Here is a 228,421-nt window from a genome sequence, read left to right as displayed (position 1 = left end):
GGTCATACGTGCATGGATCAACTCTCGGCGATGATTTTGCGCGCTCTCTCGTCTTTGTGAATTGCAACGATCCGGCGTCGACGCCGGGGCCAGACGTTGATGGATACTCTTCTGGATTGCCTCTCGACCTCGATGTGGATTCTTAGGCCGCCGCCGTGGCATCCTTGTTATCCGCCCGCTGTCGCAACAGCTTCACCTGAAACAGCGTGTTACGCTCTTCCTCTTCCAGCGACGACTGAATGAAATGGATCGTGCGCCGGTAGAGCGGGATGATGTTGTACTTGAGCGCATTGACCCGCTTTTGCGCCTTGCGCTGTTCTTCCAGCAGTCGATGCAAGGCAATCTCGACCTCGGCGAGACGGGCGAGCAGCACGGCCGCATTGGCCAGATGATCGCGGGTGGCGTCGAAACTGACGTCGGTTCCCAGCAGACCGACCGGCTTCAAGGGGACACGCTCGCTAGTCACCGCCGGATATTCCACGCCCAGCGCGCGGCGGGGCAGGATGTCCACCTCCAGGGCCGGTTCCGCGCCCAGCGCCGCCTGATGAATCCCCCGGCTGCCCATGCGCAGATGGGTGATGCTCAGACAGCCATAGGCTTTGGCAAGTGCCTGTTCGGCGGTCTCCCGGAGTTGGCGGTATTCGCCGATGCGTTCATAGACCAGACGGGTGAGCAGTTCGCGCTTGCGTTCCAGCAGGTCATGGCCTTCCTCCAGAAATTTCGTCTGCTTTTTCAGCTTGAGCAGGGTGTTCTTGGTCGGCGGAACCTTGATCAGTTGTTGGGCCATGCGTGGTCTCGCGGTAAGAGTTAGCGGAGGTCGATCCCGCGTTCGGTGAGGCAGTCAGGTCCGCCCATCTCGAATTCGCGACACACCAGCGGTCGCTGCGCATAGATGCGGCATCGTAGGGTGTCGCGGTCCAGCGCCGCGCACCAGCCATCGTCCAGTCGTTCCATGACCGTTCCGCCCCAGTCGTCCCGCGTGGTGAAGCGTCGTGGCACGCCGGTCTCGGTCAGACACAACACCTCCAGACGACAACAGGCCGCGTCGCAGGTTTCGCAGGTGATGCCGGGGACGGGGTCCGGTTCTGGAAGATGCGTATCCATCTCATAGAGATCGGCGGCCGCTGGCGCGGCGACCGTCTTGCAGGCAAGCGCCATGGCGTGAAACCTCGCGCTGGCAAATGAGGATGGCGAAAGGATAGCCGTTTTTCCGGCCACCAAGCGCGCTAATCGCTCCCCTGATAATGCTTGGCCAGATCCGTTTCCTTCAGTCGGGTCAGCGCGTCTCTCGGGAAACTGCTCATCAGCTCCCAGGCCAGATTCAGCGTGGCCTCGATCGAACGATCCTCGGACTCGCCCTGACCGACGAAGCGCTGGTCGAAGGCGTCCGCAAAGCTCAGATAGCGGCGGTCGCGCTCCGAGAGTTCGTCCGCGCCGATGATGGAGGCGAGATTGCGCGTCTCCTGCGCACGGGCATAGAGCGAATAAAGCTGGGCGGCGACCCGCGGGTGATCCTCGCGGGTGTCGTCCTTGCCGATGCCGTCCTTCATCAGTCGGGACAGACTCGGCGAGATGTGCACCGGCGGATAGATCCCCTGATTGTGCAGCTCGCGCGACAGCACGATCTGACCCTCGGTGATATAGCCGGTCAGGTCCGGGATCGGGTGCGTGATGTCATCCGAGGGCATTGAGACCACCGGCATCATCGTAATCGAGCCATGCCGCTCATGGATGCGTCCGCAGCGCTCGTAGAGTTCGGCCAGATCCGAGTAGAGATAGCCCGGATAGCCCTTGCGCGCCGGCACGTCGCCCTTGGCGGTGGCGACCTCGCGCAGCGCCTCGGCATAGTTGGTCATGTCGGTCAGCACCACCAGCACATGCCGATCCAGGTCATAGGCCAGATATTCGGCGGCGGTCAGCGCGGTGCGTGGCAGGGTGAGCCGTTCCACCGGCGGATCGTCGGCGAGATTGACGAACATCACCACATTGCGCAGCACGCCCGAGTTGGCGAATTCGTCGCGGAAGAATTTGGCGTCCGCGTAGGACACGCCCATGGCGGCGAAGACGATCGAGAAACTGCTGTCCTGATCCTTCAGCTTTGCCTGACGCACGATCTGAGCGGCGAGCCGGTTATGGGGCAGACCGGAACCCGAGAAGATCGGCAGCTTCTGACCGCGCACCAGACTGTTCAGCCCGTCGATGGTTGAGATGCCGGTCTGGATGAACTCGCGCGGATAGGTGCGCGCGGCCGGGTTGATGGCCGACCCGCTGACCGGACGGCGCAGACTCGACAGCACCGGCGGGCGGCCGTCGCGGGGCACCCCGAGCCCGTTGAACTCACGCCCGAGAATCTCGGGGGAGAGCGCGATCTCGATCGGCTCATCCAGGAAGCGAATCCAGGTGTTTTCCAGATCCAGATCGTCGGTGCCCTCGAAGATCAGGATCAGCACCTCGTTATCCGCCGCGCGGATCACCTGACCGTTGCGGATCTGACCGCTGTGATCCTCGATCTGAACCCGGTCGCCGAACGCCACGGCGGGGGTATTCTTGACCACCAGCAGTCCGCCACGGGCCTCGACTGCGGTGCGATATTCTTTAATGCTCATGTGTTATTTAACCGGTTTGACGCCAAGGTCATGACAGATTTTGACTGCAAGAAGATCGTTGACTTCATTGTGACGAGGAATGGCCGAGCGTTTGTTCTGTACCGGGTTCCACCACCAGGAATGGCTGCCGCCTTCTCGTAAAAGTTCGCAACCGTGTCCTCGCAGATACTTTAGAAAAGCAGCTCGCTTCATACCGCAATTTTTTCTTCCATGTATTCCGATCCGGCCGCGCACAAAGCGTCTTGACGATTCAGTTCGATGGCTTCCCTCAGCGTGATACGCAACGATTGCAACAACTCCTGCCGAGTCGGTTCCTGGCAGTTCACGCCTGGGACTTCCTCGATCCAGCCGATCCACCAATCGCCATCTTGCTTTACAACGGCCGTGTACTCTTGATTCATTTCATGACCTCATAGAGTTGTATCGTTTGGATAACCGCTTGCGCCCAGGCCGTAGGCTAAATTTTCAATGTAGCTTCTGCTTACAGTCGCATGCAAAGAGGATGCGCGTGTTGGTAGGGTGTTTAATCTGGCCTGTTTTCAGTGTCTCTAGCTCATGCAGTTTTTCAACCCGAAGCATAATAGAGTAACGCTATTTTAAATCAGTAACTTAAGCTTCTCTCATCGGCTGCGGTGCGCCAAGGGTCTGCGGGAACAAAACTGCGTGAAAATAGCCGCATTGAACTCCCTAGACTTTATCTCCAACCCATCCCCAACCACCGCACTTGGAACAATTTGGATTTCCTCCTCGGCATGTGCATTCTGGCATGTGAAAAACTCATGATATATCACCTAACATTTCACATCACCGGCAGAAAAAAGTAGAGCGACGAAGGAGCGGCGTTTTTACTGTCCGAGTGTATGTGATTGTTAGTGGATTTATCACATTTCCAGATACTCTAAGTATTTTTCAATTAGGTAAGCAACAGATTTACGTGCTTTCTCAAGTTCGGCTGTTGCTGCGTTTCTGAGCGCACCTACAGCTTTGCCTCTGTGTCGACCTTGTTTGAGCGGAAGGGTATTAGCCAATATTCCAATTTCTTCCCACTCGGCGTTTGTGATGCCTAGTTTTTGTATTGCGTCTTTCTTTGATCCAAACTTCTTGGAGAGAGAATCTCTAACTTCGTATAAATGAACCAACTCATCATCAGGGTCTTTGACTGATTTTTGGTAGCTCTTGAGCATTTGGTCAAGCGTAGCATCGGAATGTATATGATTATCTACAAGAGATGCAAAACGCTTTTGTTTATCTAAACGCTCTCTTTTTGTGTCCGAGACAATATTTCCATCTTTATCTTTAACCACTAAGTCAACTATTCCCGCACTCATGGTCATGATGCAAGATTCACATTCCAGAAAATGATTCCTTTTTCCATCTTCTCGAATATCCGTTCGGGACGGCTTACTCAATTCGAAGTCTTTATTTCTACTTTGTTACTTTAATTCAAACGCATTGACTATCCCGTCGCGGTCAGCTTGTAATAACGCTCGATATCCTTGCGCCTTTGCTCATGCCTGACCCGCATTTGCTGGATTCTTTTTTCGACCGCATCCGGATCGTTGAGTAGTAAAGCGATGATGAGAAGCCGAAGATCACGGCAACTCACCAATGGATAATCGGTTTTGTGCAAAAGACGCTCTTTAACAATAAAGGACAGCGACAACATCACCAGCGCCATATGGTGGTGCCAGGCATTCCATTTTCTGACTTGATAATCTGACATTCCTAATTCGCTTTTGGCTTCTTGAAATGCCCGTTCAACCCAATAGCGCTGTGCTTGCATGTAAGCCAGCCTTTCGATCGGGGTGCTCCGATAATCGACATTACTGAGTGAGTATTTGATCTTGTTGTCCGCGTGATTTCGGCTGATGACCAATACCCGCTCGGTCACGCGCTCCGACTTGCCATCCCAAACCCACACGGGAGCGGTATGAACGGACAGCGTGATCGGCCCTTTGGCCCCATTGCGAACGGCCATCGTGCGCCATTGGAAAGGATAAAGATGGTCGGCATACCATCTCACTTGCGTGGGGTCGCGATCAGCTTGAAGTTTGGTTGGCTTTCGTCCTCGCCCAGCGGATTCCGGAACCGATAGAATGGGTTTGAGGGGGATAGATCATCTGATCGCAATGAACATCAAGCAGAAAATTTAACCCTATGTTATCTAAAGAAACACCAAGCTCTAACCCGTGTCCGTACAGGCCATCACCGCCCACCCAACCAATGTCTACGCCCGCCGCCAGATCGGATTGAATCATCTCCAGTGCGAGTTCGATCTTCGTTTTAAACTGACGTGCCTCTTCAGGAATACCCGCTTGGTCACATCGCTTTAAATCAGCGGTCCAGGACGTTGGAAGGAACAACCGCTCATTAATTAACGTGCTCTGTGATTCCCAAACTAAGCTGGCATAAACGCCTACCTGGCAATTCTCAACCTTACCAATGACACCGGCATATTGCCGCGCGACGCCAACGGAATACTTGCCTTTCTTGAGATGCGCTGACTCATCAATGATGTAGCCGACATCCCGACCGCGATAATTCGGCTGATTCGCATACAGACTTGAGGTGTCTTGGGCGATCGCACCGATGAGGTTTCCCGCCGACCACGGTGAATCTGTGATGAACTGTTGGATCCGTTGATAACCATCACCACCGGACACATCAATTTCTTCGTTGATGCGTTCGAGATTCCGTTTTCCGGCTTCAGTTTTGAGAAGACCCATGATGTAAGCTCGACTCAGTTCATGACCATCAGCTGTTTCGTTTTGAAAAAATTCGTGATAATCCTCCAGATGAGCGGAGAGGTTACCAACCATGTTTTTTAACATCGCATCGGTTTCGCTACCAATCGCGTTAGCCATGATCTGCCATTTCCAAATAAAATTTTCCCTGAAAATAATATTTGAAAATCATAAGCTTATGTCAAGCTAACAAAGTAGAATTAACATCGCATCGGTTTCGCTACCAATCGCGTTAGCCATGATCTGCCATTTCCAAATAAAATTTTCCCTGAAAATAATATTTGAAAATCATAAGCTTATGTCAAGCTAACAAAGTAGAATTATGCGTTATGATCTGGACAGCATGCAATCTACTTTGGATTTTTCGGGTCAATACTTCCCGTATTGAACTATCCGAATGGTATTTCTCGGGATCTATTCTTGCGATTGCAACTCCATCCTTTATCTCTAAATCACCTACATCAAATGGAATTGAAATCGGTTCTTCTAGGTACGTTTCAGGAGAATATTTCCATTCCAATTGGACAGATACAATTTTGCTCATTATCTTGTGCCACTAGCAGCCAGCGTAGGATGGGTAGATCGCATCGAAATCCATCGAATCCAAGCGTCGGCATTGCAGATGCCTCACCCAAGTAATACGCTCCTAGTTTTCCAATAGCACTCTAAGCCAGCGTAGAACCCAGGCGTCGGCATTGCCGATCCGCACCCAAGTCATACGCTCCTAGTTTTCCGATAGCACTCTAAGGTTGAGCATCGGTGCGGTGGTTCGATGGGTTTCGTGACCGATGACCTTCAGTGCGAATTCGAGAGATCGGCGCTCGGTCACTCTACCCATCCTACGCGGGCTTGATGTACCTTTCGATTTCCATTGGGCCGTGGAAAACACCAAGAATTTCGACACTTTCTTTTCTGATGAGATAGGCAATTCTATAATGGCCATAAAGAAGAATTCTTACTTGCCCATCTGGTTCATCACGGTATTTATAGCCGATCTCTGGAAAGCGTTCTAAGACTTGTGTCTTTTCATAAATTCCTTCTATTACGCTCTGTGCAGCAATTGGGTTATTTTCTGAAATGTAATCGTAGATATTTCGGAGCCATGTTACAGCCGCTTCTGTCCACCTTATTTCTGCCATGCGCTAATCCTGCGCTCCATTTCTTCATTTGAAATTGTCTTTCCCTCCCTTGAGTCTTTTAACCCTGACGACACCATTTTCTCAAAAGCGAGTTCTCTGAGGATTTCTTCATACGTTGCATCTTCAGGCTGATTCTGGATCACATCGGCCATTCTTTCCTTCACGGCAGACATGGTTCACCTCTCTTTGTTTTCAGCATAACAGTGAGTCAGCGTAGGATGGGTAGAGCGAAGCGAAACCCATCGAACCCAAGCGTCGGCATTGCAGATCCGCACACAAGTCATACGCTCCCAGTTTTCCGATAGCACTCTAAGGTTAATCATCAGTGCGGTGGTTCGATGGGTATCGTGACCGATGACCTTTAGTGCGAATCCGAGAGATCAGCGCGCGGTCACTCTACCCATCCTACGCGGGCTACAGGGTTATGCATCCGCTCGATGTTCCAGAACTCGCTTGACCATTTCTGGCAACTCGATATTGACAAACATGGATGCTTCGTAGAGATAGCCGTCAGACTCTGATTGGTCCTCGTCAATAATGCGAACCATCTTGTGCGCAGCGGCATCCATATCCGGAAGTACGGGATAAACTTTGCCTAATATCAGGCTTGCGGGGTTGTCTTCATTATTGACACAGATGACAAAATTACTCATCGGATAAACCTCTCGATCTTATGTCAAATGTCGTCAACTTTTTTCTGTCTCCCGCACAGATCCCTCCCCATGCTTCGCATACTCAATCCGAATCGCTTCCATCGCCTGATCGACTTCCTTGCGGAACTCCTGAATCTGATCGAGCTGATCGCTGGTGTACATGGACTTGATCCGTCGCATCTTGGCGAGCAGCGGGAGTCTCTGCAACTCGGTCACTGGGACGCCGAGCTTGATCAGCGCTTCGCCGCGTTTATAGATGGTGATCGCCAGATCGAGCAGGGCGTATTGCTTGGCGGGCGAGCAGAAGGTGTCGATCTCGTCCAGGGCGCTTTGCTGCAAAACGCCTTCCTTGACCAGCGAGGCGCCTTCCAGCTCCCAACGCTGGGCGCTGGAGAGCGCCTCGGGGCCGACCAGGTTGACGATGCGCGACAGCTCGGCGTCGCGCGCGAGCAGGGCGAGCGCGGTGCCGCGGCGCTTCTCCCAGTCCGGGTCGATTTCCTTGTGCCACCACTGCGCGGCGGTGTGGACATGGCTCGAAAAGCTGGTCACCCAGTCGATCGACGGGTAATGACGGGCGTCGGCGAGTTCCTTGGAGAGTGCCCAGAAGGTTTCGATGATGTCCTTGGTGTGGCTGGTGACGGGCTCGGAGAAGTCGCCGCCGGGCGGGGAGACCGCGCCGATGAGGGTGACCGAGCCGGTGCCGGCGTCGTAGGTCTCGACCCGTCCGGCGCGTTCGTAGATGGCGGCGAGGCGCGAGGCGAGATAGGCGGGATAGCCTTCCTCGACTGGCATCTGACCGAGCCGGCCCGAGACCTCGCGCAGTGCCTCGGCCCAGCGGCTGGTGGAGTCGGCCAGCATGACCACGTCATAACCCATGTCGCGGTAATACTCGGCCATGGTCATGCCGACATAGACCGATGCCTCGCGCGCGACCACCGGCATGTTGGAGGTGTTGGCGACCAGCAGGGTGCGCTCCATGAGCTTGCGCCCGGAGTAGGGGTCGTCGAGTTCCGGGAAGGTTTCGAGCACGTCGACCAGCTCGTTGCCGCGCTCGCCGCAGCCGACATAGACGACGATGTCGGCATTGGACCAGCGCGCGATCTGCTGCTGGACCACGGTCTTGCCGGCGCCGAAGGGGCCGGGAACCGCGCCCTTGCCACCCTTGATCTGGGGGAAAAAGGTGTCGATGACCCGCTGTCCGGTGATCAGCGGCGAGACGCCATCGTCGCGGCGCAGATAGGGGCGCGGTTTGCGCACCGGCCAGCGCTGGTACATGCTGAGCCGATGGCTGATGCCCTTATGATCGCGCACGCGGGCGATGGTCGATTCGATGTCGTATTCGCCCGCCGGGGCGATCTCCACCAGATCGCCCGAAACGCCGGGTGGGACCATGATCCGGTGCAGCACGGTCAGGGTTTCCTGCACGGTGCCGAGCACGGTGCCGGGTCCGACCTTGGTGCCGGCTTCCAGCGCTTTGTTGGGCTCGAATTCCCATTCCTTGGCGCGATCGAGCGCCGGGACGCTGATGCCGCGACGGATGTAGTCGCCGGATTCCAGCGCGATCTTCGACAGCGGACGCTGCACGCCGTCGAAGATGCCGCCCATGAGTCCGGGGCCAAGCTCGACCGACAGCGGCCAGCCGAGTCCGACCGCCGGTTCGCCGGGTCGTACCCCATCGGTGGATTCGTAGGTCTGCACAATGGCCTGCTCGCCATTCAGCGAGATGACCTCGCCGAAGAGTCCGAGTTCGCCGATCTTGACCTGTTCGCCGCTGCGCACGCCGGGCAGGTCGATGGTCACGATGGGGCCGTTAATGTCGCGGATGACGCCGACTCTCGAGGCCGTCGAAAAAGGGGTTTCGCTCATGGTCTCATCATCCGGTAAAGAGGTTGCCGGTCTCGAATCCGCCCGGCAGCAGGCGTTCCAGGATGGTTTGCTGAATCCTGGGCTGGAGTCGCGCAAGCCGTCCCTCGAAGGTCTGGTCGACGCGAATACGCCGGTCCTGGCTAGCGATCAGCACGCCGCCGAGGGTGTCGATGGCCTCGGCGGCGGGGGCGAGGGTGGCGGTCTTGCCGGGCGGCAGCGCCTCGGCGATTTGCGCCCAGCGCGCATTGAGCTGGCGCTGATCCTGGGCATTGGCCGAGACGATCAGCTCCGGCGACTCGATGAGTTCGGCCGCCTCGACGATCAGTCGGTCGATCCAGGCCCGATAGGTCGGTTCATCCGCCATGAAGGCGCGCATCCGTTCGGCAAGCATGCGCTCCACGTTCTGCACCAGATTCCAGCGCATCCGGTCGAGATGGGTTTGCATCTTCAGCTCGCTGGCCTGCACACGTTGGCGGAAGCTGCGCTCGGCCAGCGATTTGGCGATGGCTTCCTCGCGCGCCTCGCGCAGCCGCAGACGCTCGGCCGCCTCGCGCAGAATGTTGTCGCGGCTGCGCCCGGCGCGCTCGCGGAATTCGCTCGCCAGTCGCTCCGCGCGGGACAGAATGGCCCGCTCCAGTTCTTCTACCTGATTCACGATGCCTCTCGCTCCCCGGTTTGACCGGATTGTAGGGTGGCGGCGCCAAACAGCGCGGCGAGGCGCGCGGCCACCTCGCTCGCCAGTTTGGGTGGTGCGTTGAGCGCGGGGACGGCGATCACGATGATCCGCCCGCCCTCGCGGCGTACCTGTCGCAGATGCGGGATGTCCTGACTCATCACGGCATCGTCCACGACCACGAAGGCCGTCTCCCGTTTTCTTTGCAGGTCGCGAAGGATACGGTCGACGTCCCGAGGGTCCGGGTTCGGATGGGTCTCGAACCCGATCAGCCGAAAGCCGTCCGCGAGGCGATCCTCACCGAGAAACAACATGCGGGTCGAGGCGCCGGGTTTGTGCTCGATGTCCATTGCGCGACGATCAACCCAGCCGGTTGAGCAACAGAATACTCATGACCAGGCCGTAAATCGCGATGCCTTCGGCCAGACCCAGGAAGATCAAGGTGCGGCCCAGTGCCTCGGGGCGTTCCATGACGGCCGCCAGCGAGGCGGCGCCGATGGGGCCGACCGCGATGCCGGCGCCGATGGTGGAGAGGCCGGTCGGAATCCCGACGCCGAGAATCGCCAGGCCCATGCCGATCGACATCTCGGGGGCGACGGCATGGACGGTTTCGGCCTGCGCCATGGCATCGGAAACGCCCATGAAGAGCAGTCCGAGCTGGGCGCCGACGAAGGCGATCAGTTGCGTGCCCATCGCGGGCCGATACCAGGGACGGATACGGCTGGCGAGGGCAGGGCGAAATTCCAGCGCGATGCCGGAGACGATGAGGCCGAGGATGGCCAGGGACATGAGTGCGACGAGCCAGTACATGCAATGCTCCGTTAGAGTTAACAGCGTTTCTATTATTTGTGTATCGAAATCTGTCGCAGACGCAGGGGCAGGAAAGCATGCCCTTCGCCCGAGAAGTAGCGCGAGAAACCTTCATAATATTGAAGACGCATCACCTGGATCATGACGATCCCGCCTTCGAGAACCAGGATAAACACGTTGCCAAGGATCACGGTGACGATATGTCCGAAACTCCCCATCATGCCGGCCAGGGTAAAGATGGCGAGCGAAAGGGCGACATGGTTCAGGCTGAAGGCGGAGACGCGCAGGAAGGAGAGCGTGTTGGACAGATAGACGATGACGGTGTCGAGCGTTTCGATGGCGACGACCAGCGCCTTCTCGCCGGTCGGCGCGGTCAGGTGATGCCATTGGAAGGCCGCGAGCGTCAGCAGCGAACCGATGACCAGCAGAGCGGGCAGCGTGCCGAAGGCTCCGGTCGTGGCGAGACCGTAGCCGCCCCAAAGAAAGGACAGATAGAACAGCAGATTGACCAAGCCGTGTCGTTCAAGGAGCGCACCCAGCGGATCGCCGATCGCCAGACGGTTGTAGATCCCGAGCAGACAGGCGACCACGATGAAACCGATGCCCCAGCCAAGCGCGACCTTCAGCATCAGGATCGGATCGTGCAGCGGCGACATCCAGAGTGCCGGCAGGATGTCTTCATAACCGAACACGCTACCGAACAGCAGTCCGAAGACCATGGACGAAAGACCGGCGAAGACGCCAAAGAGGTAAAACTTCGGCAGCCTGCCACGCGCCCAGAGCGCGGCCAAAGCAATGACCGCGCCATGTCCGAGGTCGCCGAACATCATTCCGAACATTAACAGAAAGGTCACCGCGAACAGCGGCGTCGGATCCACTTCGCCATAGGATGGGATGCCGTATTGGTTGACCAGCAGGGCGAAGGGGGCGAGCAGGCGGCTTCTGAGCGGCACCGTCGGTACCAGCTTGCGCTCGTCGGGCAGCGGATCGCGACTGGCGAGATCGAAGGGATGGGTCAGCGTCTCGCGCAGAGTCCGCTCCAGCTCCGCGACAGCGGGGGCCGGTACCCAACCCGCCAGATGAGCGAGATTTCCGGCGCTGCGCAGCGAGGCATCCAGGGTGACCAGGGGTTCGGCCAGCATCAGGGTATGACGGGCCGCCAGCAGACGGTCGCGGAAGGATTTGCTCCAGCGTTCCAGATCCTCCTGGAGCGCCTGGCGCTGCGCGGCGATGGCGAGACGCTGGTTCGCGAAATCCTCCTGAAGTTCGGCGGGTTTGCGATCGAGTTCCAACGGAATGGGCAGCGTCTGGAAGCTTGCGGCAGCGAGCAGCGGCGCGAGCGCCGACTCCTTGTCGCCAGGGCCGACGATCACGACATGCGCATGGTCGCCCTGCTGCATGTAGACAGAGAGAATGGAGCCCGCCAGACTGACCGCCCCTTCCAGTTGGCGCAGATTCTCGCGCGGTACCAGACCGACATGGAAGTCCAGGAAGCGCGTTTTGTTGCGCAGCATGCCAAGGTCGATGTTCAGATGGCTGAAATTTTCCAGCGCGGCCTGCTGTTCCTTGATCAGCCGTTCCTTCTCGTCCAAACGGTGAAAGTCTTCCTCATACCTGGAGGTTTCGTCCCACAGACCGCCCAGCCAGACGTTCAGCGCGCTCAGTTCCTCCTGATCCACCACGCGGATCGTGTCGAGATCGGGCGCGGTATCCAGCGGGATGAGCCGGGCGATCTTGGCGTACCGGGACTGGGCCTGGTTGAAGGTCTCGCGATATTCGCGTCCCGGCAGCGCGTCGAGCCGGGACTCTTCCGGAGGGCGGGTATCCGGGTGGAAGCTCTCGGTGGCGGCGAGCGCCATCGACGCCCGCGGCAGATCCTCGGTCAGGACCAGCAGCCGGACGTGTTTCATCGGCATGGGCATCAACATGACTGAATCGCTCGCTCGGTCTGTGATAAACGCTGGTGCGCGCGTCGGACGGTCATGGGTCAGGCGGCACGCGCGGTGGCGCAGGTCGGCGCGCTCAGTTCGATCGCGGCCTTTATGGTCGCGTCCGGGAACTGCAACAGGCGCCCTCGCGCGACCGCGAACAGCATGAGCAGATCCGACTCGCGCAGCATCAGATAGGCGAGTGCGCGCGCAATGGCCGATTGACTGCGCGAGAGTACCGCGCGCATTTCCAGCAGAGTGTAGCTGCTGAGGCGCTGCTGCACTTCGCCGATGCTTTTGCTGTCCGCGAGCAGGGTGTCGAGCGGCGGTGGCAAGGCATCGAGGATGCGCTCGAAGGTGTCGAGGTTGACCAGATGCAGGAGTCGCTCGCGGGTCAGCAGGCGCGTCGAAGGCACCAGTTGGTAATAGGTTTCGGAGGGCGAAAGCTGATAGGTCAAGCGAAACCGCAACAGCCACAGGAGTGCGACGCGGTCGAGTTCCGCGCCCATCAGACGCCGGAGCGAATCCAGATGATGGTTATCCGAACCCATGATCTGACGGACCATGCCCATGTAATAGCGTTGATCGATGGCCGCTTCCAGGGCGAAGGGTTCGCGGTGTTTTTCGTAGACCTCGCGCGCCTGACGGGCAATCTGGCGATAGGGGCCGGTCTCGAGCTGGCGCAACAGTTCCAGCGCGTTCTCGGCGCGGAACAGTTCCCGATGCGGCAGACGGATGGTCTCGGGCAGATCGAACAGGTGAATGCGGATTTCCTGCTGATCCAGCTCGTAGAGCTTGCCGCGCAGCAGCGTTTTGAGATTGAAGAGCGCGTATTTGCGTCCCCAGGCCAGCATCAGCGAGCGTTCGGCGGCGGCCATGGGGCGCGCCAGCACCTGCAATTCCGCCATCAGAATTTGCAGCAGGCTTTGCTCGACGGCGCGCGCGCGCGTTGCGACGGAGGGCTGTTCGTCGAGGATGGCCGATAGATCGAAATGGTCCGCCAGTTCGGCGAGTGTCATCCGCGGCAGTCGCTCGATTTGTTCCGGCGCGAGGAGTCGCGTCGACATCACGGACACCCGCGTGTTCAGGTAGGCTTGCGCGGCGGCATTGCTCATGGCGTGGGTTTTGTCTTCGGTTCAGGCGATGGGCCGGAAGAGGGGTGAAACGGACGCTCGCGCGCGGTCGGTTATCGCTCGCGGCCAACGAGGATCTGGAACGCGGCTTCCATCGCCTCCTCCTCGCGCTGTTCGGCCTGATCGCGTAACTGATTATGCCGCTCGTCGTAGCGTCGGCGCAGCTCGGCGATGTTCTGCTCGGCGCGTTCCTCGGCCTTGGCGATGAAGGAGCGATGCAGATCCGGAATCCGCGCGGTGAATTGGTCGTTGGCGGCCTTGGTGTCCGCCATGGCCTGCTGAATGGTGTGTTCCTGCTCTTCTTCCGCCTGTTTGGCCAGTCGTTCCGCCCGCATTTCGGCGTCGAGCAGTCGTTTGAGGGTGTCGTCCATTGGGATTCGGTTCAATGTCGTCAGCGATATGGGGCGCTACCTTACGCGAAATCCCGAAAAAATGCGCGGATTCGGAGCATGAAGCCGTTCGTGGTTCGAGGGCCTCGCCACGAACGGCTTCAGGAGGCGGCGAACGCCAAGTCATGCTGTGAATGGCTGCTTGAGCTTAGAGGGTGTAGACAAAAATAATTGAGCTGCTATTTGTATACCAGTCTACAACTGAGCTGGTGTGCGCTGATGTCGAAAGCTGGTCGTCCCCCCAAGATTCACGAGGCGGAGCAAGCGGTATTGCGTCAAATTGTCACGGATCGCCCGACCTCCACGCTGTCAGAGATTGCCCGGGAACTCGCGGCACGGACGGGAATCGAGGCTCATGAAGCAACGATTCGCAAGTCCTTGCGGGAGGCGGGCGTCACGCGCCTCCGGGGCGAGAGTGGTCTCGAGGCGCAAGCGCGCGCAACGCCGCGTCGGTATGGGTATACGGATGCGCATCGTCGCCACGACCCCGACCAAAGCTACCCAAGTTGTCTGACCGATGCGGAGTGGGACTTGGTCGCCGCTCTCTTTGAGATGCCGGGCGGGCGGGGTCAACCGCCCCGCGTGTCGCGCCGGAGCATCCTGGAGGCGTGTTGCTACGTGGTGCGCACGGGGTGCGCGTGGCGGATGCTGCCGCACGATTTCGCGCCTTGGCAGAATGTCTACAAGACGTTTCGCCGTTGGAGTGCGGCTGGGAAGTTTGAGCAGATGCATGATCGACTGCGGGGGCAATGGCGCGAACGCGAGGGGCGTGAGATCGCGCCGACGGCGGCGGTGCTGGATGCGCAATCGACCCGCGGCTCGCCGCAGGGTGGACCGAGCGGCTTTGATGCGGGCAAGCAGGTCAAGGGGCGCAAGCGCAGCCTGGTGGTCGATACCTTGGGGTTCGTGTTGGCGGTGAGCGTGGTCGCGGCCAATCTTCAGGACCGCGATGCCGCCTCGGGCGCCGTCGCTGACGCGGCCGCCAAGTACCCCCAGATCAACACGCTGTTTGTCGATAGCGCCTACGCCGGTCAATTTGCCCAAACCACCGAGCAGACCCACGCGATCCGCGTGGAAGTCGTGCGCCATCCAGCCAACAAAAGCGTTGGCTCCTGGCACGTGGACGGGGCGCCTGACCGAGTGGTGATCGCCAACGCCGACGGCTTCGTTCCGCTGCCGAAGCGCTGGGTTGTCGAGCGCACCCATGCGTGGAATGAGCGTGCCCGTCGATTGATCATGCATCATGACCGTCTGCCAGCGGTCTCCGAAACCTGGGTTTGGCTGGCGGAGGCGCGCATCCTGCTGCGGCGGTTGACCACAACGGTTTGATTTTGTCTACACCCTCTTAGAACGTGTCCATCAACTGTTTCCCGACTTGAGCGGCATTGTCCGGCCGCCATCGGGACGTCGAAAATTGACAGTTGCTGAATGACGATCTCACGCGGAGGCGCGGAGTGCGCGGAGAAAGACAGGATGCAGGATGGAGACGGCCTCCACGGGGCCGCCCGATGTCAATCGCTCGGCGTGAGCCGTCATACCTATCCCCACTCTCCGCGTGAAACATTAGAACGTGTCCATCAACTGTTTCTCGACTTGAGCGGCACTGTCCATTAACCGCCTCTCTCTGGGTAGAGCGTTTTCAGGAAATCGCCTTAATCCCAATCCATCGGCTTCCCCAGCGCCGACCTAGGCAACTGCGACCCGATGGTGATGGAACGGGGCTGCTCGGCGGGCGTCAAGCGTTCGGCAAGCCAGCGTTGCAGGCGCTCGGGCAGGCGCTCGGAATCCGGGCAGGCTGGGCCGGGGACGACGAACGCCTTCAATCGTCCGCCCTGTCCGGCGCTCGCCAGACGCACCAGGGCGTCCGCGACCTCCGGATGTTCGCGGAGACAACCCTGCACCCGTTCCGGAAAAACATTGATCCCGCCGATCTGCACCGCTCCGTCACGGCGGCCGGCGACCTGGAATGCGCGGTCGTCGAGCCATCGGACATGGTCCGGAAGCTCGCTCTCCGACGTATCGCCAGCGATCCCCAGCCGAAGGATCCGGTCGTGCGAGCCGGTGACGCGCGACCAGTGCGGCAAAAGCCGGAAAGGGACATCCGACGCCTCGCGGACTCCGATCCCCGCGCTCTCCGAGGCGCCATAGATCTCGATGACCCTGGCAAGACCCGTCGCGCCGAGCAGGCGCCAGACCAGATCAGGACAGGGCGCGGTGGAGGTCAAGGCCACCACGTCGTCCGCCACGGCGACCGGAGCGCGGGTGGCCAGATCGAAAAAGGCCGGATGGCCCAGGATCAGATCGCCGGCGCACGCGCGCCTGAGGACGCTGCCGGGCAGCGTGTCGCGCACGTTTCTCACGGGAATGTCCAAGAGGGCCGGCAGCATGACCGAAAACAGGAAACCGTAGATATGATGCGCGGGCACTGCGCTGAGTACGCGCCGCCGGCCACGCAGCAGGTCGGCAAAGCAGGCAACCTCCTGTGTCAGGAAAGGCATCGGATGGGTGCAGAGTTTCGGCCGGCCGGTGGAGCCGGAGGTCTGAAAACTGATCGCTTCATCCCAGCGGGCGCGGCTGCGCAGGATGAGATCGACCCATTTTCCCAGGTGGTGACTGGCAATGAGGTCGTCGTCGAGACCCGTTTCTTGAAGATGGAACTGAACCGTCACGACCGTGGCCAGATCCAGAAACTCCAGCGAGTCGAGTTCGAGCGTCTCCAGATCCCGACCCAGATCCGGATCGACCCGATCGGCCGCAGTCTCGGCGCTTGTCTCCAGGGCGTTGCGCAACCCGAGCAGGCCAGGCCGCAGACGCGCGACTTCGGCGGCGATCAGGTCCGTTAACAGACGCGAGACATGCTCGCGGGTCCACCAGGGCGACAATGAGATCATAAGCGTGCGCCTGACCGGCGCTTGGAGGGGCGTGGAAATCTTGCGCCAGTATATCATTCAGCCGAGGCGCAACGATCTCGCGACGGTCCACCGGCAATTTTCCCGGACTCTTCGGCGCGCGTGGACAGTTCGGCGGCGGTTCTTTAGAATCCATCCGGATAAGCGCCCTGCCAGCGGCTCTAAATACGATACGTGCTGACGCAGTCCTCTATACTTCCCGTCGCGGAAAGTCGCACGTCCTCGCCCGGATTCGGAGATACCCTTGAGAAAACCCGCGGTTCTGGTTCTGGAAGACGGCTCGGTCTTCCGCGGAACGTCAATTGGTGCCGATGGCACGAGCGTCGGCGAGGTGGTCTTCAATACCGCCATGTCCGGCTACCAGGAGATTCTGACCGATCCCTCGTATCTCCGGCAACTCGTCACCCTGACCTATCCGCATATCGGCAATGTCGGCGCCAACCCCGAGGATGAAGAGTCCGGCGCCATTCAGGCGGCGGGGCTCATCGTCCGCGATCTGCCGATCCTGCCGAGTAATTATCGGCTGCGCGAGCGGCTCGATGCCTACCTGATCCGTCAGGGCGTCGTCGGGATCGCGGACATCGATACCCGACGCCTGACGCGCATTCTGCGCGAGAAGGGCGCCCAAAACGGCTGTCTTCAGGCCGGCGACGCGCTCGACGAAGCGGCGGCGCTGGCCGAGGCGCGCGCCTTTCCAGGGCTCAAGGGCATGGATCTGGCCCAGCATGCCTCGACCAAGGAAGCCTATCCCTGGACGCAGGGCGTCTGGACGCTGGACGGCGGCTTGCCGGAACCCTTGATGCCGGTGGGCGAGCGCCTGCCCTATCATGTCGTCGCCTACGATTACGGCATCAAGCGCAACATCCTGCGGATGCTGGTCGCGCGCGGCTGTCATGTCACCGTGGTGCCGGCGCACATGCCGGCGGCTACCGTGCTGGCGCTGCAACCCGACGGCGTCTTTCTCTCCAACGGTCCGGGCGACCCCGAGCCCTGCGACTATGCGATCACGGCGATTCGCGAGTTGCTGGACACGGACATCCCGCTGTTCGGGATCTGTCTCGGCCATCAACTGTTGGGGCTGGCGTGCGGGGCGCGCACCCTGAAGATGAAGTTCGGTCATCATGGCGCGAACCATCCGGTGCAGGATCTCAAGACCGGCGCGGTCATGATCAGCAGCCAGAATCATGGCTTCGCGGTGGACGAGGCCAGTCTGCCCGACACCCTGGAGGCCACCCATCGCTCGCTGTTCGACGGTTCGCTGCAGGGCATTCATCACCGCCAGCGTCCCGCCTTCAGTTTTCAGGGCCATCCCGAGGCGAGTCCCGGACCCCATGATGTCGCGCCGGTGTTCGACCACTTTATCGATCTGATTCGCGAGCGGAAGAACTGATGCCCAAGCGTACCGACATCCACAGCATCCTGATCATCGGCTCCGGCCCTATCGTCATCGGTCAGGCGTGCGAGTTCGACTACTCCGGGGCACAGGCGTGCAAGGCGCTGCGCGAGGAGGGTTACCGCGTCGTGCTGGTGAACTCCAATCCCGCCACCATCATGACCGACCCGGAGATGGCGGACGCCACCTATATCGAGCCGGTCACCTGGCGTGCGGTCGCCGCCATCATCGAGAAGGAACGCCCAGAGGCGTTGCTGCCGACCATGGGCGGACAGACCGCGCTCAACTGCGCGCTCGATCTGGTGCGCGAGGGCGTGCTCGAACGCTTCGGCGTGGAGCTGATCGGCGCCTCGCGCGAGGCCATCGACAAGGCCGAGGATCGCGATCTCTTCCGTCAGGCCATGCGTCGGATCGGGCTCGACATGCCGCGTTCGGCCATCGCCCACAGCCTGGAGGAGGCGCTCCAGGTCCAGGCGTCGATCGGCTTTCCGACCATCATCCGGCCCTCCTTCACCATGGGCGGGAGCGGCGGCGGCATCGCCTACAATCAGGAAGAGTTTGAGGAAATCTGCCGGCGCGGGCTGGATCTCTCGCCGACCAAGGAATTGCTGATCGAGGAATCGGCGCTCGGCTGGAAGGAATACGAGATGGAGGTGGTCCGCGACCGCGCGGACAACTGCATCATCATCTGCTCGATCGAGAACTTCGATCCCATGGGCGTGCATACCGGCGATTCCATCACGGTCGCCCCGGCCCAGACCCTGACCGACCGCGAATATCAGATCATGCGCAACGCCGCCATCGCGGTGTTGCGCGAGATCGGCGTCGACACCGGCGGCTCGAACGTGCAGTTCGCGATCAATCCGGCCGACGGGCGGATGATCATCATCGAGATGAACCCGCGGGTCTCGCGTTCCTCGGCGCTGGCCTCCAAAGCGACCGGTTTCCCGATCGCCAAGGTCGCCGCCAAGCTGGCCGTGGGCTACACGCTCGACGAGTTGCGCAACGAGATCACCGGCGGCACCACCCCGGCCTCGTTCGAGCCGAGCATCGACTATGTCGTCACCAAGATCCCGCGTTTCGCCTTCGAGAAATTTCCCTTGGCCGATGCCCGTCTGACCACCCAGATGAAATCGGTGGGTGAGGTCATGGCCATCGGACGGACCTTTCAGGAGTCGCTGCAGAAGGCGATCCGGGGTCTGGAAATCGATCGCTACGGACTCGATGAAATCGTCGACCTTGCCGATCCAGACGCCATCGACACGATCCGGCTGGAGGTGCGCCAGACCGGCGCCGAGCGCATCTTCTATGTGGCCGATGCCTTCCGCGTGGGTATCAGTCTGGAGGAAATCCACGAACTGAGCTGGATCGACCCCTGGTTTCTGGCCCAGATCGAGGATCTGGTTCGCGCCGAGGGCGAACTGTGCCTCGCGGGCCGTGCCGGTCTCACGCCCGAACGTCTGCGCGCGCTCAAGCGCCAGGGCTTCTCGGACCGCCGCATCGCCCATCTGGTGGGCGGCAAGGAAGGCGAGATCCGCGCGCTCCGGCATGAACAGGGCCTGCGCCCGGTCTTCAAACGGGTCGATACCTGCGCCGCCGAGTTCGCCTCCAGCACCGCCTATCTCTATTCCACCTACGAAGAGGAGTGCGAGGCCGACCCCAGCGATCGCCAGAAGATCATGGTGCTCGGCGGCGGGCCGAATCGTATCGGTCAGGGCATCGAGTTCGACTACTGCTGCGTTCATGCCGCCTTCGCCATGCGAGAGGACGGCTATGAAACCATTATGGTCAACTGCAACCCGGAGACCGTTTCCACCGATTACGACACCTCCGACCGACTCTATTTCGAGCCGCTGACCTTGGAGGACGTGCTGGAGATCGTCGACAAGGAGCGCCCGCTCGGCGTCATCGTCCAGTATGGCGGTCAGACCCCGTTGAAACTCGCGCGCGACCTGGAAGCGGCTGGCGTGCCCATTATCGGCACCAGCCCGGACTGTATCGACCTAGCCGAGGATCGCGAGCGTTTTCAGCAATTGATTCAGCAACTGGGTCTGCGCCAGCCGCCGAATGCCACGGCGCGCAGCGAAGCCGAGGCGGTCGCGAAGGCCGCCGACATCGGCTATCCGCTGGTGGTGCGTCCCTCCTATGTGCTGGGCGGGCGGGCGATGGAGATCGTCTTCGACGAGTCGGAACTCAACCGCTACATGCGCGAGGCGGTGCGGGTCTCCAACGAATCGCCGGTGCTGCTCGACCGCTTTCTCGACGACGCCATCGAGGTCGACGTGGACGCCATCTGCGACGGCACCGACGTGCTGATCGGCGGCATCATGGAACACATCGAACAGGCTGGCGTGCATTCGGGCGATTCGGCCTGCTCGCTGCCGCCCTATACGCTCTCGGCCTCGATCCAGGACCACATGCGCGAGCAGATGGCCCGCATGGCCCGCGCGCTGAACGTGGTTGGACTGATGAACGCGCAATTCGCCATCAAGGGCGATGACATCTACATTCTGGAGGTCAATCCCAGGGCGTCGCGCACCGTGCCTTTCGTCTCCAAGGCCATCGGCCTGGCGCTCGCCAAGGTCGCGGCCCGCTGCATGGTTGGCCGGACGCTGGCCGAGCAGGGTCTGCGGCGCGAGCTGAAGCCCAAGCACTATTTCGTCAAGGAGGCGGTGTTCCCCTTCGTCAAATTCCCCGGCGTGGACACCCTGCTCGGACCCGAAATGAAGTCCACCGGCGAGGTCATGGGGGTTGGCGAATCCTTCGGCGAGGCCTATGCCAAGGCGCAGGAAGGGGCCGGAAGTCTCCTGCCGCGACGCGGCGGCAAGGCCATGCTCAGTGTGCGCGAGGTGGACAAGACGCGCCTGATCCGGGTCGCGCGCGATCTCCTGGACTTCGGGTTCACGCTCTACGGCACCCATGGGACGGCGGCGGCGATCCGCGAGGCCGGTCTGGACTGTGTCGGCGTCAACAAGGTCGCCGAGGGGCGTCCGCATATCGTCGACATGATCAAGAACAACGAGATCGGCTTCATCGTCAACACGACCGAAGGTGCTAAGGCGATCGCCGATTCGGCCGCGATCCGCCGCGCCGCGCTCCAGCACAAAGTCCCCTATACCACGACCATCGCGGGCGCCGAGGCGACCTGTCTGGCGTTGAAACAACTGGACATCGTGAGCGTCAATCGGTTACAAGATCTTTACTGATTCGTGATTGGCGGGCGTTTTTTGGGCGCCCGCCATTTTTTTATAGAGAACCCGCAATGGGTTTGACCCGCCGCTGATGTTGTTTCAGGGCGGTGTCTCCAGACGAGGAAATCACCTATGAGCAAGGTCCCTCTGACCGCCAGGGGCGCTGAGAAATTGCGCGAGGAACTCGATCGGCTCAAGCGCATCGAGCGCCCACGCATCATCGAGGCAATCGCCGAGGCCCGCGCGCATGGCGATCTCAAGGAAAACGCCGAGTACCACGCGGCGCGCGAGCAGCAGAGTTTCGTCGAGGGCCGCATCAAGGACATCGACGGCAAGCTCTCGAATGCTCAGATCATCGACGTCACCCAGCTCCCGGCCACTGGGCGAGTGGTCTTTGGCGCGACGGTTCGCGTGCTTGAACTCGATAAGGAGGAAGAACTCAGCTATCAGATCGTCGGCGAGGACGAGGCCGATCTCAAGTTGGGCATGATCTCCATCGGCTCGCCCATCGCCCGTTGTCTGATCGGCAAGAGCGAGGGCGACGTGACGTCGCTTGCCGCGCCCGGCGGGGTTCGGGAGTTCGAGATCTTGGAAGTGCGGTACATTTAAGTTTCGTCCAAGACGTCATTCAGGGTCTGCGCGGTGAGTAACCGCTCCGACCAGAGCAGCAGAGTCTCGGCGTCGGCGGTGAGCACCCGTTGTCGCAACGACTTTCCGGGTGCACCAAATTTCAGCGCGATCAGACGTAGCAGGATGGCGGCTTCGCCTTCCTGCCGTCCTTCCTGCCGTCCTTCCTGCCGTCCTTCCTGTCGCCCTTCGGCAAAGACCTCTTGGTAAAAACGACTCTGTTTGAGATCGAGATCGGTCATTCCGAGCATGGTTTGAATTTCCTCGCGTGTCAGTTGAGGTAGTCGATAGACCACAATGGTTTCAATCAAATCCAACATCGTCGCTTCTGAAAGTTCCGCGCCAAGAACTCCCTTACGGGCTTGTCCGGCCAAAAGAACCGCCTGTTGGCAGGCTTTCTTCCTTGGGGCAATCAGCAGTTGGATCAATTGCAACCCCAGCGTCGGAGCCGGTCGCTCGCGCCAGTCGTTCAGATACACGCGTCGCACCTCTGGTGTACTGAGCAGCGAGTTGTATCTGGTATCCGGGCGTTCCGTTGCGCGGCTCGGATAGATCGCCACCGCCAGCCAGGGACGGCGCGGTACCGAGCGGTAAAGATACAGAAAAATCTCGGAGAAGAAACGTCCGTAAAAGTCATCGTCCGCCTGTGCCTGGATCTCCACAAAGATCAGTGGAGCTGATAGCGTTTCGGTCGGAGGAATCAACAATCCATCGAGACGAAAGGCGGTCTGTTTGACCTCCTCGGCACGGAATTCATAACGGCAGGCATCGGCGATTTCGATCTCGATCTCGGCCAATTCAAGCACCAGCGTGGGTAGTGCCTGAAATAGTCGGAAAAACAGGTTGTCCGTTTTCATGGTAGACCAGAATCAAGCTGGATCAAGCAATTTAGTGCACAGGAAGGCGGCGATCTGAGCCGGCTCCGCGTGATCGAGCCAGGGTACGACGCCCAGACAGGGCGCATCAAGCAGTGCAGTCAGAGTCGCGAGATTCTCGTCAAGCACCAGCATCCCGGGATCGACCTGATTGCCGATCCAGCCGATCAGGCGGGCGTCGCTGGACTGGATGCGTTCGGCGGTCAGTAATGCGTGATTGAGGCAGCCGAGCTTGAGCCCAACCACCAGGATGACGGGGAGTTCGAGCGCGGTCGGAAGATCGCTGAGCGAGAGGTCCGCCCCCAGGGGAACCCGCCAGCCGCCGACCCCTTCCACCACCACCAGATCCGCCCTGGCGTCCAGCGCACCGTAGGCGCGGACAATCGCCGCCAGATCGATCACGACGCCGGCCGTGGCGGCCGCCAGATGCGGCGCGATCGACGGGGCGAAGGCGTAGGGATTGATCCGCTCATAAGGCTCCCGGCTGCTGCCCTGTTTCTGCAAGGCTAGTGCGTCCGCGTTGCGCAGGCCGTCAGGCGTTAGCGCACAGCCGGACGCGACCGGCTTCATGCCGAGAACACGCAACCCAGCCGCCTGTAGAGCGGCCATCAGCCCGACGCTGATCGCGGTCTTGCCGCAGCCGGTATCGGTACCGGTGACGAAGACGCCGCTCATATCCGACCGCCCGAGCGTCCCCGTCCGCCGATGGCGCTGAGCGGGATTGTGATACCGCCCGCGCCGGGTTTCTGCTCCGGCACCCAGGCGTGACCGTAAACCACTTCATAGCTGGCGGGCAGTCGTCCGGCGTCACGGTAATTCTCGTAGGCCCGTTCGACCGCCGCGAGTCGCGCGCGTCCGGTGAGCGTGCGCGGGCGTTCATGGGTGGCGTTGTGGGCGCCGAGGAGCTTGAGATCCCGCATCAGGTCGCGCGCGTGCGTGTAGGTCAGGGTCAGGCGCTCGACATCCATGACCGGGTCGGCGAAGCGCGCCCGGACCAGTGCATCGCCGATGTCGTGCATGTCCAGAAAGGGGCTGACATGCGAGTCGCCGTCCACCTCGCTCCACGCCTGGCGCAGTTCCTTGAGCGTATCCGGACCGAAGGTGGTGAACATGAAAAGTCCGCCCGGACGCAACACCCGCAGACACTCGTCAAAGGCCCGTTCCAGGTCGCACCACTGAAGCGTGGCGTTCGAGACGATCAGATCCACCGCGCCATCGGCCAGCGGCAATGCTTCGGCATCGGCGCAGACGCACCACGGACGGCGCAGCCAGCCGCCGCGTTTGCGTGCCTGGAGCAACATCCCGTGCGCGAAATCCAACGCGATCACCCGCGCCCGGCGGTAGCGGCGATGCAGCGCGCCGACCGCATACCCGGTGCCCGCGCCCAGATCCAGGATGCGTTGGGGTTCGAGCCGAACATAGTCGAGCCGTTCCAGCAGTCGATCCGCGATTTCGCGCTGAAGCACGGCGACCCTGTCGTAGTGCGTCGCGGCGCGCTCGAAGCCGCGGCGCGCGCGTTCTTTGTCGATCATGCCGCCGGCTCGGCGAGAAAGGATCGGATCGCCCGCGCGGTCTCGACCGGGTGTGACAGATGCGGCGCGTGGGCGGCGCCGGCGATGAGCTGAGTCCGCGCGCCCGGCATCAGGATCTCGATGCGTTCGGCAACCTTGGCCGGAACCAGTGCATCGTGGTCGCCGAACAGCCAGAGCGCGGGACAGCGCAGATCCGGGAGTCGGCCGCGCAGGTCTTCGTCGCGCAGCAGATCCAGGCCCAGCGACAGGGCGGCGGGGTTGGGGGCCGGTTGGCTGGCGAGTGCCTCGCGCAGGGTGCGCAGAACCTCGCGGGCGGAGTCGCTACCGCGCACCTGGAGCGCCAGGAAGCGGGCGAGCGTGGCGGCGGGATCGGCGGCCAGTTCCTGATGGAACTGATCGAGCGTCGTCTCCGGCATGGCCGGCGTCCAGTCCGCCGCGCGCACGAAACGGGGCGTGGCGGTCAGCAGGACGAGCCCCGCGACCCGCTTGGGCGCGCGCAGCGCGGCGGCGAGCGCGACCAATCCGCCGAGCGACCAACCGAGCCAGACCGCCTGTTCGGGCGCCGCGTCCAGACAGGCGTCGGCCCAACTCCAGAGGCTGTCGAGCGCGGGTGGGAAGGGGCTGTGGCCGTGTCCGGGGAGTTCGATCCGGTGCTGGTTCAGTCCGTTCCAGGTGTCCGCCGGGCAAGCATCCCAGACGGCGGCGTTCATGCCCCAGCCATGCAGCATGACGAGGTCTTGGTGGGCGGTAGGGAGATTGATTGGCATAGGGTGTTTTCAGTGGTCGGTTGGCAGTTCGGCCAGGGCATCCAGAAGTCGATCGACATCGGCTTCGGCATGGGCGGCGGAGAAGGTGATGCGCAGTCGGGCGGCGCCTTCGGATACCGTCGGCGGGCGGATGGCGCCGACCAGAATTCCAGCCGCTTCCAATGCCTGGCTCCAGCCGATGGCGCGCTCTGCGCTGCCGGCGAGCAGAGGCTGAATCGGCGTGAGCGAATCGGTGAGTTGCAGACCGAACTGATCCGCGCCCTGTCTGAAGCGTGCAATCAGCATCTGGAGCCGCTCGCGACGCCAGTCTTCGCGTTCGGCCAGCCGCAGGCTCGCGCGGGTGGCCTCGGCGAGCGCCGGCGGGGTGGCGGTGGTGTAGATGTAGCTGCGGGCGCGCTGGATCAGCGTTTCGATCAGATCTTCCGATCCTGCGACGAAGGCGCCGAAGGTACCGAATGATTTGCCCAGGGTGCCCATGAGGATGGTCGTCTCGTCCGGGTTAAGACCGAAGTGGTCCAACGAGCCGCGCCCGCCGTGTCCGAGCACGCCGAGCCCATGAGCATCGTCGACCAGCAGCCAGGCGCCGGCTTGATGGGCGAGCCGCGCGAGCGCGGGCAGCGGGGCCAGGTCGCCGTCCATGCTGAACACGCCGTCGGTGGCGATCATCCGGGTCTGGCCGCCTTTGAGCAGGCGGTCGAGTCCGGCGCTGTCCGCATGCGGATAGCGGCGCAGGGTGGCGCGCGACAACTGCGCGCCATCGAGCAGCGAGGCGTGGTTGAGCCGATCCTCGAAGACGGTGTCGCCGCGTCCGGCCAGCGCCGCGATGACCCCGAGATTGGCCATGTAGCCGGTCGAGAAAAGGAGCGCGCGTGGATAGCCGGTGAACTCGGCCAGCGCCTCTTCCAGGGCGTGATGGGCCGCGCTGTGACCGTTCACCAGATGGGCCGCGCCGCTGCCCACGCCCCAGCGTTCGGCGCCGCGCTGCAAGGCGGCGATCACCTCAGGATGGTTGGCAAGCCCCAGATAGTCGTTGCTGCAGAAGCTCAGCAGGGGCCGGCCATCGACGATGGCGCGCGGTTGCTGCGGGGCGTCCTGGACGCGTCGGCGGCGGTAGAGGTGCGCGGCCTTCAGTTGGTCGAGCCGGGTGCGGAGATCCTTGATTGGAGGCTGGTCGTGGTGCATGTGGTCGATTGAGATTTCCGACTTCCTGGGGGGGCTACTCTTTGTGACAAGCCCCTGGTTCGGTACGCTCGGCGTCGACTTCTTCAAAGGTCAGACCCAAACGCGCAAAGAGCGCGCGGTCACGGTCGGCTTCGGCATTGGACGCGGTCAGCAGGCGCTCGCCATAAAAGATGGAGTTGGCGCCGGCGAGAAAACACAGCGCCTGTAACTCGTCGCTCATCTCGTGACGACCGGCGGACAGTCGCACATGGGAGGCCGGCATCAGGATGCGAGTGGCGGCGACCACGCGCACGAACTCGAAGGGATCGAGCGCGGCCTGACCGAAGAGCGGGGTGCCTTCGACCTGGACCAGCAGGTTGATCGGTACCGACTCCGGGTGGGCGGGCAGGTTGGTGAGCTGGCGGAGCATGGAGGCGCGGTCGCGACGCGATTCGCCCATGCCGAGAATGCCGCCGCTACAGGTTTTGAGCCCAACCTCGCGGACATGCTCCAGGGTGTCGAGCCGGTCCTGATAGGTGCGGGTGGTGATGACCTGGCCGTAGAACTCGGGCGAGGTGTCCAGATTATGATTGTAGTAATCCAGCCCGGCATCCTTGAGCCGGCGCGCCTGGGGGCCGGTGAGCATGCCGAGCGTGACGCAGGTTTCCATCCCGAGCGCGTGGACGCCTTCGATCATGGCGACCACCTGGTCCAGGTTGTTGTCGGTCGGATTGCGCCAGGCCGCGCCCATGCAGAAGCGGGTCGCGCCCTCGGCGCAGGCGGCGCGGGCGGCGGTCAGCACGTCGTCGAGCGGCAGCAGGCGTTCGCGTTCCAGATTGGTGTCGTGGTGCGCGCTCTGGGCGCAATAGCCGCAGTCTTCGGGGCAGGCGCCGGTCTTGATGCTGAGCAGGGTGCTGACCTGAATCCGGTTGGGATCGAAATGGGCGCGGTGGGTGCTTTGAGCCTTGAACAGAAGATCGTTCAGGGGTTGGTCGAGCAGCGTCTGAATCTCGTCGATGGTCCAGTCGTGGCGAATGGCGGACTTGCGTGATGGCATGGTTTGGGTTGCGATATCGGTGTTAAGTGCGCGATCGGGCGAGCAGGATCGGCTGGCACAAAAGAGGGCTATCCTAGATCGCGTGGCTCCCTTGTCAACTAATCTTTGCTTTTTTGGTTTACAGATGATTCAAACAATCGCTTTGGCGTCTCTGATCTCGGTCCTGTTTCCCGCGACCTGCGTGCTGTGCGGGGCACCGGGCGTGGGCGGTCGGGATCTCTGCGCCGGTTGCGATGCCGAACTGCCGCGGAATCGGGCGTCGTGCTTCCGCTGCGCGCTGCCGTTAGAGGGGTCGGTTCCTCCAGGAATGCTCTGCGGGCGGTGTCAGAAAAAAGCCCCGCCCTTTGAACGCTGTATCACGGTCTTTCGCTATGAGTCGGCCGTGCCGTCGCTGGTGGTCGGGGCGAAGTTTCGCGGTCGGCTAAATTTCGCGCGGTTGCTCGGGCAGTGTCTGGCCGAGACGATTCGGGAGCATGCCCTGGCGTTGCCGGATGTCTTGGTACCGGTTCCGCTGCATTCCGGGCGGCTGCGCGAGCGTGGCTACAATCAGGCGCTCGAAATTGCCCGGGCGCTTGGCCGGGAGCTGGATTTACCGGTCGATGCAAAGTGTTGTATCCGGATCGCGGCAACGCAGCCCCAAGTCGGACTCGATCCGCGCGCGCGCCGTCGCAACCTCCGTGGGGCATTCGCCTTGACCCGTCAGCCGCCCTGGAGACGGGTGGCGATCGTGGACGATGTGGTGACTACCGGCAGCACCGTGGCCGAATTGAGCCGTGACTTTCTCAAGGCCGGGGTGGAGCAGGTCGATGTCTGGGCCGTGGCGCGGACGTCCTGATGCGGTATCAGAGTTCCCGAAACAGCCGACGGGCATCGATCCGGCGATCGATGTGGGCGATGATGCGTTGATAGTCGGCCTGGCTGGTACCGCTAAAGTTCGCCGCGAACGTCTGTTGGTCGATGCCTTCGGGTAGTCCATCGATGGCTGGCATGAAATCGTCCTCGGCCAAACCCTGTCTGGCGATCCGTTGCAGGCGCCTGGCGTCCTCCCGGTTGCCGGTCGCGAGCCGAGCAAGCCGAATCCCGGCGCGGTTGGCGGCCATGTCGGCGAAGCTGAAACCGCTGCCGCCGTTGGCGTCGGACATCTCCTTGTACCAGCCGACCATCCCGGACAGCGTGTCGTCTCCCTGGATCGCCAGGGCCGCCGAGGTCATGAAATGCTGGCTCAGATCCTGACGCCCACGCAACAGAACCGGATGGGGGCGGGACGCCTTCGGGCTGGCCGTGGCGTCCGCCGGATCGCGGATGGTCCGACCGTTCACATAGGCGGCCAGGACCATGAAGATGGCGCGATTCTCGGCGATCGGATCGGCGTCCGCAGGTTGCGCCCCGGCCCTGGACAGGAGATGTGCGAGCAGATCGGCGAGTTGGACCGGCCCGCGTCTGGTGCGATCCGCCAGCATCTTCGTCAGGTCGTTTTGATAACGCAGCAGATTCGGCAAATCGGCATCGGCGACGAAACCGCTGCCGATGCGCTCCAGCAGATGGGGGCGCCATTCGTAGACGATGCGCATCCGGTCGTCTTCAAGGTCGACCTGTTGGAGCAGTTGGCTATTCACCACGGCCGCCAGGGCACGCTCCGCCAGTGCCTGAACCAGCGTCCCAGGGAGCGGAACCCCGCCCAGCCGGGCCGTCTCGATCTTCGGCAGGGAGCCATTCGCGACCAGTCCCAGTTCCAGGTTGACGAAGCTGCCGCGCGGGTTCCAGGGTAGGGCTAGCGAGGCGTCGATGGTGGCGCGACCCGCGTCCAGGCGAACTGCCGCGCGTCCCTGACCGAAGCGGCCGAGCAGTTCGTTGGCGAGCAGAGTGGCCTCGCGCTCGGAAAGTCCGATCGTCATCAATTCGCCAGGCTGCCGGCCCCGAGGACGATTGGCGGCGACCCAGTGTCTGGCCCAGGCGCGTTCGGCAGCGGTGATGGCGCGATCTTGTTCGACGATGGGGCGACTGTCCGGTAGGAACAGGGCGCCGAGCGCCAGGGCGAGGATCACGCTGACGATCGACAGCCAACTCAAGGCTTTGATCAAACGGAACAGGGGCGTTACTCGCTCAAGCGGGCGGGATCGCCGGCACGGGTTCGGCGATCCGGTTGACATCGACGGCAACCAGCAGGTCGTGGGTGCCGCCGCCATAGAAGATGCCGCGCAGGGGTGTGACATCCTGAAAATCCCGTCCGATCGCGGTGGTGATGTACTGCTCGCCGGGGATCTGGTCGTTGGTCGGATCGAAATCGACCCAGCCCAGTTCGGGAATCAGCACCGAGAACCAGGCGTGCGAGGCGTCGGCTCCCTGGAGTTTGACCTGGCCGGGCGGCGGCAGGGTTTCCAGATAACCGCTGACATAACGAACCGCCAGACCGAACCCGCGCAACGCGGCGATGGCGATGTGCGCGAAGTCCTGACAGACGCCGCGACGCTGTTCCATGACCTCGGCGATTGGCGTGGCGATGGTGGTCGAGTGAGGATCGTACTCGAACTCGCGATAGATGCGCCCCATCAAGTCCAACGTCGCCTCCAGGATTGGTCGCCCGGCCGGAAAGGAGGCGGTGGCATAGTCGCGGGCGGCCGGATCCGGCGGTACCTGGGGCGAAGGGAGGGTAAAGATCCGTGCGTTGGTCATCAGGCCGTCGCCCTTGTCGTACAGTCGGGCGACCACCCGTTCCCAGGGGGGCGTCTTGTCCGCCTCGGGGAGCGCGATGTGGGTGATCTCGATCTCGCTGGTGGCGGTGACTTCCAGCGCGTTGTGGGCTTGCTGGATCGAAAAATAATTTACCCGGTTCCCGAAAAAATCCTCGTGCTCGCGCATGACGGCCGGCCAGGGATCGACGCGAAGCTGACTCGACAGGCAGCGTTGACGCCGGGTCTGGAGCGGTTTCAGGTGGGCGATGCTATGGCACAGCGAAACCGGTTCGGCATACTCGTAGCGGGTGAGATGCTGGACGCGAAATTTCATGGCGCGGGCGTCCCGGTGCGTCGCAGCAGACTGTGCGGCTGTTCCTCGTGGCGGAAATACTGGGCGGTGATGGCATCCGAGATGGCGGCGAGCTCGGTACTCAGCTCACCGAGCATCTTGGCCAGAACGACCCGTCGGGTACCCTGTTTATGCGCTTGGATCAGATGATCGATCTCGGTCAGGCGAATCCCGGTCAGACTCTTGAGAACCAGTTTCTCCGCCGTGGTGCGTCCAACCACCAGATCGCCGCGGGGAAGTTCGGCGACAAGACGTTCGAGCATTGCCAGCTGATAGGCCAGGGCGCGTGGATTGCCTTCGTCCTGGAGCACCAGATCCAGCAGTGCGCCGACCCGGGTGCCCGCGTGGTAGCGGCGCCGGTAAGTGATGAGACTGTCGGTGATGCCGAGCACCGCCTCGATCACCATGTTTTCTTCCTGATCGCCGGCGACCGGTACCAGGGTGGAATGCAGCAGGCTGGCGATGGCGCTCCCGCGTTCCAGCCGCCGTCCGGTCTCCAGAAAATGCCAGCCCTCGTTGTGGGTCATGTTTTCCTGTGTCAGACCGGAGAAGGCGACCAGCGAGGTGACCAGCGGGTCGAGTTCGTCGAGCGCCTGCGACAACTGGCTGGGGGGATGCTCGGTGAGGTTCGCCAGCCGCCCCTCGATATCGCTGACGATGCGCCAGGTGTCCGCCGACAGACGTTCGCGCACCGAGTAGGCGGCCTGTCCCAGTGCCTCCAGCGTGCGCGGCAGTCCGCCGAGTCGTGCGGGATCGGTGATCAGCGACAGCAACTCGGGGATCGGGTTGCGCAGACGCTCGTCCGCCCCGGCGCCGACGAAGCCGGGAAAGGATTGGGTCTGATTGGTCAATGCCTCCAGCAGGGATCTCAGGCAGGAAGAGGTGACCTTGGACAGCGGATAATCGGCCCGCTCCGAGAACTTGAAAATCGTGATCCGCAGCAGACGCACCAGACCCTCGGCGCGTTCGGCATAGCGGCCGATCCAGAACAGATTGTCGGCGACCCGGCTGGAGACCGTGCTCTCCTGCACGACCGCGGGGGTTTGCGTATCGGACGCGGCCAGCAGACTCTCCTGGCGTTCCGGCTCCGAGGCCAGCACCCAGACGTCCTTGCCCAGTCCGCCGAGTTGATTGGAGACCGGCGCGGTTTCCTGGTTCAGGGCGACGCGCCCGAGCCCGCCGGGCATCACGGCATAGCCATCCTCTTCCGCGATCAGGAAGGTACGCAGAACGCTGGGGCGCGGTTCCAGATGCTGGTCGATGAGTGCCGGCGCGGTCGAGGGTTGAACCCGTTCGCGGGCGACGTAGCCGCCTGGATTGGCCTGGATCGCCTTGATCAACGCCGCGCGCGCGGCCGGCTCCATTGCCCCTGGAAAAAGTTCCGACGGTCCCGCCGATCTGTCGCCCGTCATGAGATGAGACGACGGCAGGGGCTTGACGACCAGGCTATCGAGACTGTTCAACACCCGGGCGAGCGAGTCGGGGTCGCCACACCACCAGGTCGGGATGTCCGACAGGACCAGCGACTCGCCGAGAAGCTGCTGGCAGATGCGGGGCAGGAAGGCCGCGAGCGCCGGGTGTTCGAGAATCCCGCTGCCCAGCGCGTTGGCCAGAATCAGGTTGCCTGCGCGCGCGGCCTGCAACATGCCGGGAACGCCCAGCATGGAGTCCTCGCGCAGTTCCAGCGGATCGCACCAGAGATCGTTGACCTGTCGCAGGACCGCGTCGATGCGCTCCAGTCGCCCCAGGGTGCGCAACCAGAGCGCGCCGTCGCGCACCGAGAGATCCCCGCCCTGGACCAGGGTATAGCCGAGATAGTTGGCCAGATAGGCGTGTTCGAAATAGGCTTCGTTTTGCGGGCCGGGCGTGAGCACCACGATCCGCGCGTGTTCGGCCACGCGCGGCGCCAGCCGGGTCAGGGTGCGGCGCATGGAGCGGAAGAAGCCGGCCAGGCGGTGCACATGCGAGTCCCGGAACAGACTGGGCAGCACCCGCGACAACACCACCCGGTTTTCCAGCGCATAGCCCGCACCCATGGGGCTTTGCGTCCGGTCACCGATCACTCTCCAATGGCCATCGGGCAGCCGTGTCAGATCCGCCGCATACTGGACCAGGGGGCGCCCGCCCGCGACCTCGATGCCGTGGCAGGCGATCAGATAGCTGGCGTTGCCGTCGATCAGCTCGGCCGGCAGCAGTCCGGTTCGGATCAGATCGCGGGAGCCGTAGAGATCGAGCAGTATGAGGTTGAAGAGTTCGGCGCGCTGGATCAGGCCGCGTTCCAGTTCCGCCCACTCGTCGCTACGGATCAGGAGCGGTAGCAGATCCAGTTGCCAGGGCCGCGAGACGCCCTGGGGATCGCCATGCAGATTGTAGGTGACGCCGTTGTCGCGAATCAGGCGCGAAGCCTCGCGCCAGCGTTCCTCGATGCCGGCCGGACCCAGCGTGCGCAGCGCATCGAGCAGATACTGCCATTGCGGACGCACCTCGCCATCGGCGGTGCGCATCTCGTCATAGCGACCGGCCAGCGGCGAGTAGGCATCGACCAGGCCAGGGTTTTCCGGGAAGGGCGCCAGATCGGGGACAGGCATGAATCAAGACTCTTTCGGGGGCGCGGAATTGGATTAGACACGCCATGCCCGGGGGGTGCAAGGCATGTCCGTTAATTTTCGAGCGCGTTGTGCGGGAATGAACATGGTTTGGGATCGAGTCTGTGCTCGAAGTGCGGCGCGAATACGGCTTCTCCGAACAGTGCGCCCTGGGCCTGCTGGCAGCCGATGGTCAGTAGCAATTGTCGCTGCTCGTCGGTGCGCACCCCATCGGCCAGGATCTCCAGATCCAGCGCCTGGGCCATGGCGACGAGCGCTTGGACCACGGCCAGATCGTCGTGCGATTCGGGCAGGGACTCGATGAAGTTGGGATGAATCCTGAGGGTCTTGATCGGCAGTCGCCGCAACGCCGCTGGCGAGGTCCAGCCAGCCCCCACGTCATTCAAGGTGATCGAGACGCCAAGCCGGCGTAATCCGTCGAAAACCCCGGCGATCTGTTCGGGGTGTTTCTGGAGCAGCGATTCGTTGAATTCCAGATCGAGCCGGTTGGCCGTCAGCGGGTTCTCCACCAGCAGGCGTTCGAGGATCTGGATCAGATTGCCGCGCGTGAGCTGCGCCTCGGAGACATGGATGGACAAACCGCCGATGGCGAAACCCTTCCCCAGCCAATGCTGGAGTTGCCGACAGGCCATTGCGAGTTCCCACTCGCCAAGTTCGGCCATGAATCCGCTTTCATTGGCCAGGGTCAGGAAGCGTTCTGGCGGGACGGTGCCGATTTCCTCTTGATCCCAGCGGATCAGCACCTCGGCGCTCGTGTGGACCCCCGTTTCCAAGTCCGCGCGGGGGCGGTACATCAGTCTGTATTCCCCTTTGACGAGTCCGGTCCGCAGCAGATCGATCAGGCGCTGGTGCTCATGACCCGCCTTGCCGGGTTCGATCCGGGAGATCAGGAGACCGTTGCGTCCCTGGCGTTTGGCCGACCGAAGGGAGGATTCGGCATGGGCGAACAGTGCGTTACGGTCGCTTTTCATGTCGACATCGATGGCTGCGCCGATACTCGCCGTGAGGAAAACCTGATGGTTGCTCACCTGCAGATCGGCGCACAAGACCGCCTGAAGACGCCGGGCGATGTCCTCGACCTCCGTAATCCGTTCGATCTCCTCGAAGAGGAGTCCGAACTGGTCGGCGCGCAGTCGGGCCAGAGTGTCGGAAGGACGAATAACGCCGCGTAACCGGAGCGCGACCGCGCGCAGCAATTGGTCGCCGAGCTGATGACCCAGACTGGAGTTGATGTGCGCAAAATGGTCCAGATCGAACAGAACCAGAGCCAGCGGCGACGCTTTCCGCCGTCCGAGTTCAATCGCGTGCTCAAGCCGGGACTCGAAGAGCAGGCGGTTGGGCAGTTTGGTCAAGGCGTCGTAATGGATCAGATGGCCCGTGCGCCGCGGCGGCGCATGGTTGCGCGCGGCGAAGACGCCCACGAAATTGACGACCTTGCCGTGCGCGTCCAGGACGCGCCGGATGGTGAGTTTTTGCAGATAGATTTCGCCATCCTTGCGGCGGTTCCAGATGTCGCCCTGCCAGGAACCCTGCCGCGACAGCAGGCGCCACATTCCGACAAAATAGCTGCGCGGATGCCAGTGGGAGTTCAACAGGTTTGGCTTTTGACCCAGCACCTCGGACTCGGTATAGCCGGTGATCCGGGTAAAGGCGGGGTTGACCGCGACGATCAAGCCTGCGGCATCCGTGATCAGAACCCCTTCGGAGGTGGCTGCGTACACGGCGGCGGATTGCAACAGGCGCCGTTCCGCGTCCCGGCTGGCCGTGACATCCCGGATGTCGACGATGACGCCGGTGATCGTCCCTTCTGCGTCATGATGCGGGAAGAGACGCACCTCGGCGTCGCGAGGCGCTCCGTCACCGCGTGTCTCGCGGATATCCTCGATCAGAATCCGCCCGCTATCGAGGCAAGGGCCGAGGTTGCGATCGAGGCAGGCGGTCAGTTGATCGTCGCCGCCGAGATTCTTGACATCCTGATCGATGAGTTCGTCGCGTGCGCGGTCGACGGTTCGGAGAAAGGCATCGTTGACCGCCTTGATTCGGCGTCCTCGATCCACGAGCGCGATCCGGTCGGGCGAGGTGGAGACGATGTCGGCAGAGCGCGCCAGGAGTGGATCCGGATCGGTTTGCGGCGGATTGCCCAGGACGATCGAGAGCAGTCGCGGCCGGTCTTGCCCTTCCGAGAAGCAGCGCGAGAAGGCGATTGACGCCATCCGCGGCCCCGCGACAGCGTGCGCGAAACCGACGTCCATGCGCACGCAATGGCCTTCTGGCGAATTCAGCAGCGCTGTCAGTCGCTCGGGATGGGCATCTTGAAACAGCTCGTGGAAAACCCGGCCGAGTACCAGCGAGTCGGGGTATCCAAGCAGATCCAGAAAAGCTTGGTTGACATCGACGATGCGCTGCTGGTGATCCAGCAGCAGCGCGCCCATGGGTAGCGCGGCGAGCAGGGGCATAGATTCGAGGTTAGGCACGGACGTTGACGATCGGTCTGACTCGGGCGCGATCGTTATTTGTATGGGCGCGGACCATCGAGTCTCATCGAGCGATACGCATGCTCGGTGGAGCGTCGCATCGCTGCGCGCATGGTAGCAGAATTTGGCAAGCCAGGCGGCACCGCAGCAGTAATTCTCAGTGTGGCCTCATGAAGCGAAAAACCCAGACGAATCATGCGAACAGTGAAGGGTTTCCCGTTCGTCCCGTGCCCTGAGCGGAGCCGAAGGGTCGAACCATGAACGGATGCATGCTGCCTTGGCCCTGCTTTCCGGGCAGAGAAGGCGAAACGGTTAGGGGCAAACTGGGAATTGCTGGCATCGCAGCCCAACGCCGGGATCAAGAACCCGGCGTTGGGCTGTCAGGTCAGTCGGCCGTCGATCAGGCCGCCTGGGCTGTGGCGGTCTCGATGACACGCCGAGCGCCGCTGTTGACCTCGATTTTACGCGGTTTCATGGCCTCCGGGATCTCGCGCCGCAGGTCGATGTGCAGCAGCCCGTTTTCCAGCCTGGCTTCGAGTACCCGCACGTAATCGGCAAGTTGGAATTTTCGCTCGAAGCTGCGATTGGCGATGCCGCGGTAGAGGAACTTCCGCTCGGTGGCATCCTCTTCCTCGGGGCGTCCGCCGGAGACGGTCAGGATGTTTTCCTTGGCCTCCAGATTTAGATCCTGCTCGGAAAACCCGGCGACCGCCATGGTGATGCGGTAGGCGTTCTCTCCGCTGACCTCGATGTTGTAAGGGGGGTAGCCGCCTGGCTCGGTGCGATAGGCAGTTTCGAGCGCGGAGGTCATCCGGTCGAAGCCGATCATGGAGCGGAACAGGGGCGAAAAGTCGATGGTTGTCATGAGACATATCCTCGGTTCGAGCAATATGGAAAAAGCGCGTTCAACGTGAACCGCGTGGTCTGCAAGCCTCTAGCGAGCGCCTGCGATGAATAAATTAGTGACGGTGACGAGGGGTGTCAAGGGGGATGGCGAAAATTTTATGTCAAGTCATTTCAGCCCGTCGACAAGGCTTGGATGAAGGCTGGCTCCAGTTCGCAAGCATCCTCAGGTGCGTTGAGATTGGCGAAACAGCCGGGGCGGTCGCTGAAATCGGCCAGGGCGACCCGGTGCTGGGCATGCCAGAGATCGACCTTACGCTCGCCGGCGGCGAGGAAGCCTCGCAGGTTCTCCGACAGCGCAACCGGCAACAGCGTATGCACGGATTGCCGTCGGGCGTTCGCGGTGGCGACCCCCAGTTCCGCGTCCTGTTCGATCACGGCTTGGGCGAGCCGCGCGCCCAGATCGGGCGGGGGTTGCGGGCCGTCACAAGGCAGGGTCAGGATCCATGCGGTACGAGCCGCGTGCATCGCGCTGAGAATCCCCGCCAGGGGCCCCTGAAAACCTTGCTCAAGGTCGGTGACTACGGGAAAACCGTAGGCGCCATAAGCGTCGAGATTGCGATTGGCGCTGATCAGCAGTGCGCTGACCTGGGGTGCCAGCGACCGGATCGCCCATTCCACCAGCGGCCGGCCGGCGAAGGGCAAGAGTCCTTTGTCCTGACCGCCCATGCGCCGCGCCTGACCGCCGGCCAGGATGACTCCAGTGATGGACTGCCTCGATGGTGGCAGGCTTGTCATGTCGACGCTCCGTCGGGAGATCCGCACCACGCCGGTCAGTGGATCGGCGCGGCCTGTCAAGCGGGCGTGGACGTCGATTACTCGATGACGACACGCGCGTTGAGGGTCTGAATCGGGCGGTTGTTGGGGTGTCCCATGACCCGAGCGAACTTGCCGATCTGTTCGGCGGAAGCCGTGACGGGCTCCTTGAGCACCAGCCAGATCACTCCCTCGGTACAGGGTGGGGTCGTCAGCGAGCCGTTGAAACGGTAGTAGTCGCGGTTTGCCGGGAGCAGCTTCTCGGCGGAGGCCAGGGCGGCGAGGTGGGTCTTGCGGTCGACCGTTTCGGGCATGCCCGCCCAGGGCACGATCAGCGCGGCGTTCTCGTCGCCTTCATCGAACATGACCGCGATCACGAGCAGGTTACCGTCCTGGTCGGCGTGGACCAGATGCGCCTCCATCGGAAACTCCCGGCCGCCGATATGATTTTCGCTCGGCGTGTGGAAATGGAATTGCTTCAGTTCGTAATCGTGTCCGTCCAGGGCGATCGAACTGCCGGCCTGATAGTCGACCTGGATGGTATGCCCGTTGTTGATCTCATCGCTGCCGCCGGGGCTGTAATGAAACCCGATTGGCGGGAGTTGACTGTCGACGACGTTAGTCAGATCGATCGGCGCCTGATTTTTACCGGTCTGGCAGGCGCTGAAATGGGGGTCGAGTTCGCCCCAATGCTCCGGCCCCTCGGTGCCGGAATAACCCCAATGCGCGCCATGACCCGCGAGCGCGAGTCCGCTGCCGGCCATGAGGGCCAGTGCCATGAGCGTGGTTCGGTTCATCTTTTTTCCTCGTTATCGTTGTGGGTTTCGGCAGGCCGACGCGAAGGACGAATGTCCGTTCGAGGCACAAGATTACAATAATTTACGCCAGGCATTGAGCATGTCGCGCAGGGCGGATCCAGGGCTTTGGCGATTCAGATTATTGGTCGCCAGGCGGTTATGGCGCGTGGTCGAGCCCCTTGGATCTATCGGGCCGGATCTCCCGCAGGCGTGACAGGATCCGCTGTTCGAGCCAGTAAACCGGGCGCCAGGGGAGGGTGCCCGCGATGAAACCCACATGCCCCCCATGGGCGGCGAGTTCCAGCGTCACCCCAGGGCCGAGTTCGTGCTCCCAGGGGATCGTGGTCGGGAACATGAAGGGATCGTCGGCGGCCTGGACGATCAGGGTCGGGGTCTCGATGCGGGACAGGAAGGGTCGGCAACTGGCGCGACTGTAGTAGTCGAAGACCCCGGCGAAACCGTGCAGCGGGGCGGTGATCCGGTCGTCGAACTGGTTGAAGTCGCGGATGTCGTCCAGATCGACCGGGAGCGGCAAGGGGCGATCCGCGAATTTACGCCGCAGGTTCGATTTGAGCCGGTTCAAGAGGTGGCGGCGATAGAGACGGGACACGCCAAGATCCAGCCGGAGCATGGCGTCGCGCAGAACGAAGGGTACGGAGACCGCGATGGCGGCGCCGATCGGCGGGCGCTCTGTCTCGCCGAGATATTTGAGCAGAAGATTGGCGCCGAGCGAGAAGCCGACCGCGGCGGCGAGCGGCTCGTCCTCGTCCTGGAGGAGCGCGGCGAGCACCTCGGCGAGATCCTCGGTCGCGCCCGAATGATAGGCGCGATCCAGCCGGTTCGGCTCGTGCGAGCAGCCGCGTAGGTGCATGAATATCGGCCGAAAGCCCGCGCGGGCCAGGGTCGCGACGAGGCTGCCCGCGTAATGGGACTCCAGATTGCCTTCGAGCCCATGCACGATCAGCACGCGCGGGCCGGTGGATCCGGCCAGCGCGAGGTCGATAAAATCGCCGTCGGCGAGTTCGATGCGCCGCCGGGTCAGATGCGCCGGGTGTCGGGGTCGCATCAGACTGGGCCAGAGGGTTTGCAGGTGCGCGCCGGGGAGCCACCAGGCCGGTCGAAAATCGCTTGTCGTGATGCTGCCCATTCGGATACCAGTCGCTCGTGATGCCTCGCGCCTTCTTTCCGCGCATTGAGGGTAAACCGTCATGTCGCCTATACTGCGCGCATTCCGCGCACGCCTGTCGCGCAAATCGTCATGGCGGCGGTCATGTCCCCGCCTGAACCAGGAAACCGAAACCGATGATGCGGAAACCTCTTCCGACCCTGATTGCCCTTCTGCTCTGTGGCTTCGTCCATGCCAGTCAGGCCGAGGATCTCATCCAGATCTACGACATCGCGGTCGAGAGCGACCCGACGCTCCGCGAGGCCGAGCAGACCCTGTTCGCGACCCGCGAGGTGAAACCCCAGGCACGCTCGCTGCTGATGCCCAACCTGAGCGTGACAGGCGATCTTGGTTATCAAAGCGTCGATAGCAGCGGAAACAATGCATTCGGCTCTTTCAGCCGCACCGACAGCTATGACACCCGGGGCTTGCAGGCCGTCGTCAATCAATCGGTGTATAACCGGGCGAACTGGATGACGCTCAAGCAGTCCGACAACGTGATTGCGCAAGCCGAGGCGCAATACCGCAACGCCCAGATCGACCTCATGGTCAAGACCACCGAGGCGTATTTCAATGTCCTGCGGGCATCCGACGCGGTCACGGTTCTGGAGGCGCTGTTGCGCGCCAACGAGCGCCAGTTGGAACAGTCCAAACAGCGTTTTGAGGTCGGTCTGGTCGCCATCACGGACGTGAACGAGAGTCAGGCCGCCTATGATCGCTCGCGCGCCGACGTGATCACGGGCAAGAACACGCTGAACAATGCCTGGGAGGCGCTACGCGCCATCGTGGGGCCGATCAGCGTTCCGCTGGCGCGGTTGGGCGAGCAGTTACCCCTGGCGCCGCCCGAGCCGAACGAGATCGACGCCTGGGCGACGACGGCCGTGCGGAGCAATTACGGCATCGTTGCCGCCAGCGAGGCGGCCAACGCCGCCAAGCGGACCATCGATATCGAGCGTTCCGGCTATTACCCCTCGGTCAGCGTGCAGGCCGGATACGACATGTCGCGTTCGGGCGCCGAGTTCAACACCGATTCCGACACGGGCTTCGTCGGGCTGTCGGTGAATGTCCCCATCTATCAGGGCGGGGCGGTGGCGTCGCGGACCCGTCAGGCGGGGTATCAATTCCGCGCCGCGCAGGATCGGCTCGATCAGGTGCGCCGACAGGTGGATCAGCAGGTCAAGGATGCCTTCCGCGGCATCCTCACGAGCATCGAGGACATCAAGGCCCGGCAGGCGGCGATCGTCTCGGCGCGCTCGGCGCTGGAGTCCACGCAGGCGGGTCTGGAAGTCGGCACGCGCACCCAGGTCGACGTGCTGAATGCACAGCGCAATCTGTTCCAGGCCGAGTTCGATTATCTGGACGCGCGCTACAACTACATCATCAACGGGGTCAAGCTGCATCAGGCCACCAGCACGCTGACGCGCGACGTGCTGGAAAAAGGCAATGCCTGGCTCAATCCCGCCGATGTCGTGCCGCCGCCCGCGGACTGAGCCGGGGCAGTCCATCATGTCCGGCAGCAGTTTCGGAAAACTCTTCGTCGTCACCGGCTTTGGCGAAAGTCATGGTCCGGCCATCGGCGGTGTCGTCGATGGCTGTCCGCCCGGTCTCGAACTCGCCGCCGCCGATCTGCAACGGGATCTGGACCGGCGCAAGCCGGGGCAGTCGCGCCATACCACCCAACGGCGCGAGTCGGACGCGGTCGAGATCCTGTCCGGCGTCTTCGAGGGCCGCACCACCGGCGCGCCGATCGGTCTCCTGATCCGCAATGAGGACCAGCGCTCCAAGGACTATTCCGAGATCGCCGAGCGCTATCGCCCAGGTCACGCGGACTACACCTACGATCAGAAATACGGCGTGCGCGACTACCGGGGCGGCGGGCGCTCCTCGGCGCGCGAGACCGCGATCCGGGTCGCCGCCGGCGCCATCGCCAAGAAATATCTGGCGGTGCGTCGCGGCATCGTCGTGCGCGGGTATCTGTCCCAGCTTGGTCCCATCCGCCCGCAAGGATTCGCTTGGGACGAGGTGGACCGCAACCCCTTCTTCTGGCCCTGCGCCGCCACGGTCGCCGATCTGGAAACCTACATGGACGCACTGCGCAAGGAGGGTAACTCCATCGGCGCGGCCGTGACCGTCGTCGCCTCGGGGATGCCGACCGGTCTCGGCGAGCCCATCTTCGACCGGCTCGATGCGGACATCGCCCACGCGCTGATGAGCATCAATGCCGTGAAAGGCGTGGAGATCGGTGCCGGTTTCGGCTGCATCGAGCAAAAGGGCACGGAACATCGCGACGAGATGACCCCGGACGGTTTTCTCTCCAATCACGCCGGCGGTATTCTCGGCGGTATCTCCTCCGGTCAGGACGTAATCGCGCGGATCGCGCTCAAGCCGACCTCCAGCCTCCGTCTGCCGGGACGCACCATCAATGCTCGTGGCGAGGCGACCGAGGTCGTCACCACGGGTCGTCACGACCCCTGTGTCGGCATCCGCGCGACGCCCATTGCCGAGGCGATGCTGGCCCTCGTTCTCATGGATCACCTGCTGCGTCAGCGCGCTCAAAATGCCGACGTGCGGCCGCCGACTCCGGCGATCCCGTCCGCGCCGCTGACGTAAACCGCGTCCGCTGCGAGGCTGGCGGCTTTCCGCAAGTCCGATGCGAGAGACACGCCTTGCAGGCTCGACCGGACGCGGTTTAATGCCCTACTGGCGTCTCTCCGCTTATTATCTCTGCTACTTCGCCTCGCTCGGCGCGCTTGTCCCCTATTGGGGCCTGTATCTCCAGTCCGAGGGGTTCGATGCGCTGGCCATCGGGCAGCTTCTGGCGATTCTGTCGGGCACCAAGATCGTCGCGCCCATGGTTTGGGGACACATCGTCGATCTGCGCGGACGACGGATGCCGATGGTGCGGCTCGGGGCGCTGCTCTCGGTGCTCGCCTTCGTCACGGTCTTTTTCGCCGATGGTTTCTGGAGCATGGCGGCGGCCATGGTGCTGTTCAGTTTTTTCTGGAACGCCTCGCTGCCCCAGGTGGAAGCGGTCACCTTCAATCATCTGCGGCAGCGGCCCACCGGCTATGCGCTGGTTCGGCTGTGGGGCTCGGTGGGCTTCATCCTGGTGGTGGCTGTGCTGGGTCTGCGTCTGGAACGGGATTCGCTCGCCATCGTGCCGGTCTGGGTGCTGATGCTCTTCCTGGGCGTCTGGCTGAGTTCGCTGACGATCCCGGACAGCGCGCCGGTCCAGGACGGTCAGCCGGCGCTGTCGCTACGCGCGCTCCTGCGGCGTCAAGAGGTACTAGCCTTTTTCGCGGCCTGTTTCCTGATGCAACTCGGCCACGGGATCTATTACGCCTTTTATTCGATTCATCTGGAAGCGGCCGGTTATTCGAGCGTCGCGGTCGGCAATCTCTGGGCGCTCGGCGTGATCGCCGAGGTGCTGGTGTTTCTGATCATGCATCGGCTGCTCGATCGCTTTGGCGCGCGCCGGGTGCTGCTCTGGAGTCTGGGTCTCGCCATCCTGCGCTGGCTGTTGATCGGCGCCTTCATCGATGTCCTGTCCGTGCAGGCGGTCGCGCAGCTTCTGCATGCCGCGACCTTTGGCACCTTTCATGCATCTGCCATTCATCTGGTCCACCACGCCTTTCCGGGGCGAACCCAGGGGCGCGGCCAGGCGCTCTATAACAGCCTGAGTTTTGGCGCCGGCGGCGCGGCCGGAAGTCTGCTCGGCGGACTTCTGTGGGACGGCTCCGGCGCGCTCGTCACCTTTGGCGTCGCCGCCGGGGCGGCGGCGGTCGGTCTGATCGTGGCTTGGCGCTGGGCCGATTTGTAAAAGGGATGAGACAGAATCCAGCATGTTATGATGGCATTCATCCAATTTATTCAGGCCACGACGTCGTGGGCGTCTCGCTGGATCGCCGAGCGCGGTCCCCAGCGAGTGTAAGCCGCGTCGTCGATTCCGGCCTCATCTCAGTCATTATCTCGCGCTTGTCACTATGCCAGCTTCCCATGCTCCCTATGCGATTTTCCCAGGGCGTCGCTATCCCTCTGGGGCCACCGTCGAGGATGACGGTGTCAACTTCTCCATCTTCAGCCGCCATGCCTGTGGCGCGGAGCTTCTGCTCTATGCGAGCGCGACGAGTCCGGAGCCCTTTCAGATCATCCGGCTCGATCCCCAGGTTCACCATACCTTTTTCTCCTGGCACGTTTTGGTAGTGGATCTGCCGCCCGGCACCCATTACACCTGGCGCATGGAGGGCCCGAGCGAACCCCGCGATCATGGCTGGCGTTTCGATGCGCGGATCGAACTGGTCGATCCCTGGGCGCGCGCCGTCAACGTCTGCGACTGGAACCGCTGGCGCCGTCAGCGTGACGGTGTACAGCCCCACGATTCGCCGCGTGCTCTGGTCCTCGCCGAGGAATACAACTGGGAGGGCGATATGCCGCTGCGGCTGCCTTCCGAACAAACCATCATCTATGAGCTGCATGTGGGCGGTTTCACCCGCCATCCCAGTTCGGGGGTCGAGCATCCGGGAACCTTTCTCGGCCTGATCGAGAAGATTCCCTATCTCCAGGAACTCGGTATCACCCACGTCGAACTCATGCCGGTCATGGCCTTCGACGAGCAGGATGTGCCCGAGGCAGTCTGGGACGCGGGTCTGCGCAACTATTGGGGCTACAGCAGTTTCGGCTTCTTTTCGCCGCATCCCGGATACTGCGTGACGCCCGAGCGGGGGACGCATCTGAGCGAATTCCGCGAGATGGTCAAGGCGCTGCATCGCGCGCGCATCGGCGTCATCATGGACGTGGTTTTTAACCACACCAGCGAGGGCGGGGTCGGCGGACCAACCCTGACCTTCAAAGGCATTGGCAACGAGACCTTTTATTGCCTGGACGGGATCGACAAGAGCCTCTATCTGGATTTCACCGGCTGCGGCAATACCGTCAACGCCAATCATCCGATCGTCGCCCATTTTATCGTCGACGCTCTGGAATATTGGGTGCGGGAAATGCATGTCGACGGTTTCCGTTTCGATCTTGCCAGCGCCATGGCGCGCGATGCCGACGGGCGTCCGATGGCCAATCCGCCGGTGCTGTGGGAGATCGAACTCTCCGACACCCTGGCCGCGTCCAGGATCATCGCCGAGGCGTGGGATGCCGCCGGCCTCTATCAGGTCGGCAGCTTCCCCGGTTACCGCTGGATGGAATGGAACGGCCGTTATCGCGACACCATCAGGAGCTTCGTGCGCGGCGATCCGGGGTTGGTCTCCGAGGTGGCGACCCGTCTGTCCGGGAGCAGCGATCTCTATCAGGCTAATTTGCGCCAGCCCACCAACAGCATCAATTTCGTGACCTGTCACGACGGCTTCACGTTGTGGGATCTGGTCTCCTACGAGCGTAAACACAATCAGGCCAACCGCGAGAAAAATCGCGATGGTTGCGACAATAATCTGAGCTGGAACTGTGGCGCCGAGGGCGAAACCAATGACCCGCAAATCCTGGCCCTGCGGCGACGACAGGCCAAGAATCTACTGACGCTGCTGTTCCTCAGTCAAGGCGTCCCGATGCTTCTGGCGGGCGACGAGGTGCTGCGAACGCAGAATGGCAACAACAACACCTGGTGTCAGGACAACGATCTCGGTTGGTTCGATTGGTCGCTGGTCGAGCAAAATACGCACATGCTGCGGTTCGTTCGCGGCCTGATCGCGTTCCGCAAGCGTCATCCGAATCTGCGCCGCCGCCATTTTCTCTCCGGCGAGGCGCAGCAGGGTTCGGATCTGCCGGACATCGTCTGGCACGGCGAAACGCTGAATGATCCGCCCTGGGGCGATCCGCTGGCGCAATCGCTCGCCTTCACGCTGGCTCCCGCGCGCCAGGACGAAGGGCCGCTGCATGTCATGATCAATATGAGCGAAGCGGCACGTCGTTTCGAGTTGCCCGCGCTGCCGGCCGTCCGCTGGGATCTCGCGCTCGACACCGGGCGCGCCTCGCCCACGGATATCGTCGATCCAACGGATCAGGTCGCTGTGGACATGACCCCGATGTTGCTGCGTTCGCGCAGCATCGTGGTCTTGGAGGGGCGTGGCTCTTAGGGCGTGCCATCATTAGAAGGGGAGATTAAGGACATCTCCACTGCTTGAGCAGGATACAGGCCTGTAGGGGTGAATAAATTCGCCCCTACGAGGAATCCAGCTAAAAAACAAAGCTTTCGGGCTCCACGACCTTGGCCAGGGAGGGCACGCAGGTCTCGAAAAGTGTCTCGCGGCTGAAATTTCGACCGCCGAGTCGGGTGATCAGCAGCGCCTCCATGACCGGCTCTTCGCCGACGATGCAGAACAGACGCCCGCCCACCGAGAGATGATCCTGGAGCATCGGCAGCGAGGCGTCCGTCGGCATCGAACCCGTGACGGCGATCGCCTCGAACGGGCCGCCCGCGATGGGGCCGGCCAGACCATCTCCCTCGCGTACCTCGACGCCCGCGAACTTCAGTGCCGCCAGCCGTTCGCGGGCCGCGGCGGCCAACGCCGGGTCGATCTCGACACTGATCACGCGCCCGCCCAGCCGGCTCAGACAGGCCGTGACATACCCGGTGCCGGTACCGATCTCCAGCACCTTCTCGCCGGGTCGCACGTCGAGCGCCTGCAACAGACGGCCGACGACTTTCGGGTCGAGCATGCTCGTCCCCGTGCCGATCGGGATCTCGATATCCGCGTAGGCCAGCCCGCGATAGGCATCGGGCACGAAAGCCTCGCGCGCAATTGCAGCCATTGCGTCCAGGACATGCTCGTCGAGAACGTCCCAAGGACGAATCTGCTGCTGGATCATATTGAAACGGGCAAGGTCGAAGCGGTTATCCATGTCTGGCGGGTTCTCCCGATCTCGTGATGATGACGCGGCTGATGAGCCTACTGAGTTTAGGCGTCAACGGCAATAGGTGCATTAAACCGCGTCCAGCGCGATATGCGTAATTTTCAGTTTGTGTTTGGCTCTGGGGATTTCACCAGCCTCAGTAGATGCGCGGTTTAAAATTTTATATTTTTTAATATCTTAAACCGCGTCCGCTCCGATATCGTCGATGCGGCCAAGGTTAATCCAATCCAAAAACATCGCATACCGCACTGGACGCGGTTTAATCGACCACCGGCGCATATCCCTGGCTGCGCACGCCCTGCAACAGATTGTCCACATCGTCCATCGGCACGCCGAGCATCTCCAGAGCCTCCGCCCCGAGGCGCAGACTGCTTTCGATCGCCTCGGGATAGGCGCGGGTTGCGCCCGCGCGGATCAGACTGGCGCAGGCCTCCAGATCGCGCGCCCGCGCGATCACTGGAACCCGCGGATAGTTCATCCGGATGTGCGAGACGGCTCGTAGCGCGGTCGGGCCGTGATCGATGGTCAGGATGACCAACGAGGCATCCTCGATCTGGGCGGCGGTGAGCAATTCCAGATCGCCGATATCGCCGTAATACACCGCGCGCCCGTCCCGCTCGCCCCGTTCGACATGCGCCGGATTGGTGTCGAAGGCGATATACGGGATATTGTTCACTTCCAGCAGGGTGGCGATGGTATGTCCCACGCGGCCATAACCGGCAACCACGACCCGTCCCTGGGAAGGGATTCCGGTCGCCTCTTGATCGAAGCACAGGGGGGCCGCGGTGCGACGCTCGGCGCGGATCGCCAGTGTGTCGCCGATCCGCACCAGCAGCGGCGTCAGCAGCATGCTGACCGAGATGACGCTGACGGCGATCACAAAGGTCGCCTCGTCGATCACGCCTAAAAGCTTGGCGGAACCGAACAGCACGAACCCGAATTCGCCGCTCTGCGCGAGCAGGAACGCGAGTCGGGTCGCGATCCCGCGGGACAGCCCGAAGACCAGCGCGATGAGAAACAGCACGGTCAGCTTGATCGCCAGGATGACCACGACGTGCTGGGTCAGCAGCCAGGGTTGCGCGGCAATGGCGGGCAGATCGATGGACATGCCGACAGCGACGAAGAAGAGGCTCATCAAAAGTCCTTTGAAGGGCTCGATGTGGGCCTGGATCTGGAAGCTGAAGCGGGTGGACGAGAGCAGCATCCCCATCAGGAAGGCGCCCAGCGCCATCGAGAGCCCGGCCCGATGCATGGCGCCGGCGGCGAGAAACACCGACAGCAGTACCACCAGCGCGAAGGCATCCCGATTGTTCTGACGCAGCAGACGCTCCAGCGCGAAGGGCAGGACATAGCGGCCGAGGATCAGAACCATCCCGATCATGGCGATGACCATGAGGAACTGCTCCCACCAGGGCGCGGCATTGGCGGTGACGCCCAGATCGGAAAAGAGCGGCACCAGGGCGAGCAGGGGCACCACGGCGAGATCCTGCATCAGGAGTACGGCAAAGGCGGCGTTGCCATGGCGGGTCGCGATATCGCCGCGTTCGTGGAGCAATTGCATGACCAGTGCGGTCGAGGACAGCGCCATGGTCAGCCCGATCAGCAGCGCCGCCTGCCAGGAGGCTTGATACAAGGAGATATAGGCCGCGATGGCACCGCCGCACAGCAGAATCTGCACGGTCCCCAAGCCGAAGACCTCCCGGCGCAGCGCCCAGAGACGCTTGGGCTGCATCTCCAGACCGATCACGAACAGCAGCAGTACCACGCCCAGTTCGGTGAAATGGCGGACATCCTCGACATGTGGGGTGACATTGGGTCCGGGCGAATAGGGACCGACGGCGATGCCGGCGACCAGCAGTCCCAGAATCGAGCCGAGCCCGAGATGCTTGAACAGGGTGACAGCGAGTGCCGCCGCGGTCAGCAGTACGATGGCGGAGAGGACGAAGCTGTCTAATTCCATGGCGAGCACTTTACCAAGTTCCGGTTGGAAAGGGAGATCCGTGATGGACAGCGATGTTCAGTATCGCTTGGTGGGGCGAACGCTCCCGATCCACTGAATGTCCGCCTCGCTCAAGCCGGTCTTTTCCGCCAGCGGTTTGTCATCGGCGAGTTTGGTTGGTGTCATGGTCGCGATCCCTCGATCGGTTAAAATACCGCAGGCTCGGAAAGCGATCCGGTTGGCGGGTCACTGCCATTAAGTTAAGCCGTTCGTGGTGAGTTTAGTTAAGCCGTTCGTGGTGAGTTTAATTAAGCCGTTCGTGGTGAGTTTAATTAAGCCGTTCGTGGTGAGTTTATCGAACCATGAACGGCTTAACTTAATGGCAGTGGGGTGGCGAATCCGGCCGCGTTGCCGAGCGCATTCTAACAAGGCGGAAAACGGCATGACTCACGCTCTCACGGATCCACCGCGCATTCGGTCCTGGCGACTGCTGCTGCTTCTGATCCTCGCCATGACCGTCTGGAGGCTGGCGATTGCCGCCCTGATGCCGGTCACGCAGGACGAGGCCTATTATTTCGACTGGGCGCGCAGCCTGGCCTGGGGCTATTTCGATCATCCGCCGGGTGTCGCGTTCCTTGGACTCGGCACGCTGCTCGAACCGGGCTCGGCATTCATGGCCCGACTCGGCGGTTTGATCGCCGGGACGCTGACCCTGCTGGTACTCGCCCGTTTCTATCGCAACTGCGGGCTGACCGACAACCGGGATCTGACGCTCGCGCTGATCCTGGCCTTCGCGACCTTGCCCGGACTGGCCGGTGGCGTGCTGACCACGCCGGATACCGCGCTGGCGCTGGGTTGGGCGCTGGCCTTGCACGAGGGCGAACGCGCGCTGGCCGGGGAGCGCCGACGCTGGCTGACCGCTGGCGTGGCGATCGGGCTTGGCCTGCTCGGCAAATACACCATGGTGTTGATCGGCCCGATCTTTCTCTGGGCGATCCTGCGCGCGGACTGGCGGGCGTTGCGCACGCCCTGGCCCTATCTCGGCGCATTGATGGCGCTGCTGGTGTTCGCGCCGAATCTCCTCTGGAACGCGAACCAGGACTGGCTGACGATGCGCTTCCAGTTCGGACATGGTTTCTCGACCGAGATGGGGCCGCTCGCCTCGGCGCCCGCCGGCGCCATCGACCATGCCGGCCCCGAGTCTCCCGGCGCGCGTCTCGCGAGCCTGTTCGGCTATCTTGGGACGCAACTGGCGTTCTGGGGGCTGATTGGCCTGCCGCTGCTGCTGGCTCCCTGGCTGGCGCGCTGGGGCAAGTCCGCCCGGCTGGATGGCGATCCTCCATCCAGCCCCTCGGAACGACTGGCTCAATCGCCGGCGTTCCTGCCGCATGCGCGCGTGCTGCTGAGCGCGGCGACCGTTTTCCCGCTGGGCTTTTTTGCCCTGGTCGCGACCATGAGCGACGTGGAGGCCAATTGGCCGATCATGTATCTGCTCACGGCCGCGCCGCTGGCGGCGGTCTGGTTGCGACGGGTGCGTCGCTGGGTCTTTGCGGCCGCGGCGGTCAATCTGCTGCTGGTCAGTCTCTATGCCGTGCATGCCGCGACCGGCGCGCTCCCGCTACCCGACAGCCAGAATCGCATCCTGCGCGAGACCCATGGCTTCACGGAACTGGCACGGATCGGCGCCGAACTGGACGCTCCCGTTTATGCGGATCGCTATCAGACTGCGGCCATGCTGCGTTTCCATCAACCGGATCTGGACACCAGTCAATGGCCCGGCCTGACCCGTCCATCCGAATATCTGCGGGGCCAGATTGCTCCGCGCGTGGATCCCGAGACGGTGGCCGGTCCCTTCTGGCTGGTGACCCGATTCGGCGCGCCGCCGGCCATCGCGGGCTTTAGCGTCGAGACCCAGCGGACGCTGTTCGATTGTCCGGCTGCGCCCTTGCGCGAAACCCCAGTCACACCCTGTCGGCATCCGCTGCATGTCTGGCATCTGTATTGTTACACGCCTGTTCGCTGAGAGGGCGCGCATCCTTTTCGAACAAACGGCTATTGCGTTGATTCTTAGGTGATTTCCTGGAATGACTTTACCGATTTCCGTTCGTCCTGAGTCCTGAGCGGAGCCGAAGGGTCGAAGGACGGGCGGAAATCGTGCTCCGAGGTCGACATTGCATCCGTTCATGGTTCGACAAGCTCACCACGAACGGATGCAATGTCACCACGCCGGACGTAGGAGCGAGTTTCAAATCCGCTCCTACGACAGGATATGTCTGGATCTCAGGTGCGAAGGCTATACTTATTTTTACTCGTGACTGAGAGGTGGTTCGTCCTCCTCATACCGTGTCTGAATCAAGGGGCCGGATTCAAGCGTGCGGTGCACCGGGCAACGATCGGCGATCTCCAGCAGCCGCGCGCGTTCCGCCGCGCTGAGATCGCCGTGGATGTTCAGCCGCTGAAAGATGCGTTCGCCCCTGCCGGGTTGTCCGCGATCCGTGCGATTTGGCGCGTCGTCGCGCTCATGCGTCAACCGCACCTCCACGTCGTCGAGACTCAGGCCCTTGCGGTTGGCATACATCCTCAAGGTCATTGAGGTACAGGCCCCCAAGGCCATCAGCAACAATTTGTAGGGCGAGGGACCCAAATCGGAGCCGCCGAACGACTTGGGTTCGTCGGCCAGGCATTGATGACGGTCGGTATAGAGACCGCGCAGAAAGCGGGTGTCGATTTCGGTGACCAGCACCTCGCCAGGGGCAACCCTAGGCGCGGTGCCAGTGCTGGGCTCGAAGTCATGCCGCCCGAGCCCCAGATACCGGCTGGCCCAGGCGACCAGGGTTTCGGCGACATATTCGGCATCCTCGCGGTTGCCGAGCATGTGATCGGCCTTGTCGAGCGAGATGAAGCTCTTGGGATGACGGGCGGCCCGATAGATCTTGGCCGCTTCGTCGATGGAGACGATCTCGTCGAGCGGCGAGTGAAAGACCAGGAGCGCGCGGTTCAGGTGGCGGATATGGTCGGCGGAGCCGTATTGCGCCAGATCGTCGAGCAGTTGTTTGCGGATCCGGAAGCGGCGCAGGCCGATCTGGACCTCGGCCTCGCCGGTGGCCTCCAATTGGCCTCGCGCCCCACTGAACAGGTGTTGGACATGATCCGGAGTCGCCGGGGCGCCGATCGTCACCACCGCTTCCACCGACGGCAGTTGGTGCGCGGCGGCCAGCACCGCTGCCCCGCCCAGACTGTGGCCGATCAGCAGCGCGGGCGCCTGAAAATCGGTCTCTAGTTTGCGCGCGGCGGCCAGCAGATCCTGGACGTTGGACGAAAAGTTGGTGTTGGCGAAGTCGCCATCGCTGTTGCCAAGCCCGGTGAAGTCGAACCGCAGCGCGGCGATCCCGCGCGCGGCCAGCGCGCGGCTGATGCGGCTGGCGGCGGCGACATCCTTGCTACAGGTAAAGCAGTGCGCGAACAGTGCGTAGCGTGCGGTCGGCACCCGATCGGGCGGCGTTTCCAGAAGACCCGCAAGGGTCTGACCGGCGGTATTCGGGAATTCGAGTTTGATCCGTGACATTCCAAATCTCTCCAGCGTGGTGCTTCTCTCGTGTGGTGGTCGAGCGCGCGTTTCCCTGGAGGTCGGGGTTTGCGGCGGGCGAATCCAGTTGGCCGATGATGCCAGCGATGGCGGGCGATCGCTCAGGAAGCGGGAGCGGCGGCGGTCGTCGCGGCGAACAGTCGACGCACTTCGGTGTTCAGGGTGGCCAGCCTGACCGGCTTGGAGAGGTAACCGTCCATGCCGGCGGCGAAGCAGCGGTCGCGGTCTTCCTGCATGGCGTTGGCGGTCATCGCGATGATCGGCAGGCGGGCCGCGCCCCGAGCGGCCTCATGCGCGCGGATATGGGTGGTGGCGGTGACGCCGTCCATTTCCGGCATCTCCATGTCCATCAGCACCAGGGCATAGTCGGCGCTGGCTAGTTGTCGGAGAGCCTCGGCCCCGTTGTTGGCGAAGTCATGGCTCAGGCCCAGCCGGTTCAGCATCGCGCCGGCCAATTGTTGATTGACGCTGTTATCGTCGACCAGCAGCACCCGCCCGGCCACGAGGCTGGCGAGCGTCTCCTGTGGGCCGGATGGTGCGGCATCGGTCGCGCGTTCCGGGATCGATTCGGCTTCACGTAGCCTGAGCCAGAATCGGAAAACGCTTCCCACATTGGGTGCGCTCTCGACATCGATTCCGCCGCCCATCGCCTCGATCAGTTCCTTCGAGATCATCAGCCCGAGACCGGTGCCGCCAAATTTGCGCGTGATCGAGTCATCGGCCTGGCTGAAGGGTTGGAACAGGCGGGCGATCCCCGCCGCGTCCATGCCGATACCGCTGTCGCGGACACTGAAAACGATGCGTTGATCCTCCCGCGCGATGCACAGATTGATGTCGCCGTGCGCGGTGAATTTGATCGCGTTGACCAACAGGTTGATGAGGATCTGCCGCAACCGGGTCGGGTCGCCGACGACGAAACGTGGCAGCTTGGGGTCGATGTTGGCGGTAAATTCCAAACCCTTGGCGGTGGCGCGATCGCCGACGATGGTTTTGACTGCCTCGATGGCGGCGTGAAGATCGAAGGCGATCTGTTCCAGCGTCATGCCGCCGGCCTCGATCTTGGCGTGATCGAGCACCGCGTTGATCAGCTCCATCAGGTGCTTGCCCGAGCTGCCGATGAGGTTGACGTAATTCTGGTGCGAGGGCGCGAGCGGCTCGGCCTCCAGCAATTCGGCGAAACCGATGATGGCGTTCAGCGGCGTGCGCAGCTCGTGGCTCATGCGCGACACGAATTCCGATTTGGCGCGGCTCGCGCGTTCCGCCGCGTCCTTGGCGACCCGCATTTCCTGAGCGCTGTTGGCAAGCTGCCGATTGGCCTGGCCGATGCGCTTGAGGAAGATCCAGCCGGCCAGACTGGTGAGCAGGATCACGAGCACGATCAGCGAGAGTTCGACCGCCTTGAGGCGATCGCTTTGCAATTGCAGGGCGGTTTCCAGATTCCGCAGTTGTTCGCTGCTATCGAAGAACAGCCGGTTGGCGTTTTCGGCGATGCGCTCGAAATAGGGCGGAATGTGCTTGATGAAGAGATCGATGTCGACGTGCAGATCGAAAAAACCTTGCAGGTCTTCGCGCTCCTGGAACTCCCAGCTTCTGACCAGGATGTCTTCCAATTCCTGGGTCTTTTCGCCCAGCGTGTCCAGGAGCGGGGCGATCTCGATCAGTTCCATGACATGGCGGTCATTGTCCTGGTCGGGGCGATAGGCGACCTCGCGGACCATTTCGTCGCGCCCTTCGAGATTCAGTTGTACCTCGCGCCGGACGGTTCCGCCCTGCTTCAACACGTTCAGATCGTGCCGCAGCTTCTCCATCTGATGTTCGATTGACAGATTCACCCGTCTCAGCCCGGCGAGATTCGAGGTGGACGCCATCCGGTAGAGGTCTTTTTCGATACCGTGGATACCACGGACGATTTCCTCGCCGATAAAGAGTCGCGCCCGCTCGTTCGTGCTGCGCGCATTCAGCTCCGCCTGCAGGTCGGAAAAGACCACCCGTAACCCCAGCAGCAGTGTCAGACAGAGGATGAAAACGCCGAACAACCAGCGGATGGAGGTGACGGCGACATCCGGAACGACCGGAAGCGCCGTCTGGCCGGTGTCGGTTGCCAGGCCAGCGGGAACGCGGCGGGTGTGATCCATCGCCAGTGCGTCGGACGGACCGGGTTAGTGGTCGCTTACGGTCTGGTTGTCGAGGAATCCGTGCTTGCGGAAGATCGCCTGACCCTCGTCCCCGGCGGCAAAGTTCATGAAGCCGCTTACCAGTTCGGGATGCTTCGCGCTGTTCAACTGAATCAGCAGCAGCGCCTGAGGCTTGGCAAGACTCGGGTCGAGGTCGATGACTTCGAGGCGTGCGGCGTTGTCCGGAAAGAACCCCGTGGCGCGCCAGGCCAGGGTGACATCGGCTTCCTGTTTTTTCATGGCGTTCATCAGGCTGCGCGAGTCGGGGGCGAGGAAAGCGGCCGCTCTTAAGACCTTTTGATAGATTCCCAGTGCGTCCAGAATCGCCTTGGCTTCCTGGCCGACGCTGCCCGATTCCGCGTTGCCGACGATGGCGATCAGATCCTTGCGCAGGAGTTCGCGCGGATCGGGCTTGACCTGTTTCGGATTGCCCTTTTGCACCATCAAGGCCATCTGGTTGTAGCCGACGGTGGCAAAGTCGCCCAGCAGTCCCTCCGGCTGGTGTTTATCGCGATAGCTGGGCTCGCCGGGCAGATACCATTCGCCGACGCCGCTCTTCTTCGCGGATTGATAGAGGTCTTCGGAGCCGCCCTGGGCGATGGTGATCTTGACGCCTTCGCGCTGCTCGAAGATCTGAGCGATTTCGGTCATGGGCCGCACCATGGTGATGCCGCAGTAGAGCAGAAGTTCTGGCCGGTCGCCTTGCGCGAAGGCGCTTCCAGCGCTCAGGATGGCAAGGGTCAGGATGACGATCCGGCGGAAAAATGAGAGCATCGTTTTGGGCCTTCGTGACGTGATGGAATGCGGCGTTTGCGAGTGGACACGACTCCCGCGATGAGTCAGCGGAGATCATGGCGGGGGCGGCCTTGCAGAGCATGATCCGCGATGGTAGTCGCGATAGGTGCGGTGGGCAAGGCGGGTACCCGCGCCGCGTGCACGAAGGGCGCGGCGTCACGCCTTCGATTGTGATTCCCGTCTCGAATCGTTACCCTCTCGCCTCTTTCACTTCACCGCCACTCGGGTTCAGGTGCAGACACTCGCCGCCACACGCCGTTACTGGCTGCCTCAGCTCATGGTGCTGATCCTGCTCGCCCTGATCGGCACGCTGCCATTCTGGTGGACCGATCTGGATCTGCGCGCGGCCTCGGTCTTTTATCACCCGGAGGCGGACGATCCCTGGTTCGAGTCCCGCCGGGTGCTCTGGCTCTTTCTCTATCAGACCGCGCCGCTGCTGATCGGCCTGATCCTGGTCGGGAGTCTGACGACGCTCTTTGCGGGCTTGCTCTGGCCGCGGTACAAGCGGCTGCGGATCCATGCGCTGTTCCTGATCGCCACGGCCATCCTCGGTCCGGGACTGACGGTCAACGCGCTGCTGAAAGACCACATGGGGCGCCCGCGTCCGCATCAGGCGGTCGAGTTGGGCGGCGTCCAGGCCTATCTGCCGCCGCTGGCCGTGGGCGAGGCGGGGAAGGGAAAGTCCTTTCCCTGCGGTCACAGTTCGGCCGGTTTCATGCTGGGCGCCTTTTTTATGATCTGGCTGCGCCGCCGCCCCTGGCTCGCCGGCCTGGCGCTGCTCGGATCGCTCGCCCTGGGAACCCTGCTCGGAATCGGGCGCATGACCGCCGGGGATCATTTTCTGTCCGACGTGATCTGGTCGGCCGTCATCGCTTATGGGATTGCTTTTATTCTCTATTATTTCGTGCTGCGGATTCCGCAACGCGAATTCGCGCGCGAAGCGGACGCCGGAGGAATGGCGGCGACGCCATCCCGACCCTTACGCTATCCGGTGGCCGCTGGGCTTGCCTACGGACTCGCGGTCGCAACCATGCTGTTTGGCGTGTTGCTGGCAACGCCGGTCCATGAAAACCGCTCGCACGAGGTGATTGCGGCGGATGATCGGGCGTCGCCCCGGACGCTCCGCCTGATTGCCGACACCGCCCAGGTCACGCTCGCCTGGCACGACTGGCCGGACCGCTCGGCCCTGATTCTGCTGAAAGGGCGCGGTTTCGGTCTGCCCGGCACCCGGGTTCGGGAGCGTCTGGAGGAGCGCGATGGGGTGCTGACCTTTGAGATTGCGCACACGGGTTTTTTCACCGAGAAGGACACGACGCTGACGGTTGGGGCGGTTCCGGGCGCCTGGGATCGCATCGAGGTCGCGACCGGCGTCGGCGACATCCGCGTCTATCCGCTGCCGCCCGCGGCGCCGACGCTCGATCTCAAGACCGGCGACGGTCAGGTGCGGCGCGATATTCAATGAGGTTTTCAGGCGAATTCCGGAAATGACTTTACCAAGCGTCAAACCCCGTAGGAGCCCGCTTGCGGGCGACGGGTGGGGCACACGGAAGGCATTATGGCGTGTCAGGTCGCCCGCAAGCGGACCCCTACGGGTAAGATCTATCACGAAAATTGCCTTTAATCGCGTCAGCTCCAAGGTTTTTCGTTCCCCGCGAGGCTGGCGCGAGACGCCAGCAACGCACCCCCACCCGGACGCGCTTTAAGATGTGCGGCATCGCCGGCTTCATCCTGCGCGACGGCCAGCGGCCGGACCCCGAGCAACTCACGCGCATGGCAGCCCAACTCGCCCATCGCGGGCCGGACGATCATGGCATCTACTGTGCCGGTCCGGTCGGTCTGGCGCAGACACGCCTGTCCATCATCGGTCTGGCGACCGGGCATCAGCCCATGGTCTCCGCGGACGGTCGGCTGGCGCTGGCGGCGAACGGCGAGGTCTATAACTATCTCGAACTGAACGCGGCTTTGCGCGAACAGGGCCGCCAGACGCGCACCGATTCGGACTCCGAAACCATCCTGCACGCCTACGCGGTGCACGGCCTCGGCTTCCTGACCCAACTGCGCGGCATGTATGCCTTTGCGCTGCACGACGCGGACGCCGGGCGTCTGATCCTCGGGCGCGACCGGCTCGGGATCAAACCGCTCTTCTATGTCCGCCTGCCCGACCGCATCGCCTTCGCCTCCGAGATCAAGGCGCTGCTGCCGATCCTTCCCGAACGGCCCCAGGTGTCGTCCGGCGCGCTGCGTCAGTTCCTGCAAAATCAATTCGCGAGCGGCGAGGACACCCTGATCGCCGGGATCCGGCGTGTCCTGCCCGGCGAAGCACTGATGATCGACGCGGATCTGCGCATCGCGCGCCATCGCTACTGGTCCGCGCTGGAGATCGCCCCGCGCGCCATTGGCTTTGAGGAGGCGCGCGCCGAACTCGATGGACTGATGGACGCCGCGATGCGCGAGCACATGCGCTCGGATGTGCCCTTCGGGCTCTTCCTCTCGGGCGGGGTGGATTCGGCCGTGCTCGCCGCCATGCTGCACGCCCACGGCGCGGGCCGCATCAAGAGCTTCTCGGTCGGCTACCGGGGCACCGCGATGCCTCACGAATTGGACGAGGCGGCGCGGGTCGCCGAGCATTTCGGTCTCGATCATCGGCCGCTGGAGCTTGAGCTGGGACAGGTCTTCGGACGCCTCCCGCACAGCATCTGGTGCGCCGATGAGTTGATGCGCGATTATGCCAACCTGCCCACCTCGATCCTGGCCGAAACCGCCGGGTCCGAGCTGAAGGTCGTCTTCTCCGGCGAGGGCGGGGACGAGGTCTTCGCCGGCTATGGCCGCTATCATCCGCGCCCTGCCGAACGCTGGTTCAAAGCCATTCTGCATCCTGGCAGCGGCGGTTTTCGTACGCGCGGACAGTGGTCCGGGCAGTGGTCGCGACGACTGTTTGGCCCGGCGCTGCGGGCGGTCGCCGACGCGGATCGCGCGCCCTTTTTGCGCGCCTGGGACGAGACGCCCGCGCACTGGTCGGACATGCAGCGGCGACAGTACACCGATTTAGTCACGGCGCTACCGGACAACCTGCTGGTCAAGACCGACCGCATGCTGATGGGGTTCGGGGTCGAGGGACGGGTGCCCTTTCTGGACCATCGGCTCGTCGAGTTCGGTCTGTCGCTGCCGGATGCGCTCAAGGTCCGCCAGCACCAGGGGAAATGGCTGCTGAAACGCTGGGCCGAACCCCGGTTACCGCCCGGTCATCTGGCGCGCCCCAAGCGCGGCTTCCATGTCCCGGTCGGCGACTGGCTGCGGGGCGAGGTAGCCGCACAGGTCGGCCGACGTCTGGCGCGCAATCGCGGCATCCGCGACTGGTTCCGGGTCGAATCCATTCCGGCGCTCGTCGCGTCCAGACAGAAAGGGCAGGGCGGCGGTCGCGAACTTTTCGGACTGATGCAGTTCGCCATCTGGCACCGGTTGTTTATCGAAGAGTCTGGACTCAAGCCCGCGCCGGATGAGGATCCGTTGGAGTGGATCGGGTAGATGGGTAGAACGGCCACGGGATAACGCTGATGACTGGCACGGACGCCGATTGGCCGTGAAACCCATCGTTCATGGTTCCAACGCCTGATGAAAACGCACCGCCAAACCGGGGGCGTTTTGCGTGGCGCGGCCCTGAACCCTTGCGCAAGGTTCGATCATATTCTCTATGCCAGACGCGGTTTCGCACACTCCAATATCTTGCATGGACGGCTTGCCATGCCCTAAAGTACATACGCCGTACATCCTTGATTCAGAGCTGGCCATGCACATCACGAGAGCGTTTAAAAATGGCAATTCGCAAGCCGTGCGGATCCCCGCCGACCTGGCCTTTGAGCGGACGGATATTGAGCTGGAAATTGAGCGACATGGCGACGAGCTGCGCATTCGCCCCGCGCGCCGGTCGTTGGCGGGCGTGTTGAGCAAGTTTGCTCAATTCTCTCCTGACTTCATGGCGAACGGTCGCGGCGATCAGGATCAGGATGATCGGGAGTTGCTGTGATGCCGCGCTACATGCTCGATACCAACATCTGCATCTACCTCATCAAGCATCAGCCCGAAAGCGTCGCTCAACGCTTTGCCCAATGTGCGGTCGGCGAGGTGGTGATGTCCGCGATCACGTTCGCCGAGTTGGAGTCTGGCGTGGAGGTATCGCTCCATCCGCAACAGGAACGCGATCATCTGGACAGTCTGATTCAAGACATCCCGGTGGCGCCCTTCGCAGCGTCGGCGGGTCGCGCCTATGCGTCGATCAGGCTGGCGACGCGCGACAGTCGGAAAGATGCGCTCGACAAGCTGATTGCGGCCCATGCGCGGTCTCTCAATGTCACGCTCGTCACGAACAAGACGCAAGACTTCGCCAGATACCCCGGCGTCATGATCGATAACTGGCTGATATAGCTGGTAGATGCCGCATGGAGTGTATCGTGCCCTTGCGCGGAGAGCCGGCGGGCCAGGCGGCGCGGCAATTGGGCGTCGATCAGCGAAAGCCGGGGTCACCCATTGAGCGGAATGCGGCAACCTACGTGGTAACGGACGCCGCCGAAAAACAGAGCATCCATCAGCAATTCCAACTTTGGCCGGTCGCGACCGGCAATCTCCTGAAGCGCCCCTGGGAGCGCCGGCTTGCAGCCGGCATCTGGGGAGTCCGACTTGCAGTCGGTCGAATCGGCAGGGCTTCCCGCGCTGTCGGTTGGCTTCGCCAGTGCCGACAACCTGTCGGCGACCCCAAGGGCCGGCTGCAAGCCGGCGCTCCCAGGTCTCGACCCGCCCAGAGTGCCTCGGCCATCCAAATTTGGAATCGCTGAGCATCCGTCCGAACCCTCGGTCAGTCCTGAATTCAGGATAGAATGAAGGTCTCCAATCGGTCACACGGGTTCACGATGGAAAATTTTCGCGGTACGACAATCCTCTCGGTCCGACGCGGCGGTAAGGTCGTGATCGGCGGCGACGGTCAGGTCTCGCTGGGCCAGACGGTGATGAAAGGCAATGCGCGCAAGGTGCGCCGGCTCTATAAGGGGCAGGTGCTGGCCGGATTCGCCGGTGCCACGGCGGATGCCTTTACCCTGTTCGAGCGCTTCGAGGGCAAGCTCGAAAAGCATCAGGGTCATCTGACGCGCTCGGCGGTCGAACTGGCGAAAGACTGGCGCACCGATCGCATGCTGCGGCGTCTGGAAGCCTTGCTGTGCATCGCCGACGCGACCACGTCGCTGATGATTTCGGGGACCGGCGACGTGGTGGAGCCGGAGCATGATCTGATGGCGATCGGCTCGGGCGGCGCCTTTGCCCAATCCGCCGCACGCGCGCTCCTGGAAAACACCGACCTCGGCGCGCGCGAGATCGTCGAGAAGGGTTTGCATATTGCCGCCGACATCTGCATCTATACCAATCATAATTTGGTCATAGAGGAACTCGACGCCGTGACCGGCGAACCGTGACCGGCGCGTTGAGCGATGGCCATCCCGGATTTCCAAGGTTAAGTTGGCGTTGACTCCGTCTCGACATATCCGGTCATAAAGAAGCGACTCCGACTTTATTTCATGAAGCGATCCGACGCCCCGGTTCGCTTCGCGCAATGGATGGAAGACATGTCTGAAATCACCCCACAGCGTATCGTCGCGGAACTCGACAAACACATCGTCGGTCAGGACGACGCCAAGCGCGCCGTGGCGATCGCGCTGCGCAACCGCTGGCGCCGCTCGCAGATCGCCGAGCCCATGCGTTCGGAGATCACGCCCAAGAATATCCTGATGATCGGTCCCACGGGTGTCGGCAAGACCGAGATCGCCCGACGGCTCGCTAAGCTGGCGAATGCCCCTTTCATCAAGGTGGAGGCGACCAAGTTCACCGAGGTGGGGTATGTTGGGCGCGACGTGGAATCCATCATCCGCGATCTGGCCGATATCGGCGTGAAGATGGCCCGCGAGCAGGAAATGGCCAAGCTGGCCGATCAGGCCGAGGCCGCCGCCGAGGAACGCATCCTCGACGCGCTGCTGCCCCCGCCGTCCGGTTTCGAGGAAGAGACCCGTTCCGCCGCCAGCTCCAAGACCCGCGAGAAATTCCGCGACAAACTGCGCGCTGGCGAACTCGACGATCGGGAGATCGAAATCCAGCTTTCGGCCACCCCCCTTGGGGTCGAGATCATGGCCCCGCCCGGCATGGAGGAGATGTCCAGCCAACTCCAGGGGCTGTTCCAGAATCTGGGCCAGGGCCGGATGAAGCGGCGCAAGCTGCGCATCCGCGATGCCCTTCAGATCCTCAAGGACGAAGAGGCCGCCAAGCGGGTCAATGACGAGGATCTGAAACTGCGCGCGATCGAGAACGTGGAGCAGAACGGCATCGTCTTTCTGGACGAACTGGATAAGGTCACCAAACGCGGCGAGGCCATGGGCGGCGCCGATGTCTCGCGCGAGGGGGTGCAGCGCGATCTGCTGCCGATCGTCGAGGGCAGCACGGTCTCGACCAAACATGGCGCGGTGCGCACCGATCACATCCTCTTCATCGCCTCCGGCGCTTTTCATCTGTCCAAGCCTTCGGACTTGATCCCGGAATTGCAGGGCCGTCTGCCGATCCGGGTCGAACTCAAGGCGCTGACGACCGAAGATTTCGTGCGCATCCTGACCGAGCCGGATGCCTCGCTGACCGACCAATATCGCGCGCTGTTGGGAACGGAAGGCGTGCATCTGGATTTCACCGAGGACGGTATCCGGCGACTGGCCGAGATCGCCTGGCAGGTCAACGAGCGGACCGAGAACATCGGTGCGCGGCGTCTGCATACGGTGATGGAGCGGTTATTGGAGGATGTGTCCTATAACGCCTCCGACTTGGACCGGGTCACGGTGACCGTCACCGCCGCCTATGTGGATCAGAATCTGGCGGGGCTGGCGGCCGACGAGGATCTCTCCCGCTATATCCTCTAAAAAACGCTCTGGATTTTCCTGACAACTGATAACTGACAACTGACTACCATGCCCACACCCACCGAACTGAACCTGCATCGTCAATCCCGCGTGTTGGAAATCGCCTACGAGGACGGCGCCCGTTTCGCGCTGCCCTGCGAATATCTGCGCGTCTACTCGCCTTCGGCGGAGGTCCAGGGCCATGGCCCAGGCCAACGTGTCCTGCAACTCGGCAAGGAAGAGGTCGGCATCGACCGGATCGAGCCCGTCGGCAACTACGCGGTCTGTCTGCATTTCGACGACGAGCACAACACCGGCATCTATTCCTGGGATTACCTCTATCGGCTCGGGACCGAGCAGGAACAACTCTGGCGCGAGTATCTGGACGAGTTGGAGAAGGCCGGACAGGCGCGCAAGAACAAGCCGTCCTGAAACCAGGTGATTGTCCGCCGGGCGCTGTCACGGTTTTGCCGATTGTCATGAAATGTCAGTCAAGCCGCGCCGCTTGGCGGTTTTCTCGCTCCGCTGAGTCGCAATCCGTTTCCTTTTCTCAGGCGCGCACCGACGAGACCGACAAGACCGGTGCCGAACAGCAGCAGAGCGGATGGTTCCGGAACGGTGGTCGAAGACATCGACATGTTGTAGACCGATGGGTTGGGAATGTGCACGATGAGATCTTGAATCTTGTCATTTTGAGCCACCATGTAGCGACCAGTCAGCGCGTTTTTCATGTCGGAAGTTAACGCGATTTTGCTGTAAGCAGCTAAATATGTTGAGTAATAATCTCCGATCTTCCCGGTACTCGTGACCTTGAACGCACTTCCTCCTAAAATTTCCCAGATCAGCCCCTGCAAGGCCGCTGCCTGATGTTTTTTGTCCTTAGTGTCCTTGGTGGAGTTGGAGCCGCTGGTTTTTGGAGCATAAGTATCGATCAGCCAAGCGATCTTAAAATAAGAGTCGCCCATTGCGCTCAGATCGGCTAATTCGTAGGCGTAGGTTGTTTCGTAGACGTGCTGGTAGTAATCGACGCAATAGCCATAGGTGTCGTAACTGATCAGACCCAATTCCTGCGCGGTGACGTCCAAATCGAATTCGGTTGTTAAGGGTGAGAAATCGTCTCCCGCATTTGTCGTTGGCCCCTCTGTTTTTATGTCTTGCGTGTAATTCCAGTCAACCTTAATCGTGGCAGCGATCAGGCCGGCCTGAACCTCCAGCGCATTCCAGGCGACTGCAAGTCCGATGGATGCAATCAAGAGCGTTCTGATCGGTTTCATTTTTTGGTTTTCCTGAATGTGGCGCGGCCAAAAGGTATGTGGTCAAAAACTCGCTTACTGAAGTAAGGCAAATACCACGCCATGTTCTAGTTCTTTTAACTAACTGCCAAACCATGTCCGCGCCCTGGCCCCTCACCGTATCCGCGGATCTCCTTGGGGTTTGGTGTAAACTACCCGCCATCGTGTCGGGCGAGTCTGTTCGCCCATTCGTCCACTTCGAGATCAGGGACACCCTATGTCCAACGATAAAACCACCCACTTCGGCTACCAGCAGGTGCCGGTCGCAGAAAAGGCCGCGCGGGTGCGCGAGGTGTTCGACTCGGTCGCCTCCCGCTATGACCTGATGAACGATCTGATGTCGCTCGGCATCCATCGCCTCTGGAAGCGCCACGCCATCGAGCTGGCTGGCGTGCGCCGGGGACAGCGGGTGCTCGATCTGGCCTCGGGCACCGGCGATCTGGCCGATCGTTTCGCCGGCATCGTCGGCCCCGAGGGTTGCGTGGTGATGTCGGATATCAACGCGGCCATGCTCACCGAGGGCCGCAGTCGCATGCTCGACCGCGGCCGGGTCGGCAATCTGCATTACACCCTGATCAACGCGGAAAAGATTCCCTTTGGCGATGACCGGTTTGACTGTGTCACCATCGGTTTTGGTTTGCGCAACGTCACCGACAAACAGGCGGCGCTCGACGAGATGTATCGGGTGCTGCGGCCAGGCGGGCGGGGGCTGATCCTGGAATTCTCGCATCCGGTCAGTAAGTCGCTCGGCAAGGTCTACGATCTCTACTCCTTCTCCGTGCTGCCGACCCTGGGCCGTCTGGTGGTCAATGACCCCGGCAGTTACCGCTATCTGGCCGAATCCATCCGTATGCATCCCGATCAGGAGACTCTGCGCTCCATGATGGAGACGGCCGGTTTCGAGCGCTGCGAATACTTCAATCACAGCGGCGGCATCGTCGCGATCCATCGGGGGTACAAGCTGTGACCGAGGGCATCCAGATCCCGGACGCGCTGCTGGCCGTGATGGAACAGGCGGTCAATCGCTACATCGCACTCGATCCCGAGGGGGCGGACGGCTTCGCGGCGCTGTCGGGCCGCATCGTCGCGATCGAGATCAAGGGGTTCGGCACGCGCGTGACGATCATTCCGAACGCGCATGGATTGCAAATCTTCGGCGCCTACGACGCACCGCCGGACTGTCTGATCCGCGGCACGCCGCTTGGTCTCGCGCGCATGGGCATGGCCGAGCGCAAGGAGACTCAGCTGATCTCGGGCGAGGTGGAAATCACCGGCGATACCGCGCTGGCACAGGCGTTCAATGCCGCGCTCGCCCATCTGGAAGTCGATTGGGAGGAGCAACTGGCGCGTGTGATCGGCGATCCCTTTGCGCATCGGGTCGGCAGCCAGTTCAAGGCCGCCGAACAATGGGGACGGCGGACCTCCGAGTCGCTGACGGACGATTTGAAGGACTATCTTCAGGAAGAGCGCCGTTTGGTTCCGACCCGCTACGAGGTCGACGCCTTTCTGACCCAGGTCGATACCCTGCGCGACGATGTCGAGCGGGTCGCCGCCCAGATCGACCGCCTGGTTCGGCGCGCGACGGAATCCGGCGTCCAGCAATGATCGGACCCCGTCAGGCTCTGCGTCTTTTTCGGATCAATTGGGTTCTGCTTCGCCACGGTCTCGATGAGGTCATCCTCGCCACGCACCTGTTCCGGCCGCTGCGCTGGATTATGGTTCTTCTGCCCTGGCACTGGGTCAAGCGCGATCTGCCGGCCTACCCGGTGCGGGTGCGCCGCGCGCTCGAGGATCTGGGGCCGATTTTCGTCAAGTTCGGACAGATCCTCTCCACCCGGCGCGACCTGCTGCCGGACGATCTGGCGGTCGAACTCGCCAAACTCCAGGACCGGGTACCGCCGTTTGGGGGTGCCGAAGCCCGCGCGCTGATCGAAAAGGCATGGGGCTGCTCGGTCGACGCGGTGCTGGATGAATTCGACCCCATCCCGTTGGCCTCCGCCTCGATCGCCCAGGTTCACACCGGACGCCTGAAGGACGGGACCGAGGTGGTGGTCAAGGTGTTGCGACCTGGCATCGAGCGCACCATCGGTCAGGATCTCGGGCTGATGTACACCGTCGCCGAACTCGCCGAACGCTACTGGAAGGAAGGCCGGCGACTGCGTCCGATCGAGGTGGTGCGCGAATACGAAAAGACCATCTACGACGAACTCGACCTTCAGCGCGAGGCCGCCAACGCCTCGCAGATCCGGCGCAACTGGATCAACAGCGAGATGCTCTATATCCCCGAGGTCTACTGGGACTGGACCCGATCCAACGTCATGGTGATGGAGCGCATCTACGGCACTCCGGTCAGCGATGTCGTCACGCTCAAGGCCCAGGGCGTGAGCATGAAGCAACTCGGCGAACGCGGCGTGGAGATCTTTTTCACCCAGGTCTTCCGGGATAACTTCTTTCATGCCGACATGCATCCCGGCAATATCTTCGTCGAACCCTCCGGGCGCTATATCTCGATCGACTTCGGGATCGTCGGCACCCTGACCACCGAGGATCAGCGCTATCTGGCCGAAAACCTGCTCGCTTTCTTCGAGCGCGACTATCGGCGGGTCGCCGAGTTGCATGTCGAATCCGGCTGGGTGCCGCACGGCACGCGCGTGGATGAGTTCGAGAGTGCGATCCGCACCGTCAGCGAGCCCATCTTCGAAAAGCCATTGGCCGAGATCTCCTTCGGGCACTTTCTGGTGCGTCTGTTTCAGACCGCGCGGCGCTTCAACATGGAGATTCAGCCGCAGTTGGTGCTGCTGGAGAAGACGCTGCTCAATATCGAGGGGCTGGGGCGGCAGCTCTATCCGGAACTGGATCTCTGGACGACCGCGAAGCCCTACATGGAACGCTGGATGAAGGATCAGATTGGTTTCAAGGGTCTGTTCGACCGCACGAAACGCAACCTGTATTCGGTGGCCGATCAGGCGCCCGAATTGCCTCTGATCGCGTATCGTATGCTGATGGCGTATGACAAGCGTATGCGGATGGATGCGTTGCTGCCGGGAAGCAATCATGGTTCGCGGGAGGCGCAATCGCTTGGCGCGGCCAATTCAATCCGGGCGCTTGGCGGGGCGACCCTCATCGTCTGCGGCACGCTGATGTTACTGCTCGGCCCCGGTCATTGGCTCCAGGAGTCCCTGGGCGCGATACTGGTCGTCATCTGTTATCTGGCTGGCGCACTGTTGTTCTTCTCAGCCGCGCGGCGGGCGTGACGGAAGACTGGCCGGTGTGGATGGACTGTGATGTGCAGGGCGTCGCGCGCCCATCTCCGAATGGGACGAAGCGGTCATCGGCCGCGCATCGGCGCATGATGCCTAAACGCTGATTGCTGTCAGTCTTGAGATACCCGACCTCCGGCTACAGATCGCTCAATGAAGATCGATAGACGGGAGCAATCCGCGAGATCCGGCGAAACGATTGGCCCTCGGCATCGACTGTCCATATTCTCTGTCCGTGCTCGTCGAGCTAGATGCTCGACGAGCAACTAAGATCAATGAACTTCACTCACTGAAACCACGAGCGGAGATCGAGATGGATAAGCATGCAACGACGACTGCTGGCAAGTGTCCCGTGATGCACGGCGGAAATACCGCCGCTGGAACATCGGTCATGGAGTGGTGGCCGAAGGCGCTGAACCTCGACATCCTGCATCAGCACGACACCAAGACCAATCCGATGGGCGAGGGCTTTCACTATCGCGAGGCGGTCAAGACACTCGACGTCGAGGCGCTCAAGAAAGATCTGCGCGCCTTCATGACCGACAGCCAGGACTGGTGGCCCGCCGACTGGGGCCATTATGGCGGTCTGATGATCCGCATGGCCTGGCACGCGGCGGGTACCTACCGGATCGCCGACGGCCGCGGCGGTGCCGGCACGGGCAATCAGCGCTTTGCGCCGATCAACAGTTGGCCAGACAACGTGAACCTGGACAAGGCCCGTCGTCTGCTTTGGCCCATCAAGCGAAAATACGGCAACCAGATCAGTTGGGCCGACCTCATCGTGCTCGCCGGCACCCTGGCCTATGAATCGATGGGGCTGAAGACCTTCGGTTTCGGCTTTGGCCGCGAGGATATCTGGCACCCCGAAAAGGACATCTACTGGGGCTCGGAGAAGGAATGGCTGGCGCCCACTGACAACCCCAATAGCCGTTACTCCGGCGAGCGTGATCTGGAAAACCCGCTGGCCGCCGTCATGATGGGCCTGATCTACGTCAACCCGGAAGGCGTCGACGGCAAACCCGATCCGTTGCGCACGGCGCAGGACGTGCGCGTGACCTTCGCGCGCATGGCGATGAACGACGAGGAAACCGTCGCCCTGACCGCCGGCGGCCATACGGTGGGCAAATGCCACGGCAATGGCGATGCCGGCCTGCTGGGACCGACTCCCGAAGCCGCCGATCTTGAGGATCAGGGGCTGGGCTGGATCAACAAGACCGCCAGGGGCATTGGCCGCGACACCGTGTCCAGCGGTCTCGAAGGCGCCTGGACCACCCACCCGACCCAGTGGGATAACGGCTACTTTGCCATGCTGCTCAACCATGAGTGGGAATTGAAGAAGAGTCCGGCTGGTGCCTGGCAGTGGGAGCCCGTCGACATCCAGGAAGAAGACAAGCCCGTCGATGTCGAAGATCCCTCGATCCGCTACAACCCGATCATGACCGATGCCGACATGGCCATGAAGATGGACCCCGAGTATCGGAAGATCTCGGAGCGGTTCTATCAGGATCCCGCCTACTTCTCGGAGGTCTTCGCGCGGGCCTGGTTCAAGCTGACGCACCGCGACATGGGGCCGAAGGCGCGCTACCTCGGCCCCGATGTCCCGCAGGAAGACCTGATCTGGCAGGATCCGGTGCCCGCCGGCCGCACCGACTACGCTGTCGACGCCGTCAAGGCCAAAATCGCGGCCAGCGGCCTGAGCATCGGCGAGATGGTCGCCACCGCCTGGGACAGCGCTCGCACTTTCCGCGGTTCGGACAATCGCGGCGGCGCCAATGGCGCGCGCATCCGGCTCGCCCCGCAGAAGGACTGGGAAGGCAACGAACCCGCGCGTCTGTCTAAAGTACTGGGCGTACTGGAGCCCATCGCGGCCGAGACCGGTGCGAGCCTGGCCGATGTCATCGTCCTGGCCGGCAATGTCGGCATCGAGCAGGCGGCCAAGGCGGCCGGTGTCGAGATCACCGTTCCCTTTGCACCCGGTCGCGGCGATGCCACCGAGGCGATGACGGATGCCGAGTCGTTCGAGGTGCTGGAACCCATTCATGACGGCTATCGCAACTGGCTCAAGAAGGACTACGTGGTCAGCGCCGAGGAACTGATGCTCGACCGGACGCAGTTGATGGGTCTGACCGCCCATGAAATGACGGTGTTGGTGGGCGGCCTGCGGGTTCTGGGCACCAATCACGGCGGTAGCCGGCACGGCGTCTTCACCGATCGCGAAGGGGTGCTGACGAACGATTTTTTCGTCAATCTGACGGACATGGCCTACACCTGGAAGCCAGCCGGCAACAACCTGTACGACATCCGCGACCGCAAGACGGATGAGATCAAATGGACGGCAACCCGGGTCGATCTCGTTTTCGGATCCAACTCCATCCTGCGCGCCTATGCCGAGGTCTACGCGCAGGATGACGGCCAGGAAAAGTTCGTGCACGACTTCGTGGCTGCCTGGACGAAGGTCATGAATGCCGACCGCTTCGATCTGGCCTGAGTCTTGGAGACGTCCTCACGGCGCTCGCCGGCGCCGAGAGGACGTCGAGAAAACACCAAAAGCCTCGGATTGACCGGGGCTTTCTGCTTTAGCAACGCATGGCATGCGCCCAACCAAATCTCATTTTGACGTAGGAGCCCGCTTGCGGGCGACTTGTGGGCCAGCGGGCTTATTAGGTTTGCTTGCCGGCGAGTGGGTTGGCGGACCCAAAGGCTTTTGGCAAGTCATATCGCCCGCAAGCGGGCTCCTACGATGGCGGATAACGCCAAAATGAGAACGGCTGGCGTGCGTGGCGGCTTCTCGAACGACCCAGCCTCAGTGCGTCGAGGTGCCGCCGGATGAACTCTCGCGTCCATCGAGCCAGACGACAAGGCGGTCGATCTCCTGACCCTTGGCCGGGTCAATACCCTTGGCTTCGACCAGTGCGGCGCGGGCCAGAGCATACCGCCCGAGATGAATTTCGGCGACGGCCATGCCGATGAAGGTTTGGGCATTGCGCGAATCGAGCATGATCGCCTCGCGGAACTGGCCGATGGCGGCGGTCTGCTCCTGCTTCAGCAGCAGCGCGCCGCCGAGCCGGGTGTGAGCGAGCGGTGATCGCGCATCCTGGGCGACGGCCTGCTCGAACACGCGCGCCGCCGCGTCGATCTCGCCCGCCTGGAGCTTGGTTTCGCCCTGCCGGATCAACTCACCGATGTCGGCGGCGGCGACCGTCTGGGATAGAACCAAGAGCACGATGAGCGTTGAAGATAGGAAACGCATGATGATTCCTCGGGTGGGGTTTGTTCGGGGGCGATGCAGCACTGCCATTAAGTTAAGGATTTTCCGTTTGCCCTGAGCTTGTCGAAGGGTGGGCGGGAAATCCTAAGCCTCTGAGTGTAAAGCCGTTCATGGTTCGACAAGCTCACCACGAACGGCTTAACTTAATGGCAGTGGGGCGATGCAGGGAAAGGTGCCGCGCTCAGGGAGGGGCGAGATCAACTCGCCCCCTGGGCTCATTTCATCGACCCCGCCCCATACCGCGCCTCAAAGCCCTTGCGCACGTTGTCGAGCTGTTCCGTGCTCATGCCGTTGAAGTACCAGTCATGCCCTTCGTTCGGGGCGAAATATTTCTTCAGCATGGCGTCGGCGAACACCTCGTTGCCGTCCTTCTTGTGCACGAGTTCCTTCAGCTCGGGGATCCACTCGAAGTAGGTGTTCTTGCTGACATCGTAGATGCCGTGCCACCAGGTGTAATCCGGGCCGTTCATGGAGGCGCCGTGACGGGCGCGGCGTCCCTCGTGGTGCCAAATCTCCCACCAGACCCATTCGATCTTCTCGTCGAAGGGTGCGGGCGTGATGTAGCCGGCCGTTTTCAGCTCGTCCATGACGGCGGCGATCGGCTTGGCGAACTTCTCGTTATAGAGATCGACGACATCGTCGAACTGTTTGTAATGCCCCTCGATCACGCTGGTCGAATGACAGCCGAAACAGACCGCCTCCATCTTGGCGCGGCGGTCCTTCCAGGTCAGCACCTCGACGACGGTGGAGTCCTTGGCCGCGTCGCCGACCTTGGGGAGTTCTTTACCCTCGGGGACGTCGAACTCCTGGCCGTTCTCCAGCCGGACCAGGTTGATCTTGGTCGAGATGGGCGGACGCAGGGTCCAGGAGATGCGCTCGCCGACGTTATGCGTCTTGCCGGTGCCCGGGCCGGCGCTCATGTGACAAGTCGCGCAGGTCGGGGCGGCGCTGTAATCCACGCCGGCGACCCATTTATCCGACTCCAGATTCATCTCGTCGACCTTGGCGCGGTAGATGATGCCGTGCTTGGATTCGTTGTAGATCTCGATCTGCGGGTGATCCGGGCCGACATGGCACTTGCCGCAGGTATCGGGCGTGCGGGCCTGGGCGCGCGAGAAGCGATGACGCCCGTGACAGGCAGTGCAGGAGCCGAGACTGCCGTCCGGATTGACGCGGCCGATGCCGGTGTTGGGCCAGGTGCCGGGGGTGGGACGGCCCTTGTCCTTGCCCTCGGCGATGAATTCCAACTCACCACCGTGACATTGCTTGCAGCCGGCATTGACCGCCGCCGGCCCGCCGACCACCTCGCCGAGCAGATTGTCGAGCGAGGCGAGGATCTGACCCGCCTTGGCGTGGTGCGACCCGTCCATCTCCTCGAATTCGGTCTTGTGACAGGTCGAGCAGTCCTTCGGCGTGACGACGATGGAGATCAGCGCGTCCTCGTGCTTGAAGGCGTCGATCTCGCCCTCCTTGGCCTGGTGACAATCCAGACAGGTCACGCCGGCCTGACCGTGCTGGCTGCTGTTCCACTCCAGATAAAGTCCGGGACTCTCGATCATGTGGCAGTCCACGCATTCCTGACCGCGCGGATCGCCCCAGTCGACGCCCAACTCGCCGCCTGGACGCGCGGCGTTGGCCGCGGTCGCCAGGACTAAGAGACCCGAGGCAATCAAGACCTCGACTAGCTTGCCCGCGATGGACCCTTGCGGCTGTCGCTTCATGGTGCACTCCTCCTCTTTGGCTTGTGGTGATCGGTCAGCGGATGCGAACGGGAGCGAATCGGTTCCAGCGTCGCGGCTGGTCTGTCCGCGATCCTGCCGCGCGGATTCGAGAGCCTGCCCGCGCAACGGACCTTATTTTTGTAACCTGGGTGAAGGTGCCCATGGATTGGCCGTTCGGCCTTGATCTATCTCAAATCCAGCCAGTCAGTTCCAATCAGTCCGCGCTTTCCTCAACGTCGTCCGCGCGCCCTTGATCGAAATCAAGGCCGCGAGCGCGTCGGTCGGAGAGAGTCGAGGCAAACAAGAAACAGCGCCAGCACCGCGGCGGAACCTCGCGCTCGGCCGGCTCGGCGCCCGACCCACCACAGGAGAACCCTCATGAGACATCGCGCCTGGTTGTCCATGTTCGCGCTCGGGCTGCTGACCAGCCTCAACCTTCAGGCCGGTGGCGTGCGTTCGCCGAGCATGCTCGCCAATACCTGCGCCGGTTGTCACGGAACCAACGGCGCCAGCGCCGGAACGCAGATGCCGAGCATCGGCGGCATGGACAACGGCTATCTGTTTTCGGTCCTCAGCGACTACAAGTTCGGCGTGCGTCCCTCCACCATCATGGGCCGCATCATGAAGGGCTATTCCGATCAGGAAATCTGGGCGATCGCGGCCTTTTTCGGCGAGCAACCCTGGGTCTCCACGGATCAGGTCGCGGTCGCCGACCGCATCCACGCGGGCCGCGAGATCCATGAGCGCCAATGCGAGAGCTGTCACGAAGACGGCGGACGCGGGCAGCACAACGAATCGCCCCGCATGGCGGGTCAGTGGTCCGGCTATCTGCGTTATGCGCTCGAAGGCTGTCGGGAGATCGGCCGCCGCTGTAGCCCCCTGAAAATGGGCGCGCGGGTGATGCAGCTCTCCGACGCCGAAATCGAGTCGCTGGCTCGGTTCTATGAAAGCGAAAAATAAGGAGTCAGCCCAGATGACCGATCTTCAGCGCAGGGCCTTTCTGAAATCCTCGGCGCTGGCGATGACCGCCGCGCTGCTGGGGGCGTCCTCCCGACTGTCGGCGACCACGCCCAAGGCGCGGATTCTGGTGGTTGGCGGGGGCTTCGGCGGTGCCATCGCCGCCAAGTATCTGGGGATGGCGGACCCGGATCTCCGGGTGACGCTGGTCGAAAAAGAACCGGTGTTCATCTCCTGCCCGATGAGCAACGAAGTCCTGAGCGGCGAGCGCGACCTCAAGGATCTGACCTTCGGTTATCGCGGACTGACCCGGCAGGGGATCGCCGTCGTCCAGGACGAGATCGTCGAGATCGATCCCGTCCAGCACTTCGCCCGGGGCGCCAGCGGCAACCGCTACAACTACGACAAGCTGATTCTGTCTCCGGGCGTCGGCTATCGCTGGGACGCCATCGAGGGTCTGTCCGAAGCCGTCTCCGAGCGGTATCCGCATGCCTGGAAAGCGGGGCCTCAGACCCTGACACTGCGCCGCCAACTGGAAGCGATGGAGGATGGCGGCGTCTTTGCGATCGTCGCGCCGCCCAATCCCTTCCGCTGTCCGCCCGGACCCTACGAACGCGCCGCCCAGGTCGCGCAGTATTTCAAGCGGCACAAGCCCAACTCCAAGATCCTCATCCTCGACGCCAAGGATGCTTTCTCCAAGCAGGGCCTATTTCAGGCGGGTTGGAAGCAACACTATGGCGAGATGATCGAATGGGTGCCGGCGGCGGGGGGCGGAACCGTCGAGGCCATCCATCCCGACTCCGGCACCCTGGTGGGGGAGGTCGAGGAATACCGGGGCGATGTCATCAGCCTGATCCCGCATCAGAAAGCCGGCGCCATCGCCGAGCGCGCGGGGCTGACGGACGCGACCGGCTGGTGTCCGGTCGATCAGCAAACCTTCGCGTCGAGCCTGCACCCGGACATCCATGTCATCGGCGATGCCTGCATCGCCGGCGCCATGCCGAAATCCGGCTATTCCGCCAACTCGCAGGGCAAGGTCTGCGCCGCCGCCATCGTCGCCGCGATTCATGGGAACGCGCCGCCAGAACCCTCCTATGTCAACACCTGCTACAGCCTCATCGCGCCGGATCATGGGATTTCGGTCGCGGGCGTCTATGCGCTGGACAATGGCCGGATTCAGGAGATTGCGGGGGCTGGAGGCGTGTCGCCGATGGATGCAGACGCGCGTTACCGTGCCGTCGAGGCGCGGTTTGCCCACGATTGGTTCCGCAACATCACGGCGGATATGTTTACCTGATGACCTTGCCGGCGCCAGGGATGGACGGCTCCTAAGCCGCCGCGCCCGTACTCCGCAGATAATCCTCATAGTTGCCGCGAAAGTCGACTACCCCGGCGCGCGTCAGCTCGATGATGCGGGTCGCTAGCGAGGAGACGAATTCCCGGTCGTGACTGACGAAGATCAGAGTACCGGGATAGTCCTCCAGCGCGGTGTTGAGCGATTCGATGGATTCCATGTCCAGATGGTTGGTGGGTTCGTCCATCAGCAGAATATTGGGTTTTTGCAGCATCAGCTTGCCGAACAGCATGCGGCCCTGCTCGCCACCGGAGACGACGTTCACGGGTTTCTTGATCTCGTCCTGGGAGAACAGCAGCCGCCCCAGGGTGCCGCGGATGATCTGCTCGTCGTCGCCGGGCTGTTTCCACTGATCCATCCAGTCATAGAGGCTGGTGTCCTCGGCGAAATCGGCGGCGTGGTCCTGCGCGAAATAACCGAGCTGGCTGTTCTCCGACCATTTGACCGTGCCGCTGTCGGGCGTCAGATCGCCGACCAGGCAACGCAGCAGGGTGGTCTTGCCGATGCCGTTGGGGCCGATGATGGCGACCCGCTCGCCGACCTCGACGCTCAGATCGAGACGGCTGAACAGGGGCGTACTGTCGTAACCCTTGGCCAGCGACTCCACCTCCAGCGCCAGACGATAGAGCTTCTTGTCCTGGCCGAAGCGGATGAACGGATTGACCCGGCTGGAGGGCTTGATGTCCTCCAGCTTGATCTTCTCCATCTGACGCTGACGCGAGGTCGCCTGCTTGGCCTTGGAGGCGTTGGCGGAGAAGCGGCTGACGAAGGTCTGCAACTCGGCGATCTGCGCCTTCTTCTTGGCGTTGTCGGCATACTGGCGGGTGCGCGCCTGACTGGCGGCGGTCATGTATTCGTCGTAGTTGCCGGGATAGACGCGCAGCTCGCCATAATCCAGGTCGGCCATGTGGGTGCAGACGCTGTTCAGGAAGTGGCGATCATGCGAGATGATGATCATGGTGCTGTTGCGCGCGTTCAGCACCTCTTCGAGCCACTGGATGGTGTGGATGTCCAGGTTGTTGGTGGGCTCGTCGAGCAGCAGGATGTCCGGATCGGCGAACAGCGCCTGGGCGAGCAGCACGCGCAGCTTCCAGCCCGGCGCCACCGCGCTCATGGGGCCTTCGTGCTGTTCCAGCGGAATCTCCAGCGCCAGCAGCAGCTCGCCGGCGCGGGACTCAGCGGTGTAGCCGTCCAGCTCGGCGAAATGCACCTCCAGGTGCGCGACCTCCATGCCGTCTTCCTCGCTCATCTCCGCCAGTGCGTAGATGCGGTCGCGTTCCCGCTTGATCTTCCACAGCTCGTCGTGACCCATGATGACGGTATCGAGCACCGTCTGGTGCTCGAACGCGAACTGATCCTGGCGCAGCTTGCCGAGACGCTTGCCGGGATCCACCGAGACGTTGCCCGCGCTGGGCTCCAGATCGCCGCCCAGGATCTTCATCAGGGTGGATTTCCCACTGCCGTTGGCGCCGATCAGGCCGTAGCGATTGCCGCCGCCGAACTTGACGGAGACATTCTCGAACAACGGCTTGCCGCCGAACTGCATGGTGATGTTGGCTGTGGAAATCAAAACGGTGTCCCGGAAAAACTTGAGGGGGAAAGGGTGGGCCGCCAGCGTTCGCGGAGCCAGAAATGAAAAAGCCCCGCCAAGTGGCGGGGCTTTTTTGGTCAGGTGACGAGCACCTGACGCCCAGGATTACTGGGGGACGACGTTGGTCGCGCTCGGGCCTTTCTGACCTTGCTCGACGTCGTAGGACACGCTTTGCCCCTCGGCCAGCGACTTGAAGCCACTGCCCTGGACGGCGCTGTGATGGACGAAGACGTCCTTTGAACCATCGGAAGGAGCGATGAATCCAAAGCCTTTTTCGTCACTGAACCACTTAACGGTGCCTGTAGCCATTACGGTAATCTCTAAATCTTTAAAATGAAACTGAACGTGTGTATGTGCAGACGACTGTCTCGATATTACGGAAGGATCTGCCACGCACGACGGAGAGGTGGAACGACCGGAACACTACAAGAAAACACTGCACTGCGCCTATGGTGCCCAAGACGGGACGATTCGGCAAGATCTTTCGACATTGAATCGATCGGCGGGGGGTCGCCGATGCCGCGATACTCCGGATTGGGGCGGTCGGTTTGACCTGTATCAAGGCGTCAACCGCCCCTGGCCAGTCCAATGGGCGCACGACTCGACCACCGATCCCCGAACACGCGCACGGCCCGCCGGCTTGGCTCGATCCATCTTCGCGCGCCCAGGCTCAAGGCGGCGCCGAACGCATCGCATCGGAGTGCACCTTGCCATGACCGAGAGTTCGTCCGCCGACCCATTGGCCCCGACATCTTCCCAGGACGATCTCGCCGAGATCGAGATCACGGACGACGATATCCTGGAGGCGATGCGCGAAATCCCCGGCTATCTCGATATCACCACGATGGATTTCCGCGCCGTCTATCATCTGGCGCATCGTCACGCGATCGATCGGCTCTTCGGCGGCATCACCGCCGGGCGACTGATGCGCGACCAGGTCAGCCCGCTAACGCCCGACATCCCGCTTGCCGAGGCCATCCCCAGTTTCGTGCGCCAGGGGCTGAAATCGCTGCCAGTGGTGGACGGACAGCGGCGCGTGATCGGTATTCTGACCGAGACCGACGTGCTGCGCGCGCTGGGGGCGGAGACCTTCCTCGCCCTGCTCGCGCGCGTGATCGCGGACGCCGGGTGCATCCAGTCGGAGCAGCACCATCGCCCGGTCGGCGACCTCATGACCGCGCCCGCGGTCAGCGTGCCGCTGGACGCCGGCCCGCGCGAGTTGGTCGCCGCCTTCGCCAGTCATCCCGGCCGCGCCATGCCCGTGATCTCGGCCGATGGCCGTTTGGCGGGCCTGCTCTTGCGCAAGGTCTTTCTGACCGCCTGTCACCTGGATCGCGAGCCATGAGGCTCAATGGCTATTTTAACAAGATGCGCGGCAGCGCCCATGGCAGCCCGCCTCGGGTCAGCCTGTCCGAGGTGCTCTGGTCGTGGACAGGCGCGTTTTTAGGGATCGCCGCCGTCGCCTGGCTCAATCAGCGGTTCTTCGCCGGCAGCGATCTAACGCTCGCCATCGGCTCGCTCGGCGCCTCGGCGGTGCTGGTCTTCGGCGCGGTGCGCAGCCCGCTGGCGCAGCCGCGCAATCTCATCGGCGGGCATGTGCTCTCGGCGCTGGTGGGCGTGACCTGCTGGCAGTGGCTGGGCGGAGAGCCCTGGCTGGCGCAGTCGGTCGCGGTCGCCACCGCCATCGCTCTCATGCACCTGACCCGCACCCTACACCCGCCGGGCGGGGCGACCGCGCTCATCGCCGTCATCGGCTCCGATCAGGTGCATGCCATGGGCTATCTCTTCGTGCTGCTCCCCGCCACGCTGGGACCGCTGGTGCTGCTCGCCGTGGCACTGTTGTTCAACAATCTCCCTGCCGCCCGACGTTATCCGGAGTTTTGGCTGTAAGTTGCCGGTTCAGTCGATCATCCCCCGGTGACGTTCATTGAACAAGCTGTGTTTTGCTGTATCGTCGCCATTCACCATGCGGCAATCAACGTCGCCACTCCCGTCCCCAGCGGGTTTCGCCCGTTCAGTCCGTCTCTGTCCGATAGTCGCTCGGAATCTCGGAATCCCTTTGACTTGACGACTGGCATTGTGATTCCTAAATAAAGCGGGTAATCCCCCGGCTGTGTCGGGGTGACAGTAGCAGTTTGACATTTCCGGTAGTCCATCGGGGACAGTCCGTCTTGTGAGCTGCCAAGCACGCCCTTGTGGAGAGTCCCGATGGACAAATTTGAGAGCCTAAGTCACTCCAATGGGAGTGCAAACATCCATTGCGTTCATTCCGAAATATCGCCGCCGCGTCGTCTCGACAGTCGGTCGGGATAGAGCGACGATGCGTGCCTATATCCAGCACCGGTAGCGCGAAGATCCGCGACTTTGATCTGCCCACGAATTTAAAGCCCCCGGCTTTGTCGGGGGATGGTTGCTTATAAACATGAAATCCTCTGCGCAATCCATGGAAAAGGTCTTGCAACCATCTATTATTTGCCGCTTGCCGCTTGCCGCTTGCCGCTTGCCGCTTGCCGCTTGCCGCTTGCCGGCTCACTCTCGCAATAGCTTTTACCCAACCTCGATCCAGCGTGCCCTCAGTGTATTGGGATTCGTAGCGTTCGGACGCATACGATGAGCACCCCGACGACAACCCCGCGTCTCCTTCGTCAGACGCAACGACTGGCGCTGCTGATTCCGCTCGTCGTTATCGTCCTCTCCGGTTTGGCTATCCTCCGTGTTCTGAAAGAGAAGGAACGCCACGAGGCCGCGCGCCTGCACGCGATCGTCGAACTTCAGGCACGTCATGTCGCTGACTGGCTGCACGAGCGCCAGGGTGACGCCGAGATGGTCCGCGTTAGTCCAAACCCGCTGGAAGGCTATCGGCTGTGGTCGAACCAGAGTGACCTTGGGGCGGCTACGCAGATTCAGGCGTGGCTCTCGCCCCTGTTGGCCAAGGGTGGCTTTCATGCGATCGATCTCTACGATCCCGAGGGGCGGCTGATCTGGAGCAGCGCGGAAGGACGCCATGACGCCGCGTCCGAGCTGGCGCAAGCCCTGCCGATTGCGAATCACACGAAAAGTACGCAACGGGTTGGCCCCTATCTGGACAGCCACGGGCAGATCCATCTGGATTACGTGGTCCCGCTCGGCCTGGACCAGGCAGCGATGTCACCACTGGTCGTGCTGCACACGGGCGCCGAGGATTGGCTGTGTCCGAGATTGCGCGCCTGGCCCAGGCTCAGCCTCAGCGACAGCGGCGAGAGCTTCCTCTTCCGCCGCGATGGCGAGCAGGTGCTCTATCTCTGTCCGCTGCGTCACCTCCCCGACGCGGCCATGCGCCTGCGACTGCCGGTGTCGAGCGCGCGCCTGCTGGCCGCGCAGTTGCTGCGCCACGAGGTTCGGGAAGGCGACACGCTCAAAGGGGTCGACTATCGGGGCGTGCCGGTCCTCGGGGTCGCGAGTTCCATCGCCGGCACCGACTGGATGGTGGTCGCCAAGCTGGACCGGGCAGAGATCCGCGCGTCCGCCGTGCAGGAGATCGCGCTCATCGGACTGGTCGGCGGGCTCCTGCTCGTCACCCTGACCGCCGGGACACTGGTACTCCGGCATCGACAGCGTCTCGCGCTCGCGACCGCCACCCAGGAGGCCCAGACGGAGCGACTGCGCGCACTTGGTCTGCTGGCGGCACTCGCCGATTCCTCGGAAGATCTCATCTACACCAAGGATTTGCAGGGCCGTTACACCCTGATCAACCGCGCCACCGCCCGCTATCTCGGGCGGACGCCGGAGGCGGCGCTCGGTTGCTCGGATTATGACCTGCTATCCCCAGAGACCGCCGAGTCCTGCATCGCGGGTGACCACCAAGCGATCGCGAACGATGCGCCGATCCTGATCGAGGAGCAGGTCAGCTTGGCCGAGGGTCCATGCACCCTCATGACCACCAAGGGTCCGCTGCGCGATGCGTCGGGCCAGGTGATCGGGGTGTTCGGCATCGGCCGCGACGTCAGCGCGCGCCGGGCGATGCAGAATGATCTGCGGGCGAGCGAGCGGCGTTTTCTGGCCACCTTCGAACAGGCGGCCGTCGGCATTGCCCTGGTGGCCCCCGACGGTCGCTGGCTGCGTGTCAACCGCCGGCTGTGCGAGATGCTCGGCTATGCGGAGACCGACCTGTTCGGCAAGACCTTCCAGGACATCACCTACCCCGCTGACCTTGACAGTGATCTGGAACTGGTGGGTCGCGTGCTCGCCGGAGAGATCGCGACCTACTCGCTGGAGAAGCGCTACATCCGCAGGGATGGCGATCCGATGTGGATCAATCTCACCGTCTCCCTCGTCCGCCAGGACGACGGCGCGCCCGATTACTTCATCTCCGTGATCGAGGACATCTCGGAGCGCAAATCGGCGGAATCGCGGCTCAAGCTGTGGAATGACGCCTTCGAGAAGGCCGAGCTGAATCTGGCGATGAGCGACGCGGTCCATCAGTGGCTGCTGGCCGTCAACCCGGCCTTCGCCAGGCGGCGCGGCTATCGCCCGGAGGAGATGGTGGGCATGCCGATCGGCTCGCTGTTTCCGGCCGACCGTTGGGATGCGGTCCAGGCCCAGGTGCGGGAGGCGGACGCCAAGGGGCATCACGTCTTCGAGGCCGAGCACCTGCGTAGGGACGGTGAGCGTTTTCCCGTGCTGCTGGACGTCACCGTCACCTATTCCGAAGACGGTCGGCCCACGAGGCGCATCGTCCATGCGCTGGACATGAGCGCACGCCTCGCGGCGGAAGCCGCCCGGCGCGCGAGCGAAGCCCGGTTGCGCGAGGCGCAGCGAATCGCTGGCCTCGGCCACTGGGAATGGGATCTTCGCCTGGATCGCCATGCCTGGTCGGAGGAGATCTACCAGATCTATGGCCGTGATCCCGCGCTGTCTCCAGCCCGGTATCCGGAGGTCATGCAATATTTCACCCCGGAGAGCTGGGCCGACTTGACGCGAGCCGTGGACGAGGCGCTCTCCGAGGGCACCGCTTATCAATGCGACGCAGAGGTACGGCGTCCGGACGGGAGCCATCGCTGGATCACCGCACGCGGCGAGGCAGTGCGCGACGCCACGGGCGAGCCGATCCTGCTGCGAGGCACGGTACAGGACATCACCGCCCGCAAAGAGGCCGAGCAGGCGCTACGTGAAAGCGAGGAACGCTTCCGAGCGGTGTTCGATCAACAGTTTCAGTTCATGGCGATCCTCACCCCCGAGGGTCGAACCATCGACATCAACGCACTGGTGCTGCATGTCCAGGGTTACGCCCGCGAGGACTTCATCGGTCACCTCTTCTGGGAATCGCCGGCTTGGCGCGACTATCCCGAGTGGCAGCACATCTGGCCCGAGCGTCTCGCGCAGGCCGCCGCGTGCGCGGGGCCGGTGCTGACTCAGGATGTCTACCAGATGCGCGACGGTCAGGTTCGCATGGCGGATGCCGCCACCACCGCGATCCGAGGATCGGACGGGACGGTGCGCTGGTACGTGATCCAGGCCACGGATACCACGGAGCGCTGTCGGGCCGAGGCGGCGCGACGCGAGAGCGAGGAGCGTCTGCGCCTCTTCATCGAGCATGCCCCAGCCTCGCTGGCCATGTTCGACCGCGAGATGCGCTATCTGGCCGTGAGCCGGCGCTGGCTGGAGGACTACGGCCTGCTGGATGGAGATGTCCTCGGCCGCTGTCACTACGCGGTCTTTCCCGAGATCGGCGAATCCTGGAAGACCGTGCATCGACGCGGCCTGGCTGGCGAGGTGATGAGCGCTGACGAGGAACGCTTTGACCGTGCCGACGGCCAAGTGCAATGGCTGCGTTGGGAGATGCTCCCCTGGAATGGAGCCGATGGCGGCATCGGCGGTATCATCATCTTCACCGAGGACATCACCGCCCGCAAAGAGGGCGAACTGAAACTGCGCGCGACTCGACAACGCTTCCAGGACATCGTCGACGCCTCCGCCGATTGGGTCTGGGAAGTGGATATCCAAGGTCGTTACACCTATGTATCGGATGGTGTGAAAGCGGTGCTTGGCTACAGCCCTGCGGAGATCCTCGGCCGCTCAGCCTTTGAACTGATGCCAACCGAAGAGGGGAGGAGGGTCGCGGCGGAATTCAGCAACATCGTCGCCCGCCGCATGTCTTTTCGTGACCTGGAGAACATCAATCTGCACCGGGATGGGCGTCTGCTCTACATCCACACCACCGGCGTGCCGATCCTGGAAGCCGACGGTAAGCTGCTGGGCTACCGGGGCTTGGATCGTGACGTGACGGAGCGGCGGCTGGCCGAGCAGGAGCTGGATCGCTACCGTCATCAATTGGAAGACCTGGTGACAGCGCGCACCGCCGAACTCATGGCGGCGCGCGCCGAGGCCGAACGGCTGGCGCGGGCCAAGGGCGAGTTCCTGGCCAACATGAGCCACGAGATCCGCACCCCGATGAACGCGGTGCTGGGCCTGGCCTACCTGCTGGAGCGCCAGGATCTGTCCGAGGGGGCGCGCGAGTTGGCCCGCAAGATCCACCAGTCCGGCCGCAGCCTGCTGGGCATCATCAACGATATCCTGGATTTCTCCAAAATCGAGTCGGGACACCTCGAGATCGAGCACGTCTCCTTTCGGCTCGACGAGGTTCTCGACAATCTCGCCATCGTCATGACGACCACGGCCGCCGACAAGTCGCTCGAACTGGTCATCAAGCCGCCGGACTGTCTCGACACGACCCTGTTGGGCGACGCGCTGCGCCTCGGGCAGATCCTGATCAATCTCACCAGCAATGCCATCAAGTTCACGGCGTCCGGTGTCGTCGAGGTCGCGATCGAGACCCTCGAGTGCGACGAATCCAGGATCCATCTGCGTTTCTCGGTGCGGGATACCGGTATGGGGATCGACGCCGCCACGCAGGCGCGGCTGTTCCAGCCCTTCGCCCAAGCGGACGCATCCACCACGCGCCGCTTCGGCGGCTCGGGTCTCGGGCTCGCCATCTCCCGCCGACTGGTGGAACTGATGGGGGGACGACTGGGTATCGAAAGCCGGCTGGGCGAAGGCAGTACCTTCTGGTTCGAGCTTCCGTTCGATCTGGCCAAGGCCGCTTCTGTCCATCGGGATCGAAGAACCCAGGTTCGGGTGCTGATCGCCGACGATAACCCGAGCGCGCGTGCTGGCGTGGCAGCCACGGCCGCCGCCCTGGGTTGGCCGTCCTGTCAGGTCGACTCCGGCCGGCAGGCGCTGCGTCGCGTTCTCCGGGATGAGTCTTTCCAGGGGCCGGACGCAGTCGTGCTGTTGAATTCGCGCATGCCGGGGTTGGACGGTCTGGCCAGCGCCCTCGCCATCCGCCAAGCCCTGCCGGCATCCGTCTGGCCCCTGCTGTTCCTGCTCGTCACACACCGGCACGAGGAGCAACCGGCGACATCGGCTGTGCCAGCCGTCGACGCGGTGCTGATCAAACCGCTGACGCCCTCGTCACTCCACGACGCTGTGATAAAGGTACGTGAGCAACGCCTTGGCGACCGTTCACTCTCGCCCCTGACGACGCCGAGCGAGCGCCGGCTAGCGGGTCTGCGTCTGCTCGTGGTGGACGACAGCGACATCAATCGCGAGGTGGCCGAACGCATCTTTGCCGGCGAGGGCGCCCTGATCCATCTTGCCAACGACGGCCAGGAGGCGTTGGATTGGCTGCTCGCTCACCCCGGCGCCGTTGACCTGGTGTTGATGGACGTGCAGATGCCGGTTCTCGATGGCCGCGCCGCCACCCGCCTGATCCGCCAGACGCCCGGTATCGCCACCATACCCATCGTGGCGCTAACCGCCGATGCGCTGCGCGATCAGGAAGCCGCCGCGCTCGAAGCCGGCATGGACGCCTTCCTGTCCAAGCCTTTCGACGTTCCCGAGGCGATCGCGCTGATTCGGGCGCTGACGCATGGTCCGGCACAGGCGCGTGCCGCGATCAGCACCCAGGGACCGAGCGTCGAGACTGTCGATCCGCCGGTCGTCCCAATGCCGGCCGATGCGGATGAGGCACTGCCCGGTATCGCCCTCGACCGGGGTCTGGCCATCTGGAAGGACGACGACGTCTATCGCCAGTATCTGCGCCGCTTCGCACGGAGTTATGCCGACAGCGCCGACACCATCGCCAAGGCCGAACCGGGCTTCGGGCAACAGCTCGCCCATAAGCTCAAGGGGACGGCGGGCAATCTGGCACTGATCGAGGTGGCCAATGAAGCCGGTGAACTGGAGCGGGCTCTCGCGGCGGGGCTCGCCATTTCGGTGAAGCCTCTGCGGCGTGCGCTTGATCGCGCTTTGACATCGATCATATGCTACGCGCCGGAGACGTTTGCGGAGGAGCCCGGACTGGCGAGCCAACTTGAGCCGCCGTCCGCGCGGATTTCCGTTGCCCTGGTCGCGCCCCTGTTGCGGGAGATCCTCGGCGTCTTCGAGCGGTTCGACCCCATGGCTGCCGAGCCGGCACTGGATTCGCTCGCCACCCACTTATCCGCTGCTCAGCTCGCCCCTTTGCGTCAGGCGGTCGAGGAATTCGACGCCACCGCTGGCGTGGCGGCCCTGCACGACCTAGCCGATGCCTTGACGATTCAAATGGAGGATTGAAGATGCCTAGCAACGCGTTGCTCATCGTCGACGACGAGCCACAGAACCTGGCCGCCATGCGCCAGATCCTGGTCGACGATTACCCGCTCGCCTTCGCCCGCAACGGCGCCGAGGCATTGACGGCCGCGGCCCGCTGCGCGCCCGCCCTGGTTCTGCTCGACATCCAGATGCCGGAGATGGACGGTTATCAGGTCTGCCGGACCCTCAAGGCGGACCCGGCGACCGCGTCCATCCCGGTGATCTTCGTCTCCGGACTCACGGACGTCGGCCACGAGGCCGAGGGCTTCGCCGCCGGGGCGGTCGATTACATTGCCAAGCCCTATTCACCGCCCACCGTGCGCGCCAGGGTCGCGACGCATCTCTCGCTGGTCCAGGCGTCGCGACTCGAGCGGAGCTATCACGACGCCATCGCCATGCTTGGCATGGCGGGACACTACAACGACACGGATACCGGCCTGCACATCTGGCGCATGGGCGCCTATGCCCGCGAACTCGCCGGCGCATTGGGTTGGCCCTCGGCATCCTGTAACGAACTGGAGCAGGCAGCGCCCATGCACGACACCGGCAAGATTGGCATCCCCGGCGAGATCCTGCGCAAGCCGGGGAAGCTCGATGCCGACGAATGGGAGATCATGAAAGGGCACGCCCGCATCGGCCACGAAATTCTCTCCAGGAGCGATGCTGCGGTGTTCAAGCTCGCCGCCGAGATCGCCCTCCGTCATCACGAGCGCTGGGATGGCAGCGGCTATCCGGACGGACTGGCGGGCGAGTCCATCCCCGAGTCCGCCCGGATTGTCGCCATCGCCGATGTCTTCGACGCGCTCACCATGAAACGCCCCTACAAAGATGCCTGGCCGATCGAGCGAACCATGACGACCCTGCGCGAGAGCAGCGGCAGCCATTTCGATCCGCGCCTGCTTGATCGCTTCGTCGAGATCCTGCCGCGCATCCTGGAGGTCAAATCGCAGTGGGACGCGCGCGAGTCTGCGTGATCGCGACAGCCCAGTCGGACGAGACCATGATCGTCAGAACAGTCAGTGAGAGAACGAATCCATGAGTGATTCCACCGAGCATCGGGTCATGATCGTCGACGACGATGAGATCTCCGCCGCCGCGCTCGAGATTGCACTGCGGTCGCGATTCGAGATCCACACCCTCTACTCAGGCGAGGCGGCCCTGCTGGCCCTGGAGCAGATCAAACCGGAAGTGGTGCTGCTGGACATCTCCATGCCCGGCATCGATGGCTATGCCACTTGCCGCCAACTGCGTAAGCGGCTGCCTCAGGAGGATCAGCCGGCGGTGATCTTCGTCTCCGTCAAGGATACGTTGGAAGATCGCCTGCTGGCCTATGAGTCCGGCGGCGACGACTTCATAATCAAGCCCGCTCAGCCGGAGGAGGTGCTCAGCAAGGCTCGGGCCATGGTCGGTCTGGTTGCCGAGCGTAAGCGACTCAAGGTTAGCGCGGATTCGGCGCGGCAGATGGCCATGGGCTTCCTCACCAATCTGGGCGAGACCGGCACGGCTTTGCAGTTTCTGCGTAACAGTCAGTCCTGTCTCGAACCCTTGGAATTAGCGCGGCTCGCCATCGCGACACTGCGCGAATACGGACTGGCCGCCAATGTGCAGTTACGGCCACCGGGCGCGACCCTGACCTTCATCGAATCCGGTTCGGCCACGCCACTGGAGGAGTCGGTGTTTGCGATGGTGCGTGACATGGGACGGATCTTTCAGTTCCGCCAGCGGCTGATTATCAACTATCCGCACGTCTCGGTGCTGATCAAAAACCTGCCCATTGCGGACCCGGATCGCGCCGGGCGGCTGCGTGACCTGCTGGCCATCATCGCCGAGGGCTGCGAGACCAGCATGCTGGCCTTGATCCGCATCGCCGAGATCGATGCCCGCACGCGCCAGCTCCAGCAAACGGGCGCCGCTGTCCAGGCCGCGATCGAGTCGCTCCACCAGCAGTATCAAGCGCAACAGTCGGACACTCGGATCATCCTGCACCAGATGCACGACCGATTTACGCATGATCTGCTGTTTCTGGGGCTGACCGAGCCGCAGGAAGAACGGATGATGCAACTGCTCGATGCGTCGATCGAGGAGACGCTGAACCTTTTCTCGCGCGGACTGGATTTTGGCGACCAACTGGCACAGCTCAGACGCGGCATCGCGACCGGTCAATAGGTCTATGGCGCTGGCCAGGAAAGCGCGCTTCCAGGGTCAGCGGCTTCCAGGGTTGCCCGATCGCTCCCTGATCCGGGTGACCTCGGTGATCCGCGACAGGAATCGCTCGACCAGTGCGGGATCGTATTGCCGTGATGCCTGCTCCCGAAGGAAATCGATTTTGGACAGACGGTTATAGCCATCGCATGTGATTACCCCGTCGCCGCCCCCTCGGCGACCAGCGCGCGCAGCGTGGCGAGCGCGGTGGTGAGTTCGCTGGAGTCGCGGTCGCTCGGATAGACGACGTAGGCCGGCAGGGTCAGGGTCGGCGCCCCCTCGACCCGATGCAGACAGCCGCCGCGCAGGTAGCTGGTGGCGACCCGCTCGGGCACGAAGCAGGTGCCGCCGTTGGCGAGGATCAACTGCAGACCGAGCCAGCCGATGTTGGCGGTCTGGGCGGGGCGTTCCAGGTCCGGATAGACCTTGCGGTGCTGAGCATAGAAGGTCGGCCCCCAGTCGACATAGATATAGCCGTCGTCCGGCGCGTCCTGGTGCGGATCGTCGCCGACCAGGATCAGGGTCTCGTCGAAGAGGTGCTCGACCTGGATGCCGGCGCCCTGCTGGGGGCTGTACATCAGGGCCAGATCCATGGTGCCGGCGATGATGCGGCGCATCAGGTCTTCCTCGAAGCCGATCTCGGTATTGAGCGAGATGTCCGGCGCCGCCGCGCGCATCCGTCCGGCCCAGCGCGGGAGGAAGTCATCCCAGAGCGCGATGCGCGCGCCGATCGTCAGGCTGGCGCGAAAGCGGCTCGGCAGACCGACATCGTGACGCGCCTGCTCGACGGTGAGCAGCAGGGTCTTGGCGTGGCGCAGAAAGCGTTGACCGGCCGAAGTCAGTCTGGCGCCCGAGCGGTTGCGCACGAACAGTCGCGCGCCGAGCCCCTGCTCCAGGTTCTGGATGCGAGCGCTCACGGTAGATTGCGTGACATGCACGCGATTGGCGGCCTCCAGGAAACTGCCGTGGGCGGCGACCGCGAGAAAGGTCTTGATCTGGTCGATGTCCATGTTGGGCGCTCATCGCGTGTCTATCTAACTCTATCGAAATCTCCGATACCAAAGACCCAATCATTTCGTTTTTCTTTGGTCATGCTCGCCACTAAGCTTAACTCATCACAGTCAGTGTGGATTCGGTTCGGGCCGACTGGCGGCGCCGATCCACCGGATGTCGTAACCGTCGGAGAGCAGACGATGATCGCAGTCAGAATTTCCATGAAGGCCACCCATGAGCCACTCAAGCGGACCCCCGTCGTCCTGCGCCTGGACGCGGACGGTACCGAGACCGCACCGGTGCTGACCGATCGCGCGGGTCTGGCCAGCTTCGACCTGCCGCCGACCAGCGGCAAGATTCTGGTCTCCGGGGTGGAGCGCTTCGAGGGCCGACTCGACGGCGAGATCCCGATCGAACTCTGGTCGATCACCCAGTCCGAGCGGGACTCGCGCGGACTCCCCGGCGAATTCCCGAGCGGCAGCAACGCTTATCCCAGCATGACGACCCGCGCGGTTCGGGTCGGCGAGCGCGCGATCCTGACCGATAGCGAGGGCTATCTGGTCGATCCCTCCGACTGGTCGGAAGATTTCGCGCGCGCCCTGGCCGCACAGGAGGGATTGACGCTGAACGCCGAGCATTGGGAGGTGATTCGCTATCTGCGCGCCCGCTTTGCCCGACAGGGTACCCAGGCGACGGTGCGCGACATGATTCTTCACTTCCGCCGGGTCTGGGGTCGCGAACGCGGCAGCAACCGCTATCTGCATCAGATCTTTCCGCGCGGCGGGCCGCAGAAGCAGGGCAATCGGCTGGCGGGGCTGCTGCGGACCAAGGGCGAACATTGAATCAGCTGTCAGCTTTCAGTCACCAGCAAGCGCCTAGCCGCTGGCGCCGGGACGCCTATAGCGCTTGACCAGCATCAAGGTGGGCGGTTGTCGCGACGGCTAACGTCTGCGCAAGCTTTCGCTTTAGTCGCCAACTGGCACCGACGCACATGACCCTCACCGCCATCCCCGTCCTCGCGCTCGGGTTCCGTCCCTTCTTTTTGGCCGCTGGCCTGTCGGCGATCCTCTCCGTTGCCGTCTGGTTGGCGATCCTGAGCGGTCTCTGGCCTCAACCGAGCTATCTCGCCGGGGCCGCTTGGCATGCTCACGAGATGCTGTTCGGCTATCTCGCGGCGGTGATTGCCGGGTTTCTGCTGACCGCCGTGCGCAACTGGACCGGGATGCCGACGCCGACCGGTGCCCGACTCGCCGCGCTGGTCGGGCTCTGGCTGGTCGGGCGGCTCGCGCCCTGGCTGGGGTTGCCGCCGCTGCTGATCGCGCTGCTCGATCTCGCCTTTTTCCCGGCGCTGGCGGTGGCGCTCTGGCGCCCGCTCTGGCATGGCCCCAATCCGGTCAATCGGGTCTTTCTGGCGGTCTTCGCGGGCATGACCCTGGCCGGGGCGATGGTGCATCTGGACGCGCTCGGTCTGTTCGCCGGAGGCGCGACGCGCGGTCATCGTCTGATGTTGGATCTGGTGCTGGCGATTCTGCTGCTGGTCTCGGGGCGGGTGATGCCCTTTTTCATCAAGAGCGGCATCGCGGGCGCGCGGCCCCAGGCGTTTCCGATCCTGGAACGTCTGACCTTCGTGGTGGCGGCCGGACTGCCGATCGTCGACCTCATCCAGCCATTCAGTCGGCTCGCGGGCGGCCTGGCGATCACGCTGGGTCTGCTGCAACTGGCGCGTCTGCTCGGCTGGCATGATCGGCGGATCTGGACCACGCCCATGCTGACGGTTCTCTACGTCGGTCTGCTCTGGCTCGCGCTCGGTCTGGTCCTGGATGGATTGCCGGCCTTTGTCGCCCTGACGCCGCGCGGCGCCCTGCATGCCCTGGCGGTCGGCGCGATCGGGGTGGTGACGCTGGGCATGATGTCGCGGGTGGCGGTGGGGCACACCGGTCGGCCGATGCAGGCGGCGCCGCTGACGTTGGTCGCCTTCGTTCTCATCAATCTCGCGGCGGTCCTGCGCGGTCTCGCGCCTCTGTTCGCCCCCGCCAACTATCAGGCTTGGCTGATGGCCGGCGGTCTCTGCTGGATCCTCGCCTTCGGACTCTTTCTCTGGGTGCACGCCCCGCTGCTGCTGCGTCCGCGCCCGGATGGCCAACCCGGTTGAATGAATCGGTAGAGTTTGTCCCGGAAATCGTCGAGCCGGTGGCGTTCAAACCGAGAATTGCCGCCGAAGCCGGGAGTCGAGCGGCAGCGCCCCACGACGCTTTGGCTGATCGGTCGCGGGCGAGCCAATTGCCGGTAGAATGGGGCAGGCGCCATCACCGGATCGAGAGACGCAATGCTCACCATCGAAAACCTGACCAAGCGCTTCGACGCCACGTTCGACCGTCCGCTGTTCGAGCAGGTCTCGCTGACCCTGGCGGCGGGCGAGTCGGTCGCCATCATGGGCGAATCCGGGGTCGGCAAGTCCACCCTGCTCAATTGCATCGCGGGTCTGGAGTCGGTCGACGGCGGCCGCATCCGGCTGTGCGAGACGGATCTGACGACGCTCGACGAGGACAGCTTCGCGCGGCTGCGCCGACGGGATTTCGGGTTCGTGTTCCAGGCGTTTCATCTGCTGCCGCACCTGACCCTGGCCCAGAACGTCGCCCTGCCGCTCTGGCTGCTCGACCGGGACGAGCGGACCGCCGACGCGCGCGCCCGCGTCATGCTCGAACGGGTCGGACTCGGACCGCGCGCGGACGACTGGCCGCGTCATCTCTCGGGCGGCGAGATGCAGCGCGTCGCCATCGCCCGCGCGCTGGTGCACGAGCCCGCGCTGGTGCTGTGCGACGAGCCGACAGGCAACCTTGACCCCGGACGCGCCGCCGGGGTGCTCGCACTGCTGTTCGAGCGCATCCAGGCCGCTGGCGCCGTCGCCATTCTGGTCACGCATTCCGTCGTCGCGGCGGGCCATGCCGACCGCATCCTGCACCTGACCCAGGGCGGACTGATTGCCGTGCCGGTCGGCGCATGAACGCGACCCTGCGCCACGTCTTTCTGGCCAGTCTCTGGCGTCGCCGTCTGGCCACCTCGCTCTCGCTGCTGGCGATCGCGCTGGGCGTGGCGTTGGGGCTGGCGGTTCAGCTCATCCACACGGCGGCGCTCGATGAGTTCGGGCGCGGCATCCGGCTGCTCAACGGCGCGGCCGATCTCCAGGTACTGGGTTCGCGCGCCGGTTTCAGCGACGAACTCTATGCGCGGCTGGCCCAACGCCCGGAGGTGGACCAGGCCAGCCCGCTGTTGGAGGTCGAGACTCGGCTGCCCGAGCGGGACGAGACCCTGCGCATCCTCGGCATCGATCTCTTTCGCATCGGCGCGGTCACGCCTTCGCTGCTGCCGGTGGGCGCCGATCCGGACGCGTCCACGCCTGGCGACGGCGACCGGCTCGACGCGCTCCAACCCGATGCGCTCTTTCTGAGCCCGGCCGCGTCCGCGCGTCTCGGGCTCGCGCCGGGCGACCGGCTGCGGGTGCAGGTCGGAACGCGCGAGCGGATTCTGCGCATCGCCGGCACGGTGCCGGCCGCCGGGGTCGGCCAGGCGCTGGCGGTGATGGACATCGCCGCCGCTCAGCAGACCTTCGAGCGGATCGGCCAGATCACCCGCGTCGATCTGCGGCTCAAGCCCGGCGTGACCCGTGCGCTGGCGCAAACGCGACTGGCGGCGCTGCTCCCGCCAGGCGTCGCGATCCTGACCCCCGACGACGCGGCCTCCGAGGTGCTGGGTCTGTCGCGCGCCTATCGGGTCAACCTCACCATGCTCGCGGCCATCGCCCTCTTGACCGGCGGCTTCCTGGTGTTTTCGACGCAACTGCTCGCGGTCGTGCGCCGGCGTCAGGAATTCGCCTTTCTGCGCGCGCTCGGGCTCGATCGTGGCGGTCTCTGGCGCGGCCTGCTCGCCGAGGGCGCGGTGCTCGGGCTGATCGGCGGACTGCTCGGCTGTCTGCTGGCTTATCTGCTCGCCGCGCTCGCGTTCGCCGTGATCGGCGGGGATCTGGGCGCGGGCTTCTTCCGGGGCATCGCGCCCCAGGTTCGCGTCGAGCCGGTCCTGACCCTGATTTATCTGGCGCTGGGGGTGTTCGCGGGTCTGGCGGGCGCCTGGCTGCCGGCGCGCGAGGCGGCACGGATGGTGCCGGCGCGCGGCTTGCGCGCGGGCGACGAGGCCGAGGTCTATCGGGCGCGGCCACGCTGGGGCATGGCGCTCGGCGCGCTCCTGCTGGCGGCGCTGAGCTGTCTGCTGCCGCCCATCGCCGGGGTGCCGGTGTTCGGGTATCTGGCGGTGCTGTTGATCCTGGCGGGCGCCATCCTGAGCCTGCCGGGCGCGACCGTGGCGGCGATGGCCGGGCTGCGCCGGGGCCGCTCGACCCTGTGGCGGCTCGCCCGCACCCGGCTCGCCGCCGCGCCGGGGCAGACGGTGGTGGCCGGCGCCGGCGTGGTCGCGAGTGTCGCGCTGGCGGTGTCGATGGCGATCATGGTCGACTCCTTCCGCGGCTCGGTGGACGACTGGCTGACCCGGATGCTGCCGGCCGATCTCTATCTGCGCGCCTCGGATGCGACAGCCAGCGGTTATCTCGATCCCGCGTCGGTGGCGCGGGTGGCCGCGCTGCCGGGCGTCGCGGCGGTCCGTCCAGTGCGATTCGAGACGCTACGCCTGGGGGAAACCGGCGCCGCGATCGCGCTGATCGCGCGTCAGGTCGGCACCGATGGCGGACTGCCCCTGGTCGCCGGGACGCTGCAACCGCCAACCGGGCCAGCGTCGCCCCATCCCGCCTGGATCTCGGAGGCCATGGCCGATCATCTGCGCCTCGGAGTCGGCGACCCGCTCGCGCTGCCGCTGGGCGAGCGGAGCCATTCTTTCCGGGTGGCCGGCATCTGGCGCGACTATGCCCGTCAGCAGGGCTCGGTGGTCATCGAGATCGCGGATTATCGCGCGCTGACCGGCGATACCCGCACCAATGATCTGGGACTCCTGCTGACCGCCGGGATCGAACCCGAGCCGGTGATGACGGCGATTCGCGCCACGCTCGGCGAACAGCTCAGCGAGATGATCCTGCCCGGCACGCTGCGCGCCATGATTCTGGGCGTCTTCGACCGCACCTTTCTGGTGACCTATTTGATGGAGGCGGTGGCGGTTCTGATCGGTCTGTTCGGCATCGGCACCACCTTCGCCGCGCTGGCGACCAGCCGTCGCAAGGAGTTCGGCATCCTGCGTCATCTCGGTTTGCGACGCCGTCAGATCGGTCTGCTTCTGGCGACCGAGGCCGCGCTCTCCGCCGCCGTCGGCGTCGTCATCGGACTGCTCGCGGGCGGGGCCATCGCGCTGGTGCTGATCGAGGTCGTCAATCGGCAGAGCTTCCACTGGAGCATGGATTTGCAGCTTCCGGTCGGACTGCTGCTGATCTTCAGCCTGTCGCTGATCCTGCTTGCGGCACTGGCCGCGCGTCTGTCCGGCGCCCAGGCGATGCGTCAGGATGCAGTGCTGGCGGTGCGGGAGGATTGGTAACGATGAAAGGCACGACACGCGCAACCCGGATCCTGCTCGCCGCGGTCTGCTGGCTCGGTCTGGTTCTGCTAACTTCCGCCCGCGCGGAGGATTTCGCGCCGGTGCTGGAGGGGCGCCGACTGACTTTTCCCGCCGATCACGGCGCCCATCCCGAGCAGCGCACCGAATGGTGGTACATCACCGGCTGGCTGACCGACGAGCGGGGTCGTGAACGCGGCTTTCAGGTCACCTTTTTCCGGGTCGGAACCGGCATCGGCGCGGACAATCCGAGTCGCTTCGCGCCGCGTCAGCTCATCCTCGCCCATGCCGCCATCGCCGATCCGAACACCGGACACCTGCTGCACGCCGAGCGGGTCGAGCGCGCGCTCGATCCGCTCGCCGGCGCGACGGTCGGACAGACCCGCGCCTGGATCGAAGACTGGTCGCTGACCCTGGCGGACGGCGCCTACCGGACCCGTATCCGCGCGGATGACTTCGAACTGGATCTAGCCCTGACGCCTACCGGACCGCCGCTGCTCAACGGCCGCGACGGTTTCAGCCAGAAAACACCGGACCCGCTCAACGCCAGCTTTTATTACAGCCGTCCTCAACTCGCGGTCAGCGGCCGGCTGCGTCTCGCCGATACGGACCAACCGGTGACCGGCCGGGCCTGGCTGGATCACGAGTGGTCGAGCGAGATCCTCCCAGAAGAGGCCCAGGGCTGGGACTGGATCGGCATCAACCTGGACGATGGCGGCTCGCTGATGGCGTTTCGGATGCGCCGGCGCGACGGCTCGACCCTCTGGGCCGGCGGCACGCTGCAAGAGGGCGAACAGCCAGCGCGCATCCTGTCCCCCGATCAGGTGAAGTTCCTGCCCGGTCGGCGCTGGCAATCACCCCGCACCGGCGCCGACTATCCGGTCGAGTGGGAGATCGAGATTGCCGACCGGCGTCTGTCGCTGCGCCCGCTGATGGACGATCAGGAACTCGACGGACGCCGTTCCACCGGCGTGGTCTACTGGGAGGGCGCGGCGCGTCTGTTCGAGGCCGAGCGCGAGATCGGGCGCGGTTATCTGGAGATGACCGGGTACTGGCGTCGACCGTTGGGACTTTGATCCAGCAATCGATGGACCGCACAGGCGTTTTTAGACTGGGTGACTGCGATGGGTTCCCTTCCGAGTAAGGTCGTTGGCGGCCGGACCTATGTCCATGTCGATGCCCTATCCTTGCTGGATGCGGCAAGCGCGGCGCGCGTCGCGGAGGCCGAGCGACTGGCCCAGCGCGCGCGTCGGGCGGACTTCACGCTGGTGCGCATCGACGACGCCGGACCCTGCATCGCGCTGCTGAATTACCCAGCGTTCGACGCGGATCCCTTTCCGGCGCTGCGCGAGAGTTGGCTGGCGGATCTCGATCGCGGGACGGTGAGTTATCGGACCTATGCCGATTCGCTCAATCCGCCGATCCTGCATCGCAAGGAACTGCTGCTGCCGCCGGACGATCCCCGTCGCGAGGTCTACGCCGCCTTGACGGCCGTCTGCGAGTCCATCGGCCTGTTCGACGACGTCAAACGCATCGGCTACCGCCGCCAGTGGCTGGCGCTGGTGCGCGAGAAGGGGTATCGCATCGAGGGCCATGCGCTGGTGCCGCTGGGCAACGACGACTCGGACCTGGACGACGAGGAGCCGGCTCCGGCGCATGCCGGCTGGCAGGCGTCGCGCCATCTGACGGCACTGACGCGCTACAGCTTTTCGGCGCCGGTGCAGTCGCTGGCGCGCCACGGGTTTCTGGATGGCCGTTATCGGCTGTTCGACTATGGTTGCGGACGCGGCGACGATGTGCGGGGGCTGGTCGAAAATGGCCTGGACGCCGCCGGCTGGGATCCGTTTCATGCGCCGGACCAACCGATTCAGTCGGCGGACATCGTCAATCTCGGCTTCGTCATCAATGTGATCGAGGACGTCGACGAACGTCTGGAGGCGCTGACCCGCGCCTGGTCGCTGGCGGAGCGGCTGCTGGTGGTCTCGGTGATGCTCGCCAACCAGAATGCCCCACGCGGCGAGCGCTTTCGCGACGGCGTCATGACCCGCCGCGGCACCTTCCAGAAGTATTTTAGTCAGGCCGAGATCAAGGCGTGGTTGGAGCAGGCGCTTGATGAGGAAGCCATTCCGGTCGCGCCGGGCGTGCTGTATGTCTTTCGGGACAAGGATGCCGAGCAGCGTTTTCTGCTCAACCGCTACCGCCCTTCGGCGCCGCTCAGGGCAAGCCCTTCTTCGCTCAGGGCAAGACAACGCCGTCCCCCGAGCGGAGCCGAAGGGAAGCCGCGCCGGGATCGCGCGGCGGAAAAATACGCCGCCTTGCGGGAGCCATTGGATCGCCTCCGGGAGCGCTGGCTGAGTCTGGGTCGCACGCCGGACAAGTCCGAGGTGGACGATCTGGTCATACTGACCGAAGCCTTCGGTTCCTTGCCCAAGGCGCTGCGTTTCCTGGAGACGCGGCATGACCCGGCCGAGATCGCACAGGCCGCCGCCGCGCGCGCCGCCGATCTGACGGTCTATTTCGCCCTGATGCAGTTCGCGCAACGCAAGCCCTACAGCCATCTGGAACGCGGACTGCAACAGGATATCAAGGCGTTCTTCGGCGACTATGCCACCGCGAAGGCGCAAGCGCTGGATCTGCTGTTTAAAATCGCGGACACGGAGTCGCTCGCGGGTGCCTGTCGACAGGCTGCCGAACAGGGGTTGGGCTGGCTCGATTCGGGCCAATCGCTACAACTGCATGCGAGTCTGGTCGAGCGGTTGCCGCCGCTGCTGCGGATCTATGTGGGTTGCGCCGCCGTGCTCTATGGCGACGCCCGTCATGCCGATCTGGTGAAAATCCATATCGGTTCCGGCAAGGTCAGCCTGATGCGTTATGACGACTTCGCGGGCCAGCCGCTGCCGCGCCTGATCGAACGGGTCAAGATCAAGCTGCGCGATCTGGATATCGAGTATTTCGCCTATGGCGAGGAGTACGCGCCGCCCTATCTCTTCCATAAGTCGCGCTATCTCAACGAGGAATTTCCAAACTACCCCGAGCAGGTCGCGTTCGAGCAGGCGCTCGATGACCTGGGGCAGTTCGATCTGACCGGCTATGGTCCGCCCCCCGAGGCGTTCCTGGAGACGCTGGCCCGGCATCGCTGGACCCTCGCCGGATTCGATCTGGTTCGCCCCCGGACCCTGGCGGAACTGGACGCTCCCTGCGGACGTTTTCTGACCTTCCGGCAACTCATCGCGTGCGGCGAGACTCAGGCCGACACGGGGCTGCCCAATCTGCCCCGACAGCCCGAGAGCTACGACGCACTGCTGGAGCTGACGGAGCGGGTGCTGGACCCGGTGATCGACTACTTCGGGATGATCCGCCTGACCTACGGTTTCTGTTCGCCCCAACTCGCCCGCCAGATCCCTGGCCGCATCGATCCCAAGCGCGACCAGCACGCCGCCCATGAACTGAACCGCTTGGGCAAACCGGTGTGCGACCGTCTGGGCGCGGCGGTCGATTTCATCGTCGAGGACGAGAGCATGCTGGAGGTGGCCCGTTGGATCGTCGCCAATACGCCCTTCGATCGGCTGTATTTCTATGGCGACGACCTGCCGATCCATGTCAGTCATGGGCCGAACCGGGATCGCCAGATCGTCTTGATGATCGCGGGCAAATCCGGGCGTCTGGTGCCGCAGGTGGTGTCCAGCCTTCCCGAGGCCGGGGCGCGAGGGTCGGCTTGACGCGCCTTCGCCGGCCACTGGCAAGAGATGCCTACCGGTCCGGACGCCGTCGTGGGCCGGGCGCGCCGCCGACTCGCCGGCAGTCGCGCCGGATCAGATCTCGCCGCTTTTTCTGCGTCGCAGGAGATAGATGTCCATCAGCCAGCCTTTCGCGTCCCTGACCTCGGACTTGGTTTGCAGCAGGTCGGCAAGGACATCGTCCACCGGGCCGGCGACCAGAACCTCGTCGGGACAGCCCAGATAACCGCCCCAGTAGATGTCCATGTTCTGTCCCGTGTAGCGCTGGAAGGAGGCATTGTAGTCGAGCATCACCACGGCGTTGTCGATCTCGGCCGGATCGCAGGTCTCGACGTGGCGGCCCGTGGTGATGGTGATGTTCTCGCCGACGCGGTTGAGCGGGATCTTGTGCCTGGCGGTCAACACCTGGACCGAGGTGATTCCGGGAATGATCTCGAAATCGAGGGCGCCATCCGAGCGGGCGGTCAGGTCGGCGATCAGCGAGACCGTTTGGTCATAGAGCGATGGATCGCCCCAGAGCAGCAGTGCGCCGTTTTGGCCATCCGCCAGTTCGTCGGCGATCAGTCCCTCAAAGAGGGCGCGCTTCTCGTCGTGCCAGCTCTGGACACCTTCCTTGTAGCCTGCGGCGTCCATGCGCCGGGCCGGACTGGTCGCCGTGACCACGCGGTAACCCGTGTCACCCAAATAGTGGCTTAGGATGTCCTGGCGCATCCGCAACAGATCCTCCTTGCCGCGACCCTCCTTCTCCAGCATGAAGAAGACGTCGACCTGCTTGAGCGTCTCGATCGCCTGGATCGTCAGATACTGATGGCCGCCCGGGCCCATGCCGATCAAATAGAGTTTCTTCATCTAAGCCATTAATTCGCGTTAAATCTTTTTAATATCCGTCTGTTGCGAGTGCGCCCATGCCCTCGTGGAGAGCTGGTCGATCAAATCATGGGGTATTGGCGTTCCTGGACTCCGGGACGCGATCAATGGCGATTCTAGCGAGTCGTTGGTATGATTCACAGCTTGAATCTCCACCATTTGCCTGCTGAAGGTAAGCTCTTCGGGCAATGCGACAATTCGGAAGCGAAAAATTTCCGTTCGTCACGGATCACGGTCAATATCCCTTGAAATTGAGGTTGCTCGCGTCGGTGAGACTGATGCATTCTCCCACCCTGCGGCCTCTGAGTGGCCATCGTCTCCAAGGACGTCCCTGGTCGACTGTTCTTGCTAACTCCGGAGCTGACAATGCGTATCCTTTTTGTCCACCCAAACTATAGCGCCGGTGCCGCCGATATCGCCGGTAACTGGTCGCCGGCCTGGGTCGCCTATATCGCGGGCTATCTGAAAGCGGGCGGCTACCAGGACTATCAGTTCGTCGACGCCCTGGTGGACAAACTGGATGACGATCAACTGCGCGTCGCCATCCGCGAAGCCAAGGCCGACATCGTCGCGACCACGGCCATGACGCCCATGATCTACACCGCGCAGCGCGTGTTGCAGATCGCCAGGGAGGAATGTCCCAACGCCATCACCGTGCTCGGCGGTATCCATGGCACCTTCATGTACAAGCAGGTGCTGTCCGAGGCCCCCTGGATCGACGTCATCGTGCGTGGCGAGGGCGAGGCCGTCACCCTCAATCTCGTGCGCTGCATCGACGAGGGCCGTTGGCCGGCCGAGCGCGGGAAGATCCAGGGCATCGCCTATCTGGACGAAAATCAGCAGGCGTTCGCCACGCCGGCGGAACCCTCCATCAAGGACGTCGATTCCATCTGGCCGGACTGGGGCGTTCTGGAGTGGAAGAAGTACATCTATATCCCGCTCGGCGTGCCGGTCGCCACGCCCAACATGGCGCGCGGCTGTCCCTTCACCTGTAGCTTCTGCTCGCAGTGGAAATTCTGGCGCGACTATCGCGTGCGCGATCCCAAGCGCATGGTCGACGAGATCGAGGAGCTGGTAAAGGTCCATGGCATCGGCTTTTTCATCCTCGCCGACGAAGAGCCGCAGATCAACAAGGCGAAGTTCGTCGAGTTCTGTCAGGAACTGATCGACCGCGACCTCGGCATCCACTGGGGCATCAACACCCGTGTCACCGACGTGATGCGCGACGAGGATCTGCTGCCCTTCTACCGCAAGGCCGGTCTTGTACACATCTCGCTTGGCACCGAGGCCGCCGCTCAGCTCAACCTCGACCGCTTCGTCAAGGAGACCACGATCGAGCAGAACAAGCGCGCCATTCAGCTCCTGCAGCAGAACGGCATCGTGACCGAGGCGCAGTTCATCGTCGGCCTCGAAAACGAGACCCGCGAGACCCTGGAGGAGACCTATCGGATGGTCATGGACTGGGGCGCGGACATGGCCAACTGGTCGATGTACACTCCCTGGCCCTTCTCCGACATGTTCACCGAGCTGGGCGACAAGGTCGAGGTCTTCGACTACTCCAAGTACAACTTCGTCTCGCCGATCATGAAGCCCGACAACATCGACCGCGCCGAGCTGCTCGACGGGGTCATGGCCAACTATCGGCGCTTCTACATGCGGAAGATGCTCTTTCAGTATCCCTGGGTGAAGGATCCGTTCCGTCGTCGTTATCTGCTCGGTTGTATCAAGGCTTTCCTCAAGAGCGCCATGGAGCGTCGCTTCTATCAGTTGGGCAAGCAGAATTACTGGGGGCCCACGTTCAAGAAATTCATCCGGTTCGACTACGACAAGACCCGGTCCAAGATCGTCGAGCCGGATCACAACGCCTGGAAGAAGGCGCCCGCCGCCAAGCGTCCGGCGGTGAGTGCGGTCGGCATGGCGCCGCAGGCCTGCGGTGGCGGCGGCTTGCTGATGGACGAGTTCAGCGGCAACGCGACCGCCACGAGCTGCAAGCCGGGGGGTTGCGGCGGTGGTGGCACGCAGCAGTTGCCCGAGAACGAGGTCTTCGTCTCCGTGCCAACGGTGCCCAAGGCCAAGGCGCAGGCCGTCCAAGAGGCCTGATCCCGCGCTGACCCGGCCGCCGGCCGGATCGAATGCCACTGCATCGCGCCCCCGCCTCGTGGGGGCGTTTTTGTTGGCGCGCTGTAGTTGGGAAACAGTTGATGGACACTTTCCAAGTTTCACGCGGAGTACGCGGAGAAAAGGATGATGAATGATGGGGGCGGCATCCAGGGGACATCCCGATGGCCGTCTCTCGGCGTGCTCCGCGTGAGATCGTCATTCAGCAACCGTCCATTTTCTGCTTCCCGAGGGCGCCGGACAGTGCCGCTCAAATGGGGAAACCGTTGATGGGCACTTTCTGATCTGGGGCGGCGACCGGCGGCCCCGCCCGCGATCGCTCCGCCCCGATCTATCCAAAACCCGAGATGCCTCAATGCCCGATACCGTTCCGACCATCCAGATCGACCTGCCGCCGCTCCGTGACAGCGGCCCGCGTCGCGCGCGCGTGCTGATGATCCAGGGGACCGCCTCGGATGTGGGCAAGAGCCTGTTGGTGGCGGGGCTCTGCCGCGCCTTCTCCCGGCGCGGGCTGGCGGTACGTCCGTTCAAGGCGCAGAACATGAGCAACAACGCGGCGGTCACCATCGATACCGACGCCATGCCGGGGCCTGACGGTGAGTTGCCGCGCGGCGAGATCGGACGTGCGCAGGCGCTCCAGGCACGGGCCTGCGGCGTTCCGCCCTCCATCCACATGAACCCGGTGCTGCTGAAGCCGCAGACCAATATCGGTTCGCAGGTGGTGCTGCGCGGGCGCGCGCTCGGCAACTGCCCGGCGCGGGTCTATCACGAGATGCGCCATGGCTTGATGCCGGCCGTGATGGACAGCTTCGAGCGGCTGTGCGCCGAGGCCGATCTGGTGCTGATCGAGGGCGCGGGCAGCGGCGCCGAGGTCTATCTGCGCAAGAGCGACATCACCAACATGCACTTCGCCGAGCGCGCCGGGGCGCCGGTGGTCGTCGTCGGCGACCTGGACAAAGGCGGCACCATGGCCTCGCTGGTCGGCACCTGGCTGTTGCTCGATCAGCCGGATCGAGATCGGGTGGTGGGCTACATCGTCAACAAATTCCGGGGCGACTTCTCGCTCTTCGAGCCGGCCTGCGAGACCATCACCGAGCACACCGGCTGGCCCTTCGTCGGCATGGTGCGCTGGTTCGAGGGTGCCGACCGGCTGCCGGCCGAGGATTCGCTCGCGCTGGAGCGTCCCGCCGAGACCAGCGGCGGGACGCTCAACGTGGCCATTCCGCGTCTGTCGCGGGTGGCCAATTTCGACGACATGGATCCGCTCGCCGCCGAGCCCAGCGTCAACCTGCGCTGGATCAACCCCGGTCATCCGATCCCGGCCGAGACCGACGTGGTCATCCTGCCCGGTTCCAAGGCCACCCGCGCCGATCTTGACGTGCTGCGCCGCGAGGGCTGGGACATCGACATCCTGGCTCACGTTCGCCGAGGCGGGCGCGTGGTCGGGCTCTGCGCCGGTTTCCAGATGCTTGGCCGCGTCGTGCGCGATCCTCTGGGCATCGAGGGCGAGCCGGGCGAGACGCCCGGGCTGGGACTCCTGGACATCGAGACCGAGATCGGCGGCGACAAGCGGCTGATCGAGATGGACGGCCAAGAGCAGCGCAGCGGCTGCCGGATCACCGGTTATGAGATGCACATGGGGCGCACCACTGGCGTCGGACTGGAGCGTCCCTGGCTGGTGCTCGACGACGGCGCGGGCGAGGCGCGTCCCGAAGGCGCCATGACCGCCGACGGGCGGGTCATGGGCGGCTATCTGCACGGCATCTTCGGCGCGGACGCCTTTCGCGCGCACTGGCTGGAACAGGTCGGGGCGCAAGCCGCCCGAATCGACTTCGAGGCCAGGGTCGAGGCCGCGCTGGACGACCTGGCCGATCACTGCGAGGCCTGCCTGGATCTGGATGCGTTGTTGAAGCTGGCCCGCTAGGGCAGCCAGTTTTTCGCCAAGGCGGCGCTCGATGAAGCCTTCCCGCCGGAAGATGCCCGTGCTCTCGCTGTGACTGACTACGAAGAGGGATTGCCATGAGCGGGATCCCGTTCACTAACCGAGAGCTAAGACGCGCTTGGCGTGAGTTATCGGCCATCGCCGCTCCGTCGAACGGTGTTGCACGCAAAAATCCGCACCGACTGCTGCTTTTCTATGCCGTGGAGTGCGGCCTAAAGGCCGTTTGGCTCAAGCGGCAAAGCCGTGATCTGTTTGATTGCGATGATATTGACGATAAAGGTCATAACTTGCGGCAACTGCTCAAGGATCTGAGGGTGGGCGCAAGTCTGTCCTTGCCAGAGAACTTGCAGCTCCAGCCAGTGATCCGAAACGGCAACGACCAACCTCGGAACGGTGGTGTCAGCATTCTGCATCAGGCCTGGCGTTATGGCGGCGAATGCGCTTCGCCCACCGACCAGGATTGCGAAGACCAGTTGCAGCGGGTGCTGAACTGGATTCAAGGAGAACTCAAATGAGTCTGCGTGCCGTAGCCATCGAACGCTTGCTGACATGGCTGGACGTGGAGCGGGCGCTCAAACAGCAAACCACCTTGTGGATCCGGCTGCCCGAGGGCATTCAGGGGGTGGACTGTTTTGCCGATGGCATGGAGATTCGCCACGCCGCCGACCCCTCACAGGTGGACACTTGGCTCGGCGATCTCTTTGGCCACGCCTACCAGCGCGAGCCGCGAGCTATCCGTCTGCGTATCGGGCAGACCACCTACCCAGTCGATCTGGTTCAGGAAGACGCGGCTACGGCGCTTGCCATGGGACAAAATTATCCACTCTGGCGCGATGTCACCTATCTGCCCGCCGATACAAATGAGGTTGAAGTCGGTGCGATCGCAGCGCTGGAGGTCCGGCCATTGGCAAACGCCCCGAAAGACTGGACAAACGGGCCTGAGTTGGTCTCTTTCCATTCATTCAAGGGCGGTGTTGGGCGCACCAGCACACTGATGACCTATGTGGCCGCCTGCATGCAAGACCCAAGTCAGGGATCCAAGAAAGTCCTCGTCGTGGATGCCGATCTGGAAGCTCCCGGCGTCAGCTTTTGGCTCGATGAGGGCAATCGGCCCACCGTGTCCTTCGTGCAACTCTTGGAGGCATTGCATTATCCGCCCGCCGACCTGGACGCCACGCTCGAGTTCTTTGCACAAGAGTTGCGCAAGACGTCCTTGAACGTGGGAGGGGTGCAACGCGAGTTGTTTGTGTTGCCCGCCGCGCTGGATTTGCTCGAAATCCAGGACATGCCGGTGGTGCCCGAACATCTGGCTCGCAACCCATCCAACCCATGGCAGTTGACGGATCATCTGCACGCCCTGGGGCAGCGTCTGGGCGTGGATGCCGTGTTCATCGATCTGAGAGCTGGCCTAAGCGAACTAGCCAGTCCGATTCTGTTTGACCCTCGGGTGGATCACTTCCTTGTCAGCACGGTGGCGCCGCAATCCGTACAGGGTATGGCGGAGGTGCTGCGTCGCTTGTATGCCTTCAACCGCCAGTTGCCCGCGGAGCGGCAGAACGCCGCACGTCCCACGGTCGTGTTGAGTCTTCTGACCAAAGAACTGCGCGATGCAGGCCACTACGAACAGGCTTTGAGAGTGCTGGGCGAAGCCTATCCCACTGCCGACACGGATGATGCATTGACGCCGGGAATCCAGTGGCTGGAGGCAGAGTTTCTGAGCACCTTGATGTCCATTGCCTCCATGCGAGAGGCGCTGGACACCCTGCCTCAATCCAGCCGCTTGTCTGCCAGTGCAACTGAATGGGCTAAGGCACTCTATGCCGCCCCCATACCGTTACGATCAACCAACCAAGGCACCGCGATCAGCCAAAATACGTCTTCGCGGCAAGACCAGGCGCGCAGGCTTCACGAGGTGTGCAAGGCCGCGGAGTTTGCGGACAGCAGCGACACGAGCGAGATCCTGGCGACCGAACCCCTTCTCAATTTAGGAAAACACTACGCAAGAGAACTGCCCAATCTGCTGATGATTGGCGCCAAAGGTTCCGGAAAGACCTTTACTTTCCGGCAGGTGGTTCGAGCGCGTTCATGGCAAATTTTCCTGAAAACGCTGGGCTTCGATGCGAGTGGTCTGATAGATGCCGGGATTTTTCCTGTGCTCTGGTCCAGCAATATCGAAGACAGATCGGATGGAGAGATCAAAGGAGCGCAGGGGTCGGTCCTTGATTCAATTCAAGTTAACAAACAGCTCTTGTTGAGTGACAGCGCTGTTCAAAGAGAGATTAAAGAGGCGCTCCAGCATCCGCCTAATCATTGGGAAGATTTTTGGGACGGCCTTATCGCCCGGCAATTGGATATCACGGAAGGCGGCCTACAAGCGCTGAATCAGTTCTTGGCTGCAAACGAAGTGCGAGTGGTTTTCGTGTTTGATGGTATTGAGGATGCGTTCAAGGATGCCACCGAGGGTCGCGCTTCGGAAGCCATCGAGGCACTGTTGCGGCTGCCCAATCGCGTCAGTGAACTGAATAATCGCCACATCGGCGCCGTGGTGTTTGTGCGCGCGGATTATGTGCAGGCCACGATCCGTCAAAATCTGGGTCAGTTGCTGCAGCGTTTCCAGCCTTTCCGTTTGCAATGGAACCCTGAGAGCTTCCTGCGCCTAGCCTTCATGTTGAGCTGCCAGGCCGGGATCAATGAGGGCGATCTCAAGCTGGCTGAGTCTTTGCGCATTGAGCAGCTAAAAGACAAGCTGGAGAGGTTGTGGGGTAAAAAACTCGGCAACGAGAAATCCAAAGAGGCCCATTCTGCGCGCTGGGTCTATGCCGCACTGTGTGACTTGAAGGGAAACGTTCAGGCGCGTGATCTCGTTCGCTTCCTGAGGATTGCGGCAGATTTGGAATCAGAGCGGATCGGGCAAACATGGCCCGATCGCGTCCTGGCGCCGGAGTCCCTGCGCAAGGCTATTCCACTTTGCAGCATCGAGAAGGTGACCGAGGCGAAGACGGAGATTGCATCCTTGCGAAAATGGGCGGAGCTGATGGAGCAAGAAGGCATCCGAAACCTCAAGGTTCCCTTCAGCATGCAGCAGGCAAAACTCGACACCACCCTGTTGAGCGCATTGCAGGAAATCGGGGTGATCTACGAAGACCTCGACGGTAAATTGGGTGAGGAGCGGTTGTTTCTGCCTGAGATCTATCGTACTGGATTGCGCTTCGAAACCTCGGCTGCTGGTCGACCGCGTATGCAGGCCCTCTTGAAAAAGAACATCGGAGCCATCCCGCTTTGAGATCGACTGCTCTCGAATCCGAAGAACCCTCAACGAGATTTTCAGTTCAGACGCCATGCAACCCAAGGACAGCACCAGCAACGAATCCTTCAAGGGCTTCACCAATCGGGAATGCCCCTTTTATCCCTGCCATCAAGGGGTCAGGCGAGAATTCAACTGTCTTTTCTGCTATTGTCCACTGATCGCTTACGACTGCCCCGGACCCTATCGGGTCTATACGGACAAACACGGACTCCGACGCAAGGACTGCTCCGACTGCCGGCTCCCGCACGACGGCTATCGCGCCTCCTGGGCCTTCATTCAGAAATGGCTGGAGCAGCCTCGGGTCTGGGACGGGCACGAACAGAGCGAGCGCTATCGCCCTTTTCGACGAGAGCGCTAGACACGACTTCCGCGCGTCCCGTCGACCGCCGCCGGTCGTCTTCGACGAGACGCTTCCGTCCAGATCCAACATCCGCGAGTACCCATGTCCGATTCAGCCTCCCGCCTGCGCGAGCGTCTCGAACGCTCCATCCTCATCCTCGACGGCGCCATGGGCACCATGATCCAGCGCCATGGCCTGACCGAGGCCGATTATCGCGGCGAGCGCTTCGCGGACTGGCCGAGCGATCTCAAGGGCAACAACGATCTGCTGACGCTGACCCGCCCCGAGGTCATCGGCGGCATCCATCGCCAGTATCTTGAGGCCGGCGCGGACATCGTCGAGACCAACAGCTTCAACGCGACCCGCGTCTCCATGGCCGATTACGGCATGGAAGCCCTAGCCCATGAGATCAACGTCGCCGCCGCCCGGCTGGCCCGGAGCTGCGCGGACGCCTACGCTACCCCCGAGAAGCCGCGCTTCGTCGCCGGGGTGCTGGGTCCGACCAATCGCACCGCCTCCATCTCGCCGGACGTCAACGATCCGGGGTTCCGCAATATCGACTTCGATACCCTGGTGGCTTCCTACAAAGAATCCACGCGGGGTCTGATCGAGGGCGGGGCGGACATCATTCTGATCGAGACCATCTTCGACACCCTGAACGCCAAGGCGGCCATCTTCGCGGTCAGGCAGGTGTTCGACGAGGACGGCATCGAGCGTCCGATCATGCTCTCGGGCACCATCACCGACCAATCGGGTCGGACCCTGACCGGCCAGACGACCGAGGCGTTTTACAATTCGCTGCGCCATGCCGAGCCGATCAGCATCGGTTTGAACTGCGCGCTCGGACCCTATGAATTGCGCCAGTATGTCGAGGAACTGGCGCGCATCAGCGAGTGCCGCGTCTCCACCCATCCCAACGCCGGGCTGCCGAACGATCTTGGCGGCTATGACCTGGGGCCGGAGGAGATGGCGAAAGAGGTCGCGGACTGGGCGCGCAGCGGCTTTCTCAACATCGTTGGCGGCTGCTGCGGCACCACGCCCGACCACATCCGCGCCATGGCCGGGGCGGTCTCCGGCCTGGCTCCGCGCCCGCTGCCGAGCCTCGCACCGGCCTGCCGGCTCTCGGGTCTGGAGCCCTTCAATATCGGCGCCGAGTCGCTCTTCGTGAACGTCGGCGAGCGCACCAACGTCACCGGTTCGGCGCGCTTCAAGCGGCTGATCAAGGAGGGCGACTACGACACCGCGCTCAGCGTCGCCCTGGAGCAGGTCGAAAGCGGCGCCCAGGTTATCGACATCAACATGGACGAGGGGCTGCTGGACGCGGTCGCGGCCATGGGGCGCTTCCTCAACCTGGTCGCGGCCGAGCCGGACATCGCCAGGGTGCCGGTGATGATCGACTCCTCCAAGTGGGAGGTGATCGAGACCGGGCTCAAGTGCGTCCAGGGCAAGCCCATCGTCAACTCCATCTCCCTGAAAGAGGGCGAGGAGAAGTTCCTGCACCAGGCGCGGCTGTGCCGGCGCTATGGCGCGGCGGTTATCGTCATGGCCTTCGACGAGGCCGGACAGGCCGACACCCAGGCGCGCAAGATCGCGATCTGCACCCGCGCTTACAGGATTCTGACCGAGCAGGTCGGTTTCCCGGCCGAGGACATCATCTTCGACCCCAACATCTTCGCCGTCGCCACCGGCATCGAGGAGCACAACAACTACGCCGTCGATTTCATCGAGGCCACGCGCGAGATCAAACGCACGCTGCCCCACGCCAAGGTCTCGGGCGGCGTCTCCAACGTCTCCTTCTCCTTCCGCGGCAACAACCCGGTGCGCGAGGCGATCCACGCGGTCTTTCTCTATCACGCCATCCAGGCCGGGATGGACATGGGGATCGTCAACGCCGGTCAGCTCGCCATTTATGACGACCTGCCGGCGGAGCTGCGCGAGGCGGTCGAGGACGTCATCCTCAACCGGCGCGACGACTCCACCGAACGGCTGCTGGAGATCGCGCCCAAATACCAGGGCGATGGCGCGGAGGAGGCGCGCCCGGAGGAACAGGAGTGGCGCGGCTGGCCGGTCGAGAAGCGCCTGACGCACGCGCTGGTCAAGGGCATCACCGACTATATCGACGAGGACACCGAGGAGGCGCGCGTGCTGCTTGGGCGTCCGCTGCTGGTCATCGAGGGGCCGCTGATGGCCGGGATGAACCATGTCGGCGACCTCTTCGGCGCGGGCAAGATGTTCCTGCCGCAGGTGGTCAAGTCGGCGCGGGTCATGAAGAAATCCGTGGCCTATCTCTTCCCCTTCCTGGAGGCCGAGAAGGCCGCCTCGGGCGACCTCAGCACCAACAACGGCCGCATCCTCATGGCCACCGTCAAGGGCGACGTGCACGACATCGGCAAGAACATCGTCGGCGTGGTGCTCCAGTGCAACAACTACGAGGTCATCGACCTCGGGGTCATGGTCTCGGCCGACACCATCCTCCAGCGGGCGCGGGAGGAGCAGGTCGATATCGTCGGGCTCTCCGGTCTCATCACCCCCTCGCTCGACGAGATGGTGCATGTCGCCAGGGAGATGGCGCGGCTCGGGATGGAGATCCCGCTGCTGATCGGCGGCGCGACCACCTCCAAGGTCCATACCGCCATCAAGATCGCCCCCCAGCGCGGCGCGCCCGTCATCTATGTGCCGGACGCCTCGCGGGCGGTCGGCGTCGCCTCCAATCTGTTGAGCGACGAGCTGCGCGGGGATTATCTCGCCTCGATCCGCGAGGAGTACGCCCGCGTCCGCGCCGAGCGCGAGGGCAAGGACTCGGGGCGCAAGTCGATGCCCATCGCCGCCGCGCGCGCCAACCGGGTACCGATCGACTGGGCCGACTACCAGCCGCCCAGGCCCTGGCTGCTCGATCCCGCGCACCCGGTCGAGGACGACTTCGGACTCAGGGTCGAGCGGGTAGGGGACAGCCTGATCGGCGTCATCGACGACTTTCCGCTCGCCGATCTGGTCGGCTATATCGACTGGTCGCCCTTCTTCAACGCCTGGGAGCTGGCGGGCAAATACCCGGCGATCCTGGATGACGCAGTCGTCGGCAAGGAGGCGCGCGAACTCTTCGCCGACGCCCAGACGTTCCTCGATCGTCTGGTGCGCGAGCGGTGGGTCACGGCCCGTTGTGTCATCGGCTTCTTCCCGGCCAACGCGGTCGGGGACGACGACATCGCACTCTATGCCGACGAGACCCGCGCCGCGCCCCTCGCGACCCTGCGCCATCTGCGACAACAGATGGTGCGCAGCGCCGAGCGCAATCAGCCCAACCTCTGTCTGTCCGATTATGTTGCCCCGCTCGCCACGGGTCGACCGGACTACCTCGGTGCTTTCGCCCTCACCGCCGGAGTCGGGATCGAGGCGCATCTGGCACGCTTCGAGGCCGACCACGACGACTACAGCGCTATCATGCTCAAGGCGCTCGCCGACCGGCTCGCCGAGGCCCTGGCCGAGCGTCTGCACCAACTGGTGCGCACCCGTTACTGGGGACATAACCCGGACGAATCCCTGAGCAACGAGGCGCTCATCGCCGAGCGTTATGAAGGCATCCGCCCGGCGCCCGGCTATGCCGCTTGCCCGGATCACACCGAGAAGGGCACCCTCTGGCAACTGCTCGCGCCCGACCGGCGCATCGGTCTCACCCTGACCGAGAACTTCGCCATGCTGCCGACCGCCGCCGTTTCCGGCTGGTACTTCTCGCATCCGCAGGCACGCTATTTCGGCACCGGCAAGATTCAAAAGGACCAGGTGACGGACTATGCCGAGCGCAAGGGCATGACGTTGGCCGAGGCCGAGCGCTGGCTATCCCCGGTGCTGGGATACGATTCGTAGGATGGGTAGAGCACCGCGAAACCCATCGTCTCGAAACCCATCGACTGCACCGTCCGCCATCTTAGTCACCGGCCCGGCCCGCAGCGGTAAGAGCGAGTGGGCCGAACGACTGGCGCGCGACTCGGGCCGCGCGGTCATCTATGTCGCGACCGCCAGGGAGGATCCGGACGACGCCGACTGGACCGCGCGCATCGCGGCCCATCGCGTCCGCCGTCCGCCCGAGTGGCTGACGGTCTGCGCGCCGACCGAGTTGGAGGCCGTGATCGAGACCCATGCGGGGTCTGATCACTGCCTGCTGATCGACTCGCTCGGAACCTGGGTGGCGAATCTCGTCGAACTGGACGAGATCGCCTGGCAGGCCCGCGTCACGCGGCTGCGCGAGGTGCTGACGCGGTCATCGGCCCTGGTCATCCTGGTCGCGGAGGAGACCGGCTGGGGCGTGATTCCCGCCTATCCGGTCGGGCGGCGGTTCCGCGATCGGCTGGGCGACCTGGTGCGTCGCCTGGGTTCTCGGTGCGCCGCGACCTATCTAGTCACGGGTGGTTACGCGATCGACCTCGCCCGTTATGGCACGCCACTCAGCTAGCTTGTTGGAGGGGTTCACGCGGAGACGCGGAGTGCGCGGAGGAAGAAGTGATGAGAGAGTTGGATGACATTACCGGCGCCATCGTCGATGCGGCCGTGAAGATTCACATGGAACTCGGACCTGGGCTTCTGGAGTCCGTTTACGAAGCGGTCATGGCACGGGCGCTGGAGCGCCGGGGGGTTCACGTCGAGCGACAGAAGGTCATTCGCTTCGAATACGATGGGATGGTCTTCGAGGAGGGATTCCGCACTGACTTGATCGTGGATGGCCGTGTGATCGTTGAGATCAAATCCCTGGAAAGGCTCGCGCCAGTCCATGGCAAACAACTGCTCACCTACCTGCGTTTGATGAATCTTCCAGTCGGTCTTCTCATCAATTTTGGCGCAGCGACACTCAAAGAGGGCCTTCGTCGCATCGTCAACAACCTCCAACCCTCAGCGTCTCCTTATCTCCGCGTAAACCAAGACGATCTCACGCGGAGGCGCGAGCAATTCAACCACCGCCCACGCCCGCCCGCCAGGCTCCGATTCGCGTTGCTGGGTCTGCTCGCGATCCTCTGTCTCTCCGCCCTGCCGACCCAGGCCGCCGAGCCGCTGCCAAGCGTCGTCAGCACGGACCTCTGCGCCGATCTGATCCTGCTCAACGTCGCCGATCCTGGGCAGATCCTCTCGCTCTCGCGACAGAGCCAGGATCCCAGGGTCTCCCCGGTCGCCGAGGCCGCTCACGCCTATCCGGCGAATCGCGGCAGTGTCGAGGATCTGCTCTATCTGAAGCCGGACATCGCCCTGGTCTATCTGGGCTGGACCGCCAGGCGGCACGCCGACCTGCTGGCCAGTCAGGGCACCCGGGTCATCGCGCTCCCGTATCCGAGGAACTGGTCCGATGCGCTGGAGACGACACGCCGGATCGCGGTCCAGATCGGGCGCGGCGAGGTGGGCAAGATCAAAACAGCCGAGGCGGAGCGACGCATGCGGGCGCTGGCGGACCGGACGCGTCCAGACCGTCTGCTCTATCTGCGTCCGAGCGGCGGCACGGCGGGGAAGGGAACCTATGTCGACGATCTGATCACCCGACTCGGTCTGCGCAACCTGGCCGCCGAGCAAGGTCAAACCGGATGGGGCCGGTTTCCGCTGGAACGGCTGGTGAGGTCACCGCCGGATCTCTTTCTGCTCGGGTACTTCGATCAGGCCCGATCCCCGGCGGACTCGGCCTATGGCCGACATCCGCTGTTGCGGGCGATCCTGGACGCGACGCCCTCGATCAGCGTCCCGACCGGAACCTGGGGCTGTGGCGGTCTGGAACTGGTCGATGCCGCCGAGCAGATCGTGACTCAGCTCGACCGCCTGGGGCGCGCCCGCCCTGGCCAGGACTGACCGCTTGACTCGGAGACGCCGACGTTGGCCACTGCTGGGATCCAGACGGCCATCCCTGCCGCTGAACCTGGTGCTGCTGGCGCTGCTGCTCCTGCTCAGTCTGGTGTCGCTGTGTTTCGGCGACGCACCGCTCTCGCTCGCGGAGGTTATCGGAGGCCTGCTCGGCACCGCATCGGAGGAAGCGCAATTGATCGTGCGTCAGATCCGACTGCCCAGGGTCGTTCTGGCCTGGCTGGTCGGTAGCTCGCTGGGCGCCTCGGGCGCGGCGCTGCAGGGACTGCTGCGCAACCCGCTCGCCGAGCCCGGTCTGCTCGGGATCTCGTCCAGTGCCAGTCTCGGCGCGGTCCTCATGCTCTACTTCGGGGTCACCGCGCTCAGTCCCTGGATGCTCCCCGCCGCCGCCATGCTCTTCGCCCTGCTTGCGACCCTGACGCTTCATGGACTGACCCGCGCCGGCTCGACCAATCTCACGCTCATCCTCGCCGGCGTGGCGCTCGCGTCGCTCGCGGGAGCCTTGACCTCGCTCGCGCTGAACCTGGCGCCCAATCCGACCGACGTGCAGGACATCGTCCTCTGGCTGCTCGGCTCCATCAGCGATCGCAGCTTCGCGGAGGTGCGGCTCTGTCTGCCCTTCGTGCTCGCCGGTCTGCTGCTCCTGCTGCTGTGCGCGCCAGCGCTCGACGTGCTCGCCCTCGGCGAGGCCGAGGCCAGCAGCCTCGGGGTCGACCTGTCGCGGCTGCGCGGACTCGTTATCCTGGGCTCGGCCCTGAGCGTCGGCGCCACCGTCGCGGTGACGGGCACCATCGGCTTCGTCGGCCTGGTGGTCCCGCACCTGTTGCGACGCTTCGTCGCCTACCGGCCGGGCCGTCTGCTCCTCCCCAGCGCACTGGGCGGCGCGGTGCTGGTGCTCGGCGCCGATATTGCCCTGCGGCTCATCGACACCCCCAGGGAACTGATGCTCGGGGTGGTGACGGCCCTGATCGGCGCGCCCTTCTTCCTGGCACTGGTGCTGCGCTCGCGGAGGGACATGCTGTGACGCGCTTCGAGGTGGCCGGGCTCGATGTCCGTCTCGGCGGGAAGACGCTGGTGCATGACCTCTCGTTCGATCTGGGCGAGGGCGAACTCCTTGGGCTCATCGGCCCCAACGGCGCCGGCAAGAGCAGCGTCCTCAAGGCGATCATGCAACTTCTGCCGCACCGTGGTCGGATCCGGCTCGGCGGACGGGATCTGGCGGCCCTGCCGGCACGCGAGCGCGCGCGTCGGCTTGCCTATCTGAGTCAGGACGACGGCGTGCAGTGGCCGATCTCGGTCCAGGATCTGGTCGCGCTCGGGCGCCATCCCTATCGCGGGAGCTGGTGGCGGGGCGGCGGTACGCCGAGAACGGACGATCGGGACGCGATCGAGGGCGCGTTGCGGGCCACCGACGTCTGGGATCTGCGCGAGCGCCGGGTGACCGAACTGTCCGGGGGCGAGCGCGCGCGGGTCCGTCTGGCCCGGGTGCTCGCGGTCGAGGCGCCGCTCATCCTGGCCGACGAGCCGGTCGCCGCGCTGGATCCCCGGCACCAGCTCCGGGTCATGTCGCTCCTGCGCGAGCAGTGTCGGCAGGGACGGAGTCTGATCCTGGTGCTCCACGACCTGACCCTGGCGAGCCGCTTCTGCGACCGGCTCCTGCTCCTGGATCGGGGCGAGCCGATCGCGTTGGGCCCGCCGGGCGAGGTTCTCACGCGCGAGAATCTACGGGAGGTCTATGGCATCCGCGCGGTCACGGGCGAGCATCAGCGGCAGGGTTATATTCTGCCCTGGGAGTGCGAGTCAGCCGCCGGATGATCTGCGGTGAAGGGGGTGATGATTGATGCTGAAGCTGCTTCGCCGATTGGCTCTTCAACCGCCAAGAGGGGACACGGATGGCGGTCAGCCGCCTCGGACGCTCAGACCCTGATGATCGGCCTCCGGGTGGCTGCAAACCAGTCATTTTTATGATCCGGCTGAAGGTGGCCATCCCCACCTGAGCGCAGCAATCCCGAGTCGATACGCGGAGCACCTCAGGCGCCCCGTCAAGGTTGCACCCGACACGTCCAATCACCACAGCGTTCGGGCCGGCGCATCGTTCCAGTCGCCCATGGGCTCCAGCGACCAACGGGGGCCGATCTGCTGATAGAGATCGCGTCGGTCGTCGTCTTCGCGCAGGTGGACGAAACCCTTCACGTGCAGGTAGCACTCGCCGAGGCGTGAGGCCAGGCTCTCGATGGTCGTTCGGGACAGGGAGCGACGGTTTCCAGCGTTCGGGTCTCGTCGCTGTGGTCGAGAGGCCGAAATGCCGAAGAGAGTCACCCAACTCAGGTCATCGTCGCGCGCAACTCGACGAGGGCCTGATCAAAGGCATCGACCCGGATCATCCCCAGGCGCGGAAACTCGATGTCGATGATGATGTAGACAGTCATGGCCATCACCACGGCAAAGACGACCATGTGCAACCAATTGCGCGACCGGCCGCCAGCCATGCTGTAACCGGCGAGCAAGGCACTGGCAAGGGCCAGCGCAACCAGCATCAGATAGATGCCCAGCGGCGGGTGCATCTGCGCCGCGAGCGTGCGCGTGGTGGTGATATCGATCATGTCGTTCAACGCCGGCAGCAGCAGCTTGATTGCATCCGGCGCGGCGTCCGGCCGCTGCCCCGCGCTCACGACCTGCGTCCAGATCCTGTTCTGCAATGCGGTCGCCTTGGTCAAACCCGCCAAGGCCGCCTGAATGTCCGGCAGTTGCCGGTAGGCATCCAGGCGGGCATCGATATAGCGGCGAAAATCCTCCTGGAGGGCAGAGCGTGCGTCGCCGGGCAAGAGATCGAGCCGCAGATAGGCCGTCCCGATCGCATTCGTCTCCTGCACGATCAGGTCCCGGCGCTGATCGAAACGCGAGGCGGCGCCCGAGAAGGTGAAGGCGATCAGCAATCCCACCAAAGCGAAGACCGCGCCTTCGACGACCCCCGTTCCAGCGCGCGCGCTCTCGGGGTCGCGCGCCAGATGCCGCTCGCCAAGCCGCCGACCGACTTCCTGCAGAATCAGTATTCCGACCAGGAGACCCAGCGCCAGGATGGCCGCCATTGCGATCTTGCTCATACACCAATGATCCAAAGTTGGTTGATGGGGGGACGTGGATGGTCGCATCCGCGAGACCATACGCTTGCGACGCACGCAATCAGGAGAAGATTAACAGTCTCCGGTGGACGCTTCCATGACGACCGAACGCGGTCACCGGACTGAGCACTCCCTGAGATCGAACGGACGGATTCCTGGTGCCTGGAGATCCGCGTCGACACTTGCATTCGCGACTCTTGGCTCAGGATGAGCAGTGACTGCTTTCCCTCTTGGACCAGACCAACGAGCGGATAGGCGAGTGACCTATTGGCTGACAGCCGTCCAACGGCAAAGGGCAACTGTGAGTTTCTGCTCATGGGACGAAGAAGTCACCGCATTGAGCGGCTTAAGTCCCTCCAAAGAGTCATACTGCAACTCCTGCGCCTAACCGGACTCCGAACGAAACGCGCGCTTTTTTGGATTAGCCACCGCCGAGTGCAAGTCACGGGCTCCGTGCTGGATGCGCTTCAGGCGAGTAAGCTTCCCCTCTTGGGGCTCATGCGCGCGATGGCCACCGTCACGCCCAGGCCATCGGCGCCGCGATGGATTCGCTTGGCCACCAGCAGTTCCCGGCCGTCGGCCGCGAGTAGGGCGGCGGCCTCGGCGACGCTGGGCGTGCCGGCCGCGCTCGCCGCGCGGGACGAGGGGTTCGGTACCTGGATCGCGGCCAGGATCTCGGCCGGAAAGAGCCGCAACGGCCAGCCGCGTATGCTGGCCAGCGCTAGGAGCGCCGCTTCGTCGGCTTTGTCGGCATGACTGGCGATGCAGCACACCTCGACCTCGCCCAGTGGCCGTAACGCCTCGGCGATCGCGGACTCCAGGGTCGTCAGCGAGACCCCGCGCCGACAGCCCAGACCGATTGCAATTTTCAGTCTCTCAACGATCTCTTGATCAGCCATTCGTCGACCATGCCCATGTCAGAGCCAAAACCGCCCCTCTCGGATCCCGCCCCGCGCCAGTGTCCGGCACTCTTCCTGACCGCCTCCGCGTCGGGACAGGGCAAGACGACCCTGGTCGCCGGTCTGGCGCGCCATCATCATCGCCTCGGGCGACGGGTGCGAGTGTTCAAAACCGGACCGGACTTCCTCGACCCCATGATCCTGAGCCGGGCTAGCGCGGCGACGGTCGGACCGCTCGATCTCTGGATGGTCGGCGCATCCGATTGCCGCCGCAAGCTTTGGGAGGCCGCCGGCGAGGCGGATCTGATCCTGGTCGAGGGCGCGATGGGGCTGTTCGACGGAATGCCGAGCGGGGCGGATCTGGCCGAGACCTTCGGGATTCCGGTCGCGGCCCTGATCGACGCGCGCGGCATGGGTCAGACCTTCGGCGCCCTCGCGCTGGGCCTGGCGACCTATCGTCCGGCCCTGAGCTTCGCCGGCATCCTGGCGAATCGGGTCGCGAGCCCGCGTCACGAGGCGATGATTCGGGGCGGCTTGCCGCCGGGGCTGCGCTATCTGGGGTCCATGCCGCGACTGGCCGAGGCCGAGCTGCCGAGCCGGCATCTGGGGTTGGTCCAGGCGTCGGAGATCGTCGACCTGGAGGCGCGACTCGACCTGATCGCGGATCGGATCGGCGACACCGCCCTGGCCGAGCTGCCCGCGCCGGTCCGGTTCGCGCCGCCCGCCGAGTGGCCGATCCTGTCCAGGCCGCTCGCCGGACGACGCATCGCGATCGCGCGCGACGCCGCCTTCTCCTTTCTTTACGAAGACAACCTGCGTCTTTTGGAGGCATTGGGCGCCGATCTGAGCTTCTTCTCGCCGCTCGCCGACCCCGATGTCCGCGCCGACGCCATCTATCTCCCCGGCGGTTATCCCGAACTCCATCTGCACGCCCTGGCGGCCAACGCCGGGATCAAGGACGCGCTTGCCCGGCACCTCGCCGCGGGCCGTCCGCTCTATGCCGAGTGCGGCGGCATGCTCTATCTGCTCGACCGGCTCACCGACAAAGCGGGACACACGGCGGAGATGGCGGGCCTGCTCCCCGGCCAGGGTCAGATGCGTCAGCGCCTGGCCGGTCTCGGCATGCAGTCGCTCGACCTGCCGCCGGGTTGTCTGCGAGGGCATAGCTTTCACCACTCGACCATGGAGACCCCTGTCGAGCCGGTCGCATCCGGTCAACGCCAGAGCGACGGGCGGGCGGGCGAGCCCTTCTACCGCCACGGCACGCTGCGCGCGAGCTATCTGCATCTCTATTTTCCCTCGGCGCCCGCGGCGGCCGCCGCCTTGTTTCTTCCAGACCGCGAGATGCTCGCGCAGGCGCCCGAGACGACACGTGCCCCGGCAGGCGAGAGCAATTCGAGCGCCCGGTAATATTCGCCGCCAACCGACACCATGCCTCATCGACCTCCACTGATGCCGCCGGGCGACGCCGACCGGGTCTTGCTCCATAGCTGCTGCGCGCCCTGTTCGAGCGCCATCGTCGAGTGTCTGCTGAACAACGGCATCCGCCCGACGGTCTTCTACTTCAATCCCAACATCCATCCCAGACGCGAATACGAGCGGCGCAAGGCGGAGAGTCAGCGTCACGCCCAGACGCTCGGGCTGGATTTCGTCGATGCCGATTACGATCCCAAAGGCTGGCTGAAGCGGACTGCCGCCCTGGCCGATGCGCCCGAGCGCGGGCCGCGCTGCGTCCTCTGCTTTGGACTGCGGCTGTCCGAGACGGCGCGGTACGCGAGCGCCAACGGCTTCGGTGTCTTCACGACCACCCTCGCGAGTTCGCGCTGGAAGGACCGTTCCCAGATCCTCGACGCCGGTCGTTCGGCGGCGGCCGACTGGCCGGGCCTCGTCTTTTGGGAACACGACTGGCGCAAGGGCGGGCTCACCGAACGCAAGGCCGAGCTGAACCGGGAATATGGTTTCTATCAACAGACCTATTGCGGGTGCATCTACAGTCTGCGCGCCACGCGCCTGCGGCGGGTCAGTGACGGATCGGATAGTTGACGCGCAGGCATGCCTCAGATGAATGGGAAAGCAGACTTCAGAACAAATCCGACCTCGGCGGGGAAGCCACGGGCCTCTTGCCCAAGGTGAGATGGCGCGACTGGTTAGGCGCTATGCCACCTCGCGCATAGGGCGAACCCGTGGCTGCGGAAGGGGGCGGCCTTCAGCGTTGAAATGGCGGATCACGTCCTCAACGACGGCGCAAAGCTCGCCATAAAGAGCGACGGGATCATCGCCATGGATTCCGGTGATGAGGTCAGGGCATCGACCGATATAGACCTGATCTTCCTCGCTCCAATCCACCCATTTGTGATATTTGTCGAATGCTTTCATTTGCTCACCATTTCGATGGCTTGCGCGACATCTTTCTCTTGATATCGCTTCGCGTCATCACCTGTCTGTCCGCTCACTGTCACCACGCCGGGGTACTTCGAGTGAACGAACTTTCGATGCGACCCTTTTCCACCTCCAGCAATTTCTGTGAAGCCAGCGCGTTTCAGCGTATTGAGCAAGTCACGGATTTTCTGTGGCATTGGAAATCCTGTTTCCCATTATCGCCCACTTAGATTCACATGTGTGCACGCTACGAGAGGTGAACTGAGAGTTTCTTGCCACAAGCCTGTGCGTACTTGCGTAGTGTTGCCAGCGAAGGCGAGTGTTTCCCCGTGGCCAGAGCCCTTTCCAGGCGTGCGACCGCTGGGGCTTGAGTACCCATGCGCTCCTGGGACAGCCCGGCCTCTTGACGCGCCCTTAGCAGGATATCAAGTAGCACGCCTTCCTCTCGTTCGATGCGCTCGACTTCCTGACAGACGCCGGGACGCTGCATCAGCTTGGAAACAACTTCGTCATGAGTTCGCATGCCTGACTTCCTTCACGCCCCCGCATCACTTTTCGGTGAATGCGAGATTTGCGCCGAGACCGGCGAAAGTTGCAGCGAAGCCTCGCCGAAGCCACCCCTGGACTCGGGACGACTCGATGACTGCTTTGCGAAACGCATGAGCGAGGAACCCATAAGCCACGAAGACCACGAACGTCATGACCATGAAGGTGGCGCTCAGAATCAGAAGCTGCCAGATCGGTTCCGTCGTTCCTGGCTGAATGAATTGCGGGAGAAACGCCAGGAAGAAAATCGTCAGCTTGGGATTGAGAATATTGAGCAGGAACGCCTTCACCGTGAGACCAATGGCTGTCGAGGCAGAGGTTGTGCCGTCGATGGCAAAGGCTGATTTGTCACGCCAAGTGACAATGGCGATGTAGAACAGGTAGGCCACACCAGCGTACTTGAGGACTTGGAACGCCAGGGCGCTCGTATGCAGGATGGCGGCAAGACCAAGAATGGTAGCCAGAAGATGAGGAACGATGCCCGCCGTACACCCAAGCGCAGCAAACACGCTTGCCTTCCGACCTTGGACAAGGCCCGTCGATATGGTGAAGACAACCCCGGTGCCGGGAATGAGCACAACAATGAACGAGGTGATCAGGAATTCCAGGCTGAGCATCTGTGGCGTCTCCAGAAGTATTTCGGCGCGGTGATTGTGGCGTTTAAACCGCGTCCAGCGCAATATGCGTAATTTTCATTTTGTGTTTGGCTTTGGAGATGTCATCTCCATCAGTGGAGACGCGGTTTAAAATTTTATATTTTTTAATATCTTAAACCGCGCCCGCTCGAACGGTCGTCGATTCTGCCAAGGCCGACTCAATCCTCAACGATCACATGCCGCACCGGGCGCGGTTTAATGACAGGTCAAGCTCTGCCCCGCTGGCGCAGCATCACTGCCATTAAGTTAAGCCGTTCGTGGTGAGCCTGTCGAACCATGAACGGCTTAACTTTCAAGCGATCAGGATTTTCCGTTCACCCTTCGACAAGCTCAGGGCGAACGGAAAATCCTTAACTTAATGGCAGTGTGGCGCAGCATGGCAGGATAATCTCCGCCACGTCTGCGGGGACCGCTTGTCAGGGGATTTTGTTCATGGAAGAAGGTACGCGATGCCGGCTACGAGAGCTGAACTGAGAGTTTCTTGCCACAAGCCTGTGCGTACTTGCGTAGTGTTGCCAGCGAAGGCGAATGTTTCCCCGTAGCCAGAGACCTTTCCAGGCGTGCAACCGCTGGGGCTTGAGTCCCCATGCGCTCGGCGACCTGGGCCTGGGACAACCCGGCTTCTTGACGCGCCTTTAGCAGGATATCAAGTAGCACGCCTTCCTCTCGTTCGATGCGCTCGACTTCCTGACAGACGCCGGGACGCTGCATCAGCTTGGAAACAACTTCGTCATGAGTTCGCATGCCTGACCTCCTTCATGCGCTTGCGCGCAATCTCAATTTCTCGCTGTGGAGTTTTCTGGGTTTTTTTGATGAAGGAGTGCAAAATCATCACCCTGCGGCCAACGAGCGCGCAGAAGAAGAGTCTGGCAATTCCCTCCTGACCCTTCAGCCGTAGTTCGAACAGGCCATCGCCGAAGGCGTCCGTGTGCGGAGGCCCGAGATTCGGACCAACAGCCATTATTCTTCTTGCGAGTACGAGGTATCTTGCGGCGAGCGTGTCCGGGAGCGCGAGGATCTCCTCGGCCACGGCGTCACTGTAGTACTCAATGGAGTAGTCCATGCGGCGACGATAACAAATATGTTATTGACGCACAAGAGGTCGAGAGGTCGAAAAGAGGCGGTTTCGCAAGTCCTCGCCGGACGGGGCATCCGCCTGTTCGGAATGTTTAGATGCCAACAATGGCCAGTGGCACATCAAACATTCGGGACGGGGTGAATACCCCGTCCCGCTTGGTTTTGTTCACGAAAAAGGTACGCGATGCGTACCCTACCCGGCTACCCGGCTACCCGGCTTGAACCGCTTGTCAGGCGATTTTGTTCATGGAAGAAGGTACGCGATGCGTATCTACCTGGTTTTTATGGGGCGAATTTTATTGGAGACGTGGCAAATGTACCGCAAAACGATCTATATTTTTTCTCGAAGCCAAGCGTCCACAGCAAGAATGATAAAGAGCACAAAGCAACAAAAATACACGAATGATATCTGCAGCTTCAGCCGAGCGGATAAAGTTTTTGCCTAAAGAAAAGCAGTCATCAACATCTGGATCACTAAAATATTCATCGAGTTTCCTAGATGGAATATTGCCCTTGTATCTTCCCACAATATCGGAGCAATAAGATGTCTCAAATTCTATTTGATTCGCGTCAAGAAGTCGCTGTATAGGACGCTTGTAATTTTTATACATTTCCTCAAATGCTCTTTTTTCCTCTACGCCGCATATATCGAGATCTACGTATATGGATGCCGGATCATTTCGGTGCCTCGTGACGTTACAACTAAAAATGTTTATGTTCACCGAAATTCCTCGATCCTCACGACTCCGCCTGATGTATGTACAGCCAATACAGACGGGTATCGATACTAACCCTGATTCATCAGGCTTTAAGTGAATGTATTCAAGGCCGATTTCAGAGTCTTTAAATATGTCATTTCCAAGAACGGCTTTGGATGCGCCGAGCAACGGCTCACAGTCCAGTGAAAGCCAAGGAAGAAACTCGTTGATGATCTCCTCATGTTGCGCAGCGGTTAGTTTGGCGTAAGGATCACCAGCTTTTTCGGTCACTTCATCAAGCAAACTTTCAAACATGCTCAGCACCAATTTGTTGCTACGCCGATGACGAAGCCAGACACAACACGCCAAGCTCGGCGGCGCAGTACGAGCTTGGCTTGAGTTGCATGTTAGTGCTTTCTTCTTTAATGTGCTTCACTCCGCTCTATATTTTTTAGCCACTCGAAATATGGCAAAGCCAGTAATGTTCCAACCATTTCATGCATGATTTCGGACACGGCTTTATTGAAAAAGTTGCTACCTTCAATTGCAAAAGGCGGACCTATAGGAGTGTTACCCATTTCTGACAAAATCATCATTCCTCGGTTTTTGCTTGTAGTGACCAGTTTTGCCATGCAGCTCGCCAAAAACTCCTCATCAATACTCCAGCCTCGTTGGTCATTTGACTGTTGCAACCTTGACATAACAACGAGGTACGCATGGTTGAAAAGGAAATTGTAATTATCTCTGCCTTTGATAGACATAAGATAATTCCATATATCAAATGCAATTCGTTTCTGTACGGAAAGTGAAAACGCCGTTTTAATGACGCCACCCATTTCTATAATGTCTGCCACATACTCTTCTGCAAATGCATAGAATTCAGGCTTGCCGAATTTCTGTTCTTGCTGATGCTCGTGAGCAACATCCCTAAACCATTTCAAGGCTTTTGACCGATTTAATTGAGTTTGTGACTTTTCATAACCTTTTTGATACATTGAATGCTTGCCAATCATTTGGCGAAGGACAGATAAAAAATATTCTAGTCGTTGACTCCTCGCCTTTGTGTTGTGGCCATTTTTCTCAGCGATGGATATTTTCTTAACGCGCAACTCACATGCTTCTGGTTCAGATTTTGTCTCCGGATAATGTGATAGATATTCAACTGCCGAATCTTCACTGCCTCTCTCCACCTTAAACACAGGCTCATAACAGGCCGGGCAAACAATTTGGAACGCCTTGCAGTCATGATATTCGATGTGTTTGGCATCGATATATTCACCGAGCAAGAGGCTATACCCGTGTTTCATAGTTCTTTCCTAGCCCCAACTACAATTCGACCCCAAAACTGATGACTAATCAGTCGGACTAGACATCAATCATGACACCAAAGACTGGCAATCATGTCTCTTTTCAACCTGAAAAAGCCTTTCCATCAATACGTTATACCAGCATACGCTGACAACCCCTGTCTTATCCGTCGTTTCAGTGAGCAGGCAAACACATCGACAACCAGAGCAAGCACCCAGCCGGCAGCCTGTCGCTGACATGATTCCCTGCCGGAATGTAAAGGAAATCAGGACAGGAATCGACTCTTTCAGCCAGAAAGCCACCTGGCAGCGCCAACAGCCCGACAAGCGGGAACATGAAACGCAAAGACCGTTTGCAGACCGCAGCATTGACCGTGGACCAGAAGCGGAATCCCGGTCGCGACCGGCAGCGGCGAACACGGAAGTCGCAAGCCGAGTGCGGCCCAGAGTTCGAGGATGAGCGGTTGGAAAAAGGGCTCGGGCGGCAGATCCGCCAACACAGGATGGGCGCCGGGCGTCAGACAGCAGAGGATGTCCAGATCGGCGGGCAGCTCCGGGCAGGCCCGCCCGCAGCGGTCGCGATTGCGGCCCAGCCGCGTCTCGATGGCGATCAGTCGCGTCTTGAGCGTCGCCGGCTCTTCCGGCGATCTCAAACGGACGACGGCGTTGTAATAGAGGGCGTCGGTGACGACGCCGACCGGCGCCGTCGCCACGATGCGGCTGATCCCGATCTCGGGCGCCAGATCGAGCAGCGCCTCCAGCATGGCGCGGGTGCCCCGCGCCGGGTTCAGGTTGCAGCCGAGTCCGATGTAATAGTCTTTCACCCGTCGACGGCTCGCCGCGTCAGGCCGCCGTCCCGCGCAGCAGGCGCGCCGCTTCCACCATGTTGCGCAGCGATGCCTCGACCTCCGGCCAGCCACGGGTCTTGAGTCCGCAGTCGGGATTGACCCAGAGCCGCGCGGGCGGAATGCGCTCGGCGGCCTTGCGCATCAGCCCGATCATGGCCTCGATCTGCGCGACGTTGGGTGAATGGATGTCGTAGACGCCGGGTCCGATCTCGTTGGGATAGGCGAAGTCGGAGAAGGCGTCCAGCAGTTCCATGTCGGAACGGGCGGTCTCGATGGTGATGACATCGGCGTCCAGATCCGCGATGGCGGCGATGATGTCGTTGAACTCCGAGTAACACATGTGCGTGTGGATCTGGGTCGCGTCCTCCACCCCGCAGGAGGCGATGCGGAAGCCGCGCACCGCCCACTCCAGATAGCCCGGCCAGTCCGCGCGGCGCAGCGGCAGTCCCTCGCGGAAGGCCGGCTCGTCGATCTGGATGATACCGATTCCGGCCTGCTCCAGATCCCGGACCTCGTCGCGCAGCGCCAGCGCGATCTGTAGGCAGGTCTCGGCGCGCGGCTGATCGTCGCGCACGAAGGACCATTGCAGGATGGTCACGGGGCCGGTCAGCATCCCTTTCATCGGGCGCTCGGTGAGCGACTGGGCATAGCACGTCCAGTCCACCGTCATGGGCGCCGGGCGGGCCACGTCGCCGAAGATCACCGGCGGTTTGACGCAGCGCGAGCCGTAGGACTGCACCCAGCCGTTGCGGGTGAAGACGAAGCCGTCGAGCTGTTCGCCGAAATACTCGACCATGTCATTGCGCTCGGGCTCGCCGTGGACCAGGACATCGATCCCGTAAGACTCCTGCGCCTGCACCGCGATGGCGATCTGCTCGCGCATGGCGGCGGCATAGCCGCTGTCGTCGAGTTGGCCGGATTTGTGGTCGCGGCGGGCGGCGCGGATCTCCTGGGTCTGCGGAAAGGAGCCGATGGTGGTGGTGGGATACGGCGGCAGGCCGAAGCGCGCCTGCTGGATCCCGGCACGCGCGGCATAGGGACTTTGACGCCGGGCCTGGGCGTCATCGACCACCGCCGCGCGCCCGCGCACATCGGGACGCTGGAGCCGGGCGGAGCCGCGACGCGACGCGATGGCGGCATCACTCGCACGCAGGGTCTCGGCGACGGCCTCGCGGCCCTGTTCCAGCGCCTCTTTGATGACACAGACCTCGCCGATCTTCTGGGTCGCGAAGGCCATCCAGGCGCGGATCTCCGTATCGAGCCCATTTTCCTGTTCCAGATCGACGGGGACATGCAGCAGCGAACAGGAGGGCGCGACCCACAGCCGCTCGCCGAGCCGGGCATGCAGGGGTTGGAGCCGATCCAGAATACCGGAGAGATCGGCGCGCCAGACGTTGCGCCCGTCGATGATGCCGACCGACAGCACCTTGGTGCCCGGCAGCCAGTCGATGACCCGCTCAAGCTGCTCGGGGGCGCGCACCAGATCGAGATGCAGACCGTCCACCGGCAGATGACAGGCGCGATGCAGATTGTCCCCGAGGGCGCCGAAATAGGTCGTCAGCAGCAGTTTCGGGCGGTTGCCCGTCAGTTGGCTGTAGGCCGACTCGAAGGCCAGACGCCAGTCGGTCGGCAGATCCAGCACCAGGATGGGCTCGTCGATCTGCACCCAGTCCACGCCCTGCACCTTCAGCCGCGCGAGGATCTCGCCATAGACCGGCAGCAGGCGCTCCAGCAGACTGAGCCGGTCGAAGTCGCCGCCGCGCGTTTTGGCCATCCACAGATAGGTGAGCGGGCCGATCAGCACCGGGCGCGGCGTCAGACCCAGCGCCCTGGCCTCGTCCACTTCATCGAAGAGCTTCCCGGAGGCAAGCCGGAAGACCTGATCCGCGCGCAGCTCGGGGACGATGTAGTGATAGTTGGTATCGAACCACTTGGTCATCTCGCAGGCGGCGGCGGGCTCGCCCGTCGGCGCGCGTCCACGCGCCATGCGGAAATAGGTATTCAGGTCGACCTGGCCCTCGATCGGGCCGAAGCGCTCCGGCACCGCCCCAAGCATGGCGCTGTGGTCCAGCATCTGGTCGTAGAAGGAGAAGTCGCCGACCGGCACTTGATCCAATCCGGCCTCCTGCTGGAGGCGCCAGTGGCGGGCGCGCAGTTCCCGCCCGATCGCGAGCAGGCGCTCCGGTCCATGCTCCCCCTTCCAGTAGGACTCAAGCGCCCATTTCAGCTCGCGCCCCACGCCGATGCGTGGGAAGCCCAGGTTATGTGCGATCGCCATGGGTGACTCCCGGCAGATGGTTGAAATCGTCGCCCAAGTATCTCCCGCGGGATTTTTTAGGTAAATTGATCATATTTCCTATTTCGATGAAAAATATTCATGTTCCTGGAGACCAAGCATCTGCGGACTCTCGCCGAGATCCAGGAAACGGGCTCTCTGACCCAGGCGGCGGAGCGCTTGCATCTGACTCAGTCGGCGCTTTCTCACCAGATCAAATGGCTCGAAGAGACGATCGGACAGCCGCTCTTCGTGCGCAAGAGCCGACCACTGCGTCTCACGCCGGCGGGCGCGCGTCTGCTCGATCTCGCGCACCGTGTCCTGCCCGAGATCCGACGGGCCGAAGCCGACCTGCGACGGATGGGGGAGGGACTGGGCGGCCGTCTGCATCTCGTGGTGGAGTGCCACAGTTGTTATGACTGGCTACTGCCGGCCATGGACAGCTATCGGCGCGACTGGCCCGACGTGGAGCTCGATCTCGTCACCGGCAGGAGCTTCGCCGCCTTGCCGGCCCTGGCCGAGTCTCAGGTGGATCTGGTCATCACCTCGGACCCGGTGGATACCCCGGACCTGGCGTTCGTCCCGCTCTTCCGCTTCGAGATCCTGCTAGCGCTGGCCCCTGGGCATCCGCTGGCCGCCAGTCCGGGGGTGCGGCCGCTGGACCTGGCGGATGCGGTCTTGATCTGTTACCCGGTGGAGCGGGCGCGGCTGGACATCTTCCGCCGTTTCCTCGAACCGGCGGGGATCGAGCCCGCGGGTTTGCGGACATCCGAGCTTTCGGTGATGATCCTGCAACTGGTCAAGAGCGGGCGTGGGGTCGCCGCCCTGCCGAACTGGGTGCTCGCCGCGGCACTGGCCGAACGGCAGATCGCCGTCTCGCGCCTAGGCGAGACCGGGCTGTGGTCGACGCTCTATGCGGGGATGCGCGCGCGCGACCGGGAGAGCCCTTTCCTCGACGCCTTCGTGTCCGAGGTGCGCCGAACGGCACGACGCCTGCTCGCCGGCATCGAGCCGGTCGACGACATGAGGCAGGGCAGGGGCTCTGACCGTCGCCCCACGGAATCGGACTTCATGCTCAATCCGGCTTGACCGCGGTGAGCAGGGTGACCGGCATGGCCGGGCGCCAGCCGTCGAAGCGGCCGAGCGGCGAGGCGTGGGCGATGGCGATGCGGGTCAAGTCGCCGCCGATGCGCGCGCGCAGACCGACGAGAAACGCCTCGCTTTGCACCGTGACCGCGTTGGCGACGAGTCGTCCGCCCGGCTTGAGCGCCTGCCAGCAGCGGTCGGCGACGCCGGCGACGGTGAGTCCGCCGCCGATGAAGACGGCATCCGGCGACGCCAGCCCTTCCAGCGCTTCGGGTGCGCGTCCGGCGACCAGATCAAGCTCGGGGACGCCCAGACGGGTGCGATTCCGCTCGATGAGCGCGCGTCGGGAGGCGTCCGATTCGATGGCGATGGCGCGGCAGCCGCGCTCGGCGCGCATCCATTCGATGCCGATGGAGCCGCAGCCCGCGCCCACGTCCCACAGCCGTTCTCCGGGCAGCGGCGCCAGCCGGGCCAGGGTCGCCGCTCTGATGTCCCGCTTGGTGAGCTGGCCGTCGTGCGCGTAGGCGTCGTCCGGCAGCCCGCAGCGGCGCGACCAGGGCAGTGCGTCCGGGCCGGCGCGACACGCGACCGCGATCAGATTCAGCGCCGCGCCGGGCGGATGCGTCCAATCCGCCGCCAGCCCGTCGAGGCGTCGTTCCGCTGGTCCGCCGAGCCGCTCGAAGACGCTGAGCCGGCTGTCGCCGAATCCGCGCGCATCGAGCAGGGTGGCGAGCTGGGCGGGCGTGTGGGCGTCGGCGGAGAGAACCAGGAGACGTGCCCCGTCTGTCAGGTACAGATTGACGCGCTCCAGCGGTCGACCGTGGGCCGGAACGATCCGTGTCTCCTGCACGGGCCAGCCCATCCGCGCGGCCGCCAGCGAGACTGACGCGGGGGCGGGCAGGATGCGCATCTCGTCGGGAGCGATACGCTCCGCGAGACTGCCGCCGATGCCGTAGAACATGGGATCGCCGCTCGCCAGGACGCAGACCGGGCTGCCGCGCAGGGCGAGCAATTGATCGTAGGCCGCGCCGAAGGGGCTCGGCCAAGTCTGGCGCCGCTGGCCGGCACGCTCAGGAACCAGGGCGAGATGGCGCTCGCCGCCAAAGAGGACGGTGGCCTCGGCGACGGCGCGCCGCGCCTCCTCGCCGAGCCCCGGGAGGCCGTCCTCGCCGATCCCGACGATGGTGAGCCAGGCGGTCATCGCGAACGATCCTGCCAGCGGGCGCGGCAACCGGTCGGCGGAATCCGAGCGAGCATGGAGCGGGAAAGCCAAGGCCAGGGGCGATGATGATTCATTAAGAGTTGCTACCGTAGGAGCCCGCTTGCGGGCGACAGGCGATCGGACCCAAAGGCATCCTGACAGGTCGCGTCGCCAGCAAGCGGGCTCCTACGATGAAAAGCGCTACCGTTGGAACAGCAGTGGATACCGGATCGAATTTGCAATTATACTACCGGGCTTGTTGAAGCAAACCCCTCCCGATCCTCATTCCTCCGGCCAGGACTCCGCCTCGGACAGCCCCGCTGGCCCGAACGATTCCACGTTGCCGCGCGACAGAGACTTGCCATGATCGATTACAACCGCGATGCGCACGGCATCTATCGTCAATCCTTCGCCATCATCCGCGCCGAGGCGCGGCTGGAGCGCATCCCGGACGATCTCGAAGCGCTGGCGGTCCGGGTGATCCATGCCTGCGGGATGCCCGAGGTGATCGAGGATCTGGCGTTCTCCCCCGGCGCGGGCGCGGCCGGTCGCGCGGCGCTGGAGGCGGGGGCGCCGATCCTCTGCGACAGTCGCATGGTGGCGGAGGGGATCACCCGCGCCCGCCTCCCCGCCGACAATCCGGTGATCTGCACCCTCCAGGATCCGAGCGTCCCCGCGCTGGCGAGCGAACTCGGCAACACGCGCTCCGCGGCGGCGCTGGAGCTGTGGCGTCCGCATCTTGCGGGCGCCGTCGCGGTCATCGGCAATGCCCCCACCGCCCTGTTCCGCCTGCTGGAGATGCTCGACGCGGGCGCGCCCCGGCCGGCCCTGATCCTCGGTTTTCCGGTCGGTTTCGTCGGTGCGGCCGAATCCAAGGAGGCGCTCGCCGCCGACAGCCGGGGCGTCCCCTTCGTGACCCTGCGCGGGCGACGCGGCGGGAGCGCCATGGCCGCCGCCGCCGTCAACGCGCTTGGGCGTGGTCACTCCTGACCGGCATGAACGAAGGACGACTCTTTGGCCTGGGCGTCGGTCCAGGCGATCCGGAACTCATCACCCTCAAGGCGCTGCGCTATCTGCGCGCGGCGCCGGTGGTCGCCTACTATGTCGGCAAGGACAAACGCGGCAATGCCCTGACCAGCGCCCGGCCGCATCTGCGCCCGGACCAGATCCTGCTGCCGCTCGTCTATCCGGTCACGGGCAAAAAGCCCGCGCCGCCCTACGATTACGAGGGCGCGATGCGCGCCTTCTACGACGAGGCCGCCGAGCAGGTCGCGGGCCATCTGGAGGCTGGACGCGACGTGGCCGCGCTCTGCGAGGGCGATCCCTTCTTCTACGGCTCCTTCATGTATCTGCACGACCGTCTGGCGGACCGCTTCGCGACCGAGGTGGTGCCGGGCGTCTGCTCGGTAGTCGCTAGCGCCTCGGTGCTGCGCACGCCGCTGGTCTATCGCGACCAGCGTCTCCAGGTGCTGGCCGGGACACTGCCCGAGGAACGGCTGACCGAGCTGCTGTCCGGGGTCGAGGCCGCGGCCATCATGAAGTTGGGCAGCAATTTCGAGAAGGTTCGGCGGGTCATCGTCAAGCTCGGGCTGCAGGCGCGGGCGCTTTACGTCGAGCGCGCGACCATGGACGGCGAGCGTATCCGCCCGCTGGCCGAGATTGCGCCCGAAAGCGTGCCCTATTTCTCGATGATCCTCATCCCCGGCGAGCGGTGGCGGGGCTGATGGCGGCGCCAACCCTCCAGTCCGCGCGACTGATCGCGGATGCGTCCGGGCGGGCCATGGCCGAGCGTCTCCAGTCGCGCGTCCAGGGTATGATGCTGGACGCGAGCGATCCGGACGAGACCGCGAACGGACTCACGCGGCGGCTGCATGATATCTGCCGGATGCGGCATCCCTGTGTGTTCGTCGGCTCGCTGGAATGGCTCGTCCTTGCCCTAGCCCCGGCGCTGGTCGGGATGGACCGCGACCAACTCGCGCCGGTCGTCGCGGTCACGCCCGACGGCGCGGCGGCGATCCCCCTGCTTGGACTTGGCCGGGGTGCCGAGGCGCTGGCGCGGTCCGTCGCGGACGCACTGGGCGTGCTTCCGGCCGGACGCGCGACCGAGGGGCTGGGGACTGCCGTTCCGGCGCCCCGGCCGGGCCGGCTGGCGGTGATCGGGCTGGGTCCGGGTGCCGCCGATCTGATGGCGCCCGCCGTCCGGGAGGAACTGGATCGCGCCCAGGACATCGTGGGCTACACCACCTATGTCCGGATGGCCGGTCCCTTCCGACCCGACCAGCGTCTCCTCGATTCGGACAACCGCCGCGAGATGGACCGCGCCCGGCTCGCCTTCGAGCTGGCCGCACAGGGGCGGCACGTCGTGGTCGTCTCATCCGGCGATCCGGGCGTCTTCGCGATGGCCGCCGCCGTGGTGGAGGCGCTCGACCAATCCGACGACCCGGCCTGGCGGGAGGTCGATCTGGCGATCCTGCCCGGCATCTCGGCCGCTCAGGCCGTCGCCGCGAGGGCCGGCGCGCCGCTCGGTCACGACTTCTGCATGCTGTCGCTCTCCGACAATCTCAAACCCTGGTCCCTGATCGAGCGCCGGCTGGAACACGCCGCGCTCGCCGATCTCGTCATCGCACTCTATAACCCCAGTTCCAAGGCGCGGCCCTGGCAGTTGTCCCAGGCGCTCGATCTTCTGCGGCGCCACCGCGCGCCCTCAACGCCGGTCGTGCTCGGCCGGGATGTCGGGCGCCCCGACGAGCGCGTCATCGTGACCACGCTGGGCGAGATCCAGCCCGATCAGGTGGACATGCGCACCCTCGTGATCCTGGGCTCGTCGCAGACCCGCCAGTTCCCCCGCCGCGATGGCGGTGCCTGGGTCTATACGCCGCGCTGGTATCCGGCCCCGTAGCAGGGGCTCCTACGGTAGGAGCCCGCTGGCGGGTGACAACCAGGCGACCGCCTCCGCGACCGTCGCCGCCGTCAGCAGCGCGGGCCGCTCCGGGCGCTCGCGAATGATGACCCGAATCCCCCGCTCGCGCGCGGCGGTCAGCTTGGCGGCGGTCGCCTCGCCGCCGCTGTTCTTGCAGACGATGGTATCGATCGCATGGTCGTCGAGGAGCGCCCGCTCGCCTTCCAGATCGAAGGGGCCGCGCGCGAGCAGCAGCTCGCTGGCGGGGAAGGGCGGCATGGGGTCGGGTGGCGTCACCGCGCGGATCAGGAACCAGATCGCGTCGAGTCCGGCGAAGGGCGCCAGTTCCTGACGCCCGACCGCCAGCAGCACCCGGCGCGACCCGCCCCCGGTCAGGGCCGCCACCGCTCCCGCCCAATCCGCGACCGACTCCCAGCGGTCGCCGGGCACGGCGCTCCAGGCGGGACGCTCCAGCCGCAGTAGCGGCACCGCCGCGGCGCGGCAGCCCTCGGCGGCGTTCCAGCCCATGCCGGCGGCGAAGGGATGGGTCGCGTCGATGACCGCGCGGATCCCCTGTTCGCGCAGATAGTCCGCGAGGCCCGCCGCGCCGCCGAAACCGCCGATGCGCGTCTCGCCCGCCGGCAGCCGGGGATGGTCGGTGCGCCCCGCGAGCGAATTGATCACCCGCAGATCCGCGCGCGTCGCGAGCGCATCGGCGAGGGCGTAGCCCTCCGTGGTGCCGCCGAGAATGAGGATTTTGGTCTTCGTCTGGGTCTGCATTGGAACACCGAACCTGATCGTTTGCCGAAATAGAGCCGTTCAACCTCGCCAGTCGCCCGCAAGCGGGCTCCTACGGACCGCGAGCGTCGCCGCTGCGGCGCTCCATCGCTTCGTTCACCAGGGCAAGGAACCGGTAGCCCGCGTGGACGAATTTGCCGTAAGGCAACAGCAGAAAGAACGCCAGGACGCTGCCGAGGTGGACCGCGAGCAGGAGGCCCATGGCCGGCGTGGCGCGCCAGGCGAGCAGGGCCAGGCCGGTCGCCGCGACCAGGAACAACTGCGCCAGGAAGGCGCGATCCGCCGCGCGTGCGTCCGGGTCGGTCGGCGTGCGATCCTCCCGCCGCTGGAGCCAGGCCAGTCCCAGCGCGGCGATCGTCATGGCGATGCCGCCGAGCGTGCCGAAGACAACCGGCAGGCTGAACCAGGGGTAGGGCGCCGGCCAATTCAGGAAATGGTGGTAGAGGCCGGCGATCAAGGTGGCGGCGAGACACAGCAGCAGACCGAGGAGCAGCGTCTGATGCAGCCAGCGGCGCCAATGCGAGGGGCGGTCGTCGAGGTCGTTGCAGCCCGGCCCGCCACCGCGGTGGTTGCGCAGGGTCAGGACATCGCGCACGGCGGACCAGAGGACCGGCGCCGTGATCGGATCCGGCGCCCGAGTGGCGCGCCAGTAGCGGCGCAGACCCGTCCCGATGGCCAGCAGCGACCAGCCGAGCGGAAGGACGCCGATCAGCACCATGACCCACCAGGGCAGGATGCGGTAGAAGGCCCCGGCGCCGGTGTGGACGGCGAAGAGCGTCTCCGGGGGGGCGCCGATCAGCACCATTCCGAGCAGCAGCCCGATGGCGCCGCCGGTGACGAGCAGGGCGATCCGCGGTTCCTGGGCGAGCAGACCGGACCAGGCTCGCGGCCAGGCGTACTCGGCATAATTGCGCTGGCGCGTCCGGGCCAGCGCGCGCGGGACATTGACGGCGAAGACATGCGGCGGGGCGTACTGGCAGGCATAGAGACAGTTGCGGCAGCCGTGACAGAGGTTCGCCAGGTGGGCGAGATCGGTGTCGGTCAGCGCGGGGCGGCGCTTCGCGGACTCGAAGAGATCGCAGAAGCCGTTGCAATAGCCGCAGACGTTGCAGATCTCGAGCACGCGGCGCGCCTCGGCGAGCGATTCATCCACGGGCATGGCGCGCCGCCTCCGCGCCGGCGATGCGCCCGAAGACGCAGCCGATGGTCAGGGCAAGACCCGACACATAGCCGCGTCCGATGAGGTTGGGGGCCATGATCATGCCCGCGGCGAAGAGGTTCTCGACGGTCCCGCCGTCGTGCAGCCGCACGCGCGTGTCGGCGTCCACGGCGATTCCGAAATAGGTGAAGGTGATGCCCGGACGCATGGGCCAGGCGCCGAAGGGCGGCTCGATCAGCGGGCGCGCGTGGCGCGACTTGGGCGGTTCCAGCCCATCCGTGCGCCAGTCGCTGTCGTCCGCGCCCGCCGCCGGTGGGCGGACGGCGGCATTGTAGCGGGCGACGGTCTCCGCGAGCGTCGCCGCCGGGATCTCCAGTCTGGCCGCGAGCCCGCCGATGCTGTCGGCCGCGAGCGGCGGATAAAGCGACGGCGGCGCTTTCCGCAGACCCCGAGCGTCGAGGATCAGATAGGCGATCTGTCCCGGACAGGCGGCCAGTCGCTGGCCCCAGAGCGCGTAGCGCGTGGAGGCGGTATCGCCGCCCTCGTCGTGGATACGTCGCCCGTGCGTATCGACCACGATCCCGGCCGGCATGCAGCGGACCCGCGTGACGATCCCGCCGTCGTCGCTTGGCGAGCGCGCATCCACGGCGACCAGATAGGCGCCGCGCGGATCGCCGACCGGCAGGGCGCCCTGACGCAGCAGGGCGTGCAAGACCTCCCCGGTCGCGAAGGGCGTGCCGCGATTGATGAAACCCTCGGCTGCATTGCCCCACTGGTCGCGCAGCCAGTCCCGATTGGCCTGGGAGCCGCCGCAGCAGACGATGGCGGCGCGCGGTTGGAGTGCCCAGGTGCCCGACCCCTGTTGGCAGTGGATCCGTTCTAGGTGTCCCTGGCCGATGCGCGGATCGCGTACCGCGCAGTCGTAGCGGATCATGACCCCGAGCCGCTCGGCCGTCGCGTAGAGCGCGTTGACCATGGCCGTGCCGCCGCCGAGCAGGAAGGCGGTCTTGCGCGAGGGCGGCAGCACCCCGCTCGCGGTCGGCTGAAACAGCACGCCGGAGCCGGCGAGCCAGTCCGCGATCTCCGCCGAGCCCTGGATCAAGCGCCGGGCCAGGGCGGGGTCGGTCGTGCCACCGGTCGCGCGCTGGAGATCGGACGCGAACTCCGCTTCTGGATAGACCCCGACGGAGAGCGGCGAGGGCGATTCGTGCATGACCCGCAGGTTGCGCGAATGCCGGGTGTTGCCGCCGCGCAGCCAGCGGGGCGCCTCCTCCAGCAGCAGCACCGAGGCCCCGGCGCGCCGCGCCGCGATGGCCGCGCAGAGGGCCGCCGCGCCGCCGCCGATGACTAGTACGTCCGGTCGGGTCGGTAGGACCCCGCTTGCGGGCGACAGACCGGGCAAGATCGCCCGCAAGCGGGCTCCTACGGTGGTGGATTGCGCCAAACCAGGAATTGCCGAGAGAGATTTGACAAGGGCCGATGCTGGCAAGAAGAATGCTCGACTGAATTCGCGCAACCTTAGATGAGGATTATCCGCCATGCAACCCTCCCGCTTCCCGAACCTCGGCTGGCAGGCACCGGTACGGAACCTGCGTAATGGGTAAGGTCTGGTTCGTCGGCGCGGGGCCCGGCGCCCCGGATCTGATCACGGTTCGCGGCGCGCGGCTGCTGGCCGAGGCCGGGGCGATCCTCTACACCGGCTCGCTGGTGGCCGAGACCGTGCTGCAATGGGCGGGTAAGGACTGCGAGATTGCCGATTCCAAGTCGATGGACCTGGAACAGGTCACGGCATGGCTGTTGGAGCGCGCCCAACGACACGCGACGGTGGTACGGCTCCAGACCGGCGATCCGACCCTCTACGGTGTCCTCGCCGAGTTGGCGCGACCGCTCGACGCCGCGGGCATCCCGGTCGGGATCGTCTCCGGGGTCTCCTCCGCCATGGCCTCCGCCGCTGCGGCGGGCGAGTGCCTGACCCTGCCCGAGGTCACTCAGACCGTCATCTTCACCCGGCTGTCCGACCGCACCCGGATGCCGGAGGGCGAGTCCCTGACCGCGCTGGCCGCGCATGGCTGCACCCTCTGCATCTTTCTCTCGATCGAGCGCATCGCGGCCGTGGTCGAACATCTGACCGTGGCCGGCTGGGCGCGCACGGCTCCGGTCGTGGTCGTGCACAAGGCGACCTGGCCCGACGAGGAACTGGTCCTGCGCGGCACCCTGGAGGACATCGCCGGACGTTGCCGCGACGCCGGGGTCGAGCGACAGGCGCTGATCCTGGTCAGCCCGGCCCTGGGCGCCCGGTCACGCGCCGCCGGCCAATCCTCGAAGCTCTACGACGCGGCCTTTCCGCGCCGTTTCCGTCCGGCGCGGGAGGCCGGTTCAGCCAGCGACGAGCGAGAGACCGATGCGACTTGAGGAGACCGACCGCTATCTCCTCAGTCGCCACGGGCGCTATCTGACCGCCGAGCTGAGGCGGCCGCATCGCGTGCTCAGTACCTGCCGGATCAACGGCGGGCTGCGCGAGGATCTCACCCACATCGCCAACCACCAGAGCGGCGAGGGCGTCGCCCATGTCGTGCGGAAAGGCCATGACCTGGGTGCCGGGCTCGATGCCTATCACCGAGCGGCCTGCGCGTCCGGCCAACTCCCGCCCGCGTCGACCGCGCTCATGGCGACCGCGGCCAATATGCAGTGCGCGGTGCTGGCGCGCGCGGATCACGCGGATCTGTCGGTCTCGGTGGCGGCGACCGCCGGCGTGCTCGGCAACGCGACCCGCGCCGGCGATCCGGCGGGCTGGCACGAACACCGGGATGGCAGCCGCCCGCTGGGAGGCGAGGACGGCCAGGATTGTCCGGTCCAGGCCGCCGCCGCGATCGCGCCCCCGGAGGCGGGCGCGGGGACTATCGTGACCCTGGTCTTCGTCAACCAACCTTGTACGCCCGCCTGTCTGGTGCGGGCCGCGACCCTGGTCACCGAGGGCAAGAGCGCCGCCGTGCTGGATCTGCGCATGCCGAGTCTGCAATCGGGGAGACTGGCGACCGGCACCGGGACCGATCAACTCGCCATCGCCGCGCCGCTGGCGCGCGCGGACGATTGGGAACGGCACTGGGCCGGGAGCCACAATACCCTGGGCGAACTCCTGGGACGGGCGACCCACGAGGCGGTGACCCGTTGTCTGCTGCTGCAAAACGGCGTCTGCGCCGAGCTACGGCGCACGCTCTGCGGGGCACTGGGGCGCCATGGCTGCGACGAACCGACCCTGCTGGAGCTGGCGCATGGCGAGCTGGATGCCGCGGATGCCAACTGTTTCGAGCGCAACCTGCTCGCCCTTGTCCATGATCCCCTGAGCGCGGCGGCGGCCTATGGGCTCGCCGAGATCCTGGACCTGACGCGCACGGGCGTGCTGCATGCCGAGGCCGCCCGCGAGGCGATCTTGAATCAGGCGGCCCTGCTCGCGGCGGCGGTGGCCGTGACGCCCGAGCATTTCGGTCATTTTCGCGTCCTGCTGCAAGCGCGTCAGGAGCTGCCGCCCGGTCGACTGGCAGCGCTGGCGGTCGTGAAGGGGTTCGAGCGCAAATGGCTGTGAGCAAGTGGTCATGACCGAGCACCTGGCGCTCATCCTCGCCGCCTGCCTGCTCGACGTCGCCCTGGGCGATCCGGTCTATCGCTGGCACCCCATCCGCCTGGTCGGAGACCTGATCCTGGCCGGCGAGCGCCTGTTCTTCGCCGTTGGGCTCAACGGGCGGCTGGGCGGCGTGCTGCACTGGTTGCTGACGGTGGCGTGCGCGCTGGGCGTCTGGTTTGGGATCCGCGCTGGGCTTGGCCTTGTCCACCCCTGGCTGGCGTTCCTTTGGGATCTTTACATCGCCTATAGCCTGCTGTGCCTGCGTGGACTGGTGGAGCAGGGTTGGCGTGTCCTGAGAGACCTTGAGGATCTTCCGGCCGCGCGCGAGCACATGAAGATGCTGGTCGGACGGGATACCGAGCCGCTAAAACGCGACGGGATCGTCCGCGCCACCATCGAAAGCCTGTCGGAGAATCTGACCGACGCGGTGCTGACACCACTCTGGGCGCTCTGTCTGTTCGGACTTCCGGGGCTGATTCTGGTCAAGGTGGTTTCGACGCTGGACTCCATGGTCGGCTACCGGACCTCGCGCTACGAGCGTTTCGGCTGGGCGGGCGCGCGTAGCGACGATCTGGTGCATTGGCTGCCGGCGCGGCTTTCGGTCTTGCTGATCGCGACCGCGGCCGCCCTCCTGCGTCTGCACCCCTGGCTCGCCCTCCGCTCGCCCTGGCGCTATCGCCGGTTGCTCCCGAGTCCCAATTCAGGCTGGAGCGAGGCCGCCTGCGCGGGCGCGCTGCGGGTCCGACTGCTGGGTCCGGTCTGGCGCGATGGCCAGTTGATCAATCGCGAGGTCTTCATGGGCGATCCAAACTGGCCAGCCGATCTCGGGGCCGAGGATTTGCGGCGCGCGTTGACCTTGATTGCCCTCTGCTGTCTATTCGCGATGGTCCTCGGATTGGTGATCGCCTCTTATCGATTCCCGATGCCATGGTGATCAGGATCGCTTTACATGGGATGATCGTTCGGATTAACATCAATCCAGTTATGGTTCCTGGGGTCGTCATTCTGACTCGGGATTAAAAGGGAACACGGTGAGGTACGAGACATCTCGACTAATTCCGTGACTGTCCCCGCAACTGTAAACGCATAGGCACGTCAATAGACCACTGGGTTCGATCCGTTCGAGTGATCGATGCCTGGGAAGGTTGACGAAGCTGTTGACGCGTGAGTCAGGAGACCTGCCATACAGATTCCAACCACGAATTGGGGCGGGTGATCCCCTGGATGTGAGCCTTGTCACTCTTGCAAAGCCCCTTTCTTTCCCGCATTGATCCCTGGGATGTCTCTCGCGGACCTGTTCCGGAACCTCGCTGTGGATTGGGCTTGTCGCCTTTCCCGCGGAGATTCCATTCCGGGCCGATTTGCTCCAGCCTAATTCTACTTTGTTAGCTTGACATAAGCTTATGATTTTCAAATATTATTTTCAGGGAAAATTTTATTTGGAAATGGCAGATCATGGCTAACGCGATTGGTAGCGAAACCGATGCGATGTTAAAAAACATGGTTGGTAACCTCTCCGCTCATCTGGAGGATTATCACGAATTTTTTCAAAACGAAACAGCTGATGGTCATGAACTGAGTCGAGCTTACATCATGGGTCTTCTCAAAACTGAAGCCGGAAAACGGAATCTCGAACGCATCAACGAAGAAATTGATGTGTCCGGTGGTGATGGTTATCAACGGATCCAACAGTTCATCACAGATTCACCGTGGTCGGCGGGAAACCTCATCGGTGCGATCGCCCAAGACACCTCAAGTCTGTATGCGAATCAGCCGAATTATCGCGGTCGGGATGTCGGCTACATCATTGATGAGTCAGCGCATCTCAAGAAAGGCAAGTATTCCGTTGGCGTCGCGCGGCAATATGCCGGTGTCATTGGTAAGGTTGAGAATTGCCAGGTGGGCGTTTATGCCAGCTTAGTTTGGGAATCACAGAGCACGTTAATTAATGAGCGGTTGTTCCTTCCAACGTCCTGGACCGCTGATTTAAAGCGATGTGACCAAGCGGGTATTCCTGAAGAGGCACGTCAGTTTAAAACGAAGATCGAACTCGCACTGGAGATGATTCAATCCGATCTGGCGGCGGGCGTAGACATTGGTTGGGTGGGCGGTGATGGCCTGTACGGACACGGGTTAGAGCTTGGTGTTTCTTTAGATAACATAGGGTTAAATTTTCTGCTTGATGTTCATTGCGATCAGATGATCTATCCCCTCAAACCCATTCTATCGGTTCCGGAATCCGCTGGGCGAGGACGAAAGCCAACCAAACTTCAAGCTGATCGCGACCCCACGCAAGTGAGATGGTATGCCGACCATCTTTATCCTTTCCAATGGCGCACGATGGCCGTTCGCAATGGGGCCAAAGGGCCGATCACGCTGTCCGTTCATACCGCTCCCGTGTGGGTTTGGGATGGCAAGTCGGAGCGCGTGACCGAGCGGGTATTGGTCATCAGCCGAAATCACGCGGACAACAAGATCAAATACTCACTCAGTAATGTCGATTATCGGAGCACCCCGATCGAAAGGCTGGCTTACATGCAAGCACAGCGCTATTGGGTTGAACGGGCATTTCAAGAAGCCAAAAGCGAATTAGGAATGTCAGATTATCAAGTCAGAAAATGGAATGCCTGGCACCACCATATGGCGCTGGTGATGTTGTCGCTGTCCTTTATTGTTAAAGAGCGTCTTTTGCACAAAACCGATTATCCATTGGTGAGTTGCCGTGATCTTCGGCTTCTCATCATCGCTTTACTACTCAACGATCCGGATGCGGTCGAAAAAAGAATCCAGCAAATGCGGGTCAGGCATGAGCAAAGGCGCAAGGATATCGAGCGTTATTACAAGCTGACCGCGACGGGATAGTCAATGCGTTTGAATTAAAGTAACAAAGTAGAACTAATGGCTGGCGAGTGAGCTACTTGCCCCAGATTCGGTAAGCGGAGAGCTTCTGTCCTTCACCACTCACGGATCCGCGCGCAAACCTTGCAATGGGTGGAAGACGTATGGAACCCGAATTCATCTCAAGGCCGAATGAAATGGACCATTTCGATGCATTATTCGATTTTTGGTTCGATGCGGGCTGGGATGTCTGCAAGGGTAATAGAAGCGACGAATGCTTTCCTCCGTTGAACGATATGATCGCTCAAGGCGCCTGGCTATACGGTTTTCGCGCCGCCTGGATTGCATTGAATGGAGAAAAATGCATCCACGAACAGGCATGTCGTTCGAGAGCGGAAAATGATTCCGATATCGAGGAAATGATATCCATGCAATTATCGGATGCCTTGGATGGGCGCGCCCGTCTTCTCCTGCAGCTTCGTGCCAGCGACCGGGATGCGGGAGGATGCGGTATCAATTGATATCCTATGACCCTGGCATCCCATTATCAGATGCTTTTCCGCGCGGATCGGTCCAACCGAGCCATCTTTTCGCTTTCCACTTACATCGTCGACGATCCAATGAATGATCATCTTGCCGTGATAGAAGCGCCGCGGGCGCGCGAAAGCTCCCGTTCCCCGGGAGGTGAGAAGGCGTCAGGGGACGCCGCAGCGAACGGCGTCACCCGGCCGAGTCGTCTTTCGCTCCTGTCCAACGATCCGATGAGGGTGACGTCATGAGCACGGGTCTTGACTGGATCAAGGATCCATGTATGTCGATCGATACGGCGGCCGCCGAAGCGGCGCGTCAACGCCAGGATCAGCTCACCAAGCCCAGAGGGTCGCTCGGGCGTCTGGAGGAGATGGCCATCCGGCTCTGCGGGATGCAGGGAACCGCGACGCCCTCGCCCGACCCGGTCCAGATCCTCCAGTTCGTCTCGGATCATGGCGTGGCCGCGGAGGGCATCTCGCTTTTTCCGCAGGTGGTCAGCGTCCAGATGCTCCACAACATCGCCCGCGGCGGTGCGGCCGTCTCGGTGATGGCGGAGGCGGTCGGTGCCCGGATGGAGATCTTCGACCTGGGGGTCGTGACCGACCCCGGTCCGATCGAGGGGGTGCGGTCGGAGCGTCTCGGGGCGGGCAGCGGAAACATCGCGCGTGAACCGGCGATGACCGAGGAACAACTCGCGGCGGCGCTCGCTCTCGGGCGCGCCGCGGTCGAACGCGCGCTCGCCAACGGGGCCAGACTCCTCATCTGCGGCGAGATGGGCATCGGCAACACCACCCCAGCCACCGCGCTCGCCTGCGCACTGCTGGGTCTGGAGCCTGCCGCGCTCGCCGGCCCTGGGACCGGACTCGATGCCGGCGGCGTCTCGCGCAAGGCGGCCGTGGTTGCCAAGGCCCTGACGCTCCATGCCGCGCCCGGCCGCGCAACGCTCGAACTGCTGCGCCGGCTTGGCGGTTTTGATATCGCGGCCAGTGCCGGCGCCTATATCGCCGCCGCCCAGCGGGGGCTGCCAATCCTGGTGGACGGCTTCATCATGAGTTCGGCCGCGCTTGTCGCCGTGCGACTCAACCCCTGTGTACGCGACTGGATGCTCTTCGCGCACCGCTCGGCCGAGCCGGGTCACCGCCACATGATGGAGGCGCTGGGCGCCGATCCCTATCTCGACCTGGGGCTGCGGCTCGGCGAGGCGACCGGGGCGGAGACCCTGGTTCCCCTGCTGCGGCTCGCCTGCGTCGTCCACCAGCGGATGGCCACCTTCGCGGAGGCCGGGGTGAGCGAGGCCTGAGATCGTGGCCGAGCGTCTCCTGGATCTATTGCGCCATGGCGAGGTCCAGGGCGGCACGCGTTTTCGCGGCGATCAGGACGATCCGCTGAGTCCGCTCGGCTGGGAGCAGATGCGGCTTGCCACGGCGGATCTCGCCGGCTGGACGCGCATCCTCAGCTCGCCGTCGCGTCGCTGCATCGAGTTCGCGCGCGAGCTGGCCGACGGCTTGGGGCTGCCGATCGAGGCGCGTTCGGCGTTCCGGGAGCGCGGATTCGGCGCCTGGGAAGGGCTCGCCGCAGACCAGATTCCGGCCGATGCGCTCCATGACTTCTGGTCCGATCCGGTCGGCTACACGCCGCCGGACGCCGAGACCTTCACGGCGTTTCGAGCGCGCGTCCTGGACGGCTGGCGCGCTCTGCGGAGCGAGACCGATCCGCACAGCCTGCTCGTCACGCATGGCGGGGTCATCCGGATCCTGGCGGCCGAGGTGCTGCGGATGTCCGAGGACGCCTTCTTCCTGTTCGAGGTTCCTCATGCCAGCCGCACGCGTCTGCGGATCCCCGACCCGCCTTGGCGGACGAGCCTCGTTTTTCATCGGTCGGTCCCGCCGCGCGTTTAACGGGCCGCTAGTCAGCGGTGCGCGCACTGCATTACCATCGAAACCCTCGACGACTGACGTCTCGCCCTTTGCTGGAGTCTTAATCCTTGAAGTTCACGGTCGACGAATTCCGCGCCTGGAAGCATAAATGCGTGACCCTGCTCGGCATGTCCGGGGTCGGCAAGACCTATCTCTCGGCGATGCTGCGCAACAGCGACTGGTTCCATTATTCGGGCGACTATCGCATCGGCACCCGTTACCTGGACGAGCCGATCCTGGATCTGATCAAGGCGCGGGCGATGCGCGATCCCTTCCTGCGCGATCTGCTGCGCCGCGACTGGATCACCATCCGCAACATCATCAAGATTCACGATCTGGGGCCGGTCCTGAGCTTCATCGGCAAGCTCGGCAATCCCGAACTGGGCGGTCTGCCGCTGGCGGAATTCAGCCGGCGTCAGGCGCTCTATCGCGAGGCCGAGATCGCGGCCATGCTCGATGTGCCGGATTTCGTGCGCAAGGCGCGCGAGATCTACAGCTATCCGCATCTGGTGAACGATGTCGGCGGCAGTCTGTGCGAACTCGACGAACCGCGTGTCATCGATCTGCTTGCCCGGCACAGCCTGATTTTCTATATCCGCGTGCCGGAGGCGGACGAAATCAAGCTGATTCAGCGTGCCCAGGCCGATCCCAAGCCGCTCTATTATCGGCCCGATTTTTTGCGCGCCGCGCTCAAGGATTATCTGGCCGAACATGCGCTGGACTATGTCGCCGAAATCGAACCCGACGCCTTCACGCGCTGGGTCTTTCCGCGCCTGTTCCACTCGCGGGTGCCGCGTTACGAGGCGATCGCCCGGCCCCATGGCTATACGGTCTCCTCGGTGGATGTCGCGGGGGTGCGCGACGAGCAGGATTTTCTGCTGCTGATCGAGTCGGCGATCGCGCACTCCGAGAGCCAGGCGACACCCGATACGCCTCGCGCGGAGATTTAAGGCGATTTCCTGGGAATAGCTCATGCCATTCTCCTCGTCTGACGCCGTTCGTCCCGAAGCAGTTTGTCCCGAAGCCGTTCGTGGTGAGGCACTCGAACCACGAACGGCTTCGGGACGAACGGAAAATCGCTAAACTCTTTCCTGGAAACCCTCCAAGGAACGCCATTCCCCATGCCAATCGTTGCCCATAACGACCTGCCCACCTTCGCCCGTCTGCGCGAAGAGGGTCAACAGATTCTCGACCCGGACCGCGCGCTTCAGCAGGATATCCGCGAGCTGCATATCGGTCTGCTTAACATGATGCCCGATGCGGCCCTGGCCGCGACCGAGCGGCAGTTTTTCCGACTGGTGGGTCAGAGCAATCCGATCGCGCAGTTTTACGTGCATCCCTTCACCCTGGACGCACTGGCGCGCGGTTCCGAGACCCAAGCATATATCCAGCGCTATTACGAGCCGTTCGAGAAGATTCGCGAGGAAGGGCTGGATGCGCTGATCGTCACCGGCGCCAATGTCACCGGCTCGGATCTGTCCAGGGAACCCTTCTGGGAACCGCTGATCGAGGTGGTCGACTGGGCCTATGAGAATGTGTGCTCGACGCTTTGCTCCTGCCTGGCGACCCATGCCGTGATGCAGTTTCGCTACCGTCAGGCGCGCCAGCCTCTGCCGGCGAAGTGTTGGGGGGTTTATGCGCACCGGGTGGTGGAGCGGACGCATCCGCTGGTGAGCGATGTCAATACGCGCTTCGATGTGCCGCATTCGCGCTTCAATGACATCAGCCGCGCGCAGTTCGCTGCCGCCGGGCTGCACGTGCTCACCGAGAGCGACGACGCCGGCGTGCATCTGGCTGTCAGCCCGGACGGCTTCCGGCAGATTTTCTTCCAAGGGCACCCCGAGTACGACATGATCTCCTTGCTGAAGGAGTACAAGCGCGAGGTCAAGCGTTTTGCCGCCGGCGCGCGGGTCGACTATCCGCCTTTCCCGGACCATTATTTCAGTCTGCAATCGCGCGCCATTCTGGAAGAGCATCGCGGGCAGATTCTGGAGGCCCTGGATCAGGGACGCGAGTTACCCGGCTTTCCGGAAGACCGGATCGTCGCCCGGCTGAACAACACCTGGCACGATACCGCGCAAGGCGTGGTTGGGAATTGGATGGGGTTGGTCTACCGGGTCACCAACAATGACCGCCGGCTGCGCTTCATGGCGCATGTCAACCCCGACGATCCGCTGGCGCTGGGGTGGAGCGGGGCGCGCTCGCGCGAGGACTGACCATGGATATCAAGCGTTTTCAAGGGCGCTTCTCTGCGCGACCGGAATCCCGGCCTCGTACCAGCCCTTGCTCCGATTGACCACCCGCACCACCAGCAGCATCACCGGCACCTCGATCAGCACCCCGACCACGGTCGCGAGCGCCGCGCCGGACTGGAAGCCGAACAGCGCGATGGCCGCCGCCACCGCCAGCTCGAAGAAGTTGCTGGCCCCGATCAGCGCGGAGGGGCAGGCGACGTTGTGTTTCTCGCCGACCTTGCGGTTCAGCCAATAGGCCAGCGACGAGTTGAAGAAGACCTGGATCAGAATCGGCACCGCCAGCAGGGCGATGATCAGCGGTTGCGCGAGGATCTGCTCGCCCTGGAAGGCGAACAGCAGCACCAGGGTCAGCAGCAGGGCGACGATGGAGGCGTGACCCAGGGTGTCGAGGGTGGCGTCGAAGCGCGCCTGGCCCTGGGCGAGCAGCCGCTTGCGCCAGATCTGGGCGACGATGACCGGGATGACGATATAGAGCGCGACCGAGATCAGGAGCGTGTCCCAGGGCACGACGATCGCGGATAGCCCCAGCAGCAGCCCCACGATCGGCGCGAAGGCGACGATCATAATGGTGTCGTTGAGCGCGACCTGCGACAGGGTGAAATAGGGATCGCCCCCGGTCAGCCGACTCCAGACGAAGACCATGGCGGTGCAGGGCGCGGCGGCGAGCAGGATCAACCCGGCGACGTAGGAGTCGAGCTGCTCGGCCGGCAGCCAGTCGGCGAAGAGTCCGCGGATGAACAGCCAGGCCAACAGCGCCATCGAGAAGGGCTTGACCGCCCAGTTGACGAACAGGGTGACGCCGATGCCCTTCCAGTGATCGCGCACCTGATGCAGGGCGCCGAAGTCGATCTTGATCAGCATTGGGATGATCATCACCCAGATGAGCAAGCCCACTGGCAGATTGACCTGGGCCACCTCCAACTTGCCCAGAAACTGGAAGGGAGCGGGCAGAAACTGACCTAGCCCGATACCGACCAGGATGCAGAGCGCGACCCAGAGGGTCAGCCAGCGCTCGAAGATGCTCATGGGAGCGCCTGCGGCCTGTTTGAGAGTGATTTCGCATTGTACGGACATGGGCTACTCCGATGCGGTCGAGTCGAGACCCAGCGCCTTGGCGACGGCCGGAACCAGCCGCGCGCGGATCTCGTCGCGTACCGCGATGAAGGACGCCAGCGGTTCGCCGTGGGGGTCATGGAAGGGCAGGTGGATCTGTGTCACCGGGCGCGGAAAGATCGGGCAGACCTCCTTGGCGTTGTCGCAGACGGTGACCACCAGGTCGATCGGCTCGTCGATGACCGCGTCGATGTCCTTGGGGCGGAGCCCCGCGGTCGGCAGGCCGATCGCTTGCAGCGCCGCGATCGCGCCATCCGCCACCTTGGGCTGCGGCTGGGTGCCGGCCGACAGGGCGCGCACCCGGCCGGCCAGGTCGTGATTTAGAAGGATCTCGGCCATCTGCGAGCGGCATGAATTGCCGGTGCAAAGAACCAGGACGGTCTTGGTGGCTGTGCTCATGAGCGATCTCGCTTGATGGGGAATCGGGCCGGTTGGGATCAGGTTTCACAGGGCGCGCAGACGGAAGGCGCGGGCGCGGGCGTGATCGTCTCGGTTCCCAGTCCGTCCTTCATGTGCATCAGGATGCGCAGTGCCCAGGCCGGGAGTTGCGGATGCAGCCGATAACGCATCCAGACCCCGTCGCGCCGGGCCAGTACCAATTCCGCGCCGCGCAGAACCGCCAGATGCCGCGAAATTTTGGGCTGCGGGGCATCCAGCGCGCTGTGCAGATCGCAGACGCACAACTCGTCGTGTTCCAGCAGCATCGTCAGGATGCGGCGGCGGATGGGGTCGGCAAGGGCCTCGAAGAAGGCTTGGGGATCGAGCATGGCGGAGCATCGCAAGGGTTTTGATGACGTGGCTGACTTCTTTCCGGAAATCCTATCATATGCAATATTGCGTATATGATGAATTTTTGATGACTGTTTTTCAGGCGCCAAACGTCTGCCGCAGCGGATGTCATGGTCAAACCCAGTTCATCTTGAGACATCCTGTCCATTGACGGCCTCTTGATGGGTCTGCGTTTTTCCGGAAAACGCCTTATTGCGCCGCCGCGAACCATCCCTCCACCGTCTTGCGATCCGGCACGCCGCCCGAGTGCACCACCTCGCCGTCGATCACCACCCCCGGTGTGGCCATGATGCGGTACTGCATGATGTCCTGGATCTGATCCACCTTCTCCAGTTCGATCTCGACGCCCTGGGCGCGGGCGACCTCCTCGACCAGGCTCAGGGTGGTCTGACAGTTGCGGCAGCCGGTGCCGAGGATCTTGATGTTTTTCATGGGAATGGACTCCGTTTTAAACCGCGCCCGGCGCGGTATTGTGATGTTTTTGGATTGGATCGATCTTGGCCGCAACGACGATGGTCGGAGCGAGCGCGGTTTAAACTATTAAAAAACATAAAAACTTAAACCGCGTCTCCGTCAGGGGCCGTGGATGCGTCAAAGGTCGAATTCGCGCGACACTCAGCATCTCGCGCTGCGCGCGGTTTAGAGAACCAGATTGAAGACATAGCCGACCAGCAGGATACCGGTGGCGACCACGCCGATGAAGGTTGCGATCAGCGGCCATTTGAGCACCTTGCGCAGGATCAGCATCTCTGGGGCCGAGAGCGCGATGACGCTCATCATGAAGGCGAGCGTGGTGCCGAGCGCCGCGCCCTTGCCGATCAGCGCCTCGACGATCGGGATGATACCGGCGGCATTGGTATACATGGGAACCCCCAGCACCACCGCCGCCGGCACCGCCCACCAGACATCGCGGCCCATGAAGGCGGCCATGAAATCCTCCGGCACATAGCCGTGGATCAGCGCCCCTAGCCCGATGCCGACCAACACATAGGGCCAGACCCGCCCGACGATCTCGCGCACATGCTTGAGCCCGGCATGGAGACGCTTCGGCCAGGCGAGATCGCCCCCAGACGCGGCCATCGCTTCGCCCGCCTGGATGGCACGCACCCAATCCTCCAGATGCCGCTCCATCTTCAGCTCGCCGATGATCAGTCCGGCGACGATGGCGATCAGCAGCCCCATCCCCAGATAGAGCAGCGCCACCTTCCAGCCGAACAGCCCCAACAGCAGCGCCAACGCCACCTCGTTGACCATGGGCGCGGCGATCAGGAAGGAGAAGGTGATGCCGAGCGGCACCCCGGCGGAGAGGAAGCCGATGAACAGCGGCACCGCCGAGCAGGAGCAGAAGGGCGTGACGATGCCGAGCGAGGCGGCCATGGCATTCCCGACCCCGAGCCGTCGTCCGGCGAGCAGGGCGCGGGTGCGCTCCGGGGCGAAGAAGGTCTGGATCACGCCCATGATAAAGACGATGCCGGTCAGCAGGAGCAGCACCTTGGGCGTGTCGTAGAGAAAGAAATGCACCGCCTCGCCGAGATGGGTCGCGCGGGTCAGACCGAACAGGCTGATCGCCAGATCGGCGAGTTCGGTGAGATGGGCGTAGGTCAGCACCCAGAGGGCGGCGGCGATGGGCAGGCCCGCCAGCCAGGGGGCGAGGCGGAGTTCGTCGGTGGTCGTGGTTTGGGTCATGAGTAGAAAAATCGGTGGCTTGATTGGGAATAAAGACGAAGCAGGGCGAAAAGGATGCAGGGGTGGGCGGATCGAGTATTTGCCGCGCGCATCAAAAGCGAGTGGCCAACCGTAAACGCAGGCATTCCAATCGGTTCCTGAAGTCCTCGAATGTCAGCTGTTCATCCGATACGGCAATAAGCATTTGCGATGCCCCAATCACGAATCGATCCGCCCCCGAGATTTTCATGCCGGCGTCTTCTAGCTTCTTTAGGACTCGCTGCGCGAAATTCGGCATGAACAGGATGCGCCACGACCACGAAAAAACCAGCGTTGCATAATCATACCGCGATATGACCGCCCCGGTTTTCGTGGAGGCTCTAACTTTTGAGAATGATGTCGTGAATGCGGAGACCGGGACGCCGGGCGGACACCGGCGCCCGCCGGATCGGGCTCGCGGGTGCCGATGACGTGCTTGAGCAGGACATCCCCGGCGATGCGGTTGCCGAGATTCTTGTTGCCGTAATAGACGAAGACCGCCGCCGGACGATGGGTTTCGATCGCCTGACGGATGGCGAAGAAGAGCCGCTTCTCGCCGCGCCCCAGGATGACATCCAGCTCCGAGAGATCGGTGGTCATGCCGACCCGGAAGAGACGGGCGCCGCTGGAGCGCGAACCGCGATTGTCCCAGGATGAGCCGGCGCAGCCGATCGGCCCATGCACCAGATGCGCGGCATCGGCGATGGGGACCAGGGTATTGCGCGCCCCATCGAAGGCACAGCCGCCCTGGGTCGCACCCGGCTTCGCCCGCGCGCAGCATGACTTGTTCTTGTGGTTGTGCGCACAGGCCGGTTCGTCCTGGAGGGCGGTAATCTCGCTGGCATTCATTCGGTGTCTCCCGATGAGCGGTCGCTGCTCGGGAGCGATAGAGCAAACCTGGTGCCAGTCGGGTTGCGGCGATGGGGAAACGGCTCGACCGCTGACCTGAATCCCGAATGAATTCAATCCGATCAGATGTCTGAAGGCGCCAGTCATGAATCCGATCGATCCGCCCTGCCCTTCGCGCATACCGGCCCGAACAGCGCCAGCCGTACCGATCAGAACGATTCCCGCGGTCAACGGACATTTCCGAGCGAACGATCGTCTCTTAAACCGCGCCAGCGCCAACAGTCGTCGATTTTGCCAAGGCCGACTCAATCCCCAAACATCGCATCTCGCACCGGACGCGGTTTAATATCGACGACATTGATCTCAACATCCAAGGACTTGCCCATGCCCCTCCAGATCGCCAATCCCACCGTTATCGTTAAGGTCGAGCGGCTCGCCAGAGCGACGGGTTTAAACAAAACGGCGGCCGTTGAACGCGCGGTTGATCGACTGCTTTCCGAGCTGGAGAGCGCCCGTCCGCCCGCCGCCAGCCTGCTGGCCCAGTTCGACCGTATCCCTGACCGAACTGACGCCCTCGATCCCCTGGCTTGGGACGACCTGGGGCTTCCCAAGTGATCGTCATCGATACCTCGGCGCTGGTGGCGATCGCCTTTGGGGAACCCGAACGCGAGGTCTTCGTCGGCATCATCCAACAAGCGCCGCAGGTGCTGATCAGCACCCCGACGGCGCTGGAAACCCGCATGGTGATGCATGCTTAGTGAAGCATGGGAGGGGGATGGGGGTAATCAGATCGACTAGACCGACAGCAGAGGCATGTCTACGATTTGTGCGCCCCGTCTGCAAATTGTCAGAGGGGCGCACAAACTCAAAAGTAGATCAGCACCGGGTAGAGGCTAGCGTGAATGACTGGAGATGCTCCTAGTCGCTAGCATTCTTTGAGTTTAACGCATATCGCAAATAAGGATCAAGGGCACCACCTACCTTTACAGAAGCGAACGCACAGCCGGATGAAGCACATTCATCAGGCTATGGAAAAGACATACGCCATGACCAATGCTGTTACCTCAGGACCAAAAATGCCCCTCGAATCGCTCTTTAGAGCGATGTATCACGACAAATTCGATTTTCAGGATTTCGTGAACGGGGAAATCTCTCGCAACTATGAGCGAACTCAATATCTAGATCGTGAAAAAACGAGGGAGATCCTGAAGCCAAATCAGAAACTTAAGACGTTTCATACGTTCCTTAACCTATTTCTCTTCGAGCATCTACCTGTCAACAGAGATGTTGTCTTTTCCTACCGAAAAGGCGTTAGCACGTATGACGCAGTCATTCCCCACGCGAAGAGTAGGCACTTTTTCCAAGCCGATATAAGCTCTTTTTTCACAAATATCAATCGCGAGATGGTCAATAAAACGATCTCGTTTGGCTACGACTCTGTACCGATTTCTGACATCGACTTCTACAAGGAAAGAATCCTAGATCTGGTCTGCGTCGGCGACACATTGCCCACGGGATTTCCCACTTCGCCAACGATAACAAACGCAGTCCTTCGCCCCTTTGACGACCAATTACAGGCTTATTGTAATTCGAATTCTGCGATATACACGAGATACTCAGACGATATTATTATCTCAGCACTAGATCGAGAACTACCTAGCGACATTAAGGACTACGTCACACAAACTTTATCGGTGATTACCGCTGGGAGACTGCAATTGAACGAGCGCAAGTGTCGCCACTTTCACATTGGGGGAAAAGTAAAGATACTCGGAATGCTCATCTTGCCAAACGGACAGATTAGCGTAGACTCAAAGATACGCAGAGAAACTGAAACACTGTTATATTTTTACGTCCGAGACAAAGATAAATTTCTTAACAAAACAGGCTTGGATTTTGACAAAGGCATGAAGCGTGTCTCTGGCTTCTTAAACTATATCAATACAATTGACCAGAGATACCTAGAAAAGTTACGACGCAAGTACGGCGCCACGGTCATAGACATGTTCCTTCACCGGTCTTTCGATTGATGAATCTTATTGTCACGCTGAGGAATATTCAGCACATCGAGTTTCTTCAGGTCACAATAGATCTTGACCTGCATGGCATCATGGCCATCGCTGGAAAGAATGGATGCGGAAAGACAACTCTAGCCAGAGCGATAAGAAACATCCAACTCGCCGATACTTTCACCACTACAGCGGCCGACGGAATTTTCAACGTAGACAGCACGATTGAATACGATCTTGACGATATACGAATCGCGTTCTCTTACGATAATAGCATCCGAAGCCTCAACTGCCGCCAAGTGATACCTAGCTCATTTAAGCACGCTGTCTCAGTCGAATTATCAATTCCCTTTGGTGATAGGTTTAATTTCTTCAAGTCTGTCAGCGATGCCGATCTAGATATCCGAAAAGCCTTAATACTTCGCAGTTTCACTATCCCATCGGAATTGATCAATTTTCTGTCCAGCATATACGGTAACGAGAAGTTTTCTGACTTGGTTGAGGTGACCATAAAACGATCTACGTACTACTGCAGAAATCTGCCGAATGGCATGTATATCCGCGAAGACTATTTCAGCTCCGCCGAATATTTTCTTGTCAATTTATACAAGAGAATACGATCAAGATACAGATTTATATTCGTTGACGAAATCGACATTTCTCTTGACGCTGCTGCGCAGGTTCGGCTAGTTACCGAACTCAGAAAGTTAGCCGACAAATATGGGGTAAAAATAACCTTCACAACGCATTCCTTGGCAATGATGAGAACCCTTCTCCCAAATGAGCTTTATTACATGGAAACGGTAGGAAATAATACACAGCTCCGACCTGCGTCCTACAATTATGTAAAGAGCTTGCTATACGGTTTCAAAGGTTGGGATCGATACATCCTAACGGAAGATGACGTTTTGAAGGAATTCATCGAGTATGCGATATCGAGATACTGTCAAGACACATTTTTCAGCTTTATTGTAATATACATTGGCGGAAGCGGAAATGTGATCGAAATGCTTGACCAGAATGCGAGAGATGGCTTTCTCTCGGATGCCGAAAATGTTATCGCGATATTGGATGGCGATCAAAAAAAATACCGAATAGCGCGTAGACCTTTAACTTACTGCATTCCATTCGAGAGCGTAGAAAAGGCGTTGTATGCACATTATCAGCAACCTGACTTCTCGCCTCGACTCACTGATGATTCAAAAGCCAAAAACGCGAAGACACTTTTCAATGAAATCATTCGCCAACGGCTTATGTCTCAGCAACGAATATTCGAGTACCTATGCAATAAAAATGAAGATGAAATGCGTGAATTCGCCCAAGTTATAGAGCTGTTTCTTACGCAGTAGACATGTAGTAAGGCAGGCTATGGTGAACGAGATTGCCCCCCAGGGCAATCGCATCAACGCATTAGCGCATACTGTTAGACAATCCGTACTGCGGCCCCAATGATTTGAGTCTTTAGAATCTTGGGGAGATCTCGCCGATGTGCGACTTGAGTGTGGAGCGATCGATTGCGCACCATTTTGCCCCGCTGGACGAGCCGCGCAGCGCGATCCAACGACGGCACCTCTTAAGTGAGATGATCGTGATCACCATCGCGGCGTCCTTCAGTGGCGCCGACGGTTGGGTGGGTGTCGAGACGTTCGGACAGGCCAAGGAGGCGTGGCTGCGCACGTTTCTGAAACTGCCCGCGGGCATTCCGTCGCACGACACCTTCGGGCGGGTGTTTGCGCTCATCGATCCCGCACAGTTTGCCGCCTGCTTTCGCCAATGGAGCGCGTCGGTGGCCGAACTGATCCCCGAAGAGATCATTGCCGTCGATGGCAAGACCCTGCGCCGCTCCCACAGCCGCGGCAAGGGCTTGGCGGCGTTGCACCTGGTCAGTGCCTGGGCGACGGCCAATCGGGTGGTGCTCGGACAGGTCGCCACCGACGCCAAATCCAATGAGATCACGGCCATTCCACGTCTGCTGGAGTGGCTGAAGCTGGAGGGCTGCATCGTCACCATCGACGCCATGGGCTGCCAGACCAAGATTGCCGCGCAGATCATCCACCAGGGAGGGGACTATGTGCTCGCGCTCAAAGGCAACCAGGAAACGCTGGCCGCCGAGGTCGAGGAGGCGTTCATCGACGCCGACGCCAGAGGCTACGCCGGTGTCGATTCGGCATTCCTCGAAACCGTCGAGCGAGGGCATGGTCGTCTCGAAACCCGTCGCTACCAAACCTTGGGCGATCTTTCCGGCGTGCCGCACAGCGCCTCGTGGGAGGCAATGAACATGATCGGCATGGTTGAATCGCGCCGTGAGGTCGCCGGCAAGGTCTCGGTCGAGACCCGCTATTTCATTGGCAGCATCGGCACCAGCGCCGCGCGCTTTGCCCACGCAGTACGCGGTCACTGGGGCATCGAAAACGGGTTGCATTGGAATCTCGATATCGCCTTTCGTGAGGATGAGTGCCGTGTCCGCGATCCGGTGGCGCGCGAGAATCTTGCCGTCCTGCGTCACCTCGCCCTCTCGCGCCTCAAGAATGACGGCACCAAGCTCGGCATCCAGAACAAACGCTTGAAAGCCGGTTGGGACGAGTCCTACCTGTCGAAATTGCTCTTCGAGTCGCCTCAGAGGAAGGGCGACGCTGATACATCGGTACCCGCTAATGTTAGCAGCGCTTGATGCGATTGCCCTGGATTGCCCCCCAAATCCATAAGTATCTAAGCAGAATAAGGCCTGCCTTCAACAGCAAAAAATCATTTCCAATCAGAGACTTAGTAAATGAGAATTGCTGAAATTATCCATTTGGAAAATCACGTTCTTCTCGTCGCGTCTGAAGACGGCGCTATGGGCTTATTTGATATTAAGCCTTATCTGACAGGGGAGGTCTTCGCCGCCCTCCAAGACGATGATGAATTCACGGCTGTTCACAACGGCGGCTCTTTTATTGAGTGGGCATGCAGTGCCGATCTTTCCGCTGATACCATCGAGGCGCATTTGATACCGGCGCCACCAGAGATCGTCCAGCAATTTGCTCGGCGCCGGCACCATGCCGCGCGTTCAACCGGGTAGCGTACTTTCCTGTGCTTCCAAATAAGCGCCTGACAAGCGATGTAGGGGCGAATTAATTCGCCCCTACTATCAAAATCAAAATCGCTATTTATAGAGAAGGATCATGAGCGATCAGCACCCTGAACTGCATGAACTGGGCTGGAGCGACTGGTTCGAACGCAGGGCGGAATGCAAGCCGGGTGAAACCATCGCCCGCGTTGCCGCCGTGGATCGCGATCAGTTATTGCTTGTGGACCAGAACGGCCATTTCCGGGCGAAACTGGCCGGCAGCTATCGGTACCGCCACCAGTTCTCCCACGAATTGCCCTGCGTGGGCGATTGGGTGTGTTTGGACAGACAGCCGGGCGACGCTTTCGGGGTGGTTCACGCGATCCTGGAGCGCCGGACCTCACTGCGCAGAAAGTCAGCCGGGAACGCCACCGACGACCAGATGATCGCGGCGAATCTGGACAGGGTCGTGATCGTCCAGTCCTGTCATGTCGATTTCAATCCGAAGCGGTTGGAACGCTATCTGGTGATGGTCATGGATGGCGGGGCCGACCCCTGCATTCTGCTCACCAAGACCGATCTGGTGGAGCCTGCCGTGCTCGCCGCGCAACTGGCCGAAATCGATTCGATTGGACTCATGGCGCCGGTCCTGACCTTGAGCAACGTCACGCGGGATGGCCTGGATGAATTCAAGCGGTTGCTGGCGCCAGGAAAAACCTATTGCTTCGTCGGCTCGTCGGGGGTTGGCAAGAGCACCCTGATCAATCGTCTGATCGACCGTGAGCGGTTGGAGACCGGGGCGGTCAGCGGCACGGGCGAAGGACGGCACACGACCGTTCGCCGTGAGCTGATTCGTCTCGACGGCGGCGCGCTGGTGATTGACAACCCTGGGATGCGCGAATTCGGCATCGTCGGCGCGGAAAGCGGCATCGCAAGTCGTTATGCCGACATCGCCGATCTCGCCTCCAACTGCCGTTATCGCGACTGCACGCATCGAGGCGAGCCGGGTTGTGCCGTTCGCGGGGCGGTGGATTCCGGCGACATCAGCCGTGAACAGATTGAAAGCTACCTGAAGCTCAGCGGAGAGTCCGATTTCCACCAGATGTCCCATGCCGAAAAAAGAAAGAAGGATCGGGACTTCGGTCGATACATCAAGTCGGTCAAAACGGACCTGAAAAATCGCGATTAATCCGTCGCGATTCGATACCAGACACCAATGGACTCCTCGATCGCCCCAAATGGATAGTCATCGACCGGCGTGATTCCCGCCGCCGTGAGCTTGGCGCGCGGTCCGTCGCCAACGCGGGCGACAAAGAGGGCCGAGCAATCGGCGAGCGCGCGCAGGATGACCTCGCGCTTATCCTCGTCGCCTTCGCCGCCCTGACAGTAGTGTTCGACGGTGCGGGTGGCAATGAAGCGCACGCCGTCGATGAAGATGGTGCCGCCGTGCGCCTCCTCGAAACGGCCCTTGCGCTGCGCGGTTACGCCGGTGAAGGAGCCTTCCTCATGGCCGAACAGCTCGCTCTCGATGACGGTCTCGGGCAGCGCGGCGCAGTTGAATTTGATGAAGGGGCCGATCGAGTTGGTGCCATGGTAGTGAATCGCGTTGGCGACCAGCTCCTTGCCGACGCCACTCTCGCCCAGAATCAGCGCCGTGGTCTTGGAGCGGGTGACCTTCTCGATGAGGTTGTAGACCTCTTGCATCGGCTTGGAATGGCCGATGATGTTGGACGGCTTGAAGCGCTCCTTGAGCGCGCCGCGCAGCCGGCGGTTCTCGGCCTTGAGCGCGACCGTCTGGACGTTCTCGATCAGAGACAGCTCGACCGACTGCGTGCACGCCACCCGCGCGCTGGTTCTGGACCGAGATAAAGGCCACGCCATCGGCGCGCCGGTCAGTGTCATCACCGAGGCGTATTTGCGCCAGACCTATGGGGTGGAGACCGAGATGCTCGACATTCGTCGTCGCGGAGGCGGGCGGACCCGGATGTGCGTGCCGGTTGTTTGACCGGTAGCGCGCATTGGTTGGAGCGGACTTGCTCTAAGTTCGTCCTGGACGCGGTTTAGTTACGATTCCACGCTGGCCGGGTTACGCCGGAGCAGCCGATAGGGCGTATTTGCCTGCTCCCAAGCGCGAATCGAAACGCCCAGATGTCCGCGTTCTAAATCGATGTCGTCGTAAGCACTGCGCAGCAGCGATGCAATGTAATCAACGCCCGTGCCGGCCTTGAGGTTTCCAAGCACCTTGCGTAACCCGATTCCGAGAACGGCTACCAGATCATGTCCCTGGCAGATTGACCAGGGATCGTCCGTCGGAAGGTTTCCCAGCGCCGCCCGCAAATCAGCTACAGACGGATAGGCACCCGACGCGACAACATCGGCCTCCAGCCGAGCGGTGTCAACCGTCCATGTGGCTTGATCGACGAAGCGCGCCGGCCCTTTGTCCCCGAACGGATAGGGCCAACCCGCCCGCCGCGACAGCCAACGCAGCCGACCTAACTGGATGCCACGGCTGACCAGTGCGTTTCGCACTTCAACGCCTTGAGTCTGCTCAAATTTCCTGATCTTTGCCCTGCTCCCGAACTCCCCCAACACACGATCCAAAGCTGGTGAACGCAAAAGTACGCATTCCAAATCATGTGCGTCCGTTGCAATCAGGTTAGGCGACGGCAGCGGGCGACAATCCAAGCCGTCGCAATCGTCATCGACGATCCCGAGAACACCCGAAAAGCTGCGGCTGTCTAGCCGAGTTAGCGCCCCTTCTACGTTCGGTTTGCCATTACCGTCAACCAGTTCGCATGCGCCGTCTGCGACCCGCGAAGTCCAAAACCGGATATCGTCAACTCCTTCGACAACCAGGAAGCTTCCGGTATGCACTTGGGACATCATGAGAACTTCAGCTTCGATGTCGCCAGAGCTCTTATAAGCTGTAAGGTTCATACGAGGTGGGCGTCCAGCCCAATCATGAGATCCGACCGATCGCCGACGATGAAGGGCGAGTGCGTCGCCATGAGGACGTCAAATTGCGCGGTCTCGACGATTTCCAGGAGGTCCGGCAGGAAGCGCTTCTGCCAGGCAACATGCAGCGACAATTCGGGCTCGTCAATTAACACGAGAGTATTCGGTCGCACTCGAAATAATAGGTCGTAATGAAGCACTAGCTCATGCTGCTCTCCAGAAGAGAGTGCATCCAGCGCCAACGGCCTACCCTGCTCCCCTTCCGCGACCAGACCCAATTCTCGGTCGATACGAATGTGTTTGTGGTGAAACTTACGGTTCACGTTGTCCAGAAGCAACCGGGCGCGCCGCGCAAGGTCGTCTAAAACAGAGAGTTTTTGCTCGGTATCCTCCACGTACAGCGCCATCACGCTTTGTTGGGCTGGATCCAAGGTGCTAAGTGCGGCCGTATCGAATGGATTGCTACCAGGCTCGTCGAGCAGACCGATTTCTTTAAGATCTGCGCGGCGCGCGTCGAGCTTTTCCATCCGTTGCTTGAGTGTTTCCGCAGGTAACATCGCAGTGCGACTATTCAAGAGGCGTTGCGGGAAGGACTGATCTAGACTTTGAGATTGTTGGCCGTACCGCGCCATGGTGTCGTTAATGCGCACTTGTACATCGCGCGCGTAGTCCAGAACGGTAAAAATAGTTCGTGGTCCTGTACGATAACGACGCGGATCGTCATTGGTAACCCGAAGGAGGCGTTGGGCGGCGATGAGATGGACGTTGACCTTATCGCGAAGCTCTTTGAGCCAAACGGGGTCGGCCAATCCGGGGTCGGGTAGCAGCCGTATCGGAACCTCGTCGCGATAGCGGGCGACGATTTCTTCCGCAGCCAAGAGTTCCATGCCCGCGCGTTCATCCGTCCATACGCCATCTCCGGCCCGATTGACCCAAGGAATGCGAGCTGCGATTGCGTCGGCCATCGAGACAACATCCTTATTCGCTGGCACCTCATACGGCTCTACCTCCTTCCCTTTATGGAAGTAAGTGAGATGCAGTAATCGGGCCTTGTCCTGATTTCTCTTATCTCTTGAAGCCTTCTTTGGGCCTAGTGTTAGCTCTACTTTGCTATCGTCTGTAAGCTCAAGAACGAAACGCCGAAACGGTACTTGTTGGAACAGACTGTACCTGCCGTCCAATAAGGCATTGACCATCCGCAACAGCATGGTCTTGCCCACTCCGTTGGGGCCGTGGAGGATTGTTACGCGCTCCTCCAGCTTCAGATCGACCCGGTGATCGAACAGGTCGAACAGCCGGTCTACCTGGATACTCCGGACACGCAGTAGTTGGGGGTCGGTCATGGTGTACTCCTCTTGCGCGGTCAGAGATCCTGCCGCAGTACAGCGATGGTCGCACCCTGGGGGGTGGCCATCAAGAAACAGCGTCGAAGTGGGGCTGCGTTCTGGGTGCATCGGTTTCACCCCCGGACGGGGCACCCCGACTCCTTTCAGGATGCCAGTTTGCGGGCCAGGGTTAGGTGGGCGTTGTCCAGCGGTTGCCGGTGAAGTCGGGTCCGCCCAGCGGTGTAGCGCATCCGAGTGCCAGAACCAGGGGTAGTCGGACTTGTCGCGCTGGGGCTCGGTGCCACGGTCCTTGTCCCATTTGATGTTGGGTTTAGCGCGCAGGATGCCAGCGCCCTTCTTGCCCAGGTTCTGAGTCTGCATGAAGGGGCGGATGTTGGGGCGTACGCCGTCGTTGATATCCGACTGCCAGCCTAGCTCGGTAGATGCGGTGAGGAACGACCCGCATCAATCGCGAAGACGCCTCGAATGATGCGGTTCGCTAGCGCTCACCGCATCCTACCGGACTAATCGCCCTCGCGAATCCCCATCCAAGCCAGGACGGCAATCGGGAGGTTGCGCCGTGGCTGGCGTCGGCAGAGTTCCGGCGGCAGGTCGGCGAAATCGACCTGCGCGGTCGCGAGCGTATAGAACCCGGCGATGGCTCCAACCGGATCGGCCAGAACCTTGGTTGCCGACAGGTGCTTTCCTAGTGTTGCAGCGCCTTGTTCGCCAGCCAATCGTCGATCTGCGACTGGCCGCTGTGAAAGGGCGATCTCGGATAAGCCCGCCGTAGTGGCTCGATGCGGTATCCGGGAGGGAAGCGGACGTGGAAAACGCACAACGCTTTGCAGGGCATCACAAGGATCGTCGATCCGATGGTCGCAGATGTTGATGGCAAAACCGACACTCGCCAGTCCAGGATCGACCTATCCTGCTCTCAGCGCTTCGGGCGAGGATTCCAGGTCGAACACCTGCTCCAATAGCTTGCGCTCTTCCTGATTCAGGTCCAGTAGGATGCCCGGATCGGTGCCGCCCGCCTTCAGGAAATCGATGCCTGTGCGGAAGAGACGCAGCGGCAGCCGAAAGGCGTCGATGTCCTTGCCCGCTTCTTCCCAGGCGGTGGCCCAGGTCTCCAGGTTGTCCGGGCTGGGCGGTTTTTCCGTGTTGGCATGGAGCCTGCCCAGGTGTCGCGTGAGCGCCTCGCCGAGTTGGGTGATGGCGTCGGCATCGCGGTAGACCTCGAACAGACTGCGGGTGCGTTCGCGCCGGATTACGGGTTGCAGGGTGCTGTCGAAGAAGGCAGCGATGATGTCCGTTGAGTCGCCTTGATAGGCTGGCGCGGCGGTGGCGCCTTCCCGCAGGCCATCGCCCAGCGCGGCTATGGCCTCATCCCAGCGGCCTGTAAAGATTCGGATCTCGGCCAGCGCAAGATGTGCATCGATACGCTCTCTCAGCGGTGCACCTTTCAATCGCAGTAACGCCTCCAGGTTTGTTTCGGAACGAGTGCTGTCAGACTGGAGCCAATAGGCCAGACCCAGGTTACGGAATGCCAAGGCGACTTGCTCGATAGGGGCCTGTGGTAGCTCAATGGCGGCGCTGAAATCGGCGATTGCTTTGCCGATGTCTCCGATCAGCCGGTAGGTCAATCCTCTAGTGACAAGAGCCCAGGCAACTTCCTCAGCAGGAGCTTGTTCCAGCTTGATGACGGTGGTGAAATCGGCGTTCGCTTTGTCGGAGTCACCGATCTGCCCATAGATCAGGCCTCGATCGACGAGCGCTTTAGCGACCCACTCTACGGGAGGCTGCGGCAATTCGATTGCAGCGCTGTCGTCGGCAATGGCCTTGTCGATGTCTCCGAGCATCCGATAAGCCACTCCCCGGTTCACAAGCGCCCAAGCGACTTGCTCGACAGGCGCCTGCTTTAGCTCAATGACAGCGCTGAAATCAGCAATCGCTTTTTCATGGTTTCCGAGTTGCCCATATGTGGTGCCTCGATTGACAAGCGCGCTGGCGACTTCCTCGACGTGGGCTTGCGGTAGCTTGATGGCGGCGTTGTAGTCAGAAATTGCTTTGTCGAAGTTTTCGAGCTGCCAATAGTTTGTACCCCGGTTGATAAGGGCTCTAGCAACCTGTTCGACAGGAGCTTCTGGCTCCGCCAGCAATGTATTGAGGAGATTGATCGCCAGAAGATACTCGCCTTTTTTGTGGTGAATCTCCGCAGCAAGATCCAGCGAAGACAACTTGACCGCTGTAGATCGGCCCCTGTCTTCATCAATGATCTCTTTGAGGATCCGCAGCGCCTCCGTATCCTCACCCTTCGCCCAATGCCCGCAGGCCAGGGCCAGCTCCTCGCACTCCTCGGCATACCCCTTTATCCGCCCTCCCCACTGCGCCCGTCCCGCCTCATCCAACTCGGCATTGAATCCGTCCACCAACAACCGCGCACGCAGATTGCCCTGGGCTTGATTGGCCTCGATGGCGGACGCGAGATAGACCCGTGCCATGCAGTCGGTCCTGTCGTCGGAGAGCCTGGCGTTCAGCTCGCGGCCGTCGTACCAGACGCGCAGAAAATCCACCAGCACCCGCAGCGGCCCCTGGGTCTGGTTCTCCTTGATCTCGACGCAGATCCGCATCATCGGCTCGGCGATCTCGTACAGCGATTCGCGCCCGCGCTGGGCGGACTGGACATAGCCCTTGCCGCGCAGATCCTTGAGCTGGCTGGAGATGGTCTGTTGGGTAGCGAAGAGTCGGCGGGCGATCTGCTTGACCGGGATGGGCCGGTCTTGGGCGCAGAGGAATTCGACGATCTTGCGCTGCTGCGCCGGCAGCCAGCGGATGCGCTCCTGATAGTAGGGCGTCATTTCATCGACCATCTTGGCGAAGGGATCGACCAGTGCCTGGATGCTGTCGCGGGTGATGAACTGGGACAGGACGATGTAGAGACGGTGATTGCCGCCGGAGAGGTGATGCAGGGCGCGGATGCGCGAACGGCCGGTGGCGCTGTCGAGAAAGGCGATCACATCGGTCTGGCCATTGAGCCGGGCGATGTTGCGGAGCAGTTCGCGGGCCTGCTCCACGGACAGTGGCTTGAGGTGCTCGGTCTGGAAGAAGCCGAAGAAGGCGCTCTGGCGCCTGGCGATGTCGTCCACCAGGCGCTGGGCGGTCGTCACCATGGACAGCACCGGATGCTCCTGGATGAAGGCCCGGAGTTTCTGCTGGCCGGTCTGACCGAGTCCCTCGAAGAGTGCGTCGAGGTTTTCCACGACGACCAGCAAGGTACGGTCCCGCAGGGTCTTGAGCAAGAGTTGGGCGAGTGCGTTTTCGGCGTCTTCAGGCGTCAGGTCGAACAGGGGTTCCAGCGCGTCGGGAGTGAATTCATCGGGATAGCGCTTGCTCAGGGCCTCGTAGATACGGCGCAGCAGCTCCAGCAGGCTGGTACTGGTCTCGTCCTTGTTGAGCCAGGCAATGCGCAGACGCTCATCCAGGGTCCGATCCCGGCCCAGCCGATGCACCAACAGCGTGACCAGATGCGTCTTGCCGGTGCCGCGCGGCCCGACGAACAGGAGATGGTGCTTGTTGCCCGTGGTGGCGCTTTCATGCACCCGCTCGACGGCATCGGCGAGTAGGGCCTGACGCTGGACGGTGATGGCCTCCAGATCCTCCGGCGCGGTGCGGCTGGGGGTGAAGACGGAGAGGAAGACGCGGTCCTTCATGGTGGGATGGGGGCGACCCGGCGTGATCTCAGAGTCCACGCGCAAGCCGCCACCAGCGTTGCAGCAGCGGAAAGCGGAACCGGTAACCGCCGGCCACGTCGCGGGACAGATAGTGGTCCTGCTCCATGAGTCGGAGCAGGTCGATGAGCCGGTCGCGATCGTCCAGGGTGCCCGCGGCCCGACCCTCGGCCAGCAGCGCGTTGATGGAGAGTGCAACGGGTGTCGCGTCTTCGGCACGGGCGGCGATGCCGTCGAGGATGCCGAGCACCGCCTGTTCCGAGTCCTGGCCGTAGTAGACGGGAATGCGCTCGCGGTAGTGGCTCAGTTCCCAGGGATCGTTGGGGTCCAGCAATTGTTGCGCAACGACCTGTTCGACCAGCGCCGGGTCGGCGCCCGTGGCCGACGTCAGCGCGGCCTGCTTCAGCGCCTTGACGAGATGGTGGATATAAAAGGGAAAGCCGTCGGCGAGCCGGGCGACGGCAGCGGCCGTCTCCGATGGACAGTCGGCGCGGATCCGCTCGCCCTCGATCAGACGGGCCGCCAGCTCCCGTGCCGGATCCGCGTCCAGCGGCGGCACCTCCAGCGGGTAGGTGTCGTTGAGCGGGGAGTTGGCGTAGTTGTGCCGCTTGAGACCGGCGATGACATGGTGGAGCCCGATCGAGCCGGTCAGCACCATGCGCAGACCGGCCGCGCCATGGGTCTGGCGCAGCGCGCGCAGGCTGTCCAGCACCGCCATGGCCACCGGCTCGCCCTCCCGCGCCTTGATGCTCGCGAGCATGTAGGGGACTTCGTCCCAGAGAAACAGCGGGCGCGCGTCGAGACGTTCGCGCTCCTCGACCAGGTCTTGAATGGCGACAGTCAGGATGTCCTGCCAGGGTGCGTCGGCCGTCATCTCGGGGAGCTTGAGCACGCCGCCCACCTCGGTACCGCCGAGGGTCTTGAGCAAGTCCTTGCTCCGTCGGGCGAATCGCTTATGCCTGGACAGGAACCGATCCACCTCCTGGTAGACCGACAGCGCGAATTCCCGTGCGCTGTGGTAGCGCTCCAGATCCTGGAAGATGGGCACCCAGCCGGGCCGAGGCTCCGCGCACAGCTTGCGGATGATGGTGGTCTTGCCGATGCGCCGCTCGGCGGTCATGCGAATGGATTGCTGCTCCAGCGTGTCCCAGATCCGTTCGATCAATTGGTCACGCCCGACAACCTCCGCGAGGTCGATCTGGCCTCCTGGATTTGCCTTCATGCCGAGACCCTGTGCCATCTCATTGGATGGTTCAAATAATACGCCAGAATTATCGTGCGTCGAATATAACGTATGTATTCCGAGGCCACCGCCAGGCGGGATGACCAAGAAACCGGGCTCTGGATTGTACCGCTCAACCAACCAGCCTTGCCTCATCGAACCGTATGTACTCTGGGATGGGCGGCGACTCGGCCAGCAGGCGCACGGCGTCGCCATCCACCAGGCCCTCCGCCACCAGCCGTCTGAAGACGGGGAGCGATAGCCCGCCGGCGGCGACCTTGCGCTCGGCCACGGCCGCCGCCACCGTGTCGTGCGCAGTCCAGGCTGCGGCGCACATAGTCCCGGTCCTGCGTCAGCCCCGCCTCCAGCAGCATGAGCCGGGGAACCCAGGTGCCGGAGTTGGAGGCCAGGTCGCCCGTGGCGATCTCGCCGCCACGCAACTGCGCGAGCGATTCCACCGGGCTGCGATGATCGCCGCCTGGAAGGTGGGTCCGACCCGCCCGCCGTGGGTCGGCCGCGCGAAGGGCTCCAGATCGGCATCGCGGCTTTGCAGGATGTAGGTCACCGGTCCGAGATAGGCCAGGTCCAGCTCGCCGCGCCGCAGCGCCTCCCCGGTCGCGACATAGTGTTGTCCGACGACCATCTCGACCTTTGCGCGCAGCACGCGCTCCAGGTAGAGCCGCAGGGGCTCGTTCAATCGCTCCACGACCGTGCGCGATTCGCCGGGTAGAAGACCGCATCGGATGGTCTTCAGGGTTGGTGCTGGCGTTCCGCGATGTACGCGCTTTTCGTTGGTGTTCATGGGCTCCAGCCGGCGTCGACTCGAAACAACCGAGCGGCCAGCGGCACCGTAAACATGTGGGCGGACATGGCCTCTCTCCGGGTGATTCGGTTTCAGGCCGGGGCGTGACGCAGTCGGCCCGTCACGCGCAGACCATCGCGCATGTTCAGACCAAGCAGCGCGATGTTCACGGCGCCGGCGACCAGTTCGAGAACCTGCACAGCGTAGAAGACGGCGTCGAGTTCGCCCGCTTGGACCTTGAAGGCCAGAAACAGGGCGGCCGGCATCAGAATCAGCAGTCCATTCATGGCGATGACGGGCATGCGCCGACGCTTGACATCGACCAGACGGTCGCTGCGCTGCCTGGCGAGTGCGAATCCCGAGCCTCCGGTCGCCATCAGGGCGGGAACCAGCAGCAGGAAACCCCAGGGGATGAATGTCTTGACGGCCACGACGGTTGTCGGCGAGCCGAAGACCTCGGACACCAGGGTCGAGACCCAGAAGGTCAGGATCGTCAGCAACGCCAGCGCGCCGGTGATCGGGTGAAAGGCTTTGGACATGGTGCGATCTCTCTTCAGGAGATTAAACATAGTATGCTATATAGCATTGCATTCCAAGCTATGCAAATGTTAAGAAGGGCCATGGAATTCATCACGGACCAATCGGCGGGCTATCTTGCCAATCATCTGGCCAGGCTCTTTGCGCGTCAGCTTCAGGGTCGGATCAAGCCGCTTGGCCTGACGACGGGAACCTTTCCCGCCCTACTGGTGCTGTGGGAGGGCGATGGATTGACCCAGCGCGAGCTGATCGACCGTCTGGACATCGAACAGCCGACCCTGGCCAACACCTTGGCGCGCATGGAGCGCGATGGGCTGATCGTCCGCAAGAAGGACGCCGCGGATGCTCGGGCGCAGCGCATCTGGCTAACCGACCAGGCCCGCGCCCTGCGCGCGCCGGCTATCGCGGCGGCCGTTCAGGTCAACAACGACGCCTTGGCAGTGCTTACGGAGGCCGGCCGCGACCAGTTCATTGCGCTGATGCGCCGGGTGATCGCGGGGATGCAGGAACCCGCCATCGATGATGCGGAGGATCGCCGGGAAGCCGGATGATCGGGGTGGCGACCCATCCATGGTGATTTGGGAGAAAGGGGAGGGCGGGACCATCAACCCGATCTTCACCTGCCAGCCGGCCGGCGCCCAGTACGCCAGCATCGGCATCAAAGACTGCATCGGCATCGTCCACGGCGGCCAGGGCTGCGTCATGTTCGTGCGCCTGCTGATCTCGCAGCATCTGAAGGAGAGCTTCGAGATCGCCTCCTCCTCGGTGCACGAGGACGGGGCGGTGTTTGGCGCGCTCGACCGGGTCGAGCAGGCGGTCGACGTGCTGTTGATGCGCTATCCGCACGTCAAGGTGGTGCCCATCATCACCACCTGCTCGACCGAGGTCATCGGCGACGACGTCGACGGCGTGGCGCGCAAGCTCAACGAGGGACTGCTGCAGGAGAAGTACGCCGGGCGCGAGGTACACCTGATCCCGGTGCACACCCCAAGCTTCGTCGGCAGCATGGTCAGCGGCTACGACGTGGCGGTGCGGGACTTCGTCAAACACTTCGCCACGCGCGGCGAGCCCAACGGCAAACTCAACCTCATCACTGGCTGGGCCAATCCGGGCGACATCAAGGCGCTCAAGCATCTGCTCGCCGAGATGGAGATCGAGGCTACCGTGCTGTTCGAGATCGAGACCTTCGACTCGCCGCTGATGCCCGATGGCAACAGCGTCTCGCACGGCAGCACCACGATCGCCGACCTCCAGGTCACGGCCAACGCCCTTGGCGCCATTGCGCTCAACCGCTACGAGGGCGACCAGGCGGCCAAGTATCTGGAGTTCGCTCGAAAACTACCATCACGGTACGCCGTTACAGATCGACGCCGACCGCACACTGACCATCTGCGACGCGCTGTCGCAGATGTTCGAGCAACCCCACACCGCCGACGCGCAACCGCTGTGGGTCGGACAGATCTAACGGAATCCAGAGCATGACCGCTACCGAACCCCAATCCGCACCGCATCCGCACGGCGCCATGCGCCGCAGCGACCGCGAGATCACCGACCGCGCCGCGATCGACGCCATCATCCGATCCGCACGGGTCATGTACCTCGCGCTTGCCGAGGCCGACGCACCCTTCGTCGTCCCGGTCTTCTACGCCTATGACGGCACCTCGCTCTATCTGCACTCGGCCAAGAGCGGCAGCAAGATCCGTATCCTCAAGCGCAACCCCCGGGCTTGCTTCGCCATCTCGACCGACCATGGGGTCATCGAGAGCCAGCAGGCGTGCGATTTCGAGGCGAAACACCGCACCGTCATCGGCATGGGCCAGGCACATTTCGTCACGGACGAGGCCGAACGCATCGCCATCCTCGACCGCATCGTCGCCCGCTTCACCGACCAACATTTCGAGTATCCCAAGACCAACCTCGACGCCACCGCCGTGATCCGCATCGACATCGAATCGATCAAGGGCAAGAGCCACGGTTTCGGCTGAATCGGCCGAGCGTCTTTTTCCACCGAGAGAGCCAAAGATGAAAATCGCCGCCTGCATCGACAGCCAGGGTGCGCCCCTGTCGCCACAAGAGCCCGGCATCCTGCGCCTTTTCGCGCACGAGGACGGGGGCTGGCGCCACGTCTCGGGTACCGCCTTCGATGGCATCACCGCGCGTTCGATCGCAGAGATCACGCAGCAGGCCGAACGCCTTGGCGCCCTGCTCGACGGCGCCGAGGCGCTGCTCGTGCGCGATGTCAAAGGCATCGTCGTCACCCTGTTGCAGAATCTGGGTCTGCGCCTGTGGCGCCTCGACGGACCGCCGGAGGCCGCGCTCGACGCCGTCCGGCGCGAACTCGAAGCCGCCGCCCGCGAACTGCCCGACCCGGCCCGCTTCTTCGAGTCCGGCGAGACCGAGGGCGAGTACCGGATCGACCTCGCCGCCGTGCTCGCCAGCGATTCCAGCCTCAACTCGCAGCTCGTCCTGGTGCCCTTCATGCAGCAGATCCCGTTCAGCCGGCTGGAGGTCGTCTGCGACCACCCGCCGCGCTGGCTCGACAAGCAACTGCCGGCCGCCGGCTTCGACTGGGAAGACGCCTCGCAGGACGGTGTCTGCCGGCTCATCATCCGCCCGAGTGGGGAGTCGATCGGCATGCCGCCCCGTGGGGGCGGGTGCGGTAAACATGGCACCTGGCCGGCGGTGGGGGGGGTAGTGGGGGTGGATGCGCGTAGCGGCAGACCCGACGCGAGCGGTCCATGAGCGGCCATTGGGCGGGCGGAAGATCGCGCAGCATTAGCGTCTGATCTGCGCGACAGTCTCACCTGATCACAAAAAATACATCGACTTGCACAGCGCCGCCGGTTCGCTAGACTGCGGCTCTTACAATGTAAGACAAGAGGCCACGGCAATGTCGATCGTCACTGTTTCGCACAAGGGGCAAGCGGTCATCCCGGCCGCGATCCGGCGTCGGCTCGGGATCGAGCCGGGGACGAAGCTCGACTTCGAGCTGGAGGGCGATAGCATTCGCGTCAGACCGCATCGGACGATCCAGCGGTCGCGTCCCGAGGACGGGTATGGATTACTGAAGTGCGATCAGCCGGGGATACGACGCTTGGCCGACTTCGATGTCGCCTTATCCATGCGCGAGATCGGCGATGATCGCCCTTGATACCAATATCCTGGCACTGTGAAGCGCTTTTTACCTTCGACGATCACCGATTTTCCCACCGTGCCGTCTGCCTACGTTATAAACGGACCTTCGCGAGCTATCACCGTGGAAAAGTCTCTTCATCCCCTCACATACAGAAATACTGACATCCCCTACAGGGAGCTGTCGCCCTGCTCTGGTGGCAATTTGGAAGGACTCGGCCACTTCTTGCGGACACTGGTGTCTGCCGGCCAGGGTCCGCAGTCGAGCGGACAGCCGACGTTCCCAACGTCTTTCATATATGTCCATCCAACGACGACATGATGGAGCTGCTACTTGCTTGGCTCTGCTCACAACACCACGTACCCTCGACGAGAATATCGCAGCAGCAACTAAAACTCCGAGGTGTACACTGACGTCAACATAAAGCTCCTTCCATAACATACCGTGCTCTGGTATAATTAATAGTCGCCATGTCGATCTAGAAACTTGAACGTCCGCCTTCCGTTACGTCCACCTTGGTTTGACTGACAATTTGGCAACTAAACACATAATGAACATGGATGTCCCCTATAGAATGCTCAGGAGACCAGCAATGCTTAAAGCCGTATCCCCTTCAAACGACTGCGGCAATAACACCAATGCTGCACAGAGGGGCTCACCCACACAGACTAACCCCATCATCCACATAACCGAAACCCAATACAAAAATACACGCTCTTTTGCTCTTTCTGGCTGGGATCCTATGCTTCCCCGCCGGAATATAAAAGAGGCATTAGCTTCTCTGTATCAACAAGAGGATCCGTGCTGATCACGGTATTTGTTGACGGAATTGCTTCCGCTTTTGAATGCCCGACACGCGCCGGGCATTTTTATTGCCTTTCGGATGGCTCCGCGTCATGGAACTATGGAAGCTACTTAACGAAAATAAGGAATGGCTTTTCTCCGGCATTGTAATAGCTGCTCTAGGAGGAATTTCTGCACTCCTCCTCCGCGTCTGGCGCAAATTCCACGATGCTAAGGAATGGCTTTTCTCTGGCATTGGAATGGCTGCTCTAGGAGGAATTTCTGCACTCCTCCTCCGCGCTTGCCGCAAATTCCACGATGCTCAGGCAATAGATTCCCGAAAGCCATTTCCAATAAGTCATTCCGAACACTCTAACCACCCTCTAGATACCATCACAAGAAATCTAATCTGTGACACGCAAGGAAATTATGCGCAATTCGCTTTCTTTTCTGCAGAGTTTCACAAAAACCTCTCTAAGTCTATTCAGAGCGGAAACGTGTCGTCCATAGTGCGCGCCCGCACAAGCTTAGAACTATATCTTGATAATAGCATCATCGACGCAGCGCTCCTTTTGTTTCGTCGGCTACAAGAGTACTTTTCCGGCCGCTCCTCTGTTCCCCCGCGATGTTGCTTGAAGGTAGTGCGAATACGAGATAACGAGCAATATGTTTCTGCTATGGCTCGCGACGACAAAATTCCGAAAAGTTGCATATACAGATCAGACTATCTCTTCGATTCGCACTCCCTGTTCAGAGAAATTGCATCATCCTCTGGGCCGCGATCTGGAAAGGGTGTTGTACTGAACAATATTCCTAAGGAGATAGCGACCTCCCAATACGAGAACGCAAGAATAAATAAAGACCTAGCGAGAGATTATTGGCATAACTTTGACAAGGATCAGGGATCCAGCACCAGGGCAATCGCATCAACGCATTAGCGCATACTGTTAGACAATCCGTACTGCGGCCCCAATGATTTGAGTCTTTAGAATCTTGGGGAGATCTCGCCGATGTGCGACTTGAGTGTGGAGCGATCGATTGCGCACCATTTTGCCCCGCTGGACGAGCCGCGCAGCGCGATCCAACGACGGCACCTCTTAAGTGAGATGATCGTGATCACCATCGCGGCGTCCTTCAGTGGCGCCGACGGTTGGGTGGGTGTCGAGACGTTCGGACAGGCCAAGGAGGCGTGGCTGCGCACGTTTCTGAAACTGCCCGCGGGCATTCCGTCGCACGACACCTTCGGGCGGGTGTTTGCGCTCATCGATCCCGCACAGTTTGCCGCCTGCTTTCGCCAATGGAGCGCGTCGGTGGCCGAACTGATCCCCGAAGAGATCATTGCCGTCGATGGCAAGACCCTGCGCCGCTCCCACAGCCGCGGCAAGGGCTTGGCGGCGTTGCACCTGGTCAGTGCCTGGGCGACGGCCAATCGGGTGGTGCTCGGACAGGTCGCCACCGACGCCAAATCCAATGAGATCACGGCCATTCCACGTCTGCTGGAGTGGCTGAAGCTGGAGGGCTGCATCGTCACCATCGACGCCATGGGCTGCCAGACCAAGATTGCCGCGCAGATCATCCACCAGGGAGGGGACTATGTGCTCGCGCTCAAAGGCAACCAGGAAACGCTGGCCGCCGAGGTCGAGGAGGCGTTCATCGACGCCGACGCCAGAGGCTACGCCGGTGTCGATTCGGCATTCCTCGAAACCGTCGAGCGAGGGCATGGTCGTCTCGAAACCCGTCGCTACCAAACCTTGGGCGATCTTTCCGGCGTGCCGCACAGCGCCTCGTGGGAGGCAATGAACATGATCGGCATGGTTGAATCGCGCCGTGAGGTCGCCGGCAAGGTCTCGGTCGAGACCCGCTATTTCATTGGCAGCATCGGCACCAGCGCCGCGCGCTTTGCCCACGCAGTACGCGGTCACTGGGGCATCGAAAACGGGTTGCATTGGAATCTCGATATCGCCTTTCGTGAGGATGAGTGCCGTGTCCGCGATCCGGTGGCGCGCGAGAATCTTGCCGTCCTGCGTCACCTCGCCCTCTCGCGCCTCAAGAATGACGGCACCAAGCTCGGCATCCAGAACAAACGCTTGAAAGCCGGTTGGGACGAGTCCTACCTGTCGAAATTGCTCTTCGAGTCGCCTCAGAGGAAGGGCGACGCTGATACATCGGTACCCGCTAATGTTAGCAGCGCTTGATGCGATTGCCCTGGCGGTGGAAGCAGGCAAGGCCGTTATACCAGTACTGTTACCAAGCGCAACGTCGAAACCAACTCTACCGGCGTTTTTAAGTAATCGTACATGGGTAGAGTTCAAGACAAGTTTTGATGAAAGCGGAATACAAAAGTTAATCTGGGGTATTACAGGGCAAAAACAGAAATAAGGAGTGATCGGATCTCCAGACATAAATTAACTACACCGTCCCGGAAAGCCTGCCGCCGGCGGGGTAGTCCGCACGCGCGGCGATCTGAAGACATCACAGCTACGAACAAACCCTGAATGTTTCCGAGACGAAGAACGCCGAAACAGGCGCGGCAACTCGCCTCGCGACGCTCAGCCCACCGTTCGATGTCCTTGGCCGTGACGCTCATCCGTAGACCTCGTCATGGGTTCCGATGTCGAGAAGAACGATCTCCCCTTCTGTGACCCTGAGCAACAGCGTCAACCGATAACTGTAGGTGAGACTGACGGCCTGCATTCCCTCTAACTTGCCGGCGAGTGCGTGAAGCTTCAGCTTGGGCTCGAAGGGATCTCGACTGAGATCATTCAAAGTGTCCCGGAGCGTGGGACGGAGATCGGGATGCTTGCGGAGAAACTTGCGAGCTTGTCGCTCGAAGTGCTGGGTCGTCACGAGCGCGAAGCTCATACCTCATCCGTGTCGAGCGCACGCATCAGTGCATCCGCATCGGCGTAGCGATGCGTTCGACCGGCTTCCAGGTCAGCCAGCGAGGCACGCAAACGCGCCCGCGCGGCTTCCTGCTGGGCCTCTTGCAACTCGGCATAGGCCGCCTCGGTCAGCACCACATAGCTCGGGCGATTGTTCTTGATGATATGCACAGGGCCACTGTTTAGCGCATCGTCCACTGCCGATATTCCACGGCGTTTGATCTCTTGTGCCGGAATGCTGTTCATGCCTGCTCCTGGTACTGGAAACGATACCGAGTCGAGCACGGACAGAGGTGCGCGTCAAGATTGCTCCGAACCGTTTCTGGCCCGTGTCGTGCCCGGCGTGGCTGAACGCCATCAGACCTTGGGATAGCCGGGCCGTGGATTGGGCGCCTCGCAGACCTTGACGGCCTCGCAGGATTCGCAATCATCTTCCGGTGTCGTGTCGTGTCGTGCCGTGCAGCAGGCAGCCGTGGATGCCGACCTCCTGCTCCAGGTGGCGGATCCGTTCCAGCAGACAGGCGATGGCCCCGGCCACCGGGTCTGGAATCAGGTGATGGTCCAGGTCGATGCCATGCGGCGTCAGGCTCAGGCTCCGGCGCGAGCGCACGATCTTGGCCGGGATGCCGACCACGGTGCTGTTGGCCGGCACATCGCCGATCACCACCGAGTTGGCGCCGACCTTGACGTGTTCGCCCAGTTTCACCGGGCCGAGGATCTTTGTCCCCGCGCCGACCACGCAGCCGTTGCCCAGCGTCGGGTGCCGTTTGCCCTTGTGCCATGAGGTGCCACCGAGGGTGACGCCGTGATAGAGGGTGACGTCGTCGCCGACTTCAGCCGTCTCGCCGATGACGACCCCGGCGCCGTGGTCGATGAAGAACCGCTGGCCGATGGTGGCTCCGGGATGGATGTCGATGCTGGTCCAGATGCGCGCGAGGTACGAGATGAAGCGCGGCAGCCAGCGCCAGCCGTGATGCCAGAGCGGATGGGCGAGCCGGTAGAGGATGACGGCGTGAACCCCCGGATAGGTGGTGTAGACCTCGAAACGGGTGCGGGCCGCCGGGTCGCGGTCGAAAATGCAATCGACGTCTTCGGCGATGGTGGCCCAGACGCCGGGGCGTCTGCGCGGCTGGGGTACGGGTTCGTTGATGGCGTTCATCACATGCTCATTTCAACAGGGCTGCGGGTAGCCAATTTCGGCGAGTAACCGGCGCTGATCGCCACCCTCGGGAGAGTGTTTGGTTGCGGTGAATGGCTCGCTGCAACGGCTCGAACAGGAGGAACTGAGCGCCGCCAGGAACGCCGAGCCGGCTCAGACGAGGGCTCAGTCGCCGGCTCCGGTTGGCGCTGACCCGCCCGGATGACAGATGCAGCCCTCGCCCTGGGCCGCCGCGACCAGCTCATGCAGGATGCCGCAGGTGTCGGCGGTGTGTTGCGAGCGGCAGCGCGTGCGCAGGGCGCTCAACTGCCGCTCCAGCATCTGCATGGCCTGAAGACGCTCCCGCACCCGTTCAAGCTGGGCATCGATCAGACAGTTCGCGTCGTGGCAATCGGCCTCGGGATGGGCCAGCAGATCCAGCAGCCGCTGCACATCGGCCAGCGACATGCCGAGCGCCCGGCAATGCCGGATGAAGGCGAGCCGTTCCAGATGATCGCGGGCATAGGTCCGATAGCCGTTGGACCGTCGGGGCGGCGCGGGCAGCAGGCCGAGCCGCTCGTAATAGCGGATGGTCTCCACATCCACCCCTGCCGCCGCCGCCAATTCGCCGATCCGCATTCCGCTCACCGCTGCGTCAGCCTTGATCGAGCGCATCTTAAACCGCGCCTGGTGCGGTATGTGATGTTTTTGGGTTGGATCGACCTTGGCCGCATCGACGCCCCTGGGAGCTGGCGCGGTTTAAGATATTAAAAAATATAACACTTCAAACCGCGTCCCAACCAATGACCGTGGATGTGCCAAACGTCGAACTGACTCGAAACTCAGGCCCTCGCTCTGGACGCGGTTTAGACGCTTGACTCCGTAGTCGCTACAGGGTGTTCACTTCCAGAAAGCCTTCTGGAGGAGAATCATCATGGGTATCGGTTGCTGCGGTTCGTCCTGTTCGACTCATCAGGCGGTCAGCCCGCGCTTTCGCCAGGCACTCTGGATCGCGCTGGTTATCAACGGGGTCATGTTCGGCGTGGAAATTCTCGGCGGACTGCACGCGGGTTCGGTGTCGCTGCTGGCCGACGCCGTCGATTTCGCTGGCGACGCGGCCAACTACGGACTCTCGCTGGCGGTGCTTTCCATGGGGCTGGCGTGGCGCTCGCGCGCGGCGCTGGTGAAAGGTCTGTCGATGACGGCCTTCGGCGTCTTCGTCATCGGCAGGACCACCTGGTCCGCGTTCGCCGGTGTGCCCCCCGAACCCTTGACCATGAGTCTCATCGCCGTTCTGGCGCTGCTGGCCAACGCCAGCGTGGCGTTCATCCTCTATGCCTATCGCGAGGGCGACGCCAACCAGCGATCCGTATGGCTGTGCAGCCGCAACGACGCTATCGGCAATCTCGCGGTCCTGTTCGCCGCCGCTGGCGTCTTCGGCACCGGCAGCGCCTGGCCGGACCTGATCGTGGCGCTGGCGATGGCCGGGCTCGCCATCTCCGCCGGCCTCACGGTTATCCGTCAGGCGCATGGAGAACTGCGGACGCTGCGCCCCATGCTCATCGCAAAATCGCCGCAGCGGGTCTTGGTCCAGATGCCGATGCCAGCCAGCACCTCGGCGGACAGCGAGGTACAACACACCATCCTGGCGAACATCCGCGAACACCCGTTGCACCATTGAACGCCCGCCCTCCGTTCGGTCTGGAACGACCTCGCGCATTCGTTCCCGGAAGTGCACCCCGCATCTGCGCCGGCATAGGGCTTGCGGAACGGCGCTGGTCAATCGCCGTTATCGTCAGGAGTCGTATGAAACGTCACGCGCCCCTTCAGACCTGTCTCGCCCTGGGCCTTCTGGGCGTTCAGGCCGCCAGCTTCGCCGAGACGATAAAGAAGGATGATGCAGCCACCCTCCCGGAAGTCCTGGTCACCAACAGACCCAGGAACGCTATGTCTTCTCCGGGGCGGTTCAGTTTGACGCCGGACTGCGCTATCAGCGCAGGCTCTACGGCAAGGAGACCACCTGGCGGCTGACCGTCGCCAACCTGACCGATGAGGATTACTGGACCACGCGCTCCGGCATCCTCTATCTGGGCAGCGCCCGCATCCTGTCGCTCTCGGCGACCGTGGCATTCTGATGACGACGCCCCGCCTGTTCGTCCGGGGATTCGGTGCCATCCTGATCGTGCTGACGATGGTTCTGTTTTTACTCCGCGTCGGCACGTCAGAAACGCCCGAGTCGCTGCCCGGCACGCCTGGTCGCACCCTCGTGGATCAGGCGGGACAGATCCTGCATCTGTCCGAGCCCGTCCAGCGCATCGGCACGCCGGGGATCTCCATGGCCTCGCTGATCCTGGCCATCGGCGGCGGCGACAGTCTCCAGGCGGTTGCGCCGGAGGTCCGGGATAATCCGAAGCCGTCGGCATCCCGGTGCTCTATCTGGGCTACGCCAATCCCGAGGAGATGAAGACCGCCGCGCGTCTGCTCGGCCAGGCACTCGGCTCGGCGGTCAGCGCACGGGCGGAAACCTTCGTCCGCGATTGCGACGACAACCTGCGGCGGGTCGCCGAACGGCTGGCCGACCTGCCCGAGAGCGCCCGGCCAGGGGTCTACTATGTCTCGATCTCCCGCTCCAGACCGAGGGCCGCGACTCCATGATCGATGCCTGGATCGGCGCCGCCGGCGGCATCAATCTGGCGGCCCGTGCGGGTCTGTCGCGAGACGTGCATGTTCTCTCGTTCCCAGGCTCCGCGTGGGAATGTAGTCCGGGCCGCTCCAGCGGCCCGAGCCTCGACGCTTAAATGGAACCCGGCTCATTTTCTCTCAATTGTCCGGCGATTTTCATCTCTGGACTGGAAAATAAATCCGTCCCCTTTTCTCTGTCCGCGTTCCCATAAGACGGTTCCGGTCTTCGACCAACAGCTCTGCGCCGCCAGCACCGTGCTCACCATGCAACTCGCCGCGCGGGCACTCGGCTACGGTGGAGTCTGGCGCTCCATCGCGAACTGGGTCTCGCGGAGCAGGAACAGCTCGTGGGCTTCCTTTATCTGGGCACGCCGACCCTCGCCGACGCCCCGCGACCCGGCCCGGAACAGCCGCTTGGCCACCTGATCTGGCTGTAGGAGTTACCATGCGTTGCGGCATCGAATTCGAGTATCTGATCGTCGATTCAGGCGGCCCCGAACCGGGCCGGATCCGCGATTTCAGCAACCCCGCCTATGAGGAGATCCGCCCGCTGCTGGAAGACAAACCCGGTCGGGACGATGCGACCCTCGCCATCGGCGACCTGGGGATACGAAGCGGTTACTGGTATCTGGAAGGCGTTCGACGCCATGCCATCGTTGGACATGTTGACGGCCTGCTGCCATCTCCTCGAAGGGATCTGCCTGGCAACGGACCTCTCCCAACGCAGCGAGGCGCCCGATCTGGATCTCTATCGGCGCGCCGCCCTGGCCGGTTTCGAGGATGATGCGATCTCGGAAGGCGCTTCGGTCATCTCGCTCGGCATCGAGCCGGACGAAATTGTATACGCGGCAGGCGGGGCAAGAGCCTGGCGGTAATGAGCGGATTGGAACTCGTGACACCGCTCCGCAGTGTCGTAAGTGAATGCCGTTTCACCGAGCCGGCGCAGGCGCCTCCCGCGCCCAAAGACGTAGCGCGATCAGCACGCCCGCGAACAGCGCCAGCCCGCCGCCGATCCAGAGGCTTGCCGTCAGCGGCGCCCGCTCGAAGATCGCCGCCTGATAGAACAGGGTCGCGGTCAGAAAGGCGATCCCCGTGGTCCAGAAACCGACGAAAACCGCCCAGGCCGTGCCCGACTCGCGCACAATAGCCCCGATGGTCGCGACACAGGGAAAATACAGCAGCACGAACAGCAGATAGGCGAAGGCGCCCGCCTGACCGTCGAAGCGCGCGGCCATGGCGCCGAAGGTGCCGCGCTGCACGCCCTGTTGGGCGGCGGCGGTCTCGGTGTCGCTCACATCGCCAACATCGAGCCCCAGCGGATCGAGCAGACGCGCGCCGAGCGCGCCCAGATTCTCGCCCACCGAGGCGCCCGCCCGCCCCAGATCGCGCCAGAGATCGAAGGGTTCCGGCTCCAGGGGCGGCGCGTCCTCTGCCGCCAGCCGGCTATAGAGCGAATCCAGCGTGCCGACGATGACCTCCTTGGCCAACACGCCGGAGAAGACGCCCAGCACCGCCGGCCAGTTGTCCTCGCGGATGCCCATGGGCGCGAACAGCGGGGTGGCGGCACGGCTCGCGGCGGCCAGGATGGAGCGGTCGCTGTCCTGGTTGCCCAGGCTCAGGTCGCTGCCGACGGTGTCGAGCACGTTGAGCACCAGCACCATCAGCACGATCACCTTGCCGGCCTCGCGCAGAAAGAGCTTCACCCGGTCCCAGGTGCGCAGCAGCACGCCCTTGACCGTGGGCAGATGATAGGGCGGCAGCTCCATCAGCAGGCCGGCGCTCTCGCCCTTCAAAAGGGTATGCTTCATAGCCAGGCCGGAGAGCAGGGCCACGGCGATGCCAGTCAGATAGAGCGCGAACACCAGATTCTGACCCGAGTGCGGGAAGAAGGCGGCGGCGAAGAGCGCATAGACCGGCAGGCGCGCGCCGCAGGACATGAAGGGATTCATCAGGATGGTCAGTTTGCGCTCGCGCTCGTTCTCCAGCGTGCGGGTCGCCATCACCGCCGGGACGTTGCAGCCGAAGCCCACGATCAACGGCACGAACGCCTTGCCCGGCAGCCCGATGGAGCGCATGAAGCGGTCCATCACAAAGGCTGCGCGCGCCATGTAGCCGCTGTCCTCCAGAATCGAGAGGACGATATAGAGACTCGCGATGATCGGGACGAAGGTGCCCACGACCTGAAGACCGCCGCCGATGCCGTCGGCCAGCACGAGGATCAGCCAGTCCGGCGCGTCCAGATTCCCGAGCAGGACGCCGAAGCCATCCACGAACAACGCCTGGCCGGCGAGATCGAAAAAATCGATGAAGGCCCCGCCGATGTTCATGGTGAACATGAACATGAGATAGATCATCAGCAAAAAAAGCGGGATGCCGAAGCTCCGGCTCAACACCACTTGATCGATGCGGTCGGAGAGCGTGCGCCCGACCCGATTGCTCTGACGCGACACCCGCTGGCACAGCATGTGGGCGTGACCGAATCGGGTATCGGCGATATGCAGATCCGCGTCCTCGCCGGTGCGCTCGGCGATCTGATGGCGACACTCGGCCGCGCGCGCCAGCGCCTCGGCTCCGACCGATTGTTCGGCGACCGGATCGGACTCCAGCAGCTTCAGGGCCAGCCAGCGCGCATTCGCCCGCTCGGGCACCTCGGTCAGCAAGGGCAGAAGATCGGCGACCGCCTCCTCGACACAGTCGCCGTGCGCCAGCGCCAGACCCGCCGGCTCACGGCCCTCGGCCACCGCCAGCAGACGCGCCTGCAACTCGGTCAGACCCTCCTTGGTGACCGCGACCACCGGTACCACTGGACACCCGAGCGCGTCGGACAACTGGCCGGCATCGATCCGCATGCCGCGCTTGCGGGCCACGTCCATCATGTTGAGGGCCACCACGATCGGCACGCCCATCTCCAGCAACTGCACGCTCAGATAGAGATTGCGTTCCAGGTTGCCCGCGTCCACGACATTGACGATCAGATCGGCCTCGCGACTGAGCAGATAATCGCGCGTGACCACCTCGTCGAGCGAGTTGGCATCCAGGGAATAAATCCCCGGCAGGTCGATCACCCGTACCCGTCGACCGTCCAGTTCCAGCGCGCCTTCCTTGCGTTCCACCGTCACGCCCGGCCAGTTGCCCGTGGTCTGGCGGATGCCGGTGAGCGCATTGAAGAGCGCCGACTTGCCGCAGTTGGGATTGCCGCCCAGCGCCACGGTGAGCGGGCGCGGAGCCACTGATGAATCGGGGCGCTTGGAGTCCATGGTCATCGTTCGGTTACTGCCCCGGTTGCGTGTCGACAGGGTTCGGATCCGCCGCGCCATCGCGAAGAGCGGATAACCGGGCCGGATCGTCCTCCGTCGGCGCGGCACCGAGCGCCACCCAGAGCTTGTCGGCGATTCCGGTGCCCACGGCGATCCGCGCCTCGCCGCTCGCCAGCACCAGCCCCTGGCCGCGCTGCTGCAACACTTGCAGAAGACTGCCCTGACGCAGTCCCAGCGCCATCAGGCGACGGGTCAGGTGACGCCCGCCGCGGATCTCGGCCAGACGCGCGGGGGTGTCATGAGGGAGTTCGGTGAGACGGATCAGGTCGGCGGGCTGCGGCATGGCTGGGTACGGGGACGATGGGCGGTCGGGCGCCATTGACGAAAGTGGGGAGCATAACCCGAACCGGGCGGATGATCTGTAGCCAATCGATTGCCTTTTGCCCGCAACCCGCGACAATAGCGCGGATCATCCTTGCCCCATCGCCCAGGGAGTCCGCCCCATGAATCCAGAGAAGGTCGTCTTCGGCTTTTTCATCGTGCTCGCCCTGACCCTGAATTTCGGGTTTTTCGTCGGCGAGATCGACAATCCAGACCATCATCACGCCTGGGAGCTGTTCGCCGTGGTGGTGGTCAACCTGATCGCGACCATTCTCAAGTTTGGCGACCGCACCCAGATCGGCGCGGTGTTGATCGCCACCAGTCTGGTCGCGATGCTGCAACTGCTGGCCGCGTCCCTGGTCTGGACCATCGCGGTGCATGTCACCGAAGCCGGCATGACCCCCTCGGTCATGGCCAGCATCGTCTCGCTCGCCGGCGGAGCCATGATCGCCAACGTCGTCTCGGTCATCCTGCTGATGATCGAGACCCTGATGCTGCGCCGCTGAACCGCGTCCGGCATGGATACGATCATCTTTCTCATCCTGCGGCGCATGCGCGCGCCGCTGCTGACCCTGATCGTCGTCTATGCGCTGGCGATGGCGGTGCTGGCGCTGATTCCGGCCCAGGACGAGGCCGGTCGTCCGGCGACGATGAGTCTGTTCCATGCCTTCTATTTCGTCAGCTACATGTCGACGACGATCGGCTTCGGCGAACTGCCGAATGCCTTCACCGACGCCCAGCGTCTGTGGGTCTCGCTCTCGGTGTTTTCCACCGTCGCGGTCTGGATCTACGCCATCGGCAAGCTGATCGCGCTGTTGCAGGACAACGCCTTTCAGCGCGCAATCCTGGAACGGCGCTTTCGCAATCGCGTGCGGCGCATGCACGCCCCCTTTTACCTGGTCTGCGGCTATGGCCAGACCGGCGGCGCGCTGGTGCGCGCCTTCACCGACCGACATCGTCATGCGGTGGTCGTCGACATCGATCCCGACCGGATCAACCTGCTCCAGCTCGACAATCATCGCGAATACGTGCCCGCGCTGTGCGCGGACGCGCGCAGTCCGAGCACGCTGGAGGCCGCTGGGCTGAAGCACCCGATGTGTCAGGGCGTGGTGGCGCTCACCAATGTCAACGAGGCGAATCTCAAGATCGCCATCGCGGCGAAACTGCTGCGGCCCAAGGTGAAGGTCATCTGTCGCGCCGATTCGCACGAGATCGAGGCCAACATGGCCTCCTTCGGTACCGATCACATCTATGACCCCTTCGACATCTTCGCGCTTTACATTGCCGTGGCCATCCAGGCGCCCTGCCTGACGCTCCTCTTCAACTGGCTGTCCGGGGCCGGGGACGAGGCGCTGACCGAGCCCTTTTATCCACCGGCCCAGGGGCATTGGATCATCTGCGGATACGGCCGTTTCGGCAAGGCCATGTACAAGTATCTCAAGGAGCAGGGGCTGACGATCACGGTCATCGAGGCCGCGCCGCACAAGACCGGCATCCCGGCGGAGGGCGTCGTTCATGGACGCGGCACCGAGGCGGTGACCCTGGAACAGGCGGACATCGGGCGGGCGGTGGGGCTGGTGGCCGGGACCGACCACGACGCCGACAATCTCTCCATCGTCATGACCGCCCTGACCCTGAAACCCGACCTCTTCGTGATCGCCCGCGAAAATCATCTGGATAATCAGGAATTGTTCGATCGGGTGGGCGCGCATGCGATCATGCACCCCAGCGCCATCATCGCGAACCGGATCCGGGTCCGACTGGTCAATCCGCTGCTGGCGGATTTCTCCAACCTGGCGCGGTTTCAGGAGGAGACTTGGGCCTGCGAGCTGGTGAGCCGAATCGTTGCGCTGGTCGATGAGCGAATGCCTTATGTCTGGGAATTCGGCATCGACGCGAAACAGACGCCGGCACTCTGCGAGGCCGAGGATCGCGGCTTGAGCGTCACCCTGGAAACCCTGCTGCGCGACCCCCGCGAGCGCGCGAACCGACTACCGGCGCTGCCCCTGCTGCTGGTCCGCAACGAGGAGTTTATCCTGCTGCCGGGGCCGGAGGAACGGCTGGGAGAGGGTGATCGACTGCTCTTCTGCGGTCGCGAGGAGGCGCGTTGGCGCATGGACTGGCTGTTGCGGAACATCCATGCGCTGCGTTACGTTGCCACCGGCCAGAGCCAGCGGGAAGGGGGTGTCTGGCGCTGGATCGCCGCTTGGAAACGGTCGCGATGATGGCATATCCAATTATTGGCACTTGCCCTTCGGAGGATCGAACTTTTTCTAATTACCTGTCCAGACCGAAACAAAACTGATCGTTTCGCGCAATCACGACCGCGCCAGAAACTAAGACCGACCCATGAAAATCACCCGCATCGCCCATTCCCGCCGCCTGAATCCAGGCAAATACCGCGCCCTCGCGGAGCAGGCGCGGCGCTTGGGCGCGGTGCGTTCCGAGGTCTGGCAGCGGTATGGCTCGGTGCGTGGTGTTGCACTGAGCGACCGCCAGATCCGCGACGCCTGGCTGGCCGAAGGCCGCGCCTTCCCGGTCTTGGCCAACGCCTGGAAAGAGACCCTGCGCGATGCCAAGGGCGACATCGCCGCCCACCTGGAGGCCGCCAAGGTCAAGGCCCGGCGGGCGATTTGGCGACGAACCGACAATGTCGCCGAGCGCCAGCGCCTGTTCACGGCGCTCAAGCGCAACGCCTGGCCGAGCGATCCCTATCTTGCACGGGTCATGCGCCAACACCGGCGGCGCGGGCACAACCGCACCCACCATCAGATCGTCGTGCGCGCGGACAGCTACACCAGCTTCACGCTCGGTGGGCGCGTCTGGATCAAGATCCCCGGCCTGGATAAAGGTCAGCGGATCGCCATCCCGCTCGACACCACGGTGGCCCCGACCGGCACCCTGCGCCTAATAATCCCGCGCGACGAACGGGTCGAGGTGCATTACACCATCGACGCCGCTCCCGGCAAGCCCTGCGGCAACGCGACCCTAGGCGTCGATAAAGGCTTCACTGAGGTTTTCGTCGACTCCGACGGCGCGCATCACGGCCCCGAACTCGGGCCATTCCTGCGCGATGAATCCGACCGGCTCAAGGCTAAGTATCAGCGCCGATCCAAGCTCCGCGCCCTTGCCGAGCGCACCCGTAACCCGCGCAAGCGCGAACGCATTCGCCAGTTCAATTTAGGCCGCCAAAAGCTCGACCGCCGCGCCTGCAAAACCAAGTCGCGCTTCCGCGATGTCGTCTACCAAGCGACCCATGCCGTCATCGACAAGGCCGCCACCATCGCTGCCGAAGACCTGACCGTGCCCATGAACGGTCGGCGCTTCGCCAAAGACACCAACCGCCGCCTCGCCGCCTGGACCAAGGGCGTGATCGCCGAGGCGCTGGACACCGTTTCTCAGCGTCGAGGTTCGACGCTCGTGCTCGTCAATCCTGCCTACACCTCACAAATGGATTCCCGCAACGGTTGCCTGCTCGGCAAGCGTCAAGGGGATACGTTTCACTGTCACGACGGGGTGGTGTTACAGGCGGACGAGAACGCCGCGCGCAACGTGTTGGCAAGACTTCTCGATTCCGAGATCGATCGCTGGACCCCGTATCGAACGGTCAAGTCCATCTTGCTGGCTCGGACCGAGCGCCTTCGGTTGGGACTGCTCAACCCGGACTCCAGTTGCTCGCCGGAAGCGGCGCTATCAACGGAGAGCGAATCACCGACAAACATTAATGCGCAACTTCGCGCAGGTTTTCAGGAACAGGAAAAGGCCCATGCATGCGTTGATGCAACGACTCACGCAAGACCACGCCCGGCAGAAAAAACTGCTCGCTCTTTTCGATAGCCTGCTCGATCGCTTCCATGAAGGCGCCGAGCCCGATTACGATCTGATGAACGAGATGCTCGAATATCTCGACAGCTATGCCGACATCGTCCATCACCCGACCGAGGATCTGGTCTTTCAGCGTGTCCTCGACAAGGGCGTTGCGCAGGCCGACCTGTTCGAGCTGCTGATGCGTCAGCATCCCGGATTGAGCCAGGTTGGCAAGCGTTTTCGCCAGTCGCTCAACGGCATCCTCAACGAAGAGGTGCTGCTGCGCGAGGATGTCGAGGCGGATGGCCGCGAACTGGTCGCGAGCATGCGCACGCACATGATGATGGAGGATGGCGACGCCTATCCGCTCGCCCTGCAAACGCTCGACGACGGAGATTGGGAGTCGATCGCCGCGCAGGCGCCGACCGTTGAAGACCCTCTGTTCGGCACCCCGGACCCGGTGCGCTTCCGGGCGCTCTATCGTTACCTGTCCGAACAGGCCGAACCCGAGACCACTGGATGACCTTCGTCAACACACCCGATTACCGCCACGACACCCCGGAATGCCTGGGGATCCTCCTGACCAATCTCGGCACCCCGGACACGCCCAGCGTGCCTGACGTGCGCCGCTATCTGGCCGAATTTCTCTGGGATCCGCGCGTGGTGGAAATGGCGCGGCTGCCCTGGTGGCTGATCCTGCATGGCGTCATTCTGCGCACCCGTCCGGCGCGCTCTGCCAAAGCTTACCAATCCGTCTGGACCGCCGATGGCTCGCCCCTGCTCGCCATCGCGCGACGCCAAGCGACGGCGCTGCAAGGTCTGTTGAGCGATCGTTTCCAGGGATCGGTCAAGGTCGCCTTGGGGATGCGGTATGGCAACCCATCCATTTCCTCGGCCCTGGCTGAGTTGCGACAGGCCAATGCCCGCCGCGTCCTGGTGTTCCCGCTCTATCCGCAGTATTCCGGTTCCACCGTCGGCTCGGCCTTCGATGCGATCGCGCATGAGCTGACCCGCTGGCGCTGGCTGCCGGAACTGCGCTTCATCAACCAGTATCACGACGAGCCCGGCTACATCGACGCCCTGGCTGCGAGTATCCGCGATCACTGGGCCGCGCACGGCGAGCCGGAGCGCCTGCTGTTTTCCTTCCATGGCATTCCCGTGGAGTATTTCGAGCAGGGCGATCCCTACCACTGTCAGTGCCAAAAGACCGCCCGGCTGGTCGCCGAACGGCTGGAACTGGCGCCCGAACGCTGGTTCCTCTCCTTCCAGTCGCGTTTGGGCAAACAAGAGTGGCTCAAGCCCTATACGGACGTCACCTTGAAGGACTGGGGCGCCGCGGGCGTGAAATCGGTACAGGTGCTTTCGCCGGGCTTTTCGGCCGACTGCCTGGAGACCATCGAGGAGATCGACGAAGAGAACCGTCATCTCTTTCTCGACGCGGGCGGCCGGGACTACAGCTATATCCCCTGCTTGAACGACCGCCCCGATCATCTGGAGATGCTGGCCGATTTGATCGCGCGCCACGGTTGCGGTTGGCCTGAGTTGATCGGGCCGGCGGCTGGAGCGGATGAACTCGCCCGGCGGGTCGAGCGGGCGCGGGGTATGGGGGCGGCGGACCAGACAAGCACATCAGGTTTCTAATTGTTGGCTGGCTTGGCGAAGGTCTTGCCCGACCGACTTTCAGGTAGCGCGATGGATTTTCTCCGATTTGGACGCGGCCATCTTTGCAATCCGCCCCGTCGCGATCGACATCGAGCCGCCTGCACAAGAAGGCATTTTGGCTGGCATCTACGGTCATGATCACCCAGAAAAACGAAACCCCCGCCGTGGCGAGCGGAAAGGGCGACAATACAAATAAAAATCAAGCAGTTGATGAAGCGAACGATAGCGCGGATGCAGGGATGGCGGCACAGGAACAGCCGTCTGCTCCGCCGGCACCCGTCAACGGCGGTCGCCGACCGCAAAGCCGAAGCCGAGCGGTTTTTGATGCTGCTGGACGAAGATGTCGAGGTTTTTTGTTTCCAGATTTTCGACGATCTGGACTCTCGGAAATCGTCCGCGCTCGCGGCCAAGAAGCACGGCACATGTAGCGGCGCGAGGAAGTCATCGGACAGCGCCATGATCGAGACCGGACCCGTTTCGGCGGGTTTTTTGTGGGCCACATCACAACCCCGAACAGGCCATAGACCGCCAGATTGTTACACCCCGGCGTTACCCAGGGAAAAACTCCCCAAACTCCCCAAACTCCCCTTTGCCCGGATCGGGAGTGGCGTTTCAAGACAATAACTCCCCTCCGAGCCACGCGCACGAGTTTGAACAAAATCAAACGCCTCGCGACGGATGGCAGACGCACCGAGGGGTGAGGTTCCCCCGAGATTTCATCTTCCAAGGGTGACGTAAACTGACGTTCATACTGGAGACAATGATGCAGAAGATCCCGAAGCCCTGGTGTCCAGCGTGGATCGGCCTCCCGGCGCGGGCGGCAAGGCCCAGTTCCAGTTGGCAGGCCATGACGATAGCGGGGGCTCGCCGATGGTCCGGTTCGGCGATCACTTCTGGCGCGATGCGCGCCAGGATCCCAACCTGATGCGCCTCACCTGTCTTGGGCGACACGACGAGCCGGCCTCCACGCGCCCGCCGACCCTGGTCGAAATCCAGGCGGTGTTAGGCGATCAGGCGACCCTTGAACTGGCCGGCGCGGCGGCGATGCCGGGCTCCTGACAGCCCTCCAGTGGCGTCTTAGCCTACGTGTATGTACTTTTCATGAAGTCTCTGGTCAGCGTTTCAGGACGTCTTCGCAGGAACAGACTCGATCTCCGGCAAGATCAGTTCCCAGCACGGGCAGCGCAATCCTTGCTGGTCTTCCTTGGCAGACCTAACCAGCACGGCCGCGACCCGGACCGCGACGATCTCGCCGTCCGGCGGGCGAAACTTGGCGGACATCCGGGTCACCGCAACACCCTGAAGGTCCACCAGCTCCCAGCCGGGATGGCCATCGGGACGCGCGCGCAACATCAGCGAATGGCCGACCTCGAGCGCGGCCAGGGCGCGGTGAATCGGCGCGCACGGGGCGAAATAGCCCGGCCAGGACAGGACGATTTTCTCCGGATCGGCAAGCTGGATGCGGTTTGCGAGCGTTGGCTCCAAGACGGGTACCGCCGGCCGGGTTCGCAGCGCCAGTCCGTCCGTCTCGCCCACGAAGGGGTGCGGTCTTCCCATCGCTTCGCAGAGCGTCAGGGACTGGCGAGCGCGTGTCATGGCCACGTAGAACAGTCGACGTTCATCGTCGTCGCGGCTGCGCCAACCCCCGCTGTCGAGGATGAGCACATGGTCGAATTCCAGGCCCTTGGCGCGGTGCGCCGTCATCAACATCAGCGGCCCATTGGGGCGCGCCTCCGCCAATGCCTTGCCACCCGGGCCAAACTCGTAGAGCGCGTCGATGAGATCGGCCACGACCCGCTCGCCACCGGGCGCAGCCCATTCAATCTCCGAGATCAGTTGCGCCAGCGCCGCCCGAAAGGGATGCTCGATCAGGGCGTCGACCGTGACACCATAACGCCGGCGAAACCAACGCGATAACGTGCCGGCGCGCAGCAGCACCCGCGCGCGCCCGGTTCGGCGCGGATAGCTTGGCCTGATACATGGCCTGGTCGGGCAGCACCCGCGCGCGCCCGGTTCGGCGCCCCGCGCCTCTCAGCAGGCTCAGGAGGGTGTGTCCTTCGCGCGTGGTATGCAGATTCGGCTGCTGCGCATCGCGCAGCAATCGCACCGGAATGCGCCGCCGCCGGCACAGGGCCGCCAGGGGTTCGAGATCCTCCCAGCGCCGCGCCATGACGGCAAACCGCCCCCATTGCCCGCGCCGCGCCGGCTCCAGTGCCGACAGGCGCTGGAGTTCGGCCAGGGCCATCTGGACTTCCAAGCGGGGATCCTGCGGGACTTCGAGAATCTGCACCTGCCCACCCGTCACCGGATCGAGCGTGGCATGGTCGCCTCCCGCCGGCTGGTCACGGCGGGCATGGTTGACCCGAATGTCCTGCCCCGCCTTCATGCGGTCGCGCGCCCGGGCAATCACCCGGTTGGCGCACGCGACGATGTGCCCGCTTGAGCGGTAATTCTCGATCAGCGAAAAGCGCCGGGCTTGATAGTCGGCCTCGAACTGTCGGATGTAGCGGACATTGGCGCCATCGAAGGCGTAGATGTTTTGATCGTCGTCGTCCACCGCCAGCAGCGAGAGTCGATCTTCTTCGCTCTGGAGCGTGCGCCCGGCCACGGCGCTGATCAGGTCGTAATGGTCGCCGTTGATATCCTGGTATTCGTCGATGAGCAGGAAACGCAGGCCCGCGAGCAGGCGATCGCGCGCCAAAGACGCACCGTGGCCATTCCCCGCGTCGGCTTGGCGCAGATGGGCCGCGGCCTGGCGAATCACCGCCCCAAAATCCAGGGACTCGCCGCGCTCGATGGCCACCGCATAGCTGGTTCCGGTGAGTCGCATGGCCAGGCTGTGCAGGGTCTGCACTGCCACGCCCCCGGCATCCGGGCCGGCCAGCGCCCAGAGCCGTCGGCGGATCTCGGCGGCGGTCGCGCGATTGTAGGCGAGGACCAAAATCGCTTCTGGCAACACCAGGCATTCACGCAGCAACCAGGCGACACGGTGGACGATCACCCGCGTTTTTCCCGAACCAGGCCCCGCCAGCACCAACTGACTCCCTTCCAGGGGGGCCGCCACGATCGCCTGCTGGTCCGGATTTCGCAGATCGGCGAGGATACGGCGGTGGGCGGCCTCGGTCGTGGCGATCGCCAGCACGTCCTGGCGGCCGGCGAAGTAACGACGGGTGAACTCGGCCCGGTCGAGCCGGAAATAGTCGAGGATGAACCCCATCGCCGCCTGAACCTTGTCGAGGGCGAGCTTGGCGTACTCGGCCATCACATGCACCTGGACGATCTTGTCCTGATAGTGCAACGCGAGTTCGGCATAATCGGATTTGTTGAACTGACGCCGACGCGCCTCGGCGTTGAGTTCAATGCGCATGGCGGCGCGGAACACCGCTTTACCCCGCGCGAGATGCAGCACCTCGTTGGCATCCAGATAGAGCAACGCCGAGGACAGCGCCACATCCCAGTGGCGAACGTCCAACTCCTGAAGCGTGAGATCGGTCTGTAAGGCCCTTTCCAACTCTCCCTGCTTGCAGACGACCAAGCGCGTGTTGCCTTGACGCACGCCCAGAAAGTGCGTCACCAACGCCTGAGCCAGAACCCGGCGACGCTGAACGATCCGTGCGATGTCGGCCCAGGTGCGCAGCAGTTTGACAGATCGGTGGTCCGGACCAGCCGGGCGTAGGGCAAAGCAACCACGCTGCCCGACGCCATCGCCAAAGGGTTCGGCAAACGCCTTCAGCAGACGCGACAGCCGTTCCGGGTCGAATTCCACTTCAGCGTCCCGGCGGAGGGTGTCACACAGGCGACGTACATTCAGGAGCTGCCAGTCACCCTGATCCGCGTCAGGCGCCGCCTCGCGCAGATTGGCAAGCAGGGCAGTTTCGATGCGGGCCAAGTCGTCGAGCCGCTGCACGGTCTCCGGCTCGCGATCCAGGGTGATGCCAATTTCGGTGTCGTTGGACAGCAGTTGCCATTGGTCGAGTTCACGCAGCATCGCCTGCAGGGTGCGCGAGTCCTTCCCGGTGACCAGCATCAGCTCGTCGGTCGACAGGCTTTCGTCGTCGTCGGCCTGGAGCAGGGCCGAGAGGATCTGCAGATAGGGATCGATGTCGGCTGCGGCGCCGAGCTTCCTGCGCAGCGCGATCCGCGCCTCGTCCAGGCTGGCCACCAGCAGGCTACCAGGGAACACGCGGGTATGGTTCTCGTGACGTTCGAGCAGGCGGGCTTCTTCCAGCCAGGCCACGGCGATCCGCACCTTGGTATCGGCGTCCTTCGCATCGGGATCGATCCGATGCTGGTCCGGAATCTCCAGCAGGATCTCCCCACTGGTGACCACCACTTGGCCCTCGCTGCGATCCTTGCGCTCGATGGCGCGCAGGGCCTTGAGGATGGCGTGGATGTCATGCTGGGTCAGGCGGGAGTGTTTCAGCAGGCGGAACTGCACCTCGAGATCCGCGTCGTCAAACAGCAGGATGCACCGCGCCGGCGCCTGGTCGCGTCCGGCGCGCCCGGCTTCCTGGAGGTAGTTCTCCAGCGAGCCGGGCGTATCGAGATGAATGACCAGTCGCACGTTGGGTTTATCGACCCCCATGCCGAACGCATTGGTCGCGGCGATGACGCGCAGCGTGCCCGCTAAAAAAGCCTCTTGGACGGCGCGTTTGTCGGCCGGCGGCATGCCGCCGTGGAAAAAGCCGCAGTCGAGACCGGCGGCGTTGAGGAACGCGGCGACTTCCTCCACGGTTTTTTGGCGCGCGCAGAACACGATGGCCCCGCCGTCCTCGTTCAGCCGCTCGCGCAGCAGGCTCAGGATCTCGCCATACTTTGCCGGCGCCGGGACCGCGCGCACCTCGTAGACGAGATTGTCGCGGCTCACGCAGCCTTCCAGCCGTTCGAGCGTCAGGCCGAGTCGCTGTTCGAAATGGGCACGGATATCCGCCACCACATCCGGCTTGGCGGTGGCGGTGAAGCCGAACACCGGCGAAGGGTTGTCCTTCTGGCGCCCTTTGATGAAGCGCGACACGTAGAGATAGTCTGGCCGGAAATCATGTCCCCATTTGGAGAGACAGTGCGCTTCGTCGAACACCCAGGCCCCGATGTCGCGGTGCATGAGGGCGCTCGCGAACGCCGTGCTGCGAAACTGCTCGGGCGCGACGAAGATCAATCCCAGATCGCCCAGGCGCAGCTTGTCCAGCATGGCGCGCCGTTCCAGCGGACTGAGCAGGCTGTTGAGATAGCCCGCGCAGGCGATGCCGCGCGCTTCCAGGCTATCCACCTGATCCTTCATCAGCGATTGCAGCGGCGAGATCACGACCGTCAGGCTCCCGTTGCGGTCGTAGCGTGCCAGTGCCGGGAGTTGGAAACACAAGGATTTGCCGCCGCCAGTGGGCAGAATGGCCAGGGTAGACCGACCGCCAACGCCATTCTCGACGATGGCCCGTTGCAGGGAGCGCCCATCGGGTGTGGCTGGCGTGGCGCGAAACTGCGTGATGCCAGGGAAGTAGTGCGGCAACCGTCGGTCGAGGTCGTGTTGCTCGCGACACCAAACGCAGTCCGGATCGCGACAGGGGACATCGCGCAGCGCGGCGATCACCGCACGGGTTTTGGGAAAGCGCAACCGCACCCAGGGAGGAAGTACCGAATTGCCGCCAGCCACCCGTAGCCAGGCCAGGGCATAGGCCAGCGGTTGCTGCCAGTCCGGATCGGACAGCCAGCGTTCGACGACCTGCCGTTGCCCCGTGCGGCAGACTTTGCCGGCCGTTGCGCGCTCCCAGGCGGCCACGGTGTCGGACAGCGACGGTTTGAGCGACTGGCGCAGGGTGGCAAAGAGGTTGGCGACGCCCTTGCCGTTCTCCGCCGACAACAGAAAATGCAGGCAGAGCGCTTCATCCGGGTGTTCGGTCGCACGGGTTTTGAGCGCGGTCCGTTGATCGAGAAATAACCGATAGGCCAGCTCCGCATCCTGCACGGGGTTATTCCGTGTCGTCGTGCACAGCTTGTAGTCTTTGACCAGTCGGTGGTAGGGATTCTGCGGGAAGGCGATCGGCGAAAGCTCAAGCGTGTCGATGAGCGGGAGTCGATGCAAGGCCAGACCGGGATGGAGGAGGGCGAGTGTCGGTTGATCGAACGCGATGATGTTGTGGCCCAAGACAAAGCCTGCACCTTTGGTCAGCGCGTCTAACTGGGCAACCAGCGTGGGCGATCGAGCGGAAAGCCGCAGGCGTTGATCGAGATCGGGCCGAAAAGCGCCAATCTCGCGCAGGATGAGTGCATCTCGGCGCGCGGTTTCGATATCGAGGCATAAACACCGGGCGCGGGGTTGGTCAGGCGTGGCGCCCATTCACTTCGCGTGCTAACACGGTTGCGGAATCCTTGTGCTCAAGACTAGGGGTAATATAACCCACTGCGGGCGAATATCCTGTGCAATGCCCACAAGGGACGGTCATTCGCATCCATTGTGTGCCCACCCTGAGACCGTGACGGTAGCAGGCCATGCGTCGAATCGGTTGCAACGCTTTAAAGAGGAAAGATCCGTGTCGGAAGTGCAAGAAACCGCGGCTGAACCCGCAATCGTCCAAGCGTTGCTGCGTCTTCCCCCGGCCGAGCAACAGCGGCTTCTGGAGTGGTCACGGGGGCTGGGCGCCATTCGTGACGGAACCTTGCGCGGTGGCAAGAAGGCGGTGGCCATGCTGGCGCTAACCCGTGATCGCAAGGCCGCGTGGCCGCTGGTCAAGCTGCTTTCTTTGGCCTTGAAGCACGGCGTCTGGGACGCGCGTTCATGGGCCTTGCGACTGGGCATCGGCTCCATCGTGGCGACCTTTCTCGTGGTCGGGAATGCGGGGGCGGGCCTCGTGGCAGTGGGAGGCGGGGTGAGACTCCCGCTGTGGCTGTTGGTTGGCGCCGGCGGTGTCCTGATCGGCCTGCTGGCGGATACGCTCAAGGCGCAGCGGAAGAGGCATCGCCAGAGCTAGTCCGACCGGCAATCCTGGTCGATGTAGGACGGGTGATCCGCGCGCGGCCGTACCCGTTCATCGCGCTCGCCCTAGTCGCGGCCGCGGGTCAAGATTCGCCAGCCAGTTTGCCTTGGCATCAAACACGCGAACCCGATGCGGCCGTCGATCATTAGTCGAGCCAAACGTGCCGGGCAGTCATTCTCGGCAACCAGCACAAGCAGAAGCTTGCGACCATGATCAGCTGATCATATTGAATTCAAAAGATTCTTAAGCAGAACTCACGTAAATTAACCTGGAGGAGGTCGAGCGCATACGGATTTGAGGCCGATCAGGTTGCTTGCCCTCCCTTGGAAGACGAACAACCGAGGGAACCTCACGTCCGATTTCCCCTGGATCCAGCGCGGCTCAGAACATTGCCGCCGTGCGCTCAATCACCCAGAAGATCGCCAGCGAGCCAATGACGTACGCGGGAAAGCGCGCGGCGGAGGTTGGCCAGCACACTGGCACCCTGACCAGACTGGTCCTGACCGCCAGGATCGCTACGACACAAAGAAGCTGGCCGAGTTCGATGCCGACGTTGAATGCCAAAAGCGCCAGGGGCACCTCGTCTCCCGGCAACCCGACCTGCGTCAGTGCGCCCGCGAAGCCAAGTCCATGCAGGAGTCCGAACGTGAATGCCATGGCCCACGGAAACCGCTGGATCCAGGTCTCGCGCTCGCCACCTGTCAGCTCAACGGCGACGACGAGGATGGTCAAGGCAATCAGGATCTCGACCGGTTGCGGGGGAATGGTCACCACACCGAGCACGGCGAGCGCGAGCGTGACGCTGTGCCCGGCAGTGAAGGCGGTGACGGTCCAGATGAGCCGTTGCCAGCCCTGCACGAGCAGTACGAGCCCGAGCACGAACAGGAGGTGATCGGGGCCGCTCAGGATGTGCTCGAAGCCGAGCCGGGCATAGTCACGCAGCACGTCGAAGCGACCGGAGCGCTCAGGAACCGTCACCGCTGGGGCGTCACCGCGCAGCACCGCCTGAATCAAGCGCCCGTCAGACAGGTGAAGACGCAGCAAGGCATCGGTCTGTCGTTCACGCAGGCCAGCGACACCGATACGGTCGCCTACCAGGCTGCCCTCACCGCATTGCGCACGCCAACGCAGCGTTACCCGTGAACCCGAATGGCTGACCTCGGGCGCGGACAGGGGCTTGCATGCGTCTGGGAGGATCGCCTCTAGCGGACCGCCGACGGTCTGCGACATCGGCCACCGCCAGAGTACCTCCAGGGTGCCCGTCGGTGACTCGCGGATGTCCAGCAGCGCCGGGTCGAGCGGATGCGCAAAGACCGTCGAGGCCGCGCCCAACATCCACACGAGCGTCACCGCGAGAAGCAAGCGAAGGGGGGTCATGGTCGTAGTGGCGATGTCAGCGCCGTAGCGCGCGCGGACGGATCGGTGCGCCCGTCGATACGAATCTCGTATCGCTTGCGTAACGCTGTCATGCCCTGTGCCAACTGCGCGTCCGCACGCGCTTTCTGCGCACCTTCCGCGACCTGCCGCCAGACCGTCGCGAGATCGGGCAGACGAGGTGCGGTCTTCTCCTCGACCCACACAAGGTGCAGACCGTAAGGCGAGGCAATGGGGGGCGACCAGTTCCCAGGTTGCAGGGTAAAAACCTGCTCGGCGAAGGACTTGCCGAATCGGGCCGTGAGGCGGTTCTGGGAATAGGCGCGGATCTGCTGACCCAGGAGGAACGGGTCCGACCATTCGAGGGCGACAGACAGGGGTGTCGATCGTGCGCGCAGTTGTGTCAGCATCGTCTGCGCGTCTCCCTCAAGGTCCGCGCCATGTGCACTTTTGCTCAAGAAAATGTGCGAGAACGTCAGCTCGGCCGGTTGCTCAAAGCGGTCGCGGTGTCGGTGGAGATAGTCCCGCAAGTCCGTTTCGGTCAGCGGGGGCGCCATCGGATCCTGCGCCAGGACGAGACGCATCTTCTCCATCAGCAGGCGACGGATCACGATGTCGTCGTCGAGTCCGAGCGCATGGGCCTCGCGCACCAGTTCGTCGGGGCTGCGCCCGGGACGATCGCTCACGGCGCGCATCTTCTCGACGAGCCGGCGTCGTACGCTGCTGTCCTCGAAATCGAGCGCGAGCAGTCGCGCCTCGCGATAAAGCAGCTCCTCATCGACCGCTTGCGCGATCAAGGCCGAGAGCTGTTCCGGCGTGGGCCGCGTCCCCCAGCGTTGAGTGAAGTCCGCCTGCATCGTCTCGATGCGCGCCGCCGAGATGACGACCGGTTCGCGCTGCGCCGGCGGCTGCTCGGGCACGGATGGACTCCACAGCAGGCTCGCTCCGTAAAGGGCCACCCCGATGAGGACGAAATGCAGGACCGGGTGCCGGAGCCACCTCAGAGGCTTATTCACTCGGCGGCAGCCTGATTCCCGCCCGCGCGCTTAGAGGGTGTAGACAAAAATAATTGAGCTGCTATTTGTATACCAGTCTACAACTGAGCTGGTGTGCGCTGATGTCGAAAGCTGGTCGTCCCCCCAAGATTCACGAGGCGGAGCAAGCGGTATTGCGTCAAATTGTCACGGATCGCCCGACCTCCACGCTGTCAGAGATTGCCCGGGAACTCGCGGCACGGACGGGAATCGAGGCTCATGAAGCAACGATTCGCAAGTCCTTGCGGGAGGCGGGCGTCACGCGCCTCCGGGGCGAGAGTGGTCTCGAGGCGCAAGCGCGCGCAACGCCGCGTCGGTATGGGTATACGGATGCGCATCGTCGCCACGACCCCGACCAAAGCTACCCAAGTTGTCTGACCGATGCGGAGTGGGACTTGGTCGCCGCTCTCTTTGAGATGCCGGGCGGGCGGGGTCAACCGCCCCGCGTGTCGCGCCGGAGCATCCTGGAGGCGTGTTGCTACGTGGTGCGCACGGGGTGCGCGTGGCGGATGCTGCCGCACGATTTCGCGCCTTGGCAGAATGTCTACAAGACGTTTCGCCGTTGGAGTGCGGCTGGGAAGTTTGAGCAGATGCATGATCGACTGCGGGGGCAATGGCGCGAACGCGAGGGGCGTGAGATCGCGCCGACGGCGGCGGTGCTGGATGCGCAATCGACCCGCGGCTCGCCGCAGGGTGGACCGAGCGGCTTTGATGCGGGCAAGCAGGTCAAGGGGCGCAAGCGCAGCCTGGTGGTCGATACCTTGGGGTTCGTGTTGGCGGTGAGCGTGGTCGCGGCCAATCTTCAGGACCGCGATGCCGCCTCGGGCGCCGTCGCTGACGCGGCCGCCAAGTACCCCCAGATCAACACGCTGTTTGTCGATAGCGCCTACGCCGGTCAATTTGCCCAAACCACCGAGCAGACCCACGCGATCCGCGTGGAAGTCGTGCGCCATCCAGCCAACAAAAGCGTTGGCTCCTGGCACGTGGACGGGGCGCCTGACCGAGTGGTGATCGCCAACGCCGACGGCTTCGTTCCGCTGCCGAAGCGCTGGGTTGTCGAGCGCACCCATGCGTGGAATGAGCGTGCCCGTCGATTGATCATGCATCATGACCGTCTGCCAGCGGTCTCCGAAACCTGGGTTTGGCTGGCGGAGGCGCGCATCCTGCTGCGGCGGTTGACCACAACGGTTTGATTTTGTCTACACCCTCTTAGGTCGCGAGACGGTATCGGTGGCCAGCGGCGGGCCGGGACGTACCAGATCGGCGAGGTCCAGGCGCGCTGCTGAACGGTCTGCGGCACGATGCCGCTACAGCACTGGGTGTATTCGTACTCCTCGTAACTGTCCGGCAGGGTACAGACCGCATCGCCGCAGTCGGTTTCGCTATCGCAGCCCAGCCCGTCGAACGACGAACCTTCGCCGCGACAGGTGCCCATGTGCTGGCTGCAATCGACGCCGCGCGCGTTGCAGTAATACTGGTTCCAGCGGCAGCTCGGGTTTTCGAGGACGCGGACGTAATAGAAGGCGTGCAGGGCGGGGTCGAAACCTGGATCCGTCCACAGGGTGCAGAAGTCCGTCAATCCGACGCCTTTCGGCTGGCAGGTGCGCAGATCGACCATGTCATCGACGTTCTGCACGTCGCCCGCGCCGGCAACGTCATAGACCGCTTCGTGCGTTTGACCGGCGGCGTCCACCCAGCCCTTGACGATCTGCGCCCGCTGCAATGGCGTGCCGGGATGGCCCGACCAGCCGGGGTCCATGAGCGCGCTGATGGCGAAGCGCGGGGCCCGGCCACCTGATGTGCCGCGCAGTGTACCGCCCATGGGCACACCGTTGGCATAGCCGCGCGCGGCGAAGTCGCCCCGCGTGCAGATGTCCGCCGGCAACCCGAAGCCGCCGAACACACGCACGATCGGGCGGGTGCCGCTGGTGGCATAGGTTTCGCGGTTCCTGAGAGCGGTGAAGATCGCATCGCGCGAGTTTTCCTCGGCCCAGACGACGGCCAGACCGCCCGCGTTGGTCTCCAGGCCGAGAAAGAAGCGCTCGTTCAGTGCCTCGGCGGAGGTCGCGAAGCTTTGGATGCCGTGCGCACCGCTCTTCGCATATTGCTGGGCGTCCGTCTGTCCGGGCGTGCCGTTGTGGTTGTCGAGGGCGCCGACGAAGCCGAGCTGGAACGGATTAACGCCGTTCCGCGCAGCATAGGCGATGCCGTTCGCGAGCGTGTTGCGCACGTAGCTGCGCGGCGGAATGCTGTCGGTGGTCTGCATCGCGTCGGTGAGATAGCCGTCCGCCGACCCACCCAGCCGTGCCCAGCCCTGGTTCTCGAAATCGCACAGTTCGTCAGGCGGATTCGTCCATGCCATCCCGGTCCTGGCGTTGTAGCGGCATTCCGACTGCCCCTTGATCTGCATGATCTCGACCAACGGCTCCAGTTGATGACGCAGTTTAGCCTCCGTCAGCCCGTCAGACGTATTGTCCGGGAGAATGAAGAGACTGCCGCGGCTCATATTCGGATTGTGCGGGATGGTGAGGACATCGCAGCGTGGCTTCGCCGGGTTGTCGATGCAGGCGTCCTTCAACGCCTGGAGCATCACCGCTGGCGACGCCACCGGCGAGTCCGGTGTCGAGGTGCAGGCCGCGCCGAAGCCGCACCCAAGGGGACGCTCGACGTTGCTGATCGGCTGGTCGAGCACGTCATTGTTGCGAAAGATCACGTTGCGGTGCAGGTTGTCGGCGCCGGAGTTACCCGTGAAGTTCATGATGCAGGCCGCGCCGCTTGGACAATCCGCAGATGGCGCCGAGCTGTCGGGTACGTCAGGGTAGGCGTTGTTTTGGGCTGCGTCCCAACAGGGTAACGCCAAAGCGTCCGCGCACCGACCGTTGGCTGCCATCGCCGTGTACTCATAGGCGACGAACGACGTGAAGGTGCAGGCGGAGGTCCGATCATAAGCCTCCTCTGCGTCGGCGCGAATCCTGTCCCAGACCAACTTGGCCTGGCGCGTACAGAGCGACCCGTCCGGGCCGCAGAACGGCGGGCGTGACGGGTTCTGACTGACGTTTTCGAATCCGGCCATGACACTGGCCACAGCCCCCTGACGAATGCGCGAGAATTCGTCGCGGGCGGCGATGCAGGTGGCGCTGTCATAGCCGCTTGGCCGGCACAGGCTGTCCGAGGAACACGCTTGCCCGGTGACGACCGGATTGCAGTCGCCGTCGCTCGTACAGGTCTGGGTGGCCTCGAAGGTGCAGATGTTCGACTCGCCGAACTGCTCCGCGTGGTCGGTGATCGCCGCGAAATCGAGGGCGCGTCCCTCGGGGAACTGGATGGTGCGGGTGGCCATGAACTGGCAGTGCTCGCCGGGCATGCAGTAGGGATGCTCGGTGACCAGCGTGGACTGACTGAGCGGCGGAGTGTCCTCTGCGGTGCGGGTGTCAGCCCAAGGCGGCAGGCCGACCTGCCCACCCTTCGCGTACCAATAGGCATCCGCCGGGGTGTTGCGCGTGTCGAGTGCGACGGCGTCGAAAGAGTACGCCGTATGCAGATGGGTTTCCCCAAAGAAGGGTTGCTTGGTCGCCACGAAGCTGGTGCACCGCTCCCGTGCTTCGGTTCGTTCGAATGGCGGATGTGCGGCTGGCGGATTGGCAAAGGCATCTCCAATCGGAGCCAGCAGGGTTATTAGTGTCCCCAGGACGCCGGCTTTGAACGAAGTCGATCTCATGCTCACCTCTTCGTCTGATTCTCGGGTCTGATCAGGATACGTGTAAAAATTAGCAATCTCGCGTTTGGCTTGCCAGGCCGTTAGCACAAGCAGATGAAATCAAAGATATAAACCGATTGGCGAGTACCGCCGCCGAGGCTGGTACCGCGCATCGAGCCAGCGGCTGAATTCAGGGCGCTGGTTCGTGAACAACCCGTTGGACGGTGCTGACGCCTACCCCGAGTTCTGCGGCGATCTTCTTGATCCCTTTGCCCTGCTGGCGAGCCGCTAAGATGGCTTGTTCCACGCGCTCAGGTACGCGCGGGCGGCCAAGCCGTTTGCCTTGTGCCCGGGCCCGCTCCAAGCCCGCCTTCACCCGCTCCTGGATCATGGCGCGCTCGAACTGAGCAAACACCCCACACATCTGGAACATGGCGGTGCCAGCCGGGGTCGTGGTGTCGATCCCTTGCTGGTGTAAGTAGAGATCGACGTCCTTGGCCTGAAGGTCCGACAACAGCGCCACGAGTTGTTGCAGGGATCGCCCCAGCCGGTCGACCGACCAGGCCATCAACAGGTCAATTTCACGACGCAGGATGGCGCGGTAGAGCCGGTCATAGGCCGGGCGCCGATCGCGGCCCTTCACGCCGCTGATGCCGTGGTCGACGAACTCCTCAACGATCTGCCACCCCATGCGCTCGGCCACCGCGCGCAGCTCTCGCAGCTGATTGTCCGGCGTCTGCTCATCCGTCGAGACCCGCGCATAGATCGCCACCTGCTTCATCATGCCTTCCAGGCTATACCAAAAACACCTGGTTTTGCTACCCTCGGCGACCCTCGCGTAAGCCCCTGAAAAACTGAGTCTCAGATCGGCCGATTCCGCTGGGATTTTCCGTACCCCATACGACAGGGACTATCGCCTCCACCATGGCCTCGATCGACCGTACCGCCTATCCCCGATGTTCTCACCAGCTCAGCGACCAGGAGATGGACGCCCGCGACGGTCCGACTGACGAAGAAACGACGCTGACCTTGGCGGAGAGTCTCGGTGCCAGCGCTCGGCTGACATTTCTCGTCATGCTCAAGACGCGTCAACAACTTGGGTATCTCCCGTTGCTCGACGAGGTGCCGGAACAGATCGTCGGCTTCTTGCGCAACGCCTTGGACGTCCCGATTGAAACGGCCTTGCTCGATGCCAGGGTCAAGACCAAAACGCTGTTTCGGTATCGGGGCCTCACCCGCACTCATCTTGGTAACCGGCGCTTCGGCGAGGGCAGTGAGCAACTGCTCGAAGCGCTTGGCGGAGCTGGATGCGGTTGTCGATCCCAAACCCTTCCTTAGAGGGTGTAGACAAAAATAATTGAGCTGCTATTTGTATACCAGTCTACAACTGAGCTGGTGTGCGCTGATGTCGAAAGCTGGTCGTCCCCCCAAGATTCACGAGGCGGAGCAAGCGGTATTGCGTCAAATTGTCACGGATCGCCCGACCTCCACGCTGTCAGAGATTGCCCGGGAACTCGCGGCACGGACGGGAATCGAGGCTCATGAAGCAACGATTCGCAAGTCCTTGCGGGAGGCGGGCGTCACGCGCCTCCGGGGCGAGAGTGGTCTCGAGGCGCAAGCGCGCGCAACGCCGCGTCGGTATGGGTATACGGATGCGCATCGTCGCCACGACCCCGACCAAAGCTACCCAAGTTGTCTGACCGATGCGGAGTGGGACTTGGTCGCCGCTCTCTTTGAGATGCCGGGCGGGCGGGGTCAACCGCCCCGCGTGTCGCGCCGGAGCATCCTGGAGGCGTGTTGCTACGTGGTGCGCACGGGGTGCGCGTGGCGGATGCTGCCGCACGATTTCGCGCCTTGGCAGAATGTCTACAAGACGTTTCGCCGTTGGAGTGCGGCTGGGAAGTTTGAGCAGATGCATGATCGACTGCGGGGGCAATGGCGCGAACGCGAGGGGCGTGAGATCGCGCCGACGGCGGCGGTGCTGGATGCGCAATCGACCCGCGGCTCGCCGCAGGGTGGACCGAGCGGCTTTGATGCGGGCAAGCAGGTCAAGGGGCGCAAGCGCAGCCTGGTGGTCGATACCTTGGGGTTCGTGTTGGCGGTGAGCGTGGTCGCGGCCAATCTTCAGGACCGCGATGCCGCCTCGGGCGCCGTCGCTGACGCGGCCGCCAAGTACCCCCAGATCAACACGCTGTTTGTCGATAGCGCCTACGCCGGTCAATTTGCCCAAACCACCGAGCAGACCCACGCGATCCGCGTGGAAGTCGTGCGCCATCCAGCCAACAAAAGCGTTGGCTCCTGGCACGTGGACGGGGCGCCTGACCGAGTGGTGATCGCCAACGCCGACGGCTTCGTTCCGCTGCCGAAGCGCTGGGTTGTCGAGCGCACCCATGCGTGGAATGAGCGTGCCCGTCGATTGATCATGCATCATGACCGTCTGCCAGCGGTCTCCGAAACCTGGGTTTGGCTGGCGGAGGCGCGCATCCTGCTGCGGCGGTTGACCACAACGGTTTGATTTTGTCTACACCCTCTTAGAGGGCGTCGCATACACCAAGGTCCGGCATGTTTGCGGCCGATGCCTCGCGAATGCAGATCGGCGATCTGCGCGACCTGGCCCAGACCGGCAAACGTCATGCGCTGCTCCTTTGCTTCCTGTTCCGAACCCAGGCTGGGACACGCGACGAGTTCGTGGAGATGTTCCTGCGCCGAATGCGCAAGACCCGCCATGCGGCCAAGGAGCGGCTGCGAGCGCTTCAAGATAAAGCACCAGTCCATGGAGGAGTCGCTGATCGGTGTTCTCGGACAGCTTCTCAACCAGGCAAAGGACGATTGCAACGACCAGGATCTCGGCCTTCGCATGCGGCAGATCCTCGACGCGGAGGGAGCCGTCGAGCGGCTCGGTGCCCAGGTCGAATCGGTTTCCGCCGATCACCAAGGCAACGACTTGCCGCTACTGTGGCCGTTCCACGCCGATCACCGTTCCGTGCTGTTCCGCGTGCTGGAGCTGATCGGGCCGGCTCCGACAACGTAGGACAACGCGTTGATCGATGCCTGGCGCGACGTCCTGCAACATCGCCGAACCCGCCGCGCCACACTACCCCGTGAGATCAACCTCGATTTCTTGTCACAGCGCTGGGCCGCGTTCGTCGAAACGCGGGATGCGCATGAGAACCCGGCACTGGACCATCGCGCCCTGGAAGTCTGCATCTTCACCTGAACCGCTCCGGGAATCTCGGAGACTCATTGGCGTGAGTCACGCCGTTAAGGCAGGCTCGTCGAGTTGTCGATCATAAGCGGCTTCCGCCTTGGCCGGTGGGACGTGACCGATCGGCTCCAGGAGGCGTCGGTGGTTGAACCAGTCGACCCCGGTGAGGGTGGCCAACTCCACGGCCTCGCGGCTCTTCCACGACTGGCGATGGATCACCTCGGCTTTGTACAAGCCATGGATGGTTTCCGCCAGCGCATTGTCGTCGGAGTCGCCCACGCGGCCCACCGATGGCGCAATGCCCGCTTCGCCCAAGCGCTCGGTATCGCGGATCGACACGGACGGCGACCCCCGATCGCGGTGATGGATGAACGCCCCTTGGCGGGCGAGGCGGCGGGCCGCCAAGGCTTGTTCCAGGGCATCCAGGACAAACTCCGTGCGCATTGAGCTGGAGACTTTCCAGCCCACGATGCACCGGGCAAAGACGTCGATGACGAAGGCCACGTCGACAACGCCTTGCCAGGTCGAGACATCGGTCAAGTCCGACACCCAAAGGGCATTTGGCCGCTCCGCCTGAAATTGCCGGTTGACGAGATCGTCTGGACACGCCACGGCCTGGTCGCTGATCGTCGTTTTAACGGCCTGCCCGCGCACCACGCCTTTCAGGCCCATCTGGCGCATCAGGCGCGCCACCGGACAGCGGGCCACGACAAGGCCTTCACGGTGCAGTTGCCGCCAGACCTGGCGAACGCCATCGACCTGAAAGTGCTCGTCCCAGACCCGCTGGATCTGCTCCATCAAAACCGCGTCGCGCTGGGCACGCGCCGAGCGCTGGGCAGGGTCGGCGCGCCGAGCGGCATGCAGGTCGTCCGTTGACGGGCAACCTGCAGAACCTTGCAGATCGGCTCGACCCCGTCGGCTTCGCGGTGTTCATCCATAAAGTCCATCATCGCTTGACGGGGCGGTCGAGCTCCGCCTGGGCAAAATACGCCGATGCCTTGCGCAGAATCTCATTGGCTTGCCGAAGCTCGCGGTTCTCGCGCTCCAACGTCTTGAGGCGCTCGCGCTCGACGGTCGTGAGACCCTCGCGTTGCCCGTGGTCCTTCTCGGCCTGGCGGATCCAGCGGCGTCGCGTCTCGGCCGTGCCGCCGATTTTGCTGGCAATCGAGATGCTCGCGGCCCATTCGCGGTCATGCTCGCCCTGGTGCTCGCGGACCATCCGAACGGCGCGCTCGCGGACTGGGCGACTACCTCCTGGCCGACCAGGACGGGGTGCACGTCTTGCGCTACCGCCAGCGTGGCAGCGTCGACTATGCAGCCCTCCTCACCGAGATCGCCCCCGACCTGGATCCCCAGATCCTGGAGGCGCATCGACGCCCCAGCGCGACGCGGATCAAGGTGACGCTCCAGGTCGCTGACCCTCAAGGGGAGGAGGGCGTCGAGGCGGAGCAGACGGTCGCGGCTCAGGAAGACCATCCCCCGTCGCGCGCCAAGCGCCGTCGGCGCCAGGCACCCGAGCCCGCGCTAGAGACCAGGGACGCGACCGACAGCGCCGCCCAAGAGGGTGACAGCATCTTCGGCTACTTCTGATCCCATCAAGGCTCCAAGGCCGACCGAAAACGCGCCGCATCGGGGAGCCCATGCGGCTTCCCCGGCGCGCGTGGAAGGTCTGTCCCTTGCGGTCGAACCGACCGCCAAGGGAGAGGCTTTCCCTGGTTGCTCCTGATGAGCGACCACCCCATCGCCCGCGCGGGCGATCCACAAGAGCGCGCGCATCACCGCCCGGACCCCGGTCCGGTTCACCACCACCCCGAGGGGAGATCCTGATCCCCGTTGGGGATGGGCGTCTCTCCCGCCTTCGGAGACGACGCATGACCACCCAACGCTTCAATGTTGCACAAGCCTTCGGCGTCAAGGCCCCGCAGGGGCTCAGCATCGAAGGCTTCGCGGATCCCGAGCATCCGCACATCCCCCCGGCGACGCCCTATGTGTTTCGTCAGGGACTCGCGGGGATCATTGCCTTCCTGCGCGAGCCCGCCGGCGATGCCTTCCTGCTCACGGGTCCGACCGGCAGCGGCAAGACCTCGCTCGTCTGTCAGGTCGCCAACCGGCTCAACTGGCCGGTCCAATCCGTGACCTGTCACGGGCGCCTGGAACTGGCCGACCTGGTCGGGCAGTTCGTGCTCAGCCACGGCTCGACGCTGTTCGTCCATGGCCCGCTGGCCGTGGCGCTGCGCGAGGGGCATCTGTTGCTCCTCAACGAGATCGATCTGGTGAACCCGGCCGAACTGGCGGGCCTCAACGACGTGATCGAGGGCCAGCCTCTGGTCATTCCCCAGAACGGCGGGGAGGTCATCCGACCCCATCCCCAGTTCCGGGTCTTCGCCACCGGCAATTCGGCGGGCGCGGGCGACACCACTGGGCTCTATCAGGGCGTGCTGCGCCAGAACCTGGCCTTCCTCGACCGCTTCCGGGTGCTGCAGGTCGGCTATCTGGAACCCGAGGTGGAACTGGGGGTGTTGGCCAGCGCCGTCCCGAGCCTGCCGCGCGAGGTCGGCGAGAAGCTCATTGCCGTGGCCAACGAGGTGCGGCGGCTGTTCCTGGGCGAGGCCGAGGCCGGCGCGGAACTCACGATCACGCTCTCCACCCGCACCCTGGTGCGTTGGGCACGGTTGGCGCTGACCTTTCGGGGGGCGCCCCAGCCGATCCGGTTCGCGCTGGAGCAGGCCCTCACCGCCCGCGCCGATCCCGAACAGCGCGAGGCGATCCACCGTCTCGCCGCCGATGTCATGGGCGAACTCTGGACGGGGAACCAGGCGGCATGAGCGACACCTTTCAGCTCTACCGCTTCCACCATCCCGATGGCCGGGCCAAGGACTGGGCCTGGCGGCGTGATCCCGCCGGCACCCTGACCGTGCGTTGGGGGCCAGCGGGGCGGTTGGTCCAGCACAAGACCTATCCGGCCAGCGCCGCGCGCCAACTGCAACGCACCCTCAGCACCAAGTGCCGCAAGGGCTATGGGCTGGTGGGCGACCGCCGGCTGGATCCCGCGGGCACCGTCATCGATCCGGGAGCGGTGACGCTGTGCGCGTCGCCGGCATCCGCCACCCGACCGGCCATTCCCGATTCACTGGTGTGGGATCTCTCGCGGATCGACACCCGGATCGAGGACGGCTGGTTCTGACCTTCGATCTTCACCCCTCATCGGCCGCTGGGCGCCTGTCGTCTGCCCAGCGGGGCGGGGCAGGCGTGCCCGTGGCCCGGAGACACCACATGAGCACTGACATTCATCCCGTCATCACCCTGACCGCGGCCAACACAGTCCCTGGAAGCAGGCGTATTCTCTCGTCATTGGCACGGCGAGCCTGATGGAAAGGGGACAAGACGCTGATCGCTCATAGTAAGATTCGCCCTTATGTGAAAGATAACTCTGAGCGATTTCGATGCCGGTCATCTCCTGCTTCTTTGGAATCTATGTGCGCATGTACTTCGATGACCACCTTCCTCCACATGTCCATGTGGAGTATCAGGGGGCGGAGGCATTGGTCGCGATCGAGACGGGAGAATTGCTCGAAGGGCGGCTGCCGAGAAAGGCAGCCAAGTTGATCAAGGACTGGTGCGCCGATCATCAACCTGAGCTATCGGACAACTGGCAACGTGCGGTCGCACTACAGCCGCTACGACGAATTCCTGGAGCCGACAATGATTAAGATCGCCAATGCCGAATCCCTGCATGATCGCACCATCCGACTGGAGTTCTCGGATGGCACGACCGGTGACTACGACCTGCGACCCCTGATCGCACGGGGCACGGAGATGGTCAAACCGCTCGAAGACATGGAGTTTTTCCAGCAGTTCTTCCTTGAGTTGGGCGCCCTATGCTGGCCCAACGGATTCGAACTCAGTGGCGGGGGCATCCAGCGACGATTGCGCGAGCAAGGCATGCTGCGTCCGCTCGATCAGGTTGCCTGAAGCGGCTAGCGAGGATGGAAAGCACGATGCCGGGTTCCTCGTATTCTCCCGTTTCGTGGTTTGCCTGGAACGGGCGCATGGCGTGAATCTCACATCATTTCTGCAACAATCTTTTGCGGCTCAGGCTCCGATCGGATGGGCATGTCGTCACGAAGTTGCCGTTCTATCGAAGGAACTTGAGTGGATCTTGGGATTCGCACCACGCGCCGACGTGTTATTCGAGAATGCCGAGACGAATCGGCGCGTTTGGATCGAGTTCGAGATCAGTCGCGCGGATCCAGTCGCTAACCACATGAAGTTTGCCGTCGGGCACCTTTTCGCGCCCCAACTGTCGTGTGATTCCTTCGTCTCGATGATCAGCGACCACGTCGCTGCTGGGCGCATGAACCTCGGGGCGAGTGCTGTGATTCTGATGCGGCGCCTCGGTATGCAAGTCTTTCAGATCCCGCTATTTCCGACCATGACTGGGTCTCTGGTGAAGGAGCTGAACCATCTGCATCGGCCAGAGCTGATTGGTAGCCAGCTCGATGTCGAGCCGGAAATCGAGCGTGCCCTTGCGATCGGCGAGCCGGTCCATGCCGATTCGTCGCACAGGATCTATTTCGTCTCGAATGCCTTCGAGGTCTCGCTCAACGTCATGGAATGGAATCGTTCCACCGCATCAAGCGATGGAGCACGCCTGTGGGGAAAAAGAACGGTCACCTTCTTCGTCTACGATCCTCGGTCGCAGCTTTTCGCACCTTCGAAATTCTGTGCATTCATCCCGGTTTCGCGAATTGTAGAATCCTTGGCGCCTGAGTCGAAGGGTCGAGTCCTGGGCATGACGTTGCCTTATTACTGCTCGATCGACGCGAATGAGCCCCGGTTCGATGGCGGTGTCGCACGCAAGCATTTCCTGCAACGTCTGGGATATCGGCTACTACCGTTGAGTGAGGCTCCAGGGTTGTCAATGCGATTCGAGCGTTGGCTAACCGTCCGAAACGACGGCATTCGCATCCATCCGCGCCATGCTCACATCTTGATTCCGCCGCATGTCACCTTGCCAGCGTGATCCGCTCGACGGATGAAACAGATCGGCTATCGCACCTGATAGGGTTTCGTCTTTACGCACCCCAGGGCATCGCCGGCATTCACCAACACCGGCTGGATCCAGCCCAATCAGCGCAGGCATCGACGACGAAACCCGCCTCGCTTAGTAGGATCACCAATGGCGTGCGGATACTGTCCTCGTCCTCGGCCAGTAACAGACGCTGTCCCGTCACCAGACCCGGTTTGGGGGGCTGCGATGGCATGGAGGGCGGATCCGCGCTGGCCAGCATTCCGGAACGCGACGGTGCCCGGGGCAGGGTGAGCCGAAAGCGACTGCCGACGCTGGGGGTGCTGGTGACGGTGAGTGTGCCGTCGAGCGCTGCCATGAAGCAGCGGCTGAGCCAGAGGCCGAGCCCGATCCCCGAGGAGACGCTGCCCGCCATTCCGCTGCTGCCCTGATAGAAGGGCGCGAAGATGTGCTCCAAATCTGTCGGGGGGATGCCAATCCCCGAATCCTCGACCTCGACCTCGATCCGAATCGACTCGTCGGTATCGTCCGTGGACAGGGTGAGGCGGATGACACCGCCCGCGGTGAATTTGTCGGCATTACGGATCAGGTTGTAAAGCGCCTGGGTCAGCCGGTTACGATCGCTGACCACGGTGATCTCGGTGGCGGGCAGATGCAGCGCGAGTTGATTGCGCGGAGCTAGCGTGGGGCGCAGGGTCGCAGCCACCTCCTCCAGCCAGGTACCGAGCGCAACACGCTGATAGGTGACTTCCAGCGGATGCCCGGCCTCGACCTTGGCCAGGGTCAGCAACTGCTCGATCAGCCCGAGCAGTTGGTGGGAGGCGTGACGGATCACGGCCAGCGGCTCGCTACCCGTCGCCGGGGTGGGGCGTTCCAGGAGCCGCGCATGGAGGATGATCGCCTGCAACGGCGTGCGCAGCTCGTGACTGACATTGGCCAGAAACAGCGTCTTGGCGCGATTGGCCTGTTCGGCGGCGTCACGCGCCAGACAGAGTTCAGCGGTGCGTGCGGCGACCCGCGCTTCGAGTTCGCGGGCGTGTGCCCCCATTTGGCGGTGATGCTCCGCCAACCGTGCGCGCATGGCCACCAGCGCCGCCCACAGCTGATGCACCTCGGCCGGGCTGGTGGCTGGGGGTGGCGGCAGCGCCATCTCGACCGGCGTGTCCAGACCGCGTACCAGGATCGCAAGTGGCGTGAGCAGGCGCAAGGTGAGACGGGTCACGGCCACCCCCAACAGCAGGGTGAGCAGCCCGAGCGGCAGCAGCGCCAGCCAGGCGGTCTCCACCGCGAAGTCGAACGGTTGAACAGTCGCTGGACCCACTGGAGATCGCTGAGTCCAGGCGGGTGGTCCTGAGTCAGCCAGGTGGCGACGGCCCGGCCGAGCGCACGATAATCGGGTGTGAGCCCGAACAACAGACCGCGCTCGACGCTGTCGGCGTCATCGCTGATGACAGGAAAGCCAACCTCCCAACTGCGGCGCACCAGCGGTGGAATCAGAATGTCCGGGTTGAGCGAGAGCACATCGCGATGGAACCAGACCGCGCGCGTCGGGGTGGCCGCTTGCCGGACGCGCTCGATGGCAAGCGCCACCTCGCGCAAATCGCCCACGGCGATCGTCTCCCAGCCCAGCCCCTGGGTTTGGGCCGCCTCACGCGCCTGCTGTACCAGGCGTTCCGGAACCGTGCGCCGATGGACGAACACCAGTGTTTCGCTCGCCGGTGAGAGTGCGTGCAGCTCGGCCATAACCAGCGCCGGCGCGACGAAGCGTGACAGCCCCCGCAGGGCTGTGGCGGGCAACGTGCGCACCAGGATCGGTTGCACCTGGGCATGCGGAAAGGCCTGTCGGGCTGCCGCGTAGGCGTACTCGCCCACCGCCACGACCTGCCGTGGAGCATCCGACCCAGCGGACGGGCTCAGGGCCGCGACCGGACAGACACCAAACGGCGTGCCGTTGTTTGGCGTCAGGCCGGCGGTAAGCTGCGCGATGATCGGTTCATATCGACGTATTTTTTGCTGATCGGCAACGTCTCGGCAATCTGGGTGGGTGAATAGCCGTCGAGCAGCAGGCGCAGCACCTCGCCGCGCCGCCCCACGAGCAGTTGGGTGCGGACCTTGGCCTCGGCCCCGATGGCCAGGAGTTCCAGCCGGGCGCGCAGCGTCGGATCGACCGCCTGACCGCCGGCCGCGACGAGGCGAATGGCCGACCACAGCTCCTCGGGCAGAATCCCCTTGCCCAAATACCCAGCGGCCCCCGCCTCCAGACAGGCGCGCACCAGCTCGGGCTCGACGTGGACGCTCAGGCAGATGATGCGCACGGCGGGGTGTTGACGCTGCAGGGCGGCAATGGCCTCGGCACCACCGAGGGTACAGGGTTGGCCCTCGCGGTCTGGCATGCGCAGATCGAGCAGGATCACATCCGGCTGCAGCAGACGGGTGTCGCGCAGCAGCTGATCGCGGTTGGCACAACTGTTCACGACCGTCACCGCCGCTCCCGCCACCTGCGGCAGCAGTTGCACCATGGCCATGAGCAGGAGCGTCTCGTCCTCGGCAATCAGGACACGAATCGGGGCGGGTATCCGGGCATCGCTTGGGTCAGGCATCGCGTTGCGCTCCTCGGAAACGGGATCCAACGGTGGAGACGCTCGCGGCGACACGCCGAAAGCGGGGTGGGCGGTGCCCGTGCCTCTACCGCTGAACAGACTACCGAGACTTGGCACGAAGACAAAGGCGTCAAAGACGCCAATGACCTCCAGACCGCTCAACCAGCGCCATTGACGCCTGTTCAAGAGCGTGCGGCATGGCTAGGGTATCTGACAGACAGCACCCTCGTTGCTGACAGGCAACCCCACTGGAGGGACCGATGACCGCCGATGTTCCAGCCACACCGCATGGCGCTTCCAAACCGCGCCCCCGTCGTCCCAACCGACGCGGGTGGTGGGCCGCCGGACTGCTCGTCCTGCTGATCCTGCTGGGTGGGCTTGACGAGTATGGCCAGTACCTCGCGGCCCCGCATCCCGAACGGTTCGCGCCGGGGGTGGTGACACAGGGGCCGGCGTTGGACGCCCTCCTGTCGATGCCGCTCGCGGCCGCCTATCGGCGTGACTTCCGCCCCCAAACGAATGCCACCTCGTGCGGCCCGGCGAGCCTGCGCAATGTGTTGGCCTCCCTGGGTCACGCGCTTCCGAGCGAGCGGGCACTGTTTCAGGGCGAGACCGGGCGCTGGTGGCGCCTGCGCCTGATGGGGATGACGCTCGATGAGTTGGCGGCGCTGGCCGAGGCAAATGGGATCGGGACGGTGCGGGTGTGGCGTGATCTGAGCGCACCGGCGTGGCGCGCGCTGCTCCAATCGCTGGACACGCCCGGGCGGCGGCTGATCGTCAACCTCGACCGGGCGTCGTTGCATGGCGTCTCAGTGGGGCATTTCTCACCCCTTGGCGGCTATGACCGGGCAAGTGATCGCGTCCTGCTCCTGGATGTCACGCCGGGCTTTGGCGCCCAGCTCATCCCGAGTGCCCAGTTGCTCGCCGCCATGAACACCCTGGATCCGGTCAGTGGACGTCGCCGGGGGCTGCTCCAGATCGACGCCGAGGACGCGGGAGCCGAGCGGCGCTAGGCGCGGGGTGCCCACAAACCGTCTCTTGCTGGGGTGACCGTTGTTCGATTGTATCGTGTTGGAATCCCGCTAAAAATCGGGCTGTCGTCGGCGGTCCGCCGCGCGTCCGCGGACCGGTTAGCCATGAACCCATGGGGAGCATTACGATGCCGCTGGAAGAAACTGCTCCGGATCCTGTGATGCCGAGTGTCGTGACGGCTGCCGCCACACGCGCCCGTCAACCCTATCGCCACAGCCGCCCGGTTTTCGATCTGCGAGTCCGGATTCAGAGCGAATACGCCCGCCGGCTGCTGCGCGACCGCGAGTTTCGCCCGGCGATGCATGCCCTCTATGGCATCGAAGTGATCCTGCACCTGGTCAGCGACGATGACGAGGCCGAGCAGGTCGAGACCCTGATCCGCGCGCGGCTCGAAGGTCTGGCCGACGAGTTGCAACGGGAAATCGCCCGCGTGCAGATCCTGCTCGCCGACCGTGGCCTGGACAAAACCCGCCCCCGCTACACCCATCCGATCACCGCCACCGTCCATGTCGCCTCGCCGGCCATCGCCCTCTACGCCAACCTCATCCAGGAACTCGATCGGTTGCTGATGGGGCTCGATACCCTCTGGCTGTCGGGCCTGCTGCCGAGCAAGGAGCGCCTGGCGGTGGCGATGCGCTGGCGCCACCGCATCGGTGGGGCCGGGCAGGAGTTCATCGGGCTGCACCGGCGTGCCTATGCCGCGGCCGAGCGGCGCGGTCAGCGCGCGGCGGTCGATGCGGCCGCGCGCGAGGTGGTGTCGGTTCCCGAGGAGGAAGTGCTGGAGACGGACGCCAGCGACGAGGATCCGCCCCCCGCCGATGAACCGGCTTGAGCGATGGGGTCACCCATCCGGCGCACGCGTGAGCGGCCCCCGGCCTGCGTGCGCCGTCTGAGGGTCGCCCGCGACTTCCCGCGGGAGTGACCTCGCGTTGCCGGGGGCATTGGTGGCCGCTCACGGCATTGGCCGTCGAGACGGCATGGCACGCCTGGAGAGCAGATCCCGATGAGCAAGCCCTGTCCCGCGGATGTCATTCTGCAGTTCGTCGTCGAGCAGATTCACGAAGGTCATTATGAGCGCGTCCTGGCGCTGGGGTTCAACTGGGAGCAGATCCTGCGCTGCTGGGAGCAGTTCGCCGATCGACCCTTGGGGGAGCGCTATCTGGAGACCGCGCAGGCCGTGCGGGTGACGGTGCGGCAGGTTCGAGGTGCACTCGCGCGGCACATACACCAAGCGGCGGGGGCGGAGGCGGAGGTGACGAGGCCGCCGTCGCAACAGGGAACAGGATTGGTGCCGCAGCCAGTGGCCGCTGGCGCGCGGTAGCGGCGGATGCCGGGCTGTCCCGCATGGGTCCGTCGGTTGGTCCTGGTGGTCGGCATCGGCGGCGCGCCCATGACGACGGTGGTCCGTGCGGCCGAGTCGGGAACCGATCCGCTGGCGACGCCGCAGATTCGGCTCATCACGCGCGATCACGACCGGGTGGTCAGGGCCATCCGCGTCATCCAAGCGGAGCCAACGCCGGCATTATCGACGGCTGTCAGGAGGGCGTCTGGCACGTGGCGCTGGCCTGTTTGGGGCCGGCTGACCTCGGGCTATGGGCGGCGTCGGCATCCCGTTACCCAGGATCCGCGTTTCCATGCGGGGATCGATCTGGCGGCACCGATCGGCACGCCCGTGCGTGCGGTGGCGGATGGCCAGGTGCGAATGGCGGGTTGGGCAGGTGGCTACGGTCGCCTCGTCGAGCTGGAGCATGGCCAGGGCTGGACGACGCGCTATGGCCATCTTCAACGGGCACTCGTGGCTCCCGGAGAGCGCGTCGAGGCGGGCGAGATCATCGCCCTGGTGGGGTCGACGGGACGCTCCACCGGAGCGCATCTGCATTTCGAAATCCGTCGTCACGGGCGGCCGGTCGATCCGTTGACACGCCTCGCCGCGAGACCTGGTCAGAGTCTGGCGCAGCGTTCGACGTCGCGCGCTGGAGTGGGCGGGTGACCGCGAAGCCTCGCCGCATCGGCTGGACGGTCGGGCGTTGTCGGGAGCGCGCGGTTGGCGGAGTCGTGGTCGTGCTGCTTCTCAGCGGTATGGGACCGACCACAGCGGCCGAGGTGACCCCGTTCTACGAGCGGGGCGCCGAGGGCTGGTTCTGGTATGCCCCGGAGCCGCCAATCGTCTCGGAGCCCGCGTCTCAGCCAATACCGGAGCCACCGCCGGCGCCGCCCATGATGACCGAGATTCCGAACCCGGCGGTGAAGGAGACCCGTTTGGCAATGGAGCCGACCGAGTCAGCTCCGCTCTCGGCCGCCTGGCTGCGCGCCAACCTGGAGCGCTACCAACTCCAGGCCATCGACGATCCGACCCAGACCAAGGTGGCGCTCTATCTTTATCTGCAGCGCATCGCCCTCGACAAGGCGTCGCGCTTCACCGAGGTCTATCAGCGCGTCGTCCAGAGCGATCCCTATCTCGACGAGACGACCCGCCGGCCGGTGGGCAATTACGCCAATCTCCTCAACCGTGTCGCCGGTCAGCAGCGGGCGGCGGCGCTCAAGGCGCTCGCGGGTGAGGCGGGGATCTGGTTTTTCTACCGCTCGGACTGTCCCTATTGCGCGGCCCAGGCACCGGTCTTGGGTCTGCTCGGCCAGCAGACCGGCTTTCGCGTGCAGGCGATCGCGCTCGACGGCCGACCGTTGCAGAACGGGCCTTTCGCGGATTATCGCCGAGACCTGGGGCAGGCCGCCCGACTCGGTGTCGTCTCGACGCCGGCGCTGTTCCTGGTCCGCCCGCCCGACGGGATCGTGCCGATCGCCCAGGGGCTTCTGTCGCTGAGCGATCTGGAGCAGCGTCTGCTAACCGCCGCCCACCAGGCCGGCTGGATCGATGAGGCAGCCTATGCGCGCACCCGGCCCATCGTCGCCGACCTGAGTCTCGACTGGGGGCCGGAGGCGCCGCTCGGCGTTCCCGAGGATCCGGACGCCTTTCTGGAGCTGCTGCGCGCCCGCGTGGCGGGCGAGGGGCTTTCTGCTTCAACCGCACCGTGGTCAATCGACTGAGGTCCGCCATGCCAGCCCGATCGATCCGCTACCCTCGCCTGATCCTCGCCGCAGGCGTCTGCCTGGTCGCCAGCGCACCGGTTAACGCCGACCTCGACGCCGAGATGGAGGCGATGTTCGGCACCCTGGTCAACGTCACCGCGCCGACCGCGCACCTGGGACAGCGGCGCGGGGTGCTGTCGGCCGGGTCGGTGGTGTCGCGCAACCGCATCGTCGACGCCAATCTGGTCTCCTTCGTTCCGCCGTCGTTCGAGGCCGGCTGCGGCGGGATCGATCTATTCGGCGGCTCCTTCTCCTTCATCAACGTCGAGCAGTTCACCAACCTCCTCAGGTCGATTGCCTCCAATGCCGCCGGCTATGCCTTCCAGTTGGCGTTGACCACCATGGCCCCCTCCGCCGCCGAGATCATCGAGCAGCTGCAGAAGAAGGTCGCCCAGCTCAATGCCCTCTCGGCCAACTCCTGTCAGCTCGCCCAGGGGATCGTCAACGACACCGCCTCGGCGCTGACCGGCAAGCGGGTGGGGGAGGCCAGTCTGATGGCCGATCTCTACGAGCTGGGGGATGTCTTCGAGAACCGCTCAACGGTGACCGGCAAGGGACCGCTGGAGACCGTCTACGAACAGGTTCCGGCGGCGGCCGCCGCGCAGTTCGAGGGCAATTTGGTCTGGAAGGCCCTCACCGACAGTGAAGTCGATGGCTGGTACAGTCACTGCGACCAGGCGCTGCTGGAGGCGCTGATGAGTCTCACCGGCAGTCTCATCGTCGGCTCGGCCGAGGGCGGGCTGCAGGACGCGCCCGACGGCGGCGTGAACCTGCCGACGACCTTCTTGCCGCCGACGCTGACGGTGAGCGATCTGCTCGATGGCAGCGGGGAGGGGGAAGATCAGCGCGTCGTGGTCTGGCGCTGCGTCTCGCGCTCGGAATGTCGCGCACCGACCAAGGCCGAGATCGAACTCGAAGGGCTGATCCCGCGCGTGCGCGCCCTCTTGGTCGGGGATCCCTCGCGGGTCGGGCTGATCGACAAATTCCGCCTCGGCGTGGAGGAACTGAGCGCGGAGGAGAAGGGCTTCATGGAACATGCCCCGCTCGGACTCGGCGGTGGCCTCCGCACCCTGGCACGCCTGGAGCCCGGCATGGCCCAGGGCTTCGCCGATCGCGCCGCGCCGATGCTCGCGGTGGAAATGCTCCAGACCCTGGTGCGCGACCTGCTGAGCAGCGTGCGACTGGCGACCGGGAGCCTCCAGCACACCCACACCACCCAGTTGCTCCAGCATCTGGATACGGTCCGTGAGGATATCTGGACCGAGTCCAGCACCCTGGCGCAGCGCTACGGCAATCCCAACGAGCTGCTGGAGACCTACCGCAATCTGCTCGCCCAGTACAAGGCGCCGAGCTACCTGGATCTGACCCAGGCGGCAGCGGGCGAGACCTCGGTTGAGATGGATGCCTCGCCCTGATCCTCTGTCACCTCTGGCCGATGTCTCCAAGGCTCATCGCGTCTGTCCCATTCCTTCTTTCCCTGTTTCGCGTCCTGCCCATCGGCGCCCGATCGCAATTCCGTCCACCTCAACCCGTTGGAGGCGCTCCCGCATGTGGACCATCTATTCCATCGGTGATCCGGCTTTTCTGGAGCAGGTGCTCAATGCCGTCGCCATGCTCTTCGGCGCCGACAGCTTCACGCGCTTCGTCGGCATCGGTTTCTTGCTCGGGATCCTGATCATCGCCTTCCAGGGGCTATTGCAGGGGGCGCAGAGCATTCGCTTCCAGGGCCTGCTGGTGTCCTTCGTGCTCTATTCGCTGCTGTTCGTGCCCACGGTGTCGGTGACCATCGAAGGGGCCTATTCGGGCTCGGCGCGGGTGGTCGACAACGTGCCCTTGGGACCGGCTGTGGTTGGGTCAGCCGTCTCCAACCTCGGCTACGGGCTCACCCGACTGTTCGAGCAGGCGTTTGCGACGCCTTCGATGACCGAGCATGGGTTCGCCGATGCGCTGCAAGTGATGGCGACGGTGCGCAAAACAGCGCTCTCGCGGCTGACGACAGGTGAGGCGAATAGCCCAACCACTGGCGCGGACGTTGAGCAGTCTTGGCTCAACTACGTGGCCGACTGCGTGCTCTATGCGGTCGAACGTAGGATCAATGGTACGACCATGGATACGGTCCTCCAGGCGACGACGCTGGACGCGGCCTTGCAGACGCCGATCGTCACCGGCACCACCAAGCTGATCCTTGGCGAGACGCCCGAGGAGCTGACCTGTGTCGACGCCTACGGGCGCCTCTCGGCCTACACCATGACGGCCTTCCTGCCCAAGTTCAAGCAGGCGGTCGCGGCCAAGCTGGGGATCGACAGCGGTGCCGTCGACAACCGGGTTCGCGCCACGCTGACGACACTGACCCAAGACACGGTCGATGCCCAGCAGTACATGGTGATGACGGCGATCTTGCCGATGCTTGAGCGCGGGGTGATCCAGCACTACAACGACATCGGCCAATGGAATGCCGCCTTGCAGACCAGCCAGGCGATCCAGCAGCGCAACAGTCAGTGGGCGACCGAGCCTTCGCTGTTCGGGCGCATCATGCGCCCCATGATGACCTTCTTCGAGGGCTTCATTTTCGCCATCGGCCCCTTCATGGCCTTCGCCGTCGCGTTGGGACCGATCGGCATTGCCATGGTCGGGCGCTATCTGATCTTCGGCCTGTGGATCCAGCTCTGGCTGCCGATTCTGGCGATCACCAACCTCTATCTGATCCTGGCGGCACAGCGTGCGTTCGAGGCGTTGTCGGATCAGGCCGGGGTGACCCTGCCGTCCTTCCGCGCGCTCTACGAGAGTGATCTGCTGCTCCAGGACTATCTGGCCACCGGTGGGATGCAGGTCGCCTCGACGCCGGCCATCAGTCTGATGCTGATCTACGGCAGCGCCATCACCGCCACCCACCTGGCCGGTCGGCTGCAGAGCGGGGATCACGTCAACGAGCGGCTGACCTCGCCCGATGTCCTCCAGCCACAGGCGGCCGGGACGGTTGGATCTCTGCTCCAGCGTACCGCCCTCGGTGGTACGGTGGCCCCAGGAGCGGCGGGGCTGCTGTGGTCGTTCAACCTCGGACACTCGGCGCAGACGACACTGCGCTCGGCCGAGCAGAGCGCGCAGCAGGCGCAGGAGAGCTTTACGACGTCCCTGAGCCAGGCGCTGGCGAGTTCGGCAGCGGCCAATCATCAGACCAGTCTGCAGTATGCGCTGGGACAGAAGCTGGATGCCTCGTACAGTCGGGCGGATGCGGCGGTGCTGGCGGCGAGTGAGGATTTGAGTGAGCGGTTCAAGAATGGCCATCTCAGCCAGAATCAGCTGGGCACTGTGCTCCGAGCGGCACTCACGACGCCACGCACCGAGGAAGGTGTCAGGCAATTGGCTAGCGAGCTGACGTCCCGCTACTCAGTCAACGCGGATCTTGCCTACGAAGTCGCCTCGGTGGCCATGCAGAAAGCATCCACCGATCAGCGCCTCCAGGCGAGCTTATCGGAAGGCTTCGCCTATGACCTCTCCTGCGGACATGGAGAAACTTACACGACTGGGTTAAACCGTAGCGAATCCGAGCAGCTTGGCCAGCAAGCTCAGGATGTGCTCACGACGTCCCGTTCGGTCGAACGGGCTGCGCAGTTCGCGCAGCAGTATGGAACCAGTGGACGGCTCGGAGCCGTGGAGACCTCGGGTCTGCTGCTGGCCCATCCAGCCCTGTTCGAGCGGCAGGAACGAACCCTTGATCGCTTCGGCTTGGCCGGCGATACGGCCCAGCAGGCGGATGCCCTCATGGCGGGCGGCGTGGTCGGCGACCGCCAACAGGCCCGCGCGATTGCCGGGATGGGCTTATTGCTCGGCTTCTATGGCGGGCTACGCGCGGATGCGATGAGCACGGACGAGCAGCGGCAGGCGGAAGCGGCGGCCCAGGGAATCTACGCCGAACTGGTGGGTGTGCGTCAGCCTAACCCCATCGAACCCAGGGGATTGGGGGGACTTGCGATGTCAATGCCCGCGTTCGGGGGCACGCAGTCCCGCGTCCTGGCCGCCAGCGTGCCGGCTCCTAGAGCGGCGGTCGTGGCCGGACTCGCGGTGCAGCGGGTCGCGGCGGATGGCACCATCCGGATGCTTGAGGCAGCGCCGGCCGCCGTTGAGCCGTTCGCCCGTGGCGGTGCGACGGCGGTGGGTCAGCAGCACCGAACCAACACCAACGTCATTCGGGCGGAAGAACATCAGCGGCTCAGTGAGGCGATCAATGATCGGGTCGCGTTGCCTCGACCGGCCGCCGAGACGGTGCAGCGGGAGATGGGCGGGTTGTGGATCCGGGCGGCGGAGACGGGCGCCCTGGTGGTCACGGGTGCCGGGGGCGCGAGCCAGCAGATCGTCGAGGCGGTCGGGGCCTTTGGGCAGACCCTGTCGACCGGCGGGAGTGTCGCGGAGGCGGTGGCGGCCGGTCGGGCGGCCGCCGGCAGCACGGCGGGCTGGAGTGCCGCGCGGACGGCGATGATCGACACGCGCCTGACGCAGATCGAGGGTTTTGGCCTGACCCAGGCCCAGGTCACGCTCTACCGCGAGGCCTCCGACTCGACCCTCTTCGCCTTCGCGCCCAGCGCCGAACAGGCCGCCGCTCGTCAGGTCGTGATCGAGGAATCCGGTGCGTCGGGCGAGGCGGTCGCGGCCTTGATCGAGCGCGCCGTCGTCGGAAGGGGACGACACGGATCTGCGTCTCATCGGTCAGTACAATCAAAGCGCGCCGATTTCCTCATTGGATGAACCTCCCGCGATTGGGACGCTCGGTCAGCCGAGTGCGCCTGGTCCTTTGAGGCACCCGAGTACGGCCGACGGGCGTTTCGGGCAACTGCTCGATCTGATCGCCGTCCCGGAGTCGCACGGCAACTACAATGCCTGGTACAACCACGCCGATCAGCATGCCGTCGATCTGTCGACCCTGACCCTGGATGAGGTCCGCACGTTCCAGCAGCAATTGCTCGATGCCGGCAATGGCGGCTCGGCCATCGGCCGCTACCAGTTCATCCCCTCGACCCTGGAGGATTTGCGGGAACGCCTGGAGTTGACGGGGTCCGAGCGTTTTACGCCAGCCCTGCAGGATCGGTTGGCGCTGGTGCTGGCCCGCGATGCCGGTGTCAATGACTGGGTGGGCGGCGCCCTGCCGCACGATGCCTTTGCCCACAATCTGTCGAAGATCTGGGCGGGTCTGCCGATGGACGCCTCGAACCAGAGTTATCACCAGGGGATGGGTGACAATGCCGCGCGGATTGATTACACGACCGTCCTCGATCGTTTGACGGCGATTCGGGGAGGGGAGTTGCTGACCACCGACGCTTCGGCACTGATGAACGCGCCGTGAGCCGGGATGACGACCGGACTTCTCCCACCGGGGACGTCGTCGTATGGCGTTCGCGCGGTGGATGAGACGGCCTTCAGGTGCTGGATCCGATGCCTATCTTGGTCTTGGAGGGGAAAAGATGTTCTCGATTCGTCACTGGAGATGGTGGAATTGGCTGCTGGCAGGCATTTTGATGCCGCTGTTGGCCGGTGGCCTTGGGGTGATTATTTTTATCGGACTGGCTGCCATTGCGCTCATCGCCCGTGTGCTCTTCGGTCCTGCGCCACAGTGGGATTCGGAGTTGGATGGTCCCATCTTGAATTTTGGTCGCAGGCATGCACGCTATGATGATTGGTGGGTTGAGTCAACGCGCAGAGACGATGATGATCGGTTCTTCCAGGAAGGATCCTACCGACTCATGAATGACGACTGAACCTAATCCGGCAAAGCCGGAACCAAATGAGGGCAGACCATCCGGGGCCTCTTCATCAAGGAGGCGATCTCCGGCGAAGCAGTCGGACTCGGGCCGCGTGGCCATGACAGACGCGCCCGCGGACGGATCATCGATCGCGCGGGCGTGTCGGAGGAGCAAGCCACGCTTGCCGGTTGTCGTGTTGTTCCCACCGATGTTCCCATCGAACAACGCAGCAAAGGGCCTCGCGACTCAAGATATCTTGCATTTAATCAGTATTTTAGACACCTGTTCCCACTGTTCCCAGCTTCTGGGAGGCCCCCTTCCAACTCGGGTGACGTATCGGTCGCGGTCTTAATCCAGAACCTGCGGCCGAGAGCTTACAGATGCTCATGCTTGGCGAGCCGATAGGAGCAACAAGACATTCTCATCCATCACTGGGGTCTCTAATAGGCCAAGTTGCGAGATTTCGCATGGTGACTTATTGGTGACTCAAGATGAATTTGAACGAGACGATAACATCTAACTTAATGATTTTATGGAGCTGACGGTCGGATTCGAACCGACGACCTGCTGATTACAAATCAGCGAAAACGCCATTTCTGAGCATTTCAGACCATCCCTAATCAGTCTGCTACTCAACGCACAAAACCCCGTTTTACTTGCCTTTTGTGGCCCATGTTATAGACTGTTACTAACGCTAGGTAACAGCCCGAAACGCCCAAACCTGTTACCTATAGCGTTACCTAGAATCGGATTAGGTAACAGGCCATGCCCAAGAAGCGTTTCACCGTGCCTTTCGTCGAGAAGGTTTTGCCGCCGACCGACAAGCCCCAAGAGGATTACTTCGATACCGTCCTCCCCGCCTTCGGACTGCGAGTCGGCAGGAAGCGGAAAACCTACTTTGTCATGGTCCGTGTGCTGCGGGATGGCGAATGGAAGATGACGCGCGCCAACATCGGCACGACCGCCGAGCTAGACCTTGCCTCAGCGCGCCAGCAAGCACAGGAGGCGATGGACCGCGCCGCGAAGGGATTTGCACCCGCCGAGGTCAAGGTGGAGCGCAAGGCCGCTCAGGCCGACGAGAGCCGTAACACCTTCTCCGCTGTGCGCGATGAGTTCCTGACCAAGTATCGTGGTCGGCAGAACCGCAAGCCTGCACCACGCACCCTGGCCGAGATCAAGCGCGTCCTCAATACCGACCTGTTCGCCGCCTGGAATGATCGCCCGCTCGCCAAGATCAGCCGGCGCGATGTGCTGGATGTGCTGGATGTGCTGGTGGAACGGGATGCCGAGGTCATGGCGAATCGCACCCTGGCCTATCTGTCCATGCTGTTCGGATGGGCCATGCACCGCGAGATCATCACGACCGACCCGACCGACAACATCAAGAAGCCCGGTAGCGAGCAATCTCGCGAGCGGGTTCTGAGCCTGGATGAACTGCGCGCGATCTGGCAGGCCACCGAGGCCAACCAGGGCGATTTATTCAGCGGGATCGTTCGCGTCTTGATGCTGACCGGGCAACGCCGGGATGAAGTCGGCGGGATGCGCTGGTCAGAACTGGATCTGAGCGCGGCAACATGGACCCTGCCAACGAACCGCACCAAGAATCATCGTGAGCACATCGTTCCTCTGACTGCACCTGTGGTCGAGATCCTGCAAGCTCGGCAAACCGAGCAGGACGCGATGCGGCTCAAGACCGATTACGTGTTTACCAGCTTCGGCCCGCGTCCCTTCTCGGGCTGGTCCAAGAGCAAGGCCCGGCTGGACGGGCGCGCCAGCATCGCCAAGTGGACCCTGCATGATCTGCGGCGCACCCTGGCAACCCGCCTTGCCGAAGACCTGCACATCCCGCCGCACATCATCGAGGCCACCATCAACCATGTGTCGGGCGCGCGGGCTGGCGTGGCTGGCACCTACAACCGGGCGCTCTATCTGGAGGAACGGCGGAACGCCCTGGACGCATGGGCGGGGTATGTGCTGCGGGTTGTGGGCGCGGTCGAGACCGGGAACGTGGTGGAGATGCGGGCACATGGGTAACGACGACACGCCGCGATCAATAGATGAGGCAGTTCTACGCGACCTGCTTGCCAATCATCCGGAGCCCATTCGAGTCTATCTTGATGAGGTGAAAAAGGCGAAAGCCAATGGAATGCCCGGTGAAGGGCTAGATACGTTGCTTGCTTGGGCTGTAGATCCATCATCTGATGAGAGTGCTGTTCAGGCTATTGGCGCTTATCTCGATGCTGATTTGCCTGTTCCGCCGCTTCTGCGTCAAAAGGAAAAGGAGGCCATGCACTCATACAGTTTCTTTCTGATGACACAAAGGGTAGGCGTCGGCTATCGCGGGCTGACACTAGGCGGCGCACTAGGCGGCGCGTTTGTCTGTCGGATTCGCTATCTGATAAATCTGGCCACGAAACCGCGACGAGGCAAGCATCCGACATCCCCCCGCGCAGCCAGAGAGCTATGCAGTTATGCCGCTGGCAATCTTGAGCATATAGCGCCAATGCCTCGCGAGCTGAAAGATTACATCGTCACTGCATTGCGTCATGTTGCGGCAGGCGGAAGCGCGGACAAGGCGCTTGGTATCCACCGCACCCCCCGCCTTGATGCACTCGACCAAGACCGGCGCGATGGTGAGCTCGTCCGGCGGGTGGAAGGCTTGCGCGCCCAAGGCAAGACCAAGACCGCTGCAATCGCGGAGGTTGCCCGTGAACTGTTAAACACCGAAGACGACACGAACCTAAAGAGAATCTATCGAGACCACGAAAAGCGTACGAAATTAACTTACCCCGGCAATCGGGCAATAGCGCGCAGCAGCATGGCGTACCGACTCCGCGAAAAGCTCCGCCAGATCATCGACTCCACGGGCTGAGGGTATCTATCAGCATCCAGGGGACTCAGATAGCATTTTTCAGTCCCTCGTTTCACGTTTTAACCCGCTCTAACCTGTCGTGCATCCCAACCACGGAGATGCACGATGCCGCAAGCCACCCCCACCCCCACCCCGCTGGACACGCTTCCTGACGAGGCACTGGTCACTCAAGGCCAACTCAAGACCCTTTTCGGGAACGTGTCTGACATGACCATCTGGCGCTGGCGTCAGGCCGGTCTGATCCCGGAACCCACCCATATTCGAGGCCGGAACTTCTGGCGCGCTGGTGTGGCGCGCGCCACGCTGGCCCGGCTCACGTCCACCCCTGCCGCCGCCTGAAGGAGTCGCCACCATGAAAACCGAACGCACCCCGTTCTCCGCCTGCGGCCCTGACGCCTACGTGTTCGAGGTCCGTCCCAGCGTACCGGTCGATGACGCGCTCGAACTGGCGAGCGCCATGATGGACGCGGCGATTCAAAGCCTGATGGACGCCGGCAGTGGCTTGGGGCTGCACCCGGAGTCCAGCCGGCTCTACACCGCGATCTACACGCTCGAACAGGCCCATGCGCTGGTCAATGCTGCCGTGCCCGCCGTGTTGGGCTGCTGCGGAGACGACAAACCCCGTCTCCTGACCCTGGAACTGTCCGACCACGAGGCGCGCATTGCCGCGAAGGAAGGGCGTGACCTGTCCAGAACGGCAGCCTCGCTGCTTGCGGGCGCGATCCGGCGTCATGCTCCTGCGGTTTCGGGAGGTGCGGCATGAGCACCACGACCCGCAACACCGCCGCCGCTGGCGAAAACCGCAACCAGTACGAAACCGTCATGAAGCCCTACGGCTCGCCGAGCGAAGTCCTGGCTTTGGTCCGCATGGGCAACACCCTGCACGACCAGGGCGAGCACCTGATGAACTTGCTGTGGGCCATCGGCAAACTGTCCGAGCTATCCGGCGAATTCAACGACGCCATGCAGGCGCAAGGCTGCCCGTCCTATGTCAACAGCGGCAGCCTTGGCGCGCTGCTGATCGGCCTTAATGCCGCCGCCGAGACCATGCGGGGCGTCTTGGACGAGACGCTGGAAATCGGCGAGCTGGCCGGGATCGGTCGGGAGGGCGGGGAATAATGAGCGCCCGCCCCAGGGAAGGGGCGGTTTCCGCCGCCCCCACTGCCGACCTTGCCGCCCGTCTCGCATCCGCCGCCGCTCAAGCTGTCCGCAAGACACACACCCTGCACCGCGCGATCCCCGGTCGCGTCCGCTCTGCTGATTTTCGCGTCACCTTCGACGATGGACGGCAGGCGGTCTATCGCGTCCATCTTGAATTTGTCCGGGAGGTTTGCCGATGAACGGCCCACTGACCAATGGGGCGACCGGCCCCAACCAATCCCAGATCCGCGCCAGCATCGAGATTCAGCGTCCGCCGCCTGCCGACCTGTTTGGACTGGAGCCACCGCCCGCCGTCGATCTGATTCAAATCCTGCTGGATCGCGGCCTGAACAAGTCTGGCATCGCCCAATCCATCGCGATCCACCCGGCGCAGATCGGGCGGATTCTCAAAGGCCAGCAAACCGCCTCGTCCGAGACGCAGCGCCGGCTGCTGACGATCATCCGACCCCGGCGCATGAGTGCCCCGCACCGATTGAGGCATTCATGACACCCGTACCCCAGAAAAACGAAACCCCGGTCGTGGCGAGCGACCAGGGTGAAAAGGCAAAGCAAAAACAAGCGATTGACGCGGCGAATGATAGCACAGATATAGCGGCTCTGATGGCGCGAGAGCTTGCAAAAGGCCCGCCCCCAGGCTGGACACCTGACGACCTGATGGACGGCGACACCCTGACCCGCCTCTGTCCCAGGTGCGGCGCAGCGGCTGAATGGCCCGATTGCGAAGGCTGCGGGTTTCGGTTCGATGAGCCGGGCGAGCCTCCCGCCGAACCGACTGAACCGGCAGGCGAAGCAATCGGCCCCGCCGGCAACCTGAGCGGTTTTGATCCGACCGCACACCGGCCCCGCGAGAAGCGCGAGCGAATCGGCGGCGATCTGGAGCGGGTTCGAGAGGCACTGTCCTACATCCCGCCAGATCCCCGCGAGAAATGGGTTCACATGGCCTTTGCGGTCAAGTCTGAACTCGGCGAGGCAGGCCGCGCGATCTGGGACGCATGGAGCCAACAATCCGACAGCTACACCGCGTCCGCTGCACGCGAGGTCTGGAAATCCGCCAGCGCCACAGGCGGAGTGAAAGGCGGCACCTTGTTTCACGAGGCCAAGCTGAACGGCTGGCGCGAAACCGATCCGCCGATTCCCCCAACACCTGCCGAGCTTGCCGAGCGCCAGCGCCAAGCTGACGAGCAGGCCGCGAAGGAGCGGGCGAAGTCTGAGCGGACCCAGGCCGAAACCGCCAAGAAGGCGCGGTTGATCCTGGAGTCCGCACCCCAGGCCGAACCCGGCAATCCCTACCTGAGCCGCAAAGGCGTTGCGGCGACCGCGACCCTGTTCGAGATCGAAGCGAGTGATGCCGCGCGGATTCTCGGATACCCGCCAAAAGCGAACGGCGCGCATCTGGCCGGGAGGCTGTTGGTCGCACCGATCACCCGCGAGGAGCAGATCACCAGTCTGGAACTGATCGACGGCGACGGGCGCAAGGCGGCGCTGAGTGGCAGCGGGACCAAGAGCGGCGGTTACTGGCTGGCGCAGCCGCTACCGGAAGGCAGCGGCGAGGGCTTGATCCTGCCGGTTGCCGAGGGCGTGGCGACCACGCTTTCTGTCTTGGCAGCGACAGGCTACCCGGCAGTGGCGGCGCTGTCCCTGTCGAACTTCAGCAAGACCTTGAAGGCGATGCGGGCGCGCCACCCCAGGGCAACGCTGTTGCTGCTGGCGGATCTGGACAAGAAGACCGGCACGGCGGCACCGGATGCGGTCAAGGCCGCGAAGGCATCCGGCGCGCTGCTGATCGCTCCCGACTTCGGATCGGATCGACCCGATGGCGCGACCGACTTCAACGATTTGCACCAGATGGCCGGGCTGGACGCGGTACGGGCGCAGATCGAGCGCGTCATCGTGGCGGCTGGATGGCAGGAGCCGTTGCCCGAGCCAGACGGCACGCCAGCGGTCGAGGTCAATACCGACGCAGCGGGCACCGATGAGCCGTCATTGTCGGGACCGTTTCCGCCAGCGGGCGAGCGTCCGTGTTATGTCGTGCTGGACGATTGGACCGAGCACAAAGGGAAAAAGCATCGCCCCGGCGTTTATGCGTGCGGCGCGAAGGAGCGCCCGGACGGCGGCTTTGATCTGTTTGAGACGTGGTTTTGCTCGCCGCTCTATGTCGATGCCATTACCTTCGACGGGCAGGAGAACAATTTCGGGCGGCTGTTGCGGTTCAGGAACCCGCTCAAGAAATGGCGCGAGTGGGCCATGCCGATGGAACTGTTGAGCGGTTCCGGCGAGACGCTGCGCGCCGAACTGCTGGCGATGGGCGTTGACCTGGATCCGTATCAGGCCAAGAAGGAATTACCCGCCTACTTGCAGCGCGAGCACCCGAAACGGCGGATGCACTGCGCCCTGCAAACCGGCTGGACGGGAGACAGTTTCGTGCTGCCGGATGTCGTGATTGGGCCATCAGCGGCGGGCGTCATCTTCCAGTCTGGCGAGCGCCAGCACGACGAATACACCACAGCGGGGACGCTGGACGGCTGGAAGGCGACACTCGGCGCGCTGGCGGTCGGCAATCCAATGCTGATGGAGAGCCTATCGGCGGGTTTTACCGGCCCGCTGCTGGCCAAGTGCAGCGCCGAAGGGGGCGGCGTCCACCACTACGGCGATTCATCGACCGGCAAGACCACGCTGATCGAAGCTGCTTGCTCCATCTGGGGCGGAGCCACGTACCGCCGAAGCTGGAAAGGCACGGCCAACGGCCAAGAAGCGGTTGCCGCGCTGTTCAATGACAACCTGCTGGCGCTGGACGAAATCAGTGAGGCCGACCCGCGCGAGGTCGGCAGCGTCATCTATCAGCTTGGCAATGGACGCGGTAAGCAGCGTGCCAGCCGTTCGGGCGCGGCGCGCTCGGTTGCCCGCTGGCGCTGCATGATCCTTTCGACCGGCGAACGCACCATTGCCACCACCATGCTCGAAGGCGGACACCGCGCCAAGGCCGGGCAGTCGGTGCGGATGCTGGATATTCCTGTCGCGCGTCGCTATGGCGCATGGGATGACCTGCACAGCATGACGAGCGGCGCGGCCTTCTCGGACGCCATCAAGCGTGCGGCGGCGACCCAACACGGGCATGTCGGGCGTGCGTTTCTGGAGCGCCTGACCCGCGAGAACCAGGATTTCAGCGCGACCCTGGAACAGATCAAGGCCATGCCGCTCTTCGCGGTCAGTGGCGGCGAGGGCCAAGACAAGCGCGCGGCGGCACGCTTCGCGCTGATCGGGATGGCGGGCGAACTGGCAACCGAGTACGGCCTGACCGGCTGGCACCAGGGCGATGCACTCAAAGCGGCGGCGCTGTGTCTGCGGCTGTGGCAGGCCGAGCGCGGCACCGGCAACAACGAGCAGCGCGAGGTGCTGGAGAAAGTTTCCCGCTTCATCGAGCGCCACGGCGATTCGCGTTTCTCGGATGCAGACGCGACCGCTGACAGCAAGGTCTATGACCGCGCCGGCTGGTGGAAGGACGGCCCAGGCGGGCGTCAATACCTGTTCAACGCGGACGGGATGCGCGAGGCGCTGACCGGGTTCGACTTCAAGCGGGCGCTGGATGTGTTGCAGGGTGCAGGCGCGATTGATCCACCAAAAGAGAGCGGCGAGCGGGCGCGCTTCGAGCGCATCGACGGGCGAGGCGTGAAGGTGTACCGCGTCTATCCCGACAAGCTGACGGATGGCGCGACGGCAGGGGGCGAGCATGGCGCTTGAATCGCTGCTGACTTTGTTTGATTCAGACGTTTCAGACGTTGCAGACGTTCAAGCCAGCAACGGCGCGGCTTCGCGCTGCAACGGCTGGGAAATTCGTGACGTTGCAGCCGTTGCAGGCTCGCGCGAGCCAGTGACCCCGGCGAGCCGGGCGACGATCCCCGCAACGGCTGCTGCAACGTCTGCAACGGCTGAGAAAATCGTGACGTTGCAGCCGAAACCCGCGCCATTATTGGGCTGCACGGCTGCAACGCCTGCAACGGCAGAAAACAGCAATGCTGAGTGCAAAGCGGCGAATCAGGGCGCAAAAGTGCCTGACCGGGACCAGGGACCGGAAGGGTCTGAATGGCGACATCTTCAAAGTGACGTTGCAAAACGTGCGGCGTTGCAAGGCAACACGGGCGCGGGTTCAGGCTGCAACGGCGCTGCAACGTCTGCAACGGCTGAAACGGCACAAACCGATGTCGGCGCGGATAACCATCGCCTCTGGCTCATCACCCGCCCCGATGGCGAGCGGTTCAGCCTGAGCCGCAACCCGACCGCGCCCCTGCTGGAGATCCAGGCCGACTATCCCGGCTGCACCATCACGCCCGAACCGGCCCCGGCACCCGGCCCGGCGCTGTCGCCTGATGATCTGGCCGTCGCGCACGCCCTGCTGCGTCATTGGCAGGAGGACGATCTGACGACCGGCAACGACTGGCTGGACGGTCTGGCGCGCGACCCGGCACGGCTGGAAGGTATGCGACAGATGGCGCTGGCCGCTGGCGTGGCCCGGTATGAGCCTGCACCCGCACCAACCACTGAGCCGGAGGACGAACCGCGTCCGATGGCCGTCTGCGCCCGCTGCCGCCACTGGACGCCTGACACCATCAATCCCAAGGGCGGACTCGGGCAATGCCTGATTGCAGCGCCAGCGAGCCGCCGCCCCGGATCCTGCTGGCCGTGGACGCACGATGGAGCCGGGATTCATTGCCACCAATTCGAGGACACCGCCCATGAATGATCTGGTTCAAATCGATCAGTCCGCCCTCGTGGCACTGCGACGGAAGGCGGCGCTCAATGCCTGTGTGACCGTCTGGAAGCCCGAGCCGGGCGAGATTCTGGAGGGCGTCATCACCGGCTCGCGCAAGGTACAAGGTCCGTTCGGCGATCAGGATCAGATGCTGGTGCAGACCCCGGGCGGATCCGTGGTCGCGGTCTGGCTGACGGCATGGCTGTTGGGCCAGTTGCGAGCACAGGCCGCCGACGTGGGCGACCTGCTGTCGCTGATCTTCATCGGCAAGGACCAGGGGTCGCGCGGGCAAGCCTTCAATCGGCTGTCGGTCACGATCTTGAAGCCCTGACGAAATCACCACCGCCGCGTCATCCGGCGCGGCAAAGCCACCCCGAAACCGAGGAACGAACCACATGAAATCCCGCAACCCCTTATCCGTCGCTGTTGAGGATCTCTTGGCGCATAACGGATGGGCACCCCTGGACCCGAACGCCCTGTACCAACTTTTCCCTGGCCGATGGGCGACCCGTACCGACGCTCAGATGCAATGGTCGCGCGACGGCGAGCGACTGGTGGCCGATGTCCGCGAGCGTGGCGCACAGATGCTTTCTGTCACCCTGAAAGGCCAGTCCTTGCCGATCCTGCTGGCGACTCACTCAACGGCCCGACTCAGCGAGCGCATGGGTTGGCTCGGTCTGTCGGTCGCGGAGATCGTCACCGAAGGCGAGCAGAGCGCCCAGGATGCAGCCGAGAATGAACCGGTACCACTGACCCCCGAGCAGATCGGCGAACGCCTGGATGCGGCCCTGGCGCAAATCCGAGCACCGGAGACCCTGAAGCGCGTGGGGATCCTGGCAACCGCTCGGGACCGCCGCCGCTGGCAGTGGGATGCCGAGCACGACCAGATCCGGGATCTGGTCGCATCGGCGCGGCTGGATGCGGTTGCGCTGGATCGCCTGGAGGACTGGCGCGCGACGGTCGCAACGCTGCCTGCCGAACAGATCGAGGTCACAGTAAAAGGCGATCGCACGTGCATCGAGATCGCCGACTTGGCCCCGAAGGAACCGCGCTTCAGAGGACCAATGAACGCCGCCTAAACGCCTGTCATTGCTTGAATTTCGAGCCGCAAGGAAGCGGTGCACACCACCATGAGGACCACACCTGTGATTGAACTGCTTCCCACCCGAATTGATCGACACGGCATCGAATCCCGACCCTTGCCCGTTACCGCATAACGGCCTATGCTATCGTTACCGCATAACGAGAGAGTAACCGACATGGCTCTGAGCAACGCCGAGCGTCAACGCCGCTACCGCGAGCGCGCCTATCGAGACCCTGACGGACATCTGCTGGCCCGTATCACCCTGTCCCTGGCATCCGGCCCGGCTGCCGCATTGAAGCGTCTGGCGAGCGGTTACGGCATCACGCAACGCGAACTGATCGAGCGGTTACTGATTCAAGCCGAGCGATCAGTGATGGACCGGCTGGATCCAGACCAGGGGACCGCCTACCTGGATGGCAAGCTACCGGCTGGCGCGTTACCGCATAACGAGACCGGCGAGACGTTACAGGATAACGATAGTACGCCCGACTCGTTACCGAATAACGAGACGACATCCGCGCTGTTATGTGGTCACGACGCAGAGCATGAACCGTTACCGCATAACACCGAGACGCCCGAGACGTTACCAAGTAACGACGCACCCGATCAGCCGTTACAGGATAACGATTCTTGCACCCTGGCGACCGCTACCCCTGGCAAGCCAGTATCCGAACGCGATGCGCGGATTCTGGAACTGGCTGCCACGGGCATGAAGAAGCGCACCATCGGAACCACGCTCGGGATTCCTGAATCAACGGTGCGATGGGTCATCAAGCAGCACGGTGTCTGATTTTTGCAGGAGGAATTCAGCATGGCGCGATTCAAGCCGGGCGAATCCGGCAACCCCCGAGGCAAGCCACCGGGCGCGGTCAGCAAGGCCACCAAGTTGCGGCGCAGCATCGAGAAGGACGTTCCCGGTATTCTGGAGGCGATGGTTGAGCGAGCCAAAGCCGGCGATGCCCAAGCCGCCAAGCTGCTGCTGGATCGTGTGATGCCCGCGATCAAGCCCACTGACCAAGCCGTCAATCTGCGCCTGGCGGGCGAGGATCTGGCGTCCGATGGCCGGGCGATCCTGACCGCCACCGGCAAGGCGGACATCACGCCGGAGCAGGCATCGAAGCTGCTGGCCGGTCTGGGGGCGCTGGCCCGCATCGTTGAGACGGCAGAACTGGTACAACGCATTGAGAAACTGGAGGCTGCAAATGCCAAGTCAAATTGAGACCCGAATCGAGAAGCTGGAAAACAGCATGGGCGCGGGACCAGGGCGCGTGGTCGTGCTGTTCGAGGATGACGGCCAACCCGTACCCGAGGCCGGGACTGTTATTCGCGTGCGCTTCATCGAGCCGGAGGTGCGCGATGACGATCAGACGACGCATTGAGGTGCTGGAGAAGGCCGAGCAGCCGGATGAGGCGATGGTGAGTTTCTTCGGCCTGGAGGTGCGACGGTCAGCGATCCGCGAGGCGATCCGCACGATCTGGCGTCGTCCGCCGTCTGGATTGCCCGATCCGGGTGAAATGGCAGCGCATGAGGCTGAGGGGCGCGAGCGATAGAATCGCCAGATGGATAGCTGGCGATCCATCGGTTATCCGAATGGCTGGCGCGAGGGAGTGACTGACCGCTCCATGATCGAGACCTGACCCGCTTCGGCGGGTTTTTCGTGGGCGGAAGTCTGAGCCACGAAATTACCGCTCAGGACAGGCTTGTTACCTATACAGTCACCTAAAACGGGTTCAGGCACGAAAAAAGGGTTAGCCGATAAAGCTAACCCTTTCTTTTTGTTGGAGCTGGCGGTCGGATTCGAACCGACGACCTGCTGATTACAAATCAGCTGCTCTGCCAACTGAGCTACGCCAGCTTGGGAGGCGCGACACGTTACTCTGCGTCCGCGATAGCCGGATTCTACAGTGAAGACCGGGGGTTTCTCAACGGGCAAGGTCTGGCCCTGATGATTCTCTGTTTACTGAAGCCAGGCGAGGCTCTAGGCTCACGACTTCGATCCGCATTCCCTATCGAGGTTCCGGACGCCATGAGCCTGATTCAACCGACACAAATCCCTTTCGACGACACACGGCTGGCGACAGCTCGTGCCGAGTTGCTGCCCGCGCTGCGCGCCTTTCTGCCCGAGGATGCGATCCTGGCACGACAGGAGGAAGTCAGTCCTTACGAATGCGATGGTCTGTCTGCTTATCGGCAGTTGCCCCTGCTGGTGGTGTTGCCGCGCACGGTGGAGGAGGTCCAGCGGATTCTGCGGCTGTGCCATGAGCGCGAGGTGCCGGTCGTCGCGCGGGGCGCGGGGACGGGGTTGTCGGGCGGCGCCCTGCCGCTGTGCGATGGGATCGTGCTGAGTCTGGCGCGCTTCAACCGGATTCTGGATCTGAATCCGGATGCGCGAACCGCGCGTGTTCAGCCGGGGGTGCGCAATCTGGCGATCACCGAGGCGGCTTCGGCCCACGGGCTGTATTACGCGCCGGATCCGTCGAGCCAG

At 63.1% G+C, this 228,421-nt stretch carries 213 protein-coding genes, 2 tRNA genes, 3 pseudogenes, 1 riboswitch and 1 other annotated feature (1 of these 220 only partly in view); of the genes and pseudogenes, 122 read left to right on the top strand and 96 right to left on the bottom strand.

All coding sequences use genetic code 11. The annotated features are described in order from the left end of the window. Positions 1-142: 142 nt before the first annotated feature. The 18 genes from THIVI_RS08655 to THIVI_RS08580 form a co-directional block, all read right to left on the bottom strand. A complete protein-coding gene (locus tag THIVI_RS08655) occupies positions 143-787 on the bottom strand; it encodes a V-type ATP synthase subunit D (RefSeq protein WP_014778220.1) in 645 nt (214 codons plus the stop codon). Between the two features lie 20 nt (positions 788-807). After that, the gene (locus THIVI_RS08650) at positions 808-1,158 is read right to left on the bottom strand and encodes a YkgJ family cysteine cluster protein (protein ID WP_014778219.1); all 351 of its coding nucleotides are present in this window, start codon (positions 1,156-1,158) and stop codon (positions 808-810) included. Positions 1,159-1,226: 68 nt separating this feature from the next. Continuing rightward, on the bottom strand, positions 1,227-2,606 hold the full coding sequence (locus THIVI_RS08645) for a V-type ATP synthase subunit B (protein WP_014778218.1): 1,380 nt from the start codon (positions 2,604-2,606) through the stop codon (positions 1,227-1,229). Between the two features lie 3 nt (positions 2,607-2,609). Then, positions 2,610-2,798 carry a type II toxin-antitoxin system HicA family toxin gene (locus THIVI_RS26150; RefSeq protein WP_083845730.1) on the bottom strand — a complete coding sequence of 63 codons (189 nt, stop codon included), beginning with the start codon at positions 2,796-2,798 and terminating at the stop codon, positions 2,610-2,612. Continuing rightward, positions 2,795-3,007 (bottom strand): hypothetical protein, encoded by a 213-nt coding sequence (locus THIVI_RS08640; RefSeq protein WP_014778217.1) that lies wholly within the window; start codon positions 3,005-3,007, stop codon positions 2,795-2,797. The genes THIVI_RS26150 and THIVI_RS08640 overlap by 4 nt, the downstream gene beginning before the upstream one ends. A 480-nt stretch (positions 3,008-3,487) precedes the next feature. After that, positions 3,488-3,940 (bottom strand): hypothetical protein, encoded by a 453-nt coding sequence (locus tag THIVI_RS24630; RefSeq protein WP_157174412.1) that lies wholly within the window; start codon positions 3,938-3,940, stop codon positions 3,488-3,490. Positions 3,941-4,062: 122 nt separating this feature from the next. Beyond that, positions 4,063-4,584 (bottom strand): hypothetical protein, encoded by a 522-nt coding sequence (locus THIVI_RS25660; protein ID WP_041446856.1) that lies wholly within the window; start codon positions 4,582-4,584, stop codon positions 4,063-4,065. A 61-nt stretch (positions 4,585-4,645) separates the two neighbouring features. After that, on the bottom strand, positions 4,646-5,470 hold the full coding sequence (locus tag THIVI_RS25655) for an IS701 family transposase (protein WP_245537407.1): 825 nt from the start codon (positions 5,468-5,470) through the stop codon (positions 4,646-4,648). A 719-nt stretch (positions 5,471-6,189) separates the two neighbouring features. After that, the gene (locus THIVI_RS23550) at positions 6,190-6,489 is read right to left on the bottom strand and encodes a type II toxin-antitoxin system RelE/ParE family toxin (RefSeq protein ID WP_014778216.1); all 300 of its coding nucleotides are present in this window, start codon (positions 6,487-6,489) and stop codon (positions 6,190-6,192) included. Further along, on the bottom strand, positions 6,477-6,662 hold the full coding sequence (locus THIVI_RS08620) for a hypothetical protein (RefSeq protein ID WP_014778215.1): 186 nt from the start codon (positions 6,660-6,662) through the stop codon (positions 6,477-6,479). Before THIVI_RS08620 ends, THIVI_RS23550 begins: the two co-directional genes overlap by 13 nt. A 249-nt stretch (positions 6,663-6,911) precedes the next feature. After that, the gene (locus THIVI_RS08615) at positions 6,912-7,142 is read right to left on the bottom strand and encodes a hypothetical protein (RefSeq protein WP_014778214.1); all 231 of its coding nucleotides are present in this window, start codon (positions 7,140-7,142) and stop codon (positions 6,912-6,914) included. A gap of 33 nt (positions 7,143-7,175) precedes the next feature. After that, complete coding sequence (locus THIVI_RS08610; protein WP_014778213.1) at positions 7,176-9,008, bottom strand: V-type ATP synthase subunit A; 1,833 nt, start codon at positions 9,006-9,008, stop codon at positions 7,176-7,178. A 7-nt stretch (positions 9,009-9,015) separates the two neighbouring features. Beyond that, positions 9,016-9,663 (bottom strand): V-type ATP synthase subunit E, encoded by a 648-nt coding sequence (locus tag THIVI_RS08605; protein WP_014778212.1) that lies wholly within the window; start codon positions 9,661-9,663, stop codon positions 9,016-9,018. Next, complete coding sequence (locus tag THIVI_RS08600) at positions 9,660-10,031, bottom strand: V-type ATP synthase subunit F (RefSeq protein ID WP_014778211.1); 372 nt, start codon at positions 10,029-10,031, stop codon at positions 9,660-9,662. The genes THIVI_RS08605 and THIVI_RS08600 overlap by 4 nt, the downstream gene beginning before the upstream one ends. A 10-nt stretch (positions 10,032-10,041) precedes the next feature. Then, entirely contained in the window at positions 10,042-10,491 is a 450-nt protein-coding gene (locus THIVI_RS08595; protein WP_014778210.1) for an ATP synthase subunit C, read from the bottom strand. Between the two features lie 32 nt (positions 10,492-10,523). Beyond that, positions 10,524-12,419 (bottom strand): V-type ATP synthase subunit I, encoded by a 1,896-nt coding sequence (locus tag THIVI_RS08590; protein ID WP_014778209.1) that lies wholly within the window; start codon positions 12,417-12,419, stop codon positions 10,524-10,526. A 59-nt stretch (positions 12,420-12,478) separates the two neighbouring features. After that, the gene (locus tag THIVI_RS08585) at positions 12,479-13,534 is read right to left on the bottom strand and encodes a V0D/AC39 family V-type ATPase subunit (RefSeq protein ID WP_014778208.1); all 1,056 of its coding nucleotides are present in this window, start codon (positions 13,532-13,534) and stop codon (positions 12,479-12,481) included. A gap of 71 nt (positions 13,535-13,605) precedes the next feature. After that, positions 13,606-13,923 (bottom strand): hypothetical protein, encoded by a 318-nt coding sequence (locus THIVI_RS08580; protein WP_014778207.1) that lies wholly within the window; start codon positions 13,921-13,923, stop codon positions 13,606-13,608. Positions 13,924-14,160: 237 nt separating this feature from the next. On the opposite strand from THIVI_RS08580, the gene THIVI_RS08575 reads away from it, so the two are divergent. Next, positions 14,161-15,270, top strand: a complete 1,110-nt coding sequence (locus THIVI_RS08575) for an IS5 family transposase (RefSeq protein ID WP_041447215.1) — start codon at positions 14,161-14,163, stop codon at positions 15,268-15,270. 323 nt (positions 15,271-15,593) lie between these two features. Here THIVI_RS08575 and THIVI_RS08570 read toward each other — a convergent pair whose 3' ends face one another. Beyond that, a complete protein-coding gene (locus THIVI_RS08570) occupies positions 15,594-16,832 on the bottom strand; it encodes an AMP-binding protein (protein ID WP_014778206.1) in 1,239 nt (412 codons plus the stop codon). A gap of 262 nt (positions 16,833-17,094) precedes the next feature. Here THIVI_RS08570 and carA point away from each other — a divergent pair, with 262 nt between their 5' ends. The 3 genes from carA (at position 17,095) to greA (ending at position 22,043) form a co-directional block, all read left to right on the top strand. Next, positions 17,095-18,240, top strand: coding sequence for a glutamine-hydrolyzing carbamoyl-phosphate synthase small subunit (gene carA / locus THIVI_RS08565; RefSeq protein WP_014778205.1), 1,146 nt, complete (start codon positions 17,095-17,097; stop codon positions 18,238-18,240). Further along, positions 18,240-21,449, top strand: a complete 3,210-nt coding sequence (gene carB, locus THIVI_RS08560) for a carbamoyl-phosphate synthase large subunit (RefSeq protein WP_014778204.1) — start codon at positions 18,240-18,242, stop codon at positions 21,447-21,449. Before carA ends, carB begins: the two co-directional genes overlap by 1 nt. A 117-nt stretch (positions 21,450-21,566) precedes the next feature. After that, positions 21,567-22,043, top strand: coding sequence for a transcription elongation factor GreA (gene greA / locus THIVI_RS08555; protein ID WP_014778203.1), 477 nt, complete (start codon positions 21,567-21,569; stop codon positions 22,041-22,043). On the opposite strand, the gene THIVI_RS08550 is transcribed toward greA, so the two are convergent. The 6 genes from THIVI_RS08550 to bioB are packed head-to-tail and all read right to left on the bottom strand — an operon-like array spanning position 22,040 to position 27,453. After that, on the bottom strand, positions 22,040-22,918 hold the full coding sequence (locus THIVI_RS08550) for an Rpn family recombination-promoting nuclease/putative transposase (protein ID WP_014778202.1): 879 nt from the start codon (positions 22,916-22,918) through the stop codon (positions 22,040-22,042). The genes greA and THIVI_RS08550 overlap by 4 nt on opposite strands. A gap of 12 nt (positions 22,919-22,930) precedes the next feature. Next, on the bottom strand, positions 22,931-23,611 hold the full coding sequence (gene bioD, locus THIVI_RS08545; RefSeq protein ID WP_014778201.1) for a dethiobiotin synthase: 681 nt from the start codon (positions 23,609-23,611) through the stop codon (positions 22,931-22,933). Continuing rightward, positions 23,608-24,468 (bottom strand): malonyl-ACP O-methyltransferase BioC, encoded by an 861-nt coding sequence (gene bioC / locus THIVI_RS08540; RefSeq protein WP_014778200.1) that lies wholly within the window; start codon positions 24,466-24,468, stop codon positions 23,608-23,610. The genes bioD and bioC overlap by 4 nt, the downstream gene beginning before the upstream one ends. Then, on the bottom strand, positions 24,465-25,235 hold the full coding sequence (bioH, locus tag THIVI_RS08535; protein ID WP_014778199.1) for a pimeloyl-ACP methyl ester esterase BioH: 771 nt from the start codon (positions 25,233-25,235) through the stop codon (positions 24,465-24,467). The genes bioC and bioH overlap by 4 nt, the downstream gene beginning before the upstream one ends. Before the next feature lie 9 nt (positions 25,236-25,244). Then, entirely contained in the window at positions 25,245-26,417 is a 1,173-nt protein-coding gene (bioF, locus tag THIVI_RS08530) for an 8-amino-7-oxononanoate synthase (protein WP_014778198.1), read from the bottom strand. A 34-nt stretch (positions 26,418-26,451) separates the two neighbouring features. After that, the gene (gene bioB / locus THIVI_RS08525; protein ID WP_014778197.1) at positions 26,452-27,453 is read right to left on the bottom strand and encodes a biotin synthase BioB; all 1,002 of its coding nucleotides are present in this window, start codon (positions 27,451-27,453) and stop codon (positions 26,452-26,454) included. A 124-nt stretch (positions 27,454-27,577) separates the two neighbouring features. On the opposite strand from bioB, the gene THIVI_RS08520 reads away from it, so the two are divergent. Further along, complete coding sequence (locus THIVI_RS08520) at positions 27,578-28,288, top strand: ComF family protein (protein WP_014778196.1); 711 nt, start codon at positions 27,578-27,580, stop codon at positions 28,286-28,288. 7 nt (positions 28,289-28,295) lie between these two features. Here the strand turns inward: THIVI_RS08520 and THIVI_RS08515 are convergent, their stop codons facing one another. The 8 genes from THIVI_RS08515 to THIVI_RS08480 form a co-directional block, all read right to left on the bottom strand. Then, a complete protein-coding gene (locus tag THIVI_RS08515) occupies positions 28,296-29,522 on the bottom strand; it encodes a YfiM family lipoprotein (RefSeq protein ID WP_245537405.1) in 1,227 nt (408 codons plus the stop codon). 34 nt (positions 29,523-29,556) lie between these two features. Beyond that, entirely contained in the window at positions 29,557-30,459 is a 903-nt protein-coding gene (locus THIVI_RS08510; RefSeq protein WP_014778194.1) for a transglutaminase family protein, read from the bottom strand. Continuing rightward, positions 30,456-33,065 (bottom strand): circularly permuted type 2 ATP-grasp protein, encoded by a 2,610-nt coding sequence (locus THIVI_RS08505; RefSeq protein ID WP_014778193.1) that lies wholly within the window; start codon positions 33,063-33,065, stop codon positions 30,456-30,458. The genes THIVI_RS08510 and THIVI_RS08505 overlap by 4 nt, the downstream gene beginning before the upstream one ends. 71 nt (positions 33,066-33,136) lie before the next feature. Beyond that, the gene (locus THIVI_RS08500; RefSeq protein WP_014778192.1) at positions 33,137-35,539 is read right to left on the bottom strand and encodes a sensor domain-containing protein; all 2,403 of its coding nucleotides are present in this window, start codon (positions 35,537-35,539) and stop codon (positions 33,137-33,139) included. Positions 35,540-35,957: 418 nt separating this feature from the next. Further along, positions 35,958-36,422: an Hsp20 family protein gene (locus tag THIVI_RS08495; protein ID WP_014778191.1), complete on the bottom strand. Its 465-nt coding sequence runs from the start codon at positions 36,420-36,422 to the stop codon at positions 35,958-35,960. 152 nt (positions 36,423-36,574) lie between these two features. Then, on the bottom strand, positions 36,575-37,198 hold the full coding sequence (gene mobA / locus THIVI_RS08490; RefSeq protein WP_014778190.1) for a molybdenum cofactor guanylyltransferase MobA: 624 nt from the start codon (positions 37,196-37,198) through the stop codon (positions 36,575-36,577). 77 nt (positions 37,199-37,275) lie between these two features. Then, positions 37,276-38,013 carry a carbonic anhydrase gene (locus THIVI_RS08485; protein WP_014778189.1) on the bottom strand — a complete coding sequence of 246 codons (738 nt, stop codon included), beginning with the start codon at positions 38,011-38,013 and terminating at the stop codon, positions 37,276-37,278. Positions 38,014-38,170: 157 nt separating this feature from the next. Continuing rightward, positions 38,171-39,160, bottom strand: coding sequence for a hydrolase (locus THIVI_RS08480; protein ID WP_014778188.1), 990 nt, complete (start codon positions 39,158-39,160; stop codon positions 38,171-38,173). A gap of 158 nt (positions 39,161-39,318) precedes the next feature. Here THIVI_RS08480 and THIVI_RS08475 point away from each other — a divergent pair, with 158 nt between their 5' ends. The 4 genes from THIVI_RS08475 (at position 39,319) to glgX (ending at position 45,258) form a co-directional block, all read left to right on the top strand. After that, a complete protein-coding gene (locus THIVI_RS08475) occupies positions 39,319-40,668 on the top strand; it encodes a TolC family outer membrane protein (protein ID WP_041447440.1) in 1,350 nt (449 codons plus the stop codon). Between the two features lie 16 nt (positions 40,669-40,684). Next, positions 40,685-41,788, top strand: coding sequence for a chorismate synthase (gene aroC, locus THIVI_RS08470; RefSeq protein ID WP_014778186.1), 1,104 nt, complete (start codon positions 40,685-40,687; stop codon positions 41,786-41,788). Positions 41,789-41,870: 82 nt separating this feature from the next. Continuing rightward, a complete protein-coding gene (locus THIVI_RS08465) occupies positions 41,871-42,998 on the top strand; it encodes an MFS transporter (RefSeq protein WP_014778185.1) in 1,128 nt (375 codons plus the stop codon). Between the two features lie 163 nt (positions 42,999-43,161). Next, positions 43,162-45,258, top strand: coding sequence for a glycogen debranching protein GlgX (glgX, locus tag THIVI_RS08460; RefSeq protein WP_014778184.1), 2,097 nt, complete (start codon positions 43,162-43,164; stop codon positions 45,256-45,258). A gap of 100 nt (positions 45,259-45,358) precedes the next feature. Here the strand turns inward: glgX and THIVI_RS08455 are convergent, their stop codons facing one another. Further along, positions 45,359-46,024, bottom strand: coding sequence for a protein-L-isoaspartate O-methyltransferase family protein (locus tag THIVI_RS08455; protein ID WP_014778183.1), 666 nt, complete (start codon positions 46,022-46,024; stop codon positions 45,359-45,361). A 271-nt stretch (positions 46,025-46,295) separates the two neighbouring features. Further along, positions 46,296-47,996 (bottom strand): cation:proton antiporter domain-containing protein, encoded by a 1,701-nt coding sequence (locus THIVI_RS08450; protein WP_014778182.1) that lies wholly within the window; start codon positions 47,994-47,996, stop codon positions 46,296-46,298. A 421-nt stretch (positions 47,997-48,417) separates the two neighbouring features. On the opposite strand from THIVI_RS08450, the gene THIVI_RS08445 reads away from it, so the two are divergent. Continuing rightward, positions 48,418-49,998, top strand: coding sequence for a glycosyltransferase family 39 protein (locus THIVI_RS08445; RefSeq protein WP_014778180.1), 1,581 nt, complete (start codon positions 48,418-48,420; stop codon positions 49,996-49,998). A gap of 282 nt (positions 49,999-50,280) precedes the next feature. On the opposite strand, the gene THIVI_RS08440 is transcribed toward THIVI_RS08445, so the two are convergent. From THIVI_RS08440 to THIVI_RS08430, 3 genes are all read right to left on the bottom strand, one after another. Further along, positions 50,281-51,540, bottom strand: a complete 1,260-nt coding sequence (locus THIVI_RS08440; RefSeq protein ID WP_014778179.1) for a bifunctional alpha/beta hydrolase/OsmC family protein — start codon at positions 51,538-51,540, stop codon at positions 50,281-50,283. Between the two features lie 122 nt (positions 51,541-51,662). Continuing rightward, positions 51,663-53,696 (bottom strand): hybrid sensor histidine kinase/response regulator, encoded by a 2,034-nt coding sequence (locus THIVI_RS22690; RefSeq protein ID WP_014778178.1) that lies wholly within the window; start codon positions 53,694-53,696, stop codon positions 51,663-51,665. Between the two features lie 24 nt (positions 53,697-53,720). Then, positions 53,721-54,509 (bottom strand): substrate-binding domain-containing protein, encoded by a 789-nt coding sequence (locus tag THIVI_RS08430; protein ID WP_014778177.1) that lies wholly within the window; start codon positions 54,507-54,509, stop codon positions 53,721-53,723. A 253-nt stretch (positions 54,510-54,762) separates the two neighbouring features. On the opposite strand from THIVI_RS08430, the gene THIVI_RS08425 reads away from it, so the two are divergent. From THIVI_RS08425 to THIVI_RS08390, 7 genes are all read left to right on the top strand, one after another. Beyond that, a complete protein-coding gene (locus tag THIVI_RS08425; protein WP_014778176.1) occupies positions 54,763-55,992 on the top strand; it encodes a phosphatase PAP2 family protein in 1,230 nt (409 codons plus the stop codon). Positions 55,993-56,234: 242 nt separating this feature from the next. Beyond that, a complete protein-coding gene (gene asnB, locus THIVI_RS08420; RefSeq protein WP_014778175.1) occupies positions 56,235-58,055 on the top strand; it encodes an asparagine synthase (glutamine-hydrolyzing) in 1,821 nt (606 codons plus the stop codon). A 202-nt stretch (positions 58,056-58,257) separates the two neighbouring features. Then, the gene (locus THIVI_RS08415) at positions 58,258-58,554 is read left to right on the top strand and encodes an antitoxin (RefSeq protein ID WP_217160968.1); all 297 of its coding nucleotides are present in this window, start codon (positions 58,258-58,260) and stop codon (positions 58,552-58,554) included. Continuing rightward, positions 58,554-58,952 (top strand): type II toxin-antitoxin system VapC family toxin, encoded by a 399-nt coding sequence (locus THIVI_RS08410; RefSeq protein ID WP_014778173.1) that lies wholly within the window; start codon positions 58,554-58,556, stop codon positions 58,950-58,952. The genes THIVI_RS08415 and THIVI_RS08410 overlap by 1 nt, the downstream gene beginning before the upstream one ends. Positions 58,953-59,434: 482 nt before the next feature. Next, complete coding sequence (gene hslV, locus THIVI_RS08400; protein ID WP_041447438.1) at positions 59,435-59,989, top strand: ATP-dependent protease subunit HslV; 555 nt, start codon at positions 59,435-59,437, stop codon at positions 59,987-59,989. Between the two features lie 150 nt (positions 59,990-60,139). Next, positions 60,140-61,471: an ATP-dependent protease ATPase subunit HslU gene (gene hslU / locus THIVI_RS08395; protein WP_041447437.1), complete on the top strand. Its 1,332-nt coding sequence runs from the start codon at positions 60,140-60,142 to the stop codon at positions 61,469-61,471. 48 nt (positions 61,472-61,519) lie between these two features. Continuing rightward, positions 61,520-61,882, top strand: coding sequence for a gamma-butyrobetaine hydroxylase family protein (locus THIVI_RS08390; RefSeq protein WP_014778169.1), 363 nt, complete (start codon positions 61,520-61,522; stop codon positions 61,880-61,882). 59 nt (positions 61,883-61,941) lie between these two features. Here the strand turns inward: THIVI_RS08390 and THIVI_RS08385 are convergent, their stop codons facing one another. Beyond that, entirely contained in the window at positions 61,942-62,724 is a 783-nt protein-coding gene (locus THIVI_RS08385; protein WP_014778168.1) for a PEP-CTERM sorting domain-containing protein, read from the bottom strand. 235 nt (positions 62,725-62,959) lie between these two features. Between THIVI_RS08385 and ubiE the strand changes: the two genes are divergently transcribed. From ubiE to katG, 4 genes are all read left to right on the top strand, one after another. Beyond that, the gene (gene ubiE, locus THIVI_RS08380) at positions 62,960-63,709 is read left to right on the top strand and encodes a bifunctional demethylmenaquinone methyltransferase/2-methoxy-6-polyprenyl-1,4-benzoquinol methylase UbiE (protein WP_014778167.1); all 750 of its coding nucleotides are present in this window, start codon (positions 62,960-62,962) and stop codon (positions 63,707-63,709) included. After that, positions 63,706-64,347, top strand: coding sequence for a ubiquinone biosynthesis accessory factor UbiJ (locus THIVI_RS08375; protein ID WP_014778166.1), 642 nt, complete (start codon positions 63,706-63,708; stop codon positions 64,345-64,347). The genes ubiE and THIVI_RS08375 overlap by 4 nt, the downstream gene beginning before the upstream one ends. Continuing rightward, complete coding sequence (ubiB, locus tag THIVI_RS08370) at positions 64,344-65,996, top strand: ubiquinone biosynthesis regulatory protein kinase UbiB (RefSeq protein WP_014778165.1); 1,653 nt, start codon at positions 64,344-64,346, stop codon at positions 65,994-65,996. Before THIVI_RS08375 ends, ubiB begins: the two co-directional genes overlap by 4 nt. A 319-nt stretch (positions 65,997-66,315) precedes the next feature. Beyond that, positions 66,316-68,490 carry a catalase/peroxidase HPI gene (gene katG, locus THIVI_RS08365; protein ID WP_014778164.1) on the top strand — a complete coding sequence of 725 codons (2,175 nt, stop codon included), beginning with the start codon at positions 66,316-66,318 and terminating at the stop codon, positions 68,488-68,490. Positions 68,491-68,805: 315 nt separating this feature from the next. Here the strand turns inward: katG and THIVI_RS08360 are convergent, their stop codons facing one another. Then, positions 68,806-69,252, bottom strand: coding sequence for a tetratricopeptide repeat protein (locus THIVI_RS08360; RefSeq protein ID WP_014778163.1), 447 nt, complete (start codon positions 69,250-69,252; stop codon positions 68,806-68,808). Positions 69,253-69,485: 233 nt separating this feature from the next. Further along, complete coding sequence (locus tag THIVI_RS08355) at positions 69,486-70,991, bottom strand: multiheme c-type cytochrome (RefSeq protein ID WP_014778162.1); 1,506 nt, start codon at positions 70,989-70,991, stop codon at positions 69,486-69,488. A gap of 378 nt (positions 70,992-71,369) precedes the next feature. Here THIVI_RS08355 and THIVI_RS08350 point away from each other — a divergent pair, with 378 nt between their 5' ends. Together THIVI_RS08350 and THIVI_RS08345 are read left to right on the top strand one after the other, a co-directional pair. Further along, a complete protein-coding gene (locus tag THIVI_RS08350; protein ID WP_014778161.1) occupies positions 71,370-71,951 on the top strand; it encodes a c-type cytochrome in 582 nt (193 codons plus the stop codon). Between the two features lie 13 nt (positions 71,952-71,964). Then, complete coding sequence (locus THIVI_RS08345; protein WP_014778160.1) at positions 71,965-73,245, top strand: NAD(P)/FAD-dependent oxidoreductase; 1,281 nt, start codon at positions 71,965-71,967, stop codon at positions 73,243-73,245. 31 nt (positions 73,246-73,276) lie between these two features. Here the strand turns inward: THIVI_RS08345 and THIVI_RS08340 are convergent, their stop codons facing one another. After that, positions 73,277-74,872 (bottom strand): ABC-F family ATPase, encoded by a 1,596-nt coding sequence (locus tag THIVI_RS08340; protein WP_014778159.1) that lies wholly within the window; start codon positions 74,870-74,872, stop codon positions 73,277-73,279. Positions 74,873-74,998: 126 nt separating this feature from the next. Continuing rightward, positions 74,999-75,202: a cold-shock protein gene (locus THIVI_RS08335; RefSeq protein ID WP_014778158.1), complete on the bottom strand. Its 204-nt coding sequence runs from the start codon at positions 75,200-75,202 to the stop codon at positions 74,999-75,001. A 403-nt stretch (positions 75,203-75,605) separates the two neighbouring features. Here THIVI_RS08335 and THIVI_RS08330 point away from each other — a divergent pair, with 403 nt between their 5' ends. The 5 genes from THIVI_RS08330 (at position 75,606) to THIVI_RS08310 (ending at position 85,669) form a co-directional block, all read left to right on the top strand. Beyond that, complete coding sequence (locus THIVI_RS08330; RefSeq protein WP_014778157.1) at positions 75,606-76,238, top strand: CBS domain-containing protein; 633 nt, start codon at positions 75,606-75,608, stop codon at positions 76,236-76,238. Continuing rightward, the gene (locus THIVI_RS08325; protein ID WP_014778156.1) at positions 76,235-76,783 is read left to right on the top strand and encodes an HPP family protein; all 549 of its coding nucleotides are present in this window, start codon (positions 76,235-76,237) and stop codon (positions 76,781-76,783) included. The genes THIVI_RS08330 and THIVI_RS08325 overlap by 4 nt, the downstream gene beginning before the upstream one ends. A 720-nt stretch (positions 76,784-77,503) precedes the next feature. Beyond that, a complete protein-coding gene (locus tag THIVI_RS22685; protein WP_014778155.1) occupies positions 77,504-83,485 on the top strand; it encodes a PAS domain S-box protein in 5,982 nt (1,993 codons plus the stop codon). 2 nt (positions 83,486-83,487) lie between these two features. After that, positions 83,488-84,477, top strand: coding sequence for a response regulator (locus THIVI_RS08315; protein WP_014778154.1), 990 nt, complete (start codon positions 83,488-83,490; stop codon positions 84,475-84,477). A gap of 61 nt (positions 84,478-84,538) precedes the next feature. Continuing rightward, positions 84,539-85,669: a response regulator gene (locus THIVI_RS08310; RefSeq protein ID WP_014778153.1), complete on the top strand. Its 1,131-nt coding sequence runs from the start codon at positions 84,539-84,541 to the stop codon at positions 85,667-85,669. A gap of 191 nt (positions 85,670-85,860) precedes the next feature. Here the strand turns inward: THIVI_RS08310 and THIVI_RS08305 are convergent, their stop codons facing one another. Continuing rightward, on the bottom strand, positions 85,861-86,715 hold the full coding sequence (locus THIVI_RS08305) for a LysR family transcriptional regulator (RefSeq protein WP_014778152.1): 855 nt from the start codon (positions 86,713-86,715) through the stop codon (positions 85,861-85,863). A 183-nt stretch (positions 86,716-86,898) separates the two neighbouring features. Here THIVI_RS08305 and THIVI_RS08300 point away from each other — a divergent pair, with 183 nt between their 5' ends. The 6 genes from THIVI_RS08300 to THIVI_RS08275 all read left to right on the top strand — a co-directional run bounded on the left by THIVI_RS08300 (position 86,899) and on the right by THIVI_RS08275 (position 95,964). Beyond that, entirely contained in the window at positions 86,899-87,540 is a 642-nt protein-coding gene (locus tag THIVI_RS08300) for a TusE/DsrC/DsvC family sulfur relay protein (protein ID WP_014778151.1), read from the top strand. Between the two features lie 149 nt (positions 87,541-87,689). Beyond that, a complete protein-coding gene (locus THIVI_RS08295) occupies positions 87,690-88,850 on the top strand; it encodes an NnrS family protein (protein ID WP_014778150.1) in 1,161 nt (386 codons plus the stop codon). 174 nt (positions 88,851-89,024) lie between these two features. Further along, complete coding sequence (locus THIVI_RS08290; RefSeq protein ID WP_014778149.1) at positions 89,025-89,702, top strand: ABC transporter ATP-binding protein; 678 nt, start codon at positions 89,025-89,027, stop codon at positions 89,700-89,702. Beyond that, positions 89,699-92,227 carry an FtsX-like permease family protein gene (locus THIVI_RS08285; RefSeq protein WP_014778148.1) on the top strand — a complete coding sequence of 843 codons (2,529 nt, stop codon included), beginning with the start codon at positions 89,699-89,701 and terminating at the stop codon, positions 92,225-92,227. The genes THIVI_RS08290 and THIVI_RS08285 overlap by 4 nt, the downstream gene beginning before the upstream one ends. Positions 92,228-92,229: 2 nt before the next feature. After that, the gene (locus tag THIVI_RS08280; RefSeq protein ID WP_014778147.1) at positions 92,230-93,321 is read left to right on the top strand and encodes a lipocalin-like domain-containing protein; all 1,092 of its coding nucleotides are present in this window, start codon (positions 92,230-92,232) and stop codon (positions 93,319-93,321) included. Positions 93,322-93,369: 48 nt separating this feature from the next. Then, positions 93,370-95,964 (top strand): DNA phosphorothioation-associated putative methyltransferase, encoded by a 2,595-nt coding sequence (locus THIVI_RS08275; protein ID WP_014778146.1) that lies wholly within the window; start codon positions 93,370-93,372, stop codon positions 95,962-95,964. 93 nt (positions 95,965-96,057) lie between these two features. Here THIVI_RS08275 and cobF read toward each other — a convergent pair whose 3' ends face one another. Next, positions 96,058-96,831 carry a precorrin-6A synthase (deacetylating) gene (cobF, locus tag THIVI_RS08270; protein WP_014778145.1) on the bottom strand — a complete coding sequence of 258 codons (774 nt, stop codon included), beginning with the start codon at positions 96,829-96,831 and terminating at the stop codon, positions 96,058-96,060. A gap of 384 nt (positions 96,832-97,215) precedes the next feature. Between cobF and bchE the strand changes: the two genes are divergently transcribed. The 11 genes and pseudogenes from bchE to THIVI_RS08215 all read left to right on the top strand — a co-directional run bounded on the left by bchE (position 97,216) and on the right by THIVI_RS08215 (position 112,203). Next, positions 97,216-98,949 carry a magnesium-protoporphyrin IX monomethyl ester anaerobic oxidative cyclase gene (bchE, locus tag THIVI_RS08265; protein WP_014778144.1) on the top strand — a complete coding sequence of 578 codons (1,734 nt, stop codon included), beginning with the start codon at positions 97,216-97,218 and terminating at the stop codon, positions 98,947-98,949. A gap of 373 nt (positions 98,950-99,322) precedes the next feature. Then, the gene (locus THIVI_RS08260; protein WP_014778143.1) at positions 99,323-100,891 is read left to right on the top strand and encodes a cobyric acid synthase; all 1,569 of its coding nucleotides are present in this window, start codon (positions 99,323-99,325) and stop codon (positions 100,889-100,891) included. A 95-nt stretch (positions 100,892-100,986) separates the two neighbouring features. Continuing rightward, positions 100,987-101,424, top strand: a complete 438-nt coding sequence (locus THIVI_RS08255) for a hypothetical protein (RefSeq protein WP_014778142.1) — start codon at positions 100,987-100,989, stop codon at positions 101,422-101,424. Continuing rightward, positions 101,421-104,192 carry a KGGVGR-motif variant AAA ATPase gene (locus tag THIVI_RS08250; protein WP_014778141.1) on the top strand — a complete coding sequence of 924 codons (2,772 nt, stop codon included), beginning with the start codon at positions 101,421-101,423 and terminating at the stop codon, positions 104,190-104,192. The genes THIVI_RS08255 and THIVI_RS08250 overlap by 4 nt, the downstream gene beginning before the upstream one ends. Positions 104,193-104,247: 55 nt before the next feature. Next, a complete protein-coding gene (locus THIVI_RS08245; protein ID WP_014778140.1) occupies positions 104,248-104,574 on the top strand; it encodes a cysteine-rich small domain-containing protein in 327 nt (108 codons plus the stop codon). A gap of 84 nt (positions 104,575-104,658) precedes the next feature. Then, complete coding sequence (gene metH / locus THIVI_RS08240; protein WP_014778139.1) at positions 104,659-108,417, top strand: methionine synthase; 3,759 nt, start codon at positions 104,659-104,661, stop codon at positions 108,415-108,417. Between the two features lies 1 nt (position 108,418). Continuing rightward, positions 108,419-109,003, top strand: coding sequence for a bifunctional adenosylcobinamide kinase/adenosylcobinamide-phosphate guanylyltransferase (cobU, locus tag THIVI_RS08235; RefSeq protein WP_014778138.1), 585 nt, complete (start codon positions 108,419-108,421; stop codon positions 109,001-109,003). Between the two features lie 50 nt (positions 109,004-109,053). Further along, positions 109,054-109,362 (top strand): annotated as a pseudogene (locus THIVI_RS25650) (GxxExxY protein); the annotation flags it as partial. Between the two features lie 174 nt (positions 109,363-109,536). Next, positions 109,537-110,376 carry an ABC transporter substrate-binding protein gene (locus tag THIVI_RS08225; RefSeq protein ID WP_083845818.1) on the top strand — a complete coding sequence of 280 codons (840 nt, stop codon included), beginning with the start codon at positions 109,537-109,539 and terminating at the stop codon, positions 110,374-110,376. Positions 110,377-110,380: 4 nt separating this feature from the next. Further along, the gene (locus THIVI_RS08220) at positions 110,381-111,412 is read left to right on the top strand and encodes a FecCD family ABC transporter permease (protein ID WP_014778136.1); all 1,032 of its coding nucleotides are present in this window, start codon (positions 110,381-110,383) and stop codon (positions 111,410-111,412) included. Beyond that, positions 111,409-112,203 (top strand): ABC transporter ATP-binding protein, encoded by a 795-nt coding sequence (locus THIVI_RS08215; RefSeq protein WP_014778135.1) that lies wholly within the window; start codon positions 111,409-111,411, stop codon positions 112,201-112,203. Before THIVI_RS08220 ends, THIVI_RS08215 begins: the two co-directional genes overlap by 4 nt. A 252-nt stretch (positions 112,204-112,455) precedes the next feature. Here the strand turns inward: THIVI_RS08215 and THIVI_RS23545 are convergent, their stop codons facing one another. From THIVI_RS23545 to THIVI_RS08205, 3 genes are all read right to left on the bottom strand, one after another. Then, a complete protein-coding gene (locus tag THIVI_RS23545) occupies positions 112,456-112,707 on the bottom strand; it encodes a GTP-binding protein (protein ID WP_157174410.1) in 252 nt (83 codons plus the stop codon). A 5-nt stretch (positions 112,708-112,712) separates the two neighbouring features. Then, on the bottom strand, positions 112,713-113,492 hold the full coding sequence (locus tag THIVI_RS08210) for a bestrophin-like domain (RefSeq protein WP_014778134.1): 780 nt from the start codon (positions 113,490-113,492) through the stop codon (positions 112,713-112,715). 485 nt (positions 113,493-113,977) lie between these two features. Further along, complete coding sequence (locus THIVI_RS08205; RefSeq protein ID WP_014778133.1) at positions 113,978-114,409, bottom strand: cobalamin biosynthesis protein; 432 nt, start codon at positions 114,407-114,409, stop codon at positions 113,978-113,980. A gap of 9 nt (positions 114,410-114,418) precedes the next feature. On the opposite strand from THIVI_RS08205, the gene THIVI_RS08200 reads away from it, so the two are divergent. Together THIVI_RS08200 and THIVI_RS08195 are read left to right on the top strand one after the other, a co-directional pair. Continuing rightward, a complete protein-coding gene (locus THIVI_RS08200; protein WP_014778132.1) occupies positions 114,419-115,819 on the top strand; it encodes a cobyrinic acid a,c-diamide synthase CobB in 1,401 nt (466 codons plus the stop codon). 21 nt (positions 115,820-115,840) lie between these two features. Further along, a complete protein-coding gene (locus THIVI_RS08195) occupies positions 115,841-116,452 on the top strand; it encodes an epoxyqueuosine reductase QueH (RefSeq protein WP_157174408.1) in 612 nt (203 codons plus the stop codon). A 111-nt stretch (positions 116,453-116,563) separates the two neighbouring features. Here THIVI_RS08195 and THIVI_RS23540 read toward each other — a convergent pair whose 3' ends face one another. The 10 genes from THIVI_RS23540 to metE all read right to left on the bottom strand — a co-directional run bounded on the left by THIVI_RS23540 (position 116,564) and on the right by metE (position 124,198). Further along, positions 116,564-116,785, bottom strand: a complete 222-nt coding sequence (locus tag THIVI_RS23540) for a hypothetical protein (RefSeq protein WP_014778130.1) — start codon at positions 116,783-116,785, stop codon at positions 116,564-116,566. Continuing rightward, positions 116,782-116,985 (bottom strand): type II toxin-antitoxin system HicA family toxin, encoded by a 204-nt coding sequence (locus tag THIVI_RS23535; RefSeq protein ID WP_014778129.1) that lies wholly within the window; start codon positions 116,983-116,985, stop codon positions 116,782-116,784. The genes THIVI_RS23540 and THIVI_RS23535 overlap by 4 nt, the downstream gene beginning before the upstream one ends. A 50-nt stretch (positions 116,986-117,035) precedes the next feature. Beyond that, positions 117,036-117,311: a helix-turn-helix domain-containing protein gene (locus THIVI_RS08185; protein WP_014778128.1), complete on the bottom strand. Its 276-nt coding sequence runs from the start codon at positions 117,309-117,311 to the stop codon at positions 117,036-117,038. Positions 117,312-117,336: 25 nt separating this feature from the next. Continuing rightward, on the bottom strand, positions 117,337-117,951 hold the full coding sequence (locus THIVI_RS08180) for a LysE family translocator (protein WP_014778127.1): 615 nt from the start codon (positions 117,949-117,951) through the stop codon (positions 117,337-117,339). 495 nt (positions 117,952-118,446) lie between these two features. Continuing rightward, the gene (locus THIVI_RS08175; protein WP_014778126.1) at positions 118,447-118,734 is read right to left on the bottom strand and encodes a helix-turn-helix domain-containing protein; all 288 of its coding nucleotides are present in this window, start codon (positions 118,732-118,734) and stop codon (positions 118,447-118,449) included. Continuing rightward, a complete protein-coding gene (locus THIVI_RS08170; RefSeq protein ID WP_014778125.1) occupies positions 118,721-119,053 on the bottom strand; it encodes a type II toxin-antitoxin system RelE/ParE family toxin in 333 nt (110 codons plus the stop codon). Before THIVI_RS08170 ends, THIVI_RS08175 begins: the two co-directional genes overlap by 14 nt. A gap of 310 nt (positions 119,054-119,363) precedes the next feature. Then, positions 119,364-120,080, bottom strand: coding sequence for a hypothetical protein (locus THIVI_RS24625; RefSeq protein WP_014778124.1), 717 nt, complete (start codon positions 120,078-120,080; stop codon positions 119,364-119,366). A gap of 107 nt (positions 120,081-120,187) precedes the next feature. Continuing rightward, the gene (locus THIVI_RS08160) at positions 120,188-121,072 is read right to left on the bottom strand and encodes a hypothetical protein (protein ID WP_014778123.1); all 885 of its coding nucleotides are present in this window, start codon (positions 121,070-121,072) and stop codon (positions 120,188-120,190) included. Positions 121,073-121,359: 287 nt separating this feature from the next. Then, positions 121,360-121,896, bottom strand: coding sequence for a 2-amino-4-hydroxy-6-hydroxymethyldihydropteridine diphosphokinase (locus THIVI_RS08155; RefSeq protein ID WP_014778122.1), 537 nt, complete (start codon positions 121,894-121,896; stop codon positions 121,360-121,362). Positions 121,897-121,915: 19 nt separating this feature from the next. After that, positions 121,916-124,198 carry a 5-methyltetrahydropteroyltriglutamate--homocysteine S-methyltransferase gene (metE, locus tag THIVI_RS08150; RefSeq protein ID WP_014778121.1) on the bottom strand — a complete coding sequence of 761 codons (2,283 nt, stop codon included), beginning with the start codon at positions 124,196-124,198 and terminating at the stop codon, positions 121,916-121,918. Between the two features lie 99 nt (positions 124,199-124,297). Here metE and THIVI_RS08145 point away from each other — a divergent pair, with 99 nt between their 5' ends. Next, a complete protein-coding gene (locus tag THIVI_RS08145; protein ID WP_014778120.1) occupies positions 124,298-125,284 on the top strand; it encodes a LysR family transcriptional regulator in 987 nt (328 codons plus the stop codon). On the opposite strand, the gene THIVI_RS08140 is transcribed toward THIVI_RS08145, so the two are convergent. Further along, the gene (locus tag THIVI_RS08140) at positions 125,271-126,482 is read right to left on the bottom strand and encodes a bifunctional cobalt-precorrin-7 (C(5))-methyltransferase/cobalt-precorrin-6B (C(15))-methyltransferase (protein ID WP_014778119.1); all 1,212 of its coding nucleotides are present in this window, start codon (positions 126,480-126,482) and stop codon (positions 125,271-125,273) included. The genes THIVI_RS08145 and THIVI_RS08140 overlap by 14 nt on opposite strands. 363 nt (positions 126,483-126,845) lie before the next feature. Between THIVI_RS08140 and THIVI_RS08135 the strand changes: the two genes are divergently transcribed. From THIVI_RS08135 to cobJ, 3 genes are read left to right on the top strand one after another with little or no spacing between them, the layout of a single operon-like run. Beyond that, positions 126,846-127,472, top strand: a complete 627-nt coding sequence (locus THIVI_RS08135) for a precorrin-8X methylmutase (RefSeq protein WP_014778118.1) — start codon at positions 126,846-126,848, stop codon at positions 127,470-127,472. 5 nt (positions 127,473-127,477) lie between these two features. Then, the gene (locus THIVI_RS08130; protein ID WP_014778117.1) at positions 127,478-128,206 is read left to right on the top strand and encodes a precorrin-2 C(20)-methyltransferase; all 729 of its coding nucleotides are present in this window, start codon (positions 127,478-127,480) and stop codon (positions 128,204-128,206) included. Next, complete coding sequence (gene cobJ / locus THIVI_RS08125) at positions 128,206-129,381, top strand: precorrin-3B C(17)-methyltransferase (protein WP_014778116.1); 1,176 nt, start codon at positions 128,206-128,208, stop codon at positions 129,379-129,381. The genes THIVI_RS08130 and cobJ overlap by 1 nt, the downstream gene beginning before the upstream one ends. A 9-nt stretch (positions 129,382-129,390) precedes the next feature. On the opposite strand, the gene THIVI_RS08120 is transcribed toward cobJ, so the two are convergent. The 3 genes from THIVI_RS08120 to tcuA all read right to left on the bottom strand — a co-directional run bounded on the left by THIVI_RS08120 (position 129,391) and on the right by tcuA (position 132,752). Beyond that, the gene (locus tag THIVI_RS08120) at positions 129,391-130,161 is read right to left on the bottom strand and encodes a cobalt-precorrin-6A reductase (protein ID WP_014778115.1); all 771 of its coding nucleotides are present in this window, start codon (positions 130,159-130,161) and stop codon (positions 129,391-129,393) included. Between the two features lie 70 nt (positions 130,162-130,231). After that, positions 130,232-131,338 carry a tricarballylate utilization 4Fe-4S protein TcuB gene (gene tcuB, locus THIVI_RS08115; protein WP_014778114.1) on the bottom strand — a complete coding sequence of 369 codons (1,107 nt, stop codon included), beginning with the start codon at positions 131,336-131,338 and terminating at the stop codon, positions 130,232-130,234. After that, positions 131,325-132,752 carry an FAD-dependent tricarballylate dehydrogenase TcuA gene (tcuA, locus tag THIVI_RS08110; protein ID WP_014778113.1) on the bottom strand — a complete coding sequence of 476 codons (1,428 nt, stop codon included), beginning with the start codon at positions 132,750-132,752 and terminating at the stop codon, positions 131,325-131,327. Before tcuA ends, tcuB begins: the two co-directional genes overlap by 14 nt. A 182-nt stretch (positions 132,753-132,934) precedes the next feature. On the opposite strand from tcuA, the gene cobM reads away from it, so the two are divergent. From cobM to metA, 9 genes are all read left to right on the top strand, one after another. Then, a complete protein-coding gene (gene cobM, locus THIVI_RS08105; RefSeq protein ID WP_014778112.1) occupies positions 132,935-133,750 on the top strand; it encodes a precorrin-4 C(11)-methyltransferase in 816 nt (271 codons plus the stop codon). Next, the gene (locus tag THIVI_RS08100; RefSeq protein ID WP_014778111.1) at positions 133,740-134,921 is read left to right on the top strand and encodes an adenosylcobinamide amidohydrolase; all 1,182 of its coding nucleotides are present in this window, start codon (positions 133,740-133,742) and stop codon (positions 134,919-134,921) included. Before cobM ends, THIVI_RS08100 begins: the two co-directional genes overlap by 11 nt. Positions 134,922-134,931: 10 nt before the next feature. Further along, positions 134,932-135,894 (top strand): adenosylcobinamide-phosphate synthase CbiB, encoded by a 963-nt coding sequence (gene cbiB, locus THIVI_RS08095; RefSeq protein WP_014778110.1) that lies wholly within the window; start codon positions 134,932-134,934, stop codon positions 135,892-135,894. Between the two features lie 34 nt (positions 135,895-135,928). Further along, positions 135,929-136,160: riboswitch (cobalamin riboswitch) on the top strand. Positions 136,161-136,415: 255 nt separating this feature from the next. Next, on the top strand, positions 136,416-137,822 hold the full coding sequence (locus THIVI_RS22680; RefSeq protein WP_014776674.1) for an IS701 family transposase: 1,407 nt from the start codon (positions 136,416-136,418) through the stop codon (positions 137,820-137,822). A 140-nt stretch (positions 137,823-137,962) separates the two neighbouring features. After that, on the top strand, positions 137,963-138,319 hold the full coding sequence (locus tag THIVI_RS08085; RefSeq protein ID WP_041446898.1) for a hypothetical protein: 357 nt from the start codon (positions 137,963-137,965) through the stop codon (positions 138,317-138,319). Positions 138,320-138,573: 254 nt separating this feature from the next. Next, a complete protein-coding gene (cobT, locus tag THIVI_RS08080; protein ID WP_014778108.1) occupies positions 138,574-139,629 on the top strand; it encodes a nicotinate-nucleotide--dimethylbenzimidazole phosphoribosyltransferase in 1,056 nt (351 codons plus the stop codon). A 4-nt stretch (positions 139,630-139,633) separates the two neighbouring features. Beyond that, entirely contained in the window at positions 139,634-140,227 is a 594-nt protein-coding gene (locus tag THIVI_RS08075; RefSeq protein ID WP_014778107.1) for a histidine phosphatase family protein, read from the top strand. A gap of 86 nt (positions 140,228-140,313) precedes the next feature. Then, entirely contained in the window at positions 140,314-141,195 is an 882-nt protein-coding gene (locus THIVI_RS08070) for a hypothetical protein (RefSeq protein WP_014778106.1), read from the top strand. A gap of 171 nt (positions 141,196-141,366) precedes the next feature. Continuing rightward, positions 141,367-142,461 carry a homoserine O-succinyltransferase MetA gene (metA, locus tag THIVI_RS08065; RefSeq protein ID WP_014778105.1) on the top strand — a complete coding sequence of 365 codons (1,095 nt, stop codon included), beginning with the start codon at positions 141,367-141,369 and terminating at the stop codon, positions 142,459-142,461. A 9-nt stretch (positions 142,462-142,470) separates the two neighbouring features. Here metA and arsB read toward each other — a convergent pair whose 3' ends face one another. From arsB to THIVI_RS08030, 6 genes are all read right to left on the bottom strand, one after another. Then, positions 142,471-143,574, bottom strand: coding sequence for an ACR3 family arsenite efflux transporter (arsB, locus tag THIVI_RS08060; RefSeq protein ID WP_014778104.1), 1,104 nt, complete (start codon positions 143,572-143,574; stop codon positions 142,471-142,473). A gap of 3 nt (positions 143,575-143,577) precedes the next feature. Beyond that, the gene (locus tag THIVI_RS08055; protein ID WP_014778103.1) at positions 143,578-144,012 is read right to left on the bottom strand and encodes an arsenate reductase ArsC; all 435 of its coding nucleotides are present in this window, start codon (positions 144,010-144,012) and stop codon (positions 143,578-143,580) included. 38 nt (positions 144,013-144,050) lie between these two features. Further along, positions 144,051-144,380 carry a metalloregulator ArsR/SmtB family transcription factor gene (locus tag THIVI_RS08050; protein WP_014778102.1) on the bottom strand — a complete coding sequence of 110 codons (330 nt, stop codon included), beginning with the start codon at positions 144,378-144,380 and terminating at the stop codon, positions 144,051-144,053. A 211-nt stretch (positions 144,381-144,591) separates the two neighbouring features. Then, entirely contained in the window at positions 144,592-144,834 is a 243-nt protein-coding gene (locus THIVI_RS08045; protein ID WP_014778101.1) for a thioredoxin family protein, read from the bottom strand. A gap of 207 nt (positions 144,835-145,041) precedes the next feature. Further along, positions 145,042-146,088, bottom strand: a complete 1,047-nt coding sequence (locus THIVI_RS08040) for a permease (protein ID WP_014778100.1) — start codon at positions 146,086-146,088, stop codon at positions 145,042-145,044. A 249-nt stretch (positions 146,089-146,337) separates the two neighbouring features. Beyond that, a complete protein-coding gene (locus THIVI_RS08030; RefSeq protein WP_052314992.1) occupies positions 146,338-146,955 on the bottom strand; it encodes a nitrogenase component 1 in 618 nt (205 codons plus the stop codon). Positions 146,956-147,339: 384 nt separating this feature from the next. On the opposite strand from THIVI_RS08030, the gene THIVI_RS08025 reads away from it, so the two are divergent. The 7 genes from THIVI_RS08025 to rsgA all read left to right on the top strand — a co-directional run bounded on the left by THIVI_RS08025 (position 147,340) and on the right by rsgA (position 153,202). Next, complete coding sequence (locus THIVI_RS08025; RefSeq protein WP_014778099.1) at positions 147,340-147,570, top strand: type II toxin-antitoxin system VapB family antitoxin; 231 nt, start codon at positions 147,340-147,342, stop codon at positions 147,568-147,570. Further along, positions 147,567-147,713 (top strand): type II toxin-antitoxin system VapC family toxin, encoded by a 147-nt coding sequence (locus tag THIVI_RS23530; protein WP_041447424.1) that lies wholly within the window; start codon positions 147,567-147,569, stop codon positions 147,711-147,713. The genes THIVI_RS08025 and THIVI_RS23530 overlap by 4 nt, the downstream gene beginning before the upstream one ends. A 288-nt stretch (positions 147,714-148,001) precedes the next feature. Continuing rightward, positions 148,002-148,985 carry a reverse transcriptase family protein gene (locus tag THIVI_RS08015; protein ID WP_157174406.1) on the top strand — a complete coding sequence of 328 codons (984 nt, stop codon included), beginning with the start codon at positions 148,002-148,004 and terminating at the stop codon, positions 148,983-148,985. Then, complete coding sequence (locus tag THIVI_RS08010) at positions 148,985-150,313, top strand: OLD family protein (protein WP_014778097.1); 1,329 nt, start codon at positions 148,985-148,987, stop codon at positions 150,311-150,313. The genes THIVI_RS08015 and THIVI_RS08010 overlap by 1 nt, the downstream gene beginning before the upstream one ends. Before the next feature lie 137 nt (positions 150,314-150,450). Continuing rightward, positions 150,451-151,635 (top strand): ISAs1 family transposase, encoded by a 1,185-nt coding sequence (locus THIVI_RS08005; RefSeq protein WP_014776993.1) that lies wholly within the window; start codon positions 150,451-150,453, stop codon positions 151,633-151,635. Between the two features lie 99 nt (positions 151,636-151,734). Then, positions 151,735-152,025 (top strand): DUF2442 domain-containing protein, encoded by a 291-nt coding sequence (locus tag THIVI_RS08000; RefSeq protein WP_014778096.1) that lies wholly within the window; start codon positions 151,735-151,737, stop codon positions 152,023-152,025. Positions 152,026-152,128: 103 nt separating this feature from the next. After that, positions 152,129-153,202, top strand: coding sequence for a ribosome small subunit-dependent GTPase A (gene rsgA, locus THIVI_RS07995; protein ID WP_014778095.1), 1,074 nt, complete (start codon positions 152,129-152,131; stop codon positions 153,200-153,202). Here the strand turns inward: rsgA and THIVI_RS25220 are convergent. Next, complete coding sequence (locus tag THIVI_RS25220) at positions 153,199-153,855, bottom strand: sigma 54-interacting transcriptional regulator (RefSeq protein ID WP_052314991.1); 657 nt, start codon at positions 153,853-153,855, stop codon at positions 153,199-153,201. The genes rsgA and THIVI_RS25220 overlap by 4 nt on opposite strands. On the opposite strand from THIVI_RS25220, the gene THIVI_RS24620 reads away from it, so the two are divergent. Continuing rightward, a complete protein-coding gene (locus THIVI_RS24620; RefSeq protein WP_157174405.1) occupies positions 153,845-154,018 on the top strand; it encodes a hypothetical protein in 174 nt (57 codons plus the stop codon). The two genes, THIVI_RS25220 and THIVI_RS24620, sit on opposite strands and share 11 nt — an antisense overlap. A gap of 59 nt (positions 154,019-154,077) precedes the next feature. Here the strand turns inward: THIVI_RS24620 and THIVI_RS22670 are convergent, their stop codons facing one another. From THIVI_RS22670 to THIVI_RS07960, 8 genes and pseudogenes are all read right to left on the bottom strand, one after another. Next, entirely contained in the window at positions 154,078-154,950 is an 873-nt protein-coding gene (locus THIVI_RS22670; RefSeq protein WP_014778094.1) for a DUF4435 domain-containing protein, read from the bottom strand. Further along, positions 154,947-156,311, bottom strand: a complete 1,365-nt coding sequence (locus THIVI_RS07985; RefSeq protein ID WP_014778093.1) for an AAA family ATPase — start codon at positions 156,309-156,311, stop codon at positions 154,947-154,949. Before THIVI_RS07985 ends, THIVI_RS22670 begins: the two co-directional genes overlap by 4 nt. Positions 156,312-156,817: 506 nt before the next feature. Continuing rightward, positions 156,818-157,030: a hypothetical protein gene (locus THIVI_RS22665; protein ID WP_052314990.1), complete on the bottom strand. Its 213-nt coding sequence runs from the start codon at positions 157,028-157,030 to the stop codon at positions 156,818-156,820. A gap of 189 nt (positions 157,031-157,219) precedes the next feature. Then, on the bottom strand, positions 157,220-160,045 hold the full coding sequence (locus THIVI_RS07975; RefSeq protein ID WP_157174404.1) for a tetratricopeptide repeat protein: 2,826 nt from the start codon (positions 160,043-160,045) through the stop codon (positions 157,220-157,222). Further along, positions 160,035-161,246: a hypothetical protein gene (locus THIVI_RS07970; RefSeq protein WP_014778091.1), complete on the bottom strand. Its 1,212-nt coding sequence runs from the start codon at positions 161,244-161,246 to the stop codon at positions 160,035-160,037. The genes THIVI_RS07975 and THIVI_RS07970 overlap by 11 nt, the downstream gene beginning before the upstream one ends. Positions 161,247-161,379: 133 nt before the next feature. Further along, positions 161,380-161,583 carry a PhnD/SsuA/transferrin family substrate-binding protein gene (locus tag THIVI_RS25310; RefSeq protein ID WP_217160959.1) on the bottom strand — a complete coding sequence of 68 codons (204 nt, stop codon included), beginning with the start codon at positions 161,581-161,583 and terminating at the stop codon, positions 161,380-161,382. A gap of 58 nt (positions 161,584-161,641) precedes the next feature. Beyond that, positions 161,642-162,048: pseudogene (locus THIVI_RS07965) on the bottom strand (PhnD/SsuA/transferrin family substrate-binding protein); the annotation flags it as partial. A gap of 92 nt (positions 162,049-162,140) precedes the next feature. After that, complete coding sequence (locus tag THIVI_RS07960) at positions 162,141-162,587, bottom strand: hypothetical protein (RefSeq protein WP_014778090.1); 447 nt, start codon at positions 162,585-162,587, stop codon at positions 162,141-162,143. Positions 162,588-162,668: 81 nt separating this feature from the next. Between THIVI_RS07960 and THIVI_RS07955 the strand changes: the two genes are divergently transcribed. The 7 genes from THIVI_RS07955 to THIVI_RS24615 all read left to right on the top strand — a co-directional run bounded on the left by THIVI_RS07955 (position 162,669) and on the right by THIVI_RS24615 (position 168,880). Next, on the top strand, positions 162,669-163,136 hold the full coding sequence (locus THIVI_RS07955) for a MarR family winged helix-turn-helix transcriptional regulator (protein ID WP_014778089.1): 468 nt from the start codon (positions 162,669-162,671) through the stop codon (positions 163,134-163,136). A 19-nt stretch (positions 163,137-163,155) separates the two neighbouring features. After that, positions 163,156-164,067 carry a nitrogenase component 1 gene (locus THIVI_RS07950; RefSeq protein WP_245537404.1) on the top strand — a complete coding sequence of 304 codons (912 nt, stop codon included), beginning with the start codon at positions 163,156-163,158 and terminating at the stop codon, positions 164,065-164,067. Continuing rightward, the gene (locus THIVI_RS07945; RefSeq protein WP_014778087.1) at positions 164,064-164,570 is read left to right on the top strand and encodes a pyridoxamine 5'-phosphate oxidase family protein; all 507 of its coding nucleotides are present in this window, start codon (positions 164,064-164,066) and stop codon (positions 164,568-164,570) included. The genes THIVI_RS07950 and THIVI_RS07945 overlap by 4 nt, the downstream gene beginning before the upstream one ends. Before the next feature lie 37 nt (positions 164,571-164,607). Continuing rightward, the gene (locus THIVI_RS07940) at positions 164,608-165,327 is read left to right on the top strand and encodes a Fe-only nitrogenase accessory AnfO family protein (protein ID WP_014778086.1); all 720 of its coding nucleotides are present in this window, start codon (positions 164,608-164,610) and stop codon (positions 165,325-165,327) included. 148 nt (positions 165,328-165,475) lie between these two features. Continuing rightward, positions 165,476-165,736, top strand: coding sequence for an AbrB/MazE/SpoVT family DNA-binding domain-containing protein (locus THIVI_RS07935; RefSeq protein ID WP_014778085.1), 261 nt, complete (start codon positions 165,476-165,478; stop codon positions 165,734-165,736). A 1,775-nt stretch (positions 165,737-167,511) separates the two neighbouring features. Then, a complete protein-coding gene (locus THIVI_RS07930) occupies positions 167,512-168,696 on the top strand; it encodes an ISAs1 family transposase (RefSeq protein ID WP_014776993.1) in 1,185 nt (394 codons plus the stop codon). After that, positions 168,680-168,880, top strand: coding sequence for a hypothetical protein (locus THIVI_RS24615; RefSeq protein ID WP_157174403.1), 201 nt, complete (start codon positions 168,680-168,682; stop codon positions 168,878-168,880). The genes THIVI_RS07930 and THIVI_RS24615 overlap by 17 nt, the downstream gene beginning before the upstream one ends. Before the next feature lie 204 nt (positions 168,881-169,084). Here THIVI_RS24615 and THIVI_RS07925 read toward each other — a convergent pair whose 3' ends face one another. The 4 genes from THIVI_RS07925 to cadR all read right to left on the bottom strand — a co-directional run bounded on the left by THIVI_RS07925 (position 169,085) and on the right by cadR (position 171,196). After that, positions 169,085-169,363, bottom strand: a complete 279-nt coding sequence (locus THIVI_RS07925) for a type II toxin-antitoxin system RelE/ParE family toxin (protein WP_014778083.1) — start codon at positions 169,361-169,363, stop codon at positions 169,085-169,087. Next, positions 169,360-169,629 (bottom strand): type II toxin-antitoxin system Phd/YefM family antitoxin, encoded by a 270-nt coding sequence (locus tag THIVI_RS07920; protein ID WP_014778082.1) that lies wholly within the window; start codon positions 169,627-169,629, stop codon positions 169,360-169,362. Before THIVI_RS07920 ends, THIVI_RS07925 begins: the two co-directional genes overlap by 4 nt. A gap of 181 nt (positions 169,630-169,810) precedes the next feature. Beyond that, entirely contained in the window at positions 169,811-170,542 is a 732-nt protein-coding gene (gene cysE, locus THIVI_RS07915; protein ID WP_014778081.1) for a serine O-acetyltransferase, read from the bottom strand. 165 nt (positions 170,543-170,707) lie between these two features. After that, positions 170,708-171,196 (bottom strand): Cd(II)/Pb(II)-responsive transcriptional regulator, encoded by a 489-nt coding sequence (gene cadR, locus THIVI_RS07910; protein WP_014778080.1) that lies wholly within the window; start codon positions 171,194-171,196, stop codon positions 170,708-170,710. A gap of 259 nt (positions 171,197-171,455) precedes the next feature. Between cadR and THIVI_RS07905 the strand changes: the two genes are divergently transcribed. The 4 genes from THIVI_RS07905 to THIVI_RS07890 all read left to right on the top strand — a co-directional run bounded on the left by THIVI_RS07905 (position 171,456) and on the right by THIVI_RS07890 (position 174,078). Continuing rightward, on the top strand, positions 171,456-172,202 hold the full coding sequence (locus THIVI_RS07905) for a cation efflux transmembrane domain-containing protein (RefSeq protein ID WP_014778079.1): 747 nt from the start codon (positions 171,456-171,458) through the stop codon (positions 172,200-172,202). Between the two features lie 453 nt (positions 172,203-172,655). Continuing rightward, positions 172,656-172,985 (top strand): hypothetical protein, encoded by a 330-nt coding sequence (locus tag THIVI_RS22660; protein ID WP_052314989.1) that lies wholly within the window; start codon positions 172,656-172,658, stop codon positions 172,983-172,985. Then, a complete protein-coding gene (locus THIVI_RS22655) occupies positions 172,982-173,176 on the top strand; it encodes a hypothetical protein (protein ID WP_052314988.1) in 195 nt (64 codons plus the stop codon). Before THIVI_RS22660 ends, THIVI_RS22655 begins: the two co-directional genes overlap by 4 nt. A 674-nt stretch (positions 173,177-173,850) precedes the next feature. Continuing rightward, entirely contained in the window at positions 173,851-174,078 is a 228-nt protein-coding gene (locus THIVI_RS07890) for a hypothetical protein (protein ID WP_014778078.1), read from the top strand. A gap of 54 nt (positions 174,079-174,132) precedes the next feature. Here the strand turns inward: THIVI_RS07890 and feoB are convergent, their stop codons facing one another. Both feoB and THIVI_RS07880 read right to left on the bottom strand, forming a co-directional pair. Continuing rightward, positions 174,133-176,466: a Fe(2+) transporter permease subunit FeoB gene (gene feoB / locus THIVI_RS07885; protein WP_014778077.1), complete on the bottom strand. Its 2,334-nt coding sequence runs from the start codon at positions 176,464-176,466 to the stop codon at positions 174,133-174,135. A 7-nt stretch (positions 176,467-176,473) separates the two neighbouring features. Continuing rightward, positions 176,474-176,803 carry a FeoA family protein gene (locus THIVI_RS07880; RefSeq protein WP_014778076.1) on the bottom strand — a complete coding sequence of 110 codons (330 nt, stop codon included), beginning with the start codon at positions 176,801-176,803 and terminating at the stop codon, positions 176,474-176,476. A 160-nt stretch (positions 176,804-176,963) separates the two neighbouring features. Between THIVI_RS07880 and THIVI_RS07875 the strand changes: the two genes are divergently transcribed. The 5 genes from THIVI_RS07875 to hemH all read left to right on the top strand — a co-directional run bounded on the left by THIVI_RS07875 (position 176,964) and on the right by hemH (position 182,289). Then, complete coding sequence (locus tag THIVI_RS07875) at positions 176,964-177,347, top strand: DUF6394 family protein (protein WP_014778075.1); 384 nt, start codon at positions 176,964-176,966, stop codon at positions 177,345-177,347. Positions 177,348-177,359: 12 nt separating this feature from the next. Beyond that, entirely contained in the window at positions 177,360-179,066 is a 1,707-nt protein-coding gene (locus tag THIVI_RS07870; RefSeq protein ID WP_014778074.1) for a potassium channel family protein, read from the top strand. Between the two features lie 124 nt (positions 179,067-179,190). Next, the gene (locus THIVI_RS07865; protein WP_014778073.1) at positions 179,191-180,678 is read left to right on the top strand and encodes an RNA-guided endonuclease TnpB family protein; all 1,488 of its coding nucleotides are present in this window, start codon (positions 179,191-179,193) and stop codon (positions 180,676-180,678) included. After that, complete coding sequence (locus tag THIVI_RS07860) at positions 180,608-181,171, top strand: hemerythrin domain-containing protein (RefSeq protein WP_014778072.1); 564 nt, start codon at positions 180,608-180,610, stop codon at positions 181,169-181,171. Before THIVI_RS07865 ends, THIVI_RS07860 begins: the two co-directional genes overlap by 71 nt. Then, complete coding sequence (gene hemH, locus THIVI_RS07855; RefSeq protein WP_014778071.1) at positions 181,168-182,289, top strand: ferrochelatase; 1,122 nt, start codon at positions 181,168-181,170, stop codon at positions 182,287-182,289. Before THIVI_RS07860 ends, hemH begins: the two co-directional genes overlap by 4 nt. Positions 182,290-182,589: 300 nt before the next feature. Here hemH and THIVI_RS24610 read toward each other — a convergent pair whose 3' ends face one another. Continuing rightward, positions 182,590-182,727, bottom strand: coding sequence for a hypothetical protein (locus THIVI_RS24610; RefSeq protein WP_157174400.1), 138 nt, complete (start codon positions 182,725-182,727; stop codon positions 182,590-182,592). Positions 182,728-183,105: 378 nt separating this feature from the next. Here THIVI_RS24610 and THIVI_RS07850 point away from each other — a divergent pair, with 378 nt between their 5' ends. After that, the gene (locus tag THIVI_RS07850; RefSeq protein ID WP_245537402.1) at positions 183,106-183,369 is read left to right on the top strand and encodes a hypothetical protein; all 264 of its coding nucleotides are present in this window, start codon (positions 183,106-183,108) and stop codon (positions 183,367-183,369) included. Between the two features lie 63 nt (positions 183,370-183,432). Here the strand turns inward: THIVI_RS07850 and THIVI_RS25305 are convergent, their stop codons facing one another. Both THIVI_RS25305 and THIVI_RS07845 read right to left on the bottom strand, forming a co-directional pair. Continuing rightward, entirely contained in the window at positions 183,433-184,248 is an 816-nt protein-coding gene (locus tag THIVI_RS25305) for an ATP-binding domain-containing protein (RefSeq protein WP_217160956.1), read from the bottom strand. Then, a complete protein-coding gene (locus THIVI_RS07845) occupies positions 184,130-188,641 on the bottom strand; it encodes a RecQ family ATP-dependent DNA helicase (protein WP_217160954.1) in 4,512 nt (1,503 codons plus the stop codon). The genes THIVI_RS25305 and THIVI_RS07845 overlap by 119 nt, the downstream gene beginning before the upstream one ends. Positions 188,642-188,834: 193 nt before the next feature. Here THIVI_RS07845 and THIVI_RS07840 point away from each other — a divergent pair, with 193 nt between their 5' ends. Further along, complete coding sequence (locus tag THIVI_RS07840) at positions 188,835-189,272, top strand: hypothetical protein (protein WP_014778069.1); 438 nt, start codon at positions 188,835-188,837, stop codon at positions 189,270-189,272. A 387-nt stretch (positions 189,273-189,659) separates the two neighbouring features. On the opposite strand, the gene THIVI_RS07835 is transcribed toward THIVI_RS07840, so the two are convergent. After that, on the bottom strand, positions 189,660-190,655 hold the full coding sequence (locus tag THIVI_RS07835; RefSeq protein WP_014778068.1) for a HupE/UreJ family protein: 996 nt from the start codon (positions 190,653-190,655) through the stop codon (positions 189,660-189,662). Beyond that, the gene (locus THIVI_RS22650) at positions 190,652-191,572 is read right to left on the bottom strand and encodes a peptidylprolyl isomerase (RefSeq protein WP_052314987.1); all 921 of its coding nucleotides are present in this window, start codon (positions 191,570-191,572) and stop codon (positions 190,652-190,654) included. The genes THIVI_RS07835 and THIVI_RS22650 overlap by 4 nt, the downstream gene beginning before the upstream one ends. A gap of 197 nt (positions 191,573-191,769) precedes the next feature. On the opposite strand from THIVI_RS22650, the gene THIVI_RS07825 reads away from it, so the two are divergent. After that, positions 191,770-192,879, top strand: a complete 1,110-nt coding sequence (locus THIVI_RS07825; protein ID WP_041447215.1) for an IS5 family transposase — start codon at positions 191,770-191,772, stop codon at positions 192,877-192,879. Here THIVI_RS07825 and THIVI_RS22645 read toward each other — a convergent pair. Both THIVI_RS22645 and THIVI_RS07815 read right to left on the bottom strand, forming a co-directional pair. Next, positions 192,792-195,263, bottom strand: a complete 2,472-nt coding sequence (locus THIVI_RS22645; protein WP_052314986.1) for a DUF3604 domain-containing protein — start codon at positions 195,261-195,263, stop codon at positions 192,792-192,794. The two genes, THIVI_RS07825 and THIVI_RS22645, sit on opposite strands and share 88 nt — an antisense overlap. A gap of 310 nt (positions 195,264-195,573) precedes the next feature. After that, a complete protein-coding gene (locus THIVI_RS07815) occupies positions 195,574-196,167 on the bottom strand; it encodes a recombinase family protein (protein WP_157174397.1) in 594 nt (197 codons plus the stop codon). Between the two features lie 140 nt (positions 196,168-196,307). Here THIVI_RS07815 and THIVI_RS07810 point away from each other — a divergent pair, with 140 nt between their 5' ends. From THIVI_RS07810 to THIVI_RS24605, 4 genes are all read left to right on the top strand, one after another. Further along, positions 196,308-196,721: a DUF4158 domain-containing protein gene (locus THIVI_RS07810; protein WP_041446892.1), complete on the top strand. Its 414-nt coding sequence runs from the start codon at positions 196,308-196,310 to the stop codon at positions 196,719-196,721. Between the two features lie 67 nt (positions 196,722-196,788). Then, positions 196,789-197,898 carry an IS5 family transposase gene (locus THIVI_RS07805; protein ID WP_041447215.1) on the top strand — a complete coding sequence of 370 codons (1,110 nt, stop codon included), beginning with the start codon at positions 196,789-196,791 and terminating at the stop codon, positions 197,896-197,898. A 258-nt stretch (positions 197,899-198,156) separates the two neighbouring features. Then, entirely contained in the window at positions 198,157-198,414 is a 258-nt protein-coding gene (locus THIVI_RS07800; protein WP_041446891.1) for a hypothetical protein, read from the top strand. A gap of 9 nt (positions 198,415-198,423) precedes the next feature. Continuing rightward, entirely contained in the window at positions 198,424-198,600 is a 177-nt protein-coding gene (locus THIVI_RS24605) for a hypothetical protein (RefSeq protein ID WP_157174396.1), read from the top strand. 36 nt (positions 198,601-198,636) lie between these two features. Here THIVI_RS24605 and THIVI_RS07795 read toward each other — a convergent pair. Continuing rightward, positions 198,637-199,807 (bottom strand): annotated as a pseudogene (locus THIVI_RS07795) (IS3 family transposase). Further along, positions 199,465-199,580 (bottom strand) — a sequence feature (AL1L pseudoknot). (Overlaps the previous pseudogene by 116 nt.) A gap of 62 nt (positions 199,808-199,869) precedes the next feature. Here THIVI_RS07795 and THIVI_RS25215 point away from each other — a divergent pair. The 6 genes from THIVI_RS25215 (at position 199,870) to THIVI_RS24595 (ending at position 203,611) form a co-directional block, all read left to right on the top strand. Continuing rightward, positions 199,870-200,178, top strand: coding sequence for a hypothetical protein (locus tag THIVI_RS25215; protein ID WP_174284507.1), 309 nt, complete (start codon positions 199,870-199,872; stop codon positions 200,176-200,178). A 281-nt stretch (positions 200,179-200,459) separates the two neighbouring features. Further along, positions 200,460-201,413 (top strand): AAA family ATPase, encoded by a 954-nt coding sequence (locus THIVI_RS07780; protein WP_014778062.1) that lies wholly within the window; start codon positions 200,460-200,462, stop codon positions 201,411-201,413. After that, the gene (locus THIVI_RS07775; protein ID WP_014778061.1) at positions 201,410-201,772 is read left to right on the top strand and encodes a hypothetical protein; all 363 of its coding nucleotides are present in this window, start codon (positions 201,410-201,412) and stop codon (positions 201,770-201,772) included. The genes THIVI_RS07780 and THIVI_RS07775 overlap by 4 nt, the downstream gene beginning before the upstream one ends. Positions 201,773-202,031: 259 nt before the next feature. Further along, positions 202,032-202,298 (top strand): DUF4160 domain-containing protein, encoded by a 267-nt coding sequence (locus THIVI_RS07770; protein WP_014778060.1) that lies wholly within the window; start codon positions 202,032-202,034, stop codon positions 202,296-202,298. Next, entirely contained in the window at positions 202,291-202,560 is a 270-nt protein-coding gene (locus THIVI_RS07765; RefSeq protein WP_014778059.1) for a DUF2442 domain-containing protein, read from the top strand. The genes THIVI_RS07770 and THIVI_RS07765 overlap by 8 nt, the downstream gene beginning before the upstream one ends. 82 nt (positions 202,561-202,642) lie before the next feature. Continuing rightward, positions 202,643-203,611 (top strand): hypothetical protein, encoded by a 969-nt coding sequence (locus THIVI_RS24595; RefSeq protein ID WP_157174395.1) that lies wholly within the window; start codon positions 202,643-202,645, stop codon positions 203,609-203,611. Positions 203,612-203,690: 79 nt separating this feature from the next. On the opposite strand, the gene THIVI_RS07750 is transcribed toward THIVI_RS24595, so the two are convergent. The 3 genes from THIVI_RS07750 to THIVI_RS07740 all read right to left on the bottom strand — a co-directional run bounded on the left by THIVI_RS07750 (position 203,691) and on the right by THIVI_RS07740 (position 206,217). After that, complete coding sequence (locus THIVI_RS07750; protein WP_052314985.1) at positions 203,691-204,902, bottom strand: hybrid sensor histidine kinase/response regulator; 1,212 nt, start codon at positions 204,900-204,902, stop codon at positions 203,691-203,693. Then, the gene (locus THIVI_RS25645) at positions 204,836-205,489 is read right to left on the bottom strand and encodes a type 1 periplasmic-binding domain-containing protein (protein WP_245537401.1); all 654 of its coding nucleotides are present in this window, start codon (positions 205,487-205,489) and stop codon (positions 204,836-204,838) included. The genes THIVI_RS07750 and THIVI_RS25645 overlap by 67 nt, the downstream gene beginning before the upstream one ends. An 89-nt stretch (positions 205,490-205,578) precedes the next feature. Beyond that, the gene (locus tag THIVI_RS07740) at positions 205,579-206,217 is read right to left on the bottom strand and encodes a response regulator transcription factor (protein WP_014778057.1); all 639 of its coding nucleotides are present in this window, start codon (positions 206,215-206,217) and stop codon (positions 205,579-205,581) included. A gap of 260 nt (positions 206,218-206,477) precedes the next feature. Here THIVI_RS07740 and THIVI_RS07735 point away from each other — a divergent pair, with 260 nt between their 5' ends. From THIVI_RS07735 to THIVI_RS25210, 9 genes are all read left to right on the top strand, one after another. Beyond that, positions 206,478-207,230, top strand: a complete 753-nt coding sequence (locus THIVI_RS07735) for a phytochelatin synthase family protein (RefSeq protein WP_014778056.1) — start codon at positions 206,478-206,480, stop codon at positions 207,228-207,230. Between the two features lie 146 nt (positions 207,231-207,376). Next, the gene (locus tag THIVI_RS07730) at positions 207,377-208,081 is read left to right on the top strand and encodes an AcaB family transcriptional regulator (RefSeq protein WP_014778055.1); all 705 of its coding nucleotides are present in this window, start codon (positions 207,377-207,379) and stop codon (positions 208,079-208,081) included. 171 nt (positions 208,082-208,252) lie between these two features. Then, positions 208,253-208,570, top strand: coding sequence for a hypothetical protein (locus tag THIVI_RS07725; RefSeq protein WP_014778054.1), 318 nt, complete (start codon positions 208,253-208,255; stop codon positions 208,568-208,570). A gap of 6 nt (positions 208,571-208,576) precedes the next feature. Next, complete coding sequence (locus THIVI_RS22640; protein WP_014778053.1) at positions 208,577-209,239, top strand: M23 family metallopeptidase; 663 nt, start codon at positions 208,577-208,579, stop codon at positions 209,237-209,239. After that, the gene (locus THIVI_RS07715) at positions 209,236-210,294 is read left to right on the top strand and encodes a conjugal transfer protein TraF (protein WP_014778052.1); all 1,059 of its coding nucleotides are present in this window, start codon (positions 209,236-209,238) and stop codon (positions 210,292-210,294) included. Before THIVI_RS22640 ends, THIVI_RS07715 begins: the two co-directional genes overlap by 4 nt. A gap of 8 nt (positions 210,295-210,302) precedes the next feature. Beyond that, positions 210,303-211,751, top strand: a complete 1,449-nt coding sequence (locus tag THIVI_RS07710; protein WP_014778051.1) for a conjugal transfer protein TraH — start codon at positions 210,303-210,305, stop codon at positions 211,749-211,751. A 133-nt stretch (positions 211,752-211,884) separates the two neighbouring features. Continuing rightward, positions 211,885-215,079, top strand: a complete 3,195-nt coding sequence (locus THIVI_RS07705) for a conjugal transfer protein TraG N-terminal domain-containing protein (protein ID WP_014778050.1) — start codon at positions 211,885-211,887, stop codon at positions 215,077-215,079. A 46-nt stretch (positions 215,080-215,125) separates the two neighbouring features. Next, a complete protein-coding gene (locus THIVI_RS25640; RefSeq protein ID WP_014778049.1) occupies positions 215,126-215,674 on the top strand; it encodes a lysozyme family protein in 549 nt (182 codons plus the stop codon). A 118-nt stretch (positions 215,675-215,792) separates the two neighbouring features. After that, positions 215,793-216,086 (top strand): hypothetical protein, encoded by a 294-nt coding sequence (locus THIVI_RS25210; RefSeq protein ID WP_014778048.1) that lies wholly within the window; start codon positions 215,793-215,795, stop codon positions 216,084-216,086. 518 nt (positions 216,087-216,604) lie between these two features. Here the strand turns inward: THIVI_RS25210 and THIVI_RS07695 are convergent. After that, positions 216,605-216,673, bottom strand: a tRNA-Thr gene (locus THIVI_RS07695). A gap of 163 nt (positions 216,674-216,836) precedes the next feature. Between THIVI_RS07695 and THIVI_RS07690 the strand changes: the two genes are divergently transcribed. From THIVI_RS07690 to THIVI_RS24570, 15 genes are all read left to right on the top strand, one after another. Continuing rightward, positions 216,837-218,105 carry a tyrosine-type recombinase/integrase gene (locus THIVI_RS07690; protein WP_014778046.1) on the top strand — a complete coding sequence of 423 codons (1,269 nt, stop codon included), beginning with the start codon at positions 216,837-216,839 and terminating at the stop codon, positions 218,103-218,105. Further along, positions 218,098-218,943: a hypothetical protein gene (locus THIVI_RS24585; RefSeq protein WP_014778045.1), complete on the top strand. Its 846-nt coding sequence runs from the start codon at positions 218,098-218,100 to the stop codon at positions 218,941-218,943. The genes THIVI_RS07690 and THIVI_RS24585 overlap by 8 nt, the downstream gene beginning before the upstream one ends. A 105-nt stretch (positions 218,944-219,048) precedes the next feature. After that, positions 219,049-219,282, top strand: a complete 234-nt coding sequence (locus THIVI_RS07680; protein WP_014778044.1) for a helix-turn-helix transcriptional regulator — start codon at positions 219,049-219,051, stop codon at positions 219,280-219,282. Positions 219,283-219,295: 13 nt separating this feature from the next. Further along, on the top strand, positions 219,296-219,706 hold the full coding sequence (locus tag THIVI_RS07675) for a DUF3077 domain-containing protein (protein WP_014778043.1): 411 nt from the start codon (positions 219,296-219,298) through the stop codon (positions 219,704-219,706). Next, the gene (locus THIVI_RS07670) at positions 219,703-220,062 is read left to right on the top strand and encodes a hypothetical protein (protein WP_014778042.1); all 360 of its coding nucleotides are present in this window, start codon (positions 219,703-219,705) and stop codon (positions 220,060-220,062) included. The genes THIVI_RS07675 and THIVI_RS07670 overlap by 4 nt, the downstream gene beginning before the upstream one ends. After that, positions 220,062-220,283 (top strand): hypothetical protein, encoded by a 222-nt coding sequence (locus THIVI_RS25085; protein WP_014778041.1) that lies wholly within the window; start codon positions 220,062-220,064, stop codon positions 220,281-220,283. The genes THIVI_RS07670 and THIVI_RS25085 overlap by 1 nt, the downstream gene beginning before the upstream one ends. After that, positions 220,280-220,591, top strand: coding sequence for a hypothetical protein (locus THIVI_RS25080; RefSeq protein ID WP_014778040.1), 312 nt, complete (start codon positions 220,280-220,282; stop codon positions 220,589-220,591). Before THIVI_RS25085 ends, THIVI_RS25080 begins: the two co-directional genes overlap by 4 nt. 113 nt (positions 220,592-220,704) lie before the next feature. Continuing rightward, positions 220,705-223,842 (top strand): DUF927 domain-containing protein, encoded by a 3,138-nt coding sequence (locus THIVI_RS23515; RefSeq protein ID WP_169315566.1) that lies wholly within the window; start codon positions 220,705-220,707, stop codon positions 223,840-223,842. Then, on the top strand, positions 223,832-224,842 hold the full coding sequence (locus THIVI_RS24580; protein ID WP_014778038.1) for a hypothetical protein: 1,011 nt from the start codon (positions 223,832-223,834) through the stop codon (positions 224,840-224,842). Before THIVI_RS23515 ends, THIVI_RS24580 begins: the two co-directional genes overlap by 11 nt. After that, positions 224,835-225,182, top strand: a complete 348-nt coding sequence (locus tag THIVI_RS07645; protein ID WP_014778037.1) for a hypothetical protein — start codon at positions 224,835-224,837, stop codon at positions 225,180-225,182. The genes THIVI_RS24580 and THIVI_RS07645 overlap by 8 nt, the downstream gene beginning before the upstream one ends. A 64-nt stretch (positions 225,183-225,246) precedes the next feature. Further along, entirely contained in the window at positions 225,247-225,930 is a 684-nt protein-coding gene (locus THIVI_RS07640) for a hypothetical protein (protein WP_014778036.1), read from the top strand. A 180-nt stretch (positions 225,931-226,110) separates the two neighbouring features. Next, positions 226,111-226,725 carry a helix-turn-helix domain-containing protein gene (locus THIVI_RS22630; RefSeq protein ID WP_014778035.1) on the top strand — a complete coding sequence of 205 codons (615 nt, stop codon included), beginning with the start codon at positions 226,111-226,113 and terminating at the stop codon, positions 226,723-226,725. Positions 226,726-226,746: 21 nt separating this feature from the next. After that, complete coding sequence (locus tag THIVI_RS07630) at positions 226,747-227,154, top strand: DUF5681 domain-containing protein (RefSeq protein WP_014778034.1); 408 nt, start codon at positions 226,747-226,749, stop codon at positions 227,152-227,154. Further along, a complete protein-coding gene (locus THIVI_RS24575; RefSeq protein ID WP_014778033.1) occupies positions 227,138-227,314 on the top strand; it encodes a hypothetical protein in 177 nt (58 codons plus the stop codon). The genes THIVI_RS07630 and THIVI_RS24575 overlap by 17 nt, the downstream gene beginning before the upstream one ends. Further along, positions 227,292-227,486: a hypothetical protein gene (locus THIVI_RS24570; protein ID WP_014778032.1), complete on the top strand. Its 195-nt coding sequence runs from the start codon at positions 227,292-227,294 to the stop codon at positions 227,484-227,486. Before THIVI_RS24575 ends, THIVI_RS24570 begins: the two co-directional genes overlap by 23 nt. 229 nt (positions 227,487-227,715) lie before the next feature. Here the strand turns inward: THIVI_RS24570 and THIVI_RS07625 are convergent. Beyond that, positions 227,716-227,791: transfer RNA gene (locus tag THIVI_RS07625), tRNA-Thr, on the bottom strand. Between the two features lie 171 nt (positions 227,792-227,962). Between THIVI_RS07625 and THIVI_RS07620 the strand changes: the two genes are divergently transcribed. Then, positions 227,963-228,421, top strand: the 5' portion of a protein-coding gene (locus tag THIVI_RS07620) for an FAD-linked oxidase C-terminal domain-containing protein (protein WP_014778031.1). It continues 1,029 nt past the right edge of the window; the window shows 459 of its 1,488 coding nt (coding positions 1-459); its start codon is at positions 227,963-227,965; the stop codon falls past the right edge of the window.

Origin of the sequence: Thiocystis violascens DSM 198 (assembly GCF_000227745.2) — a bacterium.
Taxonomy (GTDB): domain Bacteria; phylum Pseudomonadota; class Gammaproteobacteria; order Chromatiales; family Chromatiaceae; genus Chromatium; species Chromatium violascens.
The sequence above is the reverse complement of the archived record's forward strand: the minus strand, read 5'-3'. Positions and strand labels throughout refer to the sequence as shown.

Bases quoted from the DNA above. Each gene is read 5' to 3' on its own strand.
- THIVI_RS08570 (WP_014778206.1), bottom strand. From the start codon at position 16,832: ATGATCTCATTGTCGCCCTGGTGGACCCGCGAGCATGTCTCGCGTCTG.
- THIVI_RS24615 (WP_157174403.1), top strand. From the start codon at position 168,680: ATGTTAGCAGCGCTTGATGCGATTGCCCTGGCGGTGGAAGCAGGCAAG.
- rsgA (WP_014778095.1), top strand. From the start codon at position 152,129: ATGAGCGATCAGCACCCTGAACTGCATGAACTGGGCTGGAGCGACTGG.
- THIVI_RS08495 (WP_014778191.1), bottom strand. From the start codon at position 36,422: ATGACAACCATCGACTTTTCGCCCCTGTTCCGCTCCATGATCGGCTTC.
- THIVI_RS07725 (WP_014778054.1), top strand. From the start codon at position 208,253: ATGAGCAAGCCCTGTCCCGCGGATGTCATTCTGCAGTTCGTCGTCGAG.
- hslU (WP_041447437.1), top strand. From the start codon at position 60,140: ATGTCTGAAATCACCCCACAGCGTATCGTCGCGGAACTCGACAAACAC.
- THIVI_RS08175 (WP_014778126.1), bottom strand. From the start codon at position 118,734: ATGCGAACTCATGACGAAGTTGTTTCCAAGCTGATGCAGCGTCCCGGC.
- cysE (WP_014778081.1), bottom strand. From the start codon at position 170,542: ATGAACGCCATCAACGAACCCGTACCCCAGCCGCGCAGACGCCCCGGC.
- THIVI_RS07845 (WP_217160954.1), bottom strand. From the start codon at position 188,641: ATGGGCGCCACGCCTGACCAACCCCGCGCCCGGTGTTTATGCCTCGAT.
- THIVI_RS08520 (WP_014778196.1), top strand. From the start codon at position 27,578: ATGATTCAAACAATCGCTTTGGCGTCTCTGATCTCGGTCCTGTTTCCC.
- THIVI_RS24570 (WP_014778032.1), top strand. From the start codon at position 227,292: ATGACGATCAGACGACGCATTGAGGTGCTGGAGAAGGCCGAGCAGCCG.
- metE (WP_014778121.1), bottom strand. From the start codon at position 124,198: ATGGCGATCGCACATAACCTGGGCTTCCCACGCATCGGCGTGGGGCGC.
- THIVI_RS07670 (WP_014778042.1), top strand. From the start codon at position 219,703: ATGAGCACCACGACCCGCAACACCGCCGCCGCTGGCGAAAACCGCAAC.
- THIVI_RS08000 (WP_014778096.1), top strand. From the start codon at position 151,735: ATGAGAATTGCTGAAATTATCCATTTGGAAAATCACGTTCTTCTCGTC.
- THIVI_RS08160 (WP_014778123.1), bottom strand. From the start codon at position 121,072: ATGAAACACGGGTATAGCCTCTTGCTCGGTGAATATATCGATGCCAAA.
- THIVI_RS08655 (WP_014778220.1), bottom strand. From the start codon at position 787: ATGGCCCAACAACTGATCAAGGTTCCGCCGACCAAGAACACCCTGCTC.
- THIVI_RS08430 (WP_014778177.1), bottom strand. From the start codon at position 54,509: ATGCTCTCATTTTTCCGCCGGATCGTCATCCTGACCCTTGCCATCCTG.
- THIVI_RS08350 (WP_014778161.1), top strand. From the start codon at position 71,370: ATGAGACATCGCGCCTGGTTGTCCATGTTCGCGCTCGGGCTGCTGACC.
- THIVI_RS25310 (WP_217160959.1), bottom strand. From the start codon at position 161,583: ATGTGCGCCGCAGCCTGGACTGCGCACGACACGGTGGCGGCGGCCGTG.
- THIVI_RS07710 (WP_014778051.1), top strand. From the start codon at position 210,303: ATGCCAGCCCGATCGATCCGCTACCCTCGCCTGATCCTCGCCGCAGGC.
- feoB (WP_014778077.1), bottom strand. From the start codon at position 176,466: ATGACCATGGACTCCAAGCGCCCCGATTCATCAGTGGCTCCGCGCCCG.
- THIVI_RS25085 (WP_014778041.1), top strand. From the start codon at position 220,062: ATGAGCGCCCGCCCCAGGGAAGGGGCGGTTTCCGCCGCCCCCACTGCC.
- THIVI_RS07985 (WP_014778093.1), bottom strand. From the start codon at position 156,311: ATGACCGACCCCCAACTACTGCGTGTCCGGAGTATCCAGGTAGACCGG.
- THIVI_RS07925 (WP_014778083.1), bottom strand. From the start codon at position 169,363: ATGAGCTTCGCGCTCGTGACGACCCAGCACTTCGAGCGACAAGCTCGC.
- THIVI_RS07960 (WP_014778090.1), bottom strand. From the start codon at position 162,587: ATGTCCAAAGCCTTTCACCCGATCACCGGCGCGCTGGCGTTGCTGACG.
- THIVI_RS07890 (WP_014778078.1), top strand. From the start codon at position 173,851: ATGCCATCGTTGGACATGTTGACGGCCTGCTGCCATCTCCTCGAAGGG.
- THIVI_RS08325 (WP_014778156.1), top strand. From the start codon at position 76,235: ATGAGGCTCAATGGCTATTTTAACAAGATGCGCGGCAGCGCCCATGGC.
- THIVI_RS07835 (WP_014778068.1), bottom strand. From the start codon at position 190,655: ATGACCCCCCTTCGCTTGCTTCTCGCGGTGACGCTCGTGTGGATGTTG.
- THIVI_RS24580 (WP_014778038.1), top strand. From the start codon at position 223,832: ATGGCGCTTGAATCGCTGCTGACTTTGTTTGATTCAGACGTTTCAGAC.
- THIVI_RS08010 (WP_014778097.1), top strand. From the start codon at position 148,985: ATGAATCTTATTGTCACGCTGAGGAATATTCAGCACATCGAGTTTCTT.
- THIVI_RS08195 (WP_157174408.1), top strand. From the start codon at position 115,841: ATGCCTCATCGACCTCCACTGATGCCGCCGGGCGACGCCGACCGGGTC.
- THIVI_RS22690 (WP_014778178.1), bottom strand. From the start codon at position 53,696: ATGGATCACACCCGCCGCGTTCCCGCTGGCCTGGCAACCGACACCGGC.
- tcuB (WP_014778114.1), bottom strand. From the start codon at position 131,338: ATGCCCGTGGATGAATCGCTCGCCGAGGCGCGCCGCGTGCTCGAGATC.
- THIVI_RS07865 (WP_014778073.1), top strand. From the start codon at position 179,191: ATGAAAATCACCCGCATCGCCCATTCCCGCCGCCTGAATCCAGGCAAA.
- THIVI_RS08030 (WP_052314992.1), bottom strand. From the start codon at position 146,955: ATGAATGCCAGCGAGATTACCGCCCTCCAGGACGAACCGGCCTGTGCG.
- THIVI_RS08050 (WP_014778102.1), bottom strand. From the start codon at position 144,380: ATGCTCGATCCCCAAGCCTTCTTCGAGGCCCTTGCCGACCCCATCCGC.
- metH (WP_014778139.1), top strand. From the start codon at position 104,659: ATGTCCGATTCAGCCTCCCGCCTGCGCGAGCGTCTCGAACGCTCCATC.
- THIVI_RS07740 (WP_014778057.1), bottom strand. From the start codon at position 206,217: ATGCCTGACCCAAGCGATGCCCGGATACCCGCCCCGATTCGTGTCCTG.
- THIVI_RS08025 (WP_014778099.1), top strand. From the start codon at position 147,340: ATGCCCCTCCAGATCGCCAATCCCACCGTTATCGTTAAGGTCGAGCGG.
- THIVI_RS23540 (WP_014778130.1), bottom strand. From the start codon at position 116,785: ATGAAAGCATTCGACAAATATCACAAATGGGTGGATTGGAGCGAGGAA.
- bioB (WP_014778197.1), bottom strand. From the start codon at position 27,453: ATGCCATCACGCAAGTCCGCCATTCGCCACGACTGGACCATCGACGAG.
- THIVI_RS23535 (WP_014778129.1), bottom strand. From the start codon at position 116,985: ATGCCACAGAAAATCCGTGACTTGCTCAATACGCTGAAACGCGCTGGC.
- ubiE (WP_014778167.1), top strand. From the start codon at position 62,960: ATGTCCAACGATAAAACCACCCACTTCGGCTACCAGCAGGTGCCGGTC.
- glgX (WP_014778184.1), top strand. From the start codon at position 43,162: ATGCCAGCTTCCCATGCTCCCTATGCGATTTTCCCAGGGCGTCGCTAT.
- THIVI_RS07955 (WP_014778089.1), top strand. From the start codon at position 162,669: ATGGAATTCATCACGGACCAATCGGCGGGCTATCTTGCCAATCATCTG.
- metA (WP_014778105.1), top strand. From the start codon at position 141,367: ATGCCAATCGTTGCCCATAACGACCTGCCCACCTTCGCCCGTCTGCGC.
- THIVI_RS07920 (WP_014778082.1), bottom strand. From the start codon at position 169,629: ATGAACAGCATTCCGGCACAAGAGATCAAACGCCGTGGAATATCGGCA.
- hemH (WP_014778071.1), top strand. From the start codon at position 181,168: ATGACCTTCGTCAACACACCCGATTACCGCCACGACACCCCGGAATGC.
- THIVI_RS08330 (WP_014778157.1), top strand. From the start codon at position 75,606: ATGACCGAGAGTTCGTCCGCCGACCCATTGGCCCCGACATCTTCCCAG.
- bchE (WP_014778144.1), top strand. From the start codon at position 97,216: ATGCGTATCCTTTTTGTCCACCCAAACTATAGCGCCGGTGCCGCCGAT.
- THIVI_RS08450 (WP_014778182.1), bottom strand. From the start codon at position 47,996: ATGGAATTAGACAGCTTCGTCCTCTCCGCCATCGTACTGCTGACCGCG.
- THIVI_RS08120 (WP_014778115.1), bottom strand. From the start codon at position 130,161: ATGCAGACCCAGACGAAGACCAAAATCCTCATTCTCGGCGGCACCACG.
- THIVI_RS08250 (WP_014778141.1), top strand. From the start codon at position 101,421: ATGAGTCTGCGTGCCGTAGCCATCGAACGCTTGCTGACATGGCTGGAC.
- THIVI_RS08410 (WP_014778173.1), top strand. From the start codon at position 58,554: ATGCCGCGCTACATGCTCGATACCAACATCTGCATCTACCTCATCAAG.
- THIVI_RS08170 (WP_014778125.1), bottom strand. From the start codon at position 119,053: ATGGACTACTCCATTGAGTACTACAGTGACGCCGTGGCCGAGGAGATC.
- THIVI_RS07870 (WP_014778074.1), top strand. From the start codon at position 177,360: ATGGATACGATCATCTTTCTCATCCTGCGGCGCATGCGCGCGCCGCTG.
- THIVI_RS08590 (WP_014778209.1), bottom strand. From the start codon at position 12,419: ATGTTGATGCCCATGCCGATGAAACACGTCCGGCTGCTGGTCCTGACC.
- THIVI_RS08610 (WP_014778213.1), bottom strand. From the start codon at position 9,008: ATGAGCGAAACCCCTTTTTCGACGGCCTCGAGAGTCGGCGTCATCCGC.
- THIVI_RS22655 (WP_052314988.1), top strand. From the start codon at position 172,982: ATGAAGACCGCCGCGCGTCTGCTCGGCCAGGCACTCGGCTCGGCGGTC.
- THIVI_RS08290 (WP_014778149.1), top strand. From the start codon at position 89,025: ATGCTCACCATCGAAAACCTGACCAAGCGCTTCGACGCCACGTTCGAC.
- THIVI_RS08145 (WP_014778120.1), top strand. From the start codon at position 124,298: ATGTTCCTGGAGACCAAGCATCTGCGGACTCTCGCCGAGATCCAGGAA.
- THIVI_RS07640 (WP_014778036.1), top strand. From the start codon at position 225,247: ATGAAATCCCGCAACCCCTTATCCGTCGCTGTTGAGGATCTCTTGGCG.
- THIVI_RS08180 (WP_014778127.1), bottom strand. From the start codon at position 117,951: ATGCTCAGCCTGGAATTCCTGATCACCTCGTTCATTGTTGTGCTCATT.
- THIVI_RS08185 (WP_014778128.1), bottom strand. From the start codon at position 117,311: ATGCGAACTCATGACGAAGTTGTTTCCAAGCTGATGCAGCGTCCCGGC.
- cobT (WP_014778108.1), top strand. From the start codon at position 138,574: ATGAGCACGGGTCTTGACTGGATCAAGGATCCATGTATGTCGATCGAT.
- bioD (WP_014778201.1), bottom strand. From the start codon at position 23,611: ATGAGCGGCGTCTTCGTCACCGGTACCGATACCGGCTGCGGCAAGACC.
- THIVI_RS07880 (WP_014778076.1), bottom strand. From the start codon at position 176,803: ATGCCGCAGCCCGCCGACCTGATCCGTCTCACCGAACTCCCTCATGAC.
- THIVI_RS08650 (WP_014778219.1), bottom strand. From the start codon at position 1,158: ATGGCGCTTGCCTGCAAGACGGTCGCCGCGCCAGCGGCCGCCGATCTC.
- bioF (WP_014778198.1), bottom strand. From the start codon at position 26,417: ATGCACCACGACCAGCCTCCAATCAAGGATCTCCGCACCCGGCTCGAC.
- THIVI_RS08260 (WP_014778143.1), top strand. From the start codon at position 99,323: ATGCCCGATACCGTTCCGACCATCCAGATCGACCTGCCGCCGCTCCGT.
- THIVI_RS08300 (WP_014778151.1), top strand. From the start codon at position 86,899: ATGATCGCAGTCAGAATTTCCATGAAGGCCACCCATGAGCCACTCAAG.
- THIVI_RS07735 (WP_014778056.1), top strand. From the start codon at position 206,478: ATGACCGCCGATGTTCCAGCCACACCGCATGGCGCTTCCAAACCGCGC.
- THIVI_RS08595 (WP_014778210.1), bottom strand. From the start codon at position 10,491: ATGTACTGGCTCGTCGCACTCATGTCCCTGGCCATCCTCGGCCTCATC.
- greA (WP_014778203.1), top strand. From the start codon at position 21,567: ATGAGCAAGGTCCCTCTGACCGCCAGGGGCGCTGAGAAATTGCGCGAG.
- THIVI_RS08500 (WP_014778192.1), bottom strand. From the start codon at position 35,539: ATGCCCCTGCTCGCCGCGCTACCCATGGGCGCGCTGCTGCTGGATCAC.
- THIVI_RS08475 (WP_041447440.1), top strand. From the start codon at position 39,319: ATGCGGAAACCTCTTCCGACCCTGATTGCCCTTCTGCTCTGTGGCTTC.
- THIVI_RS08210 (WP_014778134.1), bottom strand. From the start codon at position 113,492: ATGAGCAAGATCGCAATGGCGGCCATCCTGGCGCTGGGTCTCCTGGTC.
- THIVI_RS07805 (WP_041447215.1), top strand. From the start codon at position 196,789: ATGTCGAAAGCTGGTCGTCCCCCCAAGATTCACGAGGCGGAGCAAGCG.
- THIVI_RS07800 (WP_041446891.1), top strand. From the start codon at position 198,157: ATGGAGGAGTCGCTGATCGGTGTTCTCGGACAGCTTCTCAACCAGGCA.
- THIVI_RS07730 (WP_014778055.1), top strand. From the start codon at position 207,377: ATGCCGCTGGAAGAAACTGCTCCGGATCCTGTGATGCCGAGTGTCGTG.
- THIVI_RS07675 (WP_014778043.1), top strand. From the start codon at position 219,296: ATGAAAACCGAACGCACCCCGTTCTCCGCCTGCGGCCCTGACGCCTAC.
- THIVI_RS08135 (WP_014778118.1), top strand. From the start codon at position 126,846: ATGATCGATTACAACCGCGATGCGCACGGCATCTATCGTCAATCCTTC.
- THIVI_RS07905 (WP_014778079.1), top strand. From the start codon at position 171,456: ATGGGTATCGGTTGCTGCGGTTCGTCCTGTTCGACTCATCAGGCGGTC.
- arsB (WP_014778104.1), bottom strand. From the start codon at position 143,574: ATGTCCGTACAATGCGAAATCACTCTCAAACAGGCCGCAGGCGCTCCC.
- THIVI_RS08640 (WP_014778217.1), bottom strand. From the start codon at position 3,007: ATGAATCAAGAGTACACGGCCGTTGTAAAGCAAGATGGCGATTGGTGG.
- THIVI_RS08140 (WP_014778119.1), bottom strand. From the start codon at position 126,482: ATGACCGCCTGGCTCACCATCGTCGGGATCGGCGAGGACGGCCTCCCG.
- THIVI_RS07770 (WP_014778060.1), top strand. From the start codon at position 202,032: ATGCCGGTCATCTCCTGCTTCTTTGGAATCTATGTGCGCATGTACTTC.
- THIVI_RS08440 (WP_014778179.1), bottom strand. From the start codon at position 51,540: ATGTCACGGATCAAACTCGAATTCCCGAATACCGCCGGTCAGACCCTT.
- cobU (WP_014778138.1), top strand. From the start codon at position 108,419: ATGGGTAGAGCACCGCGAAACCCATCGTCTCGAAACCCATCGACTGCA.
- THIVI_RS08445 (WP_014778180.1), top strand. From the start codon at position 48,418: ATGACTCACGCTCTCACGGATCCACCGCGCATTCGGTCCTGGCGACTG.
- THIVI_RS07875 (WP_014778075.1), top strand. From the start codon at position 176,964: ATGAATCCAGAGAAGGTCGTCTTCGGCTTTTTCATCGTGCTCGCCCTG.
- THIVI_RS22640 (WP_014778053.1), top strand. From the start codon at position 208,577: ATGCCGGGCTGTCCCGCATGGGTCCGTCGGTTGGTCCTGGTGGTCGGC.
- THIVI_RS08315 (WP_014778154.1), top strand. From the start codon at position 83,488: ATGCCTAGCAACGCGTTGCTCATCGTCGACGACGAGCCACAGAACCTG.
- THIVI_RS08385 (WP_014778168.1), bottom strand. From the start codon at position 62,724: ATGAAACCGATCAGAACGCTCTTGATTGCATCCATCGGACTTGCAGTC.
- cadR (WP_014778080.1), bottom strand. From the start codon at position 171,196: ATGCGCTCGATCAAGGCTGACGCAGCGGTGAGCGGAATGCGGATCGGC.
- THIVI_RS08130 (WP_014778117.1), top strand. From the start codon at position 127,478: ATGAACGAAGGACGACTCTTTGGCCTGGGCGTCGGTCCAGGCGATCCG.
- THIVI_RS25210 (WP_014778048.1), top strand. From the start codon at position 215,793: ATGTTCTCGATTCGTCACTGGAGATGGTGGAATTGGCTGCTGGCAGGC.
- THIVI_RS08200 (WP_014778132.1), top strand. From the start codon at position 114,419: ATGCCCATGTCAGAGCCAAAACCGCCCCTCTCGGATCCCGCCCCGCGC.
- THIVI_RS24630 (WP_157174412.1), bottom strand. From the start codon at position 3,940: ATGACCATGAGTGCGGGAATAGTTGACTTAGTGGTTAAAGATAAAGAT.
- THIVI_RS08045 (WP_014778101.1), bottom strand. From the start codon at position 144,834: ATGAAAAACATCAAGATCCTCGGCACCGGCTGCCGCAACTGTCAGACC.
- THIVI_RS08485 (WP_014778189.1), bottom strand. From the start codon at position 38,013: ATGAACCGAACCACGCTCATGGCACTGGCCCTCATGGCCGGCAGCGGA.
- THIVI_RS08455 (WP_014778183.1), bottom strand. From the start codon at position 46,024: ATGGATAACCGCTTCGACCTTGCCCGTTTCAATATGATCCAGCAGCAG.
- THIVI_RS08275 (WP_014778146.1), top strand. From the start codon at position 93,370: ATGGGTTCCCTTCCGAGTAAGGTCGTTGGCGGCCGGACCTATGTCCAT.
- THIVI_RS08255 (WP_014778142.1), top strand. From the start codon at position 100,987: ATGAGCGGGATCCCGTTCACTAACCGAGAGCTAAGACGCGCTTGGCGT.
- THIVI_RS08355 (WP_014778162.1), bottom strand. From the start codon at position 70,991: ATGAAGCGACAGCCGCAAGGGTCCATCGCGGGCAAGCTAGTCGAGGTC.
- THIVI_RS08620 (WP_014778215.1), bottom strand. From the start codon at position 6,662: ATGTCTGCCGTGAAGGAAAGAATGGCCGATGTGATCCAGAATCAGCCT.
- THIVI_RS24625 (WP_014778124.1), bottom strand. From the start codon at position 120,080: ATGTTTGAAAGTTTGCTTGATGAAGTGACCGAAAAAGCTGGTGATCCT.
- THIVI_RS07945 (WP_014778087.1), top strand. From the start codon at position 164,064: ATGACCGCTACCGAACCCCAATCCGCACCGCATCCGCACGGCGCCATG.
- cobM (WP_014778112.1), top strand. From the start codon at position 132,935: ATGGGTAAGGTCTGGTTCGTCGGCGCGGGGCCCGGCGCCCCGGATCTG.
- THIVI_RS08390 (WP_014778169.1), top strand. From the start codon at position 61,520: ATGCCCACACCCACCGAACTGAACCTGCATCGTCAATCCCGCGTGTTG.
- THIVI_RS26150 (WP_083845730.1), bottom strand. From the start codon at position 2,798: ATGAAGCGAGCTGCTTTTCTAAAGTATCTGCGAGGACACGGTTGCGAA.
- THIVI_RS08600 (WP_014778211.1), bottom strand. From the start codon at position 10,031: ATGGACATCGAGCACAAACCCGGCGCCTCGACCCGCATGTTGTTTCTC.
- THIVI_RS25080 (WP_014778040.1), top strand. From the start codon at position 220,280: ATGAACGGCCCACTGACCAATGGGGCGACCGGCCCCAACCAATCCCAG.
- THIVI_RS08005 (WP_014776993.1), top strand. From the start codon at position 150,451: ATGTGCGACTTGAGTGTGGAGCGATCGATTGCGCACCATTTTGCCCCG.
- THIVI_RS08205 (WP_014778133.1), bottom strand. From the start codon at position 114,409: ATGGCTGATCAAGAGATCGTTGAGAGACTGAAAATTGCAATCGGTCTG.
- cobJ (WP_014778116.1), top strand. From the start codon at position 128,206: ATGGCGGCGCCAACCCTCCAGTCCGCGCGACTGATCGCGGATGCGTCC.
- THIVI_RS08480 (WP_014778188.1), bottom strand. From the start codon at position 39,160: ATGGGCAGCATCACGACAAGCGATTTTCGACCGGCCTGGTGGCTCCCC.
- carB (WP_014778204.1), top strand. From the start codon at position 18,240: ATGCCCAAGCGTACCGACATCCACAGCATCCTGATCATCGGCTCCGGC.
- THIVI_RS07810 (WP_041446892.1), top strand. From the start codon at position 196,308: ATGGCCTCGATCGACCGTACCGCCTATCCCCGATGTTCTCACCAGCTC.
- THIVI_RS08085 (WP_041446898.1), top strand. From the start codon at position 137,963: ATGGAACCCGAATTCATCTCAAGGCCGAATGAAATGGACCATTTCGAT.
- asnB (WP_014778175.1), top strand. From the start codon at position 56,235: ATGTGCGGCATCGCCGGCTTCATCCTGCGCGACGGCCAGCGGCCGGAC.
- THIVI_RS08100 (WP_014778111.1), top strand. From the start codon at position 133,740: ATGCGACTTGAGGAGACCGACCGCTATCTCCTCAGTCGCCACGGGCGC.
- bioH (WP_014778199.1), bottom strand. From the start codon at position 25,235: ATGCCAATCAATCTCCCTACCGCCCACCAAGACCTCGTCATGCTGCAT.
- THIVI_RS08310 (WP_014778153.1), top strand. From the start codon at position 84,539: ATGAGTGATTCCACCGAGCATCGGGTCATGATCGTCGACGACGATGAG.
- THIVI_RS08285 (WP_014778148.1), top strand. From the start codon at position 89,699: ATGAACGCGACCCTGCGCCACGTCTTTCTGGCCAGTCTCTGGCGTCGC.
- THIVI_RS08245 (WP_014778140.1), top strand. From the start codon at position 104,248: ATGCAACCCAAGGACAGCACCAGCAACGAATCCTTCAAGGGCTTCACC.
- THIVI_RS22660 (WP_052314989.1), top strand. From the start codon at position 172,656: ATGACGACGCCCCGCCTGTTCGTCCGGGGATTCGGTGCCATCCTGATC.
- THIVI_RS22685 (WP_014778155.1), top strand. From the start codon at position 77,504: ATGAGCACCCCGACGACAACCCCGCGTCTCCTTCGTCAGACGCAACGA.
- THIVI_RS24575 (WP_014778033.1), top strand. From the start codon at position 227,138: ATGCCAAGTCAAATTGAGACCCGAATCGAGAAGCTGGAAAACAGCATG.
- THIVI_RS07690 (WP_014778046.1), top strand. From the start codon at position 216,837: ATGCCCAAGAAGCGTTTCACCGTGCCTTTCGTCGAGAAGGTTTTGCCG.
- THIVI_RS07780 (WP_014778062.1), top strand. From the start codon at position 200,460: ATGACCACCCAACGCTTCAATGTTGCACAAGCCTTCGGCGTCAAGGCC.
- cobF (WP_014778145.1), bottom strand. From the start codon at position 96,831: ATGAAGAAACTCTATTTGATCGGCATGGGCCCGGGCGGCCATCAGTAT.
- THIVI_RS08280 (WP_014778147.1), top strand. From the start codon at position 92,230: ATGAAAGGCACGACACGCGCAACCCGGATCCTGCTCGCCGCGGTCTGC.
- THIVI_RS07825 (WP_041447215.1), top strand. From the start codon at position 191,770: ATGTCGAAAGCTGGTCGTCCCCCCAAGATTCACGAGGCGGAGCAAGCG.
- THIVI_RS08465 (WP_014778185.1), top strand. From the start codon at position 41,871: ATGCCCTACTGGCGTCTCTCCGCTTATTATCTCTGCTACTTCGCCTCG.
- THIVI_RS08305 (WP_014778152.1), bottom strand. From the start codon at position 86,715: ATGGACATCGACCAGATCAAGACCTTTCTCGCGGTCGCCGCCCACGGC.
- THIVI_RS08505 (WP_014778193.1), bottom strand. From the start codon at position 33,065: ATGCCTGTCCCCGATCTGGCGCCCTTCCCGGAAAACCCTGGCCTGGTC.
- THIVI_RS07935 (WP_014778085.1), top strand. From the start codon at position 165,476: ATGTCGATCGTCACTGTTTCGCACAAGGGGCAAGCGGTCATCCCGGCC.
- THIVI_RS08415 (WP_217160968.1), top strand. From the start codon at position 58,258: ATGGACGGCTTGCCATGCCCTAAAGTACATACGCCGTACATCCTTGAT.
- THIVI_RS07860 (WP_014778072.1), top strand. From the start codon at position 180,608: ATGCATGCGTTGATGCAACGACTCACGCAAGACCACGCCCGGCAGAAA.
- bioC (WP_014778200.1), bottom strand. From the start codon at position 24,468: ATGATCGACAAAGAACGCGCGCGCCGCGGCTTCGAGCGCGCCGCGACG.
- THIVI_RS07950 (WP_245537404.1), top strand. From the start codon at position 163,156: ATGGTGATTTGGGAGAAAGGGGAGGGCGGGACCATCAACCCGATCTTC.
- THIVI_RS08335 (WP_014778158.1), bottom strand. From the start codon at position 75,202: ATGGCTACAGGCACCGTTAAGTGGTTCAGTGACGAAAAAGGCTTTGGA.
- THIVI_RS07765 (WP_014778059.1), top strand. From the start codon at position 202,291: ATGATTAAGATCGCCAATGCCGAATCCCTGCATGATCGCACCATCCGA.
- THIVI_RS08040 (WP_014778100.1), bottom strand. From the start codon at position 146,088: ATGACCCAAACCACGACCACCGACGAACTCCGCCTCGCCCCCTGGCTG.
- cbiB (WP_014778110.1), top strand. From the start codon at position 134,932: ATGACCGAGCACCTGGCGCTCATCCTCGCCGCCTGCCTGCTCGACGTC.
- THIVI_RS07680 (WP_014778044.1), top strand. From the start codon at position 219,049: ATGCCGCAAGCCACCCCCACCCCCACCCCGCTGGACACGCTTCCTGAC.
- THIVI_RS22670 (WP_014778094.1), bottom strand. From the start codon at position 154,950: ATGAACCTTACAGCTTATAAGAGCTCTGGCGACATCGAAGCTGAAGTT.
- THIVI_RS07705 (WP_014778050.1), top strand. From the start codon at position 211,885: ATGTGGACCATCTATTCCATCGGTGATCCGGCTTTTCTGGAGCAGGTG.
- THIVI_RS07940 (WP_014778086.1), top strand. From the start codon at position 164,608: ATGAAAATCGCCGCCTGCATCGACAGCCAGGGTGCGCCCCTGTCGCCA.
- THIVI_RS07930 (WP_014776993.1), top strand. From the start codon at position 167,512: ATGTGCGACTTGAGTGTGGAGCGATCGATTGCGCACCATTTTGCCCCG.
- THIVI_RS07775 (WP_014778061.1), top strand. From the start codon at position 201,410: ATGAGCGACACCTTTCAGCTCTACCGCTTCCACCATCCCGATGGCCGG.
- THIVI_RS07645 (WP_014778037.1), top strand. From the start codon at position 224,835: ATGAATGATCTGGTTCAAATCGATCAGTCCGCCCTCGTGGCACTGCGA.
- THIVI_RS08645 (WP_014778218.1), bottom strand. From the start codon at position 2,606: ATGAGCATTAAAGAATATCGCACCGCAGTCGAGGCCCGTGGCGGACTG.
- THIVI_RS08295 (WP_014778150.1), top strand. From the start codon at position 87,690: ATGACCCTCACCGCCATCCCCGTCCTCGCGCTCGGGTTCCGTCCCTTC.
- ubiB (WP_014778165.1), top strand. From the start codon at position 64,344: ATGATCGGACCCCGTCAGGCTCTGCGTCTTTTTCGGATCAATTGGGTT.
- THIVI_RS07815 (WP_157174397.1), bottom strand. From the start codon at position 196,167: ATGATGAAGCAGGTGGCGATCTATGCGCGGGTCTCGACGGATGAGCAG.
- aroC (WP_014778186.1), top strand. From the start codon at position 40,685: ATGTCCGGCAGCAGTTTCGGAAAACTCTTCGTCGTCACCGGCTTTGGC.
- THIVI_RS08550 (WP_014778202.1), bottom strand. From the start codon at position 22,918: ATGAAAACGGACAACCTGTTTTTCCGACTATTTCAGGCACTACCCACG.
- THIVI_RS08585 (WP_014778208.1), bottom strand. From the start codon at position 13,534: ATGAGCAATGCCGCCGCGCAAGCCTACCTGAACACGCGGGTGTCCGTG.
- THIVI_RS08580 (WP_014778207.1), bottom strand. From the start codon at position 13,923: ATGGACGACACCCTCAAACGACTGCTCGACGCCGAAATGCGGGCGGAA.
- THIVI_RS22630 (WP_014778035.1), top strand. From the start codon at position 226,111: ATGGCTCTGAGCAACGCCGAGCGTCAACGCCGCTACCGCGAGCGCGCC.
- THIVI_RS08055 (WP_014778103.1), bottom strand. From the start codon at position 144,012: ATGAGCACAGCCACCAAGACCGTCCTGGTTCTTTGCACCGGCAATTCA.
- THIVI_RS07970 (WP_014778091.1), bottom strand. From the start codon at position 161,246: ATGAAGGCAAATCCAGGAGGCCAGATCGACCTCGCGGAGGTTGTCGGG.
- katG (WP_014778164.1), top strand. From the start codon at position 66,316: ATGGATAAGCATGCAACGACGACTGCTGGCAAGTGTCCCGTGATGCAC.
- THIVI_RS08510 (WP_014778194.1), bottom strand. From the start codon at position 30,459: ATGAAATTTCGCGTCCAGCATCTCACCCGCTACGAGTATGCCGAACCG.
- THIVI_RS07630 (WP_014778034.1), top strand. From the start codon at position 226,747: ATGGCGCGATTCAAGCCGGGCGAATCCGGCAACCCCCGAGGCAAGCCA.
- THIVI_RS24585 (WP_014778045.1), top strand. From the start codon at position 218,098: ATGGGTAACGACGACACGCCGCGATCAATAGATGAGGCAGTTCTACGC.
- THIVI_RS25660 (WP_041446856.1), bottom strand. From the start codon at position 4,584: ATGGCCGTTCGCAATGGGGCCAAAGGGCCGATCACGCTGTCCGTTCAT.
- THIVI_RS23515 (WP_169315566.1), top strand. From the start codon at position 220,705: ATGGCGCGAGAGCTTGCAAAAGGCCCGCCCCCAGGCTGGACACCTGAC.
- THIVI_RS23550 (WP_014778216.1), bottom strand. From the start codon at position 6,489: ATGGCAGAAATAAGGTGGACAGAAGCGGCTGTAACATGGCTCCGAAAT.
- mobA (WP_014778190.1), bottom strand. From the start codon at position 37,198: ATGACAAGCCTGCCACCATCGAGGCAGTCCATCACTGGAGTCATCCTG.
- THIVI_RS22680 (WP_014776674.1), top strand. From the start codon at position 136,416: ATGGCTAACGCGATTGGTAGCGAAACCGATGCGATGTTAAAAAACATG.
- THIVI_RS08575 (WP_041447215.1), top strand. From the start codon at position 14,161: ATGTCGAAAGCTGGTCGTCCCCCCAAGATTCACGAGGCGGAGCAAGCG.
- THIVI_RS08360 (WP_014778163.1), bottom strand. From the start codon at position 69,252: ATGCGTTTCCTATCTTCAACGCTCATCGTGCTCTTGGTTCTATCCCAG.
- THIVI_RS08345 (WP_014778160.1), top strand. From the start codon at position 71,965: ATGACCGATCTTCAGCGCAGGGCCTTTCTGAAATCCTCGGCGCTGGCG.
- hslV (WP_041447438.1), top strand. From the start codon at position 59,435: ATGGAAAATTTTCGCGGTACGACAATCCTCTCGGTCCGACGCGGCGGT.
- THIVI_RS08015 (WP_157174406.1), top strand. From the start codon at position 148,002: ATGACCAATGCTGTTACCTCAGGACCAAAAATGCCCCTCGAATCGCTC.
- THIVI_RS08615 (WP_014778214.1), bottom strand. From the start codon at position 7,142: ATGAGTAATTTTGTCATCTGTGTCAATAATGAAGACAACCCCGCAAGC.
- THIVI_RS25655 (WP_245537407.1), bottom strand. From the start codon at position 5,470: ATGGCTAACGCGATTGGTAGCGAAACCGATGCGATGTTAAAAAACATG.